188 protein-coding genes and 5 pseudogenes (1 of these 193 cut by a window edge) are annotated in these 230,686 nt (G+C 67.9%); 96 read left to right on the forward strand and 97 right to left on the reverse strand.

Going from position 1 to position 230,686, the window contains the following annotated elements; all coding sequences use genetic code 11:
• From P3H15_RS00005 to P3H15_RS00040, 8 genes and pseudogenes are all read right to left on the reverse strand, one after another.
• A pseudogene (locus P3H15_RS00005) lies at positions 1–204 on the reverse strand (aspartate aminotransferase family protein); the annotation flags it as partial.
• Entirely contained in the window at positions 201–662 is a 462-nt protein-coding gene (locus tag P3H15_RS00010) for an Lrp/AsnC family transcriptional regulator (protein ID WP_124391986.1), read from the reverse strand. The pseudogene P3H15_RS00005 and the gene P3H15_RS00010, both read right to left, overlap by 4 nt.
• Positions 663–805: 143 nt before the next feature.
• A pseudogene (locus P3H15_RS00015) lies at positions 806–2,326 on the reverse strand (APC family permease); the annotation flags it as partial.
• Between the two features lie 76 nt (positions 2,327–2,402).
• Positions 2,403–2,780 (reverse strand): cupin domain-containing protein, encoded by a 378-nt coding sequence (locus P3H15_RS00020; RefSeq protein WP_276135382.1) that lies wholly within the window; start codon positions 2,778–2,780, stop codon positions 2,403–2,405.
• Positions 2,777–4,201, reverse strand: a complete 1,425-nt coding sequence (locus P3H15_RS00025) for an FAD-binding oxidoreductase (protein ID WP_276135383.1) — start codon at positions 4,199–4,201, stop codon at positions 2,777–2,779. The genes P3H15_RS00020 and P3H15_RS00025 overlap by 4 nt, the downstream gene beginning before the upstream one ends.
• Before the next feature lie 186 nt (positions 4,202–4,387).
• On the reverse strand, positions 4,388–5,842 hold the full coding sequence (locus tag P3H15_RS00030; protein WP_276135384.1) for a family 43 glycosylhydrolase: 1,455 nt from the start codon (positions 5,840–5,842) through the stop codon (positions 4,388–4,390).
• A gap of 125 nt (positions 5,843–5,967) precedes the next feature.
• Complete coding sequence (locus P3H15_RS00035) at positions 5,968–6,399, reverse strand: nitroreductase/quinone reductase family protein (protein WP_276135385.1); 432 nt, start codon at positions 6,397–6,399, stop codon at positions 5,968–5,970.
• A 56-nt stretch (positions 6,400–6,455) separates the two neighbouring features.
• Entirely contained in the window at positions 6,456–8,270 is a 1,815-nt protein-coding gene (locus P3H15_RS00040; protein WP_276135386.1) for an MFS transporter, read from the reverse strand.
• A 358-nt stretch (positions 8,271–8,628) separates the two neighbouring features.
• Here P3H15_RS00040 and P3H15_RS00045 point away from each other — a divergent pair, with 358 nt between their 5' ends.
• Complete coding sequence (locus P3H15_RS00045; protein ID WP_276135387.1) at positions 8,629–9,027, forward strand: hypothetical protein; 399 nt, start codon at positions 8,629–8,631, stop codon at positions 9,025–9,027.
• On the opposite strand, the gene P3H15_RS00050 is transcribed toward P3H15_RS00045, so the two are convergent.
• The gene (locus tag P3H15_RS00050) at positions 9,011–9,514 is read right to left on the reverse strand and encodes a hypothetical protein (RefSeq protein ID WP_276135388.1); all 504 of its coding nucleotides are present in this window, start codon (positions 9,512–9,514) and stop codon (positions 9,011–9,013) included. The genes P3H15_RS00045 and P3H15_RS00050 overlap by 17 nt on opposite strands.
• A gap of 782 nt (positions 9,515–10,296) precedes the next feature.
• Between P3H15_RS00050 and P3H15_RS00055 the strand changes: the two genes are divergently transcribed.
• From P3H15_RS00055 to P3H15_RS00105, 12 genes are all read left to right on the forward strand, one after another.
• A complete protein-coding gene (locus tag P3H15_RS00055) occupies positions 10,297–11,820 on the forward strand; it encodes a sugar transferase (RefSeq protein ID WP_276135389.1) in 1,524 nt (507 codons plus the stop codon).
• 147 nt (positions 11,821–11,967) lie between these two features.
• Entirely contained in the window at positions 11,968–13,113 is a 1,146-nt protein-coding gene (gene dgoD / locus P3H15_RS00060; RefSeq protein ID WP_276135390.1) for a galactonate dehydratase, read from the forward strand.
• A gap of 70 nt (positions 13,114–13,183) precedes the next feature.
• Entirely contained in the window at positions 13,184–14,383 is a 1,200-nt protein-coding gene (locus tag P3H15_RS00065; RefSeq protein WP_276135391.1) for an O-antigen ligase, read from the forward strand.
• 16 nt (positions 14,384–14,399) lie between these two features.
• Positions 14,400–14,888, forward strand: a complete 489-nt coding sequence (locus P3H15_RS00070; RefSeq protein ID WP_276135753.1) for a serine acetyltransferase — start codon at positions 14,400–14,402, stop codon at positions 14,886–14,888.
• A gap of 247 nt (positions 14,889–15,135) precedes the next feature.
• The gene (locus P3H15_RS00075) at positions 15,136–16,269 is read left to right on the forward strand and encodes a hypothetical protein (RefSeq protein WP_276135392.1); all 1,134 of its coding nucleotides are present in this window, start codon (positions 15,136–15,138) and stop codon (positions 16,267–16,269) included.
• An 87-nt stretch (positions 16,270–16,356) separates the two neighbouring features.
• Positions 16,357–17,484, forward strand: coding sequence for a lipopolysaccharide biosynthesis protein (locus tag P3H15_RS55745; RefSeq protein WP_369426186.1), 1,128 nt, complete (start codon positions 16,357–16,359; stop codon positions 17,482–17,484).
• Between the two features lie 341 nt (positions 17,485–17,825).
• Positions 17,826–18,521, forward strand: a complete 696-nt coding sequence (locus tag P3H15_RS00080) for a hypothetical protein (protein ID WP_276135393.1) — start codon at positions 17,826–17,828, stop codon at positions 18,519–18,521.
• Entirely contained in the window at positions 18,518–19,279 is a 762-nt protein-coding gene (locus P3H15_RS00085) for a WecB/TagA/CpsF family glycosyltransferase (RefSeq protein ID WP_276135394.1), read from the forward strand. The genes P3H15_RS00080 and P3H15_RS00085 overlap by 4 nt, the downstream gene beginning before the upstream one ends.
• Positions 19,276–20,205 carry a glycosyltransferase gene (locus tag P3H15_RS00090; protein WP_276135395.1) on the forward strand — a complete coding sequence of 310 codons (930 nt, stop codon included), beginning with the start codon at positions 19,276–19,278 and terminating at the stop codon, positions 20,203–20,205. Before P3H15_RS00085 ends, P3H15_RS00090 begins: the two co-directional genes overlap by 4 nt.
• On the forward strand, positions 20,192–20,875 hold the full coding sequence (locus tag P3H15_RS00095) for an acylneuraminate cytidylyltransferase family protein (RefSeq protein WP_276135396.1): 684 nt from the start codon (positions 20,192–20,194) through the stop codon (positions 20,873–20,875). Before P3H15_RS00090 ends, P3H15_RS00095 begins: the two co-directional genes overlap by 14 nt.
• 3 nt (positions 20,876–20,878) lie before the next feature.
• Entirely contained in the window at positions 20,879–21,607 is a 729-nt protein-coding gene (locus tag P3H15_RS00100; RefSeq protein WP_276135397.1) for an SDR family NAD(P)-dependent oxidoreductase, read from the forward strand.
• Positions 21,608–21,663: 56 nt separating this feature from the next.
• Positions 21,664–22,509, forward strand: coding sequence for an SMP-30/gluconolactonase/LRE family protein (locus P3H15_RS00105; protein ID WP_276135398.1), 846 nt, complete (start codon positions 21,664–21,666; stop codon positions 22,507–22,509).
• Positions 22,510–22,804: 295 nt separating this feature from the next.
• Here P3H15_RS00105 and P3H15_RS00110 read toward each other — a convergent pair whose 3' ends face one another.
• From P3H15_RS00110 to P3H15_RS00135, 6 genes and pseudogenes are all read right to left on the reverse strand, one after another.
• Entirely contained in the window at positions 22,805–23,551 is a 747-nt protein-coding gene (locus P3H15_RS00110) for an SGNH/GDSL hydrolase family protein (RefSeq protein WP_276135399.1), read from the reverse strand.
• Positions 23,552–23,755: 204 nt separating this feature from the next.
• Complete coding sequence (locus tag P3H15_RS00115; protein WP_276135400.1) at positions 23,756–24,598, reverse strand: hypothetical protein; 843 nt, start codon at positions 24,596–24,598, stop codon at positions 23,756–23,758.
• Entirely contained in the window at positions 24,595–25,782 is a 1,188-nt protein-coding gene (locus tag P3H15_RS00120; protein ID WP_276135401.1) for an integrase, read from the reverse strand. Before P3H15_RS00120 ends, P3H15_RS00115 begins: the two co-directional genes overlap by 4 nt.
• A gap of 98 nt (positions 25,783–25,880) precedes the next feature.
• Positions 25,881–26,192, reverse strand: a complete 312-nt coding sequence (locus P3H15_RS00125) for a helix-turn-helix transcriptional regulator (RefSeq protein ID WP_276135402.1) — start codon at positions 26,190–26,192, stop codon at positions 25,881–25,883.
• Entirely contained in the window at positions 26,189–27,226 is a 1,038-nt protein-coding gene (locus P3H15_RS00130) for a tyrosine-type recombinase/integrase (RefSeq protein ID WP_276135754.1), read from the reverse strand. The genes P3H15_RS00125 and P3H15_RS00130 overlap by 4 nt, the downstream gene beginning before the upstream one ends.
• A gap of 259 nt (positions 27,227–27,485) precedes the next feature.
• A pseudogene (locus tag P3H15_RS00135) lies at positions 27,486–27,641 on the reverse strand (integrase); the annotation flags it as partial.
• Between the two features lie 16 nt (positions 27,642–27,657).
• Between P3H15_RS00135 and P3H15_RS00140 the strand changes: the two are divergent.
• Positions 27,658–27,948, forward strand: a pseudogene (locus P3H15_RS00140) (HNH endonuclease signature motif containing protein); the annotation flags it as partial.
• A 91-nt stretch (positions 27,949–28,039) separates the two neighbouring features.
• Here the strand turns inward: P3H15_RS00140 and P3H15_RS00145 are convergent.
• Positions 28,040–30,658 carry a LuxR family transcriptional regulator gene (locus P3H15_RS00145; protein WP_276135403.1) on the reverse strand — a complete coding sequence of 873 codons (2,619 nt, stop codon included), beginning with the start codon at positions 30,656–30,658 and terminating at the stop codon, positions 28,040–28,042.
• A gap of 383 nt (positions 30,659–31,041) precedes the next feature.
• Between P3H15_RS00145 and P3H15_RS00150 the strand changes: the two genes are divergently transcribed.
• From P3H15_RS00150 to P3H15_RS00160, 3 genes are all read left to right on the forward strand, one after another.
• Positions 31,042–31,380, forward strand: coding sequence for a hypothetical protein (locus P3H15_RS00150; RefSeq protein ID WP_276135404.1), 339 nt, complete (start codon positions 31,042–31,044; stop codon positions 31,378–31,380).
• A 187-nt stretch (positions 31,381–31,567) separates the two neighbouring features.
• A complete protein-coding gene (locus tag P3H15_RS00155) occupies positions 31,568–32,821 on the forward strand; it encodes a S8 family serine peptidase (protein ID WP_276135405.1) in 1,254 nt (417 codons plus the stop codon).
• Positions 32,818–33,051, forward strand: coding sequence for a hypothetical protein (locus P3H15_RS00160; RefSeq protein ID WP_276135406.1), 234 nt, complete (start codon positions 32,818–32,820; stop codon positions 33,049–33,051). Before P3H15_RS00155 ends, P3H15_RS00160 begins: the two co-directional genes overlap by 4 nt.
• 17 nt (positions 33,052–33,068) lie before the next feature.
• Here P3H15_RS00160 and P3H15_RS00165 read toward each other — a convergent pair whose 3' ends face one another.
• Positions 33,069–34,961: a DUF4012 domain-containing protein gene (locus tag P3H15_RS00165; RefSeq protein WP_276135407.1), complete on the reverse strand. Its 1,893-nt coding sequence runs from the start codon at positions 34,959–34,961 to the stop codon at positions 33,069–33,071.
• A gap of 229 nt (positions 34,962–35,190) precedes the next feature.
• On the opposite strand from P3H15_RS00165, the gene P3H15_RS00170 reads away from it, so the two are divergent.
• Both P3H15_RS00170 and P3H15_RS00175 read left to right on the forward strand, forming a co-directional pair.
• Positions 35,191–47,865, forward strand: a complete 12,675-nt coding sequence (locus P3H15_RS00170) for a non-ribosomal peptide synthetase (protein ID WP_276135408.1) — start codon at positions 35,191–35,193, stop codon at positions 47,863–47,865.
• A gap of 121 nt (positions 47,866–47,986) precedes the next feature.
• A complete protein-coding gene (locus tag P3H15_RS00175) occupies positions 47,987–49,672 on the forward strand; it encodes a polysaccharide biosynthesis tyrosine autokinase (protein ID WP_276135409.1) in 1,686 nt (561 codons plus the stop codon).
• Here P3H15_RS00175 and P3H15_RS00180 read toward each other — a convergent pair.
• Positions 49,637–50,155 (reverse strand): protein tyrosine phosphatase, encoded by a 519-nt coding sequence (locus tag P3H15_RS00180; protein WP_276135410.1) that lies wholly within the window; start codon positions 50,153–50,155, stop codon positions 49,637–49,639. The genes P3H15_RS00175 and P3H15_RS00180 overlap by 36 nt on opposite strands.
• A gap of 105 nt (positions 50,156–50,260) precedes the next feature.
• On the opposite strand from P3H15_RS00180, the gene P3H15_RS00185 reads away from it, so the two are divergent.
• From P3H15_RS00185 to P3H15_RS00200, 4 genes are all read left to right on the forward strand, one after another.
• A complete protein-coding gene (locus P3H15_RS00185; protein WP_276135411.1) occupies positions 50,261–51,583 on the forward strand; it encodes a UDP-glucose/GDP-mannose dehydrogenase family protein in 1,323 nt (440 codons plus the stop codon).
• Positions 51,584–51,689: 106 nt separating this feature from the next.
• Complete coding sequence (locus P3H15_RS00190; protein ID WP_276135412.1) at positions 51,690–52,649, forward strand: triacylglycerol lipase; 960 nt, start codon at positions 51,690–51,692, stop codon at positions 52,647–52,649.
• Positions 52,650–52,764: 115 nt separating this feature from the next.
• Entirely contained in the window at positions 52,765–54,171 is a 1,407-nt protein-coding gene (locus tag P3H15_RS00195; protein WP_276135413.1) for an Hsp70 family protein, read from the forward strand.
• Positions 54,172–54,255: 84 nt separating this feature from the next.
• The gene (locus P3H15_RS00200; protein ID WP_241031508.1) at positions 54,256–54,489 is read left to right on the forward strand and encodes a hypothetical protein; all 234 of its coding nucleotides are present in this window, start codon (positions 54,256–54,258) and stop codon (positions 54,487–54,489) included.
• Positions 54,490–54,500: 11 nt separating this feature from the next.
• On the opposite strand, the gene P3H15_RS00205 is transcribed toward P3H15_RS00200, so the two are convergent.
• Positions 54,501–55,790 carry a YibE/F family protein gene (locus P3H15_RS00205; protein ID WP_276135414.1) on the reverse strand — a complete coding sequence of 430 codons (1,290 nt, stop codon included), beginning with the start codon at positions 55,788–55,790 and terminating at the stop codon, positions 54,501–54,503.
• A gap of 564 nt (positions 55,791–56,354) precedes the next feature.
• Here P3H15_RS00205 and P3H15_RS00210 point away from each other — a divergent pair.
• Both P3H15_RS00210 and P3H15_RS00215 read left to right on the forward strand, forming a co-directional pair.
• Positions 56,355–56,816, forward strand: coding sequence for a hypothetical protein (locus P3H15_RS00210; RefSeq protein WP_276135415.1), 462 nt, complete (start codon positions 56,355–56,357; stop codon positions 56,814–56,816).
• A gap of 4 nt (positions 56,817–56,820) precedes the next feature.
• Positions 56,821–58,002, forward strand: a complete 1,182-nt coding sequence (locus P3H15_RS00215) for an MAB_1171c family putative transporter (RefSeq protein ID WP_276135416.1) — start codon at positions 56,821–56,823, stop codon at positions 58,000–58,002.
• Here P3H15_RS00215 and P3H15_RS00220 read toward each other — a convergent pair.
• From P3H15_RS00220 to P3H15_RS00230, 3 genes are read right to left on the reverse strand one after another with little or no spacing between them, the layout of a single operon-like run.
• Positions 57,993–58,433, reverse strand: a complete 441-nt coding sequence (locus P3H15_RS00220) for a hypothetical protein (RefSeq protein WP_276135417.1) — start codon at positions 58,431–58,433, stop codon at positions 57,993–57,995. The genes P3H15_RS00215 and P3H15_RS00220 overlap by 10 nt on opposite strands.
• Positions 58,430–59,149, reverse strand: coding sequence for a helix-turn-helix domain-containing protein (locus tag P3H15_RS00225; protein ID WP_072937446.1), 720 nt, complete (start codon positions 59,147–59,149; stop codon positions 58,430–58,432). The genes P3H15_RS00220 and P3H15_RS00225 overlap by 4 nt, the downstream gene beginning before the upstream one ends.
• Positions 59,150–59,205: 56 nt before the next feature.
• A complete protein-coding gene (locus tag P3H15_RS00230; RefSeq protein WP_005253480.1) occupies positions 59,206–60,468 on the reverse strand; it encodes a pyridoxal phosphate-dependent aminotransferase in 1,263 nt (420 codons plus the stop codon).
• Between the two features lie 138 nt (positions 60,469–60,606).
• Between P3H15_RS00230 and P3H15_RS00235 the strand changes: the two genes are divergently transcribed.
• Positions 60,607–62,007 (forward strand): carotenoid oxygenase family protein, encoded by a 1,401-nt coding sequence (locus P3H15_RS00235; protein WP_276135418.1) that lies wholly within the window; start codon positions 60,607–60,609, stop codon positions 62,005–62,007.
• Between the two features lie 24 nt (positions 62,008–62,031).
• Positions 62,032–63,978 (forward strand): prolyl oligopeptidase family serine peptidase, encoded by a 1,947-nt coding sequence (locus P3H15_RS00240; RefSeq protein ID WP_276135419.1) that lies wholly within the window; start codon positions 62,032–62,034, stop codon positions 63,976–63,978.
• 6 nt (positions 63,979–63,984) lie between these two features.
• Here P3H15_RS00240 and P3H15_RS00245 read toward each other — a convergent pair whose 3' ends face one another.
• From P3H15_RS00245 to P3H15_RS00255, 3 genes are all read right to left on the reverse strand, one after another.
• Positions 63,985–65,433: a dynamin family protein gene (locus P3H15_RS00245; protein ID WP_276135420.1), complete on the reverse strand. Its 1,449-nt coding sequence runs from the start codon at positions 65,431–65,433 to the stop codon at positions 63,985–63,987.
• Positions 65,430–67,175, reverse strand: a complete 1,746-nt coding sequence (locus P3H15_RS00250) for an Isoniazid-inducible protein iniA (RefSeq protein ID WP_276135421.1) — start codon at positions 67,173–67,175, stop codon at positions 65,430–65,432. Before P3H15_RS00250 ends, P3H15_RS00245 begins: the two co-directional genes overlap by 4 nt.
• Before the next feature lie 87 nt (positions 67,176–67,262).
• Positions 67,263–68,672: a hypothetical protein gene (locus P3H15_RS00255; protein ID WP_276135422.1), complete on the reverse strand. Its 1,410-nt coding sequence runs from the start codon at positions 68,670–68,672 to the stop codon at positions 67,263–67,265.
• Between the two features lie 224 nt (positions 68,673–68,896).
• Between P3H15_RS00255 and P3H15_RS00260 the strand changes: the two genes are divergently transcribed.
• Positions 68,897–70,411: an Hsp70 family protein gene (locus tag P3H15_RS00260; protein WP_276135423.1), complete on the forward strand. Its 1,515-nt coding sequence runs from the start codon at positions 68,897–68,899 to the stop codon at positions 70,409–70,411.
• Positions 70,412–70,467: 56 nt separating this feature from the next.
• Here the strand turns inward: P3H15_RS00260 and P3H15_RS00265 are convergent, their stop codons facing one another.
• Positions 70,468–73,716 (reverse strand): (Fe-S)-binding protein, encoded by a 3,249-nt coding sequence (locus P3H15_RS00265; protein WP_276135424.1) that lies wholly within the window; start codon positions 73,714–73,716, stop codon positions 70,468–70,470.
• Between the two features lie 619 nt (positions 73,717–74,335).
• On the opposite strand from P3H15_RS00265, the gene P3H15_RS00270 reads away from it, so the two are divergent.
• The 4 genes from P3H15_RS00270 to P3H15_RS00285 all read left to right on the forward strand — a co-directional run bounded on the left by P3H15_RS00270 (position 74,336) and on the right by P3H15_RS00285 (position 77,543).
• The gene (locus P3H15_RS00270) at positions 74,336–74,782 is read left to right on the forward strand and encodes a hypothetical protein (protein ID WP_276135425.1); all 447 of its coding nucleotides are present in this window, start codon (positions 74,336–74,338) and stop codon (positions 74,780–74,782) included.
• A gap of 294 nt (positions 74,783–75,076) precedes the next feature.
• Entirely contained in the window at positions 75,077–75,751 is a 675-nt protein-coding gene (locus tag P3H15_RS00275; protein WP_276135426.1) for an ammonium transporter, read from the forward strand.
• Positions 75,752–76,134: 383 nt separating this feature from the next.
• Positions 76,135–76,845, forward strand: coding sequence for a hypothetical protein (locus P3H15_RS00280; protein WP_276135427.1), 711 nt, complete (start codon positions 76,135–76,137; stop codon positions 76,843–76,845).
• Complete coding sequence (locus tag P3H15_RS00285; protein ID WP_276135428.1) at positions 76,842–77,543, forward strand: hypothetical protein; 702 nt, start codon at positions 76,842–76,844, stop codon at positions 77,541–77,543. Before P3H15_RS00280 ends, P3H15_RS00285 begins: the two co-directional genes overlap by 4 nt.
• An 88-nt stretch (positions 77,544–77,631) precedes the next feature.
• On the opposite strand, the gene P3H15_RS00290 is transcribed toward P3H15_RS00285, so the two are convergent.
• The 5 genes from P3H15_RS00290 to P3H15_RS00310 all read right to left on the reverse strand — a co-directional run bounded on the left by P3H15_RS00290 (position 77,632) and on the right by P3H15_RS00310 (position 85,710).
• Positions 77,632–78,942: a S1 family peptidase gene (locus P3H15_RS00290; RefSeq protein ID WP_276135429.1), complete on the reverse strand. Its 1,311-nt coding sequence runs from the start codon at positions 78,940–78,942 to the stop codon at positions 77,632–77,634.
• Between the two features lie 258 nt (positions 78,943–79,200).
• Complete coding sequence (locus P3H15_RS00295; RefSeq protein ID WP_072937433.1) at positions 79,201–80,520, reverse strand: S1 family peptidase; 1,320 nt, start codon at positions 80,518–80,520, stop codon at positions 79,201–79,203.
• A gap of 112 nt (positions 80,521–80,632) precedes the next feature.
• Entirely contained in the window at positions 80,633–81,787 is a 1,155-nt protein-coding gene (locus P3H15_RS00300) for a hypothetical protein (protein ID WP_276135430.1), read from the reverse strand.
• Between the two features lie 119 nt (positions 81,788–81,906).
• Entirely contained in the window at positions 81,907–83,865 is a 1,959-nt protein-coding gene (locus P3H15_RS00305) for a LuxR C-terminal-related transcriptional regulator (protein ID WP_276135431.1), read from the reverse strand.
• 6 nt (positions 83,866–83,871) lie between these two features.
• Positions 83,872–85,710: an Hsp70 family protein gene (locus tag P3H15_RS00310; RefSeq protein WP_276135432.1), complete on the reverse strand. Its 1,839-nt coding sequence runs from the start codon at positions 85,708–85,710 to the stop codon at positions 83,872–83,874.
• A 358-nt stretch (positions 85,711–86,068) separates the two neighbouring features.
• Here P3H15_RS00310 and P3H15_RS00315 point away from each other — a divergent pair, with 358 nt between their 5' ends.
• From P3H15_RS00315 to P3H15_RS00325, 3 genes are all read left to right on the forward strand, one after another.
• Positions 86,069–89,422 (forward strand): IniB N-terminal domain-containing protein, encoded by a 3,354-nt coding sequence (locus P3H15_RS00315; RefSeq protein ID WP_276135433.1) that lies wholly within the window; start codon positions 86,069–86,071, stop codon positions 89,420–89,422.
• A 170-nt stretch (positions 89,423–89,592) separates the two neighbouring features.
• Positions 89,593–91,437 (forward strand): dynamin family protein, encoded by a 1,845-nt coding sequence (locus P3H15_RS00320; protein WP_276135434.1) that lies wholly within the window; start codon positions 89,593–89,595, stop codon positions 91,435–91,437.
• Positions 91,434–92,930: a dynamin family protein gene (locus tag P3H15_RS00325; RefSeq protein WP_276135435.1), complete on the forward strand. Its 1,497-nt coding sequence runs from the start codon at positions 91,434–91,436 to the stop codon at positions 92,928–92,930. Before P3H15_RS00320 ends, P3H15_RS00325 begins: the two co-directional genes overlap by 4 nt.
• Before the next feature lie 6 nt (positions 92,931–92,936).
• Here P3H15_RS00325 and P3H15_RS00330 read toward each other — a convergent pair whose 3' ends face one another.
• From P3H15_RS00330 to P3H15_RS00360, 7 genes are read right to left on the reverse strand one after another with little or no spacing between them, the layout of a single operon-like run.
• Positions 92,937–94,256 (reverse strand): DUF2252 domain-containing protein, encoded by a 1,320-nt coding sequence (locus P3H15_RS00330; protein ID WP_276135436.1) that lies wholly within the window; start codon positions 94,254–94,256, stop codon positions 92,937–92,939.
• Positions 94,257–94,283: 27 nt separating this feature from the next.
• Positions 94,284–95,276, reverse strand: a complete 993-nt coding sequence (gene galE, locus P3H15_RS00335; protein ID WP_276135437.1) for a UDP-glucose 4-epimerase GalE — start codon at positions 95,274–95,276, stop codon at positions 94,284–94,286.
• 12 nt (positions 95,277–95,288) lie between these two features.
• The gene (locus tag P3H15_RS00340) at positions 95,289–96,371 is read right to left on the reverse strand and encodes an ABC transporter ATP-binding protein (protein ID WP_276135438.1); all 1,083 of its coding nucleotides are present in this window, start codon (positions 96,369–96,371) and stop codon (positions 95,289–95,291) included.
• Between the two features lie 28 nt (positions 96,372–96,399).
• Positions 96,400–97,590, reverse strand: a complete 1,191-nt coding sequence (gene galK, locus P3H15_RS00345; RefSeq protein ID WP_276135439.1) for a galactokinase — start codon at positions 97,588–97,590, stop codon at positions 96,400–96,402.
• Complete coding sequence (galT, locus tag P3H15_RS00350) at positions 97,587–98,753, reverse strand: galactose-1-phosphate uridylyltransferase (protein ID WP_276135440.1); 1,167 nt, start codon at positions 98,751–98,753, stop codon at positions 97,587–97,589. The genes galK and galT overlap by 4 nt, the downstream gene beginning before the upstream one ends.
• The gene (locus P3H15_RS00355) at positions 98,740–99,546 is read right to left on the reverse strand and encodes a DeoR/GlpR family DNA-binding transcription regulator (RefSeq protein WP_095861296.1); all 807 of its coding nucleotides are present in this window, start codon (positions 99,544–99,546) and stop codon (positions 98,740–98,742) included. Before P3H15_RS00355 ends, galT begins: the two co-directional genes overlap by 14 nt.
• Positions 99,543–101,621 (reverse strand): beta-galactosidase, encoded by a 2,079-nt coding sequence (locus P3H15_RS00360; RefSeq protein ID WP_276135441.1) that lies wholly within the window; start codon positions 101,619–101,621, stop codon positions 99,543–99,545. Before P3H15_RS00360 ends, P3H15_RS00355 begins: the two co-directional genes overlap by 4 nt.
• A gap of 230 nt (positions 101,622–101,851) precedes the next feature.
• Here P3H15_RS00360 and P3H15_RS00365 point away from each other — a divergent pair, with 230 nt between their 5' ends.
• From P3H15_RS00365 to P3H15_RS00380, 4 genes are read left to right on the forward strand one after another with little or no spacing between them, the layout of a single operon-like run.
• Entirely contained in the window at positions 101,852–103,147 is a 1,296-nt protein-coding gene (locus P3H15_RS00365; protein WP_276135442.1) for an ABC transporter substrate-binding protein, read from the forward strand.
• Positions 103,148–103,202: 55 nt separating this feature from the next.
• Entirely contained in the window at positions 103,203–104,126 is a 924-nt protein-coding gene (locus P3H15_RS00370) for a carbohydrate ABC transporter permease (protein ID WP_276135443.1), read from the forward strand.
• On the forward strand, positions 104,126–105,061 hold the full coding sequence (locus P3H15_RS00375) for a carbohydrate ABC transporter permease (RefSeq protein ID WP_276135444.1): 936 nt from the start codon (positions 104,126–104,128) through the stop codon (positions 105,059–105,061). Before P3H15_RS00370 ends, P3H15_RS00375 begins: the two co-directional genes overlap by 1 nt.
• Positions 105,058–107,310 (forward strand): alpha-galactosidase, encoded by a 2,253-nt coding sequence (locus P3H15_RS00380; protein ID WP_276135445.1) that lies wholly within the window; start codon positions 105,058–105,060, stop codon positions 107,308–107,310. The genes P3H15_RS00375 and P3H15_RS00380 overlap by 4 nt, the downstream gene beginning before the upstream one ends.
• A gap of 189 nt (positions 107,311–107,499) precedes the next feature.
• Here the strand turns inward: P3H15_RS00380 and P3H15_RS00385 are convergent, their stop codons facing one another.
• Together P3H15_RS00385 and P3H15_RS00390 are read right to left on the reverse strand one after the other, a co-directional pair.
• Entirely contained in the window at positions 107,500–108,042 is a 543-nt protein-coding gene (locus tag P3H15_RS00385; protein ID WP_276135446.1) for a DinB family protein, read from the reverse strand.
• 73 nt (positions 108,043–108,115) lie between these two features.
• Positions 108,116–108,682, reverse strand: a complete 567-nt coding sequence (locus P3H15_RS00390; RefSeq protein WP_276135447.1) for a hypothetical protein — start codon at positions 108,680–108,682, stop codon at positions 108,116–108,118.
• A 298-nt stretch (positions 108,683–108,980) separates the two neighbouring features.
• Here P3H15_RS00390 and dnaK point away from each other — a divergent pair, with 298 nt between their 5' ends.
• From dnaK to P3H15_RS00410, 4 genes are read left to right on the forward strand one after another with little or no spacing between them, the layout of a single operon-like run.
• Positions 108,981–110,825: a molecular chaperone DnaK gene (gene dnaK / locus P3H15_RS00395; RefSeq protein WP_276135448.1), complete on the forward strand. Its 1,845-nt coding sequence runs from the start codon at positions 108,981–108,983 to the stop codon at positions 110,823–110,825.
• Positions 110,822–111,472: a nucleotide exchange factor GrpE gene (gene grpE, locus P3H15_RS00400; RefSeq protein ID WP_276135449.1), complete on the forward strand. Its 651-nt coding sequence runs from the start codon at positions 110,822–110,824 to the stop codon at positions 111,470–111,472. Before dnaK ends, grpE begins: the two co-directional genes overlap by 4 nt.
• 22 nt (positions 111,473–111,494) lie before the next feature.
• Positions 111,495–112,679, forward strand: coding sequence for a molecular chaperone DnaJ (gene dnaJ / locus P3H15_RS00405; protein WP_276135450.1), 1,185 nt, complete (start codon positions 111,495–111,497; stop codon positions 112,677–112,679).
• On the forward strand, positions 112,679–113,086 hold the full coding sequence (locus P3H15_RS00410; protein WP_072937428.1) for a heat shock protein transcriptional repressor HspR: 408 nt from the start codon (positions 112,679–112,681) through the stop codon (positions 113,084–113,086). The genes dnaJ and P3H15_RS00410 overlap by 1 nt, the downstream gene beginning before the upstream one ends.
• A gap of 96 nt (positions 113,087–113,182) precedes the next feature.
• On the opposite strand, the gene P3H15_RS00415 is transcribed toward P3H15_RS00410, so the two are convergent.
• Together P3H15_RS00415 and P3H15_RS00420 are read right to left on the reverse strand one after the other, a co-directional pair.
• The gene (locus tag P3H15_RS00415; RefSeq protein ID WP_167372165.1) at positions 113,183–113,329 is read right to left on the reverse strand and encodes a hypothetical protein; all 147 of its coding nucleotides are present in this window, start codon (positions 113,327–113,329) and stop codon (positions 113,183–113,185) included.
• Positions 113,330–113,376: 47 nt separating this feature from the next.
• A complete protein-coding gene (locus P3H15_RS00420; RefSeq protein WP_206006068.1) occupies positions 113,377–113,853 on the reverse strand; it encodes a hypothetical protein in 477 nt (158 codons plus the stop codon).
• 263 nt (positions 113,854–114,116) lie between these two features.
• Here P3H15_RS00420 and P3H15_RS00425 point away from each other — a divergent pair, with 263 nt between their 5' ends.
• Entirely contained in the window at positions 114,117–114,752 is a 636-nt protein-coding gene (locus P3H15_RS00425) for a response regulator transcription factor (protein ID WP_276135451.1), read from the forward strand.
• A gap of 1 nt (position 114,753) precedes the next feature.
• Positions 114,754–115,938 (forward strand): sensor histidine kinase, encoded by a 1,185-nt coding sequence (locus tag P3H15_RS00430; RefSeq protein ID WP_276135452.1) that lies wholly within the window; start codon positions 114,754–114,756, stop codon positions 115,936–115,938.
• An 18-nt stretch (positions 115,939–115,956) separates the two neighbouring features.
• Here P3H15_RS00430 and P3H15_RS00435 read toward each other — a convergent pair whose 3' ends face one another.
• Positions 115,957–117,189, reverse strand: a complete 1,233-nt coding sequence (locus P3H15_RS00435) for a zinc-dependent alcohol dehydrogenase (protein WP_276135453.1) — start codon at positions 117,187–117,189, stop codon at positions 115,957–115,959.
• On the reverse strand, positions 117,186–117,593 hold the full coding sequence (locus tag P3H15_RS00440; protein WP_276135454.1) for a ChaB family protein: 408 nt from the start codon (positions 117,591–117,593) through the stop codon (positions 117,186–117,188). The genes P3H15_RS00435 and P3H15_RS00440 overlap by 4 nt, the downstream gene beginning before the upstream one ends.
• 269 nt (positions 117,594–117,862) lie before the next feature.
• Between P3H15_RS00440 and P3H15_RS00445 the strand changes: the two genes are divergently transcribed.
• Positions 117,863–119,440, forward strand: a complete 1,578-nt coding sequence (locus P3H15_RS00445) for an AMP-binding protein (RefSeq protein WP_276135455.1) — start codon at positions 117,863–117,865, stop codon at positions 119,438–119,440.
• Positions 119,441–119,551: 111 nt separating this feature from the next.
• Complete coding sequence (locus tag P3H15_RS00450) at positions 119,552–120,718, forward strand: FAD-binding oxidoreductase (protein ID WP_276135456.1); 1,167 nt, start codon at positions 119,552–119,554, stop codon at positions 120,716–120,718.
• Between the two features lie 9 nt (positions 120,719–120,727).
• On the opposite strand, the gene P3H15_RS00455 is transcribed toward P3H15_RS00450, so the two are convergent.
• Entirely contained in the window at positions 120,728–121,480 is a 753-nt protein-coding gene (locus P3H15_RS00455; RefSeq protein WP_072937390.1) for an FAD-binding oxidoreductase, read from the reverse strand.
• A 49-nt stretch (positions 121,481–121,529) separates the two neighbouring features.
• A complete protein-coding gene (locus P3H15_RS00460) occupies positions 121,530–122,681 on the reverse strand; it encodes a globin domain-containing protein (RefSeq protein WP_276135755.1) in 1,152 nt (383 codons plus the stop codon).
• 218 nt (positions 122,682–122,899) lie between these two features.
• On the opposite strand from P3H15_RS00460, the gene P3H15_RS00465 reads away from it, so the two are divergent.
• The 6 genes from P3H15_RS00465 (at position 122,900) to pyrE (ending at position 130,232) form a co-directional block, all read left to right on the forward strand.
• A complete protein-coding gene (locus P3H15_RS00465) occupies positions 122,900–123,982 on the forward strand; it encodes an alpha/beta hydrolase family protein (protein ID WP_276135457.1) in 1,083 nt (360 codons plus the stop codon).
• A gap of 168 nt (positions 123,983–124,150) precedes the next feature.
• Positions 124,151–126,703 carry an ATP-dependent chaperone ClpB gene (gene clpB / locus P3H15_RS00470; protein ID WP_276135458.1) on the forward strand — a complete coding sequence of 851 codons (2,553 nt, stop codon included), beginning with the start codon at positions 124,151–124,153 and terminating at the stop codon, positions 126,701–126,703.
• A gap of 144 nt (positions 126,704–126,847) precedes the next feature.
• Complete coding sequence (locus P3H15_RS00475) at positions 126,848–127,789, forward strand: DUF5666 domain-containing protein (protein WP_276135459.1); 942 nt, start codon at positions 126,848–126,850, stop codon at positions 127,787–127,789.
• 112 nt (positions 127,790–127,901) lie between these two features.
• Positions 127,902–128,819 carry a hypothetical protein gene (locus P3H15_RS00480; RefSeq protein WP_346348736.1) on the forward strand — a complete coding sequence of 306 codons (918 nt, stop codon included), beginning with the start codon at positions 127,902–127,904 and terminating at the stop codon, positions 128,817–128,819.
• A 67-nt stretch (positions 128,820–128,886) separates the two neighbouring features.
• A complete protein-coding gene (locus tag P3H15_RS00485; RefSeq protein ID WP_276135460.1) occupies positions 128,887–129,681 on the forward strand; it encodes an SDR family oxidoreductase in 795 nt (264 codons plus the stop codon).
• Between the two features lie 20 nt (positions 129,682–129,701).
• Complete coding sequence (gene pyrE, locus P3H15_RS00490; RefSeq protein ID WP_072937384.1) at positions 129,702–130,232, forward strand: orotate phosphoribosyltransferase; 531 nt, start codon at positions 129,702–129,704, stop codon at positions 130,230–130,232.
• 54 nt (positions 130,233–130,286) lie between these two features.
• On the opposite strand, the gene P3H15_RS00495 is transcribed toward pyrE, so the two are convergent.
• The 4 genes from P3H15_RS00495 to P3H15_RS00510 form a co-directional block, all read right to left on the reverse strand.
• Complete coding sequence (locus P3H15_RS00495) at positions 130,287–131,549, reverse strand: MFS transporter (RefSeq protein WP_276135461.1); 1,263 nt, start codon at positions 131,547–131,549, stop codon at positions 130,287–130,289.
• A gap of 32 nt (positions 131,550–131,581) precedes the next feature.
• Positions 131,582–132,022: a MarR family winged helix-turn-helix transcriptional regulator gene (locus P3H15_RS00500; protein ID WP_072937382.1), complete on the reverse strand. Its 441-nt coding sequence runs from the start codon at positions 132,020–132,022 to the stop codon at positions 131,582–131,584.
• A 96-nt stretch (positions 132,023–132,118) separates the two neighbouring features.
• Positions 132,119–132,574, reverse strand: coding sequence for an SRPBCC family protein (locus P3H15_RS00505; RefSeq protein ID WP_276135462.1), 456 nt, complete (start codon positions 132,572–132,574; stop codon positions 132,119–132,121).
• Complete coding sequence (locus P3H15_RS00510) at positions 132,571–133,086, reverse strand: NAD(P)-binding protein (RefSeq protein WP_276135463.1); 516 nt, start codon at positions 133,084–133,086, stop codon at positions 132,571–132,573. Before P3H15_RS00510 ends, P3H15_RS00505 begins: the two co-directional genes overlap by 4 nt.
• Before the next feature lie 158 nt (positions 133,087–133,244).
• Between P3H15_RS00510 and P3H15_RS00515 the strand changes: the two genes are divergently transcribed.
• The 3 genes from P3H15_RS00515 to P3H15_RS00525 are packed head-to-tail and all read left to right on the forward strand — an operon-like array spanning position 133,245 to position 134,771.
• Entirely contained in the window at positions 133,245–133,616 is a 372-nt protein-coding gene (locus P3H15_RS00515; protein ID WP_276135464.1) for a helix-turn-helix transcriptional regulator, read from the forward strand.
• Positions 133,613–134,257 (forward strand): SRPBCC family protein, encoded by a 645-nt coding sequence (locus tag P3H15_RS00520; protein ID WP_276135465.1) that lies wholly within the window; start codon positions 133,613–133,615, stop codon positions 134,255–134,257. Before P3H15_RS00515 ends, P3H15_RS00520 begins: the two co-directional genes overlap by 4 nt.
• Positions 134,258–134,273: 16 nt before the next feature.
• Entirely contained in the window at positions 134,274–134,771 is a 498-nt protein-coding gene (locus P3H15_RS00525; protein WP_276135466.1) for a DUF1992 domain-containing protein, read from the forward strand.
• A 4-nt stretch (positions 134,772–134,775) separates the two neighbouring features.
• Here P3H15_RS00525 and P3H15_RS00530 read toward each other — a convergent pair whose 3' ends face one another.
• The gene (locus P3H15_RS00530) at positions 134,776–136,044 is read right to left on the reverse strand and encodes a benzoate/H(+) symporter BenE family transporter (protein ID WP_276135467.1); all 1,269 of its coding nucleotides are present in this window, start codon (positions 136,042–136,044) and stop codon (positions 134,776–134,778) included.
• Positions 136,045–136,288: 244 nt separating this feature from the next.
• Here P3H15_RS00530 and P3H15_RS00535 point away from each other — a divergent pair, with 244 nt between their 5' ends.
• A complete protein-coding gene (locus P3H15_RS00535; RefSeq protein WP_276135468.1) occupies positions 136,289–136,585 on the forward strand; it encodes a hypothetical protein in 297 nt (98 codons plus the stop codon).
• Position 136,586: 1 nt separating this feature from the next.
• Here the strand turns inward: P3H15_RS00535 and P3H15_RS00540 are convergent, their stop codons facing one another.
• Complete coding sequence (locus tag P3H15_RS00540; RefSeq protein ID WP_276135469.1) at positions 136,587–137,228, reverse strand: ScbR family autoregulator-binding transcription factor; 642 nt, start codon at positions 137,226–137,228, stop codon at positions 136,587–136,589.
• A gap of 102 nt (positions 137,229–137,330) precedes the next feature.
• Between P3H15_RS00540 and P3H15_RS00545 the strand changes: the two genes are divergently transcribed.
• Positions 137,331–138,059, forward strand: a complete 729-nt coding sequence (locus P3H15_RS00545) for a lysoplasmalogenase (protein WP_276135470.1) — start codon at positions 137,331–137,333, stop codon at positions 138,057–138,059.
• Here the strand turns inward: P3H15_RS00545 and P3H15_RS00550 are convergent.
• On the reverse strand, positions 138,043–138,489 hold the full coding sequence (locus P3H15_RS00550; RefSeq protein ID WP_072937374.1) for a hypothetical protein: 447 nt from the start codon (positions 138,487–138,489) through the stop codon (positions 138,043–138,045). The two genes, P3H15_RS00545 and P3H15_RS00550, sit on opposite strands and share 17 nt — an antisense overlap.
• Before the next feature lie 114 nt (positions 138,490–138,603).
• Here P3H15_RS00550 and P3H15_RS00555 point away from each other — a divergent pair, with 114 nt between their 5' ends.
• The 5 genes and pseudogenes from P3H15_RS00555 to P3H15_RS00575 all read left to right on the forward strand — a co-directional run bounded on the left by P3H15_RS00555 (position 138,604) and on the right by P3H15_RS00575 (position 143,713).
• Complete coding sequence (locus P3H15_RS00555; protein ID WP_276135471.1) at positions 138,604–139,203, forward strand: hypothetical protein; 600 nt, start codon at positions 138,604–138,606, stop codon at positions 139,201–139,203.
• 4 nt (positions 139,204–139,207) lie between these two features.
• A complete protein-coding gene (locus P3H15_RS00560; protein WP_276135472.1) occupies positions 139,208–139,912 on the forward strand; it encodes a TrmH family RNA methyltransferase in 705 nt (234 codons plus the stop codon).
• 34 nt (positions 139,913–139,946) lie between these two features.
• Entirely contained in the window at positions 139,947–141,065 is a 1,119-nt protein-coding gene (locus tag P3H15_RS00565; RefSeq protein ID WP_276135473.1) for a glycoside hydrolase family 76 protein, read from the forward strand.
• Between the two features lie 67 nt (positions 141,066–141,132).
• Positions 141,133–142,488 carry an LLM class flavin-dependent oxidoreductase gene (locus tag P3H15_RS00570; RefSeq protein ID WP_276135474.1) on the forward strand — a complete coding sequence of 452 codons (1,356 nt, stop codon included), beginning with the start codon at positions 141,133–141,135 and terminating at the stop codon, positions 142,486–142,488.
• 60 nt (positions 142,489–142,548) lie between these two features.
• Positions 142,549–143,713, forward strand: a pseudogene (locus P3H15_RS00575) (GTP-binding protein).
• Here the strand turns inward: P3H15_RS00575 and P3H15_RS00580 are convergent.
• Together P3H15_RS00580 and P3H15_RS00585 are read right to left on the reverse strand one after the other, a co-directional pair.
• Complete coding sequence (locus tag P3H15_RS00580) at positions 143,710–144,375, reverse strand: DedA family protein (RefSeq protein ID WP_276135475.1); 666 nt, start codon at positions 144,373–144,375, stop codon at positions 143,710–143,712. The pseudogene P3H15_RS00575 and the gene P3H15_RS00580 overlap by 4 nt on opposite strands.
• A 25-nt stretch (positions 144,376–144,400) precedes the next feature.
• Positions 144,401–145,183: a VTT domain-containing protein gene (locus P3H15_RS00585; protein ID WP_276135476.1), complete on the reverse strand. Its 783-nt coding sequence runs from the start codon at positions 145,181–145,183 to the stop codon at positions 144,401–144,403.
• Positions 145,184–145,336: 153 nt separating this feature from the next.
• Here P3H15_RS00585 and fbaA point away from each other — a divergent pair, with 153 nt between their 5' ends.
• Positions 145,337–146,371: a class II fructose-bisphosphate aldolase gene (gene fbaA / locus P3H15_RS00590; protein ID WP_072937367.1), complete on the forward strand. Its 1,035-nt coding sequence runs from the start codon at positions 145,337–145,339 to the stop codon at positions 146,369–146,371.
• 59 nt (positions 146,372–146,430) lie between these two features.
• Here the strand turns inward: fbaA and P3H15_RS00595 are convergent, their stop codons facing one another.
• Positions 146,431–147,573 (reverse strand): transcriptional regulator, encoded by a 1,143-nt coding sequence (locus P3H15_RS00595; RefSeq protein ID WP_276135477.1) that lies wholly within the window; start codon positions 147,571–147,573, stop codon positions 146,431–146,433.
• A 138-nt stretch (positions 147,574–147,711) separates the two neighbouring features.
• Between P3H15_RS00595 and P3H15_RS00600 the strand changes: the two genes are divergently transcribed.
• From P3H15_RS00600 to P3H15_RS00615, 4 genes are all read left to right on the forward strand, one after another.
• Complete coding sequence (locus tag P3H15_RS00600; protein WP_276135478.1) at positions 147,712–148,128, forward strand: DUF3151 domain-containing protein; 417 nt, start codon at positions 147,712–147,714, stop codon at positions 148,126–148,128.
• Positions 148,129–148,192: 64 nt separating this feature from the next.
• Entirely contained in the window at positions 148,193–149,260 is a 1,068-nt protein-coding gene (locus tag P3H15_RS00605) for an aromatic acid exporter family protein (RefSeq protein WP_276135479.1), read from the forward strand.
• Positions 149,261–149,332: 72 nt separating this feature from the next.
• Positions 149,333–150,259 carry a cation diffusion facilitator family transporter gene (locus tag P3H15_RS00610; protein ID WP_276135480.1) on the forward strand — a complete coding sequence of 309 codons (927 nt, stop codon included), beginning with the start codon at positions 149,333–149,335 and terminating at the stop codon, positions 150,257–150,259.
• Positions 150,260–150,326: 67 nt separating this feature from the next.
• Entirely contained in the window at positions 150,327–150,734 is a 408-nt protein-coding gene (locus P3H15_RS00615; protein ID WP_276135481.1) for a hypothetical protein, read from the forward strand.
• A 3-nt stretch (positions 150,735–150,737) separates the two neighbouring features.
• Here the strand turns inward: P3H15_RS00615 and P3H15_RS00620 are convergent, their stop codons facing one another.
• The gene (locus tag P3H15_RS00620; RefSeq protein ID WP_276135482.1) at positions 150,738–151,199 is read right to left on the reverse strand and encodes a pyridoxamine 5'-phosphate oxidase family protein; all 462 of its coding nucleotides are present in this window, start codon (positions 151,197–151,199) and stop codon (positions 150,738–150,740) included.
• A 63-nt stretch (positions 151,200–151,262) separates the two neighbouring features.
• On the opposite strand from P3H15_RS00620, the gene P3H15_RS00625 reads away from it, so the two are divergent.
• The gene (locus P3H15_RS00625; protein WP_276135483.1) at positions 151,263–152,219 is read left to right on the forward strand and encodes a YafY family protein; all 957 of its coding nucleotides are present in this window, start codon (positions 151,263–151,265) and stop codon (positions 152,217–152,219) included.
• Between the two features lie 16 nt (positions 152,220–152,235).
• Here P3H15_RS00625 and P3H15_RS00630 read toward each other — a convergent pair whose 3' ends face one another.
• Entirely contained in the window at positions 152,236–153,405 is a 1,170-nt protein-coding gene (locus P3H15_RS00630; protein ID WP_276135484.1) for a thiolase family protein, read from the reverse strand.
• 147 nt (positions 153,406–153,552) lie between these two features.
• Between P3H15_RS00630 and P3H15_RS00635 the strand changes: the two genes are divergently transcribed.
• A complete protein-coding gene (locus P3H15_RS00635; RefSeq protein WP_276135485.1) occupies positions 153,553–154,035 on the forward strand; it encodes a helix-turn-helix domain-containing protein in 483 nt (160 codons plus the stop codon).
• A 39-nt stretch (positions 154,036–154,074) separates the two neighbouring features.
• On the opposite strand, the gene P3H15_RS00640 is transcribed toward P3H15_RS00635, so the two are convergent.
• The gene (locus tag P3H15_RS00640) at positions 154,075–154,848 is read right to left on the reverse strand and encodes a site-2 protease family protein (protein ID WP_276135486.1); all 774 of its coding nucleotides are present in this window, start codon (positions 154,846–154,848) and stop codon (positions 154,075–154,077) included.
• On the reverse strand, positions 154,845–155,498 hold the full coding sequence (locus tag P3H15_RS00645) for a hypothetical protein (protein ID WP_276135757.1): 654 nt from the start codon (positions 155,496–155,498) through the stop codon (positions 154,845–154,847). The genes P3H15_RS00640 and P3H15_RS00645 overlap by 4 nt, the downstream gene beginning before the upstream one ends.
• Positions 155,499–155,716: 218 nt before the next feature.
• On the opposite strand from P3H15_RS00645, the gene P3H15_RS00650 reads away from it, so the two are divergent.
• On the forward strand, positions 155,717–157,006 hold the full coding sequence (locus P3H15_RS00650; protein WP_276135487.1) for an adenylosuccinate synthase: 1,290 nt from the start codon (positions 155,717–155,719) through the stop codon (positions 157,004–157,006).
• A 452-nt stretch (positions 157,007–157,458) separates the two neighbouring features.
• On the opposite strand, the gene P3H15_RS00655 is transcribed toward P3H15_RS00650, so the two are convergent.
• Positions 157,459–157,995, reverse strand: coding sequence for a methylated-DNA--[protein]-cysteine S-methyltransferase (locus tag P3H15_RS00655; protein ID WP_276135488.1), 537 nt, complete (start codon positions 157,993–157,995; stop codon positions 157,459–157,461).
• Between the two features lie 64 nt (positions 157,996–158,059).
• Positions 158,060–158,272: a hypothetical protein gene (locus P3H15_RS00660; protein ID WP_276135489.1), complete on the reverse strand. Its 213-nt coding sequence runs from the start codon at positions 158,270–158,272 to the stop codon at positions 158,060–158,062.
• A gap of 62 nt (positions 158,273–158,334) precedes the next feature.
• Here P3H15_RS00660 and P3H15_RS00665 point away from each other — a divergent pair, with 62 nt between their 5' ends.
• Positions 158,335–159,819 (forward strand): PLP-dependent aminotransferase family protein, encoded by a 1,485-nt coding sequence (locus P3H15_RS00665; RefSeq protein ID WP_072937341.1) that lies wholly within the window; start codon positions 158,335–158,337, stop codon positions 159,817–159,819.
• 51 nt (positions 159,820–159,870) lie between these two features.
• Here the strand turns inward: P3H15_RS00665 and P3H15_RS00670 are convergent, their stop codons facing one another.
• Positions 159,871–160,968, reverse strand: a complete 1,098-nt coding sequence (locus tag P3H15_RS00670; RefSeq protein ID WP_276135490.1) for a CaiB/BaiF CoA-transferase family protein — start codon at positions 160,966–160,968, stop codon at positions 159,871–159,873.
• A 145-nt stretch (positions 160,969–161,113) separates the two neighbouring features.
• Between P3H15_RS00670 and P3H15_RS00675 the strand changes: the two genes are divergently transcribed.
• Entirely contained in the window at positions 161,114–161,491 is a 378-nt protein-coding gene (locus P3H15_RS00675) for a VOC family protein (RefSeq protein ID WP_276135491.1), read from the forward strand.
• Positions 161,492–161,497: 6 nt separating this feature from the next.
• On the opposite strand, the gene P3H15_RS00680 is transcribed toward P3H15_RS00675, so the two are convergent.
• The 4 genes from P3H15_RS00680 to P3H15_RS00695 form a co-directional block, all read right to left on the reverse strand.
• Positions 161,498–162,391: an SDR family oxidoreductase gene (locus P3H15_RS00680; RefSeq protein WP_276135492.1), complete on the reverse strand. Its 894-nt coding sequence runs from the start codon at positions 162,389–162,391 to the stop codon at positions 161,498–161,500.
• 78 nt (positions 162,392–162,469) lie between these two features.
• Positions 162,470–163,936: a carboxylesterase/lipase family protein gene (locus tag P3H15_RS00685; RefSeq protein WP_276135493.1), complete on the reverse strand. Its 1,467-nt coding sequence runs from the start codon at positions 163,934–163,936 to the stop codon at positions 162,470–162,472.
• Positions 163,933–165,462 carry a carboxylesterase/lipase family protein gene (locus P3H15_RS00690; protein WP_276135494.1) on the reverse strand — a complete coding sequence of 510 codons (1,530 nt, stop codon included), beginning with the start codon at positions 165,460–165,462 and terminating at the stop codon, positions 163,933–163,935. The genes P3H15_RS00685 and P3H15_RS00690 overlap by 4 nt, the downstream gene beginning before the upstream one ends.
• Before the next feature lie 63 nt (positions 165,463–165,525).
• A complete protein-coding gene (locus P3H15_RS00695; RefSeq protein ID WP_276135495.1) occupies positions 165,526–166,959 on the reverse strand; it encodes an NAD(P)/FAD-dependent oxidoreductase in 1,434 nt (477 codons plus the stop codon).
• 88 nt (positions 166,960–167,047) lie between these two features.
• On the opposite strand from P3H15_RS00695, the gene P3H15_RS00700 reads away from it, so the two are divergent.
• Positions 167,048–167,800, forward strand: coding sequence for an SDR family oxidoreductase (locus P3H15_RS00700; protein ID WP_276135496.1), 753 nt, complete (start codon positions 167,048–167,050; stop codon positions 167,798–167,800).
• A gap of 9 nt (positions 167,801–167,809) precedes the next feature.
• Positions 167,810–169,174, forward strand: coding sequence for an NAD(P)/FAD-dependent oxidoreductase (locus P3H15_RS00705; protein WP_276135497.1), 1,365 nt, complete (start codon positions 167,810–167,812; stop codon positions 169,172–169,174).
• Between the two features lie 3 nt (positions 169,175–169,177).
• On the opposite strand, the gene P3H15_RS00710 is transcribed toward P3H15_RS00705, so the two are convergent.
• Positions 169,178–170,437, reverse strand: a complete 1,260-nt coding sequence (locus P3H15_RS00710; RefSeq protein WP_276135498.1) for a hypothetical protein — start codon at positions 170,435–170,437, stop codon at positions 169,178–169,180.
• 105 nt (positions 170,438–170,542) lie between these two features.
• On the opposite strand from P3H15_RS00710, the gene P3H15_RS00715 reads away from it, so the two are divergent.
• Positions 170,543–171,322, forward strand: a complete 780-nt coding sequence (locus P3H15_RS00715; protein ID WP_276135499.1) for an FAD:protein FMN transferase — start codon at positions 170,543–170,545, stop codon at positions 171,320–171,322.
• 1 nt (position 171,323) lies between these two features.
• On the opposite strand, the gene pgi is transcribed toward P3H15_RS00715, so the two are convergent.
• A complete protein-coding gene (gene pgi / locus P3H15_RS00720) occupies positions 171,324–172,976 on the reverse strand; it encodes a glucose-6-phosphate isomerase (RefSeq protein WP_276135500.1) in 1,653 nt (550 codons plus the stop codon).
• Between the two features lie 69 nt (positions 172,977–173,045).
• Here pgi and P3H15_RS00725 point away from each other — a divergent pair, with 69 nt between their 5' ends.
• Complete coding sequence (locus P3H15_RS00725) at positions 173,046–174,500, forward strand: NAD-dependent succinate-semialdehyde dehydrogenase (RefSeq protein ID WP_276135501.1); 1,455 nt, start codon at positions 173,046–173,048, stop codon at positions 174,498–174,500.
• A 38-nt stretch (positions 174,501–174,538) separates the two neighbouring features.
• Here the strand turns inward: P3H15_RS00725 and P3H15_RS00730 are convergent, their stop codons facing one another.
• Both P3H15_RS00730 and P3H15_RS00735 read right to left on the reverse strand, forming a co-directional pair.
• Entirely contained in the window at positions 174,539–174,835 is a 297-nt protein-coding gene (locus P3H15_RS00730; protein ID WP_185728282.1) for a chorismate mutase, read from the reverse strand.
• Between the two features lie 273 nt (positions 174,836–175,108).
• Positions 175,109–176,293 (reverse strand): transposase, encoded by a 1,185-nt coding sequence (locus tag P3H15_RS00735; RefSeq protein ID WP_276135502.1) that lies wholly within the window; start codon positions 176,291–176,293, stop codon positions 175,109–175,111.
• Positions 176,294–176,388: 95 nt separating this feature from the next.
• On the opposite strand from P3H15_RS00735, the gene pcrA reads away from it, so the two are divergent.
• On the forward strand, positions 176,389–178,872 hold the full coding sequence (pcrA, locus tag P3H15_RS00740; RefSeq protein ID WP_276135503.1) for a DNA helicase PcrA: 2,484 nt from the start codon (positions 176,389–176,391) through the stop codon (positions 178,870–178,872).
• Positions 178,873–178,947: 75 nt separating this feature from the next.
• Here pcrA and P3H15_RS00745 read toward each other — a convergent pair whose 3' ends face one another.
• Positions 178,948–180,009: a M23 family metallopeptidase gene (locus tag P3H15_RS00745; protein ID WP_276135504.1), complete on the reverse strand. Its 1,062-nt coding sequence runs from the start codon at positions 180,007–180,009 to the stop codon at positions 178,948–178,950.
• A gap of 231 nt (positions 180,010–180,240) precedes the next feature.
• Here P3H15_RS00745 and P3H15_RS00750 point away from each other — a divergent pair, with 231 nt between their 5' ends.
• From P3H15_RS00750 to sucD, 3 genes are all read left to right on the forward strand, one after another.
• A complete protein-coding gene (locus tag P3H15_RS00750; protein ID WP_276135505.1) occupies positions 180,241–182,190 on the forward strand; it encodes a hypothetical protein in 1,950 nt (649 codons plus the stop codon).
• A 169-nt stretch (positions 182,191–182,359) separates the two neighbouring features.
• Entirely contained in the window at positions 182,360–183,529 is a 1,170-nt protein-coding gene (gene sucC, locus P3H15_RS00755) for an ADP-forming succinate--CoA ligase subunit beta (RefSeq protein WP_276135506.1), read from the forward strand.
• Positions 183,530–183,544: 15 nt separating this feature from the next.
• Positions 183,545–184,447 carry a succinate--CoA ligase subunit alpha gene (gene sucD, locus P3H15_RS00760; protein WP_276135507.1) on the forward strand — a complete coding sequence of 301 codons (903 nt, stop codon included), beginning with the start codon at positions 183,545–183,547 and terminating at the stop codon, positions 184,445–184,447.
• A gap of 60 nt (positions 184,448–184,507) precedes the next feature.
• On the opposite strand, the gene P3H15_RS00765 is transcribed toward sucD, so the two are convergent.
• Positions 184,508–185,134 (reverse strand): YigZ family protein, encoded by a 627-nt coding sequence (locus P3H15_RS00765; RefSeq protein WP_276135508.1) that lies wholly within the window; start codon positions 185,132–185,134, stop codon positions 184,508–184,510.
• Between the two features lie 126 nt (positions 185,135–185,260).
• Between P3H15_RS00765 and P3H15_RS00770 the strand changes: the two genes are divergently transcribed.
• From P3H15_RS00770 to purH, 4 genes are all read left to right on the forward strand, one after another.
• On the forward strand, positions 185,261–186,352 hold the full coding sequence (locus tag P3H15_RS00770; protein ID WP_276135509.1) for a DUF5336 domain-containing protein: 1,092 nt from the start codon (positions 185,261–185,263) through the stop codon (positions 186,350–186,352).
• A gap of 102 nt (positions 186,353–186,454) precedes the next feature.
• Positions 186,455–188,074, forward strand: coding sequence for a DUF6350 family protein (locus tag P3H15_RS00775; RefSeq protein WP_276135510.1), 1,620 nt, complete (start codon positions 186,455–186,457; stop codon positions 188,072–188,074).
• 55 nt (positions 188,075–188,129) lie between these two features.
• Complete coding sequence (gene purN, locus P3H15_RS00780; protein ID WP_276135511.1) at positions 188,130–188,795, forward strand: phosphoribosylglycinamide formyltransferase; 666 nt, start codon at positions 188,130–188,132, stop codon at positions 188,793–188,795.
• On the forward strand, positions 188,788–190,344 hold the full coding sequence (purH, locus tag P3H15_RS00785) for a bifunctional phosphoribosylaminoimidazolecarboxamide formyltransferase/IMP cyclohydrolase (protein ID WP_276135512.1): 1,557 nt from the start codon (positions 188,788–188,790) through the stop codon (positions 190,342–190,344). Before purN ends, purH begins: the two co-directional genes overlap by 8 nt.
• Positions 190,345–190,399: 55 nt before the next feature.
• Here the strand turns inward: purH and P3H15_RS00790 are convergent, their stop codons facing one another.
• Positions 190,400–190,633: a hypothetical protein gene (locus P3H15_RS00790; protein WP_072937320.1), complete on the reverse strand. Its 234-nt coding sequence runs from the start codon at positions 190,631–190,633 to the stop codon at positions 190,400–190,402.
• A 546-nt stretch (positions 190,634–191,179) separates the two neighbouring features.
• Between P3H15_RS00790 and P3H15_RS00795 the strand changes: the two genes are divergently transcribed.
• On the forward strand, positions 191,180–192,274 hold the full coding sequence (locus tag P3H15_RS00795; RefSeq protein WP_276135513.1) for an N-acetylmuramoyl-L-alanine amidase: 1,095 nt from the start codon (positions 191,180–191,182) through the stop codon (positions 192,272–192,274).
• Here P3H15_RS00795 and P3H15_RS00800 read toward each other — a convergent pair whose 3' ends face one another.
• Positions 192,275–193,240: an alpha/beta hydrolase gene (locus P3H15_RS00800; RefSeq protein WP_276135514.1), complete on the reverse strand. Its 966-nt coding sequence runs from the start codon at positions 193,238–193,240 to the stop codon at positions 192,275–192,277. It lies immediately after the preceding gene.
• A 200-nt stretch (positions 193,241–193,440) separates the two neighbouring features.
• On the opposite strand from P3H15_RS00800, the gene P3H15_RS00805 reads away from it, so the two are divergent.
• The 3 genes from P3H15_RS00805 (at position 193,441) to P3H15_RS00815 (ending at position 197,184) form a co-directional block, all read left to right on the forward strand.
• A complete protein-coding gene (locus P3H15_RS00805; protein ID WP_276135515.1) occupies positions 193,441–193,752 on the forward strand; it encodes a hypothetical protein in 312 nt (103 codons plus the stop codon).
• A 73-nt stretch (positions 193,753–193,825) separates the two neighbouring features.
• Positions 193,826–195,211: a sigma 54-interacting transcriptional regulator gene (locus P3H15_RS00810; RefSeq protein WP_276135516.1), complete on the forward strand. Its 1,386-nt coding sequence runs from the start codon at positions 193,826–193,828 to the stop codon at positions 195,209–195,211.
• A complete protein-coding gene (locus P3H15_RS00815) occupies positions 195,211–197,184 on the forward strand; it encodes a VWA domain-containing protein (RefSeq protein WP_276135517.1) in 1,974 nt (657 codons plus the stop codon). Before P3H15_RS00810 ends, P3H15_RS00815 begins: the two co-directional genes overlap by 1 nt.
• Before the next feature lie 50 nt (positions 197,185–197,234).
• On the opposite strand, the gene P3H15_RS00820 is transcribed toward P3H15_RS00815, so the two are convergent.
• Positions 197,235–198,257 (reverse strand): agmatine/peptidylarginine deiminase, encoded by a 1,023-nt coding sequence (locus P3H15_RS00820; protein ID WP_276135518.1) that lies wholly within the window; start codon positions 198,255–198,257, stop codon positions 197,235–197,237.
• Positions 198,257–199,237, reverse strand: coding sequence for a nitrilase-related carbon-nitrogen hydrolase (locus P3H15_RS00825; RefSeq protein ID WP_276135519.1), 981 nt, complete (start codon positions 199,235–199,237; stop codon positions 198,257–198,259). The genes P3H15_RS00820 and P3H15_RS00825 overlap by 1 nt, the downstream gene beginning before the upstream one ends.
• A gap of 191 nt (positions 199,238–199,428) precedes the next feature.
• Here P3H15_RS00825 and P3H15_RS00830 point away from each other — a divergent pair, with 191 nt between their 5' ends.
• The gene (locus tag P3H15_RS00830) at positions 199,429–200,040 is read left to right on the forward strand and encodes a TetR/AcrR family transcriptional regulator (protein WP_276135520.1); all 612 of its coding nucleotides are present in this window, start codon (positions 199,429–199,431) and stop codon (positions 200,038–200,040) included.
• Here P3H15_RS00830 and P3H15_RS00835 read toward each other — a convergent pair.
• The 8 genes from P3H15_RS00835 to P3H15_RS00870 form a co-directional block, all read right to left on the reverse strand.
• Positions 200,000–201,580: an APC family permease gene (locus P3H15_RS00835; protein ID WP_276135521.1), complete on the reverse strand. Its 1,581-nt coding sequence runs from the start codon at positions 201,578–201,580 to the stop codon at positions 200,000–200,002. The genes P3H15_RS00830 and P3H15_RS00835 overlap by 41 nt on opposite strands.
• Before the next feature lie 55 nt (positions 201,581–201,635).
• Positions 201,636–202,526: a universal stress protein gene (locus P3H15_RS00840; protein ID WP_276135522.1), complete on the reverse strand. Its 891-nt coding sequence runs from the start codon at positions 202,524–202,526 to the stop codon at positions 201,636–201,638.
• Between the two features lie 35 nt (positions 202,527–202,561).
• Positions 202,562–204,016: an NAD-dependent succinate-semialdehyde dehydrogenase gene (locus tag P3H15_RS00845; protein ID WP_005259940.1), complete on the reverse strand. Its 1,455-nt coding sequence runs from the start codon at positions 204,014–204,016 to the stop codon at positions 202,562–202,564.
• Positions 204,009–205,967: a primary-amine oxidase gene (locus P3H15_RS00850; RefSeq protein ID WP_276135523.1), complete on the reverse strand. Its 1,959-nt coding sequence runs from the start codon at positions 205,965–205,967 to the stop codon at positions 204,009–204,011. The genes P3H15_RS00845 and P3H15_RS00850 overlap by 8 nt, the downstream gene beginning before the upstream one ends.
• A gap of 81 nt (positions 205,968–206,048) precedes the next feature.
• The gene (gene gabT, locus P3H15_RS00855) at positions 206,049–207,389 is read right to left on the reverse strand and encodes a 4-aminobutyrate--2-oxoglutarate transaminase (protein ID WP_072937308.1); all 1,341 of its coding nucleotides are present in this window, start codon (positions 207,387–207,389) and stop codon (positions 206,049–206,051) included.
• A 52-nt stretch (positions 207,390–207,441) separates the two neighbouring features.
• A complete protein-coding gene (locus P3H15_RS00860) occupies positions 207,442–208,872 on the reverse strand; it encodes a gamma-aminobutyraldehyde dehydrogenase (protein WP_276135524.1) in 1,431 nt (476 codons plus the stop codon).
• A gap of 200 nt (positions 208,873–209,072) precedes the next feature.
• Positions 209,073–210,746 (reverse strand): amidohydrolase, encoded by a 1,674-nt coding sequence (locus P3H15_RS00865; protein WP_276135525.1) that lies wholly within the window; start codon positions 210,744–210,746, stop codon positions 209,073–209,075.
• A complete protein-coding gene (locus tag P3H15_RS00870; protein WP_276135526.1) occupies positions 210,746–212,176 on the reverse strand; it encodes an APC family permease in 1,431 nt (476 codons plus the stop codon). Before P3H15_RS00870 ends, P3H15_RS00865 begins: the two co-directional genes overlap by 1 nt.
• A gap of 103 nt (positions 212,177–212,279) precedes the next feature.
• On the opposite strand from P3H15_RS00870, the gene P3H15_RS00875 reads away from it, so the two are divergent.
• Complete coding sequence (locus tag P3H15_RS00875; protein WP_276135527.1) at positions 212,280–212,903, forward strand: TetR/AcrR family transcriptional regulator; 624 nt, start codon at positions 212,280–212,282, stop codon at positions 212,901–212,903.
• A 9-nt stretch (positions 212,904–212,912) separates the two neighbouring features.
• On the opposite strand, the gene P3H15_RS00880 is transcribed toward P3H15_RS00875, so the two are convergent.
• Together P3H15_RS00880 and P3H15_RS00885 are read right to left on the reverse strand one after the other, a co-directional pair.
• Positions 212,913–214,559 carry an amidohydrolase gene (locus tag P3H15_RS00880; RefSeq protein ID WP_276135528.1) on the reverse strand — a complete coding sequence of 549 codons (1,647 nt, stop codon included), beginning with the start codon at positions 214,557–214,559 and terminating at the stop codon, positions 212,913–212,915.
• A gap of 17 nt (positions 214,560–214,576) precedes the next feature.
• Positions 214,577–215,833, reverse strand: coding sequence for an MFS transporter (locus P3H15_RS00885; RefSeq protein ID WP_276135529.1), 1,257 nt, complete (start codon positions 215,831–215,833; stop codon positions 214,577–214,579).
• Positions 215,834–216,122: 289 nt separating this feature from the next.
• On the opposite strand from P3H15_RS00885, the gene P3H15_RS00890 reads away from it, so the two are divergent.
• On the forward strand, positions 216,123–217,649 hold the full coding sequence (locus P3H15_RS00890; protein WP_276135530.1) for a PucR family transcriptional regulator: 1,527 nt from the start codon (positions 216,123–216,125) through the stop codon (positions 217,647–217,649).
• A gap of 24 nt (positions 217,650–217,673) precedes the next feature.
• Here the strand turns inward: P3H15_RS00890 and P3H15_RS00895 are convergent, their stop codons facing one another.
• From P3H15_RS00895 to P3H15_RS00915, 5 genes are all read right to left on the reverse strand, one after another.
• Positions 217,674–219,035 carry an NAD(P)/FAD-dependent oxidoreductase gene (locus tag P3H15_RS00895; RefSeq protein ID WP_083395585.1) on the reverse strand — a complete coding sequence of 454 codons (1,362 nt, stop codon included), beginning with the start codon at positions 219,033–219,035 and terminating at the stop codon, positions 217,674–217,676.
• Between the two features lie 53 nt (positions 219,036–219,088).
• The gene (locus P3H15_RS00900) at positions 219,089–222,271 is read right to left on the reverse strand and encodes an NAD-glutamate dehydrogenase domain-containing protein (protein WP_276135531.1); all 3,183 of its coding nucleotides are present in this window, start codon (positions 222,269–222,271) and stop codon (positions 219,089–219,091) included.
• Positions 222,272–222,420: 149 nt separating this feature from the next.
• Positions 222,421–223,584, reverse strand: a complete 1,164-nt coding sequence (locus tag P3H15_RS00905; RefSeq protein WP_276135758.1) for an MFS transporter — start codon at positions 223,582–223,584, stop codon at positions 222,421–222,423.
• A gap of 1 nt (position 223,585) precedes the next feature.
• Positions 223,586–224,050 (reverse strand): hypothetical protein, encoded by a 465-nt coding sequence (locus P3H15_RS00910; RefSeq protein ID WP_276135532.1) that lies wholly within the window; start codon positions 224,048–224,050, stop codon positions 223,586–223,588.
• Positions 224,051–224,064: 14 nt separating this feature from the next.
• Complete coding sequence (locus tag P3H15_RS00915; protein ID WP_072937418.1) at positions 224,065–224,994, reverse strand: AEC family transporter; 930 nt, start codon at positions 224,992–224,994, stop codon at positions 224,065–224,067.
• A gap of 141 nt (positions 224,995–225,135) precedes the next feature.
• Between P3H15_RS00915 and P3H15_RS00920 the strand changes: the two genes are divergently transcribed.
• The 3 genes from P3H15_RS00920 (at position 225,136) to P3H15_RS00930 (ending at position 227,379) form a co-directional block, all read left to right on the forward strand.
• Entirely contained in the window at positions 225,136–226,188 is a 1,053-nt protein-coding gene (locus tag P3H15_RS00920) for a serine hydrolase (RefSeq protein WP_276135533.1), read from the forward strand.
• A 167-nt stretch (positions 226,189–226,355) separates the two neighbouring features.
• Entirely contained in the window at positions 226,356–226,712 is a 357-nt protein-coding gene (locus P3H15_RS00925; protein ID WP_276135534.1) for a DUF6153 family protein, read from the forward strand.
• A 70-nt stretch (positions 226,713–226,782) separates the two neighbouring features.
• On the forward strand, positions 226,783–227,379 hold the full coding sequence (locus P3H15_RS00930) for a DUF305 domain-containing protein (RefSeq protein WP_276135535.1): 597 nt from the start codon (positions 226,783–226,785) through the stop codon (positions 227,377–227,379).
• Between the two features lie 60 nt (positions 227,380–227,439).
• On the opposite strand, the gene rpsR is transcribed toward P3H15_RS00930, so the two are convergent.
• From rpsR to rpmB, 4 genes are read right to left on the reverse strand one after another with little or no spacing between them, the layout of a single operon-like run.
• On the reverse strand, positions 227,440–227,694 hold the full coding sequence (gene rpsR, locus P3H15_RS00935) for a 30S ribosomal protein S18 (protein WP_005238639.1): 255 nt from the start codon (positions 227,692–227,694) through the stop codon (positions 227,440–227,442).
• Between the two features lie 9 nt (positions 227,695–227,703).
• On the reverse strand, positions 227,704–228,009 hold the full coding sequence (rpsN, locus tag P3H15_RS00940) for a 30S ribosomal protein S14 (RefSeq protein ID WP_276135536.1): 306 nt from the start codon (positions 228,007–228,009) through the stop codon (positions 227,704–227,706).
• A 12-nt stretch (positions 228,010–228,021) separates the two neighbouring features.
• Positions 228,022–228,189 (reverse strand): 50S ribosomal protein L33, encoded by a 168-nt coding sequence (gene rpmG, locus P3H15_RS00945; RefSeq protein WP_276135537.1) that lies wholly within the window; start codon positions 228,187–228,189, stop codon positions 228,022–228,024.
• A complete protein-coding gene (rpmB, locus tag P3H15_RS00950; RefSeq protein WP_276135538.1) occupies positions 228,189–228,425 on the reverse strand; it encodes a 50S ribosomal protein L28 in 237 nt (78 codons plus the stop codon). Before rpmB ends, rpmG begins: the two co-directional genes overlap by 1 nt.
• Before the next feature lie 97 nt (positions 228,426–228,522).
• Between rpmB and P3H15_RS00955 the strand changes: the two genes are divergently transcribed.
• The gene (locus P3H15_RS00955; protein WP_276135539.1) at positions 228,523–229,740 is read left to right on the forward strand and encodes a GTP-binding protein; all 1,218 of its coding nucleotides are present in this window, start codon (positions 228,523–228,525) and stop codon (positions 229,738–229,740) included.
• On the opposite strand, the gene tnpB is transcribed toward P3H15_RS00955, so the two are convergent.
• Positions 229,732–230,686 carry the 3' portion of an IS607 family element RNA-guided endonuclease TnpB gene (gene tnpB / locus P3H15_RS00960; protein WP_276135540.1) on the reverse strand. The gene runs 608 nt beyond the window's last position, so the window shows 955 of its 1,563 coding nt (coding positions 609–1,563); its start codon lies beyond the right edge, outside the window; it ends in the stop codon at positions 229,732–229,734. The two genes, P3H15_RS00955 and tnpB, sit on opposite strands and share 9 nt — an antisense overlap.

Here is a 230,686-nt window from a genome sequence, read left to right on the forward strand (position 1 = left end):
GTGCCCGGCCTGCACGACGAACAGCCCGGACAGCCCGTCGAGGTAACTCTTGCCGGTGGAGTCCCAGATCCGGGCGCCGTCGCCGCGGGTGATGATCGGCGGGGTGATGCTCTCCCCGTGCCGGGAGAAATGCCCCCACAGATGGCGTCGGGCGGACGCCTCGAGCTGGGCGGACGTGCGCGAGGAGGTGGTTTCTGTAGTCATCGGGTTCCCCAATCATATTGCTGCTTGACAAGTTTCAGGTACACCATCGTCTCGGTGCCGAGCACGCCGGGAATGGTGCGAATCTCTTTGTTGAGCACGGTCAGGAGGTGGTCGTCGTTCTCGCACACGATCTCGGCCAGAATGTCGTAGGCGCCCGCCGTCAGCACGACGTAGTCGATGGCGTCGACGTCGGCGAGCCGGGCGGCGATCTCGGTGACGTCACCCGAGCAGCGGATCCCGACCATGGCCTGGCGGGAGAATCCCACTTGAACGGGGTCGGTGACCGCGACGATCTGAGTGACGCCGGTGTCGATCAGCTTCTGCACGCGTTGGCGTACAGCCGCTTCCGACAATCCGACGACCTTGCCGATGGCGGCGTATGACCGTCGTCCATCCTCTTGAAGTTGCTCGATGATTTGCTTGGACACGGGATCGAGAGACGCGGGCTGCTCAGACATGGTCGAATCCTCCCTTGATCACTGTGTCGAAGACAATCGGTTCTTACTGTGTCGAAGACAATCGGTTCTTACTGTGTCGAAGACAATCGGCTCGGACGTTGTGGGAAACTATCGCCTCTTCCCGGTGGCTTCGGCGCTCCTTGCTCGGGCACCTTCACTTCCGTGTCGGCGGTGAGCGTGCGTCCGCGGAAGAAGTTCCCGGTGCCGGTGGCGAAACACAGCAACATCAGGGGGATTCCGACGACCAGCATTCCGACGCCGAGAACGAACACGCCACCGAACGGGCCGAACGCGGTGAATCCGTAGTCGGGACGCAGCATGTCGACGGCGCTCTGAACGAAGGCCCACGTCATGCAGAGTGCGCCGAGTAGCGGGAAGATGCCGCGCATGAACAGATTCCGGGTCGAGTCGAACAGTGTCCGCCGACAATACCAGACGCAGGCGTACGCGGTGATGCCGTAGTAGAACGCGACCGCGAGCCCGAGCGACGCCACCGAATCCTGCAACGCGTTGGAACTGGCGAACGACAGCACCAGGTAGAACAGCAGCGCCGCCGCCCCCATGACGAGGGTTCCGAAGCCGGGTGTCATGTATCGGGGGTGCACGGACGCGAACCGTTTCGGCAGCGCCTCGTAGACCGCCATCGACAGCGTTCCGCGCGCCGTCGGCAGGATGGTCGTCTGGGTGGAGGAGAGCGCGGAGATCGACACCGTCAGCAGCAGCAACGACGCGGCCACCGGCCCCGCGACCGGCCCGCCCAGGGTGGTCAGCACGTCGTCGACGTTCTCGGGGTTGTTCAGTCCGATCCCGGTGTCGCCGAACCCCGCGAACGACTGGACCGCGTAGCCGACCAGGACGTACGTGGCCACGAGGATGACCGTGGTCAGCACCGCGGCCCGGCCCGGTGTCCGCTCGGAATCCTTCGTCTCCTCACCCACGGCGAGGCAGGCGTCCCACCCCCAGTAGATGAAGATGCACAGGATGATCGCCTGCGCGGCACTCGACATCGAGACACCGGTCGGGATGATCCAGTCGAGTTGCGGGGTGACCGCCTGCGGGCCGGCGGTGCCGCCGAACACCTTCGACAGCGCGAGGACGCTGACACCGACGAGGACGGCGAACTGCACGGCGATCAGGACGTTCTGCAGCCGTTCGCTGATGAGGATGCCGCGGAAACTGACGTACGTCATGGCCGCGATGAAGAAGCATCCCAGCAGTACCTTCGCGGCGAGCGACTCGGCCGCCGCGTGCAACCCGAGAACCTCGAACAGGTAGATCGCGGCGATCTCCGCGGTGTTGGCGAGGACGATGATCGCGGACACGGCGAGTCCCCACCCCGCCATCCAGCCCACCCACGGACCGAACGCCTTGGTGCCCCAGGTGAACGAGGTCCCGCAGTCCGGGGTGTCCCGATTCAGCTCGCGATAGGCGAACGCCGTGAGCAGCATCGGAATGAACGCGACGAGGAACATCGACGGCGCCTTCTCGCCGACCGCCAGCACGACGTACCCCAGCGTCGCGGCGAGGCTGTAGGCCGGCGCGACGGACGAAAGCCCGATCACCGTGTTGCCGATCAATCCCAGTGCGCCGCTGTTGAGCCCCTTCGCGGGGCCGAGCGGATCGGGGGTCTGGGTCTTCAAGGGGGGTGGTTCGGCAATGCTCATTCATACTCCCTCGAGGTGTGGCTGTGGGTTTGAGTGCCCGGGCAGGTGTGGTTAAGGGGTGCAGTGGTTTTCGTGGCTACGTGGCCGGCGCGGCGAGGAATACCTTCCGCAGCGTGTCGCGCACGATCCACCGGGTCTTCTGGCCGGCCCGCACGCGCACGACACTTCCGGGACCGAGGTCGAGATCCGGGGTGTCGTCCTCGAACTGCACGGTCGCGTCGCCGCTGAGCACCACGAACACCTCGTCGATCTCGACGTCGCACGACACGCTGGGCTCGATTTCCCACACGCCGACGGTGATCCCGGCGAAGTCGCCGAGCACTCTTTCGCCGACCATCGGCGCTCCCTCGCCGACGACCTGGTCGCCGGGCAGGCGGTGGTAGGTGAGATCGGCGGTTCGAGCCGCGGTGTGCGGTCCGGAACACCAGGACCCGTCGGTGTGGACGGCGGTCACGAATCGAATCCCAGGCCGACGGCGTCGAGGGCCTTGAGGAAGACGTTCCGTCTGCCCTCGTTGTGGTCGGCGCGATCGAGCGACCAGCGGGTGGCGTTGATGCCCACTGCCGCCAACGGCTCCGGCGGGAAGGGAAGGGGCATGTCCTTCACCAGGGCCAACTCGGTCAGGGCCGTCTTCTCGCCCGCGACCTTGTCGAGCATGACGTTCGCCGCGAAGCGCGAGGCGCCGACACCGAGACCGGTGAAACCGGCAGCGTAGGCGATCCGGCCCTTCGCCGCGGACCCGAAGAACGAGCAGAAGCGCGTCGACGTGTCGATGACGCCGCCCCACCGGTGCGTGAACTCGAGGCCCTCGAGCTGGGGGAACGTGGTGAAGAAGTGCCGCGCGAGCCTCCTGTGGGACTCGGGGCGGTCTTCGAGGTCGTGGTTCAGGCCGCGCCCGAAGTGGTAGATGGCGTCGTATCCGCCCCAGAGGATCCTGTTGTCCCGGGTGAGCCGGTAGTAGTGGAACTGGTTGGACATGTCGGAGATGCCCTGTCGGGCAGACCATCCCACCTCCGCGAGCTGGGCATCGGACAGCGGCTCGGTCATGAGGACGTAGTCGTACACCGGAACCGTGTGCAGCCGGTACCGCTTCAGCAGGGACGGAAAGGCGTTGGTCGCCAGAATCACTCGGTCCGCCGACAGCGTCGCGCGCGCCGTCCGGACGCCCACCCGGGACGACGATCGGGAGCGGACGAGGTCGAGAACCTTGGTGTGTTCATGGATCTCGACGCCGTGCTCCGCGCAGACCCGGCCGAGTTCGGTGGCGAGCTTGGCCGGATGCACCAGCGCGGTGGACGTCTTGTCCCACACCCCGGCCAGATACGTCGGCGAGTTCACCTGGGCGCGCATCGCGGGCCCGTCCAGCACCGCGGTCGTCGCGCTCGGCGGGGTGCCGAGCGCTTCCTCCGCCTGGTAGTCGGCGATGGCGACCGAGATGGCGCCGTTCCGTTCGAAATCGCAGTCCAGGCCGAGGGTATGGACCGTCTTCTCGATGGCGTCGAGGTTCTCGAGCCCGAGCGATTCGAGTGTGGCGATCTCCTCCGGCCAGCGTCGGCGGCCGTTCTCGCTGCCGTGGGTCAGGCTGGCCTCGACGAAACCGCCGTTACGGCCGGAAGCGGCCCACCCGATAGTCTCGCCCTCCACGAGGGCGACGGACAGTTCGGGGTGGCGTTGCTTGGCGAGGAGGGCGCTCCAGAGTCCGGTGTAGCCGCCGCCGACGACCACCAGGTCGTATGCGGCGTCGGCCGTGGCGGACGGGTAGGTGGGGGTGTCGGCGACGTCCTCGATCCAGAACGGTGCCAACCGGGTGCGCCGGAGCGCATGGTCGACAACCGTGGCGTTCGGTTGTTGCTTCTCGAACACTGTCTGCAGCATGTAGCACCTTTGTCGATGGACTGACCGAAGGTGACGTGTGAGGCACGTCACCGTGGCCCCTATCCTGACGTGGAGTCGCCACTATTTCAATAGCAAATGAGGAAAATCGTTACTGATTCCGTGGTTGATATCGGATTTGGGAACCGAATCGGTTGTCCGAATCGGCCAGCGTCGAACCGCCGGCCGTCAACGCGCGAGCTTGCCGAGGTGCAGCGACACCGACCGGACCGGGCTGATCCTCGCCGCGTCGCCGGTCTTGACGGCGTGGATCGTGCCGAATTCGACGGTCTCGTCGGGGTAGCTGCCCGCGAAGGCGTAGGCGTAGTACGTTCCCGCGACAGCATCACTGGGCACCGTGTACGTGACGGCCTCCTCGAGAACCTCGCCGGGTTGAAGGTCGACGTCGATCGGCCCGAAGAACGGATCGCTGGTCCGGTTGTCGGGCGACACGGCGCTCACCCACACCTGGCCGGTGTAGGGGCGATCGTCGGGTGCCTCGACGAGCATGGTGGCGTCGACGGTCCCGCCGTCCGCGGGCAGCGTCGTGTCGGAGTCGGCGCGCAGCGTGACCCGCACCGGCAGATCCGTGTCAGGGTTCGCAGGCCCGGTCGACGCGGGCGAACCGTCGCCGACCTCGGGCCAGCCGTTCGCCCAGACGATCCGGTCGATCATCCCCTCGCGGCGCCGGGCTCCGCTGGGCAGATCCCGGTTGTCGCGCGGAATGGCGTGGTACACGATCCAATCCGCGCCCGCGTCGTCGGAGACCACCGTGTTGTGGCCAGGCCCGGCCCACGGTTCGCTGCCGGCGAGGATGAGGGCGCCGCCACCGTCGTTGAGGTCCTGGCCCTTCCGGTCGAGGTACGGCCCGGTGAGTGATTCGGACCGGCCGACGAGGACGCGGTAGGCGGTGTCGGCGCCGTTGCAGCAGTTGCCTGCCGAGAGGAACAGGTAGTAGTAGCCGTCGTGGAATTCGACGTAGGGACCTTCGAAGCGTTCGTCGGCGACGCGTACGGGTTCGCCGGCCGCCGCGGTTCCGTCGGCGCTGAGCGGGATCGCGTGGACGCCCTGGAAGTTGCCGACGAACATCGTCTTCGTCGTTCCGTCGTCCCACACGAACGGGTCGATGGTGCCGCCCACGCCGACGTCGTGGGCGCAGAAGACGGGCCGGCCGAGGTCGTTCCACGGTCCGGTGGGCCTGTCGGCGGTGGCGAGGCCGATGCAGGGATTCGCGTCGTCGTAGAGCGAGTAGTAGAGGCTGTAGCGGCCGTCGGATTCGAGGACGTTCGGTGCCCACGCCAGCTTGCCGTCCGGATGCCACGCGGGCCTGTCGGGGAAGACGTCGCCGAGGTACATCCAGTCCATGAGGTCGGCGGACTTGAAGATCGACATGTTGTGCATGCCCTGGCCGTCGCCCCAGTCGTCGGCGGTTGTGTACATGTAGAACATGCCGTCGGAGGCGCGGACGACGCTCGGGTCGGCGGCCACCGGTTGCACGATGGCTTCGGCCGTTGCCGACGGGGCAGGTGCAAGCGTGAGGACGAGTAGCGTCAGGGCCGCGGTGATCCACCCGCGCCGCGGCAGGTGCCGGGTATGGGACCTGTGCAACCCGGATCTGTGCAGCGCAGCATCGTCTGTGTCCACGTTGCTCCCAACCTCGGCCCGCCCGGAATGCGCAAATCTATAAGGGTGAGGTCGAGGTTGAGGGCGGATCCGGCTCACTGGCGCCGGACTGCAACCGAACCGTGTTCTGAGGGCGGTGACCGGTGTCAGCTCGTCGGTTCGAGCAGGACCAGAGGGATCTCGCGGCTGGTGCGCTTCTGGTAGCCCGCGTAGCCCTTGTAGGCGGCGGTCACCTGCGGCCACAGACGGGCCCGCTCCTCGGGGGTTGCCACGCGGGCGCGCATGGACTGCGCCGGCTGCCCCTGGACCGAGAGCTGGACCACCGGGTTGGCCTGCAGGTTGAGGAACCACGCGGGGTGGCGGTCGTCGCCGCCGCGCGAGGCCACCACGACTCGGGTGTCTCCCTCGGTCACCGGCACGGTGAGCATGACGCTGTGCACCTTCCCGGACTTGCGGCCGACGGTGGTCAACTCCACCGCAGGCATCTTGCCGAAACTCCGCCCGACCCGTCCTCCCGTGACGCGCAGGAGGACGCGGTGTGCGGCGTTCATGAACTTGAGTCCGCGGTCCGAAGGCATGGTGTCAGCGTAACGAGGTCGGCGCCCAGCGGAGGCCGGCTCCGCCGAACCTCACCTCATCGCACCGCTGGTTGCTCGTCGACGAGTTCGCTCGGACCGATTCCCGCCTCGCCGGCGATTCCGGCGAGTTCCGCACCCACCGATTCCCGCGGCTCTTCGGCCGTCGGGTTCTTCTGCGGGCCGGTGAGCAGTGAGGCGATTCCCCCGATCACGCAGGCGACGATGGCGAACGCGAACGCCATGGCCAGTCCGTCGGCGAACGGTCCCGAGATCAGTTGCGGGAAGAAGTCCAGGCCGGTCAGGTGTGCCTGCTGCTGCTCGCTGAGTGCGGACAGGTTCGGTCCGAGCAGTTCCTGGATCGGGTTGACGCCGAGGAAGGCGGCGAACAGGACGGCGACGGCGGGCAGGTTCGCGATCTGGGTGGCCTGCGCCGCGGGCACCCCGTTCGCGATCAGTCCGTCGCTCATCGCCGCCGGAAGGTTGGAGTTGAGTCCGGCGATCATCAGGCTGAAGAAGAATCCGATCGACAGCACCATCGCCGCGTTCTGGAAGGTCGTCATCATGCCCGCGCCGACGCCGCGTGCGTCTGCGGGAAGGCTGTTCATCACCTCCGCCCGGTTCGGCGCGGAGAACATGCCCATGCCGATCCCGTTGATCAGCAGGATCGCGGCGAACGCCCAGTACTCGAAATCGACCGGCAGGGCGATCAGCAATCCGAAGGTTCCCGCGGTGATGAATATGCCGACGCTGGTGAACCACTTGGTGCCGAACCTGTCGGAGATGACCCCGGACACGGGCGCCGACATCAGGAATCCGATGGTCATCGGCAGCATGTAGATGCCCGCCCACAGCGGAGTGCGGCTGTAGTCGTAGCCGTGCTGCGGCAGCCAGATGCCCTGAAGCCAGATGATCAGGATGAACTGCAGCCCGCCGCGGCCGAGCGACGCGACCAGATTGGCGATGTTTCCCCAGGTGAACGACTTGATTTGGAACAGGTGCAAGTTGAACAGGGGATTGGCGACCCGGGTCTCGATGACGCAGAAGGCCGCGAGGACGGCGAGACCGCCGAGGAGGCACCAGAGCACCAGCGGACTGGTCCAGCCCATCGACGAGGAGCCGTACGGCTGGATGCCGTACGTGATGCCGACCAGGACGGCGATCAGTCCGACGGCGAACGTGACGTTTCCCCACCAGTCGATGTCGGCGTGCCGGCGGACGCCGGTGTCGCGGAGTTTCAGGTACGCCCAGATCGTGCCGACCACGCCGAACGGGACCGAGACCAGGAAGATCAGGTTCCAGTGGATCGGCGCGAGGATGCCGCCGATGAGCAGGCCGAGGAACGATCCGGCGATCGCGGCGACACCGTTGATGCCGAGCGCGAGCCCGCGCTGATCGGCGGGGAAGGCGTCGGTGAGGATTGCCGACGAGTTCGCCATCAGGAAGGCGCCGCCCACCCCTTGGACGACGCGCCACCCGATGAGCCACAGTGCGGCCTCGGAGCCGTCGAACCACGTTACTGCCAGGAAGATCGAAGCGATCGTGAACACGGCGAAACCCATGTTGTACATCCGGGCGCGGCCGAACATGTCGCCGAGCCGTCCGAAACTGACGACCAGCACCGCGGTGACGACGAGGAAGCCCATCATCATCCACAGGAGGTAGCTCGTGTTGCCGGGTTCGAGTGGGTTGAGGTGAATGCCTTTGAAGATGTCGGGGAGCGCGATCAACACGATGGACGAGTTGATCGTCGCCACCAGCATGCCGAGGGTGGTGTTCGACAACGCAATCCACTTGTAGTGCGGGCCGAGTTCGTCGAGCGCCGTGGTGCGTTCATCGTTCGGGACGGCAGGTTCCTGCGTCTGCGAGACCAAGGAGTTTCACCTCTGGGCTTTCATAGTTTTCAAAAGTAAGTAAACGAAAAGCAAAGTGTTCGGCTGTCGCGTGCGTTCTTGCGGATGACATTCGGCCGACCGCGACATCCTCCGGTCGGAGATGCCCGGTTTGTCCGTTATGTCGGTGTCGCTCAATCGGTTCCGCCGAGCGACGTGGATCAGCTTTGGATGATACGACGTCTCGATCCACCCCGCAGCCCCAGGCGCTGTGACGTCACCGTCGGCCAATCGGGGGACAGTCGAATCATTCGGTTCTCGGCCCGATCGGGGGACAGTCGTGAGGCCCGATTCGCGACAGGATGATCTTCATCCGGGGGCCGGCAACAGGATGAGGAAGATGTCGACGATTGCGAGCACGACCCTGGCCGAGTTGGCATCCGAGTGGTGCACCGAGGCGGAGATTCAGGCGGAGGCATCGCCTGCGTCGGGCGGACGGAACGCGACCCGGAGTGTGTTGTTCATCGGTAACCCGTCCACCGTCACCGAGGTGACGCACTGGGCTGCCGTGCGGCACTGGACGGTGGAGCAGGGGCTGAAACCCGTCCGCGAGTTTCGCGGCGACGTGGTGTGCGCCATCGTCACCGAGGCCGTTGCCGACGGCACGTGCCCGTCGGCGGATGCGGCGGTGGTGCAGCGTGCACGCGCCCGCGGCCTGGACTGCATCCCGGTCTACGACATCGAGCCGTGGGGGACCGCCCGGTTGTCCTGCGTGCGGCCGTCTACGTCGGCTCCGTGAGCGCCCGCTGGGCGGCGGGCCAGAACTCGAATCCCGCGGTCATCAATCCGCCGAGTCCGATGATGACCACCGCGGCGTCGACGCTCGTCCGCCCCTCCTTCGCCCAGTAGACGTCTTCGAGGTCGAGCAGCAGGGCCAGTTCGTCGACGATGAGCGCGGTGCCGACACGGTACGAGATCGGGACCGTCGGATGGCGGCGTTGCTTCTCGGAACCCCGCACCGCCACGGCCCCGACACCGGCCAGCGCGGCGATCCCCAAGTTGTAATGGTGGAAATGGCGGCCGTGGAGACTCAACCCACCGCCCGCAGGCCCGTGCCCGCGCCTGATCCAGTGCGTCAACGCCCGCACTCCGGCAAACGTCGCCGTGAACGCCGCCCACGACACGACCGCCGACTGCTCACTCGGGTCGAGCTTCCTCCGCCACGCCGCACGCAGACGGCGCAGGCGACTGCGGTGGGATGCATCGTCGAGCGGGCCAATGGTCACGGCGTCAATCGTGCCACTGACGTGCGCGGCTTATCTGCAAATCGTCCAGTGAATATTGGACAGCCGAAGATGTGAACTCGGAAATGAGGCGCCGCCTCGGTAAAGCACTTCTCGCTGTGCCCGCCCTCCGAGTCGGAGAGCGGGCCAATTCTTCGCTAAGTATTGACGCTGCCGAAATTCAGCGCGTGCACCAGTTCCGAGCCGAACGAGAAAAGCATTCCCCAAGGGGTATTCCAAAAGCTGTCTCTATTCATGTGCGCATTCTCTTCTGTTGTTGTGATGGTTCGGCGCCGATCGTAGAGCGGTCGATACGGCACCTACGTAGCCAGTGCCCCAATGTCATTCACGCGAATGACAGAGTGTGGCCCACAGTCTGGGTATGTTTGCGGCCGCGTACTCATCGGTCACGGTCGCCACGCGACTTCACCGAGTGGGGCTGCGCGCGAACATCGCCGTCTCGCCGCGGATCTGACTCGTGAGTAGGGTTGTGCAAAATACCGAAGTTCTGTTCGGCGTGCCAGGACTTTCGACCCTATTCAGATCGCAGACCATGATGTAGAACGTGTCATTCGTTCGATATATAGAGCTGTGACCTGCACGGGAACCTGTTCTCGCGCTTGATGTCCCACGCTTGTGACGTTCGCCACTCGATGCGTAACGAAGTTGGTTGAAGGTGCGATCATCATCTCGGCAGCAATACAGGGGGGCGGTCGTCATCTACCGCCAACAGTCGGAAGACAGCAGCGCTAGCCGACTTATTGGTTCTCAGGTGGAAGGCACGAATGGTGACCGCATTCGATGTTCCGCTCGGCCCTGCATCAGGCGCGCCGGGCGCGACAACCGTCTCTTCGGAGACGGGGCGACTCGGGAGTCGTCGAGAGTGGCAGGCGGCGTATATCCGGCGTCTGTTGATCTCTGACACCCTGGTAGTGATTGCCGCCGTCGCGTTGGCCCAGTGGATTCGCTTTGGCGACAGCGGTGTTCTGACCACCGGCCAAGCTCTCCACGAGCTGAGTTACACACTGGTTTCTGCCCTGCTGGTAGTTGCGTGGCTGGTGACGCTGGTGATCTTTCGGACCCGCACCATCCGGGTCATCGGTAGTGGTCCCGACGAGTACCGCCGGATCTTCGTATCGACGGTGCGTCTTTTCGGGTTCATTGCGATCCTTGCTCTCCTTTTCCGGCTCGACCTGGCACGCCTATATCTGGCCATCGCGTTCCCGGTGGGCTTGGTTGCCCTGATGGTGAACCGCTGGGTGTGGCGCAAGGTGGTCGCGCGGAAGCGTTCGCGGGGAGAGTTTCAGACGTCCGTCCTGGTCGTAGGTGGTGAACGCTCGGTGCGAAATCTCGCCGAATCTTTCGCCCGCGGCACTGCTGACGGATACCGCGTTGTCGGCGTGTGCATCCCAGGGCATACCGGTAAACACGGCGACAAGATCACCGTGAAGGGGCGAGAGATTCCCGTTCTCGGAGACGAGCAGGACGTCGTGGAGTCGTTGGAGTTCTGCCAGGCAGACACGGTGGCAGTGACAGCAACCGAGCACCTGGGGCATGACGGAATGCGCGACCTGGCGTGGGCGCTAGAGCCTCATCACGTGGACCTCGTGGTAGCCCCCGGGATGATGGACGTGTCGGGTCCACGGCTGTCGATGCGCCCGGTCGCCGGCCTGCCGCTGATCCATGTGGAGAAGCCGCAGTACCACGGTGCGCAGAGGTTCTCGAAGCTGTCCTTCGACTTCGTATTCGCGACACTCGCGTTGATTCTGATCAGCCCAGTTTTGTTGTTCGTCGCACTGGCGATCAAGCTGACCAGCAAGGGCCCGGTCTTCTACAAGTCGGAGCGGATGGGCCTGGACGGCAGGCCGTTCCCGATGCTCAAGTTCCGCAGCATGGTGGTGGACGCCGACAAACAAGTCGCCTCGCTGATGAAGGCCAACGAGGGCGCTGGAGTGCTGTTCAAGATGCGCGAAGACCCGCGGGTGACGAAGGTCGGCCGATTCATGCGCAAGTTCAGCATCGACGAACTGCCTCAATTCATCAATGTCCTCCGTCGCGAGATGAGCGTAGTCGGTCCTCGTCCGCCACTGCGCCGGGAGGTCGAGGCTTATGACGGCACCGTTCGGCGTCGGCTCCTTGTGAAGCCAGGTGTCACCGGGCTGTGGCAAGTGAGTGGGCGCTCGGATCTCTCATGGGAAGAAACTGTGCGGCTCGATCTCTCTTATGTGGAGAACTGGTCGATGATGGGGGACTTACTCATCATCGGAAAGACGATGCGTGCGGTGGTGGCGGGCGATGGCGCGTACTAGCGCCCGCAACGGTTCTGAATGACCGGCCATCTCAGCAGCCAGTACGGGGACCAGAGCTCGATCGGAGCAAGTTGTATTCGGAGCACCGCGGGTGCTAGCTACATGCGAATTCGAACACGAACGACAAAGGATGAGGTACTCGCGCCCATGAAGATTGTGAAGATGGAGACCTTTGTGGTGCCCCCACGTTGGCTCTTCTTGCGTCTCGAAACGGACGAGGGAGTCGTTGGTTGGGGTGAGCCGATCATCGAGGGTCGCGCTTCTACCGTCGAGGCCGCAGTGGAGGCGCTCCGGCCGCTGCTAATCGGCGCAGATGCGGACCGTATCGAAGACATCTGGCAGGCATGCACGCGCGGTGGATTTTATCGCAACGGGCCCATCCTAAATAGCGCGGTCGCCGGGGTCGACCAGGCTCTCTGGGATATAAAGGGCAAAGCGCTCGGGGTACCTGTTTATCAACTGCTAGGAGGTCGGGTCCGGGACGGGATCGACGCGTATTCCTGGATTGGTGGCGACAGCCCGCAGGAGGTATCCGAGCATGCCATTCAGCGCCTTGAGGAGGGTTTTCAAAAGTTCAAGATGAATGTCGGCGGCGTCCTTAATCATTTGGAGGGGACGCGCGCGATCGACGAGATAGTGAAGCGAGCAACGCTCGTCCGTGAGGCAATCGGCGATTCCGGTGACTTTGCAATCGATTTCCATGGAAGGACAAGTTTCGCGCTCGCTAAAAAACTCCTAAAAGAAATGGAGGACGTCTCCCCGCTCTTTGTGGAGGAGCCACTTGTGCCGGAACTGTCGTTTCGCATTGGAGCCCTCTGCGAGTTGACGACAATCCCAATTGCAACGGGTGAACGCCACTACTCGCGTGGAGAATTCATCCCGTTGTTGCAGTCCGGTGTATCGATCGTGCAGCCGGATGTCTCACACGCAGGCGGCATCTCCGAGACACGCCGCATTGCGGCCCTAGCCGAGGCTTTTGGCGCTGCGTTAGCGCCGCACTGTCCATTGGGACCGATTGCGCTATCTTCTTCACTTCAGATTGACTTCATGTCTCCCAACGCAATATTTCAGGAAACCAGCCTAGGAATACACTACAACGCTGGCGCTGACTTGCTTGACTATGTCTGTGATCCCCAAGTATTTGAGCTATCTGATGGCAGATTTACGCCATCCGCTCTTCCCGGTCTCGGGATTACGGTTGACGAGAATCGCGTTCGCGAAATGAGTGAGATCGGGCATTCGTGGACGAACCCGATCTGGCGTCGGGCGGACGGTTCCCTTGCCGAGTGGTGATGGTGCTGGGAACTACCTGCAGAGCGACGAAAATGAGACCCAGGTGTGCGGTCGATCAGGCGGACGATTGGTGGCCATATTCATCGCAGTATTTCTTGTGCTGTGGATGCTGTCCTTCGATCAATACCTGTATTTCCCAATCCTGGCACTGTGGGCAATCGGACGGGATCGGAAGAGGTTTGGTCGGCTTCTGTTCCCACTGCACTTAATTCTTCCGGTTGCAGTCATTGTCGTATTGGCGACTTCCGCGCTAGTCTGGACTGAATATGTTGGTAATGCCGTACGAACACTAAATGTTTGGGGCACCGGGCTACTGATTGTAGCCGCTATTTATAACGCCTCCCACCAAACCCGATCTGTATTCTTCCGTGTACTCATCTCGATCTGGCTCCTATCGCTAGGCGTATACGTTCTAAGCCTATCCGCGCCAGCGATAACTGACGCCATTCTTGGTGCAAAGATCCCGTCCGGATTCTCTTCTTCGACGAGCTTATCCACGCCAAGCCTGTTCTATGATATTGAGGTCCTGAGGCCAATAGGATTCGCGCTATACGCAAATGAGTTGGCACTGTTCGGGTTGATCGCAGTCGCGCTATATATCTACAACGACCGGGTGCGCTCCAAGTGGACCGTCATAACACTGGTTACTCTCTCGTCCGTCGGGTTACTTCTATCTACTAGTCGGTCGATTATCCTGACCTATGCACTGGTCACCCTGCTCGTTGTCGGCCTCCGTACAGGAGCGAAAGGCCCCCTAAAGAGCAGTCGTGTCGTGATGTATTCCGCATCAGTCCTCGCTCTCCTCGGGATAGTGGCGTTTCTCTTTCCGAACCTCTGGCAGGACATCAACTACGCGCTAGAAAATGTCGCTGACGCCCGGTATGGCGCAAGCGCGGATCTGCGGGAGCTCTCGTACACAAGAGGATTAGAGCTGTTTTCCGAGAACCCAATTGGTGGGGTCGGTGGTCTGCCAAACCTCGCACATATTCAGGTGGGGTCGCACAGCCTGCCAGTGAGTATCGCTGTCCGACATGGTGTCGTGGGCATCGTGGGGTTGGCAGTACTTCTGGTGTCGGCAGCGGTGCTCGGCATGCGCGCTGTTCTCGGCGGAGGAACCGGACAGGCACGTCTCGGCATAGCGCTGATCATCTCCGTCATCGCATCCGCAACCATCCAGTTCGACGATGACGCATTACCTTTTGTTGCCTTTATGTCAGCGGTCGCCCTGCTGTCATCCGATATGGGAGGAGAGCGCCTTGACGGCGAATGAAAAAGGATGTTCGGTGATGCGCTACGAGTGGCAATGCAACCGTGGCTACTTCAAGAGTCAGACCGTGGTTACCCTCTTCCGGTTCGCCCAATACCTGCGAAACGGTCCTTCGATCATTTCGAAGACTATATATCCACCATTCTACGTATTCTATAAGATCGTGGTCGAGTGGGTAATAGGAATCGAACTTCCGCCTTCAACGAGAGTCGGACGCGGCCTCCGGATCAGACACGGTATCGGAATCGTCGTAAATCCCAGGGCCATAATTGGGGAAGATGTCACCATTCGTCAAAACGTCACGATCGGAAATAGGCACCGCGACGATGATTGCCCTAAAATTGGCAACAATGTGGAACTCGGGGCAGGCGCGATACTTATCGGTGCAATAACGGTCGGAAGTAACGCGAAGATCGGGGCGGGGGCAGTTGTGGTATTCGATGTTCCGGAATCGGGTGTGACAATTCCGGCGCGAGCAAAACTGAAAGTGTCGGGACATGATAAGTAGGACAACTAGGACCCTGAGATATATCAGGCTAGCCTGCGATCTTCTCAGTTTGTCGGCGAGAATTATAACGTTCGGCGGCCTCGCTCTATCGGCGTCTCTACCCTTGGTGCTGTGGAGGCGCGCGGGCAGGATTGCCAAGATTTGCATAGCCGCATTCGCTCTGGCGTGCAGCAGCATTTCAATGATGGTTGGACTTAACGCGGCGCGAAGAAGAACGGTGCCGGCAAGGCGGGAAGATCGTCAGGTCGTGTCTCGCGCGATTGACTTAACATATCGCAATCCGCGATGGGCGGCAGAGAACCCGAGTGCAGTTTCGTTGTTCAAACCCGACGAAGAATGGCATGACTACCTGAATGCTGATGGTTTCGTGGACCAATATTCAATTACGGGTACCGCGAGGTTGGGTACGGATCGACAGCAGGCTGAAGCATTTGACGTCATAGTCCTACCGTCTGCCCGCTATCACGTAACCGAATTGGCTCCCGTAATTGCTCAACTGCGCAATCTTGGAGTCAGCGCGGCGCTGGGATTCGACAGCAACTCCACAGATGGCATGCTCGCCGAAGCGGAGCGGTTCTCGCTCGATTGTGTACGGATGGCGGAGTACACATCCGCTCCAGGCGCGGTCCTAGTCATGAACGATTGGGGAGCCACCCGCACATATCTTGAGAGTGCAAGGCGTAGGGGAAGCAAAATCATCGCAAAGGTGGAAGGCGCTCAGGACTTTGCTAACCGCGAGACGCTGCGGTGGAGACTTCCGTATACATTCGCCGACCTTGTCCTGTTGCAAGGAGAGTTCGATGAGCAAAATATCATGGTGGACAACGCGATAACTGTCGGATCCATACGAACCGAACAGATTCTGGATGCGGCGGAGCGAAGAATTCTCGAGGAGCCAGTCCGGCCGGCGGTGACGAACTTCAACTTTGCATACGGTGTTCATCCGAGAGCGGAGTCGAAATGGTACCGGGACGTGAGGGACGTTCATGCATCTCTGGGCTACCGATTACACGTCAACGTGCATCCGGCGGTCACAGCCGCCTTTGTGGACGGCCGGAGCTCATGGCCCCTTGCTCTGGATCTCGAGACATCAGACGTTCTGATTAGTCGCGCGAGCACCGCTATTTTCGATGCATTGGCGATGGGTCGTCGAGTGGCCTACTTCAGGCCGGAAAAAGAAATGGTCTGGCAATCAGTGGAGTGGACGACAGGCGTGCCTAGCATCGACACGCCGAGAGAACTGAAGGAATTCTTGGTAGGCCGAAACACCTATTGGGAACCCAGGGCGGGTCAGGAATTTCTCAAGAAGAATTTCGTGTCGGTGTTTCCCAATGTAAGCGCTGTTGAACGTGTGGCGACTGCAATCGCAAGCGGGTTGTAGATGTTGAAGACAAGCCTAGATGTCCGCTCGCATTGGCGTGAGGCAGCGGTGTTGTCCGCGATACTGTATCGCGGAAGTACGGTCATTATGGCCGGATTTTTCGCTTTGAGTTACTCCCCATCGACCTTCGCGCCGATTGCCATTCTTACTGTGTTCACGCCAGTCGTTACATTGGTAGCGAGTCTTGGTTTGGATCAAGCATATTTTCGTCAACTAGTTATATCTAAGGCAGTCCGAGCCTCGCGGCGAGACATCGTGGTGCTTTCGATAGTCCCGATAGCGATTTTACCGTTGATGCTAGCTGTATCTTCCGTAATCGCGAACATGCTGGGTATGTCCCAACTGCTGCTTCTGTTGTCGACTCTATGCGGGACACTTGTCGCAGGATCAGTGCTGCCTCTCAGTGCATATCTGCGAGCACAGAGGCGAACAGTAAGCTATCTGGCGCTGTTCGCGAGCGTAGCGGCTGTAAGTGTATGCGTACGCGGTGCTGCTCAGTACCTCGGATTACCGGCTGGATTTGCTTGGCTATTAGGCGACTTCGCAGTCGGAGTGCTGGGCGTGGTGCTTGCTATTTTCTGGCACCGAAGGAGTAGTTCCACCGCCGCGAAATCAAGCTTTGGGGAACTGGTCAGTTACGGTGTGCCAATCACCATTCACGGAGTATTTCAATGGGTGTTGGGTAGTGCAGATAGGATCATCTACGCTGTCATACTTTCGCCAGCAGCGGTCGGTACTTATGGGGCCGTGTATCAATTTTCGGGAATATTTGGTGCCGCGGCATCGGAGGTAAATAAGTCCGGACTCCACAGGTACCCGGGTTGTCAATCTGCTGAACTCCGGCGATTGATGCGAAGAGACCGAGCCATCTTCATCGCAATATGGGCAGCTGGCTTGCCTGCGGCGCTGTTGGCATTCGTGGTTCTCCAAGCGCACGGGTATGAGGATGCGATAAAGCTTGGGACCTGCTTGTATGCGAGTTTCCTTCCGCTGGCCTTCTACTTGCCACTCGCGAACACTGTAAGTCTGTTGCACGGAAACTCCCGCTGGATGAGTATCTCCAGTGCTGGAGGTGCGGGCGTAAACGTAATTCTAAATATCCTGCTCGCGCCTGTATTCCAGCTATACGCAGGTGCTATTGCGAATGCTTTCGGCTACGCCGTAATGATGTTCGCGTTATTCCTTTTGCTTCGTCGAGGGAGTGTTCGTCAATGAGTACACCAGTGATATATATATTTAGTGGCGTTCGATGGGACTTCACTTGGCAGCGGCATCATTCGCTAGCACGCGCGGCGAGGTCCTCGGGATACCAGGTGTATTTTATCGAGCCCGCGCCTCGTAGTTTGGCACATATTCGATCGTTTGTGCTTGATAGGCTGCGGAATCTTGGAACTAGTTCGCAGGGTCGAATTGTTCAGGAGCGAATCGAGGGAGTGAAAGTCATCTCAGCGATTGGCTTTCTTTTCGCCGCGATACGAGGGTGCACGCCGACTGCAGACCTCGCACTATTCTATGTTCCTTCGAATTGGACGCGGATCGCCCTTCGTCTCGTTAGGGTGACCCACCCCATATATGACCATGTTGTTGATTGGGAAAACGCTCCCAAAGACTGGTTCCCCCCAAAGTCGGCGAGGAGCGTAGAGCGTTGGTTTGGGAAAAGAGTGCGAGATGGCAAAGGGACGATCACCTCTGACAGCGTCATGCTGAAGGAGCGTTGGTTGAAAGAAGGCGTCCAGTGTCAGGTTGTACTTCCCGCGGCCGACGAGGAGTTTATCGATACGGACTGGCCCATCGGCGATCCCAATGTAGTCGGATACTTCGGCTCGGTGCGGGAAGCCGAGATCGACTTGAGTTCGTTTCTGAGACTGATTGATTTGGGATTTCAGGTGAACATCGTGGGCCCAATCGACGGCGGGGCACTAGCAGTGCTGGGCAACTCGAAGGTCGCTTGTCTGTCCGGCGTAGACATCGGAGGTTTGCCCGCCAAGATGAAAATGTGGGGAATGATAATCCTTCCGTATCGTGAAACGTCGCGATCTGCGTCCATAGTTCCCGCCAAACTCTGGAATTGTCTCGCGACCCGGAAGACAGTACTCGTCGGTGGCCTGATGATTCCAGCAGAACTTACGCAGTACGAGGTTGAATCGCCAGTTATTGGCTACCGGGCGTTCAATATATCTCAGAAGTCTGAAAACGTTCCGAGTTGGACTGATCGCTTCAAACAAATTCTGACTTCGGGAGATCTTGCGTGATAACAGACGTCGCAGGCTTTAGGCTTTGGTCAACAACGTATGTGCGTATTCTCGAGATTCATGTTGATGCGGTTTTCGGCGGTAATCAATTCGTTTCGTATGCCCTGCACATTGGTGGCCTCAACCATCGAAATGATATAGAGTTTCGACAGGTGATGAACTTAGCTGATATCACGTACCCAGACGGTGCCTCGATATCTATGTTGGCCCGACTGTCTGGCGCCCGTTCGGTTGAACGATGCCCGACGACTGATTTGGGCCACGATCTTTTGATCGAGTGCGCACGCCGTAATGGTGGAGAACGACTCCGAGTCGCGCTTATTGGCGGGACTGAGGAGTTGGTCCGGCGCGCACGTTTTGCATTCGAGATTCAGTACGGCGTCGAGATCGTTTTTGCGCACAATGGATTCGACCCGATGTCCGACGATAGCTTCTCGAACCTGAGGTCGGCGAATCCTCATGTTGTCGTTGTTGGGATGGGGATGCCGATCGAAGCAAAATTCGTTGAAGCCAGCCGGCATTTGCTGCCAGAATGTCTCATTCTAACTTGCGGGGGCTGGATGGGCTTCGTCGTTGGGGACGAGAATAGGGCCCCGAAGTTTCTGCAAGACCATGGTGGTGAATGGCTATTTCGGTTAGCTCAATCGCCGAGGCGTCTGTTCCGGAGGTATTGGAGCGGGATTGGTTCCTTTGGTCGAGTCGCATGGGAAATTACAAGTGGGAAATTTGATTCGCGCGCTGAAAGGGTTGTGAAATGAAGGTGTCAGCGGTCGTGAGGTGCCTAAATGAGGCGCAACATATCGGTCGGCTCGTTGAGGGCATGAGGAAGCAGAGCGTACCGGTAGGCGAACTGATATTTGTCGACTCCGGATCAACGGATGGCACCTTGGATATTATCTCAGATCTCGGTGACAAAGTTGTGCATATTGACCGCTCTGAATTTTCATTTGGTCGTTCGTTGAACCGTGGAATATCCGAAGCGACGGGCGATGTTGTCCTGATTTGCAGCGCCCACGTTTATCCTGTTTACGATACTTGGGTGCAAAAACTAGTCGAGCCGTTCTCTCGGGACTCTGTAGCTTACGCATATGGTCGTCAGGAAGGCGATCACAGAACAAAGTTCTCGGAATCGAGGGTGATGGAGTCCTGGTTTCCATCAGAATCGATTCATCGGCAACCGTACGCTTTTGCCAACAACGCAAATTCCATTATTCGGAGGAAGGTTTGGGATAGCAGGCCCTTCGATGAGTCGCTGACCGGGTTGGAGGATGTGGATTGGGCGAATTATGTCATCAAGTCGGGTCTTGACATCTCATATCAAGCTGAGGCCGTGGTAAAGCACGTACACGAGGAATCCTGGTCGACGATACGCAATAGGTACCGGCGTGAAGCAATCGCATACAAGAGAATCATTGAATCCTCTAGTCTGTCTCTTTTGTCTGCGTCTGGTCTCGTGGCGGCGAACGTTATCCAGGACTATGTCTCTGCTACGCGACGGGGTGTCCTTTTTCCGCACTTTTTTGATATTCCGGCGTTCCGATTTTGTCAGTTCATCGGTGCATGGCAAGGCTTCAACGGCAATTTACCAGAGGCCGACTTATTGTCGAGGTTTTACTATCCAAGTAAACGTGTTAGCGAAAGCGGCACAGTAGACGGTCAGGAGATTGAATATGCTGGAGAATAGTGTTGTAGCCGTAGTGCCTATCAAGAAGAATAGTGAGCGTGTTCCAAACAAGAATTTTCGAGATCTCGGCGGCCGTCCCCTCTATCGGTGGCTTTTGGACACGCTAATGGAATGTCGAACTCTGTCGGGCATCCTTGTTGACACAGACAGTGACGAACTGCTGGAGCAGTTGAGTTCGCTATATCCAGAAATCAGGGGACGTCGGAGGCCCGACCGATTGGCTGGTCCGCTTACATCGATGGATGAGGTCCTCCGAGAACTTGCACCGGATGTGACCGGAGATATCATTGTGCAGCTGCATGTAACGAACCCGTTCCTTCGCGCGGATACCATCGACCGTGCCGTGAAGTCCTATTTGGATGGACGGTCGGACAGCCTATTCTCTGTGTCTGAAATTCGGGGACGCTTGTGGAGTGAGGATATCCGTCCACTCAACCATGATCCCGCAATAATGGAACGTACGCAGGACATGGCGCCCGTATACAAAGAGAACTCTTGCTTCTTCATCTTTAAGCGGGATGCCATGTTGGAAAAGGGAATGAGGGTGTCCGGTGATGTCAGCGTATTTCCAATTGGTGACCTCGAAAGCACGGATATTGATACCCAGGACGATTTTGAATTTGCGGAAGCACTCGCATTTTCTCGATTGACTGTCGACGGACGGATCTGATTAATGGAAACTGTAATTGTTACGGGGGCTGCAGGTGGAATCGGGTCGCTAGTGGCGCGGCATCTGTCAGCTACTCATCACGTGATTGGATTGGATGTGTCACCCTCGCCGGAGGTTACTCACCGAGTCGATCTCTCGTGCCTCGCCGAAGTGAGACAATTTGTCGAAACCGGCGGTTTTCTGGATACGCGCGCCATCACGGGAATAGTGCACTGTGCGGGAGTTCAGTCGAAGGGCAGCGTTGGTGAGTTGGGTACGGATGCGTGGATTTCCCTGCTCAACGTTAACGTTCGCTGTATTGATGTCCTCGTGAATGAGATCGTTAGGCGTAAGTCGCCGACTGATCTTTCGGTAGTCGTCCTCGGTTCAGTTCATTCAACGGCAACTTCGCGAAATGCGCTAGGGTACTCGGTTTCCAAGTCTGCGCTGGCTGGCTGGGTTAGAGCCGCGGCGCTTGAGTTGGGGCCGGCTGGGGTGAGGGTAAACTGTGTATCGCCGGGTGCGATAGCAACGGGAATGCTCGAAGAAGGCCTCAGCCGGAGAGACGGAGACACTGGTCCAAATCTGCTGAAGCAAATCGCTTTTCGGACGCCGATGCGCAGGCTTGGTTTGCCTAGCGATCTTTTCTCGGCGGTATCGCTTCTACTCGATACTGAGGCTTCAGGTTTCATGACGGGGAGCGAGATCGTTATCGATGGCGGAGTCTCGATCTGCCTTGCATCGGAAGTGTAATCAATGGATGCAGAGCCAGCAGCTGGTTTAATAATCTATGCCTTAGGAGGTGTTAAGTGGACTTCCCTATTCTAGGGGTGGAGGATCTTTCGTATCCTGAAGCAGTGTCGCTCGATAGATATGAGTTGGGTGAGGGGCCGCTATGGGACGACGCGCGCAAAAGGCTAACGTGGGTCGACATCTACAGCGGTTCAGTTTGGGAGTCCGATCCCGAGCTGATTCAGCCAGTATGCGTGGCGTCTTTCGATTCACCGGTTTCATGCGTTCTGCGTGTCAATAACGAGCTCTTAGTCGCGGTGGGTGTTGAACTATACCGCGTAACTGAGCCTGGTCCCGTGTTTGTTGCTTCGTTGGCCAATGAAGTGACAGGCGCCATCCGCTTTAATGACGGGGCGGTGGACGCTTGGGGACGCGTTTGGATTGGCACGATGTCCGAGGACGGACGGCGCGAAGCCTGGCTGTATCGCCTCGATGCAGATCGTAGTGTCATGGTGAGAGAGTACGGGCCCGTCACGATCTCGAATGGAATCGGCTGGTCCCACGACAATACAAAAATGTTTTATGTCGATACACCTACCCGTATGGTGATGGTGTTTGAGTATGGTCCCGATGGCATTTGTGGTGACCCGCAGGTCTTTGCGGACTTAAGCGAATTTGACGGAGAGCCGGACGGATTGGCTGTTGACTCCGCTGGTTCTGTTTGGATTGCAATGTGGGGTGGAGCGCAGCTACTTGAAGTGAGCGGCAGTGGTGTTAGGCGGCACAAACTTCCCTTCTGTCAGCCTACGTCTATATGTTTTGGTGGAGCTGATCTTATGGATATCTATGTCACTTCGGCGTATCGATCGCTGGCTCGACCGAATCATTTCGATGGTCGAGTTTTCAAGTTTCGCAGGATTTAGATTTCTTGGCGTGGTTGGAGCATCGTCGTCCGATAATTGGAGCTTGGCATTTTGTAAGGCTGGCGGTGGTCCGAAAATCTGTTTGATTAGCGTATTGTTTCGGCCAATGTGGCCGATTCTGGCATGATAATAGATCGTGATTATCCTGTAGGAGGTATTCCCTGAACTTTGACGCCGTAGCTTTGGGTCAAATTGGTTGGCATCCGTAGTTGGGTAGTGGTGACTTGGTCAGTGACCTACTTATGTCTGGTCGACTGCAATTGAAGTCTCGGTTGTCTGCAGACTGCGGAAATCATTAGCGCGCGTGACTGGCAAGCTGGAGGGCATCGCGCAAGCGGGGCTCGATGAGGTTGGCCATATATTTGTGTCCTTCATTGGTAGGATGAATTTCGTCCTCGCCTATTAGCGAAGAATTTTTCCCGAAGAACCAACCCTCACCAATAGGATCTACGAACACTGCACCGGCTGCCATCGCTGCAGGCTTCAATTCATCTCGTAATCGGATGATCCTCTCGGGTACGTCCTCATTGATCCAAGCGGGAGCAATTACAATAATTGCTGCGGTAGGGGCGATCCGACGTATTGCAGCGTAGGTTGCGCCAGCCGATTCCTGGATGCGCATGTTCGCGTCAGTTCGACTGCCAAACATAACAACGACGTCAGTATCGGCGCTAATGATGCTCTCAAGATCCTGACCGAACGTCTTGTTTCCCGCTCCTGGGTTCGCGTAACCCGAACCAGGCCTTCCCGAAACGGCGACGAGGACGGGATGTTCGGTGGTATAAAGGCGATTCTCCAATAGTGCCGGCCAACCGGAGCTCCCGAACCCGCCGACCTCTGTGCCGCTGGTGTATGAGTCTCCGATTACGGCGACTTGAACCGCGTTGATGGAGTCGGCTGATGGTGGCGTTGTGTAATGGGACGTGTAGTCGGTCTCGCTTCGCGTTGTGGACACGATGATTCCGGCACCCACAAGGATCAAGGCGGCGGAGATGGAAAGTATGCCTGCAACGATCCAAGCCTTGTCTGTCAAACGACTCATTTGGGCTATTCTTCCCTACCGCTCTCGTGCGCAATGCATCGCGTTGATCAACGCACGAAGAGGGAGGGGGCGTTCGTGCTCATCGCTTTGACTAAGTACGGAGCCCGCAGGATGCTCGCACGGGGAGGGGCAGGTCGAGGGTGTCGAGGACGGGCCGGCAGCCGCGAGTCTCGTGTGTACGAGACGTTGACGATTGCGCCCCAATCAGGTGGACGCTCGGTTTGAATCATTGACGGCCAAAGTGAGAGTGAGTCGTTTCACCGATCTGAATCGGTAGCGCGGGGAAGCCTTCGACCGCCACGCTGTGGAACAACGTCCAGCACCCGCCCGGAGTTTCGTCGGAATCGATGATGCCCTGCATCTCCTCGATGTTCCAGCTACGGACGACCCCGGTAGTTGCCATGCAGTCATTGTCGCGCGACGAGTCGTGCTCGCGGGCAAGGTTTCACCGACCACCTGTTGCCTCAAGTCAAGATGCGCGCGAAGTCTGATTCGTTGACTCATGTGAGAGTGCGCGCGTGGAGGGGCGAGGTTTGGCCGGCCGGACTTGCTGGTGGTGATCGTGAGCAGTTCGGTGGTCAGCGCCTGGATCCGCCGTTGGACGGCGGCGGGGATGATGCCGGTGTAGGTGTCGGCAAGGGTCTCCTTGTCGTGCTTCCCGACCGCTTTGTGGTGTTCGGCGCGGCGGTGTGGGGTGGTCGCCGTGTCGTACTTCTTGGCGACCTTCGCGCCGTTGCGGACCTTCGAGACGAGCTTCTGCTGCGGGCAGAAGTAGTTCGCCAGCTGAGACTGCAGCACCCAAATTCTGTTGAGCAACACCAGTTCTGCTTCGGTGTCGTACCGGTGGTTGCCGACGACGGTGCGCACGATCGCCCAGTTCTTCTGCTCCACGTGGCAGCCGTCGTTGGAGTTGCCAGGCCGCGACCGGGTGAAGGTGATCTTGCGTTTCTCGCACCACGCCAGCAGGTGATGATTGATGAACTCACTGCCGTTGTCGAAAGCGCACAGGTTCGGGCCAACGTGTGCGAGGTAGCACCTGATGTTCATGGGTTGGGCAGGCGTGTGGCATCGACGGTGTCGCCGAGGTAGTGCAGGACCGCACCGCGTCGGATGCCGAACGCGGCGGCGACGAGGACGGGGTCCATGACGGCGACCAGTTGGGCGAGGCGGGTAGCTCGCAGGGTCGCCACGGCAACCTGGGCGGGGACGAGGGTGCGGGCGAGGTAGTCGATGGACACGGGTCCGCCGGTGGTCTTACTTTTCTGGTTGACCAGCAGATATGGGCTTGTGTGGTGGTGAGTGTCGCGATACTGGAGACAACGGCGTAGTGCTGTGGTGGTGGCCGGGTCGAGCGGGGTCGGCTGGGGGCGGCGGCTCAAGACGACGGTTGCCGCGGTGAGGTCGATGTCGTCGACCCGCAGTGAACGCAACTCGGCGACCGACGCGCCGTGCAGCAGGCCGAGGAGCCCTATCGTGGGTTCGTGAGGGTGCAGTTCGGTGGCGTCGCTGGTCCATCGCCGGAACAGGTCGCGTTGGCGTGCGTGGTCGAGTACGTGTCCGTGGAAGGCGATGTTGGAGTTGGCGTTCAGCCTGCGTGTGGGGTCGGCGAGGATATGACGGGCGTGCCGGGCGAATCGGAAGAACACCTGTAGGGCGTGGAGGTGTCTGGCGCGGTTGCTCGGGTTTGTGATGGTAGCCAGGAACGCCTCCACGTCGCCGACACCGACCAGTGTCGGATCGGTGACCCCGGGGCGGTACTCGGCCAGGTAGCGGGCCAGATCACGCACGGCGGCCAGGTTGATCTCGAGGGTGCGGTCGGAGCGGGGTTTGGTTCCGACGCGGCGGGCCCGCTCACGCGATTGGAGTTGATGGCTGTCGAATGCTGCTGCGATGGGACGGAATCCGACGGGTACCTCGGCCACTCGTCTGGCGCGCCGTTCGGTTGCGGCTTGGCCGGCGACGTTGAGGGTGAGCGTGAGCCGGGAATCGACGAAATACGTCTCCAAGGCACGCGCCAGCGCCCCCACAGCCGGGCCGGGACGTCGCGCGGCGCGCAGGATGGCGGTGGGTCCGGCACCCGGTGTCGCGGTGAGTATCGCCGCCAGTTGGTGAAGCAGGGAGACCGCGCGGGTGGGCGCAGCCCGCGCGGCGAGGAATTCGCCGAATCCGTGGAACCATTCGGGTGTCGGATCGAGTTGTGTGGCCAGCTTTTCGGTGCACCGATGCACCATCGCCGGGTCCGTTTGGTAGCAGCGCGCGCATTGCCCGAGGGATTGGTGCGGTCGCTGCTGCCCGCAGGTGCGGCAGCATATGATCCGGCGTGGACGGGTCACAGCGGTGGCATGGATCGTCCCGGCTTCGCCGGGGCCGCCGCCCGCGCCACCGGAGCAGGTGGGGTGGGCGCAGCCGCGGCAGGTGTGGTGTCGATGTCGAGCAGGTCGTTGGGTGTGCAGTCCAGTGCAGTGCATAAGGCGGCGAGGGTGTCGAGTTTGAGCTGCGCGGGTTGCTTGGTCAGCAGCGCGGACACCGACGCCGATGACATCTTCAGGCCGGCTTTCTCGGCGAGCAGCCGACGCAGCTGGGCGCCGGTCCATACTTCGCGTTGCGCTGCTGCCATCCGCAGCCGCCAGGTGGCCTTCATCGTTGCCCGTCCTCGAGTGCGGTCAGTGTGGCCGACACGGCACGTCGGTAGGCGTCCTCGATGAAGGTGGCCGACGGCCGGACGTAACCCATCGTGGTACCCACCCGCCAGTGACCCAATAATTGTTGTATCGCAACGAGATCCATGCCCCGCTCGTAGTTGTGTGTGGCGCACGCCCGGCGCATGGCGTGCGGGCTGAAACGCTCGGTCGCGGCAGCGTCCTCGAGGTCGAGAAGTTGAGCCAGCCGATTGCGGACGCTGCCGCGATGCAGCCGGTCGCCGGACTGATCCGGGAACAACGGCGCCCCGTCTGCGAGTTTGCCTCGCACATCGGCCAGATACCACTTCAGGATCAGGTCCAGTCCGTCGAGCATCGGCACCCAGCGGGGGCGGGGGCCGGAACCGTTGGCTGCCTTACCGAACCGCACATGAATCTTGCCGAATGGTCCCCGGTCGAAGTAGAGGTCGGCGACATCGAGCATCACCGCCTCCTCTGATCGCAACCCGGCATGGTAGAGCGTGCGGAACAAGGCGTAGTCGCGGGCGGCCGTGCCGAATACTCGTGCCGTGGCTATCCGCTCACGCAGGAACGCGAAGAACGTGTCCAGCCGCTGCGGGGTCGGCGGTGGAAGCACATGTGGGGAATCGGTGCCGACATGACGGGCGGCATTGAACTGGTCGACCGGATCGGCCAACCGCGTCCCGAACATCGCCTCGATTTCGACGACCTTACGCGCGCACAGGAACGTGAAGAACCCTTTGAACGTCGAAAGATAGCCCCGTCGTGTCGATGTCGCCATCCCGACCGTCGCCAGCTCACCCACCACCCGGTCGATGTCGTCGCGGGTCACCTCCCATGCCGGTCGCCCGCACGCGGTCAGAAACCGTTCCAACGTGGCGGTCCCATTGTCGATAGTCAGCTGGCTGAACCCGCGAGCGGCTTGCGATGACTGATACGCCTCGATGCACATGGCCTGGTAGAGGCCGGGATCGGGCGGGGCGGTCGAGAGACTCGGCTTCGCCGAGGTGACCAGGCGTAGATTCGTCGTGTCCACCGCATACCTCCGTGTCACCTGGATTGTTTAGGCAGTGCCTTACTCTTCACGGGATGACCTGAAGAATCAACAACCTGGTCGGCGTGTCGTTATAGCAGGTAGCAGGGCCTATTCAAGACAGGGTGGGGGTATCAAACCCAGATCTGTCCACGCCGAGGATCGGGAACGGTATAATGTTCGCGATCTCGTCCAGGGCAGCGATTACCCAATTGCGGGCCTTGTTGCGCACGGAGCGGTTCTCGGTCCAGCCGGTGGCGATGTCGGTCACGGTCAGTGTGTAGGCGTGCTCACCTGTGGCGTTGCCACCGTCGTGGCCGACAAGGTCGATCTCGACGAACTCCGGCTTCGCGTCGTCCCAGTCCGCGCAGGTGCGGATCGGGATTAGCCCCTTCAGCAGCGACCCCGGCTTGAAACGACAGCGAAAAGCACTGGTGGCGAGAGATCGAGGATGCGCATTCCCCGGATGCGGTGCGCCGCCATCATGGTGCGAAGGCCACCACATCATCCACTGGTCCGAGAGCGGACCCACCGACATGGGCAACCTGGTACTGCTCTGCGGATACCACCACCGACTACTCCACCACAGCGACTGGGAAATCGAAATGGGCGCCGACCGGCACCCCACCTTCATCCCACCGCAGCAAGTCGACTGGGAACGAAAGCCGATACCGGCGCACAACCGGACACGGCCACTCGCCTGACCCCGGGCGCCGCACACATAGCCGACTCCGCAACAGGACGATTCCTGTTGCCGAGCCGGCATGTCGTCGTGCCCAGAGCACGGGCACGGCATCAACGCACCGTCGTCCCCATCGATTCCGCAAGCCCACTGCGATCAGCAACATCCAACTTCATACACGCACGGTAAATATGCCCCTCCACCGTCCGCACCGACACAAACAACCGATCCGCGATCTGCCGATTCGACAAACCAGCCGCAACCATCGACCCCACCTCCCGCTCACGACTCGTCAACGGAAGCGGATGAGCCGCCTCCACCAGAGCGGGGGACGACATGTGGTCGCAGCGGGCCGACAGGGCTTCGGCCGCGGCAGCGCACTCGATGGAACGCCGCTTGTCGCCGGCATGCGTGAACGCGATTGCCGCCCGAGCGTACGCGTCGGCAGCGTCCGGCAAGGCGCCGATCTTCTCGAACTCGGCTGCCGCCGTCACCAACTCGCAGCCCTTCCCCGCAGCGACAGCCGCCGCATGTCGCGCGACGATGTCGACGAGCTGGCCGTCGCAGATCTCGGCCAACTCGGCGAGGCGAGTGGCCGTGGTCGTGTCGCCGAACCGGGTGGCATGGTGCAGCGCGACCGCCTCGATGCCGAATTGACCGGCTGTGCACGCGGACTCTGAAGCGGAACGAGACAGCTCGACGGCCCGTGAGGTTTCACCCCGTGCCGCGGCGAGCCACGCCTGCGACATCATCAGTTGGGGTCCGAACACGGCGACGTGCCGGCCGTTCCGGGCCTGCGCGGCGGTGATGATCCCGTCCGCCTCGTGGATGCGACCGAGTTCCGCATATGCCTGACCGAGGACGATGTAGGCGGGGAAACTCCACGAGATGGCATCGGCCGTATCGCCGACGTTGAGGGCGGCGATCGCCTGCTCGAGGCGACCCGCGGCGTCGGTGAACCGGCCACGGGCAACCTCCACCGTCCCGACCAGGATGTTCGCAAGCCCCCACGCGACGTATCGGCCGCTCGACGCCAACGAGAGGTACTCCTCGGCCCGGCGTTGCGCCGCGTCGAACTGTCCGGTGAGCGTCAACGCGAGGATCTCACCGTGTGCGGCCGGGAACCGCAGAAGCCCGTCGATCTGATCGGCCACCGCCGCGCTGCGCGCCGCCAGCTCGGGCACCCGGTCGCCGCGTCCCATCAAGGCCAGCGACAGTCCGCCACCGAAGAATGCCCACTCGACCGCCCACGGCAACACCCGATCGGCGGCCAGTATCGCCATCGCTGCTGCCGCCGCTTCCTCGGGCCGATTCTCGAACACCGCGCACACCGAGCCGATTCCCTCGATGATCGGCACGAGACTGGGGTGCGTCACCTTCGCGCGGAGTACCGCGAGGACCTCGTCGGCCTTCTCCGACTCGCCGCTCGCCCAGAACAGGTTCGCGATCCGCGACGTGCCCCAGCGCACCAGCTGCACCTGGTCGAGGCTGTCGGGCGAAAAGGAGCGCAGCAACGACTCCGCCTCGGTGGCGTGTCCCTGCCACAGCAGTGCTCGGGCCAGGAGGTCGGCCGCCTCGAAGCTGCCGGTCTGGTCGAGTGCCGCGCGGGCGAGCCGTTCCCCCAGAGGAACATTCGCCAAACCGATGGCGTCCTCGGCGGCCTCGACCAGCAGGGCGGGCTCGACGGACCGATCGCTGTCGAGGGCCAACTCTGCCAGCCGAATCCGATTCGACGACCCGACCACGGCGCGACTGCTCAACGCCTCCACGAGCTGTCCGCGGAGTCGCCGCCCCGCCGCGCGCCCCACCCGTCGCCGGATCACCTCACCGAACAGTGGATGCATGTAGCGGACGTCGAGCCGGCGTCCGTCCTCGACGATCCTGACGAGGCCGCGTCGCTCGGCCTCCTCCACCGCGTCCTCGCCCGCCAGCTGACCGAGGATGTCCAGATCGAGCGGCTCGCAGAACGTGAGTAGCTGCAACGCCTGCAGCACGTCGTGGGGAATCTGATCGATCCGGTGCTCCAGCAGGGATGCGAGTTCGGACGTGATGGCGGCGCGTCCCCGCAACTGCCAGACGCCACCGGAGCGGCGCAGCGTCCCGGCTTCGAGGGCGCCCTCCACCAGGTGCCGGACGAACAAGGCGTTTCCACCGGACGCCTCCCAGATCATGTCCGCGCTCAGCCCCTCGAGGGGACCGTCGAGCACGGACTCGATCAGTTGGATGCTCTGATCCCGGGTGAATGGCGCCAGTTCGATTCGCAGCAGGTGGCCGTCCTTCCACAACGACGTGATCGCGTCGGGGACGGTCTCACCGTTGCGGACGGTGGCGACGATGTGGACGGCCTTGTCGAGGGCGAGCTGGTGAAGGAACGTCGCCGAGAGCTGATCGAGGAGATGAGCGTCGTCCACGCCGACCACCACGTCGTGACTGTGACCGTCGTCGAGAAGCGCTTGCCGCGCCGCGGACAGAAACGCGACCGGATCCCGGGAGGTGGACGTTCCGACCAGATGGGCGAACACTCCCAGCGGAATGCTCCGCGCCGACTCGGTGCCCGCCACCCATTTCACCTCTTGGGGCAATGACTCGGTGGCGAACCGCGCGAGAGTGGTCTTGCCGACGCCGGGATCGCCCGTGAGGACGACACCGCATCCCCCGGACCGAGCCGTGAGCGACGCGGTGATCGCGTCGAACTCGACTTGCCGCTGAACGAGAGGCCACACCGGACCCATAGGTCTGATTCTAGATTCTCGCGCCCCCGGAAACAGCACCGCGACGAGGATCGAACGCGAGTTGGGAAGCAAAACAGTGCAATACAACCTCAAAGTCGCTTTTCGCCGCAATACTCCAGAAGCGTCGACGGGTTGAGTAGGCCGGCACGGGCGCCGGTTCGGTTTCGTTCTCGACCCGAGGCGTGTCCCGCGCGTTCGAGTAGGGCGCTACTGGCGAGATTAGCCGACACCTCGGCCACGCTGAATGGGTATCGCGGAAAGTTATTGCGTCGAACTACAGGAGAACGTCATGACCGCGCGGCCGGAGCCCTTCTTCAGTTGGACGGCGAGACGGGTCGAACTCCGCGAAACCGAGTCCACCGGATCTGGTGCTGGACGAACTCGTGCCACTGGGAACCTGCACGGCCCGTCTGATCGCCGCTCGCGACGAGGACGACGATGTTGATTACCTCGCGCTGGTCGTCGGAGACGTCGCGGACGGCCGGGACGTCGCGGTTCGCGTCGTCGACGAGGAGATGCTCCTCATCGAGGGCGGCCGCTCCAGCGCGTCCCCGGAAATCCTGATCGGGCTGACGGCCACGCCGAACATCTGTGATTGCTCCAGCGCACGACACGTCGAGAGCCAATTGTGTGTCGACGGCCCCATCCGCACGATGATCGCATCGGTGGGAGTGCGGTCCGTCGTCGTCGACTGGTATCACCCCAAGTCGACGGCGGCGTGAGCCGAACTACTCTGCCCGCCGGCTCGGTCCACCCAATAGTCGGGTAGAGCGCCACTCGTGGAATTCGGGACCAATCGATGGAGCGTTGAGGTGTTCGAACACTGAAGGCCCCCTCTGAACGCCGGTCGACGATCGAACCGACCCACAGCGCTCACCTCAATGACTCACCCCGATCAAGGACGACATCGTGATATCACACGGAAATTCATACGGCGACAACGACGGCGACAACACACTCGCCGCTCCCTCCGAACCCGAAGTCACGGGCAGCCACGTCGTCGTCTTCACCGAAGGCGGCAACCGAACGGACGCCGCACAGACACTCCGCGACGTTGCGGGGCTGTCCGACGTGGCGCGCAGCATCGAGTTCGAATCGAGCGCGCTGGATCTGTCGGAGACGCAGGACGCCGACGCCGTCGTGTTCGACGAATTGGGGATCGCGGTGGTCACCGTCGATCCCGATCAACTGGCGGCACTGCGGGCGGCCGAGGCCGGCGACGGCCCGGTGCTCTCCATCGAGCCCGAGCTGATGCACTACGCCCTCTCCATCGGCACCGATCCTCGTGTGCGGGCCGAAGCGGCGAGCTTCACCGACACCTCGGAGCTCACGTGGGGGCTGCACGCCACCAATGTCAGCGCGTCGGCGTGCGGGGGCTTCGGCGTCAAGGTCGCCGTCCTCGACACGGGCCTCGATCTGACGCATCCGGATTTCGAGAACCGCACCATCACCGCCCAGTCCTTCGTGCCGGGCGCCGGCCCGCAGGACGGACACAGCCACGGCACGCACTGCGTCGGAACCGCGTGCGGCCCCAAGTCCCCGAGCGGCACCCGCCGATACGGAGTGGCCCACAAGGCAGACATCTTCGTCGGCAAGGTGTTGTCCGATCAGGGACGCGGAGCCGACCGGGGAATTCTCGCCGGAATCGAATGGGCGATCGTGAACGGCTGCCAGGTCATCTCTATGTCCCTCGGCGCGAACGTGGAGGCGGTGTCCGTTGCGTACGAGACGGTGGGCAGCCGGGCACTGGCATCGGGGTCGCTGATCGTCGCGGCCGCAGGCAACAACGCGAACCGCGCGGCAGGGAACATGGGTTTCGTGGGTCCACCCGCGAACAGCCCGTCGATCATGGCCGTCGCAGCGATCGACTCGGTACTCGGACTGGCCAACTTCTCGGCCCGCAGCAACCCCGTCATCGGCGGTCAGATCGATGTGGCGGGTCCCGGGGTGGGCGTGTTCTCGACCGTCCCTGTACCGACGCGGTACGGCTCGAAGAGCGGGACGAGCATGGCCGCCCCACACGTCGCGGGCATCGCCGCGCTGTGGTGTGAGGCGACCGGGCGCACGGGCACCGACCTGTGGGCCGTGCTCACCCAACAGGCGCGGAGACTCCTGCTGCCTTCCCTCGACGTCGGATCGGGATTGATCCAGGCGCCGGCATGATCGCGATCACCGTCACCGTCGACGCCGACCATCTCGACGACATCGAGGCGGTCGGCGCGGCGCTGCGGCAACGCGGCATGCGTGTCGATCAGGTGCTGCACACGATCGGAATCATCTCCGGCGCCGTCGGAGAAGAAGATCGCGCCGCGATCGAATCCGTCCCCGGCGTGCAGTCCGTCGAAACCGAGAACGTCGTCCAGATACCGCCGCCCGACGCGAATCCGCAGTAGCGGCGGTACCCCCACGATCAGCTGCCGCAGTTCGGCACGTCCACCGTGACGTTCGGCGAATCCACCAGCGGCTGCACCGGGACCCGGGCCTCACCCGGAGCGGAGGGCTCGGTGAGCTCGAATTTCACCTCGGCGGTCTTTCCCCGCTGAACCATGGCTCGCACGTTGAAGACGGGGTGACCGAGTTCGGTTCCCGTGAAGACGAACTGCTGAGCGCCGTTGACCGTCACCTTGTCGAGGGTCGCACCGCTGGTGGCGAGCAGCGACAGGTCGACGGCGTTGGTGCCCTTCGGAACGTTGCCGACCGTCTCGAACAACCCCGCAACGTAGTCGGGGAACTCCCCGGCGGGGGTGTTGTTGGTCAGACGCACGGTGACGGTCGACGAACGGGTGTCGTTTACGCAACCGTCTGCCACATATTCGATCTCACGGGACAGGTAGTAGTCGAGCTTGTTTCCGCCCTGGTTGTTCACCACGACACCCGCGTACGGCGCCGCGTCGTCCGGAACGACGTTGCCGACCTTCGTGCCCGAAAGTACCTGCTGCAGGGCGGGGTCCGCACTCCACACCGCGATGCGTCCCTCGCCCGCGGCCTTGCCGAGCGCATCGAGCAATGCCTGCGGGGACGACAGCTTGCCGGTCATCTTGTCGACCACGCGCGCGGCAACAGTCTGCAGATACTGCTTACGGGCCTTGTTGTCGTCGGCGAATCGCACATACGCGGTCGATTCGGTGAGCTCAACGACGTTGTCCTTGTTGATCACCTCGCCGTCCGGCATCGTGACCGGGCCGATGGCGCCGAGCACGTAGCTGAGCGCGACAGGGTCGGTTGCGACGACTCCATCCACCTGTTCGCCGGATTCCTGCGCCCACAGCGATTTCCAGATCTGCGCGGCGTAGGGAAAGTGAGAGCTGAGGTTGCTGTTCCGGAAGTCGGTGGTGGGCCGGCTTTCGCCATAGCGTGCCGCGTAGTCAGGGCCGAGATCGAGGGGTTGCTTGTCCATCGACAGTTCCGAGTTCGAGGCGAGCGTGTCGATCTTGGCCGATCCGTCGTTGGCGCGAACGATGCCGAATCCGCCCAGCAGCCCACCGGTTCCACGCGCTTCGGCGTTCGTCTGGAATCCGAGGAAGTAGTTCCGCGACCCGTCCCCGCCGAGCATCGCCGGCACCACCTTTGCGGCGATCGCGGTGTTGCTCAGCAGCTTCGACAGCTCGGCGGTCTGATCCTGCAACGCGGTGCGCGCCTCGTTCACTACGCCGAGGTAGGTGGCCTCGTCGATGGTCTGCGCCTGATCCGACAGCGACTGCGCGGCAACGGATGTCCGATCAAGCACCGGGACGGCGTCGCGCAACGACTGCACGTTGACACGTCCGCCACCTTCGATCAGCTGATCGGGGGCCAGCGTGCTTCCCGCGTCCACGGCGGGACTCAACACGTCGTGGGTGAGCCCCCGCACCACCTCGGAAATCTGCTGAGAAGTTGCTAGCGGACTACCCAGAACCGGGACGGCGGCGGTGATGCTCCACGGGATCGAGTGCGTGTTGTCGTAGGCCTGCGACGCGTACTTGTCGGCGTCGGCCGCGGACCGCTGGGCAACCTCGGTGTCGCCGTCGAGCAGGGCGTCCTTCGCGATCTGCGCGTGACCACGCGCCTCCTCGAGGTTCGCCTTCGCCTCGCGGGCAGTGAAGCCCAGCCACGCGCCGAACGCGACGACAACCACCACGGCCACCGAGCCGCCGACGATCACGCGCCGCCGGAGCCGATGCGCCCGCACCTGAGGTTGGTGTGTCCGGCGTTTACGGACACGTCGAACCGGTGTTCCGTCCGCCGCCTGAGCCCGGCCGTCCGACCCGAGATTGTCCGGGCCTGACGTGCCGAAACCCGACGGGCCCGTGACGTTGTCGTCCATTACTGCATGGCTCCTGTCTGAGGGTGTGCAGAGATTATCGTGACGTACCGCTCACAGTCCCCCCTCGTGTGGAGGGGCGATGATTTGCCCAGTATTGTCTAGCCCACGTAACGAACCACGAGGCGCCCACGATGTAAGTCCCGTCGAGGCACTGCCTCATAACTTTCGAGGTACGGCTGAGTGGCGGGACATATGGGTGGCAACGCCCTGTGAGGGCGGGGTGGGGGAAATGACACCATTTCCCCTTTCGCGTGCGCAACAAGCGCTGTGGTTCGCTCAGCAACTCGACCCGGCCGCGCCCTTCAATATCGCCCAGTTCGTGGAGGTACGCGGACGGGTCGACTACGACCTTCTCGTGTCGGCCACCGATCGCGGGTGTCGCGAGTTGGAGTCCGCTTTCGTCCGTCTGGTCAACGTGGCCGGTGAGCCCCATCAGGTGGTCGATCTGAGCATCCAGGATGCGCTCGTCTATCGGGACATGCGCGACCACGCGGACCCGGTCGTCGAGGCGCACCGCTGGATGACTGACGAATACAGCCGGCCACTCGACGTGATGACCGACCGGTTGATCGCCGCAACCCTGTTGCATCTCGGCCAGAACCACTACTACTGGTACTCCCGCACTCATCACTTGGTGATGGACGCGTACGGCGCCATGGTGCTGATGAATCGTGTGGCGGAGCTCTACACCCATCTCGTCAGCGGAACCGAGGCGCCGCCGTCCACCGCGATGAGCCTGCGCGCGCTGTACGACGCAGAGAGCGAGTACCGCACTACCGGCCGATACCTCCGTGACCGCGAGTACTGGGCGGAACGGACCGCTGAACTGCCCGAACCGGTCCGGTTCACGGACCGACATGCGCGACCGACGTCTCCGCCGCGGGTAGCGAGCCGTGTCATGGAGGCTGCGGTCGCGAGCCGGATCGAGGAACTGGCGCGCCAGTGGAACTCATCCGAAGTGCCCGTGATCGTTGCCGCGTTCGCCGCGTATCTAGGACGAATGGCCGGTGCCGCGGACGTGGTACTGAGCCTTCCTGTTTCGGCTCGGACAAGCGCATCCGCCCGACGTTCGACGGGAATGATGGCGAACGTCGTCCCCCTCCGGGTTCACCTCGATCCCGGCAGAAGCATCGAAGAACTGGTCCGGAAGGTTCAACTCGAACTGACGGGTGCATTGCGTCGTCAGCGATACCGTCACGAAGACATGTGGGAAGGCCGCGCACAACCGTCCCGCCGCGGGTTCGGCCCGACCGTCAACGTCATGAACTTCCACCGAGAGATCGTGCTCGGTGAGCTCGTGGGCGAGTTCAACGTGCTCACGACCGGTCTGGCCGACGACTTGTCGCTCAACCTCTACCCGTCGGTGGACGGTCGCACCGTCCGGGTCGACTTCGAAGCGAATCCCGGCCGCTACGGCGAGGAGGAACTCGACCGGCTGTTGTCGCGGTTCGTCGACTTCCTGAGCTCCTTCGCCGCTGTCGAGAGCGACGCTTCGATGGGGGCGATCGACGTTCTCACCGCCGAGGAACTGGCCGACGCCCTGACGAGCGTTCCCGGACGCGAGCCCGCCGCCACGTCACTGCACGAGTTGTTCTTGGACTGCGCCGTCGAACGCCCCGACGCAGTGGCGGTGACGTCCGGGGACCAGTCGTTGACGTACGCGGATCTCGACGAGCGCTCCGCGGCGGTCGCCGCGTCGCTGAGCGAGGCGGGTGTCGTCGCCGGCGACGTCGTGGCCGTCGTGCTGCCGCAGTCGCCGGATCTGATCGCCGCGATCATTGGGGTCGTCAGGGCCGGCGGTGTCTACCTGCCCGTCGACCCGCAGTACCCTGCGGAGCGCATCCAGTACCTGCTGGACGATGCGAAGCCGGTCGCGGTGATCGCCGATGCGGCTGCGCCCCCCGTGAGTACTTCTTACCCACGGGCGGTTAACAAGTACTCACGGGCGCGCAGCGCATATGTGATCTACACGTCCGGGTCGACCGGCCGGCCCAAGGGCGTGCTCGTCTCGCACGCCAATGTGCTGTCGTTGCTGGCGAATACGCAGGACCAGTTCGGGTTCGGGCCGGACGACGTGTGGACGATGTTCCACTCACCTGCCTTCGACTTCTCCGTGTGGGAGATGTGGGGCGCCCTCACCACCGGTGGCCGGCTGGTTCTCGTCGACCACTTCCTGGCCCGGTCACCGCACGAGTTCCGGCAACTGCTGGTCCGGGAGGGCGTGACCGTCCTCAACCAGACGCCGTCCGCGTTCGGCCAGCTGGCGGAGGTCGACGGAGATGCCGACCTGGCGGTGCGGCTGCTGATCTTCGGCGGCGAAGCGCTCGATCCGACACCCGTATGGCCGTGGCTCGAACGGCATCCCGGCGTGCGCGCGATCAACATGTACGGCATCACCGAAACCACCGTGCACGTCACCGCGGCCGAACTCGACCTCGCGGCCCGCGACGCATCGGCGTCCATCGGCCGCGCATTGCCCGGTGTGCAGACCTACGTGCTCGACGCCGCGCTGCGGCCGGTGCCACCGGGCGGCGTGGGAGAGCTGTACGTGGCGGGGGCCCAGGTGTCCTCCGGATATCTGCACCGTCCCGGCCTGACGGCACAACGATTCATAGCGAACCCGTTTGCCCCTGGCGCGGTGATGTACCGATCCGGTGATCGAGTCCGCTACCGCGGCGATCGCCTCGACTACGTGGGACGGGCCGACACTCAGATCGAGTTGCGCGGATACCGGATCGAACCCGGCGAAATCGAGGCCGCACTCCTCCGGCATCCCGGCGTCGAGCGAGCGGTGGTGGTTCTCCGCGACACGACTGCCGGACGACAACTCATCGGCTACGTGGTGACCGACGCCGATCAGCCCACCCTGACCCGGCACCTGCGGACTGTCCTGCCCGATCACATGGTGCCCGGTGCGCTGGTGCAGGTCCCCGCAATTCCGTTGACCACCAACGGCAAGATCGACCGCGACGCACTGCCCGATCCGGGTGTCGTGACCGCGGAGGGGCAGGGCGCCCACACACCCATCGAGGACGTGGTGGCGGATGTGTTCGTCGAGGTGCTCGGCGGTGCCGAGGTGGGGACGCGGCGCAACTTCTTCGACCTCGGCGGCAATTCGCTGCTCGCCACCCGGGTGTCCGCACGCGTCAGCGCCGTCTTCGACATCGATGTGACGGTGAAGGACGTCTTCGAAGCCCCGACGGTCGCCGAGTTGGCTGCCCGGATCGAAGAGCGGTCCGGTGCCGGGCGCCGACGCCTCCCGCTGCGGCCGGCGCCGCACGACGGCCGCGTTCCGCTGTCGCCGGCGCAACAGCGCATGTGGTTCGTCAACCAATTCGACACCGGTGCTTCGGGATACAACCTCCCGCTCGTCGTGCGCCTCGACGGCGAACTGGACGTGCCCGCGCTGGCGTCCGCCGCACACGACCTGCTCGAACGGCACCGCACTCTGCGCACCGTGTACCCGTCCGATGCCGACGGCGTGCACCAGGTCGTCCTCGACGCCGCGAACGTCCCGTTGGATCTCACGCCGATCGCGCTGCCCGAGGACGCCGTCGACGCGCACCTGCGCGCGTTCGTCGACAGCGGATTCGACGTGTCCGTCGACGCACCGATCCGGTCGCGGCTGTATCGCGTCGGACCCGACGCGCACGTGTTCGCCCTCGTGGTGCACCACATCGCCGCCGACGCGTGGTCGCTCACCCCGCTGATCCGCGACACGATGACGGCGTACCAGGCCCGCCTCGGGGGTGGTAGCCCCGAGTGGCTCCCGCTGCCCGTGCAGTACAGCGACTACAGCGTGTGGCAACGGGCGGTTCTCGACGACGAGTCCGCCGACACCCTGCAGCGGTACTGGCTCGACACCCTCGCGGACCTGCCCGAACAGGTCACCCTGCCCGCCGACCACCCGCGCCCGGCGGCGGCGTCCGGTCACGCCGGCACCGTGGGCGTCGAACTCGGCGAACAACTGCACGACGCGGTGCACACGCTGGCGCGCGGCGGCCGGGCCACCACGTTCATGGTGCTGCACGCCGCACTGGCCGCCGTCCTCTCGCGGTACAGCGGCAGTCGTGACGTACCCATCGGGACGGCCGTCGCCGGGCGCACCGATCCGCAACTCGACGACATGGTGGGAATGTTCGCCGGCACCCTGGTGCTGCGCACCGCGGTGGATCCGACGGCCACGTTCGCGGAACTGCTCGCGCACGTCCACGAACGGGACATCGCCGCCTACACGCACGCCGACATGCCGTTCGAGGCTCTGGTCGAGCTGCTGAATCCGGCGCGGTCGACGTCCCACCACCCGCTGTTCCAGGTCGCGTTGTCGATGCAGCGCAGCCGGCTGGGCCAGGTGGCCCTCCCCGGGCTGACGGTGACACCTATCGGCGACGTCGTCGACCGGGCCAATTTCGACCTGCAACTGACCGTCACCGAGTCCGGTCCGGGCGGGCGCCTGCACCTCGACTTCGGTTACGACGCAGACCTGTACGAGCACTCGACGATCGAGCAGTTCGCGTCGCGGCTGGTGCGGTTCCTCGAGGCCGTCAGTGCAGACCCTCAGCTGCCGGTGGGCGACGTCGACCTCTTCGATGCCGCGGAACGCGCCGCCCTGGTGCCCGCGGTCGGTCCCGCAGCCCCCGCGTCGTCGACGCTGCGTGAGCTTCTGACCCGCGGCGCCGCTCTCGCGCCGGACGCCGTCGCCGTGACGGAGGGGGGCGTCGAACTCACCTACCGCGAATTGGACACCCGCTCCGACGCTCTCGCCCGTGAATTCGGCGAGAACGGGGTGGGCCGCGGAAGCCTGGTTCCCTGGGCCGAGCCGCGGTCGGTGGACGCGGTGGTGCGGCTGTGGGCCATCGCGAAGACCGGTGCGGCCCCCGCGCTGTTCGACCCCGCACGCACCCCGTTCACCCCACGTGAGTGGGAAAGTGTGCCGGAGCACGCTTTGCCGCTCACGTCCGAGGCGGCGTACGTCGTCTACACCTCGGGAACGACGGGCACACCCAAGGGTGCCGTCGTGACCCACGGCGGTCTGGCCGCCCTCGACGCCGACCTGCGCGAGCGGTACGCGGCGGGAGCCGGCTCCCGGATGCTGCACCGCGGTGCGCCCGGATTCGACATGACGCTGCTCGAGGTCCTGGTCGCCGGGGCGTCGGGCGCCACGCTGGTGATCGCGTCGGACGCCGAATACGCCGGCCCGCCGCTCGCCGACCTGATGGAACGCGACCGCATCACGCACGCCTGCATGACCCCGACGATCCTCGCCACCCTCGGCGAACGGGACCTTCCGGACCTGCAGGTGCTGATGGTCGGCGGCGAGAGGCTCGGTAGCGAGTTGGTGAACCGCTGGGCGGCCGGGCGTCGCCTGTACAACGCGTACGGGCCCGCCGAAACCACCATGTACGCGTTCAGCACCGGACCACTCGGTGTGGGGGATCCCGTCTCGATCGGGGCCCCCGTGCACGGTGTGTCCGCGGTAGTGCTCGACGACCGCCTCCGCCCGGTACCCCCCGGCGTGCCCGGGGAGCTGTATCTGGCAGGCGGCGCGCTCGCCCGCGGATACGCGGACCAGCCGGGGCTGACGGCGGAGCGGTTCGTCGCGGCCGAAGGCGGCACACGCCTGTACCGAACCGGCGACCTGGTGCGCTGGCGGAAGACCGCCACCGCCCACGAACTCGAGTACCTCGGGCGCAACGACTCCCAGATCAAGATGCGCGGAGTGCGCATCGAACCGGCCGAAATCGACACCGTCATCGCGCGGCTCGCCGACGTCGTCTTCGCCGGTACCGTCGTGCGCACCACCGGCGCCGGCACCGAGATGCTGGTGTCCTACGTGCTGCCGAACGGCCACCTCGACACCCACGATCTGCGACGCCGCCTCGCCGAATCGCTGCCGGCCTACCTGGTTCCGACCGCGGTGGTCGTGCTCGACGCCGCGCCGCCCACCGTGAACGGCAAACTCGACCTGAGGTCGCTGCCGATGCCGGCACTGGCGGTCGCCGAGAACGAACCGCCGCACACCGACACCGAGCGCGCCGTGGCCCGCGTGTTCGCCGACGTCCTCGGACACGAGAACGTGGGCCGCGGAACGCACTTCTTCGATGCGGGCGGCAACTCCCTCCTCGCCACCCAGTTGACGGCACGGCTCACCGATTCCATGGGACACCTGGTGCCGCTGCGAACCCTGTTCGCGCACCCCACCGTCGCCGAACTGGCCGAAGCCCTCGACGACGCGGTCCCCGAGACCGACCTGCGTCCCGCACTCGTCGCACGGCCCCGACCGGACCGCATTCCGTTGTCCCGCAGCCAGTACCGCATGTGGGTGCTGAACCGCACCGATCCCGGGTCGCCGACGTACAACCTGCCCGCCACCGTGCGGTTGGAGGGCGCACTCGACGTCGCCGCGCTGACCGCGGCGTTCGAGGACGTGATCCGGCGGCACGAGACGTTGCGGACCCGGTACCCCGTCGACGGCCATCCCTATCAGGAGATCCTCGACCCGGCGCCGCTCGACCTGACGCCGGTCGACGTGCGCGACCTCGACGAGTTCATGGAGCAGTTCGCCGCCCGCGGTTTCGACCTCACCGTGGACCGGCCCATCCGCGTCGCGCTGTTGCGTCTGCAGCCGCAGTGCCACGTGCTGGCCGTGAACATCCATCACATCGCCGCCGACGGATGGTCGCTGACTCCGCTCGTCGCCGACGTGCTCAGTGCCTATGCCGCGCATACCTCCGGGATCGCCCCGCAGGAGAACCCGATGCCGCTGCAGTACGCCGACTACGCCGTGTGGGAGCGGGACCTGCTGGACGGCGAATACGGGCAGCGCCGCGTCGAGCACTGGCGCCGGGCGCTGGACGGCGTCGACGGCACGGCGCCACTGACACCGGACCGGTCGGCGCCTGGTTCGGCCCGCGCCGGCGTCGTCGAATTCGACGTGTCGGCGGACGTGCGGCAGGCCGTGCACCAGTTGGCGGCGCAGCACCACGCGACACCGTTCATGGTCCTGCACGCGGCGCTGTCCGTGGTGCTGTCCCGGCTCGGCGCCCGGCCCGACATCGTCGTCGCCACCGCTGTCGCGGGCCGCGGGGAACGCGTACTCGACTCTCTGGTGGGCATGTTCGTGAACACCCTCGCGCTGCGGGCGCAGGTACTGCCGGACATGCCGTTCACCGGACTCCTCGCACAGGTCCGGGACTTCGACGTCGACGCCTTCGAGCACGCGGATGTGCCCTTCGAGGTGGTGGCCGGACTGCTCGGCGGCCGGACCCCGCAGGTTGCCCTGGCGCTGCAAAATCTGCAGATCCCCACCGTCGAGGCGGCGGGCATGACGGTGACGGCGCAGGAATTCGACACCGGAACAGCGAAATTCGACCTCCACCTGACAATCACCGAAACGACCGACGGTGACGTCCCTACGGGGATGCGCGGCGCCGCCGTGTACTCGGCCGACGTCTTCGACCACGCGACCGTCGACGCCGTGGCGACCGCCCTCGGACGGGTGCTCCAGGCGATCTGCGCCGATCCCGACGTGCCCGTGGGCGACGTCGCGCTGACCGCAGCCGAGCCCCTCGTCGGTGCGCACCCCGCCGGTGAACGGACCCTGGCCGAGATCCTGACGGCCACCGCCGCCGCATACCCCGACAACGCCGCGCTCACCGACGGCGATGTCACGCTGACCTACCGCGAACTGGACGAGCGTTCCGACGCGCGGGCGCACAAGCTCACCGCGCTGGGTGTCGCACCGGGCGAGATCGTTCCGATCGACCTGCCGCGGTCGTCGGACTTCGTGATCGAACTCTGGGCGATCGCCAAGACCGGTGCGGCATTCAGCCCCGTGAGCGGTTTAGGTCGCCAGGGCTACCAGAAGTGCGCACGGGACGTGGCGTACGTGATCCACACCTCCGGATCCACCGGCACACCCAAGGCCGTGGCCGTCACGCACCGGGGACTGGGCCCGCTCACCGCCGAGGTGGTGCGCCGGTACCGGGTGGGCCCCGACGACCGTGTGCTGCACGGCTACAACCCCGCCTTCGACGCCGCGCTGCTGGAGATGCTGCTCGCGTTCGGCTCGGGCGCCTGCCTGGTGGTGGCTCCCGCCGACGTCTTCGCCGGTGTCGAGTTGCATCGGCTGCTGATCGAGCAGCGGGTCACGCACTACCTCTCCACGCCGTCCGTCCTCGCGACGCTCGACCCGCACGGGCTCGAGTCGGTGCACGTCGTGGGGGTCGGTGGCGAGGCCCTGAGCCCCGAACTGGCCGGAACATGGAGTGCCGGAAGGCTTCTGCTCAACGCCTACGGTCCGACCGAGTCGACGGTGGTCGCGACGCTGACCGAATTCGAGCCCGGATCCGCGATCGGCACGGTGACGATCGGCGCTCCGATCCCCGGGACCACGGCGGTCGTGCTCGACACGCGGCTGCGCGCAGTTTCCGTCGGCGGTGCCGGTGAGCTCTACCTCGCCGGGCCCGGACTCGCCCAGGGCTACCTCGGCGCCCCCCACCGCACGGCGGAACGGTTCGTCGCCGCCCCGGACGGAGCCCGCATGTACCGCACCGGCGACGTCGTGCACCGACGAGCCGACGGCAACCTTTCCTTCCTCGGCCGCGTCGACCGGCAAATCAAGGTGCGTGGCATGCGTATCGAACCGGCGCAGGTCGAGGCGGCGCTGCTGGAGCTGGACGGCGTCGAGCAGGCAGCCGTGTCGGTGCAGCGACACGACCTCGTGGCCTTCGTCGCCGGCACGGACCTCGACTCCCCGACTCTGCGACAGCAGCTGACGGGCCGCCTGCCCTCGTATCTGGTGCCGCCCCGCATCGTCACGATGGACACGCTGCCGCTCACCGCCAACGGCAAGCTCGACGTCGCCGCGTTGGAGGCCCGGGGCGACGACGTCGTCGCGGCACCCCCACGCACCGCGGTCGAGGAGATGGTCGCCGGCGTGTTCGCCGACGTGCTCGGCTCCGCCCGGATCGGCGCCGGACACAACTTCTTCGACGCGGGCGGCGATTCACTGTCCGCGACGGCGGTGACGGCCCGGCTGTCCGCGACGTTCGGCGTCGACGTGCCCGTGCGGGTGCTGTTCGAGAACCCGACTCCCGCCTTGCTCGCCCGGTGGTTGGGCGCCCCCGCGTCGGGCGCGATGCGGCCGGTGCTCGTTCCCCGCCCGCGGGAGGCGCGAGTGCCGCTGTCGCCCGCGCAGCAACGCCTCTGGCTGCTCAGCCGGGTCAACCCCGACACCGCCCTGCACAACATGGTGTTCGTCACCCGGGTCGGCAGTGACGTCGACGTCGACGCCCTCCGGCTGGCGATGCGGGACGTGCTGGAGCGGCATTCGGTGCTGCGCACCGTCTTCCCCGTCGACGCCGAAGGTCCGTATCAGCTGGTGCTGCCCGTCGAGTCGGTGACCGAGGACGTCGGCGCGGAAGTGGACTTCGGCGTCGACACGTGGAGTGCCCGGCCGTTCGACCTCACCACCGAGACCCCGGTGCGGGTGAAGCTGTGGCGCACCGAGGGCGGCGGCTTCATGCTCGGCGTCGTGGTCCATCACATTGCGCTCGACGGCGGTTCGATGGGACCGCTGCTCACCGACCTCGACGCCGCTTACCGGTGCCGCGCGGACGGGTCGGCCCCGCAGTGGGCGCCGCTGGTCGTGGATTACGCCGACTACGCGATCTGGATGCGCGAACTGCTCGGGACCGCCTCCGATCCCGGCAGCGCGGCTCGCGCCCAGCTCGAGCATTGGGCGCAGGTGCTCTCCGGTGTGTCGGGGCCGTTCCCGCTGCCGACCGATCGCCCCCGGCCGGAACTTCCCAGCCACGTCGGGGCCAGTGTGGAATGGACGCTCGACGGCGACCTGCGGGAGCGGGTGGTCGCACTGTCACGCAGCCGCGGAACGACCGTGTTCATGGTGCTCCACGCCGCCCTCGCGGTGCTGCTGGCACGCGTGAGCGGACAGTCCGATGTGGTGGTGGGGACTGCGGTCGGCGGCCGTCCCGATCCGGTGCTCGACTGCGTGGTCGGCATGTTCGTCGGCACCGTGGCACTGCGCACCGCGGTCTCGCCTGCGCAACCGTTCGAGGATTTCCTCGCGGACGTCCGCGCCGTCGACCTCGACGCGCTCGCGCACGCCGACGTCCCGTTCGACGACGTCGTGACACACCTCGCCCCACCCCGATCCGCGGCACACAACCCGCTGTTCCAGGTGATGCTGACGTACCAGCGGGCCGTCGACTTCCCCGAACTTTTCGTCGGCACCGACGAATACCACCCCGAGACGCAGGCAACGGAATTCGACCTCGTGTGGGACGTGACCGACGCGGCCGAAAACATGACGGTGCGACTCGACTACGCCGCCGACCTGTTCGACCGGCAGACGGCGCGCACGCTCCTGAGCCGGTTCGCCGCCGTCCTCGAGGCCGCCCTGACCACCCCGTCGGCGGCCGTCGGCGACCTCGACATCCTCGACGACACCGAACGCGCACACCTCGTGCAGGGCCCCCGGCCGGTGGCCACGCCGCGGACGCTCGGCGACATCCTTGCCGCCCGTGCTGGTGCCATCCCGTCCGCCGTCGCGGTGATCGACGGTGACACCCGTTGGAGTTACCGCGAACTCGACGAAGAATCGGACCGCTGGGCCTGCGCACTCGCGTCCCGCGGCGTCGGCCCGGAGGACGTGATCGCCGTGGCGACACCCCGCGGCCGGCATTGGCTCCTGGCGGTGTGGTCGGTGACCAAGGCCGGTGCGGCGTGGGTGTCGCTGGATCCCACGCATCCTGCGGAGCGGCTCGACTGGATGCTGACGGACTCGCGCGCGGTGCTCGGATTGACCGTCGGCGGGGTCGGGGATCTGCCGCGATCCGTCGACTGGATGCGCCTGGACGAGCAGCCCTCCGGTGACGCGGATCCGGCCGCACCCGACGTGGACAACGCGGCGTATGTGATCTACACATCGGGTTCCACGGGCCGGCCGAAGGGCGTCGTCGTCACGCACCGCGGACTGACGACCCTCCTCGCCACCCCCGCCTACTCGTCGGACGCGGAGGGCGGCGACGACGGCCGGGTGCTGCAGTCGACCTCCCCGACCTTCGACGTCGCGGTGTTCGAACTGCTCTGGGCGGTGTCGCTGGGCAGTGCCCTCGTGGCTGCACCCGCCTTCAGCTATGCCGGTGAGGAATTGGCTCAGTTCCTGGTGGCGCAGAACATCACCCACTTCACCCTCACACCGACCGTGCTGGCCTCCCTCGACCCGCACAGTCTCGCACCGTCGACGGTCGTCGTCGGGGGAGAGGCACTGCCCGCGGACCTTGCCGACCGGTGGTCGAGGCGGCACCGGCTGTTCAACGCCTACGGTCCGACCGAGTTCACCGTCGACGCGTGCGTTGCGGGCCCCCTCGAACCCGGCCTGCCGATCACCATCGGAAGCGCCTTGGACGGTGATGCCGCGTTCGTCCTCGACCCGCGTCTGCATCCCGTGCCCGACGGCGTGACGGGCGAACTGTATCTGGCGGGCAGCGGCATCGCCCGGGGCTACCTGGGCCGAAGTGACCTCACCGCAGGACAATTCGTCGCACATCCCTACGGAAAACCGGGGGAGCGGCTGTACCGCACCGGCGACGTGGTGCGACGCGACCCGAGCGGTGAACTGGAATACCTGGGCCGCAGCGATTCGCAGGTGAAGATCCGCGGAATCCGCGTCGAACCCGCCGAGGTCGATGCCGTGCTCGCCGGGCACCCCGACATCGACGTCGCCGTGACGATCCCGGTGCCGACGCCGACGGACACCGTGCTGGCGTCGTACGTCGCAGGCACCGCGGGACTGACGCCGCGATCCGTGTTCGACTTCGCGCGCGGCAGGCTGCCGCGGCACCTGGTCCCCGCGTCGGTGACGGTCGTCGACACGATGCCGCTGCTGCCGTCCGGCAAACTCGACCGCGCCGCACTGCCGGCACCGACGATCGAGATCGTCGAATCCGCGCTGCCGGCAGGGGAACTCGAAGAGACGATCGCCGCCGTGTTCGCGGAAGTCCTCGGCATCGCAGACATCCCCGCGGACGAAGCCTTCTTCGCTCTCGGCGGCACATCGATGGGGGCGGCGTCAGTGGCAACCGAACTGCGCCGCCGGCTGGACCGCGACATCCCCGTCGAATGGGTCTTCACCGACCCCACGGCGCAGCGCCTCGCCGCCCGGATCGGCGACGGCGCACGGCCCGAGAGCTTCTTCGGAACCGTGGTGGAACTCCGCCCCGCCGATGCGGGAGCGCCGCTGTTCTGCGTGCATCCGCTCAGCGGATTGGCCTGGTGCTTCGGCGGTCTCGCCGATCACGTCGGCGACCGCCCGCTGTACGGCGTTCAGGCGACCGGAATGCCGGACCTGCCCGAGACGCTGTCCGAGCTGGCCGCGCGATATGTCGACGCGATCCGGTCCGTCCAGCCGGCGGGCCCCTACCACCTGCTGGGGTGGTCGCTCGGCGGAACCATCGCCCACGAGATGGCCGTCCAGCTCCGCGACGCCGGCCACGAGGTGGCCGCGCCGGCACTCCTCGACACGCTTCTGCCGCAACATCAGCCACCCGAACCGGAAACCCTGAGCGAGGACGAACTGATCGCGCAGTTCGGCGCGTACGTGAGCGCCGACCGGCTGCGCGAGATCCGGGCCGTGATCGAGCGGCTCGAGCTGATCGCATCGGCCCACAGCCCCCGGCGGTTCGACGGCAACCTCGACCTGTTCGTCGCCGCCCGCGACCTGGACCGGCACCCCGACGTCGTCGACGCCTGGCGCGAGTACGCCGACGGCGTCGTCACCGCACACCACATCGACACCACCCACTCCGAGATGGCAGACCCGGGCCCGCTCGCCGAGATCGGCCGACTGCTTCGGAGATCGGGGGACCACGGCGGACCGTGACGGCACGTGACGCCGACAGTGGACCTCATCACTACGATGTAGCGATTCAGTCGGGTCAGAACGATGTGATTGACAGCTCGATCGCGCCGCTGAGCGCGACGCAATTGGAAGAGACTCGATAATGGAAATTCAGGACTACCTGCGAATTCTGCAGTCACGTTGGAAAATCATCGCGATCACGACCGTGGTCGCGATTCTCGGTGCGCTCGGAGCGTCGTTGCTGACCACTCCGATCTACGAGGCGTCGACCCGGTTGTTCGTCTCGACGTCCGCCGGATCGTCGGTGAACGAGGTGTACCAGGGCAACCTGTTCTCGCAGCAGCGGGTGACGTCCTACACCAAACTGCTCACCGGCGAGACCCTCGCGCAGCGGACGATCGACAAGCTCGATCTGGGCGGCACGGCGGCGGCGCTCGCCTCACAGGTGAAGGCCAGCTCCGCACCGGACACCGTGCTCATCGACGTCAAGGTGCAGGATCCGTCGCCGGAACGCGCCCGCGACATCGCCAATGCCCTGTCCGACGAGTTCGTCGTCATGGCCCGGGAGCTCGAGACCCCGGAGAAGGGTGGCGCTCCCGCCGCCCGCGTCGTCGTCGAACAGCAGGCGCAGACTCCGTCGACTCCCGTCTCGCCCAAGACGCTGCGCAACCTCGCGCTGGGCGCGGCGGTCGGGCTGCTGCTCGGTATCGCCTTCGCCGTCCTGCGTGATCGCCTCGACAACACGGTCAAGGATCGGCGCACCGTCGAGGAACTGGCCGGTTCGGCGCTGATCGGCACCATCCCGTTCGACAAGGAGCGGCAGACGCAGCAGGCCATCAACTTCGCCGAGGGCAATTCCTCGAGCGCGGAGGCCTACCGCGAACTCCGCACCAACCTGCAGTTCCTCGAGGTCGACAACCCGCCGCGTGTCATCGTGGTCACCAGTTCGCTGCCCACCGAGGGCAAGACCACCACCGCGATCAACATCGCGCTCGTGCTGGCGGAGGGCGGCCAGAACGTGTGCCTCGTCGAAGGCGACCTCCGGAAGCCGAGGGTGTCGAAGTACCTCGGCGTCGTCGGGTCCGTCGGACTCAGCAGCGTCCTGGCAGGCAAGGCCGACCTCGACGCCGTGCTCCAGCCGACCCAGTACTCGGGTCTCACCGTCCTGGCGTCCGGACCGATCCCGCCGAACCCGAGTGAGCTGCTCGGAACGGAGACAGCGCGCCAGGTGCTGGCCGATCTCCGAGGACGATTCGACTACGTGATCGTCGACGCGTCGCCGCTGCTGCCGGTCACCGATGCGACCGTGCTCACCGCGATGTCGGACGGCGCCCTGGTCATCGCCCGGCACGCCGAAACCAAGCGGGACCAGCTGTCGCGGGCGGTGGGCAACCTGCACAGCGTCGGGGCGACCATCCTCGGGACGATCATCACGATGACGCCGAGCCGCGGTCGCGGGGTCTACGAGTACAAGTACTACTACGAGACCGACAAGTCGCTGCCGCAGATGCAGCAGGCCGCCCCCGCGCAGCAGCAGGCACCCCAGCAGCCGGTGCCACAGCAGCAGGCCCAGTACGTTCGCGAGGAGTACCCGCAGCAGCCGTACGGGGGCGATCCGCAGGAAGCACCCGCCTACCAGGGTGCCCCCGCCTACCAGGGCGCCTACCACGGCGACCAGGGTCAGCAGTGGTACTCGGGGCCCGACCACTACGGCAACGAGCAGCAGTCGGGCGCACCGGTGCCTCCCACACCGAGGCGCACCCGCCGCTACCGTGACGACCAGGAACCCTGGTCAGAGACGGATGCTCCGCGAGATCACACCCAGTAGATCGGCGATCTCGGACCCGATGGTCAGGAACGTGTCCTCGTCCTTCCCCATCGGGTCCGGCACGTCTTCGGGAGTGTCGTCGGCCTTGTGTCTGGGACGCGCCGCAGCCAGGTCGGCCACCGACTTCGCGTCCGCTGCCTCGGCGAGGCGGGCGGCCTCCTTCAGGGTGAACGTCTTCTTCAACTGCTCGGGAGCCAGCGCCAGCACCTTCTCGCGCTGACGTTCGGTCATCGTCAGCACCAGGTCGGCGTCCACCGCGAGATCGGCGGTGAGCATCCGCGCGGTGAACTCGGCCGGATTACCGCCGAGCCCTTCGAGGACTTGCGCGGCCGTCGGTTCCATCGGGCGTCCGACGGCAGCGCGTGTACCTGCACTTTCGGCGGTCAGGTCGGTGATCCCGAGCTCCTCGGCGTATGCCACTGCGAGGCGCTCGGCCGTTGGGGAGCGACAGACGTTTCCGGTGCAGACGAAGAGAACATGCATGGGCGAAGCATAGGGTCTCGCCCCGCACCGTCCGTACACGCACTGTTGGCTTCGAACATCTGCCGGGTAAATATCGCGCTCACCTGCACTGGTTATCAAGGGTGCATGCGCTGCACCGTGTTTGGAACCGGATACCTGGGAGCCACCCACGCCGCCTGTATGGCGGAGCTGGGTCACGACGTCCTGGGTGTCGACATCGACCCCGGAAAAGTGGTGAAACTCTCCTCCGGAGAGGTGCCGTTCTACGAGCCGGGGCTCGCGGACGTCCTGCGCCGGAACATCGACGCCGGCCGACTGCACTTCACCACGTCGTACCGCGAGGCCGCGGAGTTCGCGGACCTCCACTTCCTCGGTGTCGGCACCCCGCAGAAGAAGGGGGAGTACGGCGCGGACCTGCGGCACGTGCATTCGGTGATCGACACGCTCGCGCCGATGCTCGATCGCCCCGCCGTCATCGTCGGCAAGTCGACCGTTCCCGTCGGGACGGCGGCCGATCTGGGTGCGCGGGCCCGCGCGCTCGCCCCGGCGGGTGACGCCGTGGAGGTGGCGTGGAACCCGGAATTCCTCCGGGAGGGCTTCGCCGTCGAGGACACCCTGCACCCCGACCGGATGGTGCTGGGAGTAGACCGCCTGCGCCCCGGACGCGCCGAGGCCGAGTTGCGTGAGCTGTACGCCCGGCTGCTCGGCGAGGACATTCCGTTCCTGGTCACCGACCTCGCCACCGCGGAACTGGTCAAGGTCTCGGCCAACGCGTTCCTCGCCACCAAGATCTCCTTCATCAACGCCATCTCCGAGGTGTGCGAGGCCACCGGCGCCGACGTCACCCAACTCGCCGACGCCCTCGGCTACGACGCGCGGATCGGCCGGCGGTTCCTCAACGCCGGTCTCGGCTTCGGCGGCGGCTGCCTGCCCAAGGACATCCGCGCGTTCATGGCCCGGGCCGGTGAGCTCGGTGCGAACCAGGCGCTGCACTTCCTGCGGGAGGTCGACAGCATCAACATGCGCCGGCGCACCCGGATGGTGGAGTTGGCGGCGCAGGCGTGCGGAGGGTCGCTGCTCGGCGCCAACGTGGCCGTCCTCGGCGCGGCGTTCAAACCGGAATCCGACGACGTCCGCGACTCCCCGGCACTCAACGTCGCGGGAATGATGCAATTGCACGGGGCCGTCGTCAGCGTCTACGACCCGAAGGCCCTCGACAACTCCCGCAGGCTGTTCCCGACGCTGAACTACGCGACGTCGGCGGTCGAGGCGTGCGACAACGCGGACGCCGTGCTGCTCCTCACCGAGTGGGCGGAGTTCGCCGCCCTGAAACCGGAGGATCTGAACGGTGTGGTGCGTGCCCGGGTGATGGTCGACGGCCGCAACTGCCTCGACGCCGAGGACTGGCGCACCGCCGGGTGGGTCTATCGGGGGCTCGGCAGGGGATAACGACCGGTGACCTGGCGGCCCCCGCGATAACGGGTTTGACGATCTCCACTGCCGGCGGCATCGGCGGACGGTAGCGTCAGCCCAAATCGCAACGGAGGGCTGGGCGATGTCGAAGGCACGTCACGGATCCCTACTCGCACTCCTCGCTGCCGTGATCTGCCTGCTCGGCGCCGCGCCCGCTCACGCTGCGGAAGTCCCGACCCTGCCGGGGCCTCCGCAATCCGACGCCGGCACCGCGATCGCGTACGCGAAGCAGCATCCGCATTCCGCGCCGCCCGGTGCCAACGACTTCTCGTGCCGTCCCGATTCCGCGCACCCCCGTCCCGTGATTCTCGTGCACGGAAGCGACGGCAGTGCCTACTCGAACTGGGCCGGGCTGAGCCCGAAACTGAAAGCTGCCGGCTACTGCGTGTTCGCCCTGAACTACGGACGGAAACCGGGCACCGAACACTTCGGGATGCAGACGATGACCGAGGGGGCCGCCGAACTCGAGGTGTTCGTCGACGACGTGCTGTCCGCAACCGGCGCGGACGAGGTCGACCTGATCGGGCACTCGCAGGGCGCGACGGTGGCGCGGTACTACGTCAACAGGCTCGGCGGGGCGTCGAAGGTGCACCACTGGATCGGTCTGGCGTCGCCCACCTACGGGGGAACGTTCTTCGGGATCGCGACGGCGGTGACGTCCGTTCCCGGGGGCACCGAACTGATCGAAGCGATCGGTTCGGAGGCGCTCGCCGAACAGGTGCAGGGATCGCCGTTCCTCACCGCCCTCAATGCCGGCGGTGACACCGTCCCCGGCGCCGAATACACCACGATCGGGACGCGCTACGACGAGGTGATCCAGCCGTACACCAACGTCGCGCTGCACGACGCCGGTGCCACCAACATCCTCGTCCAGGACCTGTGCCCGATCGATCAGACCGGACATTTCAACCTGCCCTACGACCCGTACTCCCAGCAACTGGTGCTCAACACGCTCGATCCCGCCCACGTGGTCGTGCCGCCGTGCGCGTTCGTGCCGCTGGGCGCGGGCATCCCGGGAGTGATCATCGCAAGCAACTTCTGAGTTGTCTGCCACCGAACGGTTGCCCGGTTGCCGTGTCGGACCGCTTCGCTAGACTGCGGGCCATGGAGTGGGGGGATTCCGGATCGAACCCGTGCACAGTCGAGTTGGGCGGCCCATGAGTTCGGTTCTAGGTGTGTCGGTCGGTGCGAGCGCTGTGCGCTTGGCGCGACCCGACTCCGTGAACCGTGACGACGCCGCGAGCCGGCACGTCCCCGATTTCCGGGCCCAGGTCGTCGCCGCAGGCCGGGATCTGCCGGAGGAGCTGGCCGCCGAATCGATCGGCGTGGTCCTCGCCGGGGCACCCGACGCCGGGCAGGTGCACGCCACCGGCGTCGCCTACCGCGACGAAGCGCAGGCGGGCGCCGTCCAGGCGGCGATGGCCCGGCAGCAACTCGCCAACTACCAACTCGTCACCGAGGCCTCGGCAGCGCTGAAATTCCTCGACGTCTCGGGAGCCCTGGGCGACCACGCGACGCTCGTGTTCTACGACCTGGGCAGTTCCGGGCTCACCGTGAGCGTCGTCGACCGGGCGACGGGTGAGGTGGTCGAGACGGTCCGCACCGACACGGTGAGCGGCGACGTCTTCGACCGGATGGTTCGTGCCAACCAGTTGGAGAACAACCGCATCGAGGCGCCCCGCGACGCGGCCGCGAGCCTGGCGCTCGACGTCCGCTGCCGTGAGGCGAAGGAGCGGCTCTCCACCGGCGGCGCCGTCGCCGTGCCCGGCGAGGGCGGCCTGCTGCTGTTGTCGCGCGACGTCTTCGACTCGCTCATCGGTGTCACCGTCGAATCGTCGGCGCGCCTCGCCCGCGACGTGATCACGCGGTCGGGACGGAACCCGGATGCCGTGGTGCTCACCGGTGGTGGTGCACGCATTCCCCTCGTGCGCACGGTGCTCCAGTCGTGGCTCGGGTTGCCCGTCATCGTTCCCGACCATCCCGAACTCGTTGCGGCACAAGGTGCTGCACTGCTCGCCCAGCAGGTGGTGCCGCCGGCCGTCGAGGTCGCCCGAGTCCTTCCGCCGCCGCAGCACGCGCCTGAGTGGAACGCGTTCCGGCACGCACCGACCGCAGTCGTCGCGCGCAGCGGTGCGCCGTCGAGCACCCCGTCGTGGCTGAGCGCCGCGGCGCCGCCGCCGAGTCAGCAGGTGGCCAAAATCCAGATCCGGGGCGCTGCGCTGGCGGGCACCGCGCTCGCCGTGGTGGCGGTGATCGGCCTCGGTCTCGGGTACGGAAAGAATCTGTGGGCGCGCACCGAGGGGTCGTCGCAGCCGGTGACCACGCAACTCGGCACCGAACCGCCGGTCGTCACCGAGATGGCCACACCGTCACCGACGACCCCGCCGGCTCCGACGTCCGAGACCGTCGAGGCTCCCGTGCAGACGGCGTCGCAGATCCGGATTCCCGAGCCGCAGCCCGCACCGCCGCCGCCGCCTCCGCCTCCGCCGATATTTCCCGGCCTGCCGCAGATCCAACTGCCGCCGTTCCAGCTGCCCGAACTCCCCAGGTTCCCCGGAACCTAGACGTCGCCGGGGCCCGACTGCCGATTCGAGGTGTCGGGTCCCGCTCCGCGGGCCTACGATGGGAATGGTTCCGGCGTAGAGAGGATGTGTGCAGTGACTGCAAATCCCGCGGAGTTCCACAGCACTCCCAACGTTCCCCCGTCTTCGGCGGCCGCGCCGGCAGAGACACGACGGCTCGTGGCGTATACGAAGCCGATCCTGAAGATGTTCCCGCCCACCAGCGAACATGCGGCCAAGGTGACAATGCTGACCGTCTACGCGCTGATGGTCATCGCCATCATCTTCATCGTCCTCCGGGAGGTCGGGCTCTTCAGCTAGCGGACCACCCGCTACTTGGAATGGCGGCCGCCCCGTGACGGCCTGACCGCGGCCGCGTTACCGCTGGGACCCGCGCCGATCGGGCGCGCCAGCATCACCGCGATCGCGGTCGTCAGCGGAACCGATAGCGCCAGCGCGATGCCGCCGACCGCCGACCGCACGATCTCGATGGCCACGGCGTCGCTGAGCAGCACGTCCTGAATCGATCGGCCCGCCACGCTGAACAGCAACAGCAGTGGCAGCGCCCCGCCCGCATACGCGAGGACGAGGGTGTACACGGTGCTGGCGATGTGATCGCGGCCGACGCGCATCGCGGAACCGAAGATCTGGCGCCTCGACGCGCCCGGGTCGAGCGAGGCCAGTTCGAACGCCGACGCCGCCTGCGTGATGGTGACGTCGTTGAGCACGCCCAGCGAACCGATGATGAAGCCGGCCAGCAGAAGGCCGGTGATGGAGACGTGCTGGATGTACGTCTGAACGTTGGTGTTCTGCTCCTCGGACAGTCCGGTCAGGCGCGTCATCTCGATAGTGGCGTAGGAGAGGACCGCCGCCAGGGCCATCGACGCGAGGGTGCCCAGCAACGCCGAACTGGTGCGCAGGGAAACACCGTGCGCGAGATACAGCACGGCATACAGGATGACGGCGCCGGACACGAGCGCCACCGGGATCGCCGGTTGCCCGTCCAACAGGGCCGGCAGCGTGAACAGGACGAGCACACCGAACGAGACGACGATGCCGACGAGTGCCCGGAACCCGCGCCACCGCGCGACCGCGATCACGACGACGGCGAACGCGAGAGCGATGAGCGTGACGGGCAGACCGCGGGCGTAGTCCTCGAACGAGTACTCCGTCGTGCCGTTCACATCCGTCTGGCGGGACAGCCGGATGTTTTCGCCCACGCGGAGGTCGGGCTGGCCGGGGCCGGGGATGATCTCGAGCAGGGTCTGGGTGCCGGTGTTGGGACCGGACTCGATGTCGACGATGCTGCGCTGGCACTCGTAAGCGCCGGCCGGCGCGGGCAGCGGTGCGCCGGTGAAGACCCGCCCGGCCGACGGGCTCCCGCAGTCGCCGATGTTCTGCATCGTGATCGTGCCCGACTCCGTGACGACGGCACCGCCCTGGGCGCTCTGGAACGGCTGCTCGACGTCGACGCTCGGCTTGCCGGGCCACAACGCGACGGCGCCGATGAGGACCGCGACACCGATGGCGACGAGGAGTCCGACCACCACCTTGGCGGCGACGGGGCCCATCGGGGCCGGTCCGTCGCTGTGGCCGTGGCCGTGTCCGTGGAATTCGCTCATCGTCCGCTTCGTGCCGGCTGCTGGGGGGATTGTCTCCGCACGCACGACAGGGTAGCCGGAAGCAGGCCGGGAACGCTGTGACGGAAGTGGCGGGCGGTGCCGGTGTTGCCGACCTGTCCGGTGTGTATTGCTCTTGTGTCGCTTATATGTCGCCGGTGTGATTAGATATCGGAACATGGCACGCAGCAGCTAATCTGCAGCGAACGCCGAGCTTCACGCAAGGGTGGTCCGGAACTCCGAACGAGGGGTGTGTTCCGCGGGCGACGAGCCGCTGCGTGGAGAGAAGTGCCGAGCTGGGTGGCGGGGTACAGGGGGGGTTGACCCCGCCACCAACCTGGCGCCCACAGGGGGGGGAGGGGCGACAGGTGCTCGCGGCACTCGAGGTGCCGGTTGCCAATCTACCGACACATGAGGGGTATTCGTCAACCGGGTAGGTGAAATCGCCCACATGTCGTGACCTCGAACGCCGACAGCCTAGGATTATGGCCGTTCGGAGGTGTCCCAGTGCGAATCTCGCGGCCGTCGCGACGACCCAGCAACCATCTTCGCCGGATCGTGGCGGAGATGGGTATTCCCGTGCCCTGGAACAGGGATCAGCTGATCGGCGGTGTCGCAGCCCGCCGGGGTCGCCCGATCCACCTGGTCCCCGTGTCGCACGCGCTGGTCCAGGGCGGACATTCCGGACTCTGGCTCGCACGGGCCGAGGACGACGTGATCCTCTACGCGACAGGGATGTCGGACGTACACGCCACCCACATCATCTGCCACGAACTGGCGCACATGGAACTCGGCCACGACCGCGACACGATCGGGGACACGTCCGTCGACTCGACGGTGCTGTCGGTGGCCACGCCGTCGGTCGACACGACCGGCGTGGTCAAGATGCTCGGCCGGTCCAACTATTCGAACGATCAGGAATACGAGGCGGAACTGCTCGCCACCCTGATCATGGCGGGCCGCCGCGTGACGACGGGCGGCGACACCACCGGTGACGCACGGGTGTCGCGGATGCTCGGAACGTTCTGACGCCGTGTACGAACCGCCCACCTACGTGAGCTGGCCGCTGCTCGCCGTCGTCTGGGGGACCACCCTCCTGCGCGTGGCCCTGGTCCGGTCGACGGTCGCCGAACGCCGGATGAACGCCGCCCTCGTCTTCGCCTCGCTCTCCCTGGTCCTGCAGCGGTCGCTGGCGCAGCACTGGCTCGACCTCTGGTTCGGGTACGGATTCGCGAACACCCTCAGCAACGTCTGCATCATCCTCACCGCGGCGTCGCTGATCAGCCTCTTCTCCGCGTGGGCCCTCGGCCCCGCGCGTCTACCCCGCATCCACGTCGTGTCGCTGACGGTGTGCCTCGTCGCGGGGGCGATCCTCATCGCCCTCAGCGCCCCGGCGCGGTCGCGGGGTGTCGCGATCGCGGACGAGGGCGGCTGGCTCTTCGCGGCCTACTGCATCACGTATGCCGTTCCGATCCTCGCCGTCGCCGTGCTCAACCTGTGGATCTCACTGAAGGCCGTGCGCAGCGCCACTCCGGGACACGAGCGCCGGGTGTTTCTCGCCGTCATCGCACTGTCGCTGTTCGAGGTGTTCGACATGGGTGTCGTCATGACGACCGGGGTGGTCAACGCCGTCAGCGAAGACAACGCACTGACCGAATCGCACAGCGACTCGGGGGCGTTCATCCGCGTGCTCGTCGTGTCGGCGGGCGCGATCATCTCGGCGGGACCGGTGATCCGGGCGCTCGGCCACCGGTGGCGGTCGCGACGGGTCACCCGCCGGCTGCAGCCGATGTGGCGGACCCTGACGGGCGCGGTCCCCGAAGTGGTCCTGGAACTGCGTCCGGCCGATCGCCGGGCGCTGTCCGCCCGCGGCCGGCTCGACCGGATGAGCGTCGAGATCCGCGACGCGATCATGGTCCTCGACCGGCACGTCGTATTCGAACTCGGCGACCTCACCGGCAGCGCACCACCGGTGGTCACGGCGGCGCGACTGCACCTCGCGTGCCTGGCGCGCAGCGCCGGACACCCGGCGCACGGCACGGGCGGGACGACGCACCGGTTCACGACCGACGTCGGCGGCGAACCGTGGGAACTGGCGCAGCTGGCCGACCACTGGAAGGACGGCGAGCGTGTGGCGGCCGCCCTGTGGGCGCGGCGCCTCCCGCAGTTCGGCGGACCCGAGGACCCGTCGGCGCGCGTCCCCGCTCAGGTCTGACGAGGGTCCGGCGACGCGACCGGCAAGGGGCCGCGGCTACTCCGCAGATTCTCCAGAAGCGGGATCAGCGATTCCATCTCGGCGGTGGTCGGCTCCGCGCTCGCGTCGAGCGATCGCATCGACAGGTGCCGCACCCCGGCCTCGCGGACCGCGATCTTGAACCGGACCAGGGTGTCGTAGTCGTGGTAGCCGTCGGCCGCGAGGTACTGCTCGGGGGCGTGGAAGTGCTGTGCGACCGCCCGCAGGACGTCGGGCTCCGGAGGCTCGTGATCGTTCGTGCGCAGCGACTCGATCTCGGACGGCGCGACGGGGCGGCCGAGGATCCGCGACACCCCCGCGGCGACGGTGTCCTCGCCCGGTTCGGGACCGTCGAGATCGTGGGCGAGGGAGAACAGGCGGTTGACCCGCACCGACAACGGCACCCCCGTCATGCGGTCACCTCCGCATCGCCGCTGCGTTCAGGATCGTCGGTGGCGACGAGTTTCACCGCGTCCTCCCATCGACGCCAGAAACGCTCCCGGGTGGCCGCGTCGAGATCCTCCCCCCGGCCGTAGAGGAAACGGCGATACCGCGCCTCCTCGAGTTCGCGGGGGTCGGTGACGGTCGACGGTTCCTCCAGCAGGTGGCCGAACGCGAACTCCACCAGCGGCTGGCGGGGTCCGGCCGGTCCTCCGTTGACTTCCAGCAACCGCGTCACGTAGGCGCCGGTGATCTTCGAGACCACACGGCTCAGTTCACCCGCCGCCTCGACCAGCCCCGGAACCTCGGGGTGCGCCACGCTCAGCTTCGTGAGCTGGGTGTGCGGCCCCAGGATCTCGATGATCGTGTCCAGGTCCAGCGGAATCTCCGACGGTCCGAGCGTCAGCGGACGCGACGACGGCGCCCGCTCGTCCCCGTCGAGCGCCTCGAGGGGAGTCGGGTGACCGCCGTCGAGGGTGCGGGCCGCGCTGCCCGGCGCCCACCGCAGCGCGACGTCCAGTTTGCGGAGCGTCTCGATGCTCGGATCCGGGCCGGTCCCGTTCTCGGCGCGCGTCTGAGCTGCGTCGGACGGGCCACCGGCGGCCGTGACCTGGTCCTGTGTGAGGTTCAGCAGACGCCGTCGCCGGTGGACGAATTGTCCGAAACGCGCGCGGGTGCTGGTGACCATTCTTTTCCCCCAGGAGACACGCAAGCGACGCGCGTGTCGCTTGCTGTGTCTCGATCCTACTGCTTGTAGCTGGTGAGGAAATTACCGAACCGCTCGATGGCGACAGCGAGATCCCGCGCCCACGGCAGCGTCACGATCCGGAGGTGGTCGTGGTCCGGCCAGTTGAAGCCGGTGCCCTGCACCATCAGGATCTTCTCCTGCAGCAGCAGGTCCTGGACCAGCTTCTCGTCGTCGTAGATCTCGTAGACGTTCGGGTCGAGGCGGGGGAACGCGTACAGCGCGCCCTTCGGCTTCACACACGAGACACCCGGGATCATGTTGAGGCGTTCCCATGCCACGTCACGCTGCTCGAGCAGCCGGCCACCCGGCAGGATCAGGTCTTCGATGCTCTGGTGCCCGCCGAGCGCCACCTGGATGGCGTGCTGACCGGGCACGTTCGGGCACAGACGCGTCGACGCCAGCAGGTCGAGACCCTCGAGGAAACCCGCGGCGTGCTCCTTGGGGCCGGTGATGGCCACCCAGCCGGACCGGTAACCCGCGACGCGGTACGCCTTCGACAGGCCGTTGAACGTCAGGCACAGCAGATCCGGGGCCAGCGTCGCGAGCGAGATGTGCTTGGCGTCGTCGTAGAGGATCTTGTCGTAAATCTCGTCCGCGAGAAGCAGCAGCTGATGCTTGCGCGCCAGGTCGACGAGCTGCTGCAGCACCTCCATCGAGTACACCGCACCCGTCGGATTGTTCGGGTTGATGACCAGGAGGGCCTTGGTCTTGTCGGTGATCTTGGACTCGATGTCCGCGATGTCGGGGTTCCAGTCGTTGCCCTCGTCACACAGGTAGTGCACGGGGGTGCCGCCGGCGAGGCTCGTCATCGCCGTCCACAACGGGTAGTCCGGCGCCGGGATCAGCACCTCGTCACCGTTGTCGAGGAGCGCCTGCATCGTCATCGTGATGAGCTCGGACACGCCGTTGCCCAGGTAGATGTCGTCGACGTCGAGTTCGGGGAACCCGGCGACCAGTTCGTAGCGGGTGACGATCGCGCGCCGTGCCGACAGGATGCCCTTGGACTCGGAGTACCCCTGCGCGTACGGGAGCGCCGCGATCATGTCGCGCATGATCACGTCGGGCGCGTCGAAACCGAACGGCGCGGGGTTGCCGATGTTGAGCTTGAGGATCCGATGTCCTTCCGCCTCCAGCCGGGCGGCGTGGGCATGTACCGGTCCACGAATCTCGTAGAGCACGTTCTGGAGCTTGGTGGACTGCTCCAGCTTGCGATGCGGCATGCGGTGGTGGCCGTGGTCTGGGTTGCTCACGACGGTCATTCTCCCACCCCCGGGCAACCCGATTTCTACTGGTGGGTATCGGACCGCCGTCGTGTCGTCGAAACACGCCGCCCGCGCAGGTGCCAGTCGTACCCTCGAGAGGGGGTCGTGTTCACCGCGCCCGGAGGGAAAGACGCAATGTCAGCACCGGTATCCCGTCGTCCCGGACCCGTCGACATCGCGCATCACAGCCACCTCGTCGGGGTGTTCGCGCCGCAGCGGGAGGAGGTCGACGTCCGGGATCTCGAGGTGATCGGCGAATTGCCCGCCGATCTGCACGGCACCTACCTGCGCAACGGCCCCAATCCGCGGTTCGACCCGATCGGCACCTACGTCTACCCGCTCGACGGCGACGGCATGGTTCACCGGATCGAGGTGGCCGACGGCGCCGCCCGGTACACCAACCGATTCGTCCGCACCCCCATGGTGACGGCGGAAGAGCAGGCCGGCCACGTCATCTGGGCCGGCGTCACCGACCTGTACACGCCGACCGAGCACGAGGTGGGGCCCGAACTGGCGGGCACGTCCCGCGAACTGCCCGACATCAACATCGTCCGGCACGGCGGGCGACTCCTCGCGATGGCCGAAACCACGCTGCCGTTCCGGCTCGAGCCGGCCGACCTGAGCACGCTGGGGCGGGACAACTGCGACGGCGCCATGGGCGTGGGCAGCACCGCGCACCCCAAGATCGACCCGGTCACCGGACAGATGGTCCTGTTCAACTACACGCTCGAATCCCCATATCTGACGTGGTCGGTGGTGAACCCCGACGGTTCGGTGGCACGGACCCCGACGGCGGTCGCGGGCGTGGACACGCCGCTGATGGTCCACGACATGGCGCTCACCCAGCGCTACATCGTGCTCATGCTGTGCCCGCTGGTCTTCGACATCGCCGCGGTGCTGACCGGCGGGTCGGTGCTGGACTGGCGGCCGGAGGACGGCACGCGGATCGCGCTGATCCCCCGCGACGGCGGTCCGGTGCGGTGGACGACTCACGACGCGTACTGGGTATGGCATTTCGCGAACGCGTTCGACCTGCCCGACGGGCGGGTGAGCGTCGACTACGTGGAGTGGACGTATCCCGGTGGATTCGCGAAGGCCCCGGCGCCGTCGCTGGGCTCGCTGATCCGCGCCGTCGTCGACCCCGGCAGCGGACGGGTGACGCGAGAGGTGGTGTGCGACCGCGACGTCGAGTTTCCGCGGGTCGACGACCGGGAGCTGACCCGGGGGCATCGCACCGTGGCGACGGTCGGCAAACTCGACCGCAGCCGGGGACGGCAGGATTCGCTGTGGTTCTTCGACACCGCCCGCGCCACCGAGACGCACTGGGACCCGGGCAGTGTGTCGGTGGGCGAACCGATCTTCATGCCCGGCGCCGAGCACGAGTACTGGGGGATGATCGGCACCGACCGCAGCGACCTGACGTCCTGGTTCTTCGTGCTGCCCGCCGACGACCCCGGGTCGGGTCCGATCGGGAAGGTGCGACTACCGATTCGGGTTCCGGCGGGCCTTCACGGCGCGTGGCTGCCTGCGGAGTAGCGGGCGGCGGAATATCCTCGGCGGATGACCTCAGCGCCCTACGGTTCCTGGCCCTCTCCGATCGCGGCGGCGGACCTCGCCTCCAGCGGCCACCCCGTCGAGGGTGGCCGGTACGTGGGCGACGACGTGTGGTGGTCGGAACTGCGGCCCAGCGAAGGCGGGCGGGTCGCGGTGCGGCGCCTCGGCCTCGACGGCGAACCGGAAGACATCCTGCCCGCGCCGTGGAACGCCCGCACCCGCGTCCACGAGTACGGCGGCGGCGCCTGGACCGTCACCGACGCCGGCCGCCTCGTGTTCGCCGAATTCAGCGATCAGCGCCTGTACCTGCTGGAAGGCGGGACACCGGTGCCGCTGACACCGGAACCGCCGCACACCTGCTCGCTGCGGTACGGCGATCTGTCGGTGGTCGACGGCGAGGTGTGGGCGGTCCGCGAAACGCACGACACCGAGGGCGGCGTCTCCCGCGACATCTGCGTGATTCCGCTGGACGGGTCGGCGGCCGACGACCCGCATCGGGTGCGATCCGTCGTCGCCGGCTCGGACTTCCTGGCCAATCCGCGGCTGTCCCCGGACCGCAGGCACCTCGCCTGGATCGCATGGGACCACCCCCAGATGCCGTGGGACGGCACCGAGCTCAGGGTCGTGGCCGTCGAGGGCAGCCGCGTCAACGGAAAAGTGCGGACACTTCTCGGCGGTACCGAGGAATCGGTGCTGCAACCCGAATGGGTCGGGCCCACCGAGCTGTACACGATCAGCGACCGCAGCGGCTGGTGGAACCTCTACCGGGTGGGCCTCGACGACCCCGAACCGGTGGCGTTGTGCCCGATGGACGCCGACTTCGGCGGTGCGCTGTGGATGCTCGGCGGCCGCTGGCACACCCGCCGCGACGACGGCACACTGCTGACAGTGCGCACGTTCGGCACCGACACCCTCGCCGTGCTCGATCCGGACAGTGGTTCGCTGGTGGACATCCCGCTCGACGGACTCACCAGCATCGGTCTCGGGGATCGCAACGGCAACCGGATCCTGCTGCTCACCGGCGGCGCCCAGACCCCGGCGGGCCTGCGCGAACTCGACCTCGACACCGGTGAACTCCGCACCGTCAGGCTGTCCGTCACCGAACTGCCCGAGGCCGCGTATCTCCCCGAAGCCCGGCAGCTGACGTTCCAGGGCGCCGAACGCGAAGTCCACGCGATCGCCTACCCGCCGCGACACCCGCGGTACCGGGGCGAGGACGGCGAACTGCCGCCGTACGTGGCGTTCGTGCACGGCGGACCGACGTCGCGGGTCGCGCCCTCGCTGAATCCCGTCTTCGCGTTCTTCACCAGCCGCGGCATCGGCGTCGTCGACGTGAACTACGGCGGGTCCACCGGGTACGGGCGCGAATACCGCAACCGGCTGCGGGGCCAGTGGGGGGTCGTCGACGTCGAGGACGTCGTGACTGCGGTGACCGGTCTGGCCGAGGCGGGGATGGCGGACCCCCGCCGGCTGGCGATCGAAGGCGGATCCGCCGGCGGCTGGACCGTGCTCGCGGCACTGACGACGTCGGACGTGTTCGCCTGCGGTGCGTCCTACTTCGGTGTCGCCGAACTCGACGGTTTCGTGAAGGAGACGCACGACTTCGAGTCCCGGTACATCGACGGTCTGATCGGCCCGCTGCCCGAGGCCGCCGACCTCTACGCCGAGCGGGCACCGCTGAACAACGTCGCCGGGCTGAACTGCCCGGTCCTGCTGCTGCAGGGGCTCGACGATCCGATCGTGCCGCCCTCGCAGGCGGAACGGTTCCGGGATGCGCTCGTGGAGAAGGGCATCCCGCACGCGTACCTCGAATACGAGGGGGAGTCCCACGGATTCCGGAAGCTGGCCACCCTCATCAGCTCCCGTAACGCCGAACTCTCCTTCTACGGGCAGGTACTGGGATTCGAGCCGCCGGACATTCCGCGACTCGAACTGTGGCGGCCCGAGGGGTAGACGCGTTCACCGGGCGAGCAGGGCCTCGCAGGAACGCGCCGCACACGCGCACGCCTGCACCGTCGCGGTGTCGATGGTCGGGCGCCCCGCCTGCGACCGCCAGAACCGCAGGGCCGTCAGCGCGACGCGCGAGATCTGCTCCGGGGCGGCGTCGGCGGGCATGCCGAGGCGGGTGTGCGGCGACATGCCCTCACCGCCGAGCACCCGCTCGAGCAGCACGACGTCCGAGTCCCGGAGCTGCAGACCGCTCGAGCGCAGGCCCGACAGCACCCGCAGTTCCCGGAACACGTGGGTGTCGGCGAGCAGGCGATCCGCCGCGCGGCTCAGGCTGCGGCTCGCCGACGACGGGGTCCGGGCCAGCACGGCCTTCAGCGTCCGCAGCGAGGAGTGCGCCTTCAGTTCGGTGCTGCGCTGACCGAACTGCAGGTGCAGCGTGCGGCGCAGGTCCTCGAGGCCGCTGTGCGCCGTCAGCTCGCGGGCCAGCGCCGGAGCGTCGGTCGCGCCCAGGCGGATCAGCATGACCGCGAACCGGATACCGAACAGGCCGAAACTCTCGAGGAGGTCGCGTCGCTGACCGGGCGACAGCACGAGATCGGTGTCCGCCGCCGTGAACCGGGTGATCGACCGCAGCGCGGACTCGAGGTTGCCCTCCGGAACGGTGGCGAGCACCGCGAGGTCGTCGAACTCGGTCTGACGCAGAGTGCGACCGCGCAGCGCGAGAAGTCCCGACACGGGCAGCAGGCTGCGTTGCACCCGGCGACCGGCATCGTCGGCGGCGGCACGGGCCGCGTCGAGGGTGCGTTCGCGGCCGCCCTTCACCTCGTCGGCCCGCGACAGCACACCGACGATGCCGAGCGGACCGGCGGCCGTGCCGACCCGCGTCTGCAACTGGTCGAGCAACCGCACGTCCGCGCCGTCGGTGCCCCGGGTCAGGTAGACGACGGCATCGACGTCGCACGGGCCGTCCTCGGGGAGGAGCAGCGCCCGGGTCCGCGCCGACACGTCCCGCGAATTCGACGACGTTCCCGGTGTGTCGACGAGCGTGAACTCGCCGAGCAGCGCCGACGGCCACCCCACCTGCAGCCGCTCCACCCGGTCCGCGGTCACCGCGCCCAGATCCAGCGAGAGCCGGCCCTCGTCCCGGTGCACGGGCAGTCGCGTCCGGCGTCCGGAGTCGTGGGTGAGATCGATTCGCGGCGTGGCAGACTGCTCGAACCAGGTGACCACCCGGGTGCACTCGGTGGCGTCGGTGGGCGCGATCTCCTCGCCGACGAGCGCGTTGAGCAGCGTCGACTTCCCGGCCTTCAGCGTGCCGGTGAGCGCGACGCGCAGCGGCTCCTCGAGGCGGGCCCCGCAGTTCCGGAGTTCCTCGACGGAGGCGGGGTCGCCGCGCAGTTCGTGCCGCGCGGCATCGATCAGCTGGCGGGTCTGCGAGCCCAGTCGAGTGACGCTCATGCCGCCACCTGCCCCGCGAATCCGGCGGCCTGCACGCGGATCTGCCGCAATGTGTCGAGTTCCGTGCGGATCTGCGCCGACCGCTTCGCACGGTGACCGTCGTGCATCTTCGACGCGTCCGTCGCCGCGCGCAGCGAATCGTCGACGGAACGGAGCATCTCGTTCGCCAGATCGGTGAAGTGGTCGCGCAGGACGCGTTGCACCTCCCGCAGCCGCTGCTTCGATTCCTTCCCCACCTGGAAGATCACGTCGTCCATCAGTCTCGACACCGCCACCTTCGCCTCCGCCTGCCTGCGGGTGGTGCGCGCCTTGCGGTCCTCGCGATACGTGTTGGCGCCGAGCAGCACTCCCGCGCCGATCGAGAAGGGGTTCACCAGGGCCAGGCCGGCCAGGCTCGTGACGAGACCGACCATCAGCACGCCGCCGTACGACCCGCGCATGCTGGACAGGACGCGCTGCGTGAAACCCTGGGCACTCTCCAGGGATTCGAGGGTGTTTACGGGTTCGAGCACGTGATCCACGTTGTCGATGCGCAGCGTGGGAACCGGGACCCTGCCGTCCTCGGCGAAACGCCCCGCGACCGAGAGGGCGAGGGCCTGCGAACGGGTGTGGGCCATCACGAAGTTCTCCCGCACGCACGTCGCGATCTCGCCGTCGAGCCAGGAACCGAACTCCTCCCAGCGCGGTGCCGGATCGGACTTGCCGATGTCCTCCTCCGCCGCGCGGATGACGGTGCGCAGACGGTGCCGCAGGTCGTGTTCGATGTCCGTCATCAATTCGATCGCGCCGTCGGCCAGCGTGTACTGCCAGTTCGCGGACCGCTGGCGGAGCTGATCCGCCGCCGCGCGGGCCTGGGTCATCTGCTCGAGAAGCGCGGCGCCACGCTGCGGATCCTGCAACGCGTCCAGTTCCGAGCTCAGCGACAGCGACAGGTGGTCGGTCACGGTGCGAACGTCGGCGATCACCGAATTACGGAGCACGACATCTGCTTTCGCGATCACCTGGCTGCGAAGATAGTCGACCAGCTGAGGAATGCCGGATTCGACGTCGAGCGCGTCGTCGCCCGCCTCGAGAGCGTCCGCGTGCATCAGTGCGGACACCGGGAGCAGTGGCAGCGCGAGATCCGCATTCAACAAGTGGGTGCGGTTGGCCTTCTGGATGTCCGCCCACCGCGGATAGAAGTCGATCTTGTTGACGACGCAGATCACCATCGGGCACAGCTTGTGCACCTGTGTCAGCAGGGCGATCTCGGGTTCGGTGTATTCCTGACTCGCATCGGAGACGAACAGCACCGCATCCGCCGTGGGGACCAGTGCCAGCGTGTCCGCCGCGCGGGCCGGAGCGTGACCGGAGAATCCGGGTGCGTCGACCAGCACCAGACCCTCCGCGAGCAGATCGTGGGGGAGGGTGACCGTCGAATCCGGATCCGACGCGACAGGTCCGTACTCGACGACCACCGGTTCGTTCCGGGACCGTGCCGTCGCCGACACGTCCGCGTCGACGAGCGCACCGGCCACCGAACTGACACCCTTGTCGGTGAGGCCGAGCACCACCACCCGCGTCCGCGGATCGGCGAGACGAGACTCGGTGTGCGACAGCCGGGTCAGGAGATCACCGCGACCCGCAGTCCGGGTCAGTGCCGCCAACTGCGACAGCAGTGCCGTCATCGACGCACTGGTCTCGGCGGGAAGATTCGGGTGCACAGGGGCGGTGGCGGCTGAGGATTCGAGGGTGGCGTTCATGATCTCCGCAAGAGTCGGTGACGGGCATTCGAGCGAGGGGAGTGGCGGGACCGCTGCAGGGGAGTAGGCGGTCCCGCCACGTCGAGGTCAGAACATGTGCTGGTCGACGGTCGTTGTCGCAGTCAGGCTCTGATCGTGGGTGTCGAGAGTGCTGTCGGAATCGGCGGTCAACCCCGACGAGAGGCTCGTCGCGCTCGTCGCGTCGAGCGACGTGCCGGTATCGAGCACGGTGCCCGAGTCGTACGTGGAGCTCGCGTCGTACGAGGTAGTGGTGTCGTGCGAGGTCGTCGCGTCGAACGTCGTCGCGGTGTCGGTGGTTGCCGTGGTGGCGGTGTCGGTGGCTGCGGAGTCATGGCTGAGACCCGTGTCCGACGCCGTGTCCGTGAGCGTGCTGACTGCGGAACCGTGGTCCGTCGACGTGAAATCATTGCTCGCCGTCGTGGTGGTGGTCGCAGTGGACTGGGCGGCCGTCTGGGTCTGGCCGAGGTCGGCGGCCGGCGCGGTCGCCGTGGTTGTTGTGGGTGTCGCGGTCGTTCCGTCCGGCGTGTGGGTCGCGGTGTTCGTCGCATGGTTGTCGGTGTTGCCGGTCGTTGCCGTTGTCGCCTCGGTTCGTCCGAGATCCGCGGTGGGTGCGGTCGCGTTCTGCATGGCGGAGTCGGTCGGGGTGGAGTTGGTCGGGGTGGTGTCCGTCGACGCTGCTCGTGTTCCCCCGTCGCCGGTGACCGAGGCAGCCTCCGCGCTCCGCGTGTTCTGCTGGTCTGCAGCCTGACTCTGACTCTGACTCTGACTCTGAGTCTGACTCTGCGTCCGGTCCGGTTCGGACGACGTCGTCACCGAGGCCGGTTCGGTGTTCGTCTGCCGGATCGTGGTGGCGAGGGGTTGCGACGTCACCGCATCGGAATGGGTCGACACTGGGGTCGCCGTGATCGGCTGGGCCGCGGACGTCGCCGTTGCGGGTGCCGGGTTGCCCTGACCGAATGCGGGCTGGGACGCGGACGCGCCGCCCGAGTTCACGGCCGACTCACCGCGGCCCGGGTTGGAGAACGACGTCGACGGTCCGGACTGCGCGTTCTCGTGGCTCGCGACGTTGTGGCCGTCGGCGCGTCCGTCGTGGTCGGTGGCGTTGTTCGCGTGGGCCTGGTTGTCGGTGTCTGTAGTGTGGTGCCCTGCGTCGTCGCGGTGGCCGGCATTGTCCTGGTGGTTGGTCTCGTCGCGACCGGTGTTCTGCCGGCCGGTGTTCTCGAACCGACGACCGTCGTTCTCTCGGGGACCGTTGTGCGAATTCTGTTGCGGCTCAGTGTTCTGAGCAGGCTGCCCGCCGTTGAGGTTCGCCGGCCGCAGGTCGCGCAGGAGCCCGTCGAGTCCGTCGCGCAGAAGGTCCGCCGCATGGGGCGCGCCGCCCAGGTCGGGTTGCGGTGCCCGTGCGTCGATCGCGGCGTGTGGGGCGGGGACGTCGTGGTCGAGGACGGCCGACGGGTGGATTTCGCTTCTCGTCATGAGTGCTCCTTCATCTCGGGTTTGCCCCTTCGAGGCGACTGCCGACGACGTTATGGACCATTCCTGGGAAGACCATGGGAGGACGCTGCACCTTCCCTAGGGGCGTGCGCCGCCGAGCACACAGGAACATCGCAGGAAGCGCACAGCGGTCGGTACAGGAAGGCGGTCTAGCGTTTCGATCGGCAGGAAAGTCGCCTGCCGTACCACGGAATGGAGATCACGACATGCGGACATCGATGGGGATCAGTATGGGTTCCGACTCGTTCGTGTCCGCACAGATGCACGGTGAATCGCAGGCGCACCACGAGCACGACGGATTCACGGTGGTGCGGCACTCCGCCGAACTCGCGCTGTCGTCCAGCAACGCACCCACCCTCGGATCGCACCGTGTCGGTCCTCTTCCCCAGGGCAGCATCGTCTTTCCTGACTTCATCGACAGAGTCGGTGACCCCGTTCCGGTGATCGGTGACGACGGGACCCGCACCCCGGCCGTGCAGTTGGTGACCACGGCGCTCGACTGTCTGATTCGGGGCCGCACCCCGGCGCCCGACCATGTGGTGGTCGCGGCACCGGCGGGCTGGTCGGGGTATGCGGTGGAGGAACTCGGGGACGAGATCCGCCGCTGGGGTCTGCTGCAGAACCGCACCGTCACCGTGATCCCCGAAACCACCGCGGCACTCACGTGGGTCGCCCGGGTCGAGAAACTCGACGACTGCGACACCGTGCTGCTGTGTGACGTCGGAGCCCACTCCCTCGACCTGACGGTGGCCACCCGGCGCGGCGACGAATTCGATGTTCTTCCATCGGTGCGGAGCACCGACTTCAGCGGAGATCACGCCGATCGGCTACTGATGGGGCGTGTGGTCGCGCTGGTGCAGAACGCGAACCCGGACTTCGACGTCGACGATCCCGCGCACCGCGCGGCGCTGGCCGAACTCGCGGCCCGCTGCCGGATCGCGAAGGAACGGTTGTCGCAGGACACCTCGGCCGTGGTGACCGTCGAGCTCCCCGACATTCGACGCCAGATACGTGTCATGCGTTCCGAATTCGAGGACGTCATCCGCGAGTCACTCACTCACGCCGCGAACGCGGTGGCACGCGAACTCGAACGTCTCGCCGAGACCGGAACCCGCGTCGATGCCGTCGTCCTCCTCGGCGGCGGAGCGGCGGTTCCACTCGTGACCGAACTGCTGTCGACCGCCGTGGACGTCCCTCTTGTCGTGTCGCCCGACCCGGCGACGGCGTCCGCCCGCGGCGCGGCGGTGATCGCCGAGCGGGCATCGCTCCGGCAGTCGGGTTCTCGGGTGATGTCGGCGCCGGGACCGCGGGTCCGGCCACCGGCGGCGCCGCGACCGATCGTGGCGGCAGCGTCGCGTGTGCTGCCTCCCTCCGCATCCGCTGGGGTGCCGACCAGGCCCGTTGCGTCGACTACAACAGTCGTCACGCCGACAATTGTCCCGGTCGCGAAGGCACCGAAGTCGGGCATCCGCGGATGGATGGTCGCGGCGAGTGCTGCTGCTCTCGTCCTCCTGGGCGGCGGCGCGGCAGCGACTCAACTGATCGGCCAGGACGACACGCCCTCGGCAACGACGACCACCACCTCGTCCGTCGAACAGGCATCGTCCGCCGACCAGACCACGCAGGACGACTCGGTGCAGGAATTCACCGTGCAGAACCCGGCGCCCGCTCAGCCGATGGGCGGCGGAACTCCGGGACGCGGCGGCGCCGGACCGCGGTAGAGAACAGTGACGCCCCCACCGGGACTGGTGGGGGCGTCACTGTTCACTGCTGTCGGCTAGCTCTTCCGGCCCGGTGCCTTCGCGCCGGCCTTGAAACCGAGCCCACCGGGCTTGGCCTGCGGCGGGGCCTGTCCCGTCTCCGGTGCCTTGCCGTTGGACCCGTCGCCGTTCGACTCCTCCACCTTCGGAGCCTCGGCCGCGGGTGCCTCGGCCTTCGGTGCTTCAGCAGGGGAAGCCGCGGGTGCCTCGGCCTTCGGTGCTGCGGCCATGGGCGCCGCGGCCTTGCGGGCCCCGGGAGCCTTGGCACCGCTCTTGAAACCGAGTCCACCGGCCTTCGCCGCCGGAGGAGCCTTCGGAGCCTCGGCTGCGGGAGCCTCCGCAGCGGAGGAGGTGTCGACGACCTCCGGCTCGGCTGCCGGGGGTGCGGCAGCCTGGGGTTCGGCGACCGCCGGCTGGGCCGGGGAGGCCTTCGCGCCGGGAGCCTTCGCCTTGCCCTTCATCTGCAGGCCCTTGCCCGGTGCCTTGGCGCCGGATGCGAGTCCGAGTCCCTTCGGCTTCGCTGCGGGCGCTGCCTGAGCGGGCGTTTCGACGGCGGGAGCCTCCGCGGCCGGTGCGTCGGCGGCCGGAGCGGCCTTCGCGCCGGGTGCCTTGGCGGCCCCCTTCATCTGCAGACCCTTGCCGCCCGGTGCCTTCGCGCCACCGGCGAGCCCGAGGCCCTTCGGCTTGGGTGCCTCCGCTGCCGGAGCGTCGGAGCCTGCGTCAGCCGCCGCGGCGGGAGCAGCCTTCTTGGCGCCGGGAGCCTTCGCCCCACCGGCCATGCCGAGACCCTTGCCGGGTGCCTTCGCGCCGGGAGCCTTCGCTCCGCCCGCCATGCCGAGACCGGGTGCCTTGGCGCCGGGAGCCTTCGCTCCGGGTGCCTTGGCCAGGCCCTTCATCGCCAGGCCCTTGCCCGCGGGAGCTTCCGTGGCGGCCGGAGTTGCAGCGGCATCCGGGGCCTGTTCGACGCGCTCCTTCTCGACCACCGCTGCCTTGGCCTCGGCTGCCGCCGGTTCGGCCGGCTTCTCGCGGGGGACGACCTTGATGTTCTCGGTCAGCTTCTCCGGCTCGAGACGCGTGATGGACGAGAGCATCAGCTGCGCGACGTCGACGACCTCGACACCCTCACCCTGACCGGACTCCTGGCGAGCCGTGACGCCGTCGGTGAGCATGACGCGGCAGAACGGGCAGCCGGTCGCGATCTTCTTCGGATCCGTGCTGAGCGCCTCGTCGACCCGGTCGATGTTGATGCGCTTGCCGATGTTCTCTTCCATCCACATGCGGGCACCACCGGCACCACAGCACATCGACCGTTCGCCGTGACGGGGCATTTCCTTCAGCTTCGCGCCGGAGGCTTCCATCAGCTCGCGGGGAGCGTCGTACACCTTGTTGTGACGGCCGAGGAAGCAGGGGTCGTGGTAGGTGACGTCCTCACCGACGGAGGCGACCGGAATCAGCTTCTTCTGGCGGACCAGGCGGTTGAGCAGCTGAGTGTGGTGAACCACCTCGTAGTCACCGCCGACCTCCGGGTACTCGTTGCCGAGCGCGTTGAAGCAGTGGGCGCAGGTGACGACGATCTTGCGCTTGCGCTGCTCGACGCCGTCGAAGACCGAGTTCAGCAACTCGATGTTCTGCATGGCGAGCTGCTGGAACAGGAATTCGTTACCTGCGCGGCGAGCGGAGTCGCCGGTGCACGTCTCGTCGGCGCCGAGAACCATGAACTTCACGCCCGCGGTCGCGAGGAGTTCGGCGACGGCCTTCGTGGTCTTTTTTGCCCGGTCCTCGTAGGCGCCGGCGCAGCCGACCCAGAAGAGGTACTCGTAGTCCTCGAAGCTGTCCGCGTCCTGGCCGAACACGGGGATCTCGAAGTCCATCTCACTGATCCAGTTGAGACGGTCCTTGGAGTTCTGACCCCACGGGTTGCCCTTGTTCTCGAGGTTCTTGAACAGGCCGGCCAGCTCGGACGGGAACTCCGATTCGATCAGCACCTGGTAGCGGCGCATGTCGATGATGTGGTCGACGTGCTCGATGTCGACGGGGCACTGCTCGACGCACGCGCCACAGTTGGTGCAGCTCCACAGCGTCTCGGCGTCGATGACCGGGGCCAGTTCGCCTTCGACGGTCTCGCCGACCAGCTTGCGCTCGGCCTCCCGGCGGGCTGCCTCGGGGATCGCCGCCAGCTTGGCGTCGTCGACGGCGCCTTCGCCGTTCACCAGGCCGACCTCGTCGCCGCCCATGTCCTTGCGGCCACCGGCGAGCAGGTACGGCGCCTTGGCGTAGCCGTGGTCGCGTAGCGACGTGATGAGCAGCTTCGGAGACAGCGGCTTACCGGTGTTCCATGCGGGGCACTGCGACTGGCAGCGCCCGCACTCGGTGCAGGTGGTGAAGTCCAGCCAGCCCTTCCAGGAGAAGTCCTCGATGTTGCCGGCGCCGAACGTGTCGGTGTCGGGATCGGCGTCCTCCATGTTGATGGGCTTGCCACCGGACATCATGGGCTTGGCGGCGCCGAGTGCGACGTCGCCGTCGTCCTCACGCTTGAAGTAGATGTTCGCGAACGCCGCGAACCGGTGCCAGGCGACACCCCAGGTGATGTTGCGGCCGACGACGTAGAGCCAGATCATGCCCGACATCAGCTTGACGAAGGCGAAGAACGCGACCATGTTCGGGCTCGCGGGAAGCAGCTTCGCGAGGTTCATCGTGAAGAAGTCGGTCCACGGGTTGGAGTGGCCGTAGGTGGCGATCTTCCCGGCCTTCACGAAGATCATGCCGAGGCCCTCGATGAGGACGACGGCCTCGACGAAGTACGCGGCCTTGAAGTCGGAGCCACCGAAGCGGGACAGCCGCGCGGGCACCCGGGGGTGGTTGAGCTGGCGGATCACGATCAGCGTGGTGATACCGATGACCGTGCCGAGGCCGAGGATCTCGTCGACGAAGTGGTAGACGGCGGTGTTACCGACCAGCGGCCAGTGGAACTCCGGGTCGAACGTCTGGCCGTACGCCTCGAACCACACGACGGCTCCGAGCATGAAGCCGACCATGACCAGCCAGTGGGCCCAGCCGACGGTGCGGAACTTGCTCATGCGCGTGTGGGCGATGAACTCGACACACATCTGCTTGAATCGCGGGAAGAAGGGGTGCCATCGATCCGGGGCCGACTGGCCGATCCGGACGACGTTGACCATCTTCAATGCGCCTGTGATGAAGGAGAACCAACATACGAGGCTCAGCAGCACGCCGATGGTGCCCAACGTGATCGTCAGGGCATTCATGTCGCGGCCTTTCGTTTCAGGGCGGCAGGGCGGCCACCTCGGGACTGCTCGTGATCCTAACGCTTGCTAAGTTACCCACTGGTAACTTACATATCCTACCTATGGGTAACTTAGCCCTGTTCAGAAGCATTTCTGCAGCTGGGGCGCCGATGCGGCATGTGGCGCATGCCACAATCGGACTTTCTGTTCGCCACGTTAAAGGGTCGAAATTGCGGCGTTCACCCAAGGTCGCCCTAACTTCGGCCGACGGCCTCGCGGGGCCGTCCACTTGCCCTCGGTGGCTGCTTCGGCCGCAGTTTTCGTCACGAATTCGACGCGGTTGCGTTGCGGCGGGATAACGACGGGCAAATAATCCGAGCGTCGATGTCGCCGCTGCCGAAAATCTGCCTTCCGAACGTAATTCGCGCCATGTAATTCATGCGAATTACGTTGTGATCGACCAACTGCCGACCGATGCCTCGCGACCCGATGAATTTTTCGTCAATGAACATTTCGGCCGTGATTCCGCTGTTACTCTGAGCGTGTTTTCCGGCCCTGGTCAGCGGTCGCAAACGGGGGTCGTGCAGTGCACTTCGATCACGTCAGTACTTCGTCGCGTCGGTCCTGAAATGAGGCATCAATGATCGTGAGAAGAGCTGCAGTAACGGCAGGCATGGCGGTTGCCGCCATGGGTCTTGCCGCCGGAGTTTCCCACGCGGGGCCGGCGGTGACACCTGCCCCGGTGGCGCCCGCGCCGACCACGTCGGCACCTGCGGTGCTCCCGCTGCCGTTCCACGACGTCGCGTCCCGTGAGGAGAACGACAGGGCGTTCGGCCAGTTCGGTGCGCAGGTGGGTATCGCCGTCACTGTCGGTAGCCTGATCGGAACCATTGCCGGCGCCGGAATAGGTTGTATCGCAACACTTCCCGCCGGATGTGTCGCCGGTCTCGTCACCGGGGCGGGTATCGGTGGGGTAGTGGGAACCATCGTCGCCGGTGGTCCCGCTCTCGGTGTCAGTGCATACCAGTTGTGGGAGACGTACAACGCCGCCCCGGGGACGTCGATCTACGCGGACAGGGACGAGTAGGGCCCTCGTCTCGGTCCGCCGGCCCCGTCGTGTCATGCGCGGCGGGGCCGGGTCGTGTGCGGACCGCCTCTACGAAGAAACCGACCGGTTCCCCGCTTTCTGTCGCAATTACTGAATGAACGACTGGTGCCATTCTTGGAATTCGGTCACGGCGCCGCTCCTGATGCGAAATTCCATAACCCCTCGTCGACTATTGGTGAAGCGACTTTTCTCGAGTCGAAACTCAATTGGGATCTGTCACAGCAGCAAGTTACTGTTTAGCAACGGATGGGGTTGGAACCTTAAGGGGATGGAATGAAGTTGCGTCGTTTCGTTACGACTTCGGCACTTGTGGTGGGTGCACTCGCGGCCGGATCCGGGGTGGCGATCGCGGAACCCGTGGCCGAGCCCGGAGCCGACATCGCATACGAGACCCGGGTGGAGGATCGGGCAGTCGTCACGAAGATCGACGCAGGCGCATTCGTGGTGTCGTCGGATCGGACATCGGTTTCACTCGAGGACGGCGCTGGAAACGCGGTCCTCTCGCTGCCCCTCGCGTACCGCTTCGACGGTCTGCAGTTCCCGTTCGACGAGAAGGTCAGCGAGGACGGCAAGACTCTCACGTTGACTCCCGTCATCGATCGCGCGAAGGCAACGCCGATCTCGGACGCCGATCTTCCGCTGAGCGACGTTGCCTCGGTCGAAGAGAACACGCGCGCCCAGGCCAATTTCGGTCAGCAGCTTGCACTGGCCTCGGCGGTCGGTGGACTGGCCGGCACCGTCGTCGGTGGCGCGATCGGGCTGGTCGGCCTGATTGCCGGGCCCGTCGCGCTGGCCACCGTCCCGGTGTTCGCGGCGGTCGGTGCGATTGCCGGAACCGTCATCGTCGGTGGTCCGACCCTGGTCATCGCGGGGATCCAGCTTGCGCAGACTCTGACGGCGCCCGATGGCACCACGGTCTGGGCAAAGAACGACAAAGGTTCGAAGTAGCTGGTTGCAGAGGCGCGTGCGCCCAGGGGAGGTATGAGTATTCATGGCGGAACTGTTCGGAATCCTGGCCGACATCTTCGGCTACGTGATCACGATCGTGACTGTCGGTCCGAAGCTGTTCTGACGTCTTCGCGAGAAGTCTGCACGCTTTCCGGCACCACGAAGTGGGTGACGTAGCCGCACGGCTGCAGGACCCCTGGCACCGCCCGTCCTCCTTCCGGAGGCGGGCGGTTCGTCGTTCTATGCACTTTCCGAAAGTGAATCTCGTCACAGCGACGGAGCCGGCCTGCCGGATTTGCCAATGCTTAGGCTAACCTTCGTCCGTCACAGCGCTGCTCTTGAAACGGGTCTCGATGAACCTCCGACGGTTTACTGCCACATCCATGCTCGTCGTCGCGGCGATGGGAGTCGGGGCGGCCACGTCATACGCCGATCCGGCCGCCGCACCCCGGCCGGCAGCGGAACAGGGCGTCCCGAACATCAACTACCAGACCGCTCGTGACGGCGACGCCGCTGTGGCCACCCTCGATGCCGGCGCCTTCTCGATCAACGCCGCGAACGACACCGTCGACGTGGTCGACGACGGTGGCCGCGTCGTAGCGTCCATTCCCACGTTCTTCCGGATCGACGACCTGCAGCATCCCTTCGCAGTCGCGGTCGACGAGTCCGCGCGTGTCCTGCGACTCGTCCCGAACATGGATCCGTCCGCAGCGACACCCGTCCCCGTGTCGGAACGGCTGACCCTCGACGACGTCGCCGCACCACAGGACAAACAGGAACGCGACGAGCGCGCACTCGACGACTTCCAGCAGCAACTCGGAATCACGACCGCGATCACCGCGATCGTCGCCGCCATCATCGGCGGGGCGATCGGCTGCGCGGTCGGTGTCATCCCCGGCACGGCGGCGCTGGTGGTGCCGTTCCTCGGCCTCGCGGGACCGGTGGCGGGATGCATCGGAGGGGCGCTGATCGTGGCGCCCGTCGTCGCGCTCGCCGGCACCATCGTGGTCGGCGGCGGCGCCCTGGTCGTCCTGGGTATCCAGTACTTCAACACCATCAACAGCCCGTTCGTCGCACCGGCACCCGCGGCATGAGCGGCCGGTGTGCACGGAACCTGCGGGCCGTCACCGGAGCAGCGTTCCTCGTCGTCGCCTCCCTCGGCATCTCCGCGGGGACGGCACATGCAGCGCCGCTGACGCAGCAGGATTCGCCCGACATCGGGTACGAGGCGCACACCGAGGGTGAGTCCGTGATCACGTCGATCGACGCCGGCGCGTTCCGGATCACCGACACCCGGGAAGCGATCGAGGTGGTGGACGGCAGCGGCAAGGTGGTTGCTGCGCTGCCGCTCACGATTCGGCTCGGTGATGCCGTGTATCCGATCGACGCCGATCTCGACGGCCGCACGGTGAAACTCACCCCGCAGGTTCCCGACGACGTTGCGGCGTCACTGAAATCGGTGGCGCAGGACGGATTCGACACGCAGAAAGAGCGCGACGACGTCGCGCTGGCCGACTTCAACAGCTATCTCGGCTACGCGACGCTGATCGGCGGCCTGATCTTCGGGGTGATCTTCGGCGTCGTGGGTCTCGCCGTCGGGTGTGGACTGCTCGCCGTGACCGTGATCGGCACTCCCGTGGGATGCCTCGGCGGCCTCATGGCGGGATTCGCCGCCGGCGGGCTGGCCGGAACCATCTTCGTCGGCGGCGCCGCGCTCGTGATCCTCGGAATCCAGTACCTGATCACCATCAACACGCCGTTCGTTCCGCCCGCGCCGGAGCCCACCACCTGATCGGTTCGTACGCAGCCAACCAGTGTGCCGACGACGACGGCCCGCCTCCCCGAAGGGAAGCGGGCCGTCGTCGTCGGTAGGCGTTGCGTTACGAGGTGCGCACGCGCAGACCCGGGTTCTCCGCGAGCACCTCGTTGATCGGCGTCGCGAACAACTCGGGGCTCTCGCCGAGGACGAACGTGACGACGTCCGCGACCTGGCAGACCGGGTACTGCCCGACGTTGGAGGCGCTCGAGATTCCGAGGGCCAGCGTGCCGGTCACGATCGTGCCGCCGCTGTCGCCCTGCAGGGCGCACATGCTCGTCGAGAAGCTGTCGGCCAGCGTGCGCTCACCGACGGAGACGGTCTGCGCCACGGACGTGACGCGACCGCAGGTGAAGCCGGTGGTCAGACCCGACTTGCACACCGGGGCGCCGACGACCGGGTCGGCGGTTCCCGTGATCGCGACCGGCGCCGCACCGGGAACCCGGACGCCGTTGTTCTCGAACCGGCGAGCGGCGTCGTCGTCGGCCCGGATGATCGAGTAGTCGTGGATGTCCAGGCTGGTCTTGGCGAACGTGCCGATCCGCGGACCGGTGCCACCCGGGACCAGGGAGAACGCCTCCGACGCCTCCGCGGTGCCTGCACTGCCCCGGTTGGGGTCGCAGTGCCCTGCCGTGATGTTCACCGGCCGACCCGAGCCGTCGGTGCCGTTGAACCCGAGCGAGCAGCGCAGCCCGACTCCGCCGCCGAGCGAGCCGTACGCGTCGCCGCCCAGCAGGGCGTCGGCGGGCAGCGGTTCGGCGATGGGGGTGAGGTCGGTGGACGGTAACGGAGCGGCCGTCGCAGGCGACTGCACGACGCGGGCGCCCTTCAGGAAGTCCGGAAGCTGCAACCCGCCCACGTTGTCGGCGCGGAGCACGAGATCGTTGTTCACGATGTCGATGGCGACGCCGCGAACGAGATCGGCGACGGCGGGCGGCTGGGTGTCGAGCCAACCGTCGAGCGACTTCACCTGCTGCTGCAGGCTGCCCTCGCTCTGTGCCACATCCTTCACCTGGAAGCCGGCCTTCTCGGCTGCGGCGACCGCGGCCTCCTTGTCGGCACCGTCGGCGAGCCCCACGATCGGGGTGCCTGCGTTGTCGAGCCACGTTCCGGCGAAGGCGTCCGGGAACTGGGTGCGGGCGATCTTCGCGAACTCGGCCAGCTTCTGGCCCAGCTCGGAGTGCTCCAGGTACTGGTCCGGGCTCAGCGACAGATCACGCGAAATTGCGTCGATCAGTTCCGCGGGCAGCTTGGCGGCCTGGCCGGACACTCCCGGCTCGACCGGATCGGCCTGAGCGGAGGCGGTGACCGGACCGAGGAGCAGCAGCGCGGCGGAGCCGAACACGGCGGCACGACGTGCGATGGAGCTTCGCATGGGGGCCTTTCTATGTTGTTTGTTCGCAGTTGCCTCGCGGGCGCACGCGAATACGACCCCCCTGACAGGTAAGGCCGTACACAGTCGGAGTCGACTATATGGGTTCGCCCCGTCTATTCCCACCTGTAACACTCTCGGCGGACGACGCCGCTGGACAAAGCGGACACCGGACGGCCGGGGCGCTTCTGCCGTACACACACCTGCGCCCGGTGTCCGAGACGAAACGGGCACCGGGCGCAGGGTGACAGCGGTGGCGAACTAGTCGGAGATGGTGCGCACGCGCATCCCGGATCCGACCGTGTCCACGATGTCCGCGACCGGGATGCCGAGGCTGGCCGTGCCACCCTCCGGTGCCAGCACCAGGTTCGCCTCCGTGCAGTTGGGGGCGCCGCTGGCATTGGAACCACTGGTGATGCCCAGTGCGAGAGTGCCGGTGACGATGGCGCCGCCGCTGTCACCCGCGAGGGTGCAGGCGGTGCCCGCGAAACCGTTGATCACGCGGCTCGAACCGTCGGCCACGAACAACTGCGTCTCGACGTGATCGGCGGCGACCACACCACACGTGAACGACGACGTCTGGCCCGACTTGCAGATCGGGGCGCCGACGACGGGACGGGCGGTGCCGGTGATCTCCAGGGTGGTGCCGTTGGCGCCGCGCACCGCGGGACGGTCCAGCCCGGCCTTGACGCCCGCGTCGTTCAGCTTGATCACCGAGTAGTCGAGCTTGTCGGCCGGGTTACCCACCGACGACTTCGAGAACACGCCGATCTGCTGGCTGTCGTCGACGTTCTGGTGATTGGGGAGGAACACCGGCGACTGCTGACCCTCGGCGGGGTTGCAGTGCCCCGCGCTGATGTTGACGGCCTGGCCGCTGTCGTCGACGGCGTTGAAGCCGAGCGAGCAGACGGAGATCTCCGAGATCGGCGTCTTCGGCAGTTCACCCGCGGTGGTGATGTACGTGTCGCCGGCGAGGGGACCCCGCTCCACCGGACCGCCGCCGCCGGGGCTCAGCATCACCTTGACGTTGGCGAGCAGCGTCGGCAGGTTCAGTGCCTGGCCGACGGGGCTGTTGACGACGTCGATGACGACGCGGTTGTCGAGAACGTCGATCGACGCGGAGTTGACCTGGGAAGCCACGTCCTTCGGCAGTCCCGCGATCCAGCCGTTCACGTCGGAGAGGGTCTTCTCCAGGCCGTTCGCGGACACCGGCGCAATGCGGGTGTCGTACCCGGCCTTGGCTGCGGCGTCGGCGGCCTCGTTCGTGGTGACCGCGACGACGGGCTTGCCGTCGAGGCCGATCCACGCCCCGGCGAAGTCGTCGGGATGCTGCTCCCGGAAGTCCTCGGCGTAACTACCCAGCTCCTGTGCCTTCGCGGCGCGGTCGAGGTATTCCTGCGGGCTGATCTTCAGGTCGCGGGTAATGGCCTCGACGAGTTCGGCCGGCAACTTGTCGGCGCTCAGCTGCGTGGTGTCGGGCTGCGTAACAGGGTCGGCCTGGGCGGCAGTGGAAAACGGAAAGAGAAGAAGCATTGCCGAGGCGCCTACAACAGCGGCGCGGTGCGCCAGCACGTTACGCATGAAATCCCTTCTGCACGGAATCCGTTCACTGGGGATTCCTTCTGGGGTGGGTATCAGCGCCCCACCTTAAGCTACGGACGGGTCGACCCGTCGGGGAGGTGTGACCGAAGCCTCACTGACCTGGCGTTTTCAGCGCAGGCCGCACCGGTGTCGTCGTGGTGGTCGCGGCCAGCGGTTCCTTCGTCGTCGTGGTGGTGGTTGTCTCCGGCGGTGTCGTCGTGGTCGTCGCGGCGGTGGTCGTCGTGGTGGTCTGCGGGACCGTGGTGATCGAGGGAAGGGTGATCACCGGCGTCGTCGTGGTGCTCGTCGTCGTGGTCGTCGTCGGGGGCGGCGGCACGAACACGGACGTCGTCTCCACCGGGGCGGGCGGGGGAGCGACCGGGAGCGGGGCCTCCACCTCCGTCGTCACGGCCACCTCCTGCGTGCTCGCCGTCGGGAAGACCGCGGGTGCGACCGGTGTGGGTCGGGGGGGCGACGTCGTCACCGACGCGGTCTGGGCGTCCTGGATCGACGGGATCTCGGTGCTGTTCTTGCCGGTGAGCGCGAACGCGACCGCCCCACCGGCCACCACCAGTGCGGCCGCGGCGACACCGGCGATGATCAGTGGCCGACGGTCGGGGCGCTTGGCGGCTGCGGTCGGTGCGCTCGCCTCGGTCTGGGCCGGCGGAAACGCGTCGGCGGACGCAGCAGCCGCCGCCGCGGGCACCGCCGTCACGGCGGAGTATGCGGTGTGCAACGGGGCCTCGACGACGGGAATCGACTCGGTGTCGGCGCTCGTGTCCTCGTCGGTCAGGGCCAGCCCGGCCGCCAGCAGCGCCGCACCGTGGGCCGGGGACTCCGGCGACGCGGCGAGCGCCACCGACTCCGGGATGAGAGTCGCGTCGCCCAGACCCATGTAGTCGAGGGATTCACGCAGCTTCGTGACGATCTCCGGCGCCCAGTCCGACGGATGGGTCGCGGTGACCTTCACCGAGCCGGACAGTCCGTCCGACGCCTCCCGGAACAGGCAGAACATCGCCGTCGCGACGAGGTCCTCGGCGCGGGTCAGGGAACCGGCGTACTCGATGCCCGCGGGCTCACCGACGCGTGCGAGGAAGTCGCGGACGGCGCCGGTCGACTCCGTGCCGGGGTCGCCGAGCTGAACAGTGCCGTCCGGGGCCGTGAATAGCACGGACGGGTGTTCGATCGTCCTCACGTCGGTTCCGGAAGCGGTCACCACCGCCGTGGAAACCGAATCGCCGACGGTGAGTCCGACTCCGGTGGTCATGGAAGATCCTTACTGGCACGGTTCGAGAGGTGCGTCATCGCACCACGTGCACAGTGTGTCGCGCGCCGATGCCGAATAGTTACATACGGCACCCGTGAGTACTTGTTAACCGCCGGCGGTTAACAAGTACTCACAGGTGGCGGAGCCGCAGAACCGTGGCCCATCGCACGCAGCATCGACAGCAGTTCCGACCGCGACCCGGCGCCCAGCCGCCGGCGGATCCGGGCCACGTGGTGCTCGATCGTCTTCGCGGAGATGTAGAGGCGCGACCCGATCTCCCGGTACGTCAGCCCCTGGACGAGCAGTTCGGCGACCTCCGCCTCGCGGTCGGTGAGCGACCCCGGCGTGCTCGGGCTCGGCACGACCGCGGAGTCGGCACCGTTGCCGGCGGACGTCGGCTGGCGCAGGGCCCGCGCGACCTGCAGCAGGGTGGTCGCCGCCCTGGTGTCGGAGGCGCGCAGCGCGGCCTCACCGGCGAGGCGCGCGCCGTCCCACGGCAGACCGATCCGGTCGAGGGTGCGGGCCGCGTCCTCGACGGAGGCGGCGTCGATGTCGCCCTGCAGCACGCGCAGCCAGGCGCGACCGGCGGCGGCGAGCCCGGACGCGTACGTGCTGACCTTGGCGGCCTCGCCGAGTGCGCGGGCGTGCGGCATCAGATCGGCGGGGCATTCGGCGAGGATCGAGGCCTGCACGCCGTACCAGTGCAGGGCCGACCCCCACATCGCCGGTTCGCCGAGGGTCCGCAGCAACGACCGGGCGTCCTCGACGAGGTGGGTGATCCGCCCGGGTTCGCCTACCCGGATCGCGGTGAGCCACAGTTCGCCGAGCGGCAGCAGGCTCAGCAGGTCCACCGAGTACTCGGCGAGTACGCCCTGCGCGCCCACCCACGCCTGGAGCAGGGCCGCGTTGTCGCCGGTGCGCCGCGCCAGCCCGACCCGCAGGCCGTGGACGAACAGCAGATCGCGCTGGTGCATCGACGCGGTTTCGAGACCGTCGAGCCGGGACTGCGCCGACGTGAGGTCGCCGCGGACCATCGACGTCCACGCGGTGAGCAGTTGGTGCCGGTTCGCGGTGACACTGCCGGGGCGCTCGGCTTCCCGGGCCCGGGTGAGGACGGCGTCCGCGTGGGCGAGTTCGCCGCAGTGGAGTGCGGCGAGGGCGGTGATCGCGGCGGGGGAGTCGGGCAGCATCCGGGGCCGCGACGCGCGGCCGGGCAGCGACAGGGCGCGGGTCAGTGAGTTCAGTGCCGCATTCGCGGACGCGGTCACCGACTGCACGAGTCCGGTCGCGACGAGGGCGGCGCCGGCGGTGGCGGCGGTGGGGGGTGCGCCCGCGCTCGTCGCGAGGACGGCTTCGGCGTCGTCGAGTCGGCCCGCGACCACGAGGACGGAGGCGGCGAGGGGGGCGTCGGCGCCCGCCCGGTCCGCACCGAGCCAGGCGTACAGTTCGGCGCTGCGGTCGATCATGCCGCAGAACGCGGCGCCTGCGGCCGAAATCCGGACGGCCGCAGCGAGTTCCGGGCCGTCGACGGTCGCGGATCGTTCGAGGACGGAATCGGCCAGGCCGACCGCGGTGTCGAGGTCGCCGTTCAGGGCGCTCGCCTCGGCGTACGCGACGACGGCGGTGTCGGGGAGCCTGCCGGCCCGGCCCGCTTCGGCGTACAGCGCGACGGCGACGGCCGTTTCGGCGAGTTCGGCCTGGGCGCAGAGGAATTGGCTCAATTCCTCGCTGGGTGTGCCGGTCGCGGCCACCGCGCGGGCGACGGGAAGCGTCAGCGTTCCGCCGTCGACGTGATGGGAGAGCAGGCGGCGGGCCAGCATGTGCAGGCGGTTCTCGCCGAGCGTGGTCGTGAGATGCGTGTGGTCCGCGAGAACCAGCGTGTCCCGTTCGTCGACCCAGCCGTCCGAACGGAGCGCGTCGACGGCCGCGCGGGCACGGTCGGGTTCGACGTCGAGTACCCGGGCGACGACGGTCTCGTCGAGGTCGCTGCCGAGCAGAACCAGTGCGAGAGCGGAGAGTTGCGGGCCGTCGAGGTCTGCGAGTTCCGTGGGCGGGATCGGTGAGGGCAGCGTGGACACGGCGCCCTATCCGCCGTTGCCGAGGACGCCGGGCACCAGGCCGGTGACTCCGCCGACGACGCCGCCGACCGTGTCGCCCACCCCGGTGACGGTGTCGCCGACCGCACCGGCACCACCGACGATGGTGTTGGCGATCGCGGCGCCGCCGTCGGAGGGAACGCTCGGTGCCGGAGCGGGCGCAGGTGCCGGCGCGGGGGCGGGTGCCGGTGCGGGTGCGGGGGCAGGCGCCGCAGCGGCGGGGGCCGGGGCCGTGCCGGGCGCCGCGACTGCCGGTGGGGCCGCGGCAGGTGCGACGGTGCCGGGTGGGACGGTGCCGGGTGCAGCAACCGGAGTCGCGACGCCGGCCGCGGTGCCGGGGGCACCGGTTGCAGCGGCGACACCCGCAGCCTCGGTGCCGGGCGCGACGGCGCCCGTCGCGGCGGCCTCCGCCGGAAGACCGGACGTGGAGGCCGCGCCCGCCGACGTACCCGACGACTGCGAGGTGGTCGAACCCGAACTGGACGCCGGTGCGACGTCGAAGACCGTGCCGAGCGACAGCCCACCCGCGGCAAGCAGGGCGATGGCGGCGACGGATGCGGAGATGATCCCGGCCTTCTTCTTGCGCGACATCCCGGTGGGGGCGGGGTCGACGGGTCTCGGTGCGGGAGGCCGGGCGGCGAGGACGACGGTGTCGGCGTCCGACTCGACAGCCGGGGCTGCCGTGGCGGCGGCAGGCGCTGCCATGGCAGGCGCTGCGGTGGGAACGACGACCGGCATCCGCGCGACGGTCGGGGCGTCGGCGCGTCCCGCATCCCGGTCGGCGGCGAGCAGCGCGGCACCCAGGGCGGCGGTGTGGCCCGGACGTTCGGCCGCGACGACGGGAACCCGCAGTTCCGCGGACAGGAGTTCGGCGACGAGCGGGATCGCGGCGCTGCCGCCGGTGAGTACCACCTGGGTGACGTCGCTGGATTCGTGGCCTGCGGCGTGGATGCTCTCGCGGACCAGCGTCACCGAGTCCTGGAGGGGTTCGCGGATGAGGTCTTCGAGTTCCGAGCGCACCAGCCGCACGTCGGTGGAGATGCCGGGCAGTTCGATGCCGATGGTGGCCTCGGTGTCGGAGGACAGTGCCTCCTTCGCCGCGGTGCACCGGGTCCGCAAGCGGGTCAGCGCGGCGACGGTGTCGGGGGCGAACGGGTCGATGTCGCCGAACTCGTCGGCGACGTTGCCGAGGACGTACTGCATGGCGGCGTGGTCGAAGTGGGCGCCGCCGAAGTCTTCGGACCGCACCGGCTTGCCGAGGACGCCGGTTTCCGTGCCACGTGCGTCCGAACGGAACAGGGTGATGTCGAGTGAGGTGCCGCCGAGGTCGTAGATGACGGTCAACGCATCGCCGAGGGTGCCGCGGGTCCGTTCGAGCCACGTCATCACCGCCTGCGCCTCCGACACGAGGGTGGCGTCCGCGACGCCGGCCTGCTCGAGCGCGTCGGCGAGGACGCCGACGGTGTACGGCGGCCAGACGGTCGGGTGGGCGACGACGGTGGCCGGGAGGCCATGCCTGCCGGATGCCGCCTCGTGCACGATGCAGCTCACGGCGGTGGCCACGAGGTCTTCGCCGGAGTAGGTCGAGCCGTCGTCGGTGAGGATCCCGACCGGGTCGCCGACACGGTTCGCGAAGTCGGACACCGTCACCGCATCGGGTTCGCCGCCGTCGCCGCCGAGTACGGGTGCGCGGTCGGGGGAGAGGTGCAGAACACTCGCGCGGGACAGGACGGTGAGGTCGGCGGCATCCGTCACGCTCGCCCCGTCCGTGTCGACGGCGGCCACCGTATTGACCGATCCGACACCGATGCCGAGCGCTGCAGCCATGTTCCACTCCTGTGGTCCGGGCGGGCGTCACGCCGCCTGTGTCAGGCGGACGGTGCCGCCGTCGTATGGGACGGCCGGGGCCGTCGTGGTCACTCGAATTGTCGCGTGCGGCGGCTGTTTCGTTACGCCGATGCGCAGGTCGACGGCAGTTACGGGGCCGATCCCCTAATGCCCCCTCATCCCCTAACGGCGAGGCCCCGACCCCCGATGGGAGATCCCCGATACCGGGGTCCGCGAGTAGGGGGCGCCGCCCCGTTGGGAAGGGGGCCGCCGATCCATAACGTGTATTTCACTCGCCGTCACAGCAGTTGTGGTGGCCACCCGAACTCCCCGAACCCCGACCACAGGAGAGATTGCCATGGCTACCAACGCCGTCCTCGACTTCATCCTCGGCCTTCTTCGCGACGAGCAGGCTGCGGCGGCCTACTGCGCCAACCCGACCGACGCGCTGTGCGCTGCCGGTCTGCAGGGTGTGAGCCACGCGGACATCGTCTCCGTCGCTCCGCTGGTCGCGGAGTCGGGACTGTTCGCAGGCAGCGGGGCCGACCTGGCAGCGATCGTCAACGCCGGTGCCGCCGTCGCCGGTGACGTCGCCGGCGGTCTCGGCGCAGGTGTCGGCGGCGGTCTCGGTGGCGGTCTGGGCGCAGGCCTCGGTCTCGGCGGCGGCCTCGGCGGTGCGGTCGGTCTCGGTGCCGGCGCGGGTCTCGGTCTGGGTGCCGGCCTGGGCGGCGATTTCGACTTCGCCGCGGAACTGGCGGCCGGTCTGAGCGCCGCGCTCGGTGCCGCACTGGAGATCGGCGGCGAGATCGGTGCACAGCTCGGTGCCGCGCTGGGTGCGGCCCTCGACGCAGCACTCTCCCTCACCGGTGGCGTCGACCTCGGCAGCGCACTCGACCTCGGCGCCACGATCAGCGGAGCCCTCGGAGGAGCGCTCGGGCTGGGTGCCGACCTGACCGCGCAGCTCGCCACCACCCTCACCGCGGCGATCACCGCGCTGCCGGTGGTCAACGTCGCCGGTGGTCTCACCGGGATCCTCGCGCCTGCCCTGTCGATCGGCGGCGACCTGGGCGCCGAGCTGGGTGCGGCTCTCGGTGCCGCCCTCGCAAGCGTCGTCGACCTCGGTGGCAGCGTCGACGGCGACATCCTCACCGGTGTCGGTGCCGGCCTCGACCTCGGTGGCGTGCTCGGAACGACCCCCGGCAGCGTGCTCGGTGTGGACGCCGGTCTCGGTGGCACGCTGGGCGGCGCCCTCGACGCGGCGATCGGCGCCGGCGGCGGGTTGGGCGCGACCCTCGAAGGCCTGCTCGGCGGTGACCTGCTCGGCGACGTCGCCGGTTCGCTCGGCGGAGTCCTCGGCACCGACCTCGGCGCGGTCCTCGGTGGCGCGCTCGGCGGTGTCCTCGGTGCGGGCGGTGACCTCGGTGCAGACCTCGGTGGCGCCCTCGGCGCGACGCTCGGTTCGATCGCCGACCTGGGCGGCGGACTGGACCTCGACGCGATCCTCGGTGCGGGCGGCAGCCTCGGCGGTGCCCTGAGCGGGCTGCTCGGCGGTGAACTCGGAGTCGGCGGCGACCTCACGGCCGGTCTGGGAACAGCACTGGACGCGGTGCTCGGTGCCGGTGGCGGACTCGACCTCGGTGCCGTGCTCGGTGCCGACGGCGGCCTCGGTGGCGCGCTGAGCGGCATCCTCGGCGGCGTCCTCGGCGCCGGCGGCGACGTCAGCGGTGACCTCGGTGGAGCCCTGGGCGGTCTGCTCGGCGGCGCCCTCGATCTGGACGGCGGCCTCGGCGGCGCACTGTCCGGTGCCCTCGGCAGCGGACTGGGACTGGACGCCGCACTCGGCACCGTCCTCGGTGGCGCCCTCGGCCTGGACGGTGGCCTGGCCACGCAACTGGGCAGCACTCTCGACGCTGCGCTCGGTGCCGGCGGCGTGACGGGCATCGACCTGGGCGGCCTGCTGGACGGCGGACTGGATCTCGGCCTCGGCGGCGACCTCGGCCTCGGCGGAGAACTGACGTCCGAGCTGACCACGGCACTGAGCGGTGCCCTCGGTCTGGGCGGCGACGCAGGCGCGAACCTGGGAACGGTCCTGGGCGGCGCACTGGAGAGCGGCCTCGGGCTGGGCGGCGTCCTCGACACCGGTGCCGATCTGGGAACCACGATCAGCAGCGCGCTCGGCGGAGTGCTCGGAGTCGACGGTGACGCCACCGCAGGCCTGGGCGCGGCGCTCGACGCGGTGCTCGGCGCTGACGGCGGAGTCGACCTCGGCGGGGCGACCGACCTGGGTGGTCTGCTCGGCGGTGCGTTCGGTGCCGGTGGCGCCGCGGGCGCCGATCTCGGTGCGGCCCTCGGCGGTGTGCTCGGCGGTGCGCTCGAGACCGGCGGCGCCCTCGACCTGGACAGCGTCCTCGGCGCGGAGGGAAGCATCGGCAGCACGCTGGGCACCGCTCTCGGCGGTGTCCTCGGCGCGGACGGCGACCTCAGCGCCACCCTCGGTTCCGCACTGGAGACGGCACTGGAGGCCGGTGGCGGGCTCGATCTCGACTCCGCTCTGGACGCTGACCTCGGACTCGACGCGGCGGCCGGTGTGGGCGGCGCCCTGGATGGTGCGCTCGACGCGGGCACCGGTCTCGCGGGTGGCCTGACGAGCGGCATCGACGGCGCGCTGGGCGGTCTGCTCGATGTGGGCACGGACGTCACGGGCAACGTGGGCGGCGCCGTCGGCGGCGGTGTGGCGGGCGGCGCGGACGCCGCGGCCGGCATCGGCGCCGGTGTCGCGGCGGGAGTCGGCGCGGTTGCCGACGCCGGAGCGGACCTGGGCGGCAGCCTCGGAACCAACCTGGTCGGCGGTCTGGACACGGCCGGTGGCCTGGGCGCCGGTCTGACCAGCGGCCTCACCGGTGGTCTCGGAGGCATCTTCGACACCGGTGCGGGCCTCGGCTCGGCACTGACCGGCAGCGTCGGCGGTGCCGTGGACGCGGTCGGTGAGGCAGGCGCCTCGGTCGGTGCGGTCGCCGACGCCGGTGCGAGCCTGGACGCGAACCTCGGCGGTGCCCTCGACACGGCGGCGAACCTGGGCGGAAGCCTCGGTGGCGCTCTGGACACGGCGGCGAACGTCGGCGGAAGCCTCGGCGGCACCGTGGACGCCGCTGCCGGAATCGGCGGCGACGTGGCCGGCGGACTCGAGGGCAGCGTCAACAGCGCCGTCGACGCCACCGCCGGTCTGACCGGTGGCCTGGACGCCACCACCGACGCGGCCGCCGATCTCGGCGCCGGACTGTCCGGTGGCGTGGGCGGTCTCGGATCGCTCGGCACCTCGGTCGGCGGCGCCCTCGACGGGGCCGTCGGTGGAGCGGTCGACGGCGGGGCGGCAGTGGGCGGCGCCCTCGACGGCGCAGCGTCCGCCGGTGGATCGGTCGCGGGTGGCGCTTCCGCCGCCGCGGACGCCGCCACGGACGGTTCCGCGGACCTCGGTGCGGTCGGCGGCGCCGTCGCCGACACCACCGGTTCGATCGCCGGCGGCCTCGGATCCACCCTGGGCGGTGCCGTCGACACCGGGGCCGACACCTGGTCGTCGATCGACGCGGACAACGCGTTCGGCGCCGACTCGGGCCTGCACGCCGACACCGACGGTTCGCTGTTCGGCGACACCGACTCCTCGGTGGACCTCTCGCACGACGTCACGGGCGTGGTCGATCACCTCGAGCCGTGATGAGACGGCGGTTCCGGCATCCCCCAGACGGGGCGGCCGGGACCGCCGTACGATGTAACGAAATCAGCCCCGGACGCGTTATGCGTGCGGGGCTGTTTTCCACAGTCGGGTGTCGGGGCACCGAACAGGTGCCCGCACGAGGTCGGAAGAATTGCGGGTCAACGAAGCTCATGGACAGTGCAGCCGCCGAGAAGAGTCCAGCCCGATCGCAGTCGATGACGGCGTTGCTCGAGCAGGCCCTGGACGTGGCGAAGAGGTTCGGTCGCGGTGACCTGGCGCAGCGCCTCGATTCCGCCCGGGGCCGGGTGCAGGACCCGCGGATGCGGATCGTCGTGGTCGGACCGCTGAAGCAGGGCAAGAGCCAGTTCGTGAATTCGCTTCTCAATCTCACCGTGTGCTCGGTGGGGGACGACGAGACCACGGCGATCCCCACCGTCGTCCAGAACGCGGAGACGGCGTCGGCGGAACTGGTGCTCGCCGATCCGGGCGCCGACCCGATCCGGGTGCCGCTGCCGCTCGACGAGCTGAACGGCATCACCCCCGCCTCCCCCCGCGCCGGGGGCCGGGAGGTGCTGCGGGTGGAGGTCAACGTCCCGAGCGCGCTGCTCGCCGACGGGCTGGTCCTGGTCGACACCCCCGGGGTGGGCGGCGCAGGAAACCCGCACGCCGCGAGCACGCTGGGACTGATTCCGGCGTCGGACGCCGTGTTCGTCCTGTCCGACGCCAGCCAGGAATTCACCGAGCCGGAACTCGGTTTCATCCGCCAGGTCACGAGCCTGTGCCCGTCGGTGGCCTGCCTGATCAGCAAGACCGACCTGTACCCGCACTGGCGCGAGATCGTCGAGGCCGACCGCGGGCACCTCGCGCGCGCCGGTCTCGACGTTCCCCTGATCCCGATCTCCTCGGTGCTGCGTTCGCACGCGCTGCGACTGCAGGACGAGGAACTCAACACCGAATCCGGTTTCGTCGAGCTGTACGCGTTCCTGCGCGACCGGGTGGTGGCACGGGCGGAGGCGAACACCCGCCGGGCCGTGTCGCTGGACGTGTCCTCCGCAGCCGAGCATCTCACCCTGGGGATCGGCAGTGAGCTTGCCGCCCTGCGTGATCCGGCGAAGGGCGTCGCCGCGGTCGCCGAACTACAGAAGGCGAAGGCCGCCGCCGAGGAACTGCACAAGAAGACGTCGCTGTGGCAGCAGACGCTCGGCGACGGCATCGCCGACCTGGCCGCGGACATCGACCACGACCTGCGGGACCGGTTGCGCCGCGTCACGCGGGAGGCGGAGGAGACCGTCGACGAGGGTGATCCCGGCAAGGACTGGGACGCGCTGGGCCAGTGGCTCGAGCAGGAATTCGCCACCGCCATCGGCGACAACTTCGTCTGGGCCCACGACCGCGCGCTGTGGCTGGCCGAGGTGGTGGCGCAGCACTTCGCGGAGACGGGTTCCGTCGAACTGCCGCACCTGGACGTCGCGAACGTGGACGGGGTCCTCGAACCGGTGGCGTCGCTCGCCGACCTCGAGGCGGGGCGCATCGGGATCACGCAGAAGGTCCTCGTCGGGATGCGCGGGTCGTACGGCGGCGTCCTCATGTTCGGTCTGATCACCACCATGATGGGGATGGCCCTGGTCAATCCGATTTCGATCGGCGCGGGAGTCCTGCTGGGCACCAAGGCATACCGGGAAGATCGGGAGAGCCGGATCCTGAAGCGGCGGGCGGAGGCGAAGACCGCGATCCGCCGGTTCGCGGACGACGCCAGCTTCCAGGTGGGCAAGGAGTCGAAGGATCGGCTCCGGTCGATCCAGCGGTTGCTGCGCGACCATTTCACCGCGATCGCCGAGCAGGCGCTGCGGTCGATCAACGAGTCGCTGCGGGCCGCGCAGGAGGCGGCGAACCTCGAGTCCACCGAGCGGACCCGCCGCATCGCGCAACTCAAGAAGGATCTGCACGTCGCCTCCGAGCTGAAACAGCAGGCCGCGCAACTCGTCGCAGGCGACGCGGGAGCGGTCACGGCATGACCGCCGCTCCGCTCCACGAAGCCCGGGCACTCATCGCCTCCGCCCGGCAGTTGTACGCGGGCCGCCCCGAGATCCGGGATCAGCTGACCGAATGCGCCCGGCGATTGGAACAACCGCTGCGGGTGGCGCTGGCCGGTTCGCTGAAGGCCGGCAAGTCCACGCTGCTCAATTCCCTGGTGGGGCAGGACATCGCGCCCACCGACGCGACCGAGTGCACTCGCGTCGTCACTTGGTATCGCAGCGGGTCGACGCCGACTGTGACGGCCTGGTACCAACCGGACCCTGGTAGCGGTGCGCAGCGGTCCGCCAACGTGCCGGTGCTGCGCCGGGACGGACATCTCACGTTCGACCTCGGTCACCTCACCGCCGACCAGGTGGACCGCCTCGACGTGGAGTGGCCGTCGTCCGCGCTGGCGCACACCACGATCATCGACACCCCGGGCACGTCCTCGCTGTCGCGGGACGTCTCGGCCCGCACGCTCGAGATGCTCACCCCGGACAACGAGGCGTCCGGCGCCGACGCCGTGGTCTACCTGCTGCGCACCCTCAACGCGACCGACGTCCAGTTCCTCGGTCAGATCGGCGACCACGTCGGCGACGAATCGGGACCGCTCGGGGTGGTCGGGGTCGTGTCGCGGGCCGACGAGGTGGGGGCGGGACGCCTGGATGCCATGATGTCCGCGAAGGAGGTGGCGTCCCGGTTTGCGGGGGAACTCGAGCGCACCGGGCTGTGCCAGGCCGTCGTCCCCGTCGCGGGTCTGCTGGCGCTCGGGGCCCGCACGATGCGTCAGGCCGAGTTCACAGCGTTCCAGCATCTGGCCGAGGTCCCGGTGGACGACCTGAACCTGGCGATGCTGTCGGCCGACAGGTTCGCGCGCGAGGACAGTCCGCTTCCCGTGGACGCCCGGATGCGGGCCCAGCTGGCAGATCGCTTCGGGCTCTTCGGGATCCGGATGGCCGTCACCCTGATCCGGCTGGGCACCAAGGACTCGCCGACGCTGGCGGCCGAACTGGTGGAACGCAGCGGTCTCGACGAACTGCGTCAGGTGATCGACATCCAGTTCGGGCAGCGGGCCGATCAGTTGAAGACCCACTCGGCGCTCGTGGCACTCAAGCGGGTGCTGACGGCGCATCCGGTGCCGGGGGCGGGCGAGATCCTGATGTCGGCCGAACGGTTGCTGTCCGACGTGCACGGTTTCCAGGAACTGCGCCTGCTCGGGCGGCTGCGGTCCACCGAGGTGGGGCTGCCCGCCGACGACGTGGCCGAACTGCAGCGCCTGATCGGCGGGTTCGGCATCCAGATCCCGGAACGACTGGGCACCGACGGCGACGACTCCGTGGAGTTGCAGCGGATGCGGGCACTCGCCGCGGTGCGGAAGTGGCGCGAACGGGCACGGCATCCGTTGCTCGACCAGTTCACGGCGAGGGCCTGCACCGTCGCCGCCCGCAGCGCGGAAGGTGTTCTGGAGGAACTGAACACCGTGCGTCTGTAGTTCGGGTCAGGTCGCGGACACGCCCGCGATCTCGCCCTCCCGGAACGCGTCCACGAACAGCTGGTGATCCTTGCGGCTCACCTCGGCGTAGGCGATGCCGAAATCGATGATCTCGCCGACGAACTCTTCCAGCCTGCCGTCGACGACGTTCTGGATCGCGTCCTCGGTCTGGAACGTGACCAGGGTCTGATCGCTGTCTTCGTCGGAGACGCAGTGCACCTTCGCCGTCGCCCGGCCGAGGTCCTCGAGCACCGGCGCGATGTCCTCCGGTTCGGTGAGATCGGACCACTCCAGGTCCAGTTCGTACGGGGAGAGTTCGGCGACCACGAAACCGGTGTCACCGATCTCGGTGTAGCCGAGCAGCGGATCGGTGTGGACCTGCAGAGCCCGCTGACTCACCACCGTGCGGTGGCCTTCGTGCTCGAAGTAGTCGCGGACACGGGGTTCGTCGACGACGCGGCTTGGTGCGGCGACGTTGCCCTGCTTGAGGGACAGCACGATGTCGTTCTCGAGCGCCTGCGTCGCCCCTTCGATGAGCACGTTGTACGCCGGGAGGCCGGCGCTGCCGATCCCGAAACCCTTCCGCCCGACCACGTCCTTGACCCGGTAGAACACCGGCCGCGCGGATCGCTTGCTGCGGGGCACCCTCTCGATGTACGTCTCCAGCGCCTCGCACACGGTCGTGCGTTCCTCCTCGTCGAGTTCGCGGACTCCGCGGCCCCGCCGGAAACGCCGGTCGTAGTCCTCGATCACCGTGACGGACTCGAGCAGGTCCACCCGGGTGGCGAGGCGCGCGCTCAGCAGCAGATCCTGGATGGCGCCACGCGAATTGTCCAGGCGCAGTGCGTACGCCTCATCCGCCTCCCGCTGCACGTACTGCAGGACGTGCGCGACGTAACTGCGCAGATAGGTGTCGGCGAGTGCCCGGACATCGCTCTCGGGGAGGGCCTTCTGCCAGCCCATCAGTGCGAGACTCGCGACGAACCGGCGAAGATCCCAGCTGAACGGCCCCACGTACGCCTCGTCGAAATCGTTGACGTCGAAGACGAGGGTGCCCTCCGCATTCATGTACGTGCCGAAATTCTCCAGGTGCAGATCGCCGTGAATCCACGCGCGGCCGGTGCGCTCGTCCGCCCACGGATCGTCGAAGTCACGCAGATCGTCGTAGAAGAGGCAGGCGCTGCCCCGGTAGAAGGCGAACGGATCGGCGGCCATCTTCCGGAACTTCGTGCGAAACGCGCTCGGGTCCGCCTCCATCAGATCGGCGAAGGCCTCGACGAGGACCTCCACGATCCGGCCCTGCCTCGTGGAATCGTCGACGTCCACAGCAGCCTCCTTCTCGTGGCGGACCGGTCACGACCGCACGGGACCACGGTAGCGCTCCCGCGCCCCCAGCGACTGCAGATACGTCCACGCATCGGCCACGATCGCATCGAGGTCCGTGTACCTCGGCCGCCAGCCCAGTTCGGCCTGCACACGGGCGCCCGACGCGACGAGCACCGCCGGATCGCCGGCGCGGCGCGGGGCGTCGCGGGTGGCGATGGTTCGGCCCGTCACGCGTTCGCAGGACGAGATCACCTCCCGCACACTGAACCCGGTGCCGGTGCCGAGGTTGTAGATCCGGTGCGTTCCGGGCCGGGCCGACTCGAACGCGAGGACGTGCGCCTCGGCCAGGTCGCGGATGTGGATGTAGTCGCGGACGGCAGTACCGTCCGGTTCGGGCCAGTCGGTGCCGAACACCGAGATCTCGTCGCGGTGCCCCGCGGCGACCTGCAGCACCAGCGGGATCAGGTGGGTCTCCACCGCCCGGTTCTCGCCGAGACCGGCGTACGCGCCCGCCACGTTGAAGTACCGAAGGCTGCACGCCGCCAGCCCGTGGGCGTGCGCGTAGGACGTGATTGCGTGGTCGATCGCCAGTTTGGTGGCGCCGTACGGGTTGGTCGGCCGGGTCGGGGCGTCCTCGGTGATCGGCACGGAATCCGGCGAACCGTACGTCGCGGCGGTGGAGGAGAACACCAGCCGGCCGGTGCCGGAGGAACGCATCGCCTCCAGCAGCGTCAGCGTCGTGACGACGTTGGCCTGCCAGTACGTTTCCGGGGTCTCCACCGATTCGCCGACGAGTGAGCGGGCGGCGAAATGCAACACGCCGTCGACATCCCCGGCGCCGAGAACGCGGTGGGCTGCGCTCGCGACGTCGTCCTCGACGAATTCCGCCCCCGCCGGGACCGCGTCGGCGTTGCCGGTCGACAGGTCGTCGACGATGACGACCGTGTGGCCGCACTCGAGCAGTCGCTGCGCGCAGACGCTGCCGACGTAACCGGCGCCGCCGGTGACGAGAAGTTTCACTGTTCCCCCCGGTCAGTCGCCGAGCCGGGCGCCGGTGGTGGGCGAGAAGAAGTGCAGGCGCGCCGGGTCCGGCGCCAGCCGGATCACGTCGCCCTTGGCGGGGGAGGCGGAGTCGCTGACCCGGGCGACGATGTCGTGGCCGCCGAGGTCACCGTCGCGGACGAGCCGTCCGTAGATGTAGGCGTCGGCACCGAGTTCCTCGACGACGTCGACCTTCACCGCGGTGCCCTGATCGGACACGGTCCACGCCTCCGGGCGGACGCCGACGACGACCCGCCCGCTGTCCAGGGCGCCGAGCACCGACCGCTCGATCGGCGTCGACAGCGAACCGATCCGGGCGTCGCCGTGCACGACGTCGACCTCGAACAGGTTCATGGCCGGGGATCCGATGAACCCGGCGACGAAGCTGTTGACCGGCTTCTCGTACAGCGTCTTCGGGCTCGCGCACTGCTGCAGGACGCCCGCCTTCATGACGGCGACGCGGTCGCCCATGGTCATGGCCTCCACCTGGTCGTGGGTGACGTACACGGTGGTGGTGGCCAGTCGGCGCTGCAACTGTGAGATCTGGGTACGGGTCTGCACCCGGAGTTTCGCGTCGAGGTTGCTCAGCGGTTCGTCCATGAGGAACACCTGCGGGTTGCGGACGATCGCCCGGCCCATCGCGACCCGCTGTCGCTGCCCGCCGGACAGTGCCTTCGGTTTGCGGTTCAGGTAGTCGCCGAGATCGAGGATCTTCGCGGCCTCCTCGACGCGGCGGCCGATCTCGGCCTTGTCCATGCCGGCGATCTCGAGGGCGAATCCCATGTTCTTCGCGACCGTCATGTGTGGGTACAGCGCGTAGTTCTGGAACACCATCGCGATGTCCCGTTCCTTCGGGGCGAGCGCGGTGACGTCGCGTTCGCCGATGCGGATGGCGCCGTAGTCGACGTCCTCGAGGCCGGCCAGCATCCGCAGCGACGTCGACTTGCCGCACCCGGACGGACCGACGAGGACGAGGAATTCGCCGTCTTCGATGTCGAGGTTCAGCGAATCGACCGCCGGCACATCGGAACCGGGGTACATCTTGGTGGCTGCGTCGTACGTGACTCGTGCCATGGTGTTCTCCTGGTCGTGGAAGGGGATCTCAGAGTCGGTGTGCCGAACCCGACGGCTCGGCGTGCAGGAACTGGGGGACGGGCAGGGACGCGGTGTCGGCGCGTCGGGCGACGTTCTCGGCGACGGCGTCGACCCGGTCGGTGGGCACGAGGGCGATCGCGGAGCCGCCGAACCCGCCGCCGGTCATCCGGGCGCCCCAGGCGCCGGCCTCGCGGGCGGCGTCGACGGCGGAGTCGAGTTCGACGGAGCTGACCTCGTAGTCGTCGCGCAGGGAGGCGTGGGAGCGGTTCAGCGCGTCGCCGATGTCGGCGATCCGGCCGCGGTCGAGCAGATCGGCGACCTCGTAGACGCGGCCGATCTCGCCGAGCACGTGCCGGGCCCGCTGCGCTGCCGGGGAACTCAGCGCCGCGACGGCCGCGTCGGCGTCGGCGACGTCGCGCAGGGTGGCGACGCCGAGGTCGGCGCAGGCCTTCTCGATGGTGGCGCGCCGGTTGCCGTACTGGCCGTCGACCAGCCGGTGTGGGGCGTTGGTGTCGATGACCACCAGTCGGGTGCCTGCGGCGCCGAAGTCGAGCGGGACGTGCCTGCTCGCGCCGTCCCGGCAGTCGAGGAGCAGGGCGTGGCCGGGGCGGGCGAGCATCGCGACCGACTGGTCCATGCCGCCGGTGGAGGCGCCGGCGATCTCGTTCTCCGCGAAGATGGACGCGTCGATCAGTGGCCGGCGGCCGGCATCGTCGGTGGGCAGTCCGGCGAGGTCGGCGACGGCGAGCGCGAACGCGCACTCGAGCGCGGCCGAACTCGACAGCCCGGAGCCGACCGGGACCGTGGAATGCACCGCCACATCGAAACCCGTTTTCGCCGTGAGATGTCCGGACCGGCGCAGCGCCCACACCACCCCGGCGACGTACGCGGACCAGCCGGACGGGTGGCCCGGGGCGACGTCGGCGAGCGCACCCTGCCAGGACTCGCCGGTGTGTGTCGACACGGCGTGCAGGATCCCGTCGTCCCGCACGCGGACGGCGACGACGGTGACGTAGGGGAGGGCGAACGGCAGGACCAGCCCGTCGGCGTAGTCGACGTGCTCACCGATGAGGTTGACGCGGCCGGGCGCCGCCCAGACACCGTCCGCGTCGCCACCGAACGTGGTGCGGAACAACGCCTCCGCGGTGCCGGCGACCGCGTGGACGTCGACGGGTTCGACCCACCGCGCAGCACTCACGACGCCACCTCCCGCAGCCGGTCGGCGATGCGCTCAGGGGTGGTGTCGTTGACCCACGCCCCCATCCCGGACTCGGATCCCGCCAGGTACTTCATCCGGCCGGGCGACCGCATCATCGAGAACAGTTGCAAGTGCAGCCGTCCGAGTGCGCGGTCCTCGCCGACGGGCGCCTGATGCCACGCGGCGATGTAGGGCACCGCGTCGACGCCGTCGAAGAAGCGGTCGACCCGCCGCAGCAGTTCGAGATACACCTGCGCGAGTTCGTCGCGTTCGGCATCGGTCAGTTCGGTGAGGTCGCGGACGTCGCGGTGGGGCGCGAGGTGCACCTCCAGCGGCCAGCGCGAGGCGGCCGGAACGTACGCGGTCCAGTGTGCGCCCGCCAGGACCACCCTTCTGCCGGAGCGTGTTTCGGCGTCGAGGACGTCGGCGAGCAGCAGCCGCCCGGTGCTCTCGAAGTGCTCGCGGGAGCGCCGGATCAGCGTGTCCGTGCGCGGCGGCAGATACGGGTAGGCGTAGATCTGCCCGTGCGGATGGGTGAGGGTGACTCCGATTTCCTTGCCCCGGTTCTCGAAGCAGAACACCTGCCGCACCCCGGGCAGCGCCGACAGTTCGGCGGTGCGGTCGGCCCAGACGTCGACGACGGTGCGGACCCGGTCGACGCTCAGGGTGGAGAACGCGGCATCCGGGTTACTGGTGAAGCAGACCACCTCGCACCGGCCCGCCCCCGGTGCCAGCGGCCACAGCGCTTCGCCGTCGACGCAGTCGGGGAGGTCCTGGTTCGTGGCGGCCGTCGCGAGCGAGGGGAAGCGGTTCTCGAACACCACCACGTCGTAGTCGTCGGCCGGAATCTCGGTGGGCGCCTTGCCCGGCCGGCTCGGCGCGAGCGGCGACGCGTCCGGCGGCGGCAGGAACGTGCGGTCCATCCGCTGCGCGGCGATGACCACCCACTCCCCGGTGAGCACGTCGAAACGCATCTGCGACTGCGACACCGCGGGCGGCAGCGGACGCGAATCCACCAGTTCCCGGGTGGCGCCGCCCGACACGTACGGCTCGGAGTCGTCGAAGTAGAGGAGTTCGCGGCCGTCCGCGAGAGTTGTCCGGGTCTTGCGCATCCGGACCCGCGCGGGGGCCTCCCGCGCCTCCTGTTCGTCACGCACGGTCATCGTCAAGTCCTTCCCGGTTCTCCCGTGTCACCACGAGATCGCCGACGTGGTCGGCGAGGGCTTCCTGGGCGGCGCGCTCGAGCCCGGCGTCGGTGATGAGGATGTCGACGTCGGACAGTGGGATCGTGTTCGCCAGCGCGGTCACCCCCCACTTCGTGTGGTCGGCGAGCACCACGACGCGGCGCGAAGACGCGACGAGCGCCTGATTGGTCTGGGCTTCCATCAGATTGGGGCAGGTCAGCCCCGAGTCGATCCCCATGCCGTGCGTGCCGAGGAACAGCATGTCCACGTGGATGCCGCGCAGGGCGGCGACCGTGAGCGGTCCGACGAGGGCGAACGACGGGGTGCGCTGACCTCCGGTGAGGAGGATGGTCTGGTCGTCGCGGCCGCCCTCGTGGAAGGCGTCGGCGACGGGCAGCGAATTGGTGACGACGGTGATGTCGGGGACGTCGAGGAGTTCGCGGGCGAGGGCGTGCGTGGTGGTGCCGCCGGAGATGCCCACCGACGTGCCCGGCCGCACCAGCCTGGCCGCGGCGCGGGCGATGGCCCGCTTGGCTTCACGGTCGAGTTCGGACTTCGCCGAGAACCCCGGTTCGTGGACGCTCGCCGAGCGCGGCAGCGTCACCCCGCCGTGCACCCGCTCGACGAGACCCTGCTCGACGAGTTCGTTGATGTCGCGCCGGATGGTCATGTCGGAGACCCCGAGCGTCGCGCCGAGGTCGACGACCTTCACCGCGCCGTGCGCGGTGACCTCGTCGAGGATCACCTGCTGGCGCTGACGTGCGAGCATCATGCGTCCGCCTTCCGTGTCGGGGCGCCGGTGCCGGCGCTGTCTTCGCGAATCACAGCACAGTTGCCCGGTTCCAGCGTGAGCGGTCCGTCGACCACCCGTTCGGTCACGAGGTCGGTGCCGGACACGTCGACGGTCACCTTCTCGTTCGTGTGGTTGAGGACGAACAGCCACGACCCGTTCTCGCCCCGCCTGCGCACGATCTCGACGTCGGAGTGCCGTCCCGCGTGAAGGTCGAGACCGGCTGTGGCGCAGATCGTCTCGACGAGCCGCTCCAGGCTCCGCGTGTCGGGAACGGTCGCGAGATACCAGGCGGCACCGTCGCCGACGGGGCGTCGGGTCACTGCGGGAACGCCCTGCAGGTGTCCCTCGGTGTGGCGGGCGAGGACCTCCACGTCCTCGGCGACCGTGAGGTATTCGGTCCAGACGCAGGCCGACGTGCCGTCGTCGAGGGCGACGGTCTCGTCGGCGCCGAGCGGAAAGAACTCCTCGGTCCGGACGCCGAGCAGGTCTCCGAACGCCCCCGGGTAGCCGCCGAGCCGGACGTGGTCGTCACGGTCCGCGATCCCGGAGAACGCCGTCACCAGAACCTGCGCGCCTGCGCGGGCCGCCGCCGAGATGCGGGCCGCCTCCTCGTCGCTGCACAGGTACATCGCGGGCACGACCAGAACCGAGTACCGGCCGAGGTCGGCGTCCGGGGGGACGACGTCGCAGGTCACCCCGGCGAACGCGCGGTGCATCTGCTTGGCGATCGTCATCGGCTGCATCAACCGCGACGGGTGCCCGTCCTGCTCGCATGCCCACTGCGACTCCCAGTCGAACAGAATGCCGACCGGGGCCTCGACGCGGCTGCCGGCGACCTGCTCCAACCGCCGCACGACCGCCCCGAGTTGGACGACTTCACGCCACCGGGCGGAGTCGGTGCCCGCGTGCGGCACGAGGGCGGAGTGGAACTTCTCGGCTCCGGCCTGCGACGCGCGGAACTGGAAGAACGCGACACCGTCCGCGCCGCGAGCCACGTGGGCGAGGGAGTTACGCAGCATCTCGCCGGGCGCCTTCGCCCGGTTGACCGGCTGCCAGTTGACGGCACTCGTCGAATGCTCCATCAGCAGCCACGGCTGTGAGCCGGCAATGCCGCGGGTGAGGTCGGCGGAGAACGACAGCCGGTGGTGGGCGGCGCCGTCACCGGTCGCGGGTCCGACCAGATAGTGGTCGGTGGAGACGAGGTCCTGTTCCGGCGCCCACTGCGCGTAGTTCATGTCGCCGGCGAGGGACTGCGGCGAGCCCATGCCCACCATGAAGTTCGTCGTCACCGGGACGTCGGGGGTGATGCGCCGCAACACCTCCCGCTCCGCGAGGTACTGGTCGAGGAGGGCGTCGGAGCAGAAGCGGCGCCAGTCCAGCAGATGGGTCGGGTTGCCGAACGTCGTGCTCGCGGCGGGCGGCCCCACTTCGTCCCAGGCGCCGTAGTGCTGGCTCCAGAACGTCGTGCCCCACGCCCGGTTGAGTTCGGTGAGGTCGCCGTAGCGACGCTGCAGCCACCGCCGGAACGCCCGCGCGCTGTCGGGGGAGTAGCAGCGCGAGTTGTGGCAGCCGAGTTCGTTGGACACGTGCCAGAGCGCGAGTGCGGGGTGGCCGCCGTAGCGGACGGCCATCTTCTCGACGAGGGCGAGGGAGTGGTCGCGGTAGATCGGGGAACTCGGGCTCCACGTCTGTCTGCTGCCGATCTCGTACCGGTAACCGCGCTCGTCCACGGGCCGGACCTCGGGATGCGCGGTCGTGAGCCAGGGGGGTGGGGACGCGGTGGCGGTGGCCAGGTCGACGCGGACGCCGCCGTCGTGCAGGAGGTCGAGGACTCGGTCGAGCCAGCCGAAATCCCACGTGTCGGGGGCGGGCTGCAGCCGGGCCCAGGAGAAGACGCCGACGGTCACGAAGTCGACACAAGCCTCGCGCATGAGTTCGACGTCGCGCTGCCAGACCTCTTCCGGCCACTGTTCGGGGTTGTAGTCACCGCCGAAGGAAATGCCCCGGGTCGGCCACCGCAGGTGCCGTCCGCGGGAATCGCTCGCTGTGTGCATGCTCACAATCTGTCCGATCGCTGTTCAAAAGTCAACACGAATGAACATTTCTGCACTTCCGCAGGTGAAGGCACTTCAGCCCGGTTGACAATGCGCAGTGCGGCGTGATTTTGTAACCTGCATCACGTAAGGGCGTGAGGCGACAGCACCGAAACATGATCGAAGTTGTTCGATTTCGATCAGGTGGTGAGCGACTCCGCCCCACCCGGTACTCAATCGAAAAGGGCACCATGAACCGAAACGAGCTGCCGCACCCGTGGCAACCCTCCCGGCGCACCTTTCTCAAGGCCGCGCTCGGCGCCGCGGGCGCCCTGTCGACGGCGGGCCTGCTGTCCGGGTGCACCGGCGGCGTAGACCCCCACGTGATCACCCTCGGATCGCGGCTGTCGGACAAGAATGCCAAACTCGGCGTTCAGGACGTCGTCGGGATGTTCCAGCAGCAGACCGGCGCCGCCGTGCGGATCAACTCCGTCGACTCCACCTCGTTCCAGGAGAATGTCAACAACTACCTGCAGGGCACCCCGGACGACGTCTTCACCTGGATGTCCGGGTACCGGATGAAGTACTTCGCAGACAAGGGCCTCGTCGACGACGTCAGCTCGGTGTGGCAAGCGCACGGCAGCGGCTTCAGCGACAGCTTCCGCGAGGCGTCCACCGGAACCGACGGCAGGCAGTACCTGATCCCGTTCTTCTATTACCCGTGGGCCGTGTTCTACCGTCCCAGTCTTTGGCAGCAGCGCGGCTACGCGCCGCCGAAGACGTTCGACGAATGGGTGGCCCTGTCGAAACGCATGCAGTCGGACGGGCTCACCCCCATCGGATTCGGGGTCCGCGACGGCTGGCCGCCGTTCGGCACGTTCGACTACCTCGATCTGCGCCTCAACGGCGTCGACTTCCACCGCTCCCTCCTCGCCGGCGACGTGAGCTGGACCGACAACCGCGTCCGGTCGGTGTTCGACACCTGGCGTGAGATCCTCCCGTTCCACCAGCCGCAACCGCTGGGCCGCAAGATGTCCGAGGCGCAGCAGGCACTCCTCAACAAGGAGGTCGGCATGCTGGTGGCCGGCATGTTCGTCGCGCAGAGCTTCCCCGCGGGGCCCGACCGGGAGGACCTGGACTTCTTCGCGTTCCCCGAACTCGACTCGGCGGTCGGCACGTCGGCGGTCGAGGCGCCGATGGACGGATTCATGATGCGCAAGGACCCGCGCAACCTCGGCGGCGCGCAGCAGTTCCTCTCCTTCCTCACCAGCGCCGACGCCGCCGTCGCGTACGCGAAGCAGGATCCCCAGGCGATCCCGGCGCACCGCGGCGCCGACCTGTCGAGTTTCCCTCCGCTCGTGCAGAAGTCGGCCGCCCTCGTCCAGGGTGCGGGGTCCATCACCCAGTTCCTCGACCGGGACACCCGCCCCGACTTCGCGTCCGTCGTGATGATCCCCGCGATGCAGCAGTTCCTCGGCAACCCGAACGACGTCGACGGCCTGGTCCGCAGCATCGAGCGGCAGAAGGCGGCGGTGTTCGGGCAATGAGCGCACACGAGAAGACAACGACCACCATCACGGTCCCGACAGGTCAGGTGAATTCATGACCAGCACAGTTCCTCCCCAAACCGGAACCGAACCCAGGACCCCGGCGCCGAAGATCCGACGCAGCCGCGGCGACCGGTGGACCATCGCCGTCATGCTCGGGCTGCCCGCCGCAATCGTGATCGGGCTGGTGTGGATTCCCACCGTCTTCACGGTGATCCTGTCGTTCGCCCGCTGGGACGGCATCGGCGGCACATCGACCATCGAGTGGATCGGCCCGCAGAACTACGTCGACGCCGTCCAGGCGTACCCGCCGTTCCAGCAGGCCCTCCACAACAACGTCCTGTGGCTGGCGTTCCTCTTCGTCTTCCCGACGATCCTCGGCATCTTCCTCGCCGTGCTGCTCGACCGGGGCCTGAAGGGAAGCCGGCTGTACCAGAGCATCTTCTACATCCCCGTGGTGCTGTCGATGGCCCTCGTCGGGTTCGTGTGGCAGTTGATCTACTCCACCGACGGCGGCGTGCTCAACACCATCCTCGGCACGGACGTCGACTGGCTCGGCAACCCCGACGTCAACATCTGGGCCGTCATGGTCGCCGCGAGCTGGCGTCACACCGGCTACATCATGCTGTTGTACTTGGCGGGCCTCAAGGCCATCGACCCGTCGGTGCGCGAAGCCGCGCTCATGGACGGTGCCGGGCCGATCCGCACGTTCTTCCGGATCGTGTTCCCCCTGATGAAACCCACCAACCTGCTGATCATCGTCATCACCGTCATCGAGGCGCTGCGCGCCTTCGACCTCGTGTGGGTGATCAACAAGGGCCGCAACGGACTCGAACTGATCTCCGCCCTCGTCACCGCCAACGTCGTGGGTGAAGCGGGCCGCGTCGGATTCGGTTCGGCCCTGGCGACGATCATGCTCGTGATCTCGCTGGTGTTCATAGCCCTCTATCTCTGGATCGTGATGCGGAGCGACGACTGATGACCATGACGACACCCCTCGCCGACCGCAGTGCGCCCGCCGATCGGACCGGGCCCCGCAACAAGGCCGCGGTGGCCAACCGGCGCCGGCTCAGTGCCGCGCACGCGGCGATGTACCTCCTGCTCACCGCCCTGGCGTTGCTGTGGATCTTCCCGCTGCTGTGGGCGCTCTACAACTCGTTCCGCGACTACGACTACGTCCTCACCCACGGCTACCTGTCCGTCGGCGGATTCACGCTCAGCAATTACACCGAGTCGTGGGAGGTCGGCGGAATCCCGCACTACTTCCTCAACTCGATGCTGATCACCATCCCGGCGGTGCTGCTGATCCTGTTCATCGGGTCGATGGCGGCGTTCGTGCTCGCGCGGTTCCCGTGGAAGTTCAACGTGATCATGCTGGCCGTGTTCATCGCCGGCAATCTGCTGCCGCAGCAGACGCTGCTGACCCCGCTGTTCCGACTGTACAACGCGATTCCGCTGCCGTACTGGATGAGCTCGTCGGGCTCGCTCTACGACAGCTACTGGGGACTGATCCTCGTGCACGTCGCGTTCCAGACCGGGTTCTGCGTGTTCGTGCTGAGCAATTACATGAAGACGGTCCCGCCGGAACTGCTCGAGGCGGCGACCGTGGACGGCGCCGGACTGTTCCGCCAGTACTGGCAGGTGGTGCTCCCACTGTGCCGTCCGGCGCTGGCCGCGCTCGCGACGCTCATGATCACCTGGATTTACAACGACTTTTTCTGGGCGCTGGCGTTGATGGTCAGCGGCGACAAGCTGCCGGTCACCACCGCGCTGCAGAATCTGCAGGGCAGCTTCTTCACCGACACCAACCTGCTCGCCGCCGGATCGGTGCTCGTCGCATTACCGACGGTGCTCGTATTCGTCGCGCTGCAGCGGCATTTCGTTTCCGGACTGACGATGGGAGCAAACAAGTGAGTGCGACAATCACACCGCACGCGTACGTCCACCTCACCGCAGGCGGCGTGTCCGTCGTGCTCGACCTCACCGAAGGACGGTTGCCGGCGATCGTGCACTGGGGTGCGGCGCTCGGCGACCTGAACCTCGCCGACGTCGAGGCCCTGGCGCAGGCGAACATCGAGCCCCCGGCGGGCAACGTGGTCGACCTCCCGGTGCGGCTGTCGATACTCCCCGAACACCACACCGGGTGGGTGGGGAAACCCGGGATCGTGGGGCACCGAGACGGCGCCGACTGGTCGCCGCTGTTCACGACCACCACGCTGACTGTCGACGGGGCCGAGCACCGGTCCGGACTCGTCGCAGCCGGTGCCGGTGAGGTCCGGGTCACGGCGCACGACGCCGTCGCCGATCTCGGTCTGGACCTCGACATCGAACTGCTGCCGAGCGGCCTCCTGCGGGCGAGGGCCGAGGTCACGAATACGGGCGACTCCTTCTACGTCCTCGACGACCTCCAGCTCGCGTTCCCGGTCCCGCCGCAGGCCCGCGAGATCCTCGACTTCGCGGGCCGGTGGGGTAAGGAACGGACCCCGCAGCGCAGCGAACTGACCGTCGGGATCCACGAACGCGAAGGGCGGAAGGGACGCACCGGCCCAGACGCCGCGACGGTGCTGTCCGTCGGCGTGCCCGGCTTCGGTTTCGGCCGCGGCGAGGTGTGGGGCGCCCACGTCGGGTTCAGCGGCAACCACCGCCACTATGCCGAGCGGCTCTTCACCGGTTTCCAGGTGATCGGCGGCGGAGAACTGCTCCTGCCGGGCGAGATTCGGCTGTCGGACGGCGAAAGCTACGAAACGCCCTGGATCTACGGCGCGTACGGCGACGGGCTCGACGCCCAGGCCCACCGCTTCCACGACTACCTCCGGTCGCGGCCCACGCACCCGCGGCGCGCGCGTCCGGTGACGATCAACGTGTGGGAGGCCGTCTACTTCGACCACGACCTGGCCCGGTTGAAAGACCTGGCGGATCGAGCGGCGAAGCTCGGCGTCGAGCGTTACGTGCTCGACGACGGCTGGTTCCGGTACCGGCGCAACGATCTGGCGGGGCTGGGGGACTGGCACGTCGACGAGACGGTGTGGCCGGACGGTCTGCACCCGATCATCGATCACGTGCGTTCGCTCGGCATGGAGTTCGGCCTGTGGTTCGAGCCGGAGATGATCAACCTCGATTCCGATCTCGCGCGGGAACATCCGGAATGGGTCATGGCGACCGGCGGGCGCACGCCGGTGCCGTCCCGGAACCAGCAGGTGCTCAATCTGGGGATCCCCGAGGCATACGACCACATCCTCGAGCGGATGTCCGCGATTCTCGGCGAGTACGACATCGCCTACATCAAATGGGACCACAACCGAGACCTGATCGACGCGGGCACCGCTCCGCACGGGCGCGCCGGCGTCCACGATCAGACCCTCGCGACGTACCGGCTGATGGACGAGCTGAAGCGCCGCTTCCCCGGACTGGAGATCGAATCCTGCTCCTCGGGCGGAGCGCGGGTGGACCTCGGCATCCTCGAGCGCACCGACCGCGTCTGGGTCTCGGACTGCATCGATCCGCTCGAACGCCAGCAGATGAACCGGTGGACGATGCAGCTGCTTCCACCCGAGCTGCTCGGCTCGCACATCGCGTCGGGGATCTCTCACACGACAGGCCGGTACCACCGACTGTCGTTCCGGGCGGGGACGGCGCTGTACGGGCACCTCGGAATCGAGTGGGACCTCGCGACCGCCACCGACAACGAGAACGCACAGCTCGCCGTGTGGATCGACCTGTACAAGCGGCACCGGGAACTGCTGCACACGGGAACGATGGTGCGCGCCGACGAGATCGACCCCACCCTGCTGGTCTACGGTGCGGTCGCGGACGACCGGGCGGAGGCACTGTTCTTCCTCGCGTACGTGGGGCGGTCCGACGTGTCGCCGCGGGGCCGGTTCACTGTGCCCGGGCTCGACCCGGACCGGCGGTACCGCGTGCGCCCCGTCTTCGCCGGTGAACCGGACGAGGGCCTGAAGCCGCCCGCGTGGTTCAACGTGCCGCCGCAGCATCAGCCGACCGTCACCACCCCGCCCGGCGGCGGACGAGCCGACGGACTGTCCGCGGGCAGCGAGGTTCCCGGCGTCTCGATGACGGGCCGAGCCCTCGCCGTCGTGGGTCTGCAGACACCCGCGTCCTTCCCCGACGACGTGGTCGTGCTCTCCGTCACGGCGGAGGCGTAGCCGCAGAACCAGGTGGGCAACATTCACCCTGGGGGTGGTAGCCGGTGCCCACGCAGCGGGGCACCATAGATTTCACCAGTCGGCGAAACGGTGAAGCGCAAGAGGTCAGTCAACACCCGAACCCGCCACCGGACGAGAAACACCTCACCCGAAGCCGGTGAGGTGTTTTTCGTCTGTGCCGCGGGTGGGTCAGAACTCCATGCCCGCGTCGGCGCCCATCTGCATCGTGGTGTTTCCGCCGTCGAGGGATTCCCGGATGATGTCGGCGTGACCGGAGTGGTGGGCGGTCTCCCGGATGATGTGCAGCAGGGTGCGGCGGATCGTCCACCACTGCCGCTCGGGTGCCCAGGGTGCGGTGGGAAGGGGGATGAGCACATCCAGGTCGTCGAGGCCGGCCACGGCGGCCTCCGTCGCGCGGGCCACCTCGGTGTATTCGGCCAGCAGTCCCTCGAGGGTTTCGTCGCCGCGCATGTAGTACTTCTCCATGGCCCACTCCATGTCGAACTCCGCGTTCTCGTCGGGTTCGAGAATGGTTTCGACCCAGTGCTTTTCCGTGTGGGACACGTGCTTGATCAGTCCGCCGAGCGTCAGGTCGCTGACGGTCGAGCGCTGGCGTGCCTGTTCGTCGTCGATGCCGCGGACGGTGATCAACAGGGTGGATCGCTGCTCCTGCAGGATCTGGAGGAGGTCGGCGCGCTCACCGGTGACGGGGGACTTCTGCGAAGTGGTCATGAGAAGAACGATAGAAGCGATTGAGGTCAGAAACGGTCCTCAATAGCACGGTCTTCTCAGGGTTTTCCCGGCGTCAGCGGCTCCGGCGCAGCCACGGAGACACGCCGGGAGCGAACAGGGCGAGCACTCCCACCGCGACGAGGGCGCTGTAGGCGAGCGGCGCCCACTGCAGCACTCCGGCGGTCGCGTCACCGGCGTCGGACAGCAGGATCCACAGGCCCACCCCGCCTGCGGCGCTGAGGACGCCGACGACGGCGAGGGTGATCTGGCCCGCCGGTTTCCGGGCGCGAAGGAGTTGTATCCCCAGTAGTCCGAGGAGGATCAGGACGACGGCGATGGCGCCGCTGCCGATCAGTGTCAGGTTTACCGTGTCGGTGATGTCCGTCGCCGAGTCTCCGGGATTGTCCGCGGCCACCGACGCCTCGAGGGCGTCGCGGACGGCGCCGAGGTCGAGCGCGATGGCCCCGGCGATTCCGGCGAGGACGACGAACGACCCCACCCAGGCGGACAGCGACACCGCGACCGCCTTCGGGGTGGCATCGGTGGGTGCTGCACGCAGCGGGGTGACCGCGAACTCCGGACGCGGCGGTGCGGGTCGCGGCGGTTCCGGCCGGCGTGGCGGCTGTTCGGGTGTCGTCACGCTGCGATCCTATCGAGCGGCCGCGTGTAGGTTGGCCGACGCGCGCGGGCCACGTCGGCGGCGCCGACACAGAATCCGGGGCGGCGGCGCCGAAACGGATCCGGGCGGCCGGGAACAAATCTTCGCACCCCTCCGTTGAGCCTTACGACAAGGTTGAGCGTGCTCGACTCAAGTTCGAATTGACTCCAGACGGTGTCGGAGTGCAAACTTGAGCGGAGGGCGCTCACTAAGCGCCAACATCGCAGTTCAGTACTGAACAACCTGCCCACAGGACTGCAAAACGAAAGTGAGGAACACTATGGCTCGTGCCGTCGGTATCGACCTCGGTACAACGAACTCGGTCGTGTCTGTACTGGAAGGCGGCGAGCCCGTAGTGGTCGCCAACGCCGAAGGTTCACGCACCACCCCGTCGATCGTCGCCTTCGCCAAGAACGGTGAGGTGCTGGTCGGCCAGCCCGCCAAGAACCAGGCCGTCACCAACGTCGACCGCACCATCCGCTCCGTCAAGCGCCACATCGGCACCGACTGGAACGTGGAGATCGACGGCAAGAAGTACACGCCGCAGGAGATCAGCGCGCGCACGCTCATGAAGCTGAAGCGCGACGCCGAGGCCTACCTGGGCGAGGACATCACGGACGCCGTGATCACCGTCCCCGCGTACTTCGAGGACGCCCAGCGTCAGGCCACCAAGGAAGCCGGCCAGATCGCCGGCCTCAACGTCCTGCGCATCGTCAACGAGCCCACCGCGGCCGCACTGGCCTACGGCCTCGACAAGGGCGACAAGGAACAGACCATCCTGGTCTTCGACCTCGGTGGCGGCACCTTCGACGTCTCGCTGCTCGAAATCGGCGAGGGCGTCGTCGAGGTCCGGGCCACGTCCGGCGACAACCACCTCGGTGGTGACGACTGGGACGAGCGCATCGTCACGTGGCTCGTCGACAAGTTCAAGGCTCAGAACGGCATCGATCTGACCAAGGACAAGATGGCCCTGCAGCGTCTCCGTGAGGCTGCCGAGAAGGCGAAGATCGAACTGAGCTCGTCGCAGAGCACGTCGATCAACCTGCCCTACATCACCGTCGACGCGGACAAGAACCCGCTGTTCCTCGACGAGCAGTTGTCCCGCAGCGAATTCCAGAAGATCACGTCCGATCTCCTCGACCGCACGCGCGCGCCGTTCCAGGCCGTGATCAAGGACAGCGGCATCGCCGTCAAGGACATCGACCACGTCGTGCTCGTCGGTGGTTCCACCCGCATGCCCGCCGTCTCCGACCTGGTGCGCGAGCTGACCGGTGGCCGTGAGCCCAACAAGGGCGTCAACCCGGACGAGGTCGTCGCCGTCGGCGCCGCCCTGCAGGCCGGTGTCCTCAAGGGCGAGGTCAAGGACGTGCTGCTCCTCGACGTCACCCCGCTGTCCCTCGGCATCGAGACCAAGGGTGGCGTGATGACCAAGCTCATCGAGCGCAACACCACCATCCCGACCAAGCGGTCCGAGACCTTCACCACGGCTGACGACAACCAGCCCTCGGTGCAGATCCAGGTGTTCCAGGGTGAGCGCGAGATCGCCTCGCACAACAAGCTGCTCGGCTCGTTCGAGCTGGCCGACCTGCCGCCCGCCCCGCGTGGCGTGCCGCAGATCGAGGTCACCTTCGACATCGACGCCAACGGCATCGTGCACGTGACCGCGAAGGACAAGGGCACGGGCAAGGAGAACACGATCAAGATCCAGGACGGCTCCGGTCTGTCCAAGGAAGAGATCGAGCGGATGGTCAAGGACGCCGAGGCGCACGCCGAGGAAGACAAGGCCCGCCGCGAGGAGGCCGAGGTGCGCAACCAGGCCGAGTCGCTGGTGCACCAGACCGAGAAGTTCATCAAGGACAACGAGGACAAGGTGCCCGCCGACGTCAAGGAGAAGGTCGAGGCTGCCATCAAGGAAGCCAACGACGCTCTCGCAGGCACCGACATCGCGGCCGTCAAGACTGCGGTCGAGAAGCTGGCCACCGAGTCGCAGGCCCTCGGCCAGGCGATCTACGAGGCCAGTGCCGCCGAGGAAGCCGCCAACACCGACGGCTCCGGCGCGAACGGTGCCGACGACGTCGTCGACGCCGAGGTCGTGGACGAGCCGTCCGACGCGGAGAAGAAGTGACGTCCGACAACACCGAGCAGGAACCGGTCACTTTCGTGGACAAGCGGAAGATCGACCCCGAGACCGGTCTCACACGGGACGCGGAACCGGTAGTGGAGCCCCTCGCGGGCGCCGCTGCCGCTCCGCAGCCCGGCTCGGTGGACGAAGGGGCCGTGTCGGAGACGGCGGCACCGGAGACGGACGAGTTGGCGGAGCGCACCGCCGACCTGCAGCGACTGCAGGCGGAGTACGCGAACTACCGTCGCCGCGTCCAGCGCGACAAGCAGGCCGACATCGCGAACGCGAAAGCGTCCGTCGTCGGTGAGCTCATCGCGGTGCTGGACGACCTCGATCGTGCCCGCAGCCACGGCGACCTCGACTCAGGGCCGCTGAAGGGTGTGGCGGACAAGCTCACCGGCACCCTCACCTCGCTCGGTCTGAGCGAGTTCGGTGCCGAGGGCGACGCATTCGACCCGGCGCTGCACGAGGCAGTGCAGCACGAGGGCGAGGGTCACGACCCCGTTCTCGGCACGGTGATGCGAAAGGGCTACAAATTCGGTGATCGCGTCCTGCGGCATGCGATGGTAGCTGTGATCGACCGCGCCGGCGATGCCGACGCGAACACCCCCGACGGGGCGGCGACGCCCGCCGCGTCGGAACAAGAGTAAGAGCGAGAGGAGGAGACGCCCAGTGAGCCAGCGGGAGTGGATCGAAAAGGACTTCTACAAGGAGCTGGGCGTCTCGTCCAACGCATCCGCGGACGAGATCAAGAAGGCGTACCGCAAGCTCGCCCGCGACCTGCACCCCGACGCGAACCCCGGCGACACGAAGGCCGAGGAGCGATTCAAGTCCGTCAGCGAAGCACACGCCGTGCTGTCCGATCCGGCCAAGCGCAAGGAATACGACGAGGCCCGTCGGCTGTTCGCGAGCGGCGGTTTCGGTCATGGCGGCGGCGGATTCAACCCCGGAGCGGGCGGTTTCGGCCAGGGCGGATTCGACATCAACGACCTGTTCGGCGGCGGCGGCGCGGCGGCCGGTGACGGCGGCCTCGGCGACATCTTCGGCGGCCTGTTCAATCGCGGTGCCGGCGCCGGCGGCGCGACCCGCACCACCAACCGTCCCCGCCGGGGCAGCGACGTCGAGACGGAGACGACCCTCGAATTCCGCGAGGCCACGCTGGGTGTCACGGTTCCGCTTCGGCTGACCAGCCCGTCGCCGTGCACCACCTGCCACGGCAGTGGCGCCAAGCCGGGCACCAGCCCGCGAGTCTGCCCGCGCTGCAACGGGACCGGGATCGTCAGCCGCAACCAGGGCGCGTTCGGGTTCAGTGAGCCGTGCGACGACTGCCGCGGCACCGGATCCATCATCGACTCGCCGTGCGAGGTGTGCCACGGCAACGGCGTCACCAACCGGACCCGCACCATCACCGTCCGCGTCCCCGCGGGTGTCAGTGACGGACAGAAGATCCGGCTGGCAGGCCAGGGCGAGGCGGGCCTGCGCGGCGCGCCGTCCGGCGACCTGTTCGTGACGGTCCGGGTGCGTCCCGACAAGGTGTTCGGCCGCAACGGCGACGACCTCACCCTCGTCGTCCCCGTCAGTTACGGTGAGCTCGTGCTCGGAACCACCGTCTCCGTCCCCACCTTGGAGGGTCGGGTCGGTGTGAAGATTCCGGCGGGCACGGCCGACGGCCGGATCCTGCGCGTACGCGGTCGGGGAGTCCCCAAGCGTGCCGGTGGCGCCGGTGACCTGCTGGTCACGGTCAAGGTCGCGGTTCCGCAGAAGCTCGACGACCCGGCCACCGAGGCACTGAAGACCTATCTGGAAGCAGAGAAGGCCAGCGGATTCGATCCGAGGGCCGGGTGGGCTGGTGCCTGATGAGCGACACGACCGGGGATCCACGCGAAACGGCCGTTGATCCGGATGCCCAGATCTTCGTGATCTCGGTGGCTGCGGAACTCGCGGGCATGCACGCCCAGACATTGCGCAACTACGACCGGCTCGGGCTCGTCACCCCGCACCGCACATCCGGTGGTGGGCGACGCTATTCGCCGCGGGATGTGGCGTTGCTCCGCGAGGTGCAGCGCCTCTCCCAGGACGAGGGTGTCAATCTCGCCGGGATCAAGCGGATCATCGAACTCACCAACCAGGTGGAGGCTCTGCAGCACCGGGTTCGCGAGCTGGCGGAGGAGATCTCGAAGGTCCACGCCGGCTACCGGCGCGACCTCGTGCCGATTCCGCGGAGCAACGCGCTCGTCGTGTGGAAGCCGCGGCACCAGCGCTGACCGGTCGTTTCCGCCGTGTGAACCGGAACCGATGTCGCACTGATCCTGTCGGAGTGGATCAGTGCGACATCGTGCCCCCGGCCCCCGGCCCCCGGCTTATCGGTCGCGGCTGCCCCAGCGGGGCCCGCGGCGGGTGTGTGAGCGTGGAATGTCCATCTGCTCGAGTCGTGCCTTGATCTCCTCGGTGCTCCACAGTGCCTTGGAGACGGTGGGTGTGGGGGTGGGTGTGACGTGCATGATCATGGTCTCGGTCTTTCGGCGAGTGTTCGGTGGATGGTTGTGGTCGTCGATCAGGGCTGTCCGTACAGGTGGTAGCCGGCGTTCATGTTCGGGTAGCCCGAGTCGATCCAGCTGCTGATGCCGTAGCCGTGGCCGAAGTTGCCGTCGATGCGGGTCCCGTCCACGTCGGTCATGTTGTTGTAGTTGTCGGCGCGGAACACGGCCTGGGCACCACCGGGCAGCGCGTAGGTGGCGTCCACCTCGACGCCGTTCGGGTCGTTGGAGTATGCCTTCACGATCTGGCTACTGTGCGGGGCGAGGTAGTCCGACGGCGCCTGCATCCACTGCCCGTACGGGTTCGACGATCCGGCGAGGACCATCGGCAGGTCGGTGTCGTTGCTGATCGTCATCGCGATCGTCGGTCCCGACGTCGGCATCGTGCCTGCGGTGGCGACTCCGGCGGCCGCGACGGCGAATCCGGTGACGGCCAGCGCGGTGGCGGGCAGTGCGATGAAGAGGGCGATGCGGCGGCGGGCGTTGGTGCGCATGATGGCTTCTCCTGAGTTGTGGCTCTGAGGGGGAACGTCTGGGGCCGTGGGGGTTTCGTTTTCCGATCTCCCCGTTTTCCGGTGTGCACCAACTATGTCGCGAATGCGCGCCGCAGTCTGTCCACCGACAGGACCGAGGGCGGGATGAATCCGGTGTCCCCCGATCGGGGGACACCGGCGCCGCGAAGTGCTCCGCGCGGGCCCGGTCTCGTGAGAAAGTGAGCAATGGACTTCGCCGGAGTCGACACGGATCGGACCGCGCCGTGACCGCCGTGCGGGTCGTGGTGGGCGACGACCATCCGATCTTCCGGGACGGTGTCGTCCGTGCCCTCCTCGCCAGCGGCGACATCGAGGTGGTCGGTGAGGCGGACGACGGTGCGGCGGCGCTCGCCCTGATCCGCGAACTCGCCCCCGACGTCGCACTGCTCGACTACCGGATGCCGGAACTGGATGGTGCGCAGGTAGCGGCGGCCGTGCGGCGTGCCGAACTCGCCACCCGGGTGCTGCTGCTGTCGGCGCACGACGAGTCCGCGATCGTCTACCACGCGTTGCAGGAGGGGGCGGCGGGATTCCTGCCGAAGGAGTCGACGCGGGCGGAGATCGTGAAGGCCGTGCTCGACTGCGCTCAGGGACGCGACGTCCTGCCCGCCTCCCTCGCCGTCGGGCTGGCCGGCGAGGTGCGGCGCCGCAGCGAACCGGTCGGGCCGGTGCTGAGCGGCCGGGAGAAGGAGGTGCTGGCGCTCATCGCGCGCGGCCAGAGCATCCCCACGATCGCCGGCGAGCTGTACCTGGCGCCGTCGACGGTCAAGACCCACGTCCAGCGTCTCTACGAGAAGCTCGGGGTGAGCGACCGCGCGGCCGCCGTCGCCGAGGCGATGCGACGCGGTTTGCTGGAGTGACGTGCGCGAGACGTCGCAGAGTCGCGTAGTCCGTCGCTACACCACCGAGGCGGTCCGGGTGACCGCCATTCTCCGGTTACCGCTGATCGGGCTGATGGCGCTGCTCGGGCCGGTGATCAGCGTGACGCACTGGCAGCCCGACGTGTTCGCGGGGCTGCTGATCGCATATGCGCTGCTCGCGGCCGGCTGGCTGATCTTCGTCCTCGTCCGGGACGTCGGACCGTGGGCGGGCTGGGTGTCCACCGCCGCGGACGTCTCCGCGGTGGTGGCGTTGTGCATCGCGTCGGGCGGCGCGACGTCGGTGCTGCTGCCGGTGTTCTTCCTGCTGCCGATCTCGGTGGCGTTCCAGTACCGGCCGCGGCTGACGGCGATCGTAGGGGTCTGCACCGCCGTCGGATACCAGGTGGTGTGGATCGTCTACTCGAAACGCGACGACCTCGTGGGTTTCCCCGACGAGGTGTACCTCTACTTCGGTTTTCTGTTGTGGCTCGCGGCCGCGACGACGGCGTTGTCGTACGTGCTGGTGCGGCGTTCCGCGACGGTCATCTCGCTGATGGATGTGCGCAGGCAGCTGATCGCGGAGTCGATGGGCGCCGAGGAACGCGAGCGGCGGCAACTCGCCGAGCACCTCCACGACGGGCCCCTGCAGAATGTCCTCGCGGCGCGGCTGGACGTGGAGGAGGCGCTGGAGCGGCACCCGGACGCGCAGCTCGACGCTGCCGAATCCGCTCTCCGCGAGACCGCGGCGCAACTGCGCTCCACCGTCACCACCCTGCATCCGCAGGTACTCGCGCAGCTGGGCCTGACCGCGGCGCTGCGGGAACTCGCAGGCCTGTTCTCCCGGCGCGGTGAGATCGAGATGTCGGTGAGCCTCGACGACGTCGGTCACCCCGACTGTCAGGAGCTGCTCTACCGGGTGGCGCGGGAACTGCTCACCAACGTCACCAAACATGCCGGTGCCACGAAGGTCGAACTCGCACTCACCCGCGCCGGCGGGCGGACCACGGTGACGGTCGCCGACGACGGCACCGGATTCGATCCCGCCGTCGTCCCGGAGCGGGTGGCGCAGGGACACATCGGTTTGGCGTCGCACATCGTGCGGGTGGAGAGTCTCGGCGGCACCTTCGACGTCACGTCCTCGCCCGGATCGGGCACCCGGGTGGTGGTGACGGTCCCGGATCCCTGACGATGACGCCCGCCGAGTTCACTGCGGGTGGCGGCCCTCGGCGAATTCACTGACGGCGGCGGACTTCGGGGTTACGTTCAGGAGGATCTTCACCGCGCCGTCCTGCTTCTTCTGGAAGATCTCGTATGCGTGCGGTGCGTGGTCCAGGGGCAGTTCGTGAGTGGCGAACGTGTCCACACCCAGGGGGTCGGCGTCGGTGAGCAGCGGCAGGATCTCCGGGACCCACCGCTTGACGTTGGCCTGCCCCATGTGCAGCTGAATCTGCTTGTCGAACAACGTGAGCATCGGGATCGGGTCGGCCATCCCGCCGTACACCCCGCTGAGCGAGATGGTGCCGCCGCGCCGCACGATGTCGATCGCCGAGTACAGGGCGTGCAGGCGGTCGATTCCCGCTGTCGACATCAGCCGGCTGGCGACGGCGTCGGGAAGGAACGAGGTGACCTGCTGCAGGAGTTTCGCGGTGGGGGAGCCGTGCGCCTCCATGCCGACGGCGTCGATGACGGAATCGGGACCGCGGCCGTGGGTCATGTCCCGGATCACGCCGCCGAGTTCGCCACCGGCGTCGTTCAGGTCGATCGTCTCGATCTGCCGCGCCTTCGCGCGGGCGAGACGCTCGGGCACGAGGTCCACGCCGATGACACGAAAACCCTTGTGCGCGGCGATGCGTGCCGCCATGTCACCGATCGGTCCCAGCCCCAGAACGACGACGGAGCCGCCCTCGGGCACGTTGGCGTATTCGACGGCCTGCCATGCCGTCGGCAGCACGTCGGACAGGTACACGAACCGCGAATCCGGTGGGCCCTCCGGGACCTTGATGTGGGTGTTCTTCACGTGCGGCACCCGGAGATACTCGGCCTGACCGCCGGGGACGCTCCCGTACAGCTTCGAGTACCCGAACAGTGCCGCACCCATGCCCTCGTCCCGGATCTGCGTGACCTCGCACTGGGTGAACAGTTTCCGGTCGCACATGTGGCAACGGCCGCAAGATATCTGGAACGGAATGACCACCCGGTCACCGACCTTCACGTCCGTGACCTCGGACCCGACCTCGCGGACGATGCCCATCGGCTCGTGCCCGAGGATGTCGCCCTCGCTCATGAACGCGCCGAGCACCTCGTACAGGTGCAGGTCGGAACCGCAGATGTTGGTGGTGGTGATCTCGACGATCGCGTCCGTCTTCTGTTCGATCACCGGGTCGGGCACGGTGTCGACGCTGACCTTCCGTCTGCCCTGCCAGGTAACGGCTTTCATCGCGCTCTCCGGTTCGCCTTCACGAGGGCCTCGACGAGTTCGTCCTTGGTCATGGTCGAGCGGCCGTGAATGTCGAGTCGCTGCGCGAGGTGCATCAGGTGCTCCTTGCTCGCGTTGGCGTCGACGCCCTCGGCGGTCTCGCCGGACGGGTTCGGGCCGCCGCTCTCCGCGCGTTCGTCGGAGGGGCCCTTCTCGGCCTTGGCCTCCCAGTGGTCGCCGACCTTCTCGTAGCTGTGTTTGAGGGCGTCGAACGCGACGCGATGCGCTCGTTCCTCGTCCCCGTACTGGTCCATCGCGGAGTCGTAGACCTTGGCGAACGTGCGCTGCGCCTTGTCGGACGACTTCTTCAGGGTCTCCGGGAGTTCGCTCTTCTTCGGCTTGCCGCTCTCGGTGGTCTTCGGCACGGAATCCTCCTCGGGTGTGGCGGTGCCCTCGCGGACGATTACCCGGCTCCCGGAGATTTACGCGACGGGCGGAGGCACGCGGCCGGGCACCGACGTCAGCGCCTGCGCGAGCAGGCCCAGTGCGTGTTCGGTCGTGGCGGCCGCCGCAAGGAGGGTGGAACAGGTTTCAGTTTTGCCGGTTTCCGGTTAGGGTGTCGGTGACCCAGGACACAGAAAATCCAGGCCGCCGGACGACGCACCCCGGCCTCGCGGGAGTAGAAGGATCACAGATGACCGACGAGTTCGCAGATCTGCATCGACCCGCCTTCGCTGCAGACCTCCTCATCACTGCGCTGGACCGAAATTCCGACAAGCCGGCGCTCTACCTCGGCGACGTCGTTCTCACCGGCGGTGAGATGCGCGATCAGATCAGTTGCTTTGCGCAGGCACTGGCTTCGCTCGGGATCGGCAAGGGGACGAGCACCGCCATGCTGTCCAAGAACCGGCCCGAAGTGCTCATCAGCATGGGCGCCACCATGATCTCCGGATGCCGCGCCAGCGCCCTGAACCCGATGGGCTCGCTCGACGACCACCTCTACATCGTCGGCGACGCCGGGATCCAGACCCTCATCTTCGATCCCACCGCCTTCGAGGGGCGCGCCGCCGAACTGGTGGCGCAGTCGCCGTCGATCGAGAACGTGTTGTCGTTGGGACCGTCCGAGGTGGGCACCGACATCCTGGCGCTCGCCGAGACGTTCACCCCGCAACGCCTGCGGGGGGCGGACGTGGCCGCCGACGACAACAGCAGCATGGTCTACACCGGCGGCACGACCGGCAAGCCGAAGGGCGTCGTCGGCTCCTACCAGTCCGGCGCGACACTCAATCAGATCCAGATGGCCGAATGGCAGTGGCCCGACGAGCCGCGTTTCCTCATCTGCACGCCGCTGTCGCACGCGGGCGCCGCCTTCTTCATTCCCACCCTGCTGCGCGGCGGCGCGCTGATCGTGCTGCCCGCGTTCGAACCCGGCGCCGTCCTCGAGGCGATCGAGAAGCACAAGATCTCCGCGACGATGCTCGTCCCCACCATGATCTACCTGCTGATGGACCATCCCGACCTGCCGAAGCGGGACGTATCCAGCCTGCAGACGCTGTTCTACGGCGCGTCGGCGATGTCGCCTGCCCGGCTGAAGGAGGGCATCGAGAAGTTCGGCCAGATCTTCTTCCAGTTCTACGGGCAGACCGAATGCGGAATGACGATCGCGGTGCTGCGGAAGGAGGAGCACCTGCCGGACGACCCGAGTCGCCTCGCGACGTGCGGACGCCCCGTGCCCTGGCTGAACGTGGCGCTGCTCGACGACGACCTCAACGAGGTCCCGCAGGGTGAACTCGGCGAGATCTGCGTCCGCGGCCCCCTCGTCATGAAGGGGTACTGGAACAAACCCGACGAGACCGCCGAGGCGTTCCGCGGCGGATGGCTGCACACGGGCGACATTGCGCGCAAGGACAAAGACGGTTTCATGACAATCGTCGACCGCAAGAAGGACATGATCGTCACCGGCGGATTCAACGTGTTCCCCCGCGAGATCGAGGACGTCATCTCGGCGCACCCCGCCGTTGGCTCGGTCGCGGTGGTCGGCGTTCCGGACGCCAAGTGGGGTGAGGCCGTCAAGGCGTGCGTGGTGCTGCGGGCAGGACAGACGGTGGAGGCCGCCGAACTCGTCGAACGGGTGCGGGCCGCGAAGGGACCGGTGCACGCCCCCAAGTCGATCGATTTCGTCGACACCCTGCCCCTGACCCCGCTGGGCAAACTGGACAAGAAGGCGCTGCGCTCCCGGTACTGGGAAAGTGCAGACCGAGCGGTCGGATAGCACGACCGGGGCGAGAAACAAGGTACCTGGTCTGCGGCGTGGCGCCCGCGCCTATAGTCTGCCCAAGTACTTCGCGGCGGGGCCGCGTTCAGTCGGTGACGAGGATGCGCGGTGGATTCACAGGCAATATCGCTGGTCCGGTCGAGTTTCAAGGCTATCGCGGCAGTGCCGGACGGGCCCCAGACTCTGTCGCGGTCCTTCTATGCCCTGCTGTTCGCCCGGTATCCCGAAGCCCGTGACTTCTTCCCCGCCGCCATGGACGAGCAACGCGACCGGCTGATCGCCGCCGTCCAGTACGTGATCGAGCGGCTCGAGGAGGACTCCGGGCAGATCCTCGCCTATCTCGCCCAGCTCGGCCGGGACCACCGCAAGTACGGCATCGAGGACGCGCACTACGTTGCCGTCGGCAACTCCCTGATCGCCGCCGTCGAGCAATTCCCCTCGACCGAGCCGTGGACCGACGAACTCGAGCAGGCGTGGCGCGACGTCCTCGCGGTCGTCGCCGCCACCATGATGGACGCGGCCAACGCCGAGAGCGGCCCGCCGGCGTGGGGCGCGACCGTCATCGAGCACCTGCAGGTCCGCAAGGACGTCTCGATCATCCGACTGCAGCTCGACGAGCCGATGACGTACACCGCAGGCCAGTTCGTGAGTGTGCAGGTGCCCTCGCGGCCCCGGATGTGGCGGTACCTGTCGCCGGCGAACCCCGCCAACGACCAGGGCATCATCGAGTTCCACGTCCGCCGCGTGTCGGGCGGCTGGGTGAGCCCCGCCGTCGTCACCCAGACACTCGTGGGCGAGCGGTGGGTGGTCGGGTCCCCGCTCGGCGACCTCGGAATCCGCTACGACAACGGTCGCGACATCTTGATGATCGGATCGGGGACCGGCATCGCCCCGCTGCGCGCACAGATCCTCCAGATGTCGCAGCGCGGCCAGGACCGGCGCGTCCACCTCTTCTTCGCCGGCCGGTACCCCTGCGACCTCTACGACCTGGGCACCCTGTGGGCGCTCGCGGAGCAGAATCCGTGGCTGACCGTCGTCCCGGTCACCGAGGAGGATCAGGACCCGTGGTGGTACACGGGCCCGAGCAGTGTCGCGATACCCGGCATGCACCGCAGGCTGACCGGCAAGGTCGGGCAGGTCGTCGCCGATTTCGGGACGTGGGCCGAGCGAGACATCCAGCTCGTCGGCTCCGAGGCCATGATCAACACCACCAAGTTCCGGCTGCATGCGGCAGGCACGCCGCCGGAGAACATCCGGCACGACCCGTCCTACTGATCGGCCCGCTCAGTACGGGTCGAACTGAATGTTCTCGGTGGGTGTCCCGGTGTCACGGAGACGGTCGAGGGTGGCGCGGACCATCGCCGCCGAACCGCACACCAGTACCTGGTGCTCGGTGAACGCGCCGTAGGACGTGACGACGTCGGGCAGCGAGCCCTCGATGAGGTCGTCCTCGGTGAACCCCACATCCACTCTGGTGCGCTCGTACCACTCGTCGGTCCAATCAGGATCGACCACGTTCTCCACCACCGGAATGACGGTGAGCCACGGCAGATTCTGCAGCAGCAGGTACAGCATGTCGGACGCGTAGAGATCGCGCGGCGTCCGATCGCCCGTGAACAGGAACACCCGCGGCGGGTTCGGCCTGCGGGACAGGTCCAGCAGGATCGACCGGAACGGTGCCAGGCCGGTGCCGCCGGCGATCATGATGACGTCCGGTCCGTCCTCGTCGACGGACATCGTGCCGCGCGGTTCGAGAATCTGCCACTGGTCGCCCGGCGACGTCCCCGTGACGATGTCGCCGCTGACCCAGCCGCCCGGCACCGTGCGGACGTGGAATTCGAGTTTGCCGTCCAGCGACGGCGGAAGCGCGGGGGAGAGTCTGCGCAGCAGCCGCGGGTTCTGGGGCACGCTCACGTCCACGTACTGTCCCGGCGCGAACGGGACGTAGTCGCCGACGAGGCGGACGACGGCGAGGTCGTGCCGCAGTCGGTGATGTTCGACGACGGTGCTGGTCCAGGTGGTCTGCGTGGCTTGCATGGCGTGATGCTCTCCCGACGGTCGAACCGGATGGCGGATGGGCAAGGGGCTAGATCAGGGGGTCGTGGCGGATCAGCTCGGGCGGGGTGCCCCCGGCCTGCAGGGCGTACACGGTGGTCTTGATCATCGCCGGCGACCCGGAGATCTGGATCTGCCGGTCCGCCCACGAACCGAATTGCGCGACCACCCGGCCGAGCTGGCCCTGGAGTCGCTGATGCAACCCCGGCGGCGCCTCGGGGGCGGGAATCGTGTGCCACCACGGGTCCTCGTCCTCCTCGGAGACGGGAACCACGGTGAGCCACGGATTGCTCAGCGACAGGTGCCACAGGGTCTCGATGTCGTACAGATCGCACGGATACTTGCCGCCCACGAACATGTGGACGCGCGGGTTGTTCGACCGCATCGCCATGTCCATCACCTGGGCGCGCAGCGGTGCGATGCCCGTCCCCGAACCGATCATCAGGACGTCCTGCCCGCTCTCGCGGTCCACCTCCAGCCCGCCGAGCGGCGAGCTGAGCAGCCAGCGGTCGCCGACCTGCGTCTCGTTCACGATGGCCGGACTGACCCATCCGCCCGACACGCGGCGGACGTGGAATTCGAGCTGGCCGTACGGGTTGGCGGGGATGGCCGCCGACAGGTACCGCCACATCCGGGGCCGCTGCGGGATCTGGACGCTGAGGTACTGGCCCGCCCCGTAGGGGATGGGGGAGTCGGTCTCGAGACGGACGATCGCGAGGTCCTCGAGGCGGCGCTCGTGATCGACGACGGTGGCGCCCCAGGCGGCGGGCAGGTCGTCGTTGTCCGCGGCGTCGGCCATCGTGTTCAGGAGGAGGTCGAGCAGTTCCGTCCAGGCCGCGGTCAGCGACGGCGTCCAGATGGCCTGGGTGAAGGAGCTCTGCACGGCGACCAGCAGCGCATGGCCCGCCGCGAAGTAGTGCCTGCCCTCGACGCCGTACTTGCGGTGGTCGCGGCCGAGCTGCCCGAGGAAACCGAGGACCCGGTCTACGTCCTCGAGGTTGTCGATGACGAACTGCAGAGCCTGGAACAGGCGATGACTCTGCTGATCCAGTGCAGCCGGGAAGAGCGCGCGGAATTCGGGGTGTTCGGCGAACAGGGTGGCGTAGAACGTGGTGGTGAGCCGGTGGTGACCGTGTTCGGTGGACACGATCGACGAAAAGCTGGCGCGCAGACGCGAAATCACGAGCGGGTCGAGGCAATCTCGTGTCAAGCCGTCCCCTGCCTCCGTGCCTGCTGATGTCGAACACCCGCATTCTAGCCGTCCTCGGCACCGGACCTCGGGTTACGGCACCGGCCGGTTCGGCCGCCGACCCCGGCGTTTCGGCGGGTCGCTATCGAGCCGTGACCACCGGCAGGGCACGATGTGCATCGAGAATCGGACCGGGTTACCGAGGGGGCTCCATGAGAGTTGGCGTTGCGCGGGATCGGGATCGGTTTCGCGTCGGGATACGCAGCGCCGGCTCGGTCCGTCGCACGGGTGCCGTCGTGCTGGCGGTCGGCGCCCTGATGGCGTCGAGCGCGGGAACGATCGCCTCCGCGGAACCCCGGGCGACGGTCGAATCGATCACGGCCGACGAGGCGCCCGACGGTTCGCGGTTGGTCGAGGTCGCCCCGGTCGGCGAATCGCAGATGAACTTCACCGTCCACTCGACCGCCATGGACAAGGACGTCACCGTCCGGGTCATCCGGGCTGCGTCCGAGAAGCGTCCCACCGTCTACATGCTCGGCGGCGTCGAGGGGAACTCCGAACAGTTCGGCTGGGAGCAGAAGGCGGACGTCGAGAAGTTCTTCTCCGACAAGGACGTCAACGTCGTCATCCCGTTCGGTGGGCAGTCCAGTTACTACGCCGACTGGCAGAAGGACGATCCCGAACTCGGGCGGAACAAGTGGCAGACGTTCCTGACGAAGGAACTGCCGCCCATCGTCGACTCGGCGCTCGACACGACCGGCAAGAACGCGATCGCCGGGTTGTCCATGTCGGCCACCAGCGTGCTCAACCTCGCGATCTCGAAGCCCGGGCTGTATCGGAGCGTCGGGGCGTACAGCGGGTGCGCGATGACGAGCGACCCGGTGGCCCGCCGATTCGTCGAGATCACGGTCGCGGACTTCGGCGGCAACCCGGAGAACATGTGGGGTGCGCCCGACGATCCGCTGTGGGCCGCGAACGATCCGTACGTCAACGCCGAGAAACTCCGGGGCACCACCCTCTACATCTCCAACGGCAGCGGCCTGCCGGGACCGTACGACACCCTGGATGCCCGGACCGTCGGCGGCGACCGCCGCGCGCTCGCGACGCAGGTCGTGGTCGGCGGTGTCATCGAGGCCGTCACGAACGACTGCACGATGCGGCTCGCGGAGAAACTTCGGGCCCTCGACATTCCCGCCACGGTCGACCTCCGTCCGGTGGGCACGCACTCGTGGGGGTACTGGCGTGACGACCTCTCCGCGTCCTGGCCGATGATGGCGGCCGCGATCGGGGCGTGATTTCCCGCCCCGCGGAGTGTCGCGGGGCGAGATGATGGGGTGGTCAGAAAAAATTCAAAGTTGAGCGGAACAGACTCAACTCTTCGCGCGTTAAGAAGATGACAGCGTCGCCACGTGCCACCCGGCCCCCGGCGGCGAACCGCTCTACAACGCCAGAAGAGGTGACCAGTGGACTCGTTCAATCCGACCACCAAGACCCAGGCCGCGATGACCGCTGCGCTCCAGTCGGCGTCGTCGGCCGGTAATCCCGACATCAGGCCCGCGCATCTGCTCGTGGCCCTGCTCGACCAGACCGACGGCATCGCCGCCCCGCTGCTGAAGGCGGTCGGCGTCGACCCTGCCGCGGTCCACCGCGAAGCGCAGAATCTCGTCGACCGGCTGCCCAAGACGACGGGCGCCACCACCACACCGCAACTCGGCCGGGAGGCCCTCGCCGCCCTCACCGCAGCGCAGCGCCTCGCCACCGAACTCGACGACGAGTACGTGTCGACGGAACACCTGATGGTCGGACTCGCATCGGGTGAGTCCGACGTGGCCGGGCTGCTCAGCCGGCACGGCGCCACCCCCGAGGCGCTGCGCGACGCGTTCACCACCGTCCGCGGCAGCGCGCGCGTCACCAGCCCCGACCCCGAGGGGACGTACCAGGCGCTCGAGAAGTACTCCACCGACCTCACGGCCGCCGCCCGCAACGGCAAGCTCGACCCGGTGATCGGCCGCGACAACGAGATCCGCCGCGTCGTGCAGGTCCTCAGCCGCCGCACCAAGAACAACCCGGTGCTGATCGGTGAACCCGGGGTCGGCAAGACCGCCATCGTCGAGGGGCTGGCCCAGCGCATCGTGCAGGGCGACGTCCCCGAATCGCTGCGGGGCAAGTCGGTGATCTCCCTCGACCTCGGATCGATGGTCGCCGGAGCCAAGTACCGCGGCGAATTCGAGGAGCGGCTCAAGGCCGTGCTCGACGACATCAAGAACTCGGCCGGTCAGGTCATCACGTTCATCGACGAACTCCACACGATCGTGGGTGCGGGTGCCACCGGTGAGTCGGCGATGGACGCCGGCAACATGATCAAGCCGATGCTCGCCCGCGGTGAGCTGCGGCTCGTCGGCGCGACCACCCTCGAGGAGTACCGCAAATACATCGAGAAGGATGCCGCCCTCGAACGCCGCTTCCAGCAGGTGCTGGTGGGCGAACCGTCCGTCGAGGACACCGTCGGCATCCTGCGCGGACTCAAGGAGCGGTACGAGGTGCACCACGGTGTGCGCATCACCGACTCCGCGCTCGTCGCGGCCGCCACGCTCAGCGACCGCTACATCACGTCCCGGTTCCTGCCGGACAAGGCGATCGACCTCGTGGACGAGGCCGCGTCCCGGCTGCGGATGGAGATCGACTCGCGACCCGAGGAGATCGACACCGTCGAACGCATCGTCCGCCGCCTCGAGATCGAGGAGATGGCGCTGCAGAAGGAATCCGACGCGGCGTCGAAGGACCGGCTCGAGAAGCTGCGTCAGGAACTGGCCGACGAACGGGAGAAGCTCAATCAGCTGACCACCCGCTGGCAGAACGAGAAGCAGGCCATCGACTCCGTGCGCGGAGTCAAGGTGCAGCTCGAGACGCTGCGCGGTGAGGAAGAGCGCGCCGAACGCGACGGCGACCTCGGCCGGGCCGCGGAACTGCGCTACGGGCGGATCCCGCAGCTCGAGAAGGAACTCGAGCAGGCCGCTCGCGAGTCCGGTGCCGCCGCCGACGGTGACGTCATGCTCAAGGAGGAAGTCGGTCCCGACGACGTCGCCGACGTGGTCGCGGCATGGACCGGCATCCCCGCCGGCCGCATGATGGAGGGCGAGACCGCCAAGCTGCTGCGGATGGAATCCGAACTCGGCAAGCGGGTCGTCGGCCAGGAAGAGGCCGTCGTCGCCGTGTCGGACGCCGTCCGCCGCGCCCGCGCCGGAGTCGCCGACCCCAACCGGCCCACCGGATCGTTCCTGTTCCTCGGACCCACCGGCGTCGGTAAGACGGAGCTCGCGAAGTCCCTCGCGGATTTCCTGTTCGACGACGAACGCGCCATGGTCCGCATCGACATGTCCGAGTACAGCGAGAAGCATTCGGTGGCCCGGCTCGTCGGCGCGCCGCCCGGCTACGTCGGGTACGAGGCGGGCGGGCAGCTCACCGAGGCCGTGCGACGGCGTCCGTACACGGTGGTGCTGTTCGACGAGGTGGAGAAGGCGCACCCCGACGTCTTCGACATCCTGCTCGCCGTCCTCGACGAAGGCCGGCTGACGGACGGTCAGGGGCGGACGGTCGACTTCCGCAACACCATCCTGATCCTCACGTCCAACCTCGGTGCGGGCGGATCCCGGGAGCAGGTGATGGATGCGGTGCGGCACGCGTTCAAGCCGGAGTTCATCAACCGGCTCGACGACGTCGTGATCTTCGAACCGCTCACCGAGGAGCAGCTCGAGTCGATCGTCGACATCCAGCTCGAGCAGCTGTCGCGCCGGCTCGCGGCGCGGCGGCTGACGCTGGACGTGTCCGACTCGGCCCGCTTCTGGCTGGCCGTCCGCGGCTACGACCCCATGTACGGGGCCAGGCCGCTGCGCCGGCTGATCCAGCAGGCGATCGGCGACCAGCTCGCGAAGCTGCTGCTCGCCGGCGACGTCAAGGACGGGGACACCGTCCCCGTGAAGGTGTCCGAGACCGGGGACGCGCTCGTCCTCGGTTGATCCCCCACGTGAGTGGCACGGTGGGCTCCCGCACGCCGTGCCACTCACCTGTGTTTTCACAGGGCCGTCTTAAGTTTCGCCATTACCCTGGACCGTCCGTAACCGCAGGACACCGGCCACACGAACCCGAGGGAGGGGCCGATCATGACGAACCCCGACGATCCGCGCACCCCGCAGGAACGCGCGTACGACGGCACGGAGTCGTGGACCACCGACGATTCCGCGTCGCGGGCTCGGGACGAGGACCCGACGCAGGCATGGTCGCGGCAGGACCAGCCGACCGAGCACTTCGGCTCGTCGGACCAGGGCCACCGCACCGAGTACCTGGGGTCCGCCGGCGGACCGACCGAGCAGTTCTACACCTCCGACCCGACCGCGGCGTACGGGCAGAACCAGCCCAATCCGACGCAGGCGTACCCGACCTACGACCCGCGGTTCGACCAGCAGGCTCCGCCGCCGAACGCCACACAGGCGTATCCGCCGTACGAGGCCCAGCAGTACCAGGGCGGGTATCCGACGGGGCAGTATCCGAACGCCCAGTACCCGGGATCGCAGTACCAGGCGCCGGTCGCGGAGGCCACCGAGGAGAAGAAGCCTCGCCGGATCGGCACGTGGATCGCGGCCGCGGCCGCCGCGTTGTTGCTGATCGCGGTCATCGGCTTCGGTGTCGCCCTCTTCACGACGGCGCCGAACAACTCTTCGAGTACCACCGCGGCGGGCCCCACCACGTCCCGCCCGCCGGCCACCACCGCGCCGCCGAAGACGACCACGCCGCCGTCGACCACCACCGAGTCGCCGCTCGATCAACTTCCTGGCGGAATCGGCGAGGCCATCGGGGCTGCGGGTGCCGCGTTCGGAACGATCAGCACCAACGACGGTTCCACGCTCACGCTCGACGCCCTCGGTGGTTCGAAGCTGACGGTCCAGACCAACGCGCAGACCCACGTGATCGCACTCGACGGCACCACGGTCGCCGATCTGAAACCCGGATTCACCGTCATGGTGCAGGGGACGAAAGTCGAGAACGGCACGATGATGGCCGAGACGATCATCAGCACCGAGCTGCCCAAGCTCGGTGGCAACTGAGTTCACCCGTGTCGGCGGACACGGCCGTCGGGCCGGTTCGGGCAAAACCGACACGGGGTGTCCCGGTACCGCCTACCCTCGTTACGCCCTCGACTCGCTAGGCTGATCAACGATGACCGGAATGTGGTTCTTACTGGCGTTGATCGCACTCGCAGGCGCGTGCGCGTTGCTCTATTTCGATCGCTCGCGTCGTGATCAGACGGGTCGTGTGCGGCAGATCTGGGCCAAGGCCCAGGGCTACACGTACGACAACGTCGAAGAGCGGCTGCCCGCCCAGTTCCATCGGGCCGCGCTGGCCAAGCAGGAGTACCTCAGCGCCATCGACGTGGTGAAGGGCGAACGCCGCGGCGAGTCGTTCATCCTGTTCGACCTCGAGGAGACCGCGACCATCGTCGCGGTGCGCCGCCGGGTGGGTTCGGACGTCGACATCGACCTCCGCCTCAAGTCGACCCCGCCGCCGAAGGATTCGGACCTCGACCTCCTCGGCGCCATCGGACCGCGCGTCGTGTTCGCCACCGATCTCGAGATCGCCCGCAGGGTCTGCGATCAGCGGATGGTGGCGTTCACCGAGTCGGTGCCGGCGCACGTGAACATGCTGTGGAGCGAGGGGGAGTGGACCCTCGGTTCGCTGCCCATCGGCAGCAGCGGGCGGGAATGGGATTCGGCCATCGAGGCCGTCGCCCGGCTGTCCGGCATCCTGCACGTCCTGCCCCCGGTGACCGAGCCGAGCGGACTCGACCGTGGCCATCACGACCCCAGCAGGCCGCGGCTGCGTGACGGCGCCCCCGTCGAAGCGCGCCCGGCACCGGAGAAACGCCCCGCTCCGCAGGGACGTCCCGCTCCGCAGGGACGTCCCGCACTGCAGGGACGTCCCGCGCCGGAGAAGCGTCCCGCACCGCAGGGACGTCCGACGCAGCAGGGACGTCCCGCATCCCAGGAGCGTTCCGCATCCCAGGGACGTCCGACCCCGGAAGCGCGCCCGGCCACACCGCCGCGTCCCTCACCTCCGCCGGGCGCTCCGCGCTCGTGAGTGCGAAGCGAGTCTCCGGACTCGTTAACCGCGCACAGGCGCGCAGCGCCTTGCTACCGTCACCGGTATGTCGACGCCCCCCAGCTCAGCCCGACCCGTTGCCCTCGTCACCGGCCCGACGTCGGGGCTCGGTGCCGGTTTCGCGAGGAAGTTCGCGTCCCTCGGTTACGACCTCGTGCTCGTCGCCCGTGACGACACCCGCCTGCACGCCCTCGCCGACGAGATGAAGGCGCTGTTCGACACCGAGTCCGAGATCCTGCAGGCCGATCTGGCGACGGCGTCGGGGCGCGAGGAGGTGGCGCAACGCCTCGGGAAGGGTGTCGAAGTACTGGTCAACAACGCCGGATTCGGCACGTCGGGCGAATTCTGGACCGCGACGCCGGAGCTGTTGCAGTCCCAACTGGACGTGAACGTCACCGCCGTCATGCAGCTGACCCGCGCGGCGTTGCCCGGCATGATCGCGGCGGCGAACGGCACCGTCATCAACGTGGCGAGCGTCGCGGGACTGCTGTCCGGACGGGGGTCGACCTATTCGGCGAGCAAGGCGTACGTGATCTCGTTCTCCGAGGGATTGGCGAACGGGCTGGGCGGCACGGGTGTGCGGATCCAGGCGCTGTGCCCAGGATTCATCCGCACCGAGTTCCACGAGCGCGCGGGCATCGAGATGAGTTCGATTCCGAATGCGATGTGGCTGAGTGTCGACCAGGTCGTCGCCGCGTCGCTGGCGGATCTCGAGGCCGGCAAGGTCGTGAGCATTCCCGGCCTCCAGTACAAGGTGCTGACGACCGCCGGACGTCTCGTCCCGAAGAGTCTGGTCCGGCGGCTGGCCAACGTGTTCGGCCGGGGGCGTGCCCGGACGTAGAGGTGGGTAGGGTTTCTGGCATGAGTGATCGTGAGGATCTGGCCGCGTTGGTGCGCGAGCTGGCTGTTGTGCACGGCAAGGTGACGTTGTCTTCGGGCAAGGAAGCCGACTACTACGTGGACCTTCGCCGCGCCACGCTGCATCACGAGGCGGGCCCGCTGATCGGGAAGTTGCTGCGTGAACTGGTGGCGGACTGGGATTTCGACGCCGTCGGCGGGCTGACGATGGGCGCCGACCCGGTGGCGATGGCCGTGATGCACGCCCCGGGCAGGCCGATCGACTCGTTCGTGGTGCGCAAGGCCGCGAAGGCGCACGGGATGCAGCGGCAGATCGAGGGACCGGACGTCGTCGGCAAGCGTGTCCTCGTCGTCGAGGACACCACCACGACGGGCAACTCGCCGCTCACCGCGGTGAAGGCGCTGCGCGACGTCGGGGCGATCGTCGTGGGTGTCGCGACCGTCGTCGACCGGGCGACCGGGGCCGGCGAGGTGATCGCGGCCGAGGGTCTCGAGTACCGTTCGCTCCTCGGTCTTCCCGACCTGAACCTCTGATACAGGTGAGTGGCGAAGCGTGCCGGGGCACACTTCGCCACTCACGTCGGGGAGTCAGTCGGCGTCGCCGGCCGTGACGGCCAGTGCCTCGTCGACGCTGTGCGGTTCGGGATCGTGCTCGTCGACGTGGGCGAGGACCTTGCGGCCGGTCGCGAGGACGAGGATCGCGGCGGCGGTGCACACCGCGCCGACCCAGAACGGCAGGTGGATGTTGCTCTCACCGAGCTTGCCCGCGACCCACGGTGCCGCGGCCCCGCCGACGAAGCGGACGAAGCTGTAGGCCGCGGACGCCGTCGACCGCTCGACGGGGGCGGAGATCATCACGGTCTCGGTGATGAGGGTGTTGTTGACACCGAGGAACAGCCCGGCGAGGACGACGCCGACGATGAGCACGGTCTTGTTCTCGGTGAATGCGGCCATCATGGCGAGGTCGAGGGCGAACAGCGCGAGTGCCACCATCATCATCGGCAGCGTGCCGAAGCGCCGCTGCAGGCGCGGGGCGAGGAACACCGACGCGACCGCCAGCGCGAGGCCCCATCCGAAGAAGATGAATCCGATCGAGTACGTGCCCATGTCCAGCGGGAACGGCGTGTACGCGAGCAGTGTGAAGAAGCCGTAGTTGTAGAGCAGCGCGGTGATCGCGACGGTGAGCAGGCCGCGGTGGCGCAGGGCGAGGAACGGCGCGGCGATCGACGTGCGGTGCTCCGGCTTGGGGGCGGACGGCAGCATCACGACGATCAGGATGAATGCGACGGCCATCAGGGCTGCGACGCCGAAGAACGGTGCGCGCCAGCTGATGTTGCCGAGGACACCGCCGACCAGCGGGCCGACGGCGATGCCGATGCCCAGTGCGGCCTCGTAGAGGATGATGGCGCGCGCGACGCCGCCGCTGGCCGCGCCGACGATGGCGGCGAGTGCGGTCGCGATGAACAGGGCGTTGCCCAGTCCCCATCCGGCGCGGAAGCCGACGATCTGGGCGATGGTGCCGGAGCTTCCGGCCAGCGCCGCGAACACGACGATGACGGCGAGACCGGTCAGGAGGGTCTTCTTGGCGCCGATCCGGCTCGACACCACACCGGTGACCAGCATCGCGACACCGGTGACCAGCATGTAGCTGGTGAACAGCAGCGACACCTGGGACGGGGTCGCGTCCAACTGTTCGCCGATCGGCTTCAGGATGGGGTCGACGAGCCCGATGCCCATGAACGCGATGACGCTGGCGAAGGCGACGGCCCACACCGACTTCGGCTGGTGGAGGAGGCTCGGTGGCGCCTCGCTGCTGTTCGTGACGGTTGCGGTCGTGGTGCTCACGGCCACCTCCTTCGATGTGTTTCGGGTTGGATGGGTCGTCAGGCGCGGGCCGACGACTTGACGATCGAACGCAGTTCCGACAGGCCCTGCGTCAGTCGTTCGAGCTGCTCGGGTTCGAGGTCCGCGAAGTGCGGGGCGAGGGCGCCCGCGATCTCGTTGCGGGCCACGGTCAGCCAGTCGCGTCCGGGATCTGTGATGGACACCCGGACTGCCCGGGCGTCGTCCGGATCGGGCCGGCGGGCCACGTATCCGCGATCGGCGAGCTTCTGGAGCAGGGCGGTCGCGGACGGTTGCGAGCAGCGGTCGATGCGGGCGAACTCGCTGATGCGGAGCTCGCCGTGGTCGTCGAGCAGGGCGAGGGCACGGGTCCACGGCCGGGGATGGTCCTCGGATCCGAAGGAGCTCGCGAGCCTGGTGAATCGGTGAGAATTCGTGACCAGGTCGACGAGCAGGCTCTGCAGCCGCGTGTCGTCGTCCATGGAAAACATATTACATAGGCTAACTAACTATGTACACGGACGCCGGCTGTTCCACCCGTCACACGACGGTGAACGGCCGGCGCGTGGACCGGGGGGTCAGGCCGACCGGCGCGCGACTTCCTCCACCTGACGCCGCAGCGTGGCATCGGTGTGGCGGATCGCCTGCGCAACGAAGGGCTCGATGATCCTGCCGAGCGCCTTGCCCGCGAGCCCGCCGGGCAGGTCGTAGCGGAAATCGACCGTCAGGCGGGTCTCGGTCTCGCCGGCGGCGTCGAACTGCCACCGCGAGTGGGTGTACAGGCCGTCGATCGATTCGAGCTCGATCAGCGAATTGTGTTCCCATCCGGTGACCTTCACGACGGAACCGAGGGTCTTGGGGCCGATCTTCATCGCGGCGTCGTAGACGGCGCCGAGCCCCCGGTCCTGTTCGCCGATCGGGTCGAACTTCGTGATCCCGAACATCCAGGACGGGACGTGGCGATAGTCGTCGACGTAGTCGAACGCGCCCGTGACCGGTGCGCCGGCGACGGTAGTGTGATGGATCTCGATCATCGTGACTTTCCTGACGGGTGGGGGGAGGGGGACGGCTGTGTCCGGTACGGCCGGACGGCGTAGTTCTCGAGGTCGAGACGGGCGAGGCGGCGGCGCAGGGGCCCGGTGGACCACGGCCATGCGGCGAAGTTTCCTGTGGTGAGGTCGACGTCGTGGTTCCAGCGGGCCGAGTGGAAGATGTCGCTGCCGAAATCGTCGATCCGGGGCACGGCGGGGTGCTGGGTTCGGTGATGGGGCCCGCCGCGCAGGTCACGCCATCCCGGGTTGGGGTTGAACGAGAACGAGTGCACCGGCGCAGGAATGTCGACACCGCACCCGGGGTAGGTGTTCTCGCGCCACACGCCGCCGACGCGATCGGACTTCTCCGGGACGACGAAGTCCGTGATGCCCGCGCGTTCGAGCTTGGCGGCGGCGATCCCGGACGGTCCGGCCCCGACCACGACGACGCGCAGGTGCCGCTCGTCGCCGCTGCTCTCGGGTGCTGCGGCGTGCTCGGGGGTGGTCGCTGTCATGGTCGCTTTCCTGGGTGGATACGGAACCTGCGCCGTCAGTCCATTAGTCCATTTAACTGAGACGTGGTGTCACAGTAAAAGGAGCGAGGCACCTTGGCAAGTGGTCGCCGATCATTTGCGTCTTGACTTATATAAGCGAAGGCTGAAATATGGTCGGCATGCACGCCTTCGACGTACTCGGCGATCCGGTCCGTCGCCGGATCCTCGAGCTGATCGCGGACGACGAGAAGACGTCCGGTGCGGTCAGCGACGTCATCCGTGCCGAGTTCGGCATCTCGCAACCCGCGGTGTCTCAGCATCTGAAGGTTCTGCGGGAGAACGGTTTCGCCACTGTCCGGAGCGACGGTCCGCGACGGCTGTATGCGGTGCAGACCGAACCGCTTCGCGATATCGACATGTGGCTCGGCCAGTTCCGGCGTTTCTGGACGCCGCGACTCGACGCACTGGCCACAGAGATCGCGCGGGGGCGACGCGAGCAGCGACTGTCCGGCGAGGACGGCAAAGACCCGAAGCAAGGGAGCGATCGATGATCGATGTGACGGAACAGATCAACGCGGTGCGCCGCTCGGTGGGCAGTCGGACGCTCGAGGCGGGCGAGGCCCGCATCGTGACCATCGGCCGCACCTACGACGCCACCGTGGAGGAGGTGTGGGAGGCCTGCACCGACGCCGAGCGAATCCCGCGGTGGTTCATGCCGGTGACGGGCGATCTGCGGCTGAACGGTCGCTACCAGCTCGAAGGGAACGCCGGCGGCGAGATCCTCACGTGTGATCCGCCGAACGGATTCACCGCGACCTGGGAGTACGGCGGCGACGTCAGCTGGATCGACGTGTCCGTCACCGCGGACCCGGGCGGGGGCACCCGCTTCGAGCTTCGGCACACGGCGCACGTCGACGACAAGTTCTGGGACGAATACGGGCCCGGGGCGACCGGTGTCGGGTGGGAACTCGGGGTACTGGGTCTGTTCCTGTACCTGGGGTCTGGGGAGTCGATGGACCCGAAGGAGAGCGAGGCCTGGTCGGCGAGCGAAGAGGGCAAGGAGTTCATCACGGCGAGCAGCGCGAAGTGGCGGGACGCGAGCATCGCGTTCGGCACTCCGGAAGTCGCGGCGACCGCGGCGGGCGATCGCACGACCGCGTTCTACACCGGAGTCGAGTCCGAGGCGGGCTGAAGCGGGTCCTGGAAGAATGGCGTGTGTGACCGAGCGCAAACCTCCCGGGGTGAGCTTCGAGAGCTGGATCGACAAGCAGATCCGGCTGGCTCAGGAGCGCGGCGACTTCGACGATCTCCCCGGCGCGGGCAAGCCGATTCCGGCGGGCGACGTCGACGACGAACTGTGGTGGGTGAAGAACTACCTCCGGCGCGAGAATCTGCCCACCGACTCGTTGCTCCCCACGCCGCTGCAGCTGCGCAAGGAGATCGAGCGGCTGCCCGACACGATCCGGGGAATGCCGTCCGAGCAGGCGGTGCGGGACGTGGTGGCGCAGCTCAACCTGCAGATCGTCGAGTGGTTGCGGGCGCCGTCCGGCCCGCGGATCCCGGTGAGCCCGGTCGACGCGGACGAGGTCGTCGCAACGTGGCGGCGGCAGAAGCAGTACGTGCGGAAGCCGCAACAGGCAGCGCACCCGCAATCGGAACCGGACCCGCCCCGCGCCGGTAGGCGGTGGTGGCGGCGGGGGCGGTGACCGGTCATTCCTTACGGAAATCGCCCGATTCCATCACCCGGGACACGAGCAGTCCGGCGACCAGTCCCCAGAAGGCCGCCCCGATGTTGAGGAACTGCACGCTCGAGACGGTCACCAGAAACGTGACGAGCGCGCCCAGCGTGTATCGGGAGCCGAACGCGGCGACGAACGACCCCTGAAGTGCCCGGAGCATCGCCAGACCGCCGAGCGTCGCGACGAACGCGGCAGGGGTGGCCAGCATGAGCTGAACGAACAGCGGGGCGAACAGGCCGACGACCACGGCGAGCAGTCCGCAGACGACGGCCGCCGTGTACTGCCGGGTGCGCTGCCCCGACGCCACCAGCAGGGCGTTGGTCGGCCCCGTCAGGCACGTCGACACGGCTCCGACGGCGGAGGTGGCGAGGGACCAGACCCCGCACAGGACGGTGCCGACATTCATCGGCGGCTTGTGTCCGGCGGATGTCAGCACGGCCGCCCCCTGACCGTTCTGCACGACGATGACCGTGATCGCCAGCGGGATGACCAGTTCGGCGATCGCCTGCCAGGTGAACTGCGGAGCCTGGAACATCGGCGCCGCAATCCACGGTGTGCCCGTGCCGGTGGGCTGGAAGCGGCCCGTGACCGTGACCGCGGCCGCCCCGACGAGCAGTGCGCCGAGAATCGGGGGCATCCACCGGCCGAGCGCGGCGCGGGACGCGAGGAGGACGAAGGAGGCGACCATCGGAACGGCCACGGCCGCATCGGTTCCCACGGCGTGAACGAGGTCGGTCCCGAATTTCAGGAAGACGCCGGCGACCATGGCCATGACGATCGGCATCGGGAGCATCGCCATGACCTGGCGCACCCGTCCGGTCAGGCCGAGGGCGAGGATCAGGAGCCCGGTCACGAGGAACGCTCCGAGCACCTCGGGCCACGACAGGTGGGTGAGTGAGCCGCCGACGATGATCGTGCCGGGGATCGTCCAGAAGAACGCGAGCGGTTGACGGTACAGCCAGCTGGCGAGGGCGGTGAGGATGCCGTTGAGGAAGAAGACGCCGAAGATCCACGACGCCAACTGCCCGGGCGGCAGCCCGCCCGCGGAACCGGCGGCCAGGATCACGGCCACGGGACCGGTCGCGGAGAAGATCAGCCCGATCAGCCCGTTGGCGGCGTAGGCGCCGCCGAGGTCGCGGAGCAGGCGGCGGGGGCCGGCGGGCGGCCACGGCGGTCGTTCGAAGCGAGGGGGACGCGTCTGCGCGTCTTCGCTGCGGGTCGGTTCCTCGGTGGTCGTCATGAGGCCTTCCTGCTCGGTGCGATGCTCACAACGTACGCATAGCGGGCAAGATTTTCTCTGTGCGTACACATGGTGTGGTCCGGATCATAACCGCCCACGTCCCGGGGTTCCGGGCGGGGCAGTCGAACCCTGGGTGGAGTGCATTCCATCCCTGGGGGCAGCGACACCCGGCCGCCGCCACGACAGACTCGTAAGCGTCGACCCGACACCATCCGCACCGACCGATCATGCGAAGAAGGGCCACATGGTGGAACTCAGCCGAAATCCCCGAGAGCGAAGGGCCGCGTACGCGCGGCGCACCACGATGGCATTGGAGGGCGAACCACGATCAGCTGTCGAGCGGACATCGACGTTCCTGGCCTACGGCCTGCTGGCGTTGTTCGGCGGGCTCGGCGTCTTCGGAACGATCTGTTCCGTCGATGCCATTCCGGACGGCGCACGCATCGCCGTCGTCCAACCGGCGCCGACGCAGTCGCATCCGCTCGACCTGCCGCAACCGGCGCCGGACGGTCCCGAGGAACCCGCCCACACCGGCGTCTGAGTCAGGACGCGACGTCGTCGCGCAGTGCCGCGAGTTCGAGCAGGCGCGGCAGCATGTCCGGCGATGCGATCGAGGGCAACAGCAGGCCCCACATGTCGGCCAGCCGCTCGTACAGGTCGGCACGCCCGCTCAGCGCCTCGGACACCAACTGCATACCCGTGAACGAACTGACCAGGAAACGGGCCAGCGCCGCGGGATCGACTGTCGCGCGCAGTTCCCCGGCCTCCCGTGCCTTGCCCGCGAGTGCGACGAGGGTGTCGGTCCAGTCGATGTAGGGATCGGTGGCCGGGCCGCGCGACGTCCCGAGTTCCAGGGTCAGGCGCACACCCGCCCGCACGATCGGCTCGGTCAGCAGCTGGCGCGCCATCTCCTTGGCGCACAACAGGATCGCCTCCATCGGTGACTGCGCCGTCGCGAGCACGCGCTGCGCCGCCAGCATCGCCATCGCGTGCTGCTCCTTGATCACCGCCCAGGCCAGCGCCTCCTTGGACTCGAAGTGAAAGTACAAGGCGCCCTTCGTCACGTCGGCGTAGGAGAGGATGCCGCTCAGGCTCGCGCCGCCGTACCCGAGCTTCTCGAAGCTCAGTGCCGCACCCTCTAATACTTGATGGCGGGTGGCCGCCGCGCGCGCCTGTTTTGCCATCACCTGTGCCTCACAATCGCGGATTCTCCGTGGCATCCACTCTCCAGTCAACCACTGTTCGGACCGGTAACCTCGGCACATCCGAAAGCGTGGGAGGAAGACGTGAAGTCGAAGAACAACTGGGGTGTCGAGCACGCGGTATTCGCCGGTGCGACGCTGGCCACCGTGGTCGGAGCCGTCACCGGGCGGGAACGGTTGCAGCGCGTGGCGAAACCACTGATCGCGCCCGCGCTCGCCGCCCGGGTGCTGCGGCGGCGTACGGACACCGACCCCGCCGACGTCGCGCTCCTCCTCGCCGGTCTCACCGCCGCGACCGTGGGGGACGTCTTCATGATCGACCCCGACGACGACGCCCGTCTCGTGCGCGGCGCGTCCTCGTTCGCCGTCATGCAGGTCGGCTACTCCGCGCTGCTGCTGCGCCGCGGCGCCCGGCCCACCGTGCCCGCATTGCTGCCCCGGCTCGCGGCGTGGGCAGGCGCGGCGGTACTTCTCCGCGGACGGGCGAAGGAGGTCGCCGCACCGCTGACCGCGTACGGTGCGCTGCTCGGCACCACGTCGACACTCTCGGCCGACCCGTCCCTCGCGCCCGGCGCCGACGTGTTCGCGAATGTGGCCGTGCCGGGAACCGACCGGCGCAGCTGGCTCGGCGTGGGCGGGATGCTGTTCACCGCCTCCGACGGCCTGATCGTGGTGCGGCGCTTGCTCATCCGCGGAGAACGGGGGAGGGCCGCGGCCGAAGGAGCGATCCTCGCCAGCTACGCGGCAGCCCAGCTGCTGCTCGTCGAGGGGATGCTCGCGCTCGGGCGTCGCCGGATCACGGGCAGAGCATGATGTGGTCCCGGTCCTCCGGGTCCACCAGGATGGTGATCGTCTCGCCGGGCACGAAGCGCGTCGCATTCTCCCGCCGCACCTCGTACACCACCCGTCCGGCGTAACTCTCCGATCCCGGCACGGTCAGCCGGAGGTCCAGTTCGGTGAGCTCTCCGTCGTCCGGGGTGCGGCGAAGCGGGGTGACGTGCTCGATGCGGGCCCAGCCCTCGAGTCCGTGCCGTTCGAGTTTGCGGTCGGCGCGGCTGGGCCGCCCGGCCGCCATCATCCCGAATCCCAGCGCCGAGCCGAAGGCCGCAACCAATCCCATGATCTGGTACGGGATGGTGGCCGGCGGGGTGTGCTGGATCAACCATCCCAGCCAGACGGCGAGGACGATGACGTAGCCGACCGTGACGAAGCAGACCGTCCGCACGATGCGCTGATGATTCATCGAATGCCTCCACCTCCAGATTAACCCGTCCCGGCCTCGCCGAAGCGGCCCCGCCGCCGCACTGCCGTTAGAGTGCAGTGTCGGCAGCAGGTAAGTATGTGTGGAGGTGGCCGTATGGCGTGGCGTCGGGTGTCGTTGGTGTGTCTGAGCATTGGCTCGGCCATGCTGCTCGCAGGGTGTGGAGGGTCCTCGGACGCGGTAGCTCCGCCGACGTCCACGACGACGGCCGCGGCCCCTGTGACCACCACCACGACGACGGTTCCGCCGACCACCACGACCACGACCGTCGCGCCGCCGCCGACGACGACGGAGGCGCCGACCACGACGCTCGTCGACGTCCCGTACGAGCACAACGAGTCGTACTTCTTCACGTCCCCGGACGGCGGCTTCCAGTGCGGCATCATCAAGCTGCCGAACCGCACCGAGGCCGGCTGCCAGGGGTCGACGAGCCCGGTGCCGCCGCGCCCGGACGACTGCATGGTCGACTGGGGTCACGGCATCCGCGTCGAGAACGACGGCGAGGCGTCGTTCATGTGCGCGGGCGGCCTCGTCTACACCTCGGGCGGCGACGAACCGGACGCGGCACTGCCCGCCGGGTCGAAACTGACGAAGCTCGGCTACACCTGCGGCACCACCGCCACGGCCGTCACGTGCACCAACGACGAGACGTCGCACGGATTCACCGTCGCCCCCGATTCGAACAAGACGTTCTGACGTCGTGAGTGGAGTCGAGACGGGCCTGGTGGAGGCCGAGGCCGTGGCCGAGGTCGCCGAGACGGGTCCCACCGAATGGGGAGAGAACCCGAACGGCGTCGGCCCGTGGGCCGAGGAGCACGACACCCCGGCCCCCACCGACCCGCGGTACGACCCCGAACTGCTGGCCGGTGGCGATCGCCGCAACGTGGTCGACGCCTACCGGTACTGGACGCGGGAAGCGATCGTCGCGGACATCGACAGCCGTCGCCACCCGCTCCACGTGGCCATCGAGAACTTCGGGCACGACGCGAACATCGGGACGGTGGTGCGCACCGCCAACGCGTTCGCCGCCGCGGCGGTCCACATCGTGGGACGTCGACGGTGGAACCGGCGCGGCGCCATGGTCACCGACCGGTACCAGCACGTCCTCCACCACCCGGACGTCGACGGCCTCGTCGACTTCGCGCGTGAGAGAGGTCTCACCATCGTGGCCGTCGACAACACGCCCGGGTCGGTGCCGATCGAGACGGCGAGCCTGCCCCGCGACTGCGTGCTCCTGTTCGGCCAGGAGGGGCCGGGAGTCACCGACCAGGCGAAAGATGTTGCGGCGATGACGGTGTCGATTGCGCAGTTCGGTTCCACCCGCAGCATCAACGCGGGTGTCGCCGCAGGAATCGCCATGCATGCGTGGGTTCGTCAGCACGCAGACCTCGACCGTGCGTGGTAGCGGAACCCCTGGCGAATAGGCAAGATCAACTCTTATGCAGGACTCGTGGTCGGCGCGCGCGGACGCCGCTGAAGAAGCGGTGGTGAGCAGGCACCTTCGCCGGCTGTGGGCGCTCCCGGGCACCACCCTGGGCGTCGTCGCCTGGCCGGCGGTGCGGCGCGAGCGGCTGTTCCTCAGCTGGCACTACTGGTGGCAGGCCCACCTGCTCGACTGCGCCGTCGACGCGCTCGAACGCGACCCCACGCCGCGCCGTCGTCGTCGCATCGTCAAACTGGCGCGCAGCCACCGCCTGCGGAACATCTCGGGCTGGACCAACAACTACTACGACGACATGGCCTGGCTGGGCATCGCCCTCGAGCGGGCCCAGCGAATGCACTTCATAGACAACAGAAGTGCGGTGCAGACGCTCGAATCCCAGTTGTTCGACGCCTGGGCGCCCGAGGCGGGAGGCGGCATCCCGTGGCGGAAGGGCTCGAATTTCTACAACGCGCCCGCCAACGGACCGGCCGGGATCATGCTGGCCCGCACCGGAAAGCTGTGGCGCGCCCAGGCCACGGCCGACTGGATCGACGACACGCTGCGGGACGTGCACACCAACCTGATCGCGGACGGCATCCACCCCGGCGGCGAGATCGAGAAGAACATCTACTCCTACTGTCAGGGCGTCGTGCTCGGACTCGAAACCGAACTCGCCGTGCGCCTCGGCTCGCCCCGGCACCGCAACCGGACCCACCGGCTGGTCGACGCCATCGACGAACACCTCGCACCCCACGGCGTCATCGACGGCGGCGGTGGGGGAGACGGCGGCCTGTTCAACGGGATCCTCGCACGGTATCTGGCGCTGACCGCGGTGATGCTGCCGTGGGAGTCGCCCGCCGACATCCGGGCCCGGGAGATCGCCGCCCAGCTCGTGCTGACCTCCGCGGAATCGGCGTGGGAGAACCGGCTGCAGATCGAGGGGCAGCCGCTGTTCGGCCACGATTGGACCCGGCAGGCGCAACTGCCGGGGATGGGCGGGGGAATCGCCACGTTCACCGGGGGCACCGTGCGCTCGTCCGGGATCCCGGAACGCGACATGTCCGTGCAGCTCGGTGGCTGGATGCTGATGGAGGCCGCGCACATGGTGTCCGCGGCGGGGTATCCGCGACGCTAGGCGACGGTTCGAATCACGCGAAAATTAACCGTATCGCCCCGGATTCGGCGCTGTTAGACAGTTCGTTATGTCAGATCAACAGCGGCAGCTGAGTCTCAATGCGTTCATCTACCCGGCCGGGCACCACGAGTCGGCGTGGCGTCACCCGCTCACGACGCCCGAGCGGCTGTACGACGTCTCCTACTTCCAGGAGATCGCGCAGACAGCGGAAGCCGCGAAGCTGGACGCGATCTTCTTCGCCGACGGCCCCGCCCTGCGCAGCGACGTCGAGCACGGCGCCGCCGGAGCACTCGAGCCCATCACGCTGCTGACGGCCATCGCGACGGCCACCGAACGGATCGGGCTGATCGCGACCGCGTCCACGACGTATTTCGAGCCCTACAACCTCGCACGGCTGTTCGCGTCGCTCGACCACATCTCCCGCGGCCGGGCCGGCTGGAACATCGTGACCACCGGAACCGACGTGGCGGCAGCCAACTTCGGACTGCCCAGCCATCCGGACCATGCCGACCGTTACGCGCGGGCGCGGGAATTCGTCGACGCGACCGTCAAGCTGTGGGACAGCTGGGAGGACGACGCCATCCTGATCGACAAGGCCGCAGGCATCTACGCGGACCCGTCCAAGATCCACGAGATCAACTACGTCGGACGCCACCTGCGGGTGCGGGGACCGTTCAACGCGCCGCGCTCGCCGCAGGGACACCCGGTGCTGGTGCAGGCGGGTGCGTCCAACGAGGGCCGCGCGTTCGCGGGACAGTACGCCGAGGCCATCTTCACCGCGCACCAGCGACTGTCGGACGGGCAGGCGTTCTACGCGGACGTCAAGCAGCGCGCGGTACAGTTCGGCCGCAACCCGGAGCACGTGAAGATCCTCCCCGGCATCAGCCCGTTCCTCGGCGACACCGAGGCCGAGGCGCGGGACCTGGAGCGGGAGTTCAACGAACTGACCTCGCCCGAGTACGGGATCGCTCAACTCGAGGCTCTCACGGGCTCGAGCGTGCGGCACCTCGATCTCGACGCCCCGGTGCCTGCCGGACTGTTCGGGGACGCCGGCGACGTCACGGACAACAAGCAGAGCCGTCTACAGGTGATCGCCGGCATCGTCGAACGGGAGAACCCGACGCTGCGCGGACTGCTGCACCGTCTCGCCGGTGCGCGTGGGCACCGGGTCGTCGTCGGGACGCCGGTGCAGGTCGCCGACACCATCGAGGAATGGTTCACGCAGGGCGCGGCGGACGGGTTCAACGTCATGCCGCCGTACTACCCGGGCGGTCTCGAGGTGTTCGCGCAGAAGGTGGTCCCGATCCTGCAGGAGCGTGGACTGTTCCGCACCGAGTACTCGGGCACCACGCTGCGCGACCACTTCGGGTTGCCGCGCCCCGAGAGCCAGTACGCGGACGCGTCGCGCACCGTCGCGCTGTAGTCGCACGAGCCGGGCAGGCCGGCGACGCCGAGGCTTAATGAAAACAGTTATCATTTCTGGATGACTGTCATCCGGCCAGTCCCCGTCACCGTCCTGTCCGGCTTCCTCGGCGCGGGCAAGACCACCTTGCTCAACCATCTCCTCGCGAACCGGGACGGCAGGCGCGTCGCCGTCATCGTCAACGACATGAGCGACGTCAACATCGTCCCCCAAGCACATCGTGCAGGGGGTCCCCCGGCGGCCCTCGTGGCCGGGCAGGGGCACCTGGACCGGACGCAGGAGAAACTCGTCGAACTCACCAACGGCTGCATCTGCTGCACCCTGCGGGAAGATCTCGTCGAGGCGGTGGCGCGGCTGGCGCGGGAGGGCCGGTTCGACCACCTCGTCATCGAATCGACCGGCATCTCCGAACCGATGCCCGTGGCCGCCACGTTCGACTGGGAGTTCGAGGACGGGTTCACCCAGCTCGGTCGCCGCCCTCGACACGATGGTGACAGTCGTGGACGCGTCGACGTTCCTCGGCGAACTGGCCAGGGGGGAGCGTCTCGACGACCGGAACCTCGAGGCCGGGGACGGCGACGAGCGCAGCATCTCCGACCTCATCGTCGATCAGGTCGAATTCGCCGACGTCATCCTGCTGAACAAGACGGATCTGGTGAGCGAGGGTGCCGCGGGGGCCGTCGAGGCGACCCTGCGCAGGCTCAACCCCACCGCGACACCGCTGCGCAGCACGCGCGGCGTCGTCGATCCCGGCGCGGTACTCGGGACGGGCCTATACGACCCGGAGGTGTCGGCCGAGCTGCCCGGCTGGGCGGAGGAACTGGCGGCGGGCCACACCCCGGAAACCGAGGAATACGGCATCCGCAGCGTCACCTACCGGGCGTCGCGGCCGTTCCACCCGGCCCGGCTCGAGCAGGCGCTGGGACAGTTCACCGGCCTGCTCCGCAGCAAGGGCTTCTGCTGGATCGCGAGCCGCCCCGGCCTCGCCGCCGTCTGGTCGCGGGCCGGCCCGAATCTCGTGATCGAACCCGCCCAGCTGTGGGCGTCCACGGACGAACGTCCGGGGCAGGAGATCGTGTTCATCGGCGTCCGCCTCGATCCCGACGGACCGCGGCGGATCCTCGACCCGGCGCTGCTCACCGACGACGAGCTGGCGTCAGGACCGGCGGCGTGGGTGCGGTTCGACGACCCGCTGCCCGCGTGGGAGCCGGCGCATCAGCACTAGTCCAGTACTTCTTCGACGGCCACATCTTCGGGTGGCCGCGCCATCTCCTGCCGGTAGTGCCACACCCCGAGGACCGTGCCGATCACCAGCAGTGTGACCATCCCGGCGAGCACCGCAGGCATCAGCCACGACACCCGGTCGAGGAACGAGCCGAAGTAGAAGCCGATGAGCAGCAGTACGGGTGCCCAGAAGATGGCGCCGATAGTGCTGGCGATCGTGTATTTGGTGTGGTTCATCTTGGCCGCACCGGCGACCAGCGGGCACAGGGTGCGGATCCACGGAATCCAGCGCGCGACGAGAACTGCCCAGAAGCCGTGCTTCTCCAGCAGCACATTCACCTTGTGGAGGTTGGCGTAGTTGAGATACTTCCCGCCCTTGCGGGCGTGGATGCGGTTGCCGGTGCGGTGACCGATGACGTACCCCACCTGGTTTCCGCAGATGGCGGCGATCATCGCGCCGACCGACAACGCCCACACGTGACCGGTGCCCGACGCATGGTTGGCCAGCACGATGCCCGCGGTGATCAGCATCGAGTCGCCGGGCAGGAACAGGCCCAGGATCACCGCGCACTCGATGAACACGAACACGAGGACGACGACCCAGACCAGCGCTGGGCCGGCCGAGACGAGAGGCCCGAAGCTGCCTGCTGCCGTGGTGACCATCGTCAGTGCGCTACCCCGATCGGTGTCAGGAAGTGGGATCGGTGGGGGTGGTGACCGGTTGCGGATCCTCGGTCGTGGAGTTCGTGCCCTGACGGGACTTCACGATGCGCTTGCCCACCTCCACGATGATCGGCAGCACGGACACGAAAACGATCAGCAGGAAGATGACGTCGACGTTGTCGCGGATGAACTCGATCTGCCCGAGCAGGTAGCCGAGCAGCGTGACGCCGGCACCCCACAGGATGCCGCCGACGATGTTGTACGTCAGGAACAGCGAGTACCTCATCCGCGACGCACCCGCGACGACCGGCGCGAACGTACGCACGATCGGAACGAATCGGGCCAGGATGATCGTGATCGGGCCGTGCTTCTCGAAGAACGCGTGCGACTCGTCGATGTACTTCTTCTTGAAGAATCGCGCGTCGTTGCTCTTGAACAGGGCGGTGCCGCCCTTGCTGCCGATGAAGTAGCCGACCTGGTCGCCGAGGATCGCGGCGATCGGGATCAGAACCAGCAGCACCCAGAGGGGCGCGAACGGTTCGATCTCCGTCGACTTCGACGCCGCGATGAGTCCCGCGGTGAACAGAAGCGAGTCGCCGGGGAGCAGGGGGAACAGCAAACCCGACTCGATGAAGACGACCAGGAGGAGCCCGACGAGCACCCACGTGCCGAAGGAGTTGAGGAGGTTCACCGGGTCGAGGAATCCCGGCAACAACGCGAGGTTGGTCACGGAATCCGATGCTGCCTGCACAATCACGGCCCTCAGCGTACCGGCGGAATCCCCGACTGTCGGAATAGTGCAGGTCATGGAGTTTCGGCCGCGCCGCGGACCCGCCGAAACGGGGTGCCGCGACAGCCACCGGGAGACGTACGCTACCGGTATTGCCATACTGCAAGGACCACATCGCGCGCTGCGCTGATCGCGCGCGCCGAAATCGACTCTTTATGGAGGACTGCCGCCGTGCCAATCGCGACTCCCGAGGTCTACGCCGAGATGCTTGGTCGGGCCAAGGAGCACTCCTTTGCCTTCCCCGCCATCAACTGCACTTCTTCCGAAACCATCAACGCCGCCATCAAGGGCTTCGCGGACGCCGGCAGTGACGGCATCATCCAGTTCTCGACCGGTGGCGCCGAGTTCGGTTCGGGCCTGGGTGTCAAGGACATGGTGACCGGCGCGGTCGCACTCGCCGAGTTCGCTCACGTGATCGCCGCGAAGTACGACGTCACGATCGCGCTGCACACCGACCACTGCCCCAAGGACAAGCTCGACACGTTCGTCCGCCCGCTGCTCGAGATCTCGCGCCAGCGCGTCGAGGCCGGCCGTAACCCGCTGTTCCAGTCCCACATGTGGGACGGTTCGGCCGTTCCGATCGACGAGAACCTGGAGATCGCCCAGGAACTCCTCGCGAAGGCGAAGGCCGCCAACATCATCCTCGAGGTCGAGATCGGCGTCGTCGGTGGTGAAGAGGACGGCGTGGAAGCCGAGATCAACGACAAGCTCTACACCTCGCCCGAGGACTTCGAGAAGACCGTCGACGCGCTCGGCACCGGCGAGAACGGCAAGTACCTGCTGGCCGCCACGTTCGGCAACGTGCACGGCGTCTACAAGCCGGGCAACGTGAAGCTGCGTCCCGAGGTGCTCGAGACCGGCCAGAAGGTCGCCGCCGCGAAGCTCGGCCTGTCCGACGGCTCGCAGCCGTTCGACTTCGTCTTCCACGGCGGATCGGGCTCGCTGAAGTCGGAGATCGAGGCCGCGCTGAACTACGGCGTCGTGAAGATGAACGTCGACACCGACACCCAGTACGCGTTCACCCGTCCGCTCGTGGGCCACATGTTCAGCAACTACGACGGCGTGCTGAAGGTCGACGGCGAGGTCGGCAACAAGAAGGTCTACGACCCGCGCAGCTACCTGAAGAAGGCGGAGGCCGGCATGACCGCCCGTGTCATCGAGGCCTGCAACGACCTCAAGTCCGCGGGACGTTCCGTCTCCGGATAGGCCCTTCGGGCCCGTGCGCCTTTCCGGTAGCTGCGGCTACCGGAAAGGCGCACAGTCGTTTACCTGGGGTCGCAGATCTTCCAGGTGCCGTCGACCTTTTCGAGGTTGAACGTGCGCCACGACTGCTCGCCCGGGTTGGCGGCCGTGTGGGCCTTCACCTGGGCGATGGCCGTGTCACCGGTGATCTGCACCGCGTCGACGTTGCCGACCACCGGAATGTTCTGCTGCGTCACGGCGACCTGGTGGACCTCGGCGAAATCCTGATCGGAAATGCCCTGGTAGTACTCGGCGAGGCTGCCGCAGGTGCTGGTGCGCAGCGTCGCCAGGTCGCCCTGGGTGAGAGCCGCGACGAACGTGTCGATCGTTCCCTGCACCTGGGCTTCGGGTGAGTTCTCGGCCTGGTTGTTGTTGTAGACCACGATCCCGGCGACCGCGATGGCGGCAACGACGATGACGCCGGCGGCGATCGCGGCGAACAGCCACGCCTTTCCGTGCTTCTTCGCGGGCTTCTCGGCCGCGGCGACGCGTTGCGGCGCGCTCTGCTGAGGCGGCAGCACTCGCTGCGGTGCGGCCTTCGGCGGTGCGGGCGCCGGTCGCGGGGGAGCGGGCGGCGGGGAGACGGGCCGCCCGTTCTGCGGCTGCTGAGTCTGGTTCGCCTGAGGCGCCGGCCGGGGTGGCGGCGGCGTCGACGGGACGGCGGGCCTGGTCACCGGGATCGCGACCGTCTCGTCGCCGGACGGCGTCTTCGCCTGGCCCCGCTGGTTCTGCGCCTTCGGGTTCTGAGTGGTGGGGTTCTGAGTGTTCGGGGTGCGGTGCATCTGCACCGTCGCGGCCTCGGGTGCGGCCTGTCCACCCCTCTGCGTGGGGATCGCGGCAGTGGCCGCCTCGGACGCCTTCTCCCGCGGGCGGGGCGCCGGGGGCGTTGGCAGTTCGGACTGCGGCTCGGCGGGATTCTCCGCCGGCTTCTCGGGTGCCTTCTTCTGCGGGGGCTTCGGCTCGGGCGACTTCGGCGCGGTGGGCTCGGCGTCCGCAGTAGGCGCTGCCTCGGGCGAGGACTTTGCCTTCGGCGCGGGCTGCGCGGACTTCGCAGGTTTCGCGGTCGCGTCGGCGGCCTTGCCGGCGGTGGTGTCGGCCGCAGCCGGGCCGGACGGTGTGTCCGTGGCCGGCTTCTGAGTCGGATCGTCTTTCTTCGGGTCCTGCACGCGCTGCCCCTCGGTCTGCAGAGAAATGAACGTTGGAGGCAGCCTAACGACATCGCGAGTCATCGGAGACCACGACAGGGCGCGTCGCGGACGCGGGCCGACGCAGTGACCGCGCCGCGGCGGGGGCACAATAGGCGCATGACGTCTTTCGGTGACCTTCTCGGACCACAGCCCACGCTGCTTCCCGGGGACGACGAGGCCGAGTCGGCCCTGTTGAACCACGAGGATCCGGCTTCCGTCGCAGCCGCCCATCCCACCGCATCCATCGCATGGGCCTACCTGGCCGAGGCTGCCCTCGACGCCGACCAGACCATCACGGCGTACGCGTACGCGCGAACCGGGTACCACCGTGGCCTGGACCAATTGCGTCGCAACGGCTGGAAGGGTTTCGGCCCGGTTCCGTACAGCCACGAACCCAACCGTGGTTTCCTCCGGTGCGTCGCCGTGCTGGCGAAGGCAGCGAAGGCGATCGGCGAAACGGACGAGTACGCGCGGTGCCTCGATCTGCTCGAGGACTGCGATCCCCGAGCCGCCGAAGCGCTTGGCGTCGGTTAACGTCCTCAGCTCGGCGAAAGTCCGTGGCCGGGACGGGCTGAGGACTTCGGCCCAGCGGCTGCGGGTGTCGGCATTGCCCATCCTGCAGTGCGCGATCGCGGCCGGCGCGGCCTGGTGGGTGGCGACGGTGGTGATCGGTCACCCGACGCCGTTCTTCGCGCCGATCGCCGCGGTGGTGTCGCTCGGGTTGTCGCTGGGCGCCCGCCTGCGTCGTTCCGTCGAGTTGGTGGCCGGTGTCACGATCGGGATCGGGGTCGGCGATCTCATCGTCTCCGTTATCGGGAGTGGCACCTGGCAGATCACGCTCGTCGTGGTGCTGGCGATGTCGGCGGCAGTGTTGCTGAACAGCGGTCCGATCTTCTCGATGCAGGCGGCCAACTCCGCGGTGCTCGTGGCGACGCTGCTTCCGCCCGGCGGCGCCGCGGGAGTCAACCGCATGGTGGACGCCCTGACGGGTGGTCTGGTGGGCATCGCCGTCGTCGCGCTGATTCCCACGCATCCGGTGGGTCGGGCGCGCAAGTACGCCGCGAACGTCCTCGGGACGGCGTCCGAGGTGATGCAGCTGGTGGCCGACGGGTTGGTGGCCAACGACGACAAGCCCATCGAGGAGGCGCTGCAGAAGGCGCGGGCCACGCAGGCGTCCATCGACACGCTGCGGACCCACCTTGCGGGCGGCCGCGAGATCAGCCGCATCTCTCCGCTGTACTGGAACACCCGGGGCAGGCTCGAGCGACTCACCGCGGCCGCGGATCCACTCGACAACGCGCTGCGCAACATCCGGGTTCTCGCGCGGCGTTCGCTCACGCTGGTGCGGGACGACGAGATCCTCAACCCGCGGCTCGTCGACCAGGTGGAGAAGCTTGCCCACGCGTTGGAAACTCTTCGGCTGATGGCGCTCGCGGATCCCGGTCAGCAACCCGACCAGGCCGAGGCGGCGCGGGTGCTGCGGTCGGTGGCGTCCGGATTGAAGCCGGAACTGGTGGAGAACGCGGGTCTGTCGGCGACGGTCGTCTTCGCGCAGATCCGGTCCCTGACCGTCGATCTTCTGCAGGTCGCGGGGCTGAAGCGCATCTCGGCGATCGCGACGCTGCCGCCGACGGTGGAGAAACCGGCGTATCGTCCCGAACTCTGACCGCCCGAGCACGCTGTTGAACATATGCGCATGTACGCATATGATCGGCACAACTCGGGAGGAGGCTCACGCATGGGAGTCGGTCACGGACATTCGCACGGCCACACACAGGGCGCCGGCGAGGTAGGCCCGTCGCGGGGGCGGATCCGCCGAATGGTGATCGCTCTCGTCATCCTTCTCGCGTTCCTGGTCCTCGAGGTCGTCGTCGGTCTGACCGTCAACTCGCTGTCGCTGCTCGCCGACGCCGGGCACATGCTCACCGACGTCGTCGGAATGTCGATGGGCCTCGTCGCCCTCCTCCTCGCCCGCAAGGGCAGTGCCACCGCCGCCCGGACCTTCGGCTGGCACCGCGCCGAAGTGCTCACGGCCATGGCCAACGCCGCGATGCTGCTCGCCGTCGCGATCTGGGTGTTCTACGAGGCCATCTCCCGCATCGGCGACGTCCCCGAACTTCCCGGCATGGCACTGATCCTCACCGCATCCGTCGGTCTCGTCGCGAACCTCGTGGTGATGCTCATGCTGCGCGCCGATTCCAAGGACAGCCTGGCCGTCCGCGGCGCCTACCTCGAAGTGCTCGCGGACGCCGTCGGCAGTGTGGGCGTGCTCATCGCCGGCGGCGTCGTGCTGGTGTTCGGCTGGAGTTACGCCGACATCATCGTCGGTGTCCTCATCTCGTTGTGGGTGGTGCCGCGGGCGATGAAACTGGCCGCCGCGTCACTGCGCATCCTCACCCAGGCCTCACCCGAGGACGTCGACGTCGAATCGGTGCAAGCGGACCTCGAGGCGCTTCCCGGGGTCACCGGCGTGCACGACCTGCACGTGTGGACGCTCACCACGGGAATGGACGTGGCCACCGTCCACCTCACCACCGACGCCGACTCGTCCGCCGTCCTCGAAGCGGCGCGGACCGTCCTCGAGAGCCACCACCTCTCGCATGCGACCGTGCAGGTCGAGTCCACCGCCAACGGGCGCCACTGCGCCGAGAACGTCACCTGGTAGACCCTGTCTGTTTCGTCCGGTATCGCGGCGGGAAATCGTCGTGGGACGACTCACGGAAGGGAACACCATGTCCACTCTCGCAGCGTTCGCACGACCCGCCGCCGTTGCCGCACTCGGTGCGGCCGCCCTCTTCGCAGCACCCACCGCCGCCTCCGCCGCGCCGTTCATGCCCGACCCGCTGGCGAACTGCAAGCCGGCCGCGACGCTGGATGTCGAAAAGGAAGGCAACCAGGTCGAGTGGGAGTTCGAGGGGCCGGAGAACGCCACGACCGATGCTCAGGTGACCTACCTCAACTTCGGCGGTCAGGCGCCGACACTCGGCACGTCCGGGCCGCTCACGAACGGTGAGGGTGTCGAGAAGGAACTGCCCGGATTCACCGGACATCTGATTCCCGGCGGAACCTACGACCCCGACGGGCCGAAGGGACCGTTGGAGGCCTGCACAGTCGGCTTCGGATTCGCCGTCACGCAGTGACCGTCACTTGGTGAACCGGATGACCTCCGCACCCGGCCGCCACAGATCGACGTACAGGTGCTCGCCGTCGACGGTGGTGTGCACCACCTCGTCGAGGTCGAGTTCGAAGACGTCCGCCTCGGGGATCTCGTCGGGGTAGTGGTCGACGATCTGCTGTTTCCGTTCCCCGAGGATCTCCCGGGCGTGGCCGCTGATCTTGGCGTCGCCGCCCTCCATCGTGTGGTGACCGGGGTTGCTGTGGAGGGAGTACCGCGGATCGCGTTGCAGGTCTTGTACTTTGCGTGCGCCGACCATCGAACCGAGCAGCAACGCGCCGTCGTGGAACTCGACCTCGGTGCCGCTCACCCGCGGGGAGCCGTCCTTGCGGAGCGTGGCCAGCACGTGGTGTTTGTGCGCCTCGAAGCGAGCGGCGACGGCCTTGGCGAGGTCGGGTGCTTCTGTCTCGAACTGTGCCCAGTTGGTCATGTGGACCAGTGTGCGCCCCAATCCCTGACATCTACTGTCAGGGATTTTCTCTAGACTCGGAGGATGCGTTCGAGTCGGCTCGTCGAGGTGATGCTTCGTCTGGAGGGCAGCCGCGGTGCCACCGCGCAACAACTCGCGGACGAACTGGGTGTGTCGGTGCGCACCGTGTATCGCGACGTCACGGCGTTGTCCGCGGCGGGGGTTCCGGTGTGGACGGAGAGCGGACCCGGGGGCGGGATCCGGTTGCTGGACGGCTGGCAGTCGAAACTCGGCGGCATGACGGGGGAGGAGACGTCCGCGTTGATGTTGCTCGGGGTCCCGTCGATCGCCGAGGATCTCGGTCTGCGCGACGTCACCGCGGCGGCGCAGTCGAAGTTGCTGGGGGCGTTGCCGGTTCCGCTGCGGGCCGGGGCGCAGCTGTGGCGGGACCGGCTCTACGTCGACGCCCCCGGCTGGTTCGACGGACCACGCGACAACGGCGATCTCCCGGTCGTCGCGTCCGCGGTGCTCGAGGGCCGGCGTCTGGGCATCCGGTACCGCAAGGGGAACCGCTCGGCGGCAAGAACACTCGACCCCCTGGGTTTGGTCGCGAAGGCCGGCGTCTGGTATCTCGTCGCACGGCATCGGGGACGGACGCTGTCGTACCGCGTGTCGCGGATCAGTGATGCGACCGTGCTGGGGCAGCCGGCGGTGCGGCCCGACAGTTTCGATCTGGGTGCGTGGTGGACCGCGTCGGTGGCCGAATTCGACCGTGCTCTCCTGCGATTCCGGTGCAGGGTGCGGCTCTCGCCCACGGCGTGGCGCCGGCTGCCCCGGGTGGTCGGGGTGGAGGCCGCTCGCGTCGAACCCGGCCCGCCCGACGACGACGGCTGGGTCACCGTCGACCTGCTGCTCGAGGCCGAGGATGTGGCCCTCGACCAGCTGACCGTTCTCGGCGGGGGAGTCGAAGTGCTCCAGCCGCAGTCGCTGCGGGAATTGCTGCGTGCGGTGGGAGAGGCGATCACCCGCCGGAACGGTTGAGCCGGCCGTTCGGGCGCTACTGGATTCGTTCGAGGACGGTGGCGTTGGCGAGTCCGCCCGCCTCGCACATGGTCTGCAGCCCGAACCGTGCCCCGCGCTGCTCCATGGCGTTCACCAGCGTGGTCATGAGCCGCACGCCGCTGGCCCCCAACGGATGTCCGAGCGCGATCGCGCCGCCGTGCACGTTGACGCGGTCCAGGTCGGCTCCGGTCTCCGCCGCCCAGGCCAGAACCACCGGCGCGAAGGCCTCGTTGACCTCGAAGAGGTCGATGTCGGAGATATCGAGGCCGCTGCGCTGCAGCACCTTACGCGTCGCGGGAATGACAGCGGTGAGCATCATCAACGGGTCGTCGCCGACGACGGAGAAGCTGTGGAGCCGGGCCAGAGGCCGCAGTCCGAGGCGTCCCGCGATCTCGCTCGTGGTGATCATGAGCGCCGCACTGCCGTCCGACAGGGGACTGCTGTTGCCCGCGGTGATCGACCAGTCGATCTGCGGGAACCGCTCGCCGTAGACGTCGCTGCGGAATGCGGGTCGCAGGCCGTCGAGTGCGGCCGCCGTCGTGTCCGGCCGGATGGCCTCGTCGACGCTCAGTTCCGGGAGGACGGCGAGTTCCTTCGTGAAGTTCCCGGCAGTCGTTGCCGCCGCGGCCTTGTGGTGGCTGCGCAGCGCGAACTCGTCCAACTGGGTACGCGAGAGTCCCCACCGGGCGGCGATGAGTTCGGCGCTGATGCCCTGCGGGACGAGGCCGTCGGGGTAGCGGCGTTCGAAGCCGACGCCCATCGATTCGCGTCCGATGCTGCTGGACCCCATCGGAACTCGGCTCATCGATTCGACACCGGCGGCGACGACGATGTCGTAGGCGCCCGACAGCACGCCCTGCGCGGCGAAGTGGACGGCCTGCTGGCTGCTGCCGCACTGCCGGTCGACGGTCGTGCCGGGGACGGACTCGGGGAATCCGGCGGCGAGAAGCGCACTGCGGGTGATGTTCTGGCTCTGGTCGCCGACCTGGGTGACGGTGCCGCCGATCACGTCGTCGATCAGTGCGGGATCGATTCCGGTGCGCTCGACGAGGGTTGACAGGCTGTGGGCGAGGAGGTCGACAGGATGCACCCCGTGCAGGGCGCCCGAGGGCTTGCCCTTGCCGATCGGCGTGCGGACGGCCTCGACGATGACGGCGTCTCTCATGGCTCTTCCTTTCGCTGCCGTGAGTACTTGTCAACCGCGGGCGGTTAACAAGTACTCACGGGTGGGGTCATGCACCTGGCTATTGAGTGCCATAGTCAGCAATGTACACCTGACTATGGAATGTGCAAGTCAGCTATGATGGGGGTCATGGATGCGGCACGGTTGGACGGCTTTCTCGCAGATCGCGACACCTGGCGGGCCACGCACTGCTCGATCGGCAAGGCGATGGACGTGATCGGCACACGGTCGGCCGTCCTGATCCTGCGCGAGGCCTACTACGGCACCACGCGATTCGACGACTTCGCGAAACGGGTCGGGATCACCGAGGCCGTGGCGGCGTCCCGGCTGCGCGAGTTGACCGCCGAGGGCCTGTTCGAGCGGCAACCCTACAAAGAGCCCGGGCAGCGCACCCGCTACGAGTACGTGCTCACCGAGAAGGGCCACGACCTCCTGCCTGCCGTGCTCGCGCTGATGCAGTGGGGTGACAAATACCTTCAGGGCGAGTACGGACCGCCGATCGGACTGCAGGACGACGCCACCGGCGAACCCGTCCGCGTCGAGGTCCGCAGTCCGGGCCGGGAGGTGCCACTGGCGGAACTGCGGCTGACCCCCATGCGTCCCCGCCCGTGAGTACTTCTCAACCGCGGGCGGTTGAGAAGTACTCACGGGTCAGAGCCAGAAGCGCATCAGATAGTTGCCGTACTGCGCGTAGATCTCCGGCACCCCGGACAGTTCGAACAGCCGGTAGATGAGGTCGAAGAACACCACGTTGATCGACGGCACGAACAGCAGCGCCACGAGGATCAGCAGTCCGTACGGTGTGAACTGGTCGACGGACCTGCGGGTGCGGGGCGGCAGGAACGGCTCGAGGGCGGCGTACCCGTCGAGTCCGGGGACCGGCAGGAGGTTGAGGACGGTCGCCATCACCTGCAGGAATGCGAGAAAGCTCAGGCCCGTCCAGAACACCAGGTGGTCGCCGCCCAGCCCGAACCAGCGGATCACCACAAGGAGGACGATCGCCGACACCAGATTCACGGCGGGTCCGGCGAGTGACACCCGTGCCTGCACCTTCGGCGGAAACAGCCCGGTGCGCAGGTACACCGCACCGCCGGGCAAGCCGATCCCGCCGAGCGCGATGAACAGCACCGGCAGGCCGATCGACAGCAGGGGGTGGCTGTATTTCACCGGGTTGAGCGTGAGGTAGCCGCGCACCTCGACGTCGGTGTCGCCGTGGCGCCACGCCGTGTACGCGTGCGCGAACTCGTGCAGGCAGAGCGTCACCACCCATCCTGCGACCACCAGCACGAACACCCCGACGTGGCCGAGGACCGATTCCCGCTCGGCACGCCAGGCGAGGACACCGCCGGCGACCGCGACCGCGACGACGAGCAGGAAGACCGGACTGGGACGGACAGCGGTGGTCCGCGCCCCGGGCAGGTTCATCGGACCAGCAGCCACTCTTGGTCGTGGCGGTAGAACGTCGAACGCTTGACGTCGCGAGGGTTCGGCACGCCGTCGCGGGTGAGGGCCGCGGCGGGCGACCCCAACTGCACGGCGCGACCCTCGACCCAGCGGCGCGGCAGCCAGCGCCTGCGAGGTTCGACCGACGCGCGCAGGCCGGGCATCCGTGGGGTCGGGGTGACGTTCATGTTCGTCGTCGTCCCCGAGAACAACCGGTTGTCGTCGACGTAGGCCTCGCCGACGAGCGGGCCGCCGTCCGGGCCCGTGACGGTGGCGCATCCGACGAGCGCGATCCCCGCGTCGTCGCGGATGAGGGGGACCGGTTTGGCTGTCCCCTTCAGCGCGGTGCGGGCGCCGCGGGCGCCGGCGGACAGGTGGTAGGCCTCCGTCGCCTCCGAACGGTGCTCCGCGACGTAGGCGAGTTCGATGTGCAGCCGTTCGGTGCGCATCAGCCGGGTCAGGGTGGCGGCGAGGGCGGCGTCGCTGCCCACCACGATCAGTCGCGGATCCGCGACCACCTGCAGCTTGGAGAAGACTTCGTCGAAGTCGTCCTTGTCCGGAACAGGGGGTGCGCTCGAGGCGGAAATGGAGCCCAGAGGTAGGGGAAGCGGCGCGTCGCCGCAAATGAGCACTACGGGGGTCAACGCCACTCCTCGCCCGGATGTCCCGCCGCGATTTCCGCAGCTTCCCTTTCGGATCATCCTAGTGGCACGCCCGAGTTGGCCTCCCCGGCCGTACTGTGGGGTCTGTTCTCCGCACCCTCGGCTAGACTGTTCCCCCGGCCACTGCCTACGAACGGCAGGACCACGCAGTCGGATACGACTGTACGTCGACCGTAGGAGACAACGTCATGCCGGCAATCGTCCTGATCGGCGCCCAGTGGGGCGACGAGGGCAAGGGCAAAGCTACCGATCTACTGGGCGGACGCCTGCAGTGGGTGGTGCGCTACCAGGGCGGTAACAACGCCGGACACACAGTGGTACTTCCGAACGGCGACAAGTTCGCACTGCATCTCATCCCGTCCGGAATCCTCACTCCGGGAGTCACGAACGTCATCGGAAACGGTGTGGTGGTGGACCCGGGAGTGCTGCTCACCGAACTCGCCGGACTCGACGGTCGGGGCGTGGACACCAGCCGCCTGCTGCTCTCGGCCGATGCGCACCTGATCATGCCTTACCACGTTGCCATCGACAAGGTCACCGAACGCTTCCTCGGGGCCAAGAAGATCGGCACCACCGGCCGCGGCATTGGGCCGTGCTACCAGGACAAACTCGCGCGTGTCGGCGTCCGCGTGCAGGACGTGCTGGACGAGAAGATCCTCACTCAGAAGGTCGAGGCGGCACTCGAGTTCAAGAACCAGGTGCTCGTCAAGATCTACAACCGCAAGGCCCTCGACCCGCAGCAGGTCGTCGACGAGGTGCTCGAGCAGGCCGACGGTTTCAAGCACCGCATCGCGGACACGCGTCTGCAGCTCAACGAGGCGCTCGAGCGCGGCGAGACGGTGCTGCTCGAGGGTTCGCAGGGCACGCTCCTCGACGTCGACCACGGCACCTACCCGTACGTGACGTCGTCCAACCCGACGTCCGGTGGCGCAGCGGTCGGTTCGGGCATCGGACCCACCAAGATCACGACGGTGCTGGGCATTCTCAAGGCGTACACCACCCGCGTCGGTTCGGGCCCGTTCCCGACCGAATTGTTCGACCAGAACGGCGAATACCTCGCCAAGACCGGCGGCGAGGTGGGTGTCACCACCGGCCGTGCCCGGCGCACCGGATGGTTCGACGCCGTGATCGCCCGCTACGCAACGCGTGTCAACGGCATCACCGACTACTTCCTCACCAAGCTCGACGTGCTCAGCAGCCTCGACACCATCCCGATCTGCGTCGGCTACGACGTCGACGGCGTGCGGCACGACGAGATGCCCATGTCGCAGACCGACGTTCACCACGCGAAGCCGATCTACGAAGAGATGCCCGGCTGGTGGGAAGACATCTCCCACGCCCGGACGTTCGAGGAGCTTCCGAAGAACGCGCAGAACTACGTCCTGCGTCTCGAGGAACTGTCGGGTGCGTACATCTCCTGCATCGGCGTCGGCCCCGGCCGCGACGAGACCATCGTCCGCCGCGACGTGGTGCGGTAGTCCGTACTCCTCGCGCCGAATGTGGCATCGGTCCAGTTGAATTCAACCGATGCGACATTCGGCGATCCGCGATACATTCGAGCCGATGATCAGGACTGTCGAAGCGAGCACCCGGACACCTCCCGGTCGGTGGTACGACAGCTTCCGCGCAGTGGCCGCCGTCCTGGAGGCGTTCGGATGCGACCCGTCGGACGCCGGCAGGTGTGTGGCGGTGGTGGCGACGGATCTCGGTGTCTGGGTGTTCGAGGGTGATCCGAGGTCGACGGTGGACGCGTTCATCCATGCCGTGGAGCGGGCGATCGTCGCCGGCGGGCAGGCGTTCGTGCTGGGATGCGCCGCTGTGAGCGGGACGGATCAGAAGGTCGTGCGGACGCTGCGGGTTCCTGACGGGGACAGGATGGCTGCGGCCGCCGCGATGGCGCGCGAACTCGTCGCCGATACGCAGGAGCCGATCAGAACAGCACCGGGTCGTCGAAACCGGGAGTGTGCTCGAGGGCCAGCAGTTCACGTTTGGTGAGCGTGCCGCCACCGGCGGAGAAGCCGCCCACCTGCCCGCCGGCGGCGAGGACGCGGTGGCACGGGATCACGACCGGCAGCGTGTTGCGGCCCAGCGCCTGACCGACGGCCTGCGCGGCGCCGGGCTTGCCGAGTTCCGCGGCGATGTCGCCGTAGGTGAGGGTGGTGCCCGGGTCGATCGCGCGGGTGATGTCGTATACGTGGCAGTCGAATTCGGGGACCCCCTCGAAGTCGAGTTCGATCCACCGTAGATCGTCGAGTGCGCCGCCGAGATGTTCACGTATTCCGTCGATGGCCCGCTGGATGGGCGCAGGAGGTTGGTGCTCCACCGCGTCCGGGAAGCAGTGTTCGAGACGCTGCCGCGTGGATTCGGGTGAACCTTCGGGCAATTGCACACCCACGATCCCCGCGGCCCGCCACGCGATGGCGCAGGTGCCGAGGGCGGTGTCGAACAGGGCGATTCCTGTGGTCACCAGCCCAGTATGCCTCCGACCTCCGACACGTACCGTCCGTGAACCGCGGTCGGCGGAAGTTCGATCAGCGGCCGCAGCCGCCGGAGCCCTGACATCTCGGATCAGGCCAGTCCGGATTTTCTGGACTGCTCGGCTGGTCGGGGAAGATGCCGCCGAGGGGTGCGCCGATCCGGAACTGCTCCAGGCGAAATATGTCTTTACCTCCCTCTTTGGGGCCGAAATGCGCGACGGCCGCGGCCAGGAGGGCCATGCACAGGAGCGTGATCAGTGTCGTCATGGATCCGAGCTTCGCGAGAACTGGCTTGGAGTTGAATAGCCAAGTGGTCGATACTGGACTGCATGATGACTCGTGTACTCGGAGCACGCTCCCTGGCCAGAGACCTCGGCAACTGGCAGGACGACAGTGGCCGCCGCTCGGCGGCGCGACCCGCCTACCGGGCACTGGCCGAGAGCATCCGCCTGCTCGTCCACGACGGCCGCATCCCGCTGGGTGTCGCGTTGCCGAGCGAACGCGAACTGGCGTCGGTGCTGGAGTTGAGCCGGACCACGATCACGTCGTCGTATTCGGTGCTCCGGGACGAGGGGTATCTCATCAGCAGGCAGGGCTCGCGCAGCACGGTCGCGCTGCCGCTCGGGGCGCGGCAGAACGGGCTGATGTTCCGGGCACACCAGCCCGGGTCCGACGGTGCGGTGGTCGACCTCAGTTACGCCGCGATGGCCGCTCCCGCCGAAGCGGTCGAACAGGCCTACGCCTATGCGTTGCAATCACTTCCGCAGTTCCTTCCGACTCACGGAATGGAGCCGGTGGGCATCGGCGCGTTGCGGGACGTGATTGCGGCCCGCTACCGGGCGCGCGGACTGGAGACCTCGCCCGAGCAGATCATGGTCACGTCCGGTGCCCAGCACGCGCTGCGGCTGCTCCTCAACGTGCTGACGGCGCCGGGGGAGCGGGTGCTGGTCGATCACCCCACGTACCCCAACGCGCTGGAGGCGATCCGCAGGGTCGGTGCGCGTCCGGTCCCCGTTCCCGTCCGGCCGGAAGGTGGCGCGTCGGGGGCGTGGGATCTCGACGGAATCCGCAGCGCGGCCCGGCAGACCGCGGCCCGGATGGCGTACCTGATTCCGGACTTCCACAACCCCACCGGGCTGTGCCTGGACGCGTCCGGGCGGGCCGAGCTGGCGCGAATTGCGCGCGACACCCGCATGACGCTGGTGGTGGACGAGACGATGGTCGACCTGTGGCTCGACGAGCCGTCACCGGGCCCGGTCGCGGCGTACGGCAAGGGAGCGGCGAAGTCGGAGGTCGTGACGATCGGGTCGGCGGCCAAGTCGTTCTGGGGTGGGCTGCGCGTCGGCTGGATTCGTGCGGATCCGGCGCTGATCACCCGGCTCGCCGGGGCGCGAGCGGCGGTCGATCTGGGGACCCCGGTGATGGACCAGCTCGCGGCGGCGCATTTGCTCTCCGACGACGACCTCGTTCTCGCGCGTCGCCGTGCGGAGCTGCGGGAACAGCGGGGCGCGATGCTCGACGCGCTCGCCGACCGCCTCCCGGACTGGATCCCGACCATCGGTTCGGGAGGGATGTCGCTGTGGCTGCGGATGCCCGCGCCGGTCTCGACGGCGCTGGCGGCGACGGCCCCCAACTTCGGGGTGCTGCTGGCGGCGGGACCGCGGTTCGGGGTGGAGGGCGCGTTCGAGCGGTTCGTCCGGCTCCCGTACGCGCGGACGTCCGACGAGTTGCGCCGCGGCGTCGACGGCATCGCGGCGGCGTACGAGACGCTGGCCGTCGACCGTGAGCTCGCGGAACCGTCCCTCGTCGTCTGAGCACGTGAGTGGCAAAGCGTGCTCGAGCACGCTTTGCCACTCACCTGGGGGTCAGGTCCAGACGGTGTCGATGTCGACGCCCTCGCGGGCCGGCGGGGTGGGAGCGCCGGCGGGGGTGCGGGAGAACCGCGGCGCAGGGGCGTGCTGGGTGACGCCGTCGAGGTCGATCAGCGACCCGCGGGCGGCGATGTGCTCGTTGGACGGCGCCTCCTCGAACGTCAGCACCGGGGACACGCAGGCGTCGGTGCCGAGGAAGATGGCCGCCCACTCGTCGCGGGTCTTCGACAGGAACTTCTCGGCGAAGACCTTCTTCATCTGCGGCCACGCCGACATGTCCATCTGCTGCGGCAGTTCGGCGGGGTCGAGTTCGAGGCCCTGCAGCAGCAGGGCGTAGAACTGCGGCTCGATCGAGCCCACGGCCATGTACTTGCCGTCGGACGTCTCGTAGGTGTCGTAGAACGGCGCACCGGTGTCGAGCAGGTTGACGCCCCGCTCGTCGGACCAGACGCCGCGGCCGCGGAACGCCCACATCATGTGCGACAGGGCCAGCGCGCCGTCGACCATCGCCGCATCGACGACCTGCCCCTTGCCGGACGACTGGCGTTCCACCAGCGCCGACAGGATCCCGAAGATCAGGAACATCGAACCACCGCCGAAGTCGCCGACCATGTTCAGCGGCGGCACGGGACGCTCTCCCTTGCGGCCGATGGCGTGCAGGACGCCGGTCAGTGAGATGTAGTTGATGTCGTGGCCCGCGGCGCTGGCGAGTGGGCCCTCCTGGCCCCAGCCGGTCATCCGTCCGTACACGAGCCGCTCGTTGCGCTCGAGGCAGACGTCCGGGCCCAGGCCCATGCGTTCGGTGACCCCGGGGCGGAAGCCCTCGATCACGACGTCGGCGCGTTCGATGAGCCCGAGCACCTTCTCGACCTGCGCGGGGTCCTTCAGGTTGGCCTCGACGACGCGGCGGCCGCGCTGGATCTGGTCGTACGGACCGTCCGGCGGGATCACTCCCGGCCGCTGGACGCAGACCACGTCGGCGCCGAGATCGGCCAGGAGGGCGGCGGCGTGCGGGCCCGGTCCGAGGCCTGCGAATTCGACGACGCGAATGCCCGCGAGGGGGCCCTTCTTCTCTGAAACTGGAGCAGACACGCGAGTTCCTCATTCCGGTGCGAGACGACCTGTCGAATCGACGTTAACTTGCGGTCGCCGGGCCGTGTGCCCCGGGTCACGGGATACCGTCGCGGGTGACCCCGCACTCTTGCCTGCCCACGGGTGCGCGGGGCACAGTTGATTCATGAGTCTTCAGGGTGAGCTCGTGAGTTTCGTGGCCAGCACCGATCTGGACGTCTCGGAGATGTTCTACGTGGAGACCCTCGGGCTGACGCGCGTCTCACGGGACGAGTTCGCATTGGCCCTCGACTGCAACGGGGCTCTGCTCCGGGTCACGCTGGTGCAGGCGAAGGCCGACACCGGGTACACGGTGCTGGGGTGGAAGGTCCCCGACCTGAACAAGGTCGTCGAATCACTGCGCAGCAAGGGCATCGAGTTCACCGAGTACCCGGGGATGGATCAGGACGAGCACGCGGCGTGGCTCGCACCGGACGGCATCCGTGTCGCGTGGTTCCGGGATCCGCACGGCAATGTGCTGTCGCTGTTCGAGGATCCGAACTGACGAGCGTCAGCCGCGGCCGGCGAGCAGTGCCTCGGTAGCGGTCCACAGCCGCGCGGCGAGTCCGGCGTCCCGTGCGTCCTTGCCGGGCTGAACGACTTTGCAGCCCTTGACGTACTGGCCGGTGAATTTGCCGCTCTCCGTGGCGGTCGCGGTCCACACCGCCGTCTCCGCTGCCTTGGCGACCTCGGCCATGAACGGTGTCAGGAGTGTGCCGACCACCTGATGGCCGAACGGCAGACCCCGGCCGAGGGCGGTGCCGCGGACGAATCCGGGGTCGGCGCAATTGACGACCAGCCTCGCGGGGTCGGACCGGCGCGCCAACTCGCGGGTGAACAGGGTCAGGGCGAGTTTCGAGTTGTTGTACGCGCGCTGGCCGCGGAACGTGTCCTTCGCACCGTCGAGGTCGTCGAAGTCGAGGCTGCCGCTGCGATGTCCCGACGAACTGATGTCGACGATCCGCGACGGGCGCCGGTACCCGGCGGCGTCGGCGGTCGACGCCCGCGCCATCGCCGGAGCCAGCGTCGTCGCCAGCACGAACGGCGCGAGGTAGTTCACGGCGAACGTCTCTTCGATGCCGTCGACCGTCAGCCGGCGCTGCCCCACGTCGACGCCCGCGTTGTTCACCAGCACGTCGATCCGCGGGAACCGATGCAGCAGTTCCCCGGACAGCGTGCGGACCCGGCCGAGCGAGGACAGATCGGCCAGCGCCGAGTGCAGTCGGTCGCGGTCCGCGCTCTCGGACAGGTCGGCGATCGCCGCGTCGATCCTGTCCTGGTCCCGGCCGACCAGGACGACGGTGGCGCCGCGCTGCGCGAGTTGGCGGCAGGTCTCCAGGCCGAGGCCCGAGGTGGCGCCGGTGACCACCATGGTGCGGCCTGCGAGGTCGTTCGACTCGGTCATTCTCGCCTCCCGAATGCAGGTCTCTACGAGAGTAGGGCAACCGGCAGGGGCGCAACGGGGAACGAGCCGACGGTCCCGCTAGCGCCGGTGCTCGTACCCCAGCCAGGCCCGCCGGCGCTCACCGAGCGGATCGTTCTCCACCCTGCTCGTGTCGTCGATGACGAGCGTCTCCCGGCGCTCCGGCGAGTACCGCGGCCATCCCGGTGCGGGCGTCCCGTGCCGGGCGAAATGCAGCCAGTGCGACTGGACGGTGTCGGTGACGGCCCGCAACCCGCGGCGTCCCCCGAGCGCGGTGAGCAACCGCGCCCACGTCCCGGTCAGCCCGAACACCGCGTACAACTCCGTGGCGTGGGTGGCGCCCAACCCGAGGATGCGGAGCAACCGGGGTGCGAAGTCGTACCGGTAGCTGTAGGTCGGGGCGACGGTCGTGTGGCCCTGTGCGCACAGGACGGACGGTTCCCAGAACGTCACGTCGCCGCCGAGGTCCGCGGCCGCTCGCCGGCCGGGATAGCCGGGGTAGGCGGCGATCGCCCGCTCCTTCACCGACGCGTCGACGTGCGAGAACATCTTGTCGATCCGGGTGGGATCGGTGGGCAGGATGTTCAGGAACCGGGGAAAGACCCTGCCCTCGTGGCGGTTCGTGCCGATGATCAGCGGAACGGGATGCCCGGATCCGGACGCGAAACTGTCGAGCGGGTGGGCGGGAAGGAAGAAGCCGTCGACGACGGGGGCGAACGCGCGGGTTCCGGGTTCCTCGTCGGCGCCCCGGTGCGCCAGCGTCGTCCCCGCCGCGACGAAATCGGCCGGGTCGGCGCTCTCGAGCCACGTCGCGGCCTCGGACAGCGGGACCCCGGCGATCTCGAGGAATTCGCGCGACCACCGCGCCGCCCGGTCGGGGTGGTAGGCGGAGGCCACCGGCGGGCTCTCGGCGATCGCCCGGGCGAAGAGGCCTTTCGCGGCGGGGGTGGTCATCAGGGTGGTGACGGCGTTGGCGCCGGCGGATTCGCCGAAGACGGTGACATTGTCGGGGTCGCCGCCGAATTCGGCGATGTTGCGCTGGACCCATTCGAGTGCGGCCACCTGGTCGCGGAGGCCGAGGTTGGAGTCGAAAGGTCTTTCGGGGGTGGAGAATTGGGTGAAGTCGAGGTATCCGAGCGATCCGAGGCGGTAGTTGATCGACACGTACACGATGTCGCCGCGGCGGACCAGCGACTGGCCGCCGTAGAGCGACGAGGACGAGGTTCCGCCGGAGTAGGCGCCGCCGTGGATGAACACCATCACCGGTCGCGGACGTGCCGATGCGGAACCGGGGGCGAGCACGTTGAGGGTGAGACAGTCCTCGTCGGTCTCGCCGCGCTGCGGTGCGGGGGACCCGAAGTGGAACGCCCGCCGGACCCCCGACCACGGTTCGACCGGGTGCGGGGCCCGCAACCGCAGCGGCCCGACCGGGGGAGCGGCGTAGGGGATGCCCCGCCACGCTGCCAGGTCGTCGATCCGGCGCCCTCCGACGGCGCCGGCATCGGTGTCGACTTCCAGAGCGCTCACAGGCCCTGCCCGTGGTAGCCCGAATACCCCTCCCATGCCAGCCTGCGCTCCCGGCGCGGGTCGTCCTGGACGGTGGTGACGGTGTCGAACACGAGTGTTGCCCTCCGGTTGGTGTCGTACTGCGGCCACGACACCAACGGTGTTCCCCGCGAAGCGAAGTGCAGCCAGTGTCGCTGCACATTATCCGTCACATCCTTCAGGCCGCGTCGTCCGCCCGGCAGGGTGAGGCCGCGGCCGATCAGAGTGTCGGCGATGTCGAACACGGCGAACAGTTCGAACCCGTGCGTGGCGTCCAGGCCGAGCCATTTCATCGCACGGGGCGCGAAATCGAAACGGTAGCTGAAGGTGGGGGCGTACGCGGAGTGGGCCTCGGCCAGTTCGATCGACGGCCTCCAGAACGTCAGATCGCCGCCCAGGTCGACGGCGGCGTCCGGAGCCGGGTAGCCCGGATACGCCGCGGTGACGCGGGCCTCGGCGGCGGGGTCGGTGAGTGCGAACATCCGCCCGATCCGGTCGGGGTCCGTCGGCAGCGCGTCGAGGAATTTCGGGAACAGGGTGCCCTCGCGGGCGTTGGTGCCGATGATCAGCGGAACCCGGTGCGCCGAGCCGGCGGCGAACGCGTCGAGCGGCGGCTCGGGCAGGAAGTCGCCGTCGATCACGGGTCCGAACGGGTGCAGTCCCGGCGTCTCCGAGAGCACCTTCGCGCCGAGACGGTTCCCCGCGCGGCCCAGTGCGCCGACGGGTGACGAGGCGAGCGCCTCTGCGGCGGTGCCGGGTTCGGCTCCGAGCAGCGTCACGTAGTCGGATGCCCACCGGGCGGCCCGGTCCGCCGTCGTAACGAGTCCGGGCGCGGAACTCTCCGAGATGGCCCGCGCGAAGAGGGCTTTCGCGGCGGGGGTGGTCATCAGGGTGGTGACGGCGTTGGCGCCGGCGGATTCGCCGAAGACGGTGACATTGTCGGGGTCGCCGCCGAATTCGGCGATGTTGCGCTGGACCCATTCGAGTGCGGCCACCTGGTCGCGGAGGCCGAGGTTGGAGTCGAAAGGTCTTTCGGGGGTGGAGAATTGGGTGAAGTCGAGGTATCCGAGCGATCCGAGGCGGTAGTTGATCGACACGTACACGATGTCGCCGCGGCGGACCAGCGACTGGCCGCCGTAGAGCGCGGTGGCCGACATGCCCAGCGTGTACGCGCCGCCGTGGATGAACACCATCACCGGGCGCGCCCCGGACGTGCCGGGTGTGGCCAGCACGTTGAGCGTCAGGCAGTTCTCGCTGCTCGGCTGATACTTGCCCGGTCGCAGCGCGGTGAACTTCTTGTGCTGCACGGCGGCGTCGCCGAACTCGGTGGCGTCGAGCTCACCGGACCACGGCGTGACCGGCCGGGGTGCGCGCAACCGCAGCGGACCCACCGGGGGCGCGGCGTAGGGAATTCCCCGCCACGCGACCAGGTCGCCGACCCGCCGGCCACGGACCACCCCTGCGGTCGTCCTCACCAGTGTGTCGGTCGTGAGAGTGTCAGACGCCATGTCGGCGACTATACGGAGACCGCCTGGGACGACGCTGCCATCGCCCGTGGTGCTCCGTTCGGGTCAGCGCCGAGCCTCCAGTAGCCGCAGCCACACCTCGCTGACGGTCGGGTACGACGGGACCGCGTGCCACAGCGTGTCGAGCGGTACCTTCCCGACCAGCGCGACGGTGGCGGCGTGGACGAGTTCGGCGACGTCGGTGCCCGCGAACGTCGCTCCGACCAGGGTGTCGGTGGTCCGATCGACCACGAGTTTCGCGTGACCACTGAAATCGTCGCGGGACAGGGACGAGCCGGCGACGGCGATGTCGACCTCGACGGTCTCGACGTCCACGCCGGCGTCGCGTGCCTCCTGCTCGGTGATCCCGACGGCCGAGACCTCCGGATCGGCGAACACCACCTGGGGGATCTGCCCGTGGTCGGCGGTGGCCCGGAATCGGGACCCGTCCAGCGGCCTGCCCTCGGCGCGGGCGGCGATGACGTCTCCGCACACCCGGCCCTGGTACTTGCCCATGTGGGTGAGCAGCGCGCGACCGTTGGCGTCGCCGACCGCGTACAACCACTCGTCGGCCGTCGTCAGATGGTCGTCGGTGGTGAGGTATCCGCGGGAGTTCAGCAGTCGCGCGTCGAGGCCGAGCGACGACGTTGCCGGTGTGCGCCCGGTCGCGACGACGACCTCGTCGACGACGAGCGGGTCCTGGCCCGCGACGTCGAGGGTCACGGGGCCCCCGTGGATGCGGCCGATCCCGGTGTCCCGGGCGTCGGTCCGTTCGACGCCGCGCAGGTCCGCCCCGAACAGGATCCGCGCACCCTTCTTCTCCAGCGTGCGGGCCACCCGCTCCCCGGCGAACGGTTCGTTCTTCGGGAGCAGCGCCCGGCCGCGGACCACCATCGTCAGTTCCTCGACGCCGAGGTCCAGCAGCCACGTCGCGCTCTCACAGGCCACGACGCCGCCGCCGACGACGGCGACCCGGCGGGGAACCTCCCTCAGGTTGGTGGCGTCCCGCGAGATCCACGGCAACGCCGCCCGCAGGCCGGGGGTGTCCGGGACCGTGGCGGTCGTCCCGGTGGCGACCACGACGGCGTGCCGCGCGCGCAGCTCGCGGGAATCGCCGACCGTCACCGTGCGGTCCCCGGTGATGCGTGCCGATCCCCGGATGACGTCGATCCCCGCCGCGTCGGCCCACATCACCTGCGACGAGTCGTCGTGGTTGTTGGTGAAGGAGTCGCGGCGCGCCAGCACGGCGTCCACGTCGAGCGGACCGGCGGACACCCCGGGCATGTTGCGGGCCGCGCCGAGGACCTCACCCGGACGCAGCAGCGCCTTGCTCGGCATGCAGGCCCAGTAGGAGCATTCCCCGCCGACGAGTTCGTGCTCGATCAGCGCCGCGGTGCGGTCGCTGCCGGCGATGGCGTAACTCGCCGCGTTCTCACCGGCGGGACCGCCGCCGATCACGATGACATCGAACTCTTCCGCGCCGCTTCCGGAGTCAGTCATACCTGCAACCGTAAGCCGGTCGGTGCGCGATGTCAGACGTTCCGGCGGGCCTCCCGCGTTGTTACCGCCGAGTAGATACTGTGTCGGGATGACTCGGCAGAAGATTCTGATCACGGGGGCGAGCTCCGGGCTCGGCGCGGAGATGGCCCGCCGGTTCGCGGCCCAGGGACGAGACCTCGCGCTGTGCGCACGACGCGTCGAACGACTCGAGGCCGTCCGGGACGAATTGCAGGCATCGCATCCCGGGATCGCCGTCGCCGTCCGCGCACTCGACGTCACCGACCACGACGCCGTGATCCGGGTGTTCGGCGAACTGCGCGACGAACTCGGCGGAGTCGACCGCGTCATCGTCAACGCGGGTCTCGGCAAGGGAGCCAGGATCGGAACGGGCCGGGCCGACGCCAATCTCGCCACCGCCCGCACCAACTTCGTCGGCACCCTGTCGCAGTGCGAGGCGGCGCTCGGCATCTTCCGCAAGCAGAACTCCGGACATCTGGTGCTCGTGTCCTCGATCAGCGCCGACCGGGGTCTGCCCGGCCCGAAGGCGGCGTATTCGGCGAGCAAGGCAGGGGTCTCGGCACTCGGCGAGGCACTGACCGCGGAACTGGCGAAGAGCCCGATCGCGGTGACCACCCTGCTCCCCGGATACATCGCCACCGACATGTCGAGCAAGGCCGGCGACAGTTCCGCGCTGACGGCAACCCTCGACGACGGTGTCGACGCGATGGTGTCGGCCATCGAGAAGGAAACGAACCGCGCTGCGCTGCCCGGCATCAAGTGGCGGGGAATCGACGTTGCGTTGCGGTTCCTTCCTCATGCGTGGACATCCCGCTTCGTGTAGGACTGACCTATGACGACCGCCCAGGAATCCTCGTCCCTCGGCTTGCAGCGTTCGCGACCGCGGGTCGTCATCATCGGGGGAGGGTTCGGCGGCATCTACGCGGCCCGCCGGCTGCGCGACGTCGACGCGGACGTCACCCTGCTCGACCGCGGAACCAGCCACGTCTTCCAGCCGCTGCTGTACCAATGCGCGACGGGCCTGCTGTCCGAGGGGGAGATCAGCAGCCCGCTGCGCCACCTGCTGCGCGGGGTCCGCAACGTGCACGTCGCCCTCGGCGAGGCGCAGGGAATCGACGCGGTCAGCCGGGTCCTGACCGCCAGCCGCTTCGACGGCTCCACGTTCGAACTTCCCTACGACTACCTGATCGTCGCGGCCGGCATGCGGCAGGCATACCACGGGCACGACGAGTACATCCAGTGGGCGCCGGGGATGAAGACCCTCGACGACGCCCTCGCCATTCGCCGGAAACTGATCTGCGCCTTCGAGATGGCCGAATCGCTGCCCACCGCGGAAGAGCGCAGGCCGTGGCTGACATTCGCCGTCGCGGGCGGTGGACCCACCGGAGTCGAACTCGCGGGCCAGATCCGGGAACTCGCCATGCACGCCCTGGCCAACGAGTTCCAGTCCATCGACCCCTGCGAGGCCCGGGTGCTGCTGTTCCACGGCGGCGACCGCGTACTCCCGTCGTTCAACCGCAAACTGTCCGCGGCGGCGCAGCGGACGCTCGACAAGGTCGGCGTCGAAACGCACCTCGGTGTGCACGTCACCGACGTCTGCGAGACCAGCATCGAGACCACGGCCAAGAACGCGGCCCGCACCAAGAAGCGCTACGGGGCCCGCACGGTCCTGTGGACCGCGGGCGTCGAGGCCGTGCCGTTCGCCGCAGCTCTCGCGAATGCGCTCGGCGTGAAGCAGATTCAAGGCGGGCGCATCGCCGTCGAACCCGACCTCACGGTGCCCGGGCACCCGAACGTCTGGGTGATCGGCGACCTGATGTCGCTGAACGACCTCCCCGGGGTGGCCGAGGTCGCGATGCAGGGCGGCAGGCACGTCGGAGGGTGCATCGCCCGCACGATCGCAGGCGGAACACAAGACCGCACACCCTTCAAATACCGCGACCTCGGCAGCGCCGCCTACATCGCCCGGAGGCACGCACTGCTCCAGGCAGGGCCGATCCGGATGTCCGGGTTCCTGGGCTGGGTGTCCTGGGGTGCCATCCACATCGCGTTCCTCGCCGGGTACCGCAACCGGTTCGGCACCCTGCTCAACTGGGCGGTCACGCTGGCGTCGCGGACGCGTCGGGAGCGGGCGATCACGTACGGCGACCCGGAGTCGGCGCGGCAGCCGTACACCGATCTCACGACCGGGTCGTAGCCTTCACCAGGCCCGCGCGGTGAGGCCGTGCCGGGCGAGGACCTCTCCTGCCCGCTGCCGGAGCGCTGCGCGGTCCGGGCTGTCCAGCGACTCGAGCGCGAGGCCGTAGTTGCCGCCGAAGCGGCTGAGGTAGGCGGACAGCCGGGTGCGGCTGGTCACGACACCCGGATGCACGGCGCGGGTGGCGATGCCGGTGGCCCGGTGACCGCCGATCGTGGCGAGCGCATCGGGCAGCGGTCCGATGTTGGAACACAGCACGTCCCGCTCGCCGGGGTTGCCGGTGAGGGCGTGCGCCACGCGGTCGGGCACCAGTTGCAGCATCTCCTCCGGAAAACCGGCCGGGCTGGTCATCGCGGGTGCGGCGAACGCGGCGCGGCTCGCCGCCCGCACGTCCGCGACGGTGTCCTGCGGGGTCACGTCCACCTCGACCACGGCGACGGAGTTCGCGGTCCCCGTCGGGTCGCCCCGACCGCGCAGATCCATCGGCACGCTGATCGTCAGCGGCCGCGTCTCGCCGTCCCGCCGCGCCAACTCGGCCACCACGGTCAGGAACAGGCTGTTCGGGGTGCCGCCCGCCTGCTCCGCGACGGCGTCCCACCGCTCGGCGTCCACGTCCAGCACCACCCCCACAGGTGAGCGGCAAAGCGTGCCGGGCGACGCTTTGCCGCTCACGTGCAGGAAGCGGCGCAGTTCCGCGCGACGGGACCCGCTCACCATCAGACCGGCGACCGCGCGGGCCGTCCCCTCCGTCACGCGGCGGGCGAGCCGCGTGGCGTCCCACATGTCCGCGACAGCGCCTCCCGCACCAACCGCGTCCGACGGCGGCGCGCCCTGCAGGGCGTCCGCGATCGCGGCCGCCAGTCCGCGCGCGTCCGCGATCACGTGGGAACACACCAGCGACAGCACCGTGCCCCCACCGGTCGGTCGTGCGCAGGCCAGCCGCCAGCCGGGACCACGTTCGGGGTCCACCGGCAACGCGGCCTGCCCGTCCGCCCACGCCAGGACCGCCCCTGCCTCGATCTCCGCGTATTCGACGGGAAAGGCGTCCGCGCTCGGCTCGAACCGGGGCCGCGCGCCGGGAACCCGCGGACGCACGACCCGCCTGCCCAGCGGCCCCCGCGCGAGGTCGGCGATCAGGGAATCGAGCGTCGCGGCGTCCACCCGGCCGTCGGTGCGCCACAGTCCCTGCATCACGATCGGCGTTCCCCACCCCCGGTGGGTGCGCAGGAACATCTCGTCGACGACGCTCAATCGGGCGCTCACCAGCGAAGTGTACGACCGGTCGCGTCGGTCGCCGGAGGTCGGCCTCTGGACAACCGGCGCATACTGGAAGTGCAGCGCTGTACGGGACCGCACACGGAGAACACCATGGTTAGCGTCGAGAAATGGAAGGTGTGGGGTTCCGTCGTGGAGGTCGACGTCACCGAAGGCGCCGCCCTTCCCGAGGCCGCAGCGCTGATCGCGGCCGTCATCGACGACGCCGAATCGGTCTGCGACATCCACCGCGGCGACGCCGAGATCCACGCCGTCAACCTGTCACAGGGTGCGCCCGTCAAGGTCAGCAGGAGGATGTCCGCACTGCTGCGTTCGGCGCTGTGGGCTGCCCGGATGACCGACGGGGTGGTGAACCCGCTCGCCACCGAATCCCCCGACGAGGACCTGATCCCCACCGTGCATCCGGAACCCAGTTTCCTCGACGTCCAGATCGACGACGACGTCGTGTTCGCACCGTGGGGCGCCTCGTTCGACATCACCGACACCGCCAAGGCCGACACGGTGGATCGGGCGGCGGAACTGGTCGCCCGCCAGCTCGAATGCGGGGCCGCCGTCCGCATCGGCGACGTCATCGCGACGGCCGGGCACTGTCCCGCCGGCGGCTGGCAGATCCCGGTGCCCGGCGACGGCGAGGTCGAACTGGTGAACGGGACGGCGATGGCGACGGCGGTCGCGCCGCCGGTCACCGAACCACCCACCACCACCGAATGGGAGACGGTGACGGTGATCGCCGACGACGCACTCTGGGCGTACGCGGCCAGCGTCGCCGCCCTCGCCCGCGGCATCGGCGCGATCCGGTGGATCGAACAGCACGAGCTGCGTGCCCGGCTGGTGGACCGCTCCGGCCGGGTCTACACCACCGAGAGCTGGTGAATCAGGCCCGTCCGCGCTGACGGCGGTACCAGCGCACCAGGCTGTCCGTCGACGAATCACTCTGCGCGGCCGGTTCTTCCGCGGCGGTGAGCACCGGCTGCAGCTCGACGGCCTGGGTCTTGCCGAGTTCGACACCCCACTGGTCGAACGAGTCGATGCCCCACACGACACCCTCGACGAACACCTGGTGCTCGTACAGGGCGATCAGCTGGCCGATCACCGACGGCGTGAGCTTCGGCGCGAGGATCGTCGTCGACGGCCGGTTACCCGGCATGACCTTGTGCGGCACCAGATCCTCGGGGGTGCCCTCGGCCGCGATCTCCTCGGCCGTCTTGCCGAACGCCAAGACCTTCGTCTGGGCGAAGAAGTTGCTCATCAGCAGGTCGTGCATGCTGCCGGTGCCGTCCGCGGTCGGCAGGTCGTCGGTGGGCTCGCCGAAACCGATGAAATCGGACGGCACGAGCCGCGTGCCCTGGTGCAGGAGCTGGTAGAAGGCGTGCTGCCCGTTGGTTCCGGGTTCGCCCCAGAAGATCTCACCGGTGGACGCGGGGACGGGGGAGCCGTCGGCGCGCACCGACTTGCCGTTGGATTCCATCGTCAACTGCTGCAGATAGGCCGGGAACCGCACGAGGTCGTTGGAATACGGCAGCACGGCACGGGATTCGGCGCCGAAGAAGTTCGAGTACCAGAGTCCGATCAGGCCGAGCAGGACCGGCGCGTTCTCCTCGAGCGGCGCCGTCCGGAAGTGCTCGTCCACGGCGTGGAATCCGGCGAGGAACTCCGCGAAACGTTCCTTGCCGATCGCCGCCATCACCGACAGTCCGATGGCGGAATCGACCGAGTACCGGCCGCCGACCCAATCCCAGAATCCGAACATGTTGGCGGTGTCGATGCCGAACTCCGCCACCCGGTCCGCGTGTGTCGAGACGGCGACGAAATGCTTTGCGACCGCTTCGTTTCCGAGGCCCAGGCCGCTGAGTAGCCACCGCCGGGCGGCCGTGGCGTTGGTGAGCGTCTCGAGGGTCGAGAACGTCTTGGACGCCACGATGAACACGGTGGTGGCCGGGTCGAGGCCGTTGAGGCTGCGCACCAGGTCGGCGGGGTCGACGTTGGAGATGAACCGGACGCTGATGCCGGCGTCGGCGTAGTGCCGCAGCGCGCGGTACACCATCACCGGACCCAGATCCGAACCACCGATGCCGATGTTGACGACGGTCGTGATTCGCTCGCCCGTCGCGCCGCGCCACTCGCCGGAGCGCACCCGATCGGTGAAATCGCCCATGCGATCGAGGACGTCGTGGACGTCGGTCACGACGTCCTGGCCGTCGACGACGAGTGTGGCGTCGACGGGCAGCCTCAGCGCGGTGTGGAGGACGGCGCGGTCCTCGGACGTGTTGATGTGCTCGCCCGCGAACATCGCGTCACGGCGGGCCTCCAGGTCGACGCTGCGCGCCAACTCGAGGAGCAACCCGATCGTGTCGCGGTCGATGCGGTGCTTGCTGTAGTCGATGTACAGGTCGCCGGCCGAGACGGTGAGTTCCTGACCGCGTGCCGGGTCCTTCTCGAAGAGCTCTCGAAGATGGACGGTCTGAATCTGAGCGTGATGATCACGCAATTTCTGCCAGGCAGCGGTTCCGGTGATGTCTGAGCTCACGAGATTTGAGCTTAATGCCCGCGCGTCGAAACTTCCGTGCGAACTTCGGTGCGGCGCATGATGGACGTCATGGATGCTGTCGAACTCATGCGAACCGTTCCCACGACCCTCTTCCTCGGCGGCGAGAAGCGCGACGCCGAGAACGGTGCCACGTTCACCGTTTTCGACCCGGCCACCGGCGACGCCCTCACCGAGGTGGCGGACGCCAGTCCGGGCGACGCGATGAAGGCCCTCGACTCTGCGGTGGCGGCGCAGCGGGAGTGGGCGGCCACCCCGGCCCGGGAGCGCGGGGAACTCCTGCGCGCGGTGTTCGAGAAGATCACCGCCCGGGCCGACGACTTCGCGCTGCTGATGACGCTGGAGATGGGCAAGGCGCTGCCGGAGAGTGCGGCCGAGGTCAAGTACGGCGCCGAGTTCTTCCGGTGGTTCAGCGAGGAAGCCGTGCGTATCGCCGGTCGCTACACCCCGGCGCCCGCGGGGAACGGACGCATCCTGGTGACCAAGCAGCCCGTCGGGCCCTGTCTGGCGATCACGCCGTGGAACTTCCCGCTCGCGATGGGCACCCGCAAGATCGGACCCGCCCTGGCCGCCGGCTGCACGATGATCGTCAAACCCGCCTCCGAGACGCCGCTGACGATGCTGCTGCTCGCCGAGGTCATGGCCGACGCGGGACTGCCGAAGGGCGTGCTGTCCGTGCTGCCGACGTCGAGGTCGGGCGAGGTGACCGGTCCGCTGATCGACGACCCGCGACTGCGGAAGCTCACGTTCACGGGCTCGACCGGGGTCGGACGGATGCTCGTCGAGAAGTCCGCGAAGGGGCTGCTGCGCACCTCGATGGAACTCGGCGGGAACGCGCCCTTCGTGGTCTTCGACGACGCGGACGTCGACAAGGCGGTGGCGGGCGCCCTCCTCGCCAAGATGCGCAACGGCGGCGAGGCCTGCACCGCGGCCAATCGCTTCCACGTCGCGAACAGCGTGCGGGAGGAATTCACCGCGAAACTCGTCGACAAGCTGTCCTCGTACAAGCTGGGCCCCGGCACCGATCCCGACACGACCCTCGGCCCGCTGATCAACGCGGACCAGCTCGAGAAGGTCGGGGAACTGGTGCAGGACGCCGTCGGCGCTGGCGCCCGGGTGCGGCTCGGCGGCGTCGCCCCGGAAGGCTCCGGCTACTTCTACCCGGCGACGGTGCTGGACGAGATTCCCGCCCAGGCTCGGATCCTGAAGGAGGAGGTGTTCGGACCGGTGGCCGCGATCGCCGGGTTCGACACCGAGGAGGAGGGGATCGCCGCGGCCAACGACACGGAGTTCGGCCTGGCGGCGTACATCTTCACCCGCGATCTGGATCGTGCGCTCCGGGTGGCCGACGCCATCGAATCGGGCATGGTCGGCGTCAATCGCGGGGTCATCTCGGACACCGCTGCCCCCTTCGGCGGCGTCAAAGCGTCAGGCTTCGGGCGCGAAGGGGGGAGTGAAGGCATCGAGGAGTACCTGGAGACCAAGTACGTGGCACTCGAACCGTGACGACCGCCGTCGGGGGACGGGCGGCCGCGTCGGGAAACTCAGTGACCGAGGCGGCCGCGCCCGAGGCGCAGCAGCAGCATGGCGAGCGTGTGGCCTTCCTGGCCCAGCTCGTTGAACCGCTCGAGCACCTTCATCTCACGGCTGTGGACGAGGCGGGGACCGCCGGACGCCATCCGGGTGCGCCCGATGAGCTGCGAGACCTCGGCGCGGCGCTTGATCGCGGCGAGAATCTCGGCGTCGAGCTTGTCGATCTCCTGGCGGAGAACCTCGATCTCGGCCTCGCTGGTGGGAACAGCGGTGTCCTTTGCGGCTGAAGCGACGGTCTGAGTGCTCATTGGTTCGTCTCCCTCTTGTCAGAACTTGGATCGTTGTTGTGGCTCGAGTCGTTACCGATCCAGGCTCATTTGACGAAAAAAGCCCCGGATCCGGTGCGGACCTCGGGGCTCGTGAGCTGTTCAGTTCACGGGCACCGGAGGCCGGTACCCGTAAAAAAATCGCCACAGGGGGCGCGACGGCGGACTGAACATGTGTACCAGTTTGCCATGGCGGCACCGCGCAGGCCAAGCCGCTGTGACGCTGTCGGTACACGCCGGTAAGTTTGATAGACGTTAACGATTCCCCGAAGCAGTGGGATTTCCAGCTCTGACAGCACCTGCAACCGACCCAGAGGAGGGCTGGACATGTCTGACGTCATCAACACTGGTGTGGCCTCGTTCTGCCACAGCCAGGATCACCCTGGCAGCGTTCCGGTCCCGGTTGTCGGAGTGTCCGCAAGCGTGGCACCGGAAAGTGCGTTCGGCGAGTTCCAACTGCTGCTTGGCTCTCGCAAAGCAATTGGAGCACGTCATCGTCGTGTACGCGGGCCGAACCATCACCACCTTCCGGCCCGCTCGACGGCCGCGCTCGACCAGTTCTCGTTTAGCCGTTCCGACCGCAGCATCCGCGGACTTACGGGCCATCGTCGTTTTGGAGAGAACGCTGGGCTTGAAGTCCTCGACCGCAATCAGTTGGTGACGGTCGACCACACGTCGCGCCCAGACCCTGGCCTCGTGCAGGTTCTGTCGGGCAGCCTTCTTCCTAATTGCAGCTGCTTGGCGTTTTGCAAGCAGGTAGCCCTTGGATTGGGCTTTGCCTTTCGGTCGACGACGCCGGGCCATCTTTCGTTGCGCCTTCGCCACCTCCGCAACGCAGCGTCGTCGGTGGCCGCGGTACGGCAGGTCGAACTCCGGGTCCGTGGTGGTCGCGGTGGTAGCAACACCCCAGTCCACCCCGATAGCACCGGCAGCTTCGGGAACGCGTTCGATCTCCCGCCGCACTACGAACGACGCGTACCAGTGTCCGAGGTTGTCCCGGTAGATGCGAACACTTGTCGGCAGCGAGGGCAACTCACGCGACCACACCACCGGAATCGTCACGCCTTTGGCCAGAGCCAGTCTCCCGTCTATGAGGCGAAAGCCGCGGGTGGTGTACTCGACGGATGGTTTTGTTGTTTTCCGCGCCTTGTAGCCGGGTCGGCCGCGGCCCTTGACGGCGAAGGAATGGTTGAGCGACTGACCGTACGTCCGCAACATCTGCTGTTGGGCGACCTGCGACCCGGTGCGAAGCCACGTGTTGCGTGCTCGGGCTTCGGTAAGGAGTCTCGACAGCTTGCTGAACGACGGCTTGCCGCCCAACTTCTGCTGGTGAACGGCCTCATTCCACAGGAACCGGCAGCGATCCCACTCCGCAATCAACGCGCGCTGCGCCGTTGCGCCAGGGCGCAACCGGTAGGTGTAACGCACGACCTCCCCCATGCCCGAACTCTAGCGAGAGGCACCGACATATATCCGCAACCATGCCGCCCCAAACATCCCACGGATAGCTTCGGGAGTACTCCGGGTGATGGTAAATGAACACTATCTCCGGCACCGCTTCTCCCCCGAGCGCCGAGTCGACTCCGCACACCGCCGCGCCGGCGCGCACGGGGTCCGACGCGCTCCTCCAGGGCCTCAACCCACCGCAACGGGAAGCGGTCGTGCACGCCGGATCTCCGCTGCTGATCGTCGCGGGTGCGGGCTCGGGCAAGACGGCTGTGCTCACCCGCCGCATCGCCTATCTGCTGGCCGAGCGGGGGGTGATGCCCGGACAGATCCTGGCCATCACGTTCACCAACAAGGCCGCCGCCGAGATGCGGGAACGGGTCGCCCACCTCGTCGGCCCCCGGGCCAACAGCATGTGGGTGTCCACGTTCCACTCCAGCTGTGTGCGGATCCTGCGGGCCCAGGCGGCGCTGCTTCCCGGCCTCAACTCGAACTTCTCCATCTACGACGCGGACGATTCGCGGCGACTGCTGACGATGATCGCCAAGGATCTGAACATCGACACCAAGCGCTACTCGGCGCGGCTGCTCGCCACTCACATCTCGAATCTCAAGAACGAGTTGATCGACCCGGAGCAGGCTACTGCCGACGCCGACAAGGAGCCTGCGGAACTGCCGCGGCTGATCGCCAAGGTGTACGGCCACTACCAGCAGCGGTTGCGTTCGGCGAACGCACTGGACTTCGACGACCTGATCGGCGAGACGGTCGCGATGCTGCAGGCGTTCCCCCAGGTGGCCGAGTACTACCGACGACGGTTCCGGCACGTGCTGGTCGACGAATACCAGGACACGAACCACGCCCAGTACATGCTGGTGCGTGAACTGGTCGGCGGCACCGCGGACGGCGAGGACGCGGACCACCGGGTCACCCCGGCCGAACTGTGTGTGGTGGGCGACGCGGATCAGTCGATCTACGCGTTCCGCGGCGCCACGATCCGCAACATCGAGGAGTTCGAACGCGACTACCCGGACGCCCGCACCATCCTGCTGGAGCAGAACTACCGCTCCACCCAGAACATCCTGTCGGCGGCCAACTCGGTGATCTCGAAGAACACCGGCCGGCGCGAGAAGCGGCTGTGGACCGATTCGGGCGAGGGCGAACTCATCACCGGGTACGTCGCGGACAACGAGCACGACGAGGCGTCGTTCGTGGCGTCCGAGATCGACAAGCTCGTCGATTCGGGCGATGCGAAGTTCGGTGACGTCGCGGTGTTCTACCGCACCAACAACTCGTCCCGCGCCCTCGAAGAGATCTTCATCCGGCTCGGCGTTCCGTACAAGGTCGTCGGCGGGGTGCGGTTCTACGAGCGCAAGGAGGTGCGCGACATCGTCGCGTATCTCCGGGTCCTCGCCAACGAGGACGACACCGTCAGCCTCCGCCGGATCCTCAACACCCCGCGCCGCGGCATCGGTGACCGCGCGGAGGCGTGTGTGGCCGTCCACTCCGAACAGCGGGGCATCAGTTTCGCCGAGGCGCTGCGGGACGGTGGGGAGGGCCGGGTGCGGCTGCTCAACACCCGTTCCCAGAAGGCCATCGCGTCGTTCCTCGAGCTGATGGACGGACTGCGGGTGCTGATGCCACCCGAGACGACGGCCGACGACGTCGTCCCCGACCAGCTCGGCGACATCGGCGACGTCGTCGAGGCTGTCCTGGAGCGGACGGGCTACCGCGCCGAACTCGCGGCGAGCAGCGACCCCCAGGACGGGGCGCGCCTCGACAACCTCAACGAACTCGTCAGTGTGGCGCGGGAGTTCAGCTCCGACGCGCGGAACGCCGCCGGACTGGTGGAACCGACGGAGGACGGCGACGTCGACGCCAGGGACGGTGAACCCGACCCCGGTTCCCTCGCGGCCTTCCTCGAACGGGTGTCCCTGGTCGCGGACTCCGATCAGCTGCCCGACAACGACGAGGGCGTCGTCACGCTGATGACTTTGCACACCGCGAAGGGGCTCGAATTCCCCGTCGTCTTCGTCACCGGGTGGGAAGACGGCCAGTTCCCGCACATGCGGGCGCTCGGCGACCCCGCGGAACTGTCGGAGGAGCGGCGGCTCGCGTACGTGGGCATCACCCGTGCCCGGCAGCGGCTGTACCTGACGCGTGCCGTCATGCGGTCGGCGTGGGGTCAGCCCATCCAGAACCCGGAGTCGCGGTTCCTGCAGGAGATCCCGTCGGATCTCGTGCACTGGCGCCGCGAAGACCCGGGCCCCCGCATGGGTTCCGGTGGTGCGATCGGCGGTGGCCGCGCGCGTGGATCGGGATACGGGCAGGGGTTCGGCGGCGGCTCCGGTTACGGCGGCGGGTCGGCGAGCACCCCCAGCTTCGGCGCCGCGCGCTCCCGCAACAACAACCTGGTCCTCGCGGTCGGCGACCGGGTCAGTCACGACAAGTACGGCCTCGGCACTGTCCTCGAGACCAAGGGGGCCGGGCCGACCGCGACGGTCACGATCGATTTCGGCAGCGCGGGCAGGGTCCGGCTGATGCTGATCGGTGGCGTCCCGATGGTCAAGCTGTAGAGCCGACGAAACACGACTGCGGCGCATGCAATGCATGCGCCGCAGTCCTCATGTGTTCGGGTGGTGCGGAGCGGGTCAGTCCATCTCGGGGCCGAGGCTGATGCCGCGGGAGGCCAGCCAGGGCAGGGGATCGATCTTGTTCTCGCCCGCGAGGTGCACCTCGAAGTGCAGGTGCGGGCCGGTGGAGAAGCCGCGGTTGCCGACGGTCGCGATCTGGTCGCCCGCCATGACTTTCTGGCCGACGGTGACGGTGGAGGTGTTGATGTGGCCGTACACGGTGATGGTGCCGTCGGCGTGTTTGAGGCGGACCCACATGCCGAACCCGGAAGCCGGACCCGAGTCGATGACCTCGCCGTCGGCGACGGCCACGATGGGGGTGCCGATGGGGGCGGCGATGTCGACGCCTGCGTGCAGGGTGCCCCAGCGGCTTCCGAAGTTGGAGGTGAAGGTTCCCACGGCGGGGAGGACGAACAGGGGGCGTCGGGCAGCGGCTTCGCGGGCGGCGCGCTCTTCGCTGAAACGCTGTCCCTTGGCGAGCAGGTTGCTGAACTGCGACAGGTCGGTCGGGTTCGCGATGTTGAGGACCTGCGGGGCGTTCGACTCGGCGGCGGCGGTGTCGGAGACCGTGGAGTACTGCGCGGCCTGCGGTTCCGCGGTGGTTCCGATGGAGCTCGACTCGTCACTGGCGAGTGCGACCTCGGAGTGATCGGAGGAGCTGGACGATCCGCTGGTGACTGCGGCCTGGCCTGCGGCAACTACGGCGCCTGCTGCGACTGCGAGGACTGCGGCGCGGCCCTTGAGAGCTGAGGGGGGAGTCGGGATCCGGTGGGCTCCGCGGCGGGAGTGGGAGGGTGCGCCCTCGAGGGACTCGGAACCGCTGCGGGGGATGAAGCCGGGGATCTCGGACTCGGTGTCGACGGTCTCGACGCCGTTGCCGGCGTCGACGCTGTCGTAGGTGGAGCGTGTGGACTGCGAATTGCGGAAGAACATGCTGGAAATCTCAGAACTATCGGTCTCGGGATGATGCTCGACCGACTGTGGGGGATACGTGGGCGCGACTTCGTCCTTGTGACCCCGCAACTCGTCATCGTGGTGACTCACAAAACGGCTGGCCGTGAACTGGCTGCGATGGTGCATACGCCCGTCCGTCCTCCTGCTCGTGACCTGCCTGTGACTTAGACCTTGGCGACGGTAACGAAACGGTTGCGATGCGCGCAACCTGTAACGCGGAGGAACGGCTACATGTGACGGGCATCACAAAGTGAGCTGGGGAAACGTCGAACCGGCTTTTCGTCTCGGTTCAATCTCGCCCGTGCGCACGCGTGTCACAACCCGGGTGAGGCGGTGGGTAAGCGCTAGCGTCGGCCTGTGGCGTCATCAACTCGATCCCCGGACGGGCGCAGGGCCGAGCCCGAACGCATTCCTTCGTCCGGCGGCACCGGTGTGACGGCCGTCGACGAGCCCGATCCCGTCCGCGCGCGCCGGGGGACCCTGCTCGCGGTCGTGCTGGGCCTCGTCGGAAGTCTCGGGGTGGCGTCGGCGCCCATCCTGCAGGCTGTCCGCACGGTCGACGGGGCGGCAGCGCCGTCCGCGGTCGGCGCTGCCGCGGTGTGGGCCGCCGTCTTCGCCGTCGCGACACCAGTACTGGCCGTTCCCGCGGTTCTCGCCCGGCGCACCGCGGTGGCGGGGGCATTGCTGGCGGGTGCAGGCGCCGTGTCCGTCGGCGCCGCCGTCCTCGACACGCAGCTGTGGTCGGACGCCATCGACGCCAATCGTCTCGAATTGTTCCGGCCCGAGACGGCGGCCGAGCTGGCCGCCGGGACCGGCGCCTACGCCGCCCTCGCCGGGCACGCGTTGATCGCCTTCGCGGGCCTGCTCGGCATGGTCGCGGTCCACCGGGCTTCGCTGATGGACGGATACGGCGACGCCCGCAGCGCCGAACAGGTCGGGCGGGCGACGGGCGCCCGCATCGGCTTCCTGCCGTCTGCCGTCGCGGTGGCCGCCGCCGTCGTCCTGGTCGGCGCACTGTTCGCTCCCGCCTTCGTGTCCGAGGATCCCGTCATCCTCGTCCCGACCGTCGTCGAGTCGGACCTCGCCGCGTCCGCGGGCGCCGGGATCCTGGCGGCGGCCGTCCTGATCGTCGTCGCCTCGGCGCTGGCATCGATTTCGCCCCCCGTGGCGTCCGGCGCCCTCGTCGGGGCAGGCCTGGCCGCGCTCGGCGTGGTCGGGACGCGCCTGGTCGCGGGGCTCGCCGCGGGCGAACGGATCCAGCCCGGTCCCGGCGCGGTGTGGGGGACCGTCGGCGCCGGCGTCCTGGTGCTCGTCGGCGCCTGCATCCCGATGATCGACCGGGCCCGCGACGGCAGGATCCTGAAGGCACTGGCCGCCTCGCCGTCCGCGGCGGCGCAGGGCGGCCCGGCGAAGCCGGGGGCGGTCACCCCGTCCGCGAAGGGCGTCGCCAAGGCGGCGCTGCGAGCCGAGGCGGCCGCGGCCCGCGCCCGGATCGTGCGATGGCACGTCGCTGCCGGGGCCACCGGAATCGTCACCGCCCTGCTGGCCGCCACCGGGGCGCTGCTCCCCGTCCTCGACATCCCCGGCGACACGGCACGCCCCGACGTCTACGCCACCCGGGTCGTGCTCGTCGCGGCTCTCGTCCTCGTCGTCGGTTGCGTCTGGCTGCTGCTGTCGGAGTTCGCGTCCGCCGTCCGACCCGCGGTCGGGGTGCTGTGGGTGACGATCCCGTACTCCGTCGCCGCCGTGTCGCAGTCCGTGGTGCTCGCCACCGACGTGCCGGGGATCGGCGCCGGAATCGGTGCCGTGCTGCTGTGGTGTGCGGCCGTCACCGCGGGTGTCACCGGGGTGCTGACGTGGTTCGCGGGCTCGGCGGAACGCGAGGAGATCGACACGTCCGACGAGCCCTCTACCTCGACCCCGGTCCTCGCGGTCGGCGGCCTCGGTGCCGTCGCCGCGTTCGCCGGACTGGGACTGCCGCTCTTCCACGGGACCGATGCCCGCGGCGACGAGTACGCGCCCGCGTCGTTCGCGGAGGTCCCGTGGAACCTCGACGTGTGGGGACGCGTGCTGCTCGGGGTCGCGGTCGTTCTCGCAGTGATAGTTGCCTCACGTGCCCGGCCCGCCAGGGCGGTCGCGTTGCTGCTCGGTGCGGCCGTTGCCGTGGGGGTTTACCTCGTGTCGTGGCCGCTGACCGTCGCCCGGGTCACCGACCCCGAAATGGGGGCCGGTGTCGTCCCGGCAACGGTGGGCATAGTGTTGATTGCGGCTGCCGCGGCCCTCACTCCACGCCGCAGAAATCGGTGAGGTCCGTCCCGTTTGCAGCGGTGAGGCCCGCCTCAGTGCGTGATATCGCGTGATGTGGACCACATAGCAGACACGCGGGCGCAGACCGGGCCCGGCAACTGGTTAAAGTCCAAAACAGACCCGCTCCTACCCCTCGAGCGGGTGTCAACGCAGACGAGACGGTGAGCAGATGGATCTCTTCGAATACCAGGCGAAGGAACTCTTCGCCAAGCACGAGGTGCCGACTTCGGCTGGGCGTGTTACCGACACGGTGGCCGGCGCACGCGAGATTGCCGAAGAAATCGGCAAGCCCGTGATGGTCAAGGCGCAGGTCAAGGTCGGCGGCCGCGGCAAGGCGGGTGGCGTCAAGTACTCCGCCGACGTCGACGCAGCGCAGGCCAACGCCGAGGCGATCCTGGGCCTCGACATCAAGGGTCATATCGTCAAGAAGCTGCTGGTCGCAGAGGCGAGTGACATCGCCGAGGAGTACTACATCTCCTTCCTGCTCGACCGCACCAACCGCACCTACCTGGCCATGTGCTCGGTCGAGGGTGGCGTCGAGATCGAGGTCACCGCCGAGGAGAACCCCGACGCACTCGCGAAGATCCCCGTGGACGCCGTCAAGGGCGTCGACCTCGCGTTCGCGCGCAGCATCGCCGAGGCAGGAAAGCTGCCCGCCGAGGTGCTCGACGCAGCGGCCGTGACGATCCAGAAGCTGTGGGAGGTCTTCATCAAGGAAGACGCTCTCCTCGTCGAGGTCAACCCGCTCGTCCGCACCCCGGACGACCAGATCCTCGCGCTCGACGGCAAGGTCACGCTGGACGAGAACGCCGCGTTCCGTCAGCCCGGCCACGAGGCGTTCGAGGACAAGGACGCCACCGACCCGCTCGAGCTCAAGGCCAAGGAAAACGACCTCAACTACGTCAAGCTCGACGGTGAGGTCGGCATCATCGGTAACGGCGCCGGTCTGGTCATGTCGACCCTGGACGTCGTCGCCTACGCAGGTGAGAAGCACGGTGGCGTGAAGCCCGCCAACTTCCTCGACATCGGTGGCGGCGCCTCCGCAGAGGTCATGGCGAACGGCCTGGACGTCATCCTGAACGACGCGCAGGTCAAGAGCGTGTTCGTGAACGTTTTCGGTGGCATCACCGCGTGTGACGCGGTCGCCAACGGCATCGTCGGCGCCCTGAAGACGCTGGGTGACGAGGCCAACAAGCCGCTGGTCGTCCGCCTGGACGGCAACAACGTCGAAGAGGGTCGTCGTATCCTCGCCGAGGCCGCCCACCCGCTGGTCACGGTCGTCGGAACCATGGACGAGGCTGCCGACAAGGCCGCCGAGCTGGCCTTCGCCGCAAAGTAAAGGGACTTAAATCACATGGCTATCTTCCTGACCAAGGACTCCAAGGTCATCGTCCAGGGCATCACCGGCGGCGAGGGCACGAAGCACACCGCGCTCATGCTCAAGGCAGGCACCCAGGTCGTCGGCGGTGTCAACGCCCGTAAGGCCGGCACCACCGTGACCCACGACGGCGGCGTCGAGCTGCCCGTCTTCGGCACCGTCGCCGAGGCCATCGAGAAGACCGGCGCGGACGTCTCCATCGCGTTCGTTCCCCCGGCCTTCGCGAAGGACGCCATCGTCGAGGCCATCGACGCGGAGATCCCGCTGCTCGTGGTCATCACCGAGGGCATCCCCGTGCAGGACTCGGCGTACGCCTGGGCGTACAACGAGTCCAAGGGCAACAAGACCCGCATCATCGGACCCAACTGCCCCGGCATCATCACCCCCGGCGAGTCGCTGGTCGGCATCACCCCGGCCAACATCGCAGGCACCGGCCCGATCGGCCTCGTGTCCAAGTCGGGCACGCTGACCTACCAGATGATGTTCGAACTGCGTGACTTCGGCTTCTCCACCGCCATCGGCATCGGCGGCGACCCGGTCATCGGCACCACCCACATCGACGCCATCGAGGCGTTCGAGAAGGACCCCGAGACCAAGGTCATCGTGATGATCGGTGAGATCGGTGGCGACGCCGAGGAGCGTGCCGCCGATTACATCAAGGCGAACGTCACCAAGCCGGTCGTCGGCTACGTCGCGGGCTTCACCGCCCCCGAGGGCAAGACCATGGGCCACGCAGGCGCCATCGTCTCCGGTTCCTCGGGCACCGCGCAGGCCAAGAAGGACGCCCTCGAGGCTGCCGGCGTGAAGGTCGGCAAGACGCCGTCCGAGACCGCGGCACTCGCTCGCGAGATCCTGCAGAGCCTGACCGTTCAGGCCTAGGCCCTCCGGGCCCGTGCGCCTTTCTGGTTGCTCCGGCTACCAGAAAGGCGCACGGGTCGTTCAGGCGTCGACCCACATTTCCCCGGCCGGATCGAGTGTCCCCGTCCCCGACGTGACGGCAGCGACCAGATCGGCCAGCTCCGCAGAGTCCCTCGCCGCGAGGGTGAGGACCGCGGATTCCGCGTACGCCGTGTCCACCACGACGACGCCCCGCCCCCGCAACTCCGACTCGACCCGTCCCGCCTCGGCGTGACCGACGGCGAGGGTGTGCAGGTGGCGACGTTCCCTCCGCACGAGCGGTGCGGCATCGACCGCGGCGGCCACCGCGCCCGAGTAGGCGCGCACCAGTCCGCCCGCCCCCAGTTTGATTCCACCGAAGTACCGGGTCACGACCACCGCGACGTCGACGAGGTCGCGGGCCTTGAGCACCTGCAGCATCGGAATGCCCGCGGTGCCACCGGGTTCGCCGTCGTCGTTCGCGCGCTCGACCCGGTCGGACGGCCCGTTGCCGACGATGAACGCCGAACAGTGATGTCGCGCATCGGGATACGCGCCGCGTCGGTCCTGGACGAAAGCCTGCGCCGCGTCGGCGTCCTCGATGCGACGCAGGGCCGCGATGAAGCGTGAGTGCTTCACCTCCGTCTCGAGCGTGAGATCGGCGGCGCGGGGAGCGAGGGTGTACGGCACCGGACCATTGTCTCCTGCGCTGCTCCTGGCCCCGCACACGCGACCGACAGCGGTGACCGACGGGTATACGTAGGCTAGTTTCGGAAAGAGCGCACGCAGACGACCACTTGTCGACTAGGAGAAGTCATGACGTTCACGCCCGGAGGGCCGAGTTACGGTCCGCCCGCGCAACCGACTGCAGGGGGAGAATCGAAAGGCCTGGGCTTCTTCCTCCTGATCGGTGTCGCAGTTCTCGGTGTCCTCAACCTGCTGCTCGGATTCGCGCCGTACGCCACGCTGGCGCGAGAATCCGTGAACTCGTTCGAAGCCAACACGGACGGGCTCGGACTGCTGTTCCTCGGTGGTCTGCTCGCCGCGGCGTCCCTCCTGCCGAAGCAGTCCTATGCGGGTGCGGCCGCGGCGGCGTCCGTCGCGGGCTGGGTCGTCGCGTTGTTCGTCTTCCTGAACGTCGACGCGGATTCCGGCTGGGGCGCAATCCTCATCCTCGTTCTCGGCTTCATCCAGTCGGCCGTGGCCGTGGCGGCCGTGCTGTTCGACATCGGCGTGCTGAAGCAGCCGGCGCCCAAGCCGGCCGCAGCCGCGGGCTTCGGTCAGCCCGGCCAGACCCCGCAGGGGTACGGCCAGGGCGCCCCGCAGGGGTACGGGCAGGGTCCGCAGCAGTCGTACGGACCGCAGCCGCAGGGCTACGGCCAGAGCGCGCCACAGGGCTACGGCCAGAGCGCGCCACAGGGCTACGGCCAGCAGAGCCAGTCGCAGCCCGGCTACGGGCAGCAGAGCCAGTCGCAGCCCGGCTACGGCCAGCAGGGTTACGGCCAGCAGGGCCAGCCCTCGCAGAGCCAGCCCGGCTACACCCAGGGCTACGGACAGCCGCAGCAGCCGGGCTACGGCGCGGGCGCGGGATCCGCGTCGTACGACGCCCCGACCACCGCCTACCAGCAGCCGCAGTACCAGGGGTACTCGCAGCCCTCGACCCCGTCGCAGCCCACCGGAACGCCCAGCTCGCAGTACCCGGCCGGGACCAGCTACGGTTCGGCGCAGCACGCGGCGCCGGCGTACGGGTCGCAGGCCGAGTCCTCGCCCGTGGAGCGCACTCTCGAGTACGGCGAGCAGCCGTCCACCGAGGCGAAGCCGGCCGAGTCGGCCGAGAAGCCCGAATCGGAGGGGTACAGCGCACCCACCCAGGCGTTCGACACGCGCGCCGACAGGGACGACAAGTAGCGGTCCATCCAGTAGGTGGCCTCCGACCGAACCTGGTCGGAGGCCACTTCTGTGCGGCGCGCCTGACCGCTGCCGCGGCGTCGGAGTGCCACTCTCGAGGGGATGAGTTCTTTGGTTGATCGTGCGCAGCGTGCCGCACAGGGTGCACGACGGCGAGCCGTCCGTGACGATGAGCGGCGAGCCGTCCGTGACGACGAGCGGCGAGCCGTCCGCGATGATGCGCGGCGCGCCGTCCGCGATGATGCGCGGCGCGCCGTCCGCGATGATGCGCGGCGCGCCCCGCGACAGCGTCCTGTGCCCGACGCGGACGAGCTGCGGGCGCTGCTGTCGGTCGCGTTCCGGCCCGCGGGGGTCACGGTCGTCCTGCTGTCGGCACTCATCGTCGTCACGCTGGTGGCGGCGAACAGTGACCTCACGGGAACGTTCGGTGCCATCGCGGCGTCGTGGCTGGCGATTCACCAGGTGCCGTTGACGATCGACGGGACGTCGCTCGGTGTCCTCCCGCTGATCCCGACGGCGGGGATGATGTGGGCGGTCGCCCGCGGGTGCGCGGCGGTGGTGCATCCGGCGTCCTCGCGGCGGCACGCTCTGCAGGTGATCGGCGCTGCGGTGACCGGACCGCTGGTTGTGACAGCCATCGCCCTCGCGGTCATCGCGGACGCGTCGGCGGTGATCCCGTTGTCCTCCCCGAACGCGCTCGCCGCGTTCGGGTGGGTGCTGTCGGTGCATGTGCTCGCGGCGGGGATCGGCGTGACGGTCGCGATGTGGCCGACGCTCGGTGCGGAGGTTCCGTCGTGGGTCCGGGACGCGGTGCGGCCGGGACTGCGCGCGATGACGGCGATCGTCGGTGCCGGCGCGGTGCTGGTCACGATCTCGCTGCTGATGGAGTGGTCCACGGTCGGGTCGCTGCTCGAACGCGGGGACGGTGTCGTCGGAACGCTCGGACTGACGATCCTCTCCGTGCTGTACCTGCCGAACGTGGTGGTGGGTGCCGCGGCCGCCGTCATGGGCGGGACCGCGCAGATCGGGGACGTCTCGGTCAGCGTGTTCGGCAACGTCGGTGGTTCGCTGCCACCGTTGCCGCTGCTCGGCGCGGTTCCCGACGGGGTGTCGGGCGGCGCGTGGCCGGCGTTGCTGGTGATTCCGCTGCTGATCGGTGTGATGCTCGGACGCGACTGCGGACGTCGCGTCGCCGGGCAGGAGGCACTGCTCACCGTGCTGACCGCCGCCGCGGGTGTGGGTGTGGTGACGGCCGTGCTCGGACTCGTGTCCGGCGGGCGGCTCGGCGCCTTCGGAACGGTCGAGCTGAACTGGTGGGCGTTCGGGCTGCTCACGTTCGCGTGGCTCGGACTCGCGGGCGCCGTGACGGCGGTGGTCGTCGCCTGGCATCGGAGCCGGGGCGTCGACGACGAGGCCGACACGGCGGACGAGGAACCGCACCTTCCCGGCGCGGAGGAGGTTCCGGCGATCGCTGCCCCGATCACCGAGGAATGGGAGGTCCCGGCAGCCGCGCCCGGCCGGGTGATCGAGGCCGAACTCGTCGACGACACCGAAGAGCGGGCAGCGTCGGTTGCACCGCAGGACACCGACGCCGAGGCCGAGGTCGTCGTGGACGCCGAGGTCGAGGAAGACGCGGCGACGGCGGCACCCGAAGGGGCCGGGACGGCGGGCGAGGCCCCGGAAGCCGACCTGCCCCGAGGACCCGCAACCCCCAGCGACTAGGCTCTTGGTCGGTCGACGATGCGACCGCCCCCTTTCGATTCACCCGGCCTTTCGATTGTTCAGGAGTAGAGCGCTGACTTCCTCGCGTGACCACCTGAGGCCCACGACCGGTTCGCCGGCGCGGATCGTCGTACTCGCCTCCGGTGCGGGAACGCTCCTGAGGTCGCTGATCGAAGCAACACGCACCGACGGGTATCCCGCCGAGATCGTCGCCGTCGGCGTGGACCGTGACTGCGACGCGACCACCCATGCGAACACGGCGGGCATTCCGCACTTCCGGGTGAGCCTGCGCGACCACGCGGACCGGTCCGCCTGGGATGTCGCGCTGACCGAGGCCGTCGCGTCGCACCAGCCGTCGCTCGTGGTGTCGGCGGGATTCATGAAGATCCTCGGCCCCGCCTTCCTGGACCGCTTCGGCGGTCGCATCATCAACACGCATCCCGCGTTGCTGCCCGCGTTCCCCGGCGCGCACGCGGTCCCGGATGCGCTGGCCTACGGCGTCAAGGTGTCGGGATCGACGGTCCACCTCGTGGACGCGGGGGTCGACACCGGCCCGATCCTGGCGCAGGAGCCCGTGCCGGTGCTCGACGGCGACGACGAGTCGACCCTGCACGAGCGCATCAAGACTGTGGAGCGACGGTTGTTGGCGGACGTCATCGCCGCTGTCGCCACCCGTGGAGTTGTTTCCGATGGACGAAAGGCCGTGATCCCCAGTGAGTGAACGCAAGGCAGTACGCCGAGCGCTCGTCAGCGTCTACGACAAGACCGGTCTGGTCGAACTGGCTACGGGCCTGCACAAGGCAGGTGTCGAGCTGGTGTCGACAGGGTCGACCGCAGCGAAGATCGCCGACGCCGGCATCCCGGTCACCCCCGTCGAGGCGCTGACGGGCTTCCCCGAGTGCCTCGAGGGCCGGGTCAAGACCCTGCACCCGCGGGTGCACGCCGGCGTCCTCGCGGACACCCGGAAGCCCGAGCACCTCGCGCAGCTGGAGGAGCTGGGCATCGAGGCGTTCCAGCTGGTGGTCGTGAACCTGTACCCGTTCACCCAGACCGTCGCCTCGGGTGCGACCCCCGACGAATGCGTCGAGCAGATCGACATCGGCGGACCGTCCATGGTGCGCGCCGCCGCGAAGAACCACCCGTCGGTGGCCGTCGTGGTGGATCCCGCCCGCTACGACGACGTGCTCACCGCGATCGCCGACGGCGGATTCACGCTGTCCGAGCGCACCGCCCTCGCCGCGCAGGCGTTCCAGCACACCGCGTCGTACGACGTCGCGGTCGCGAGCTGGATGACGTCCACGCTGGTGGACAGCGGTGACTCGCAGTTCCCCGAATGGGCAGGCGCCACCTGGGACCGCTCGGCCGTCCTGCGGTACGGCGAGAACCCGCACCAGGCCGCGGCCCTCTACGTGAACTCCGCCGCCCCGGCCGGTCTGGCCCAGGCCGAGCAGCTGCACGGCAAGGAAATGTCATACAACAACTACACCGACGGCGACGCGGCGTGGCGTGCGGCATTCGACTTCAGTGAGCCGGCTGTCGCGATCATCAAGCACGCGAACCCGTGTGGCATCGCGGTCGGAGCCGACATCGCCGAGGCCCACCGCAAGGCACACGCCTGCGACCCGGTCAGCGCATACGGCGGAGTCATCGCCGCGAACCGCGAGATCACCGTCGAGATGGCCGAGCAGGTCGCCGACATCTTCACCGAGGTGATCATCGCCCCGTCCTACGCGGATGGCGCGCTCGGCGTGCTGCAGCGCAAGAAGAACGTCCGTGTCCTTCTCGCGAAGGCGCCCACCGCGACGGGAATCGAACTGCGTCCCGTGTCCGGTGGCGCACTCCTCCAGGAGCGCGACGTGCTCGATGCCGAGGGCGACGACCCCGCCAACTGGACCCTGGCCGTCGGCGACGCCGCCGACGAGCAGACCTTGAAGGACCTCGAATTCGCGTGGCGCGCGTGCCGTTCGGTGAAGTCCAACGCCATCCTGCTCGCCTCCGACGGTGCGTCGGTCGGCGTCGGCATGGGCCAGGTCAACCGCGTCGACTCCGCGCACCTCGCGGTGCAGCGGGCCGGTGACCGGGTGGTCGGGTCGGTGGGCGCGTCGGACGCGTTCTTCCCGTTCCCCGACGGACTGCAGGTTCTCGCGAACGCCGGCGTCAAGGCAGTCGTGCAGCCGGGTGGTTCCGTCCGCGACAACGAGGTGATCGATGCGGCCAAGGAAGCCGGCATCACCATGTACCTGACGGGTGCGCGGCACTTCGCGCACTAGCGTTCGGCACCTCTCGAACGGGTCTCGGCATCGCGCCGGGGCCCGTTCTGCGTTGTCAGGCGGCTGCGGCCCCGTGCGCGCGGCCGGTGCCCTCGAGTTCACGCGGCGAACCGGTGATGACCACGCGGGCGGCACCGCGACTGCGGACCTCGCTGATCAGTTCGCCCAGTCCGGCCTCGTGGGCGGCGTCGCAGTGCGACAGGTCGAGGGTGACGGCGTAACCGGTGAGATCGTCCGGCAGGTCCAGATACGGGGGAGAGGTGGACAGTTGGTTGATGCGAAGTTTCATGTGGTGCTCCTGAAGGTGAAAGGTAAAAGAAAAGGCACCCGAGGGGTTTGCCCTGGGTGCCCGAGAATGACTTGGTTGAGTCTCAACATTCTCGGGGTGCGCCGAACTTGGTGATGTGCTTGTCGGCGGAGCATCGACGCCATGCGGGTACGGACGCGAAGAGCGCGTGAAGCTGCATCATGGCCGTACCTTTCTGCGTGTCGTTGCTGGTTGGTAGATGACCGTACAGCACCGGTTGAGGGTTTGCACTTCCATTATCCGGCCACCGCGCAGGAATGCACGGTCGAGCAGCCACTCTTGGCCCAGAGTTGCCGTCCCGTTCACATCCGCTCATCGATTCGCCGGATGCGCGGGCAATTGCGTGGGAATCCGGCGAATCGGTGCGCGTCCGTCGAATCCCACCACTTTGGTTACAGGTTGCTTTCGATCCGGACTCGAGCAGCACGAACGCGCGGTGCAGCTGATTCACTCGGGGCTGATGTGACTCGAGTGGCACCTGTGGAAGGAGAGTGGCGCCCGGACTGCGACGGTGCGCCCATCCCCGTTATGAACCGTTGTGCAATCAAGGCCGGCCTCGGCGCCTGCGTCCTGGGTGCGTCCGTGCTCATCCCTGCTCAGGTGTCGGCGGAACCCGCTGCGACGGCGACCGGCACCGAACTGTCCGGGATGACGGTGTTCCTCGACCCCGGACATCAGGGTTCCAGCGAGGGCCACGACCTCGCGCAGCAGGTGAACGACGGCCGGGGCAACACCAAGGACTGCCAGACGAGCGGCATGACGTCGCTGGGCGGGGTGCCCGAGCACACCATCAACTGGAACGTCACCCAGCTGGTGAAGAGCAGCCTCGAGAGCCTCGGCGCGAAGGTCGTCCTGAGTCGTCAGGACGACACCGGCTGGGGCGGGTGCATCGACGAAAGGGCCCGTGCAGCAAGCGAATCGAACGCCGATTTGGCTGTGAGCATTCACGCCGACTCCACGGCGCAGGGTGAGGACGCGAGCAAGCACGGGTTCCACATGATCATCCCGTCGCTGCCCATTCCCGACGAGAAGGCGGACGCGGCGCAGTCCGGTGGCGGGCTCGAGGCGTCGAAGATGATGCGCGACGCCTACAAGTCCGACGGCTTCGTTCCCGCCAACTACGCCGGCGTGAACGACGGCCTCCAAACCCGCGCCGATGTGGCGGGGCCTGCACTGACCCAGGTTCCGCTGGTGTTCGTCGAGATGGGCAACGGTTCGAACAAGGAGGACTCCGCGCAGCTGGAGAGCTCCGACGGCCAGTTGAAGCACGCCATCACCATCACGACGGGCATCGTCACCTACCTGCTGACGGGGACGCAGTCGGCGCCGGCCGAGGAGCTGGCGGCCGCTCCGGCCACGACCACGGCACCGAAGGCGAGTGAGGACAGCGCGTCGTCGACCACCACCACGACCCCGAAGGCGACCACACCCAAGGCGGCACCGAAGTCGACGGCGCCGGACTCGGCGCAGCTGTCCGAGCTGATGGAGATGCTCGCGCCGCTGCTCGAGGTTCAAGGGCTGGACGGGCTGCAGGACCTCGTCAACGACAAGAACCTCGGGCTCGTGTCCGATCTGGCGAGCACGCTGATGGCCGTGATCACCGGGGCCGGTGGGGCCAACTGATCACAGCGACGCGATCCACCTGCCGAACGGCTCGGTGAACTCCGCCGAGTAGGGCAGCGGTTCCACGTAATCCGGTCCGGTGGACGGACGGTCGCCGACGTCCTTGAGTACGTGATTGGCGTTCGTCATCCGTACCGGCGTCAGCGCGGTGTGCGCGAGGGCGTCGCTCAGGCCGTCGACGTCCGCGAGTTGCACCTGGATGTCCTTGGCGGAGCAGCTCGTGAGAACCGGGAAACCGGCGGGCAGCCTGCCGGCCAGCGCGCGGGGGTCGAGGGCGTCCTCCTCCGCGAGGGCCTTGGCGTTGGCGTGGACCAGCCCGGCGTTCTGCAGGGGTTCCGGAAGATCGTCGGGGATCGTGCCCGACGTGCGGAGCGACTCGACGGTGTCCGCGAGCGCGAGCCGCAGTTCGTCGGCCAGCTCCACCGGCAGCTGTCCGGCGCCGACGACAGTATCGAGCTGTCCGTGGATCTGCGTGGTGAGCAGGTCGAGGAGCCGGACGCTGAGCGGTTCGAGCAGTCCGACGGCGCGCACCCGCGACTCGTTTTCCGCAGTGGCGAGCGCGAGGGCGACGAGACCGCCGTCGCTGTGTCCGATGACGATCAGCTGCGACGGGTCGACCCCGGGTTGGGCGGCCAGGAAGTCGAGGCCCGCGGACGCGGCGTCGACGAAGGTGGTGAAGCCGAGACCGCCGACCTCTTCCACCTCGTAGGGGCCGAGGGCGGTTTCGCCGCTGCCGATCTTGTCGTAGCGCAGGCTCGCGACGCCGTGCTGTTCGAGCACGTCGGCGAGGTGGCGGAGGGTTCCGATGTCACCGGGGAGCAGGGCGCTGTCGCCGTTGCGGTCGGTCGGACCGCTGCCGGCGAGCAGCAGTGCGGCGGGCGCCGACCCGTTCGCGTCGACGGGCGTGCGGAGGCTGCCGTAGTAGGTGACGGCACCGCTGGCGAAGGTGATCTCGGTGTCAGGCATGGGGACTGTCTACCAGTTCACGTCGCGCGCAGTCGCCGCACCCGTTGCACTCCGCGGTGACGACTGCAGGAGGGCATCGCGGCCGAGATCTCAGAGAAGCATCACAGAACTCACACATTCGGCGATTAGCGTCTGCATCACCAGTTGTTCCAATGGATTACGTCCGAGAACAGCTCCCGACTCCAGGAAGGTGCCGCATCATGAACGTCGTACAGTTCACCACCGGTGATTTCGTCGCCGCCATGTTCTCCCTCGACTTCGTCGACGGCGGGTTCCGCCGGGAGGCCGTCGAGCGGATTCACCGGGGCGCGATCGACGAGTGGGTGTCTGCGCTGACCGGGTCGGGTCTGTTCTCCAACCGGGCGATCGCGAACGTGGTCCGGGCGTGGCGAGGCGATCCGCGAATCCTGCTGGACTCGCTTCTGACGGAGGCCGATCCGGTGACGGTCGAGCGCTACCGCGCCGCCTGGAGCGAGTTGGACGCCGCGTCGTCGTGCGCGGTTGCCGCGTAGGCGCGCAGTGCTCGGGCGGGCCGCCGCGCATTAACGGCGTGCCGATTCGCCCGAACCCTCGTAGCGTGGAGTGGTGACGTCATCGGAACACAGACCTTCCACCGTCGGCGAGCTCCGTGATTCGGGCCACGTTCAACGCACCGTCAAGGAAGAGATCCGCGAGAATCTGCTCGCGGCCCTACGCGACGGTCGTGATCCGTGGCCCGGCATCGTCGGTTTCGAGGAGACGGTGGAGCCGCAACTCGAACGGGCACTCATCGCAGGTCACGACGTGGTGTTGCTCGGCGAACGAGGTCAGGGCAAGACCCGCCTCCTCCGCACCCTCAACCTGCTCCTCGACGAATGGACCCCGGTGATCGCCGGTTCCGAACTCGGGGAGCATCCCTATGAGCCCATCACCCCGGCGTCGATCCGCAGGGCGCAGGAACTGGGCGACAGCCTCCCCGTTGCGTGGCGGCATCGCAGTGAGCGGTACTCGGAGAAGCTCGCGACGCCCGACACGTCGGTGGCGGACCTCGTCGGGGACGTGGATCCGGTGAAGGTCGCGGAGGGCCGCAGCCTCGGCGACCCGGAGACCATCCACTTCGGTCTCGTTCCCCGCGCGCACCGGGGCATCGTCGCCATCAACGAGCTGCCCGACCTCGCCGAGCGCATCCAGGTGTCGCTGCTCAACGTCATGGAGGAACGCGACATCCAGGTCCGCGGGTACACCCTCCGGTTGCCGCTGGACGTTCTCATGGTGGCGAGTGCGAACCCGGAGGACTACACGAACCGCGGTCGGATCATCACCCCGCTGAAGGACCGGTTCGGCGCCGAGATCCGGACGCACTACCCGACCCGTCTCGACGACGAGGTCGCGGTCATACTCCAGGAGGCGCACCTCACCGCGGAGGTGCCCGAGTATCTCCTCGAGATCCTGGCCCGGTTCACCCGGCTGCTCCGCGAGTCGACGTCGGTGGATCAGCGGTCGGGGGTGTCCGCGCGCTTCGCGGTGGCGGGCGCCGAAACCGTCAGTGCGGCTGCGGTGCATCGCGGCGCGGTCCTCGGTGAGGCCGACCCGGTCGCGCGGCCGGTCGACCTCGAGACCGTCGTCGACGTCCTGCGGGGCAAGGTGGAATTCGAATCCGGGGAGGAAGGGCGCGAGATCGAGGTCCTCGAGCACCTGCTGCGGCGGGCGACGGCCGACACGGTCCGCACCCGGCTCGGCGGCATCGACCTCGCCGAACTCGTGGACGCCGTCGAACAGGGCGACCCGGTGGTCACCGGCGAACGGATCACGGCGAAGGCGCTGCTGAACGAGTTGCCCGAACTCGAGGTTCTCGACGTGCTCGCCGAGCGTCTGGGCGCGGAGTCCGACGGCGAACGGGCCGCGGCGGCCGAGTTCGCCCTCGAAGGGCTGTATCTGGCCCGGCGGATCTCCAAGAACCCGGACATCAACGGGCAGACGGTGTATTCGTAATGTCCCGCAAGGCGGAACGCGGGCCGCACAATGCGCGGTACGGGCCGTACGAGGGCGGTGATCCGCTGGCGGCGCCGGTGGACCTGCGCGAGGCGCTCGCGGCGATCGGCGACGACGTGTTCGCGGGCAGTTCGCCGCGGCAGGCGCTGCGCGAGATGCTGCGCCGCGGCAACCGCGACATGCGCGGGCTGGACGAGCTTGCGGCCGAGGCCAATCGGCGCCGCCGCGAGCTGCTGAAGCGGAACAACCTGAACGGCACGCTCGAAGAGGTCCGGGAACTCCTCGACCGCGCGGTACTCGAGGAACGCAAGACGCTGGCCCGCGCGCTCGACGACGACGCCCGCTTCTCCGAGATGCGCATCGAGGAACTGTCGCCGTCCACCGCGCAGGCCGTGCAGGAACTCGCCGACTACGACTGGCGCAGTTCGGAAGCCCGTGCCGACTACGAGAAGATCCGGGACCTGCTGGGCCGCGAGGTGCTGGACCAGCGGTTCGCCGGCATGAAGCAGGCGCTCGAGGGTGCCACGGAGGAAGATCGCGAACGCATCCGGGAGATGCTCGCCGATCTCAACGACCTGCTCGACAAGCATTCCCGCGGTGAGGACACCCAGGAGCAGTTCGACGAGTTCATGGACAAACACGGGGAGTATTTCCCAGAGAACCCGCGCAACGTCGAGGAACTGCTCGACTCGCTGGCGCAGCGGGCGGCGGCGGCGCAGCGGCTGCGGAACTCGCTGTCGCAGGAGCAGCGCGACGAACTCGACGCGCTGGCGCAGCAGGCGTTCGGTGATCCGTCGCTGATCGGACAGCTGGACCGCCTCGACCAGCACCTGCAGGCTGCGCGTCCCGGCGAGGACTGGCAGGGCGCGCAGCGGTTTCGCGGGGACGACGGCATGGGCCTGGGCGAGGGCACCGGCGCGTTGCAGGACATCGCGGAACTCGAGTCGCTCGCGGAGCAACTGTCGCAGCAGTACGCGGGCGCACAACTCGACGACATCGACGCGGAGGCCCTGGCCCGGCAACTGGGCGACGAAGCGGCGGCGGATGCGCAGACCCTCGCCGAACTGGAGAAGGCGTTGCGGGATCAGGGTTTCTTCGACCGCGGGGCGGACGGTCAATGGCGGCTGTCGCCCAAGGCGATGCGCCAACTCGGTCAGACGGCCCTCCGGGACGTCGCGCAGCAGCTGTCTTCGCGTGGCGGGCAACGGGAGACGCGGCGCGCCGGGGCGATGGGGGAGCCGACGGGGGCGTCCCGCGAGTGGGCGTTCGGCGACACCGAGCCGTGGGACGTCACGCGCACCATCACCAACGCGGTGCTGCGGGCGGCGTCCGATCCGGTCGAACGCGGTCGCGTCCCGGTCCGGCTGTCCGTCGCGGACGTGGACGTGATGGAGACCGAGCAGCGGTCGCAGGCGGCGGTCGCGTTGCTGGTCGACACGTCGTTCTCGATGGTGATGGAGGGGCGGTGGGTGCCGATGAAACGCACCGCACTTGCGCTGAACCACCTGGTGAGCACCCGGTTCCGCAGCGACGAACTGCAGCTCATCTCGTTCGGCAGGCACGCGCAGGTGCTGACGCCGTCGGAGCTGGCAGGCCTGGACGGCGCCTGGGACCAGGGCACCAACCTGCACCACGCGCTGCTGCTGGCCGCCCGGCATCTGCGCAGGCACCCCAACGCGCAGCCGGTGGTCCTGATCGTCACCGACGGTGAGCCGACCGCGCATCTCGAGCCGGACGGCTTCGCGTATTTCGACTACCCGCCGAGCGCCCGGACCCTCGGTCTGACGGTCCGGGAACTCGACACCCTCGCCCGGCTCGGCGCCCACGTCACGTTCTTCCGCCTCGGTGAGGATCCCGGTCTCGCACGGGTGGTGGACCGGATGGCGGAACGGGTCGGCGGACGCGTCGTGGCGCCCGGTCTGGACGGTCTCGGTGCCGCCGTCGTCAGCGACTACATGCGCCGCAGGCGCTGACCCGTGAGTAGTTGTCAACCGCCGGCGGTTGACAAGTACTCACGGGTGCGTCAGCGCACGGCGGGCTGGTGCTGGGTGATGCAGTGGATGCCGCCGCCGCGCGCGAAGAGCGGGCGGGCGTCGACGGAGACGACCGTGCGTCCCGGGTAGGCAGCCGACAGGATCGCGACCGCTTCCTCGTCCGCGGGATCGTCGAAGCTGCACGCGATGACGCCGCCGTTGACGACGAAATGGTTGATGTAGCTGTAGTCGACGAAGCCCTCCTCGTCGCGCAGGACCTGCGGCGCGGGGACGGTGACGATCTCCCACGACTCGCCGCGGGCGTCCGTGGTCTGCTTCAGCGCGTCGATGACGGCCTTGCTGACCTCGAAGTCGGGGTGCTCGGGATTGCGCTGATCGTGCACGAGGACGACGCCGGGCGACGGGATGGCGGCGACGATGTCGACGTGCCCGCGGGTGCCGTAGGTGTCGGAGTCGCGGGTCAGGCCGCGCGGCAGCCAGATCACCTTGGTGGCACCGATCGTGCGGGCGAGTTCCGCCTCGATGTCGGCCTTCGACAGGTCCGGGTTGCGGCCCGGGTCGAGTTGCACGGTCTCGGTGACCAGCACGGTGCCGAGGCCGTCGACCTGGATGCCGCCGCCCTCGTTCACGATCGGCGAGTCGACGAGTTCGGCCCCTGACTGCTCGACCACCAGGGCGCCGATCTTGGAGTCCTTGTCCCACCGGGCCCAGTCCTGGCCGCCCCAGCCGTTGAAGATCCAGTCGACGCCGCCGAGGCGTCCGTCCTCGGACAACACGAACGTGGGTCCGATGTCGCGCATCCAGGCGTCGTTCAGCGGCGCCGAAGCGATGTCGATGTCGGCGGACAGGTACTTCTTGGCCGCCGCCACCTCACCGGGGTCGACGACGACGGTGACCGGTTCGAATCGTGCGACCGCGTGCGCCACCTCGGCCCACGTGGTGCGCGCCTCGTGCTGCTCCTCCGGAGTGTCGCCCAGGGAGTAGCCCGCACTGGGGTAGGCCATCCAGGTGCGTTCGTGCAGTTCGCCTTCCGCGGGCATGCGCCAGGTCATCAGTTCCTCCCGAACGGGGATGCGTGATCGACGGGCTCGGTGAGGGCGCCGTATGTGTCGGGGCGACGGGTGGCCAGGAACGGGAACAGGGCCAGCCAGTCCTCGCGCTGCTGCAGGTCGAGGTCGGCGACCAGCACCGCGGATTCGTCGCGCGGGGCCTGGGCGAGGATGCGGCCGTAGGGGTCGGAGATGAACGACGAGCCGTAGAACGTGATCAGGCCTTCGCCGCCGTGGCGGTTGGGCACCACCATGAACGTGCCGTTCGCGATGCCGTTGCCGACGATCACCTGCTGCCACAGCGGCTGGGTGTCGAACTGCGGGTGGTCGGGTTCCGAGCCGATCGCGGTGGGGTACACCAGGATTTCGGCGCCGCCGAGCGAGTACGCGCGGGCGACCTCGGGGAACCATTCGTCCCAGCAGGTGGGGAGTCCGAGCTTGACGCCGCCCAGTGCCTCGGCGGTGTGGACCGGGTACGGGTTGTCGGCGGGGCCGCCGCGGAAGTAGGTGTCCTCGTAGTAGCCGGCGGTGACGGGAATGTGCAGCTTGCGGGTGTGCGCGAGCAGTTCCCCGGACGGGGCGACGAGGATGGCGGTGTTGAAACCGAGTCCGTCCTCGTACTGCACGCCGTTCTCGGAGTCGTTCCGCTCGTACAGGGACGCGTGGACGAGGACGCCGTGTTCGGCGGCGGCCTTGGCCGCGAACGTGAACGTCGGTCCTGTGAGGAGGTCCTCGGCCTGGCGTCCGGGGTTGTCTCCGCCTTCGACGAAGGCGGGGTACCGGCTCAGCGTGAGTTCGGGGAGGAACACCACGCGCGCCCCGAGCTCGGCTGCCGCGGCGATGCCCTCGTCGAGTTCGGTCCGCAGATCCTGCTCGTTCTCGTGCCAGCGGTGCTGGACGAGTCCGACGCGGAGCGGGGTGCGTCCGGTCTCACGCGTCCTCGACAGGGACTCGGGAGGGGTGAGGGCGGTGATCGTCAACATTGTGATTCCTCGGATGTTCGGTTCGGCGAGCGCCTAAAACGAATTGGATTCGTTAAGTATGGTGGGTAAATGCTCGGCGATCAAGGGGCGGGGAGGCACGATTTCGATTCCTTCGGTATCCACCCTGGTCGCCGCTACGGCGGCGCCGAGGCGCGCGTCGCCGGTGACACACACCGACCAGGAGGGCACCCATGCCACGGCCATCACAGCGACTGCTGTCGCCGGAGATCATCACCGAAGCCGCCATGCGGATGGTGGACCTCACGGGTGATTTCACGATGCCGGGTCTCGCCGAACGGCTGAAGGTGCGGCCCTCCTCGCTGTACAATCACGTGTCCGGGAGGGCGGAGATCATCGAACTGATGCGTGCCCGCATGATGGCGGGCATCGTGGTGGCGGACCCCGACGGCAAGTGGAGCGAGACGGTGGCCGGCCTGGCGCGCGAATATCGGCGCAACTACGCCGAGCATCCTCGGCTGATTCCTCTGTTCACCGCGCACACAGTGCAGTCCGGTGTGGCTTTCGCTCTGTACAACGCTCTGGCGCAGGCATTCTCGGACGGCGGCTTCACGCCCGAGGAGATTCTGCACGCCATCACGACGGTCGACAGTTTCGTGCTGGGGTCGGCGCTGGACCTCGCCGCACCCGAAGTGGTCTGGGCGACCGCCCCGGAGGCGAACGAGTCCATGCGGGCCGCCCTGGCCACGTCCGGGCCGAACCCCGGACGGGCGGATGCAGCATTCGAGTTCGGGCTGCGGACGCTTATCGCTGGCTTGGTGGCGCAGGCTCCGATCGCGCCGTGAGGTCGCCCTCGTCGCGCAGAGCGGACGTCTCGCGGTTGAGGGTCTCGCCGCGGAAGAAGGCGGGACTGCGGAACCGCATGACCACCATGAGGATCGCCCCGAGCAGCAGGATCCCGAAGCCGAGGAAGAAGACCAGGCCGATGCCGCCGATCGATGCGCCGCTGGCGTTCTCCGGGTCCATGCTCTCCTGGATCGAGATGACGAACACCGCGAGCAGCATGAGGCCGCCGAGCAGTGGGAAGGCGAACCGGAAGACGGCGTTGCGGAAACTCGTGAACAGGCTGTCCCGGAAGTACCAGACACACGCGAATGCCGTGATGCCGTAGTACCAGCAGATCATGATGCCCAGCGCGGCGATGGTGTCGAGCAGCGTGCGCTCGGACAGGAACGTCACCACCGTGTAGAACACCGCGGTGATGACACCGGCGACGACCGTGGCGTACGACGGGACCAGGAACCGAGGGGACACGTCGGCGAGTTTCTTCGGGAAAGCGCCGTACGCGCCCATCGCGAGCATGGTGCGGGCCGCGGGCAGGAACGTGGTCTGCAGGCTCGCGACCGAGGAGACGAAGACGGCGAGGAACAGCAACATGCCGCCCCAGTTCCCGAGAACCGGATCGGCGAGGGCACCGAAGACGTTCTCGGAGTTGTCCGGGTTGCCGAGGCCGAGACCGTCCTCGCCGACGCCGGCGTACATCATCGCCGCGACCGACACGAGCAGGTAGGTCAGCAGAATCGTGATCACGCACAGCAGTCCGGCGCGACCGGGGGTCTTCTTCGGGTTCTTCGACTCCTCGCCCAGCGTCAGGCACGTGTCCCAGCCCCAGAACGCGAAGATCGAACCCGTCAGGCCGATCACGAACGCGCCGACGGCCAGCCCCGTGAACGGGTTGAACCAGCTCAGGTCGAACGACAGCCCGGCGGGGGCGTCCCCGTTACCGACGTGGACCAGTGCCACCACCGCGAACGCGATGAGCAGGACCATCTGGAAGCCGACGAGCGCGAACTGCAGCTTCTCGCTGGTGGTGATGCCGCGACTGGCGATCCACGTGGCGAGTGCGATGAAGAGCAGGGTGGTGCCCACATTCACGAACTTGTTGCCGGGCAGGTCCGCGATGCTCGGGGCGTCGAACAGTTTCGCGATGAACAGATAGAAGAACTGCACGGCGATCGCCGCGAGGTTCGAGAGCACGATGATCGTGGCGATCACCATGCCCCAGCCGCACATCCAGCCGACATACGGTCCGAACGCCTTCGTCGACCACGTGAACGACGCACCGCAGTCGGGTGATTCGGAGTTGAGCTCACGGTAGGCGTACGCCGTGAGGAACATGGGAATGAAGCCGGCGATGAAGATGGCGGGCATCTTCAACCCGACCGCCGCGACGATCAGCCCGATGCTGGCCGTCAGCGTGTAACCCGGCGCCACGGAGGAGATCCCGAGGACCGCCCCTGCAAAGGTCCCGACCGCACCGGTGGCCAGCCCTTTGGTGCTCACGGCAACGCCGGCCGACGCCGGTGCGCCTTCGCTGTTCGTCATGTCTGAACCTCCGGTCGGGTGCGATCGTGGATCCGGGGCGGGTGTCGCGGACGGTTTACTCACTGTTGGGGAACTCCTGCTTGGGGACGACGACCATGGGCACCGGCAGGACGCGGAGCATCTTGGCCGCGGTGGATCCCAGGAACAGTCGACGAGGTTGGGCGAGACGGCTGGAGCCGACCATGATGAGGTCGCCGTCCTGCCAGTCGAGTTTGCGGACCGCCGATTCCACGGAGGATCCGTCGGCGATCATCACGGAGACGGGGAAGTCTTCGGGTAGCGCGGACTTCGCCTCGTCCAGGGTGGACTGTGCATGGGCGACCGCGCGCTCGCGGACGCTCTCGGACGTGTCCCGATGATCGCGAAGGTGGTGGTGCGGGTCCAGTTCGACGAGGGACACCAGGCGCAGCGGGGTCTCCATCCGCTTGCTGGTCCGCACGGCGGTTCGCAGCAGGACGTCCGCACCGACGCGCGTCCCGAGTGCGCAGGTGACCTCTCGGATCTTCTTCGCGGAGGAATGCCGATGGCCGCGGGGCGCGAGGCAGAGCGGCACGTGCGCGGAGTGCAGCAATTCCGTCGACACGGAACCGACCGAGTGCCTGCCGAGCAGGCCGTCACCCGCGGCGCCGACGACGATCGCGTGCGCGTCGAGGCGGGTGACCTCGTCGAGGATGCCCTGTGCGAACGATTCGTGGAAGCTCAGGTGGACGTCCACGTCGATGTCGCTCGGCACCGACGACTTCGCCTCGTCCAGCCAGCGCTCCGCACGGGAGGCGAGGATGTCGTCGAAGCCGGTCTCTGCCGGAACTCTCGCCGGGACCGTGCGGTCCGGCGGGAGAACCATGCAGATGTCGAGCTGTGCGCCGAGACTACGGGCGAGCTGCGCCCCGAGGGCCAGACCGTCCTCCCCGCTGGGAGTGGCGAGATATCCAACGACCAATCGCATGGTGACGGTTCCGATCTGTCTCGGGGGCGGGTGGTTTACGCGAAGCCGACGTACTTGGTCTCGAGGTACTCCTCGATGCCTTCGGTGCCGCCTTCGCTGCCGAGTCCGGACTGCTTGACTCCACCGAACGGCGCGGCGACGTCGGAGATCACTCCGCGGTTGACGCCGACCATGCCGCTCTCGAGCTTGTCGGCGACGCGGAACGCGCGGTCGACGTTCTGCGTGTAGATGTATGCGGCGAGACCGTATTCGGTGTCGTTCGCGGCGGCGACGCCCTCGGCCTCGGTGTCGAATCCGGTGATCGCGGCGACGGGTCCGAAGATCTCCTCGCGGACGATGCGCGCGTTCGCGGGCACCTCGTCGAGGACGGTGGGCTGGAAGAAGTAGCCGGGACCGTCGACGGACTTGCCGCCGGTGCGGACCCGGGCGCCCGCGGCGACGGCGTCGTCGACGAGGGACGCCACGTTGCGGCGCTGCTTCTCGTTGACGAGGGGACCGACGTTGGTGCCGTCCTCGCTGCCCGGTCCGACGGTGAGCGCGGCGATCCGGTCGGTGAGCTTGGTGGTGAATTCCTCGCGCACCGAGTTCGCGACGATCAGGCGGTTGGCGGCGGTGCACGCCTCGCCGCCGTTGCGCATCTTCGCGGCCATCGCGCCCTCGACCGCGGCGTCGATGTCGGCGTCGTCGAACACCACGAACGGCGCGTTGCCGCCGAGTTCCATCGACGTGCGCAGAACCTGCTGGGCGGACTGCTCGATCAGGATCTTGCCGACGCGGGTGGACCCGGTGAACGTCACCTTCCGCAGCCGCGGGTCGGCGAGCAGCGGTTCGGTGACGGCGGCGGCGTTCGACGCGGGCAGCACCGACAGCACACCGGCGGGCAGCCCTGCCTCGGCGAAGATCTCGGCGAGCAGCAGCATGGTGAGCGGGGTGTCCTCGGCGGGCTTGACGATGATCGTGCAGCCTGCGGCGAGCGCGGGGCCGATCTTGCGGGTGCCCATCGCGAGCGGGAAGTTCCACGGGGTGACGGCCAGGGTGGGTCCGACGGGCACCTTGGTGACCATGATCCGTCCGCTGCCCGACGGCGACGTGGTGTAGCGGCCCTGGATGCGGACGGCTTCCTCGCTGAACCAGCGCAGGAACTCGGCGCCGTAGTTCACCTCGCCGCGGCTCTCCGGCAGTGCCTTGCCCATCTCCATCGTCATGAGCAGCGCGAGGTCGTCGGTGCGCTCGATGACCTTCTCCCACGCCGACCGCAGGATGATCGACCGCTGCCGCGGCGCGGTCGCCGCCCATTCCTCCTGGACCGCCGCAGCGGAGTCCAGTGCGCGCATCGCGTCCTTGCCACCCGCATCCGCGACGTCGGCGATCAGGGTTCCCGTGGCCGGGTCGTACACCGGGAAGGTGCCGCCGTCGATCGGGTCGGTCTGGGCGCCGTCGATCCACAGACCGGTGGGCAGGGTGGCGCGGAGCCGTTCGAAATCAGTCATCGGAGTCCTCGTGGTGGGGATGGTGGTGATCGCACGCCTCCGGGGTGGGGGCGACGTCGAGGGCGGGGTTGCGGTCGAAGAATCCGGCCGGCTTCAGCCAGAAGGACACGGTGTCCGCAGGCATGATCGGCCAGTCCTCCGGCCGCGGAATGTGGTGGATCCCGAACGTGTACCAGAGCACCACGTCGGTGTTCTCGATCGGGCGGTCGGCCGCGGTCCAGGCGGGAAGCCCGTGATCGACCTTGCTCTGGTTCACGAATTCGCCGGCGGGCCAGCGTTCGTCGGGGGAGTTGGGCGTCACCCAGACGGTGTGGCCGATCGCGCCGGTGCGCTGGAAGATCGGTGACGCCGGGTCGAACATCGACGGGATCGCGCCGCCGGGAACGAGTTTGTAGGCGGGGGCGGTGCCGAGTCCGGTGGTCGTGTTGTCGTTGACGACCTTCCACGCGCGCTGGCTCTGCCAGTCGAAGTCCTGCCTGCCCTCGAGTTCGGTGCGCAGCGGGGTGTTCTTCTGACGCAGCGCGAGCCCGAGGGGATTGTCCGGGCCCATCGGCACGATCTCGGTCTCGGTCGCGTACACCGTGTTCTCGGTGCCGTCGATGTCGAGATCGAGCCGCGCGACCAGGAAGTGCTGGTGGAACGGCGCGTACGTGCGGGTGTCGACCAGGGTGCCGCTCGGGTGCTCACCGCCTTCGGGGAAGTGGCTGACCACCATGATCCCGGTGGCACGGACCTCACACTCGATGTTGCCGTCCTGGTAGAACCGCCAGTAGACGAGGTACTCGTAATTCGCGACCGTCACGTGCGTCGACACCGTCAGACGCCGCATGCGGCGCACCTCGGCACCGTCGTGGTCGACGTGCTTCCAGAGGACGGCGTTGTCCTCCTCGTGGATACAGATCGCGTTCTCGATCGTGAACGGCACACCGTGGCTGTCGTGGAGGACGGCGTCGAGGTACCGGATCTCGCCGAGGCAGTCGCAGCCCAGGGTGAGTGAGGTGGTCATGAACCCGATGCCCCACTCGCCGATGTCGAAGGCGGTGCGGCGGTAGTGGTCGGTGCTGGTGTCGCGGTACGGCACCGCCATCTCCGCGAACGACATCCGGTTCGCGATCGAACGCACCCGGCCGTTGTCGTTGTACGTCACCGCGTGCAGGGTCATGCCCTCGCGGTAGTTGAACCCCACCCGCAGCGACCAGTTCTGCCATTCGAGTTTGTTGCCCTCGAGTGTGAACGACGGTCCCTCCGGCTGGACGATGTCCAACGGCTTCAACGGCGGGCGTGTGCTCGCGTTCCGGATCCGTTCCGGAATGTGCCGGGGCACGTACTCGCCCATGACCTCGGGACGTTCGACGCTGAACGTGTCCTCGATCTCGAGCAGTTCCATCTTGTTGACGTCGATCACGCAGTGGAAACCGTTGACCGGCCCCGCATACGGGTTGGTGCCCTCGGACGCCCGCACCCAGGTGTCCGACCAGCCGAGCCGGCGGCCCTTGTACTTCTCCGGGGTCACCACGTCGCCGTACGTCCACACGTCCATGAACACCAGGCTCATGTCCGTGACCCCGCGCTTCGCGAGCGCCGCGATCACGTCGGGGTGCCCGCGGAGGAAGGCGTCCGCCTCTTCCCATTCGTCGACCGTGAAATTCGCCTGGACGTCCGGGATGTGCTGCCAGGAAACCACGTTGTCTCCGGTCAGCGAGACGAGCGCCTTGTAGGTGTCTCCGCTGCCGCGGTCGAAGCACACGACGATCGCCCTGCGGTCCGGGACGGTGCCCGACGCGTCGAACGCCGACACCGCGGCCTTGTCCGGCTCGGCGAGTTCGATCGACGCGAACCGCCAGCCGTCCCCGACCCCGTGTTCCCGGGCGAGGACGGCCGCGGCCTTCGCGAATTCGTCCGCCCCCAACGGGTCCAGAGGATGGAACGTGCCGGTGGTCGTCCGGGTCATGATGTCTCCTCTGGTCGATGGGTGGGCGGTTCGTGCTCGTGCGCCTTTTCGGTAGTGGTGGCTACCGAGAAGGCGCACGGGTCAGACGAGCGAGCGCACGATCTGCTCGATCACGGTCAGGGCGTCGTCGAGCAGGTCGTCGCCGATCACCAGCGGCGGAAGCAGCCGGATGACGTTTCCGTACGTACCGCATGTCAGCAGAATGACACCTTGTTCGAGCGCACGGGCGGCAATGGCCTTCGTCAGTTCCGCATCCGGCTCGGTCGTGCCGGGCTTGACGAACTCCATCGCGAGCATCGCGCCGCGTCCACGCACCTCACCGATGACCCCGACCTCGGCGGCGAGGGCCTGCAGCCGCGGCAGGGCCAGGTCGCCGATGTGCTGCGCGCGGGCGGGCAGGTCGAACTTCCGCATGCTGTCGATCGCGGCGAGCGCGGCGGCACACGCGACGGGGTTGCCGCCGTACGTGCCACCCAGTCCGCCGGGGTGCACCTTGTCGAGCAGTTCGGCGCGGCCCGTGATCGCGGACAGCGGCATGCCGCCGGCCATGCCCTTGGCCATCGTGATGATGTCCGGGACGATCTCCTCGTGCTCGCACGCGAACCAGGCGCCGGTGCGGGAGAATCCGGTCTGCACCTCGTCGGCGATGAACACGACGCCGTTGGCGCGGGCCCAGTTCACCAGGGTGGGGAGGAATCCCTCGGCGGGAACGATGAATCCGCCCTCGCCCTGGATCGGCTCGATGATGATCGCCGCGAGCGAATCGGCGCCGATCTGCTTCTCCATCTGGCTGATGGCGCGCTGAGCAGCCTGCTCGCCGGTCAGTCCGTCCTGGTCCCGGTACGGGTAGGACATCGGGAGCCGGTACACCTCGGGCGCGAACGGGCCGAAGTGGGCCTTGTAGGGCATCGACTTGGCGGTGAGGGCCATCGTCAGGTTCGTGCGACCGTGGTAGGCGTGGTCGAATGCGACGACGGCGTCGCGCCCGGTGGCGAGGCGAGCAACCTTGATGGCGTTCTCCACCGCCTCGGCGCCCGAGTTGAACAGGACGGTGCGCTTCTCGTGGTCGCCGGGGGTGAGGGCGGCGAGTTCCTCCGCCACGCGGACGTAGCCCTCGTACGGGGTGACCATGAAACAGGTGTGGGTGAAGTGCCCGACCTGCTCGCGGACCGCCTCGGCGACGGCCGGATCGGACGCGCCCACGCTGGTGACGGCGATGCCCGAGCCGAGGTCGATCAGCGAGTTGCCGTCGACGTCGACGACCACACCACCGTCGGCATCCGCCGCGTACACGGGGACGCTGGAGCCGACGCCCGCGGCCACGGTGGCGCGGCGGCGTGCGGTGAGGGCCGCCGACTTCGGGCCGGGGAGCTCGGTGACCAGGGCGCGCTTCTGCGGCAGCCGGTACTGGATGTCGTTCATGATGGTGCAGTCCTCAAGGGTGGTGACGTGGATGGGATGGGTGGGAGCGACGTCAGTCGTTGGAACTCATGACGTGCTTGATGCGGGTGTAGTCCTCGACGCCGTAGCCGGAGAGGTCCTTGCCGTATCCGGAGTACTTGAAGCCGCCGTGCGGCATCTCGGCGACCAGCGGGATGTGGCAGTTGATCCAGACGGCACCGAAATCGAGTGCGGCCGAGAGCCGTTGCGTGACGCCGTGATCGTTGGTCCACACGCTCGACGCCAGGCCGTACCGGACGTCGTTGGCGAGGGTGACGGCCTCCTTCTCGTCGGAGAAGCTCTGCACGGTGAGGACGGGACCGAACGTCTCCTCCTGCACGATGTCGTCGCGCTGGTCGACGCCGGTGATCACGGTGGGTTCGAAGAAGAATCCCCGCTCGCCGGAACGCTTTCCGCCGGTGACGATCTTGGCGGAGGTGGGGAGCGCGGCGATCTTGGAACTGACCGCGTCGAAGTGGTTGACGTTGTTGAGCGGGCCGTAGAACGTGTCCGGGTCGTCCGGCAGGCCGGGCTCGAGGGTCTCGGCCTTGCGGACGAGGGCGTCGACGAGCTGGTCGTGGATGGACTCGTGGACGAGGACGCGGGTGGCGGCGGTGCAGTCCTGGCCGCCGTTGAAGAAGGCGGCCTCGGCGATGCCGCTCGCGGTCTTCTCGATGTCGACGTCGCCGAAGACGATCGCGGGCGCCTTGCCGCCGAGTTCGAGGTGGGCCCGCTTGAGCTGGCGTGCGGCGGAGACGGCGACGGCGATGCCCGCCCGCACGGAGCCGGTGATCGACACCAGGCCGAGGGCAGGGTTCTCCACGAGGGTGGCGCCGGTCTCGCCGTTGCCGAGGACGACGTTGAAGACGCCGTCCGGGAGGATCCCCTTGGTCAGCCGGGCCAGCACCAAGGTGCTGTTCGGGGTGGTGTCGCTGGGCTTGAGCACGATCGTGTTGCCTGCCGCGAGCGCGGGACCGATCTTCCACAGGGCCATCATGAACGGGTAGTTCCACGGGGTGACCTGACCGACGACGCCGATCGGCTCACGGCGCACGTAGGAGGTGAAGCCGTCCATGTACTCGCCGGCGGCCTTGCCTTCGAGCATGCGGGCGGCGCCCGCGAAGAAGCGGAGCTGGTCGGCGCCCACCTTGATCTCTTCGTCGGCGATGACCTGCTTCGGCTGTCCGGTGTTGCGGCACTCGGCCTCGACGAGTTCGTCGCTGTGCGCCTCGATCGCGTCGGCGAGCTTCAGCAACGCGCTCTGCCGCACGCTCGGAGTGGTCTTGCCCCACGAGACGAAGGCCCGCTCGGCGGCCTCGACGGCCGCGTCGACGTCGGCCTTGGTGGAGACGGGCGCCCGCCCGACGACGCTCTCGTCTACAGGGTTGATCAAGTCCAGCGTTTCCGTCGCGGATGAGGCGACGAACTCACCGTTGATGTAGTTCTCGAGTACGTCGATCGACATTCGTACCGGTTCCTCTCGTGGGGTCGAAAACTCGTGGGTCGAAACTCGTGGGTCGGGGCGGACCGGCGGTGGAACGGTCCGACCGGGGCCGGAGTTGCAGAACATCTGAAAACAAGTGTGCGCTGTCTCACAAGCCAGAGGCAGCTGACAAAATGGTGAAAGACGCGTCCCCCGGCGCGCCAAGTTGTCCAATCCGGACGTCACCCGTGCGAGCAGGTGTGCCCGGCCGCACCGGAACCGGCGAACGGCACGTCCGCGGGGACGCTCGCGACGGCGGCGTCGTGCACGACCTCGCCGCCGACCAGAGTGAGATCGGCCCGCTGGTCCAGCAGTTCTCCCGGTTCGAGCGCGTACAGGTCCGCCGACCAGACGACCAGGTCGGCGTGGGCACCGGGACGAATCACGCCGAGGTCGTCCTCGGCGTGCCAGGCCCACGCACCGCCGCGGGTGTACGCCCGCAACGCCGAATCCAGGTCCATGCATTCGTGCGGGGTCCAGCCGGTGCGGCCGTCCAGACCCGAGCGGGTGAGAGCCGAGTAGAGGCCGACGAGCGGATCCATCTCCCCGACCTGCCAGTCGCTGGAGAACGCCAGCGGCGCCCCCGACTCGGCGAGCGAGCGGAATCGCCACGCCCGGTCCCACCGGTCCTCGCCGACGTTCTCCATCCACGTTCCCGCGACGAGGTCGGGCGAGCAGTGCCGCGGCTGCATCGCCGCGACGACGCCGAGTTCCCGGAACCGGGGAAGGTCCTCGGGATGCAGGCATTCGACGTGGACGATGCCGTGCCGCCGGTCGGTGGTGCCGTTCGCCCGGGCGGCGTGCTCGATCGAGTCGAGCGCCAGCCGGATGCCCCAATCGCCCGTCGCGTGGGTGTGCGTCTGGAAACCGAGGCGGTCGAGTTCGGTGAGCATCGCGGTGAACTCCTGCGGCGGCAGACTCGGCACGCCGCGGTGTCCCGGCCGGTTCGCGTAGTCGGCGAGCATGGCGGCGGTGTGCGGCTCGATCACGTCGTCGGCGTACAGCTTGACCGGCCCGAGCCGGAGCATGTCGTCGACCGGCGCGCCGTCGACGGCCTCCCGCAGGTCCCGGCGGAACGCCGCGTCGGCCCCGACGGGGTGGAACAGGGCGGTGATCACCCGCGAGTGCATCCGCCCCTCGGAGCGCGCCCGGTACATCAGATCGAGTTCGGCCAGCGGGACCTGCGGTTCGACGACGGTGGTGATACCGCTCGCGGTCGCCATCTCCAGACTGGACGTGACGCGCCGGTACCGGCGGTCGGGGGAGTACATCGGGATGTCGCGTTGCAGCCCGGCCAGGCCCGCCCGCGTCATCGCGCTGGTGTAGAAGTCCGTGACCCAGCCTGTCGGTGCGCCGTGGCCGTCGAATTCCGGACGCCCCCAGGGGATCTGCGTGCCGCGGTCGATGCCGAGCTTCCGCAGCGCGGCCTCGTTCAGCCACACCGAATGCTGGTCGTAGGTGGTGATGAAGACCGGGCGGTCGGTGAGGCCGCGGAGGTCGTCGGCGTTCGGCCTGCGCCCGGTCACCACGGAGTAGACGGCGTTCTCGGCGCAGATCCAGTCGAGGTCGGGGCGGGCGGCCGCGTGCGCGCCGATCCGCCGCCGGACCTCCGTGAGGTCGTGTGCGCCTTCGAGGCTCACGGCGTCGGGGTCGAATCCGAGGAGCAGATGGTTGTGGCTGTCGATGATGCCGGGGGTGACCAGCCGGCCGCGCAGGTCGATGGTCCGCCGGGCGGGAGGGGCGTCCTCGGTGGTCCCGACGTATCGGATCCGGCCGTCGGCGATGCCGACGGCCTCGGCCCGGCAGGGAGCGTTGAACGTGCGGACGACGCCGTTGTTCAGCAGCAGGTCGAGCATCAGCAGGTCTCCTCGGGGGCGGCGTCGAGCAGCAGCAGGTGGGTGTTCTTGCGCGGTCGCAGGTACAGGGCGAAGTAGACGAAGCCGGCGGCGACGAGCCCGAGGGAGATGCCGAGGCTGAGCCACTGCTCCGGGTCGAGCAGGGTGACGACGAAGACGAGACCGAGTGCCGCGATGCAGATTCCCGGGGCCAGCGGCCACAACGGCATGCGGTAGCCGGCTCGGGCGGTCCCGCCGCGGCGGTGATGGATCGCGGCCAGCGCGATGAACAGGTAGGTGAACGTCAGGGTCGACCCGGTGGCGGTGAGCAGGACGTCCAGCGGGACGAAGCACGCGGCGAACGCGATCGCGCCCATCACGACGGTGGCGAGCACGGGAACGCGGCCCTTGGTGCTGACGGCCTGCAGCGGCGCCGCGACGGTCTCGGGGAGGGCGCGATCGCGAGCGGCGGCGTAGAGGAGTCTGCCCGCCTGCAGCGTGATCGCGATGATCGCATTGATCACGGCGAGGGCGATCGAGAGCATGACCACCATGGCGACGGCGTGACCGGCGCGTTCGGTGAGGAATGCCTCGACGGGAAGGCTGGAACCGAAGAGTTCGGTTTGTGAGCGGGCGCCGACCATGATGGCGATCAGCGGGACGAGTTCGGTGGCGACGGTGATGATCGCGCTCCAGATCACGGCCTTCGCGATCGAGCGGGCGGCGTTCTTGGTCTCCTCGGCGAAGTACACGGCGCCGCCGTACCCGTTGTACGCGAAGATTCCCTGGGTGACGGCGAGCATCAGTCCGGAGATCGCGAGTGGTGCGAGCTGGCCGGTGGCCGGGTCGAGGACCTCCGGGCTGAGCAGGCTCGACAGCGGCCGTTCCATGTGGACGAAACCGAGGACGGTGAGCAGGGCGAGCGCCGCCATCTCGACGCCCAGGAAGACCCCGGTGAGCCATGCGTTCGTGCGGATGTCGAAACACGCGGTCACGGTGGTGATCACGACCACGACCAGCGCGGTCTGCTGCGGCGACAGTCCGTGGATCGCGACGCCCAGATAGTCGGCGACGCCGAGGGCGAAGACCGCGATGATCAGCGGCAGGGAGATGAGGCTGATGAAGAACGTGGCGACGCCGAAGGCTGGTCCGAGTGCCCGAGACACCAGCGAATAGTCGCCGCCGGCAACGGGATACGCGGAGGCGAGTTCGGCGTAGCAGAAGGCGATGAGGATGCTGACGACGCCGGCGATGAGGAACGCCCAGAAGACGCCGGTGCCGAACAGGGCGAGGGCCGAGCCGCCGAGGATGAAGACGCTCGACGCCGGTGAGATCGACGACAGGGTGATCAGAATGTTCCCGCCGACGCCGATGCTCCGCGAGAGCGAGGCCTCGTAGGCGCCCGCGGCGGCGGGGGGAGTGGCGGTGGGCGGCCGGGCGGTCTGGTCCATGAGCTGTCCGTTCGGGGAGGGTGAGGGGGTGAAATAGTTTTTTGACACATCCGTCAAACAACTGGGCCGAGTGTCACAGATCACGTCGGCTACTGTCAACGCCATGGCGCGACCGAACACTCAGAAGCAGCGGCGTTCCGAACTCGTCGAGGCCGCGCTGCAGGCGGGATCTGCACACGGACTGCGGTCCCTGTCCCTGACCGACGTGGCGAAGCGGGCGGGCCTGACGCGCGGTGCGCTGCTCTACTATTTCGACGACCTGGATGCGCTTCTCGTCGAGGCGCACCGGGCGGGCACCGAGCGCTACTGCGATCGGCGCGACGAGGCGGTGGCCGCCCAGGCGTCGTACGCCGCCAAGCTGAGGACGGCCATCGACGCGGGGCTGCCGAGCGGGCCCGACGACACCCTGATGCGGCTGCTCTACGAATTCGACTTCATGTCGGGCACTTCGGCGCTGCACGACGAACTGGTCCGGAAGATGTATCTGCGGCAACTCGCGACGTACCGCGCCATCCTCGGCGACGGGAACGCGTCGGGGGAGTTCGCCGTGCGCGGCGACGTCGACCAGGCAGCCATGAACCTGGTGGCCCTCGAGGACGCGTACGGTCTGCACATCGTCGGGGGAAACAGCCTCATCACCGTCGACGCCGCGCGCGCGGCCATGCTGGGATTCTGTGCACAGATCGGCTGCGGCGTCACGAAAGACGCCGCAGCCGAACGGGACTGACCGGAACGGCTACGCCGGGAGGCTGCCTGCCACCTCCGCTGCGTGGCGCACCGAACCGGCCACCACGGTCAGCTGCACCCGTGCAGTGAGCAGGGAATCGGCGCCCGCGGTGAACGGATCCCCGTCCAGGACCACGAAATCGGCGGCCTTGCCCTCGACGAGCTGACCGGTGAGGTCGTCCCAGCGGCACGAGTAGGCGGCGTCGCGGGTGGCGTGCGCGAGCGCATCCGCCATCGGCAGCGCGAACTCGGGCAGGTTGGGCGCGAGCGCCGGATCGATCGCGGACTTGCGGGTCGTCGCGATGTACATGTTGGGCAGCGGGGGATGCGGTGCGGTGGGAGCGTCGGAGCCCAGCGCGAGGACGGCGCCCGCCGCCGTCATCTCGGGCCACGGAAACGCCCGCTCGACCCGATGGTCGCCCAGCATCGCCCGCCAGTTCTCCTGGATCGCCGGGTCGGCGTGCACCGGCTGCATCGAGGCGACGACGCCGAGCCGGGCGAGCCGCTGCACGTTGTCCTCCGTGATCGTCTCCAGGTGCTCCATCCGGTGCCGGCGCGGGCGAATCCCGTTGGCGGCGACCGCCTGTTCGAGCGCGTCGAGCGCGATCTCCGACGCCTCGTCACCGATGGCGTGCATCGCCACCTGGAGTCCGGCGGCGTCGGCCGCAGCGACGACCGGTGCCAGCGAGGCGAGGTCCCAGATCGGTTCGGCGTTCGTGCCGTCCGAGTACGGCTCCTTCATGGCGGCAGTGCAGCTGTCGATGACACCGTCGATGATGACCTTGATCCCGGCCATCCGCAGCCAGGGGCCCTGCAGGCGCCGCTGGTACTCCGCCGCCTCGTGCACCTGGCGGACGTTGTCCTCTTCCGAATCGGTTCGTTCGATCAGCCAGTGCCCGGCCACCCGCAGCGGCAGCGTGCCGCCGCCCGCGGCCAGTGCGCGTTCGAGCGCCGCGACCTCGTCCGCGCCGAGCGCCATGTCGACCGCACCGGTGACGCCGTCGGCGAGATACTGCTCGAAGGCGGCCGCGAGGGCGGCGTCCCGTTCGTCGTTGCTGATCACCTTCGCGAGGGCGGGCCACACGATCTGGGTCACCGCCGTCTCGAACAGCATGCCGGTGGCCTCGCCGGTGACGGGATCGCGCTCGATCCGGCCGCCGATCGGGTCGGGGGTGTCCGCGTCGATGCCGAGTTCGCGCAGCGCGGCGGTGTTCACCCACGCCGAGTGCACGTCGTTGGAATCGAGGTAGACGGGTCGGTCGGCTTCGGCCGCGTCGATCATCTGGCGCGTCGGCGGGTGCCCGTCGAGTGCGGAGAACAGCCAGCTGCGGCCGAGGAGCCGGGGTGCGTCCGGGTTCTCGGCGGCGAACCGGCGGATGCGGTCCTGGATGTCGGTCAGGTCGGCGGCGCTCTGCAGGTCCACCTTCTGCAGGGCCTGTCCCATCATCAGCAGGTGGGTGTGGGCGTCGATGAAGCCGGGTAGGACGAATGCCCCGCCGAGGTCGACGACGCGGGCGTCGCCGGACAGCGTGTCGGCGGTCGCGGTATCGCCGACGTACGTGAGGCGGTCACCCCGGACGATCATCGACTCGGCCCAGGCAGGTTCGGCTGCGGTGAAGATCCGGCCGCCGCGGTAGTGGGTCGTGTCCGTGTTCATGGTGTTCTCTCTTTCCGTCAGACGACGACCGAGGTGGTGTGCCGGGCAGCGGGATCCTGTCCGGGTAACGCGGAGGCCCGCTCGGTGCGCGTCGACAGGCGGGCGATCCAGACGATCGGCACGAGCAGGGCGAGGCTGATGCCCGCCAGGACGAAGCCGAACGCGACGTACCCGACGGCGCCGGTCACGAGCGTGCCGAAGAGCGGGGCGAACGCCGACCCCACCAGGTATGTGCCGAGGAGTGGGGCGGACCAGCGGCCGGACGAGTCCAGCGCGGCCGCGATGGCCACCACGTAGATGAAGGCCGCGGCGTACACCGTGTTCCAGGCGATGATGAGCACCAGATACGTCGTCGAATCGGTGGCCAGGCACGAGCCCAGTTTCAGGGCGGCGCCGAGTCCGAGGAGGACGGCGGTGGGGACGGTGCGGCCGAGGCGCGAACCGAGCGCGGTGAGGACGAGGGCGGCGGCGATGCCGCCCGCGGTGGACAGGCTGAGCGCCAGACCCATCTGCTGTTCGGTCAGGGAGGCGTGTTCGGCGCCCATGATGCCGGACACCGCCCACAGCGAGTCCTCGCCGATGGCCCAGATCGCGAAGAGCACGAGGAGGGAGAAGCCGGCGACGGCGAGCTTCTTCTCGGTGACCCCCTCGGGCAACGGGGTTCGGGTGTGCGCCGCGCTCGGCTCGTCCTCGTCCTTGTCGATGGCGGGGGCGGGGGCGGGGGCGGACGGCAGCCAGGTGATCGTGAACACCGTCGCCAGCGCCAGCACCGCGACGATCCCGAACGCATTGGTCATGTGCAGGCCGAGGATCGGGATCAGCGCGAGAACTCCGGTGACCGCGGTGCGGTTGACGAGCCCGTTGATCCCGGACACCCGGTTCGGATTGTTCAGCGCGGCCAGGGCGGCCCCGCCGACCGCGACCGCGCCGCCGGCGCCGATCCCGCCGACGATGATGGCGGCGCACGCGATGGGCGCGGAGTGGACGAGGGCGGCGACGCCGAAACCGGCGGCCATCACGACGAGGCTGACGCGGCCGAGCAGGTGGCGTGAGCGGCCGGCCGCCCACCGGGTGGCCGCGAGGCAGACGAGCGCGGTGGCCAGCAGTGAACCGGTGAGGACGGCGCCGGCGACGGTCTGGGTGACGCCGAGGTCGTCGACCATCGCGATGATCATGAGCGGGATGAGATTGGCCGTGATGTAGCCGACGACGAAGACGCTGAAGGTGGCGATACCGCGGCCGAGGGTCAGGGGGACGCGGACTGCGGCGGTCACGTGGGATTCCTGGGGTGGGACAACGACAACTCCGGGTCTCGGGTGGCGGCCCGCGTGAGACGTGGGTCACTTAGCGAATTGGATTCGTTAAGTATGCGGAGGGTGCGTCCCGCGCGCAAGGGGGCAAACGAACTTGATTCGTTAATGTTGCGTTTCGGCGTTGTTCGAGGTCGGCGTCTGACACAATGGAGTAGTCGTCCATGCTCAGCTGGCCAACTTGTCCAGCGCTATCCCCATTCCGACCGGTCAGGGTGACACGGACCCGACCGCACACTGCGCAGGAGCCGACATGACCGTTCCCGTTCGCTGGATGTTGTCCCAGCCGGACCTGGCTCTCGAACTGAAGGGTGGCGCCGCCGGTCTCGGCAACGAGATCACGTTCGCCCACGCCACCGAATTGCAGGACCCCGTCCGCTGGCTCTCCGGCGGCGAATTGCTCCTCACCACCGGTATCCGGCTTCCGCTGACGGCCGCCGACCGGGCGCGGTACCTGCGCGGACTCGGCGAGGCCGGCGTGGCGGCGGTCGGGTTCGGCACCGGACTGTCCCATCCCGAGGTGCCCGAGGACCTGGTGGTCGTCGCCGACGAGATCGGACTGCCGCTGCTCGAGATACCGCTGCCCACGCCGTTCGCGGCCGTGGTCAAGAGGGTCATGAACCGTCTGGCCGAGCAGGAGTACGAGGCGGTGCTGCGCGCGTCCCGGGCACAACCGCGGATGACCCGTGCCGTCATCCAGGGCGGCACCGGCGCCACCGTCCGCGAACTCGCCGTCGCCACGTCGTCCACCGTCCTGCTCCTCGACCTGTCCGGCCGGGTGCTGGAGGCGCATCCGGCGCAGCCGGCGGAGGACGTGCTCGGGGAACTGAAGGACGTGCTGGAGGCGGGCACCGGCGGGGCGTCGAGCAGCGTGTCGCTCGCGCGCTCGGGCGCCTCGATCACGGTGCAGCAGATCAGCGTCGGCAGCACCCCGCACGGCCACCTCGCCGTGATCAGTCCCACCGCGCTCAGCCACGTGGACCAGATCCTGCTCGGTCACGCGAACTCGTTGCTCGCGTTGGATTTCGAGAAGCCGGTGCGGCTCAGGACGGCACAGAACCGGCTCAATTCGCACGCCCTCGGCCTGCTGCTCACCGAGGACCGCGACCTCGCGCCCGCGTGGTCGCAGATCCGGCACGCCGCGGACGCGGACGGCATGGTCCGCGGACTCACAGTCGTGGCCGAGACGCCCGCGCTCGCGGAACGGGCCGAGTCGGCAGTCGCGGTGGCCATGAACAAGGCCGGACGGCAACTGTTCTCACGCAGGCACGATGCGCGGGTCACCGTCCTGCTGCGGGGAACCGACGACGTCGATTTCGCGCGGGCGATGCTGCGCAGTCTGTCCGCCCCGGAGCGGAAGGCGATCCGGGCCGGGCTGAGCGGGCGGCGGGAGATCGCCGGCCTCGTGGCGGCCATCGAACAGTCCCAACTCGCCGCGTCGGCCGCCGAGGCGGGGGCGGATCCGCTGGAATTCGCGGCGCTGACCGGCAGCGCGCTGCTCGCGTTCAGTTCGACGCGGGAGGTGCTGAACTCGCTGGCGGACACGATGATCTCGCCGATCGACGACTACGACCGCAGCAACGGCACCGAATTGCTGGGGTCGCTGCGGGCGTTCCTCGAGGCGAACGGGCACTGGGAGTCGGCGGCGGCGGTGATGGGCGTGCACCGGCACACCCTGCGCAGCCGCATGGCGCGGATCGAATCGCTGATCGACTGCCGGCTGGACGTGGCGCGCGTGCGCGCCGAACTGCTGCTCGCGATCATCGCCCGGCAGTCGTGACTGCCGGGCGATGATCGGACGGAACTACTTTCCGAGGCGGGCGACGATGTCCGCGGCGGTGCGCTGACCCATCCGGACGGCGCCGTCCACGTGCTGGTAGCCCTCGGCGGCGATGTCCGAGCAGGAGAAGTGGAACGGTCCGACCGGCGTCCGGGTGTCCTTGCCGTACCGGTGCAGGCCGCCGAGGTCGAAGCTCGCGGCGTACGCGCCCCGGGTCCATTCCTCGGAGCCCCAGTCGGACTCGTAGTACACCACCGGCTCGGCGGCCTTCGGCCCGAGGTAGCGGGCGAGGGAGCCGAGGATGGTGGCGCGGCGCTCCTCCTCGCTCAGTGCGAACATCGCGTCGGCCTTCTCGTCCGAGACGAACGCGACGAGGGTGCCGCGGGTGTCCTCGTGGTTGGTGTTGTCGTACACCTCCTGCACGACCTCGGAGGCGCCGAATCCGGTGCCGGACAGGCCGTCCGCACGCCAGAACGGGGTCTCGTACACGGCGTGCACCTTGATGACGAGTCCCAGCGACTGGTGCTGGTGCATCTGGTGCTGGCGGCGCGGCAGCGGCGGGTCGTAGGAGATGCGGGAGTACAGGTTCGGCGGGACGGCGAGGATCACGCGTGCGGCCTCCACGCGAATGTCCCCGTCCGCCAGCACGACTGCGCCGTCCTCGCTCCACCGGACGGTGCGCACGGGGGCGTTCAGGAAGACGTCGTCGCCGAGGGCGGCGGCCATCCGGATCGACACCTGCTGCATGCCGCCGATGACCCGCTTGTCGAGGATGAAGTCCTCGTCGACCAGGTGCGAGAACGATCCGGCGGACGCGGCCATCAGCACGGCCTGCAGCGCGGAGAACGAGTGCGCGGGCTTGGTCAGCATGCCGCCGGCGATGAACAGGCCGATGTTGTCGCGGGCCTCGGCGTCGTCGGACTGCTCGATCAGCCAGTGCTTGAACGAGATCGTGTCCAGTTCGCGGGCCAGCGGATGCGCCCACGGCTCCTCGGCCCCGATCTGCGCGGCGAGGTCGTCGAGGATCTGGACCAGGCGGTCCATCTCCTTGCGGGTGGTCTCGTCGACGGGGAACGACTCACCGGTGTAGCGGGTGCGGTCGCCCGCGGCCGAGATGTAGACGGATTCGCCCTCGCGGTACCGGTCGAACGTCTCCAGGCCGAGTTCGTCGAGCAGCGAGATCAGCGCCGTCTGGTCGGGAGAGACCCACTGACCGCCGATCTCCAGCATCGCGCCGTCGATGGTGTCGGTCCAGGTGCGGCCTCCGACGCGGTCGCGCGCCTCCAGGACGGCCACGGACAACCCCGCCTTACGCAGCGCCGTCGCTGCGGCCAGGCCGGACGGGCCTGCGCCGACGATGGCGACATCACGTTGGAGAGTAGGCACTTTCGAGCTCCTTTGGTTGAAGTGCTGATCGGTTCGTGAAATATGGATCGGGTTCAGCAGCGGGTCAGCGCGAGCGACAGTTCGGCGTCGATGACGCAGATGCTCGAGTTGTCCACGCGGTCGAGGCTGCGCAGTTCGCCGAGCATCTGTGCCAGGCGGTCCGCGGCGGTGGTGTGTTCGGTGAGCCAGTGGGCGACGGCGTCGGCGGCGGTCGTCGCGGGCGAGGTGCCGCGCAGGACGAGCCCGATCAGTCCGTGCCAGTGCTCCTGGAGGTTGTCGACGAGGACGGCCCCCGCCATCGCCTCCCAGTAGGTGGTCCCGGTCTCGCCGACGGAGAACCGTTCCGACAGCCAGTCGAGGCCCACCACGCGGCCGAACTCGCGGTACGCCTCGGCCACCTGGGTGATCGGCACGTCCAGCGACTGCGCGGTGGTCTCCAGTGCGAAGGCCTGCGCCAGGATCCGCAGCGTGCCCAGGTCCTGGGCCGGTGCGCCGGTGAGGCGGGGCAGCGCGGCCGCGAGTTCCTGGACCGGCTTCGCGAAACGCTCGATCAACTCCTGCGCATTCGTGCCCGAGGTGCGGTGACGCAGCAGCCACGACGTCGTGCGCTCGATCAGGTCCTGGATGCCGAAGTGCAGATTCAGCCGGGTCCGGTGCGACGCGCCGGGCAGCGTGAGGACCTCGTTCCACAGCCGGTCGATGTCGAACACCTGCCGCACCACGGCGTACGCGACGGTGATCTCGGGGGTGCCGACGCCGAGCCGCTCCTCCAGCCGGTGGATCAGGCCCGGTCCGACGCGGTCGATCATGTCGCCCGCCACGATGACGGCCACGATCTCCCTGGCGAGCCGGTGACCGCTGATCTGACGGGGGACGCGTTCGCGGATGGGGGCCGGGAAGTAGTTGGCGAGCACACCGTCGAACACCGCGAAGTCGAGCACGGGGGAGGCGAGCAGTTCGGTGACGACGAGGTTCTTCGACTGCGCGAGCAGAACGGCGATCTCCGGCCGCACCAGTCCCTGGCCCGCGCGGTGGCGCGCCGACAGTTCCGCCACGGACGGCAGGACCTCCGCCGCCCGGCTGATCCCGGCATCCCGCTCGAGGTTCTCGATCAGCCGCTCGTGGCGTCCGAGCAGGAACGGGGCGTGGACCTCTGCGAGGCTGATGGCGAGGGTCTGGGAGGCGGCGTCGGCGAGCACCGATTCGCCGATCTCGTCCTGAACCCGGGCGAGCAGCGTGTTCCGTTCCGCCGCGGGGAGTTCGCCCGCCGCGACGGCCGCGTCCAACGCGACCTTCAGGTTCACCTCCCGGTCCGATGTCGCGACGCCGGTGGCGTTGTCGATGAAGTCGGCGTTGATCCGGCCGCCGTTCAGTGCGTACTCGATGCGGGCGAGCTGGGTGAGACCGAGATTGCCGCCCTCGCCGATCACCGCGGCGCGCACGTCGCTCGCCTCCACCCGGACGGCGTCGTTGGCCGGGTCGGCGGCGTCCGCGTGCCCCTCGGCAGACGCCTTCACGTACGTGCCGATTCCGCCGTTCCACAACAGGTCCACGTCCGCGGTGAGCAGCGCCTTCACCACCTCGTGCGGGGGGAGTTCGGTCGCCGTCACGCCGAGACGTTCACGCACCTGCGGCGACAGCGGGACCTTCTTCGCCGTCCGCGGCCACACACCGCCACCCGCCGAGACGAGGCTGCGGTCGTAATCGTCCCAGCTGCTGCCGGGCACCGCGGCGAGGCGCTCGCGCTCGCGGTAGGACGCCTCGGAATCCGGTTCCGGATCGAGGAAGATGTGCCGGTGGTCGAACGCGCCGACCAACCGGATGGCACGGCTGAGCAGCATGCCGTTGCCGAACACGTCCCCGGACATGTCGCCGATGCCGACCACGGTGAACGCGTCCGTGTCGACGTTCTTGCCCATCTCCGCGAAATGCCTGCGCACCGACACCCATCCGCCGCGCGCCGTGATGCCCATCGCCTTGTGGTCGTAGCCGGCGGACCCGCCGGACGCGAACGCGTCACCCAGCCAGAACCCGCGTCGCGTCGCGATGCTGTTGGCCAGATCCGAGAACCGGGCCGTGCCCTTGTCGGCTGCCACCACCAGATACGGGTCGAACTCGTCGTAGATCACCGTGTCGCGGGGATGGACGACCTCGCCGTCGACGATGTCGTCGGTGACGTCGAGCAGTCCGTCGATGAAACTCGTGTACGCCGCGCGGACCGCGTCCGGGGTCGTCTCGGTGCGCACCACGAACGCGCCCTTCGCGCCCATCGGGACGATCAGTGAGTTCTTCACGTGCTGCGTCTTCATCAGACCCAGGACCTCGGTGCGGAAGTCGTCCTTGCGGTCCGACCAGCGCAGGCCGCCGCGGGACACCGGACCGCTGCGGACGTGGCTGCCCTCGACGATCGGCGAGTGCACGAAGATCTCACGGTACGGCGTCACCGCCGCGGACAGCGACAGCAGCGACGGGTCGATCTTGAACGCCGCGGGGGCGGCGCTGATCGTGCGGTCGTGGCGGAACCAGTTGGTGCGCAACACCGCCGAGGTGAACGACAGCAGTCCGCGGAGCAGCCGGTCCTCGTCCATCGTCGCGGTCCGGTCGATCGCGGCGAGCAGCACCCGCTCGGCGTCCGCCGCGGCGCTCTCACGATCGGAGCCGGCGACGGCGGGATCGAATCGGGCGGTGAACAGGTCGCGGAATCCGCGCACGAAATCGGTGTGCCGCAACAGGATCGCGACGATGTTGGGTTCCGACAGCCCCAGCCCCACCTGCCGGAGGTACCGGCACGCCGCCCGGACCAGGACGGCGTCCGTCCACGTCAGGTTCGCGGCGGCGACGAGGCGGGTGAAACCGTCGACCTCCAGATGTCCGGCGGCCGCGGCCTCGAACGCGTCGGAGAGCAGTCCGGGAGTTGCTGCGTCCCAGTCGAAGTCGCCGGTGCTGAAGTCGAACCGGTGGACCAGCGGGCTGCCGGGCTCGCCGTCGGGCAGCTGTTCGTGGGACGCCACCTGCAACCCGAGGTCGGCGAACAACGCGACCAGTTCCGCGAGCAGCGGGGTGCCCTGCGGCCACACCATGACGGCGGCCGGTTCGGGCTGTGCGTCCGCGGAGTCGACGAAACGCAGCCGCGGGGTGGTACCTCCGGACGCCAGGACCGCGCTCGACACGGCGGCCTCGTCCGGGCGTGGACGGGGTGTGTCGGTCGTGCTCGGAATGACACCGGTATAGCTCATCGTGTGGCTCCTGACCCCTGATCTGACAAACGCGTGACTGGGAACCAGTGTGTCGATGAGAGACGCACGCCACATCCGACGAAGTGGAGCGTCGTGTGTCGGTGGACGCGACGTTTCGGCACCCGTGAGTACTTGTTAACCGCCGGCGGTTAACAAGTACTCACAGCTCGCCACGTCGACACCGCCGCGGTGCCGAGCAGACCGCCGGTGATGACGAAGATCGACGACGTCCCCGCGACGCCTGCCGCGGCGCCCGCGGCCAGCGGAATCAGCACCTGCCCGAGTCGGTTGCCGGTCAGTCGCAGCGACAACGCGGCGGCCCGGTTGGCGGCGGTGACGAGCCCGGCCACCCACGTCATGGTCAGGGGTTGGCCGATGCCCCAGAAGAATCCGGCGACGACGAGCAGCAGCGCCATCCCAGCGGGGTGGGGGACGAACGGCAGCAGGGCGGTGGGCAGCGCCGAGCACAGCGTCGCGGAGACCAGCAGTTTCGACCGCGGCACCCAAGTGAGCAGCCACGGCAGGAAGGCGCGCGACACGATCGACGCCGCGGTGCGCGCGGTCAGCAGCAACGTCACCAGGAGAACGCTGAAACCGAACTCGTGCCCGAGGACGGGGAGGTACGCGACGACGACGTCGACCGACGCCAGCACGATCAGGCTGCTGAACACGGCCGGTCGCATCCCCGTCGTCGCGATCATGCTGAACACGGACTGACGGTCGCCGGGCGTCGGTGGTCCCGCCGGCTGCGGGCGTTCGCGAATCGGCCAGGCGAACGGGACCGCGGCCAGCGCCACCACACCCATCACCGTCAACGCCAGGGTGGTCTCGACGACGCCGCCGTCCGAGCTTCCGGCCGCGATCACGCCGACAAGCGGAACCCCCACGGCCTGGCCGATCGAAACGCCCAGCGTCAATCCGGCGAAACCGCGGTCCAGTTCACCGGGTGGGGAGAGGAGCGTGATGAACCCCTGCCCGGCGACGGTCACGAGGATCTGCCCGAACCCGAGGATCACGTTCCCGAGTCCGAGGACGATCAGGTCGCCGCTGACGGCGATCACCAGGACGCCCAGGGCAGTGAGCAGCACACCCGTCCGCAGAACCGCGGCCGCATGCCGGTGGTCCACGGCGCGTCCGATCCGGACGGCCACGAGCAGCGGCGCCAGCGAGAACAGCGCGGTGACGACACCAATCGTGACGGCGTCGCCGCCGAGAGCGAGGACGCGGTAGGAGACGAGAACGCGGACGGCGTGATAGACGGCCTGGAGGAGAGCAGTGGCGATGCAGACGTTGAGGAACCAGTGCTTCACCAGGTCAACCGTTGATCACCTGACGATTTCCGAGCGGCCCCTGCAACTGGACCTCGAGGGTGCCGAACACGGCGACGAGGATGCACATCTTGTCGGCCGCCTCCGGGAGCGTGCCGGTGCGCAGCGAGATCGTGACGGTGGTGTCGGTCTCGGTGACCGTCGCGTCGGCGCCGTAACACTCCGGGGTTCCGGTGACGAAGTGGATCGCCACCGTGTTGCCGTCCGCGCGGGACCACGACTCGAACGGCGTCGGATTCGCCCGGACGATGTCGGGACGCGGTTCGAAGACGGTGCCGAAGTCCTCCCCGGGCACTTCGGAGGGAATGGGCATCCCCGACGACGGATTGGTCGGGCTGGGATCCACTGCGGACGCGATCTCCGGGGGAATCGTCGGTTCGTCGGTGCTCGAACCGGACCCGCATCCGGCGACGGCGAGGCAGGCCAGCACTGCGAGGGCGATTACGCGCATAAGCCACGGTAACCTCATCCCGCGAGCAGGCCGGAGACCAGCGCAATCCCCGGAATCGCGGCCAGAGTCGTGACGAACGCGGTGTCCCGGGCCATCACCGTTCCCACCCCGTACCGGCTGGCGTAGACGAAGACGTTCTGCGCCGTCGGCAGCGTCGCCACCACCACGATGGCGAACAGTTCGTGGCCGCCCAGCCCGAGCAGATAGCGCGCCATCACATACGCGAGCACGGGTTGCACGACGATCTTGAGTACCGATGCCAGCGCGACGTCGCGACGCGGACTCGTCCCCTTCTCGAGCACCCGCACCCCGTACAGGGAGATGCCGAACGCGAGCAGCGCACCCGGTACGGACGCGCCACCGATGAGCCGGAATGGCTGCATCAGGGCTTCCGGCGGTGTCCAGCCGAGTAGGGCGATCAGCAGTCCCGCCGCGCCCGCCACGACGATCGGGTTCTTGAACGGCGCGGTGATCGTGTCGAGTCGCGACGCACCCCGCCGGAGCGTGGTGACGTCGAGGATGGTGAGGGCGATGGGGGAGTACGCGATGATCTGGAACAGCAGCAGCGGCGCCACGAACGAGGCGTCCCCGAGCACGAAGACCGCGATGGGAATACCCAGATTCGCGGAGTTCACATACGACGACGACAGCGCGCCGATCGTCAGTTCCGGAAGGGACCTGTGTAGCCACAGCTTCGCGACGACCATGTACAGTGCGCCGACCGTCAATGCAGTGGCAGCCGCGACGGCCAGAGTGGGCGAGAAGATCACGGAGAGGTCGGACGATGCGAGCGAATCGAACAGCAGCGCCGGTGTGGCGACGAAGAACACCAGCCTGCCCAGGACGGATTCGCCCTCCGCGCCCAGCGTCCCGCGCCGGCCGAGAATGTAGCCGATCGCGATGATCACGAATATGACGGTGAATCCCGCAACCACTCCCGACACGCTGCGGGGCACCTCCTCGACAGGGATGCCTCCTGTCGGCAAACCTTCCGAAGTCTAGTGCCAGGCGTTCGGGTGGGTGACAATAGCGTCCGGTCGGGGGCATCGTCTGTGTGCGCGTTCGGTCGCGCTCGAGGAGTCGCAATGCTGCGTCGTACGACCGTTCTCTGCGCACTGTTCTGCGCGTGGACCCTCGCCTGGGGCGCCGCCCCCGTGGCGTCGGCGCTGGCCCCGCCGTCGAGCGGGGACCCGGCTCTGATCGCGCTCGCCGGGCAGGTCCTCGGGCGCAGCTACCGGGAGAACGCGAGCGTCGCGTACATCGACGCCTCCGGCACCCGGTACGCGAACTTCGGGGCCACCGAGGACACCGACTACGAGATCGGTTCCGTCACCAAGACGTTCACCGCCGCACTGTTCGTCGACGCCGTCGCCCGGGGTGAGGTGCGGGAGGACACGAAGGTCGCGGACGTGCTGCCGCTACAGGGCTCGCCGGTCGGCGACGTGACACTGCTCGAGTTGGCGTCCCACACGTCCGGGCTGGCGCAGTTCCCGATGAGCACCGACACCGTGGTCGCCGTCGGGCACTGGGTTGCCGCGTCCAACCCGTTCACCTACGACCGGGACACTCTGCTGCAGCAACTGCGGTCGGCGCCGCTCACGACCCGCGGCAGCTACTCCTACTCGACCGTCGGCTTCGCGTTGCTCGGCCAGGCGCTGGCCGCGGCCGCGCACACCGACTACCCGTCGCTGCTCCGCGAGCGCATGCTCGTCCCGCTCGGACTGTCGCAGTCGTGGATGCCGCTCACCGCCGCCGACCTGCCCGCGAACGTCACTCACGGATTCGACGTCCTGCACCGGTCGCAGGACCCGTGGCCGCTGGACGCGTACGCGCCGGCCGGTGGATTGCGGTCCACGGCGAACGACATGGCGACGTACGTCCGGGCTCTGCTCGACGGAACGGTCCCGGGCGGCACGGCCATGGACCCGCGGTGGGTCGGCGACAGCCACCGGGCGCTGACGTGGTCGATCGTCCCGTTCGAAGGCCGGGACTACACCCTGCACGGCGGCGCGACGGGCGGCTTCCAGTGCACCGTCGTGCTCGACCGGGCGAACGACCGCGGGCTCGTCATCCTCACCGACACGATCGGCGGACTCGAGCAGCAGGGCCTGGAGATCCTCGCGCACACCCCCATGTGAGTGCGAAAGCGTCCCCCGGCACACTTTGCCGCTCACCTGGGGGACGCCGGGCACGTGAGTGGCACAGTGTCCTCGGGCACGCATCGCCACTCACCTGGGTACCCCCGCCGGGTATGTCCGGTTACAGTGGGGCTGTGGAGACGGCAGCCGGGCGGAGGTGCACAGTCGTGGCGCGTGCCGCACTGCTGATCGCCGTCGCCGCCGGGGTGCTTCTCATGCACAGTCTGATCGCGCCGACCGCGATCGCCGCGGTGCACGAACAACCCTCGGCCACCGCGACCCACGACGAGGACCCCCACGGATGCGGCGGGGACGGTTGCGGGCAACCCCATCTCACCGGCCACCAGTGTGCCGGTGTGATCGTGGTGATCGCCACGCTGACGTCGGCGATGCTGCTGTGGTGGCACTCCGCGGATCCCGCGGCGCGACGGTCGCGGGTGAGCGCCGACCGTGTGCAGTCGGGTCGTGGCCCACCGCCGTGGACAGTGTTGTCGTTGGCGGAACTCTCGATTCTGCGGGTGTGACAGGGAGCCCGGGGCGTGTGCCCCGGCGGATCCGACTGTCAACTTCCGAATTGATCCCGAGGAGTTCCTCATGCGTACCACCACCACAGCCCTGATCTCCGCCGCGGCGGCCGCCGCTCTCGTCCTGACCGGGTGCGGCACCGACTCGGCCGGCAACTCGACGACGTCCGGTGCCACGACGTCCGCAGTCCAATCGCAGGCGCAGTTCAACGACGCCGACATCGCGTTCCTGAACGGGATGTACCCGCACCACGCGCAGGCGGTGGAGATGGCCGACATGGTCGCCGGCCGCACCGACACCGCGGACGTGGTCGCTCTCGCCGCCGCGATCAAGGCGGCGCAGCAACCGGAGATGGACCGGATGACCGACTGGCTCCAGCAGTGGGGACAACCGGTTCCGGCGTCCGACATGTCCGGCATGGGCCACAGCACGGACCACGGCGACGGAATGATGTCGGCCGATCGGTTGGACGCCCTGACGGCACTGTCGGGCACCGAATTCGATCGGCAATGGCTGACCATGATGATCGAGCACCACGAGGGCGCGATCGAGATGGCGAATGCCGAACTCGCCGACGGTGAGAACTCGGACGCGCGGCAGATGGCCGCCGACATCGTGACCGCCCAGCAGAGGGAGATCGCCGACATGCGGGCCGCGCTCGGCTGACCGGAATGACGAAAGGCCGCGTAATCCGAGGATTACGCGGCCTTTTCGGTGCCGTGCGAGTTACCGGCTCGTGAAGGGCAGCAGAGCCATCTCGCGAGCGTTCTTGACGGCGACGGCAACCTGACGCTGCTGCTGCGGGGTCAGGCCCGTGACGCGGCGGCTGCGGATCTTGCCGCGGTCCGAGATGAACGTGCGGAGGAGGTTGATGTCCTTGTAATCGACGTACTCGATCTTGGCCGCGAACAACGGGTTCTTCTTGGGCTTGCGGCCCTCGACGGGACGCGGCTTCTTCGACGGTGCTCTCTTGACTGCCATCTTCTTCCTTTACCAGCTCGACTTGTGGACGCCTGGCAGCTCCCCGCGGTGCGCCATCTCGCGAACACGCACGCGAGAGAGCCCGAACTTCCTCAGGTGGCCGCGCGGACGTCCATCCGCAGCGTCTCGATTGCGCAATCGTACCGGACTCGCGTCGCGGGGCAGACGCTGCAGTGCCGCCCGGGCCTCCGCGCGGTCGTCTTCGCTGCTCGACGGGCGGCGAAGGGTCTCCTTCAGCTCCGCGCGGCGCTCGGCCCAGCGTGCCACGACGATCTTGCGCTGCTCGTTCTTCGCGATCTTCGACTTCTTTGCCATGGGCGGTGTCTTCTACTTCTCTTCTCGGAAATCGACGTGCTTCCGCACGACCGGGTCGTACTTCTTCATCACCAGACGGTCCGGGTCGTTGCGGCGGTTCTTGCGGGTCACGTACGTGTATCCGGTGCCCGCCGTCGACTGCAGTTTCACGATCGGGCGGATCTCGTTGCGGGCGGCCATCAGATCTTCTCCCCACGGGCCCGGATCCGGGCGACGACGGCGTCGATGCCGTCCCGGTCGATGGTCTTGATGCCCTTCGTGGAGAGCGTGAGGGTGATCCGCCTGCCTTCGCTGGGTAGGAGATACGTCTTCTTCTGGATGTTCGGATCCCAGCGCCGGTTGGTGCGCTTGTGGGAGTGCGACACGGACTTGCCGAATCCTGGCTGGCGTCCGGTCACCTGGCAGTGCGCCGACATGGGCGTTCCTCTCTGCCTCTCGCGACAACTCGACGAGAGGGTGATGACAATCATTTTCGACAACGGTGAGATCCCAATGTAGCGTTCTGTCCACGTAATGACAATCGTTATCGAAAGGGTGCTCGTGAACGAGATACTCGACGGCCGGACGCCGCTGATCCTGGTATCCGGCTGGAACGGCCCCACCGAGGACGCGGCGCGCTCGCTGCTCCGCGACGGCACCGTCGTCGTGCATCACGACCTCGACCTCCTGCACGAAGGCGTCGTGCGCCGCACCGTCACCACGCTGGAGTCAGGGGCGCCGCGCGAGCGCCTCCACATCCTCGAACTGGCACACGGCTGCATCTCCTGCACGCTGCGTCAGGACCTCCTGCCGCTGATCCGCCGCCTGCACACCCGCAGTTCGGTGCAGCGCATCGTGCTGCACCTCGACCGCAGGCTCGAACCCGAGGCCGTCTGCTGTGCGGTCGAGCACGTGTCGGTGTCCGGTGTAGTCGGGCAGATCGACGGTCCGGCGTCGCGGGACGTGCGCATCGACGGCGTCGTCACCTGCCTCGACGCGGGATCGTGGCTGGCCGATGCCACCGGCGACGACGCGCTGGACGACGACCGCACCGTGGCGCAGGTCGCGGTCGGGCAGGTGGACTTCGCCGACGCCCTCGTGGTGGCGGGCAGCGCCGGCGACGGCTGGCAGCAGGCGCGGCTCCACGCCGTCCTGGCCCGGCTCGCACCGGGGGCACCGATCAGCTGGGGCGGGGACACCCTCGACGTCGAGCGACTGCTCCTCGACATCCCGGCCGGCGCGCGACGCGGTGAGCCGTCCCACGCCCACTCACCGGTGCTGCGCGGACAGCCGCCGCTGTCCCACGACTGCGGCGTGATGCTCGTCGAGTTCACCGCCACCCGGCCGTTCCATCCGGAGCGGCTGCACGAGGCCGTCGACGTGCTCCTCGACGGCGTCGTCACCTCGCGCGGATGCGTGTGGGTGGCGACGCAGCCGGACGAGGCGCTGTGGCTCGAGTCGGCCGGTGGGGGACTGCGGGTGGCGAGCGCCGACCGCTGGCTGGCCGCCATGACCCCGGAGGAACAGGAACAGGTCGGGGTCGCGCGTCGTGCGATGGCAGCGCTGTGCTGGGACGAACGCTTCGGTGACCGGCACACGTCGATGGTGGTGCTGGTGCATGCCGCCGACCCCACCGAGATCGACCGCACCCTGCAGTGGGCGCTCGTCACCGACGACGAACTCGCGGACGAAGCCGGATGGCAGTCGTGGCCCGACCCGTTCGGGCAGTTCCACGAAGACCGTTCATGCTGAGTGCCGTTTAGTGCGCTCTGCATGAGTGCCCGGGTTACCCCGGTCACATTCACCAACAGGTGGTGTTCCCGCAGCGATACCGTCTGCCCACCGGGTGGCGGGTCTTATGGTTGGTTTCTGTCGGGCATCTTTTACGTCTCGTCCGCAACTCGCCGAAGACGCACCACCGTCAACAACCGCCGCGAGTGCAGCGAGGTTGAGAGCAGCATTGTGGTCACGATCAGCGCGGAATCCGCACGCATCGCAGGTGAACACCCGAACATTCAACGGTAGTTTGGCTTTCACTACCTGACAATTCGAGCAGGTCTTACTCGACGGATACCACCGGTCTGCCACCTGCAGACAAGTGCCAGCCCACTCGCACTTATAGGTCAGTTCTCGACGGATCTCGGCGAACGCCGCATCCTGCAGAGCCCGGTTCAACCCCCGCTTGTAGGCGCCACCGGAGCGGGTCATCCCTGCGACATTGAGGTCTTCGACGACGACGGTATCGAAGTCCCGCACCAGTCGCGTGGTGAGTTTGTGCAGGTGATCGCGGCGACTGTTCGCGATGCGGATGTGCACCGCCCGGATCTGTCCCTGGGTGCGCAGCCAGCGCCGGGAGGGTTGTTGACCGGTGCGACGATCCGGGCCGACCTGGCGGGACGCGCGGCGCCCGAGGCTACGAAGTTGTTTCGCCTGCTTGCGGGCGTGCTTCGGATTGTCGATCATCTCCCCGGTAGAGAGGGCAGCGAGGTGTTTGACCCCCACATCGACTCCGACCACCGAACCGCCCCCGCCGCTGTCACCGACGGCGGCGGAGGTACCGGTGGTAGCGGGTGGGAGTGCCCGGGTGGGGAGCGTGATTTCGACGGAGAACGACACCTGCCACCGGCCGCGTCGATACGACAGGGTCGCCGACCGGATCCGCGCCGACCCGGCGATCGTCTTGCGGGCCAGTTTGCGG

The sequence above is a fragment of the Rhodococcus sp. T2V genome, from assembly GCF_029269925.1.
GTDB lineage: Bacteria > Actinomycetota > Actinomycetes > Mycobacteriales > Mycobacteriaceae > Rhodococcus_F > Rhodococcus_F koreensis.

What these genes read in the sequence shown, in the direction of transcription:
- rpsN (WP_276135536.1), bottom strand. Translation starts at nt 228,009, where the DNA reads ATGGCAAAGAAGTCGAAGATCGCGAAGAACGAGCAGCGCAAGATCGTC.
- P3H15_RS00565 (WP_276135473.1), top strand. Translation starts at nt 139,947, where the DNA reads ATGCAGGACTCGTGGTCGGCGCGCGCGGACGCCGCTGAAGAAGCGGTG.
- P3H15_RS00815 (WP_276135517.1), top strand. Translation starts at nt 195,211, where the DNA reads ATGTCCCGCAAGGCGGAACGCGGGCCGCACAATGCGCGGTACGGGCCG.
- rpmG (WP_276135537.1), bottom strand. Translation starts at nt 228,189, where the DNA reads ATGGCCGCCCGCAACGAGATCCGCCCGATCGTGAAACTGCAGTCGACG.
- P3H15_RS00210 (WP_276135415.1), top strand. Translation starts at nt 56,355, where the DNA reads ATGGGTATTCCCGTGCCCTGGAACAGGGATCAGCTGATCGGCGGTGTC.
- P3H15_RS00705 (WP_276135497.1), top strand. Translation starts at nt 167,810, where the DNA reads ATGACGACCGCCCAGGAATCCTCGTCCCTCGGCTTGCAGCGTTCGCGA.
- P3H15_RS00660 (WP_276135489.1), bottom strand. Translation starts at nt 158,272, where the DNA reads ATGACGACACTGATCACGCTCCTGTGCATGGCCCTCCTGGCCGCGGCC.
- P3H15_RS00630 (WP_276135484.1), bottom strand. Translation starts at nt 153,405, where the DNA reads ATGAGAGACGCCGTCATCGTCGAGGCCGTCCGCACGCCGATCGGCAAG.
- P3H15_RS00230 (WP_005253480.1), bottom strand. Translation starts at nt 60,468, where the DNA reads ATGACCGTCGTGAGCAACCCAGACCACGGCCACCACCGCATGCCGCAT.
- P3H15_RS00240 (WP_276135419.1), top strand. Translation starts at nt 62,032, where the DNA reads ATGACCTCAGCGCCCTACGGTTCCTGGCCCTCTCCGATCGCGGCGGCG.
- pcrA (WP_276135503.1), top strand. Translation starts at nt 176,389, where the DNA reads ATGAACACTATCTCCGGCACCGCTTCTCCCCCGAGCGCCGAGTCGACT.
- P3H15_RS00410 (WP_072937428.1), top strand. Translation starts at nt 112,679, where the DNA reads ATGAGCGACACGACCGGGGATCCACGCGAAACGGCCGTTGATCCGGAT.
- P3H15_RS00530 (WP_276135467.1), bottom strand. Translation starts at nt 136,044, where the DNA reads ATGACGACCACCGAGGAACCGACCCGCAGCGAAGACGCGCAGACGCGT.
- P3H15_RS00540 (WP_276135469.1), bottom strand. Translation starts at nt 137,228, where the DNA reads ATGGCAAAACAGGCGCGCGCGGCGGCCACCCGCCATCAAGTATTAGAG.
- P3H15_RS00290 (WP_276135429.1), bottom strand. Translation starts at nt 78,942, where the DNA reads ATGCGAAGCTCCATCGCACGTCGTGCCGCCGTGTTCGGCTCCGCCGCG.
- P3H15_RS00500 (WP_072937382.1), bottom strand. Translation starts at nt 132,022, where the DNA reads ATGGACGACGACACGCGGCTGCAGAGCCTGCTCGTCGACCTGGTCACG.
- P3H15_RS00055 (WP_276135389.1), top strand. Translation starts at nt 10,297, where the DNA reads ATGGTGACCGCATTCGATGTTCCGCTCGGCCCTGCATCAGGCGCGCCG.
- P3H15_RS00850 (WP_276135523.1), bottom strand. Translation starts at nt 205,967, where the DNA reads ATGACCCGGACGACCACCGGCACGTTCCATCCTCTGGACCCGTTGGGG.
- P3H15_RS00465 (WP_276135457.1), top strand. Translation starts at nt 122,900, where the DNA reads ATGAGAGTTGGCGTTGCGCGGGATCGGGATCGGTTTCGCGTCGGGATA.
- P3H15_RS00220 (WP_276135417.1), bottom strand. Translation starts at nt 58,433, where the DNA reads ATGACGGGGGTGCCGTTGTCGGTGCGGGTCAACCGCCTGTTCTCCCTC.
- P3H15_RS00535 (WP_276135468.1), top strand. Translation starts at nt 136,289, where the DNA reads ATGGTGGAACTCAGCCGAAATCCCCGAGAGCGAAGGGCCGCGTACGCG.
- P3H15_RS00115 (WP_276135400.1), bottom strand. Translation starts at nt 24,598, where the DNA reads ATGAACATCAGGTGCTACCTCGCACACGTTGGCCCGAACCTGTGCGCT.
- P3H15_RS00145 (WP_276135403.1), bottom strand. Translation starts at nt 30,658, where the DNA reads ATGGGTCCGGTGTGGCCTCTCGTTCAGCGGCAAGTCGAGTTCGACGCG.
- P3H15_RS00830 (WP_276135520.1), top strand. Translation starts at nt 199,429, where the DNA reads ATGCCACGGCCATCACAGCGACTGCTGTCGCCGGAGATCATCACCGAA.
- P3H15_RS00580 (WP_276135475.1), bottom strand. Translation starts at nt 144,375, where the DNA reads ATGGTCACCACGGCAGCAGGCAGCTTCGGGCCTCTCGTCTCGGCCGGC.
- P3H15_RS00680 (WP_276135492.1), bottom strand. Translation starts at nt 162,391, where the DNA reads ATGACCGAGTCGAACGACCTCGCAGGCCGCACCATGGTGGTCACCGGC.
- dgoD (WP_276135390.1), top strand. Translation starts at nt 11,968, where the DNA reads ATGAAGATTGTGAAGATGGAGACCTTTGTGGTGCCCCCACGTTGGCTC.
- P3H15_RS00260 (WP_276135423.1), top strand. Translation starts at nt 68,897, where the DNA reads ATGCGGACATCGATGGGGATCAGTATGGGTTCCGACTCGTTCGTGTCC.
- P3H15_RS00415 (WP_167372165.1), bottom strand. Translation starts at nt 113,329, where the DNA reads ATGATCATGCACGTCACACCCACCCCCACACCCACCGTCTCCAAGGCA.
- P3H15_RS00435 (WP_276135453.1), bottom strand. Translation starts at nt 117,189, where the DNA reads ATGAAAGCCGTTACCTGGCAGGGCAGACGGAAGGTCAGCGTCGACACC.
- P3H15_RS00555 (WP_276135471.1), top strand. Translation starts at nt 138,604, where the DNA reads ATGGCGTGGCGTCGGGTGTCGTTGGTGTGTCTGAGCATTGGCTCGGCC.
- P3H15_RS00100 (WP_276135397.1), top strand. Translation starts at nt 20,879, where the DNA reads ATGGAAACTGTAATTGTTACGGGGGCTGCAGGTGGAATCGGGTCGCTA.
- P3H15_RS00160 (WP_276135406.1), top strand. Translation starts at nt 32,818, where the DNA reads ATGATCGCGATCACCGTCACCGTCGACGCCGACCATCTCGACGACATC.
- P3H15_RS00190 (WP_276135412.1), top strand. Translation starts at nt 51,690, where the DNA reads ATGTCGAAGGCACGTCACGGATCCCTACTCGCACTCCTCGCTGCCGTG.
- P3H15_RS00860 (WP_276135524.1), bottom strand. Translation starts at nt 208,872, where the DNA reads ATGTCGATCGACGTACTCGAGAACTACATCAACGGTGAGTTCGTCGCC.
- P3H15_RS00385 (WP_276135446.1), bottom strand. Translation starts at nt 108,042, where the DNA reads ATGACCACTTCGCAGAAGTCCCCCGTCACCGGTGAGCGCGCCGACCTC.
- P3H15_RS00370 (WP_276135443.1), top strand. Translation starts at nt 103,203, where the DNA reads ATGACCAGCACAGTTCCTCCCCAAACCGGAACCGAACCCAGGACCCCG.
- P3H15_RS00730 (WP_185728282.1), bottom strand. Translation starts at nt 174,835, where the DNA reads ATGAGCACTCAGACCGTCGCTTCAGCCGCAAAGGACACCGCTGTTCCC.
- gabT (WP_072937308.1), bottom strand. Translation starts at nt 207,389, where the DNA reads ATGAACGACATCCAGTACCGGCTGCCGCAGAAGCGCGCCCTGGTCACC.
- P3H15_RS00125 (WP_276135402.1), bottom strand. Translation starts at nt 26,192, where the DNA reads ATGAAGGCCACCTGGCGGCTGCGGATGGCAGCAGCGCAACGCGAAGTA.
- P3H15_RS00640 (WP_276135486.1), bottom strand. Translation starts at nt 154,848, where the DNA reads ATGAACCTGCCCGGGGCGCGGACCACCGCTGTCCGTCCCAGTCCGGTC.
- P3H15_RS00550 (WP_072937374.1), bottom strand. Translation starts at nt 138,489, where the DNA reads ATGAATCATCAGCGCATCGTGCGGACGGTCTGCTTCGTCACGGTCGGC.
- P3H15_RS00205 (WP_276135414.1), bottom strand. Translation starts at nt 55,790, where the DNA reads ATGAGCGAATTCCACGGACACGGCCACGGCCACAGCGACGGACCGGCC.
- P3H15_RS00585 (WP_276135476.1), bottom strand. Translation starts at nt 145,183, where the DNA reads ATGACCTGCACTATTCCGACAGTCGGGGATTCCGCCGGTACGCTGAGG.
- P3H15_RS00070 (WP_276135753.1), top strand. Translation starts at nt 14,400, where the DNA reads ATGCGCTACGAGTGGCAATGCAACCGTGGCTACTTCAAGAGTCAGACC.
- P3H15_RS00245 (WP_276135420.1), bottom strand. Translation starts at nt 65,433, where the DNA reads ATGAGCGTCACTCGACTGGGCTCGCAGACCCGCCAGCTGATCGATGCC.
- P3H15_RS00610 (WP_276135480.1), top strand. Translation starts at nt 149,333, where the DNA reads ATGGGAGTCGGTCACGGACATTCGCACGGCCACACACAGGGCGCCGGC.
- P3H15_RS00875 (WP_276135527.1), top strand. Translation starts at nt 212,280, where the DNA reads ATGGCGCGACCGAACACTCAGAAGCAGCGGCGTTCCGAACTCGTCGAG.
- P3H15_RS00505 (WP_276135462.1), bottom strand. Translation starts at nt 132,574, where the DNA reads ATGATCGAGATCCATCACACTACCGTCGCCGGCGCACCGGTCACGGGC.
- P3H15_RS00695 (WP_276135495.1), bottom strand. Translation starts at nt 166,959, where the DNA reads ATGACTGACTCCGGAAGCGGCGCGGAAGAGTTCGATGTCATCGTGATC.
- P3H15_RS00010 (WP_124391986.1), bottom strand. Translation starts at nt 662, where the DNA reads ATGTCTGAGCAGCCCGCGTCTCTCGATCCCGTGTCCAAGCAAATCATC.
- P3H15_RS00790 (WP_072937320.1), bottom strand. Translation starts at nt 190,633, where the DNA reads ATGAAACTTCGCATCAACCAACTGTCCACCTCTCCCCCGTATCTGGAC.
- P3H15_RS00930 (WP_276135535.1), top strand. Translation starts at nt 226,783, where the DNA reads ATGCGTACCACCACCACAGCCCTGATCTCCGCCGCGGCGGCCGCCGCT.
- P3H15_RS00095 (WP_276135396.1), top strand. Translation starts at nt 20,192, where the DNA reads ATGCTGGAGAATAGTGTTGTAGCCGTAGTGCCTATCAAGAAGAATAGT.
- P3H15_RS00045 (WP_276135387.1), top strand. Translation starts at nt 8,629, where the DNA reads ATGTCGACGATTGCGAGCACGACCCTGGCCGAGTTGGCATCCGAGTGG.
- P3H15_RS00725 (WP_276135501.1), top strand. Translation starts at nt 173,046, where the DNA reads ATGGATGCTGTCGAACTCATGCGAACCGTTCCCACGACCCTCTTCCTC.
- P3H15_RS00310 (WP_276135432.1), bottom strand. Translation starts at nt 85,710, where the DNA reads ATGGCTGCAGCGCTCGGCATCGGTGTCGGATCGGTCAATACGGTGGCC.
- P3H15_RS00195 (WP_276135413.1), top strand. Translation starts at nt 52,765, where the DNA reads ATGAGTTCGGTTCTAGGTGTGTCGGTCGGTGCGAGCGCTGTGCGCTTG.
- P3H15_RS00920 (WP_276135533.1), top strand. Translation starts at nt 225,136, where the DNA reads ATGCTGCGTCGTACGACCGTTCTCTGCGCACTGTTCTGCGCGTGGACC.
- P3H15_RS00620 (WP_276135482.1), bottom strand. Translation starts at nt 151,199, where the DNA reads ATGACCAACTGGGCACAGTTCGAGACAGAAGCACCCGACCTCGCCAAG.
- P3H15_RS00270 (WP_276135425.1), top strand. Translation starts at nt 74,336, where the DNA reads ATGATCGTGAGAAGAGCTGCAGTAACGGCAGGCATGGCGGTTGCCGCC.
- P3H15_RS00665 (WP_072937341.1), top strand. Translation starts at nt 158,335, where the DNA reads ATGATGACTCGTGTACTCGGAGCACGCTCCCTGGCCAGAGACCTCGGC.
- P3H15_RS00455 (WP_072937390.1), bottom strand. Translation starts at nt 121,480, where the DNA reads ATGCAAGCCACGCAGACCACCTGGACCAGCACCGTCGTCGAACATCAC.
- galT (WP_276135440.1), bottom strand. Translation starts at nt 98,753, where the DNA reads ATGACCGTGCGTGACGAACAGGAGGCGCGGGAGGCCCCCGCGCGGGTC.
- P3H15_RS00770 (WP_276135509.1), top strand. Translation starts at nt 185,261, where the DNA reads ATGACGTTCACGCCCGGAGGGCCGAGTTACGGTCCGCCCGCGCAACCG.
- P3H15_RS00870 (WP_276135526.1), bottom strand. Translation starts at nt 212,176, where the DNA reads ATGGACCAGACCGCCCGGCCGCCCACCGCCACTCCCCCCGCCGCCGCG.
- P3H15_RS00955 (WP_276135539.1), top strand. Translation starts at nt 228,523, where the DNA reads ATGACAATCGTTATCGAAAGGGTGCTCGTGAACGAGATACTCGACGGC.
- P3H15_RS00035 (WP_276135385.1), bottom strand. Translation starts at nt 6,399, where the DNA reads ATGCCTTCGGACCGCGGACTCAAGTTCATGAACGCCGCACACCGCGTC.
- P3H15_RS00320 (WP_276135434.1), top strand. Translation starts at nt 89,593, where the DNA reads ATGGACAGTGCAGCCGCCGAGAAGAGTCCAGCCCGATCGCAGTCGATG.
- P3H15_RS00715 (WP_276135499.1), top strand. Translation starts at nt 170,543, where the DNA reads ATGGTTAGCGTCGAGAAATGGAAGGTGTGGGGTTCCGTCGTGGAGGTC.
- P3H15_RS00235 (WP_276135418.1), top strand. Translation starts at nt 60,607, where the DNA reads ATGTCAGCACCGGTATCCCGTCGTCCCGGACCCGTCGACATCGCGCAT.
- P3H15_RS00625 (WP_276135483.1), top strand. Translation starts at nt 151,263, where the DNA reads ATGCGTTCGAGTCGGCTCGTCGAGGTGATGCTTCGTCTGGAGGGCAGC.
- P3H15_RS00525 (WP_276135466.1), top strand. Translation starts at nt 134,274, where the DNA reads ATGGCGTGTGTGACCGAGCGCAAACCTCCCGGGGTGAGCTTCGAGAGC.
- P3H15_RS00250 (WP_276135421.1), bottom strand. Translation starts at nt 67,175, where the DNA reads ATGAACGCCACCCTCGAATCCTCAGCCGCCACCGCCCCTGTGCACCCG.
- P3H15_RS00110 (WP_276135399.1), bottom strand. Translation starts at nt 23,551, where the DNA reads ATGAGTCGTTTGACAGACAAGGCTTGGATCGTTGCAGGCATACTTTCC.
- P3H15_RS00025 (WP_276135383.1), bottom strand. Translation starts at nt 4,201, where the DNA reads ATGCTGCAGACAGTGTTCGAGAAGCAACAACCGAACGCCACGGTTGTC.
- P3H15_RS00090 (WP_276135395.1), top strand. Translation starts at nt 19,276, where the DNA reads ATGAAGGTGTCAGCGGTCGTGAGGTGCCTAAATGAGGCGCAACATATC.
- P3H15_RS00795 (WP_276135513.1), top strand. Translation starts at nt 191,180, where the DNA reads ATGAACCGTTGTGCAATCAAGGCCGGCCTCGGCGCCTGCGTCCTGGGT.
- P3H15_RS00675 (WP_276135491.1), top strand. Translation starts at nt 161,114, where the DNA reads ATGAGTCTTCAGGGTGAGCTCGTGAGTTTCGTGGCCAGCACCGATCTG.
- P3H15_RS00650 (WP_276135487.1), top strand. Translation starts at nt 155,717, where the DNA reads ATGCCGGCAATCGTCCTGATCGGCGCCCAGTGGGGCGACGAGGGCAAG.
- P3H15_RS00285 (WP_276135428.1), top strand. Translation starts at nt 76,842, where the DNA reads ATGAGCGGCCGGTGTGCACGGAACCTGCGGGCCGTCACCGGAGCAGCG.
- P3H15_RS00170 (WP_276135408.1), top strand. Translation starts at nt 35,191, where the DNA reads ATGACACCATTTCCCCTTTCGCGTGCGCAACAAGCGCTGTGGTTCGCT.
- P3H15_RS00375 (WP_276135444.1), top strand. Translation starts at nt 104,126, where the DNA reads ATGACCATGACGACACCCCTCGCCGACCGCAGTGCGCCCGCCGATCGG.
- P3H15_RS00420 (WP_206006068.1), bottom strand. Translation starts at nt 113,853, where the DNA reads ATGCGCACCAACGCCCGCCGCCGCATCGCCCTCTTCATCGCACTGCCC.
- rpmB (WP_276135538.1), bottom strand. Translation starts at nt 228,425, where the DNA reads ATGTCGGCGCACTGCCAGGTGACCGGACGCCAGCCAGGATTCGGCAAG.
- P3H15_RS00775 (WP_276135510.1), top strand. Translation starts at nt 186,455, where the DNA reads ATGAGTTCTTTGGTTGATCGTGCGCAGCGTGCCGCACAGGGTGCACGA.
- rpsR (WP_005238639.1), bottom strand. Translation starts at nt 227,694, where the DNA reads ATGGCAGTCAAGAGAGCACCGTCGAAGAAGCCGCGTCCCGTCGAGGGC.
- P3H15_RS00120 (WP_276135401.1), bottom strand. Translation starts at nt 25,782, where the DNA reads ATGGTGCATCGGTGCACCGAAAAGCTGGCCACACAACTCGATCCGACA.
- P3H15_RS00275 (WP_276135426.1), top strand. Translation starts at nt 75,077, where the DNA reads ATGAAGTTGCGTCGTTTCGTTACGACTTCGGCACTTGTGGTGGGTGCA.
- P3H15_RS00910 (WP_276135532.1), bottom strand. Translation starts at nt 224,050, where the DNA reads ATGCGCGTAATCGCCCTCGCAGTGCTGGCCTGCCTCGCCGTCGCCGGA.
- P3H15_RS55745 (WP_369426186.1), top strand. Translation starts at nt 16,357, where the DNA reads ATGGCCGGATTTTTCGCTTTGAGTTACTCCCCATCGACCTTCGCGCCG.
- P3H15_RS00225 (WP_072937446.1), bottom strand. Translation starts at nt 59,149, where the DNA reads ATGGTCACCAGCACCCGCGCGCGTTTCGGACAATTCGTCCACCGGCGA.
- P3H15_RS00825 (WP_276135519.1), bottom strand. Translation starts at nt 199,237, where the DNA reads ATGTTGACGATCACCGCCCTCACCCCTCCCGAGTCCCTGTCGAGGACG.
- P3H15_RS00835 (WP_276135521.1), bottom strand. Translation starts at nt 201,580, where the DNA reads ATGACGAACAGCGAAGGCGCACCGGCGTCGGCCGGCGTTGCCGTGAGC.
- P3H15_RS00180 (WP_276135410.1), bottom strand. Translation starts at nt 50,155, where the DNA reads ATGCATGTTCTCTTCGTCTGCACCGGAAACGTCTGTCGCTCCCCAACG.
- P3H15_RS00200 (WP_241031508.1), top strand. Translation starts at nt 54,256, where the DNA reads ATGTGTGCAGTGACTGCAAATCCCGCGGAGTTCCACAGCACTCCCAAC.
- P3H15_RS00255 (WP_276135422.1), bottom strand. Translation starts at nt 68,672, where the DNA reads ATGACGAGAAGCGAAATCCACCCGTCGGCCGTCCTCGACCACGACGTC.
- P3H15_RS00570 (WP_276135474.1), top strand. Translation starts at nt 141,133, where the DNA reads ATGTCAGATCAACAGCGGCAGCTGAGTCTCAATGCGTTCATCTACCCG.
- P3H15_RS00845 (WP_005259940.1), bottom strand. Translation starts at nt 204,016, where the DNA reads ATGACTGATTTCGAACGGCTCCGCGCCACCCTGCCCACCGGTCTGTGG.
- dnaK (WP_276135448.1), top strand. Translation starts at nt 108,981, where the DNA reads ATGGCTCGTGCCGTCGGTATCGACCTCGGTACAACGAACTCGGTCGTG.
- P3H15_RS00475 (WP_276135459.1), top strand. Translation starts at nt 126,848, where the DNA reads ATGACGAACCCCGACGATCCGCGCACCCCGCAGGAACGCGCGTACGAC.
- P3H15_RS00365 (WP_276135442.1), top strand. Translation starts at nt 101,852, where the DNA reads ATGAACCGAAACGAGCTGCCGCACCCGTGGCAACCCTCCCGGCGCACC.
- P3H15_RS00735 (WP_276135502.1), bottom strand. Translation starts at nt 176,293, where the DNA reads ATGGGGGAGGTCGTGCGTTACACCTACCGGTTGCGCCCTGGCGCAACG.
- P3H15_RS00360 (WP_276135441.1), bottom strand. Translation starts at nt 101,621, where the DNA reads ATGCACACAGCGAGCGATTCCCGCGGACGGCACCTGCGGTGGCCGACC.
- P3H15_RS00865 (WP_276135525.1), bottom strand. Translation starts at nt 210,746, where the DNA reads ATGCTCGACCTGCTGCTGAACAACGGCGTCGTCCGCACGTTCAACGCT.
- P3H15_RS00315 (WP_276135433.1), top strand. Translation starts at nt 86,069, where the DNA reads ATGGCTACCAACGCCGTCCTCGACTTCATCCTCGGCCTTCTTCGCGAC.
- P3H15_RS00445 (WP_276135455.1), top strand. Translation starts at nt 117,863, where the DNA reads ATGACCGACGAGTTCGCAGATCTGCATCGACCCGCCTTCGCTGCAGAC.
- P3H15_RS00510 (WP_276135463.1), bottom strand. Translation starts at nt 133,086, where the DNA reads ATGACAGCGACCACCCCCGAGCACGCCGCAGCACCCGAGAGCAGCGGC.
- P3H15_RS00635 (WP_276135485.1), top strand. Translation starts at nt 153,553, where the DNA reads ATGGATGCGGCACGGTTGGACGGCTTTCTCGCAGATCGCGACACCTGG.
- P3H15_RS00175 (WP_276135409.1), top strand. Translation starts at nt 47,987, where the DNA reads ATGGAAATTCAGGACTACCTGCGAATTCTGCAGTCACGTTGGAAAATC.
- P3H15_RS00840 (WP_276135522.1), bottom strand. Translation starts at nt 202,526, where the DNA reads ATGCGATTGGTCGTTGGATATCTCGCCACTCCCAGCGGGGAGGACGGT.
- P3H15_RS00515 (WP_276135464.1), top strand. Translation starts at nt 133,245, where the DNA reads ATGCACGCCTTCGACGTACTCGGCGATCCGGTCCGTCGCCGGATCCTC.
- P3H15_RS00520 (WP_276135465.1), top strand. Translation starts at nt 133,613, where the DNA reads ATGATCGATGTGACGGAACAGATCAACGCGGTGCGCCGCTCGGTGGGC.
- P3H15_RS00300 (WP_276135430.1), bottom strand. Translation starts at nt 81,787, where the DNA reads ATGACCACCGGAGTCGGACTCACCGTCGGCGATTCGGTTTCCACGGCG.
- P3H15_RS00280 (WP_276135427.1), top strand. Translation starts at nt 76,135, where the DNA reads ATGCTCGTCGTCGCGGCGATGGGAGTCGGGGCGGCCACGTCATACGCC.
- P3H15_RS00800 (WP_276135514.1), bottom strand. Translation starts at nt 193,240, where the DNA reads ATGCCTGACACCGAGATCACCTTCGCCAGCGGTGCCGTCACCTACTAC.
- P3H15_RS00325 (WP_276135435.1), top strand. Translation starts at nt 91,434, where the DNA reads ATGACCGCCGCTCCGCTCCACGAAGCCCGGGCACTCATCGCCTCCGCC.
- P3H15_RS00890 (WP_276135530.1), top strand. Translation starts at nt 216,123, where the DNA reads ATGACCGTTCCCGTTCGCTGGATGTTGTCCCAGCCGGACCTGGCTCTC.
- sucC (WP_276135506.1), top strand. Translation starts at nt 182,360, where the DNA reads ATGGATCTCTTCGAATACCAGGCGAAGGAACTCTTCGCCAAGCACGAG.
- P3H15_RS00165 (WP_276135407.1), bottom strand. Translation starts at nt 34,961, where the DNA reads ATGGACGACAACGTCACGGGCCCGTCGGGTTTCGGCACGTCAGGCCCG.
- P3H15_RS00185 (WP_276135411.1), top strand. Translation starts at nt 50,261, where the DNA reads ATGCGCTGCACCGTGTTTGGAACCGGATACCTGGGAGCCACCCACGCC.
- P3H15_RS00805 (WP_276135515.1), top strand. Translation starts at nt 193,441, where the DNA reads ATGAACGTCGTACAGTTCACCACCGGTGATTTCGTCGCCGCCATGTTC.
- P3H15_RS00900 (WP_276135531.1), bottom strand. Translation starts at nt 222,271, where the DNA reads ATGAGCTATACCGGTGTCATTCCGAGCACGACCGACACACCCCGTCCA.
- P3H15_RS00700 (WP_276135496.1), top strand. Translation starts at nt 167,048, where the DNA reads ATGACTCGGCAGAAGATTCTGATCACGGGGGCGAGCTCCGGGCTCGGC.
- P3H15_RS00355 (WP_095861296.1), bottom strand. Translation starts at nt 99,546, where the DNA reads ATGATGCTCGCACGTCAGCGCCAGCAGGTGATCCTCGACGAGGTCACC.
- P3H15_RS00600 (WP_276135478.1), top strand. Translation starts at nt 147,712, where the DNA reads ATGACGTCTTTCGGTGACCTTCTCGGACCACAGCCCACGCTGCTTCCC.
- sucD (WP_276135507.1), top strand. Translation starts at nt 183,545, where the DNA reads ATGGCTATCTTCCTGACCAAGGACTCCAAGGTCATCGTCCAGGGCATC.
- P3H15_RS00265 (WP_276135424.1), bottom strand. Translation starts at nt 73,716, where the DNA reads ATGAATGCCCTGACGATCACGTTGGGCACCATCGGCGTGCTGCTGAGC.
- P3H15_RS00820 (WP_276135518.1), bottom strand. Translation starts at nt 198,257, where the DNA reads ATGACCTGGCGCATGCCCGCGGAAGGCGAACTGCACGAACGCACCTGG.
- pyrE (WP_072937384.1), top strand. Translation starts at nt 129,702, where the DNA reads ATGAGTGATCGTGAGGATCTGGCCGCGTTGGTGCGCGAGCTGGCTGTT.
- P3H15_RS00615 (WP_276135481.1), top strand. Translation starts at nt 150,327, where the DNA reads ATGTCCACTCTCGCAGCGTTCGCACGACCCGCCGCCGTTGCCGCACTC.
- P3H15_RS00295 (WP_072937433.1), bottom strand. Translation starts at nt 80,520, where the DNA reads ATGCGTAACGTGCTGGCGCACCGCGCCGCTGTTGTAGGCGCCTCGGCA.
- P3H15_RS00690 (WP_276135494.1), bottom strand. Translation starts at nt 165,462, where the DNA reads ATGGCGTCTGACACTCTCACGACCGACACACTGGTGAGGACGACCGCA.
- P3H15_RS00485 (WP_276135460.1), top strand. Translation starts at nt 128,887, where the DNA reads ATGTCGACGCCCCCCAGCTCAGCCCGACCCGTTGCCCTCGTCACCGGC.
- P3H15_RS00480 (WP_346348736.1), top strand. Translation starts at nt 127,902, where the DNA reads ATGACCGGAATGTGGTTCTTACTGGCGTTGATCGCACTCGCAGGCGCG.
- P3H15_RS00880 (WP_276135528.1), bottom strand. Translation starts at nt 214,559, where the DNA reads ATGAACACGGACACGACCCACTACCGCGGCGGCCGGATCTTCACCGCA.
- P3H15_RS00745 (WP_276135504.1), bottom strand. Translation starts at nt 180,009, where the DNA reads ATGCACCATCGCAGCCAGTTCACGGCCAGCCGTTTTGTGAGTCACCAC.
- P3H15_RS00340 (WP_276135438.1), bottom strand. Translation starts at nt 96,371, where the DNA reads ATGGCACGAGTCACGTACGACGCAGCCACCAAGATGTACCCCGGTTCC.